This is a genomic window from Halobacillus rhizosphaerae (assembly GCF_046719735.1).
GTDB classification, from domain to species: domain Bacteria; phylum Bacillota; class Bacilli; order Bacillales; family Halobacillaceae; genus Halobacillus_B; species Halobacillus_B rhizosphaerae.
The window spans coordinates 55,760-255,263 of sequence record NZ_JAUTWQ010000010.1 but is presented as its reverse complement, the minus strand read 5'-3'; the positions used below and the strand labels follow the sequence as shown (position 1 = coordinate 255,263).

Below are 199,504 nucleotides of genomic sequence, written 5' to 3'. Positions count from 1 at the left end.
AGTCCTGTGCAATATCGTGAAAAACTTCAAGAAATAGCTTAATTACATAGTGTCCAAATATAAGGGGTCACTTCAAAAGCCTGAGGAAGCTCACCGTCCGCCCATGGAAAGTGCACAAATGCGGAATCGCCCTGGTAGACACGACACGCATAAGCAGAAACATCAAAAGGGATGCGCCCTATCATTCCGTTGATGTTTCTGCTTATGACGCGAGGGTCTGGGCGATGCAGCTGGCCGAGTTATTTCCCTGACCTCTAAGCGCTATTACCCGTAACGGAAATCTTCAATATGCCTAAAAACAGAGACTTCATAAAATAGGAGGTTTAGTGAAATATGGAACTCCCTCAACTTTTATAACTAACAGCTTTCACTCTCATCAAATCACCATCAGACGCGCATTTAAACCACAGTCGTTTTGTTGTCAGCACACTTCCCTTAATGTTATGATAAGGAGTGGATTATACTACTCAACCGAATTGGGAAACAATAGAGGAGCGGTTGCAATGCTTGGAACTTTAAAGAAAATTTTTGGCGATGGAAACACCCGCCAACTGAAACGTCTAGAGAAGATGGCAGAGAATATAGATGCCTTAGAAGCCGAATATGAGAAACTGTCCGATGATGGACTTCGCGAGAAAACAGAAGAATTTAAGAACCGCTATGCTAAAGGCGATTCATTAGAAGATTTACTAGTAGAAGCTTTTGCGGTAGTTCGCGAAGGCTCTAAACGTGTGCTTAAAATGCGTCCATTTAAAGTCCAGCTGCTGGGAGCCATTGCTCTGCATGAAGGGAACATTGCAGAGATGAAAACCGGGGAAGGGAAAACCCTTGCTTCTACCTTGCCAGCATACTTGAACGCACTTACAGGTAAAGGCGTACACATTATTACCGTCAACGATTACCTGGCGAGCCGTGATGCGAGAGAGATGGGCGAACTGTTTCAATTTTTGGGACTAACCGTTGGCTTGAATTTAAACGGGATGTCGAAGGAAGAAAAACGGGAAGCTTATGCGGCGGATATCACCTATGGTACGAATAACGAATTTGGTTTCGACTACCTTCGTGACAATATGGTGTTATACAAGGAACAGATGGTACAGCGTCCATTACACTTTGCGATTATTGATGAGGTAGACTCGATTTTAATTGATGAGGCCCGTACCCCGTTGATCATTTCGGGTACAGCATCGAAATCAGCGGACTTGTACCAAACGGCGAATTCTTTCGTCCGTCTGCTCGAACAAGATGAAGATTTCACCTATGATGTGAAAACGAAAAATGTCCTGCTGACCGAAGAAGGCATTAATAAAGCTGAGCGCTTTTTTAAGATTGAAAATTTATTTGATTTGGCCAATGTGACATTAATTCACCATATTAACCAGGCCCTTAAAGCTCATACGAGCATGTTAAAGGATACGGATTATGTAGTGGATGATGGAGAAGTAGTAATCGTTGACCAATTTACCGGCCGTTTAATGAAAGGGCGCCGTTATAGTGACGGTCTGCACCAGGCCATTGAAGCAAAAGAAGGTTTGCAAATTCAAAATGAAAGCATGACGCTTGCTTCCATTACCTTCCAGAACTTGTTCCGTATGTATGAAAAGCTTTCCGGTATGACCGGTACAGCGAAGACGGAGGAAGAAGAATTTCTGAACATTTATAATATGAGGGTTATTGTCATTCCTACGAACCGGGATATTGTACGTGATGATAAACCAGACCTTGTCTATAAAACGATGGATGGAAAGTTCAAAGCGGTCGTGCAAGACATTAAAGAGCGCCATGAAAATGGCCAGCCGGTACTGGTTGGTACCGTGGCAGTGGAAACTTCTGAAATCATTTCGAGGTATTTGGATAAAGCAGGCGTTCCCCATAATGTTTTGAACGCCAAAAACCACTTCCGCGAGGCGGAAATTATTGAAAATGCCGGACAAAAAGGGGCAGTAACGATTGCCACTAACATGGCCGGCCGTGGTACAGACATTAAGCTTGGCGAGGGAGTAACCGATGTCGGTGGTCTTGCCGTTATTGGTACGGAGCGTCACGAATCCCGCCGGATTGATAACCAGCTCCGTGGTCGTTCAGGACGTCAAGGGGATCCAGGTATGAGTCAATTTTATCTGGCGACTGATGATGAATTAATGCGCCGCTTTGCTTCTGATAATATGCGCAATATGATGGAGCGTCTCGGCATGGATGATTCGCAGCCAATCGAAAGTAAAATGATCTCAAGAGCCGTCGAATCTGCCCAAAAAAGGGTGGAAGGTAACAACTTTGACGCTCGTAAAACGATTCTTTCCTATGATGATGTTCTTCGTCAGCAGCGTGAAGTCATTTATAAACAGCGCTTTGATGTATTAACTTCCGATAATCTGCGTGAAATTATTGAGCAAATGATTGAACGAGCTGTTCAGCGTAGTGTCGAGGCCCATACTTCGGATGAAGAAGAGGAGAACTGGGAGCTTGATTCTATTGTGGATTATGTGAGAGCGAACCTGCTTTTTGAAGGCGACATTACAGTAAAAGACTTGCAAGGCAAAGATCCAGTCGAAATGCAGGAGGCCATCCTTGAAAAAGTGAAAATGCGCTACGACGAGAAGGAAGAAGAGCTTACCGAAGAACAAATGCGTGAGTTTGAAAAAGTTATCCTTCTTCGTACGGTCGATCAGAAATGGATGGATCACATTGACCAGATGGATCAGCTTCGTCAGGGAATTCACCTGCGTGCCTATGGACAAAACGATCCATTGCGCGAGTATCAGTTTGAAGGCTTCAGCATGTTCGAACAGATGGTATCGACCATTGATGAAGAAGTGGCACGCTATGTGATGAAAGCCCAGATCCGCAACAATTTGGAACGGGAAGAAGTTGCTCAAGGAGCAAAAGCCGTTTCTAACGACGGTGAAGAAAGCAAGGAAAGTAAGAAGCGAACTCCTTTTGTCAAAAAGGACACCGTCGGACGCAATGATCCTTGTCCTTGCGGCAGCGGTAAAAAATATAAAAATTGCCACGGGAAATGATTCAGTGGAGAAGACACTCTCTAGCCGGAGAGTGTCTTCCCTTGTTACGAAGGAATTATGAAAGAAGTAACTGACGCATATTCTTATAAAAAAGTCATCTGCGACTGGCCGACCAGTGATTATTCGGACCCAGTCTGCGGCGCATACTTTTCACTATGGCTATATAATAGAAAATTTTCTAGGAGTGATCGTTATGGATATGGCAGAAATCCGCCATGAACTCAACAATACAGCTAATCGTTTAGCGGACTTCAGGGGGTCTCTTTGACCTCGATCAAAAGAAAACCCGAATCGCTGAATTAGAAGAACAAATGACAGAGCCAGGGTTCTGGGAGGACCAAAACACTGCTCAAAAGGTAATTGATGAAGTGAACGGGCTTAAGTACCTCGTCCACACGCTTGAAGAGCATGAGGAAGACCATGAGAACTTAGAGGTATCCTATGAACTCGTCAAGGAAGAGTATGATGAAGAACTTCACCAGGATCTTGAGGAACAGGTCCAGAAGCTTCGCAAGGATTTGGATCAGTTTGAACTAACGCTGCTTCTCAGTGAGCCTTATGATAAGAACAATGCGATTCTGGAACTTCACCCTGGAGCTGGCGGTACGGAGTCTCAGGACTGGGCGAGTATGCTTCTGCGTATGTATACGCGCTGGGCAGAAAGCAGAGGCTTTTCCGTGGAGACAATGGACTATCTACCTGGAGAGGAAGCCGGCGTGAAGAGTGTGACCCTGCTGATTAAGGGGCACAATGCTTACGGTTATTTAAAAGCGGAGAAAGGCGTGCACCGTTTAGTGAGAATTTCTCCGTTTGATTCATCAGGCCGCCGTCATACGTCGTTTGTTTCGTGTGAAGTGATGCCTGAATTCAATGATGAAGTAGAAATTGATGTCCGGACCGAAGATTTGAAAATTGATACCTACCGCTCAAGCGGTGCCGGCGGTCAGCACGTCAACACGACCGATTCGGCAGTGAGGATTACTCACTTGCCTACGAACACGGTCGTCACCTGCCAGTCTGAACGTTCTCAGATAAAGAATAGGGATCAAGCGATGAAAATGCTGAAATCCAAGCTTTATCAGCTGGAAATTGAACGCCAGCAGCAGGAACTGGATGACATCCGCGGCGAACAGAAAGAGATCGGTTGGGGCAGTCAAATTCGTTCCTATGTTTTCCATCCCTATTCTATGGTGAAGGATCACCGCACGAATATGGAAGTGGGCAACACCCAGGGCGTCATGGATGGCGACCTTAACAAATTTATCGATGCTTACCTTCGTTCACAAATGGATGCATAAGGCAGCCAGGCTTTCACGGTTATACGTGGGAGCCTTTTCTATGCAGTTCGCCTGAGAATGAATCGCTTCCTTTCGTGGCAGGCTATTACTCAACAGCAGTGCTTTACTGCATTAACACGTCATTTCGCTCTCATTTACAGGCTTATCGCCTAGTGTTATACTCCTATCGGCTTATGTGAAACGTTAAACAGGAGGGAACTGCATCATGATGATGGCAAAAAAATACCGAAGAGAGCCGATGCCGCCAAAAATGCGAGAAGCAATCGATTTTGCACTCGTTATTGTCGGGTCTTTTTTTGTGGCACTTGCATTTAATATATTTTTACTACCGAACAATATTGCTTCCGGGGGAGTAGCCGGGATCAGTACGATTACCAAAGGAGTCTTCGGCTGGGAACCGGGAGTTGTTCAATGGATTTTAAACATTCCGTTATTTATTATTGGTGTCTCAATCTTGGGCAAGAATTTCGGCATTAAGTCCTTTGTAGGGACGCTCCTGCTGCCTGCCTTTGTTATTCTTACCAGCAGTCTGGAGCCGGCCACGCCAAATCCGCTTCTCGGTGCTATTTTTGGCGGTATGGGAGTTGGCTTAGGACTTGGAATCGTATTCCGAGGACGGGCTTCGACGGGTGGAATCGATCTCGCTGCCCAGGTGCTGCACAAATTCACCCACTTTCCGCTGGGCATTAGTGTGGCAATGCTGGATGGAATGATTGTGCTCACTTCGGCAATTGTATTTTCCGTAGAAGAAGGCTTATACGCTCTGATCGGATTATTTGCCACCAGCCGGACCATCGATTTTGTCCAGGTCGGTTTCAGCACTTCAAAAAATGTGATGATTATTACCGAGGATGTAGAAAAAGTAAGAAGCGCCATTTTGCATGAAATTGACCGTGGGGTAACCGTATTAAGCGGTGCCGGCGGCTATACCGAAAAAGAACGCCAGGTCATTATGTGTGTGGTGCAGCAGAATGAATTCATTAAATTGACACAAACTGTCAAAGTGATTGATCCTGGGGCATTTGTCGTGGCTATGAACGCTTCTGAGGTGCTTGGCGAGGGTTTCAAAACGTCTTGACTAGGTTATAATATCTCTGTGTTATCCGATAATTACAGAGCTAGGGGGAACACTATTGAAGAAACTATTATTTGCACTACTTCTTACCGTACTGTTAGTTCTTAGCGCCTGCAGCGGCGGAGGGGATGAGGGTGGATCTGGTTCCAATGATCAGTCTGACCAAACCTCTCAGGATGATTCTTCTCAAGGGAGTAAGGATAGCTCCGGAAACGGGGACCAAGCGAGTTCAGATGTGGATGCGAAGGCAGCTAAAGAAGCATTCGAACAAAACGGCTGCATTAGCTGCCACGGCAATGACCTGGGCGGCGGATACGGACCTTCGTTACAAAAAGTCGGCGCCAAGTATTCAGCTGATGACATCCAGAACATTATTAAAAACGGAAAAAATGGTATGCCGCCTCAATCTGTTGGAGACTCTGACCGCGAATTGATCGCCAGCTGGCTAGCCGCTAAGAAGTAACTTATACTTAGGAAAAGCCCGACTCTCGTGAGTTGGGTTTTTTTATATAGGAAAAAAGAAGGGGTTCTAAGAAATTTGACGAATCTTATCAATGTAAGTAACTTTATGAAACACAAATGTAATATTTTTATGTCTAAAAAAATAGAATTAAGATGTTATAATGGGTACGGACTTAAGACAGACACATGTATGCACAGCATCATGAACTAGATACAAAAGAGATAAAGGTGAGAGTAAAATGATAGATATGAAGGGTGTTTATAAGACGTACCCCAATGGAGTGACGGCTTTAAACGGGTTAGACGTACATATTGATCAAGGTGAATTTGTTTATGTAGTAGGACCGAGCGGGGCAGGCAAATCGACATTTGTCAGACTTATGTTTCGTGAGGAGAAAGCCAGCAAAGGAACCGTTATGATTAATGACCAGAATTTGACGACTATTAAAGAACGGCGTGTACCTAAGCTTCGGCGGCAGATTGGAGTCGTATATCAGGATTTCCGGCTCCTTCCAAGACTCACAGTTTATGAAAATGTTGCCTTTGCTTTAGAAGTAATTGAAGAAACTCCGGTAAATATCCGCCGCAGAGTAATGGATGTGCTCGACCAGGTTCGTTTGAAGAATAAAGCACGCTTTATTCCGGATGAGCTATCTGGAGGAGAGCAGCAAAGGGTTTCTATCGCACGAGCGATCGTCAATCACCCCAAGCTGCTCATAGCGGATGAGCCTACAGGGAACCTCGATCCCGATACTTCTTGGGAAATTATGCACATTTTAGAGGAAATCAACTCTGCCGGTACTACTGTATTAATGGCAACCCACAGTCAGGAAATTGTAAATACCATCCGTAAACGTGTCATTGCGATTGAAGACGGCATGATCGTGCGAGATGAAGCTCGAGGGGAGTATGGTTATGAAATTTAGAACTCTCGGACGTCATTTTCGTGAAGGTGGTAAAAGTGTTTGGAGAAATGGCTGGATGACCGTTTCTGCGATCGGTGCGGTGACTACTACTTTACTGCTCGTCGGTGTTTTTCTTGCCGTGATGTTGAATCTCAATGAAGTCGCGAACAAAGTGGAAAAAGATGTTGAAATTAAGGTGCTTGTCGACCGGACGGCTAGTGGTCAGGAGGCGGATGCCTTAAAAGATAAATTGAATAGTCTCCCTGATTTAGAAAGTATTAACTTCTCTCCAAAAGAAGAAGAGTTAAAAGAGCTGATTGATAGTTTAGGAGATCAGGGAAAGGCTTTCGAATTATTTAAACAAAGCAATCCACTGAATGATGCGTATGTGATCAAACCGAAGAATCCGACAGACGTTGTGCCCATTGCAAATAAAATTAAAGAATTTGACCACGTGTATAAGGTGGACTATGGCGAAGAAATTGTGCAGCGTTTGTTCCAGTTTAATAAATATGCTAGAAACATAGGATTAGCGCTGATTGTCGGTCTTGTTTTTACAGCGATTTTCCTCATCTCCAATACGATTAAGATTACGATTATAGCACGAGGCAAAGAGATCGGAATTATGAAGTTAGTAGGAGCCACCAATGGATTTATCCGCTGGCCGTTCTTTATCGAAGGACTGATGCTGGGGGTGCTTGGTTCGATTATCCCTATTGCAGGGGTCGCTTCCGGCTATTACTATCTTTACTATCATTTGCGTGACAAGATCAAATTTGACTTTGTCGAGTTACTTCCTTTCAATCCGTTTGTATGGGAGCTCGCAGGAATTATCTTAGCGATCGGTGCTTTTATCGGTGTATGGGGAAGCGTGATGAGTGTTAGGAAATTCCTGAAAGTATAAGTGGAAAAGGGGAGAACAGGTCTGATGAAAAAGTTCAATGTGACAGTATTATCTACACTACTCATAGCTGCCTCACTGCTTGCTTCTTCAGAGCATGTAGCGGCCGACTCTAAATTAGACGACGTAAGAGGCGAAATCAACGATCTCCAGGATAAACAAGGAGACGTTAAGGATAAGAAAAATGATGTTTCCAGCAAGAAAGAACAAACCGAAAAGAAAATTGCTGAAAACGAAAAAAAACAGTCGACTACAGAATCGAATATTACGAAGCTGGTAAATAAATTAGATGAAAATGAAAAAAAGCTTGAAGCAAAACAAGAAGAAATTAAGCAGACAGAAGCTGACATTAAGCAGCTGGAATCGGATATTGCTGAATTAAAGAAAAGGATCAAAAAACGGGAAGAATTGTTAACGAAACGTTTGCGTGCCCTTCAGCAAAATGGCGGGGACGTTAAGTACTTGGAAGTATTAATGGGCGCCCAGAGTTTTGGTGATTTTCTTGATCGTGCTTCAGCGGTAACCACGATTATGGATCAAGACAAAAACATTATGGACACTCATATGAAAGAAAAGAAGCTTTTGCAGGAGAAAAAGGTAAAAGTAGAAGAGAAGAAAAAGCAGCTCGTCCAGGCGAAAAAGGATCTAGAATCCATCAAAGCCCAGCTCGCTGATCAAAAAGCAAAAAAAGAACAAATGCTTGAGAAATTAAAAGAGCAGAATAGCGAACTTAGTCATCAAAAGATGCAGTTAAAAGAGCGTCAGGAATTGCTGGACAAGCAACAGGCATCCATTCAGGCAGCCATGGACGCAGCGAAGAAACACGAGTCCGAAATTCAAGCAGAAATAGAAAGAAAGAAGAAAGCGGAAGAAGCAGCACGTAAAAAAGCTGCAAGAGAAAAAGCGGCGAGAGAAAAAGCTCAAGCGGCTAAATCTACATCCTCCAGTTCTTCAGGCAGCTCGGAAAGCTCCAGCTCTAGCAGTTCCAGCGTATCTCATACTTCTGCTCCGCCAGCAGCAAGTGGAAACTTTGCCCGTCCGGCAACAGGAATTATTTCCTCTTACTTCGGCCCAAGGGACGGCGAGATGCACCCTGGTGTTGATATTGCGAACACGGAAGGTACACCTATTTACGCGTCCGCATCTGGACAGGTCTTCCGTTCCTATGATTCTGACACTTATGGGAAAGTGGTATTTATAACCCACTCTATTAATGGCCAGATCTATACTACAGTTTACGCTCATATGGAACAAAGGCTGGTTGGAGAAGGACAGTATGTTTCCCAAGGAACTCAGATTGGCTTAATGGGAAGCACCGGTGATTCAACCGGACCGCACGTGCACTTTGAATTGCACCGTGGAACTTGGAATTACGCGAAGTCGAATGCGATTAATCCAACTTCTATGATTAATTTTTAAAAGAAAAAAGTCACGAGAAAACCCGAACCAATCGTTACATTGGTTCGGGTTTTCTGCGTTGTACTGTTAATGTTGCTGCTTCGTTGGCTGGTAATCTTCGTGACTATTTAAGATCACTGGTGATCTGCTGAACGACTTGATCTTTCAACACTCCGCCTACGACTCTTAAGTGTTTCACTACACTTGAATGACCGTACTGGGTTAGAAACTGATCAGTTGCTGGATCGAGTTTATCATCGGTTAAGACAAGCGGTGCATTGTATTTATAAGCGAGAGAAGACGCAGATAAAGCATCAGGAAAGTTTTCTCCTGTAGCGGTTAGAACATAAGAGGAAGAGATATCCTCTCTAAAGTAATGTAATACTTTTTGCTGGGTTTCATAGCGTTGAGTTCCTGCCAGCCGGACTACTCGGTCTTTTCCGTTTTGTTTAATAAGATCTTTTTCCACTTGGTCAGAGACAACTCCTGGACCGCCGACTATGGCGATTTGTTTGAAGTTAACGAAGGCTTTGCTTTTGTTATCCATCTTCTCGTTAGTTAAGACGATGGCCCAATTTTTAATGGCCGCAATTGGGGCAGCTCCCAGAGCATCTGGAAAACTGTGACTGGAGGCAACGATTGCTCCTTGAACATTTTTAAGCTCAGCATTCACTTTTTGATTCGTTTCAATTCGGTTTTTACCCGCGATACGATCTACCGTGTATCCTTTGGAAGACAGCTGTTGTTTGATCTGCTCGCTGATAGCATTTGGTCCGCCTAAAATAATGACATTTTCCGTACCTAACCGTTTGAGTTCATTTACAACTTCGGGACGAATTTTATTGGGTCTGCTTAATAAAATGGGTGCATTTCCTTTTTGAGCAGCAAGAGGAGCAGCGGAAAGCGCATCCGCATATGCGGTTGATGTGGACAGAATGACCGTTTTATAAGCATGATCCTTTGGAAATCCGTTTGGATAAAGGGCCTTTGAAACTTCTACGGCCGTTGTTTCCCGGGCATGGGAAGAAATCTCAGTGGATTCAAATGGGTCGGAATTCCCTTTCTGAGGATTTTTCCACACTACCGAGTCATTCTCACTATTAACCACTTCCGTACCTGCCCAGTTTTTAGCGTATTCTACCGCCGGTTTTTGGTGGTAAAACTGCTTGAGCGTTCTTTTAGAAGGAGCGTTCACATGAAATTTCTTTGTTAAATAATTGGTCCAGTGAACTTGATCGGTTTTCGTATTGATGACCGCTGTATGCTTCCAATGCTTAGCATAATCGATGGCTGATTGGGCTTGATAGTTTTTCGAAAGAATCCCATTTTTCGGGTGTTCAACGATAAAATCCTTCAACAGATAGTTGGACCAGAGAATTTCTCCGGTATCATTATCAACGACCCGTGTATGTTTCCAGTGCTCCGCATAGGTAAGAGCATCCTCTTTGGTATTAAACCATTGATTAATGGAAGGGTTCGATACATGATACACGCCATATCGTTGAGAAATATTACTATAAATTCGTTTTTGATTCATTTTATCAAAGACGTACACATTTTCTCGTGATTTAGCGTAGTTAAGGGCATCTTCTTTATCCGCATAAATCTTCAGCCGGTTATTTTGATCATCATACACTTCAAAAACGCTAAAGAATTGATCGGTCGCTTTTCCAATCGCTTGAGCCACCTGATTTTGAAAACTGGATGTCTTAATAAGGGCTTCTTCCTGTGGATTGGACATGTAACCAAGCTCTACTAAGACGGCTGGCATCTGCGCATTTCTGGTGACAAATAAATCATTTCCTGTAATCCCCTCTGGCCCCTCGGAAATGGAAACATCCTTCAAGATCTCTTGATGCATAATGTGGGCGAGTCGTTTGCTCTCAGGTGAATACTTGATTTGCAGTTGGTCTGGGGGAAAATCCTCGTCAACTCCATTGTTAATATCATAATAATAGGTTTCATACCCTCGGACGTGTGGATCTACGGCATCCGAATTATGGTGCAGGGAAATGAAAATGGAATTATCATTATTTCCTTTTGCCCAATCATTTGCTATGTTGATCCGGTTTCTTAAATCGGTATGTACCGGGGAGCCGAAATCCTTATCCGTACTTCGAGTCATGTGTACGGTGTAGCCTTTTTTTTCTAATACACTTCTAACTTGATAAGCTTCATCGAGGTTAGCTTTCTTTTCTACATATCCTGTCTGATCACCGGAATAACCGACAGTTCCTTTGTACTCTCCTCCGTGGCCGGGGTCTAAAATGACGACTTTCCCACTTTCAGCTGCATGGACCGATGAATGAGGGATGGATAAAGCAAAAAGCACGAACAGGAATAAAGGTATACTTTTCTTCAAGGATCTTTTCCTCCTAATTTGAAAGATTTATTTAAGACGTCTGTTTCTATCGTATATCGTTCTGAAACAGTTTACAATTTAACAGTTTTGAAGAATGGGAGAACGGCCTTTGAGAATTTCGGACAAGACTGGAAGAAACTCTTAAAATTTAGCAATTCCAAAAATCCTCCAACATATAGTAAAATAGAAGAATAGAAACCAATTGGATAAATAGCCAGGGACACCTTATTAAACAACTTTGGAGGAGAGTTAGAATGAGAAGGAGTCTGGAATTTACCGACACGGAATTAGTAGTTAAGCTTGGATGGATCAGGTTACTAGCGTTAAAAAAAGATGTCACAATTCCTTATCATATGATTAAGAGTGCGACTGTTGATTATTTTAAACCGCCTGCCGGGACAGTAAGAGTGCCGGGCACCTCCTTTTCCCCGCTTAATATCTATGAAGGAACCTTTAAATATCAGGATTTTCTTTATTTTCTATCGTATGAACACCAGGTCCCTTTGTTAATCATAGAGCTGGTGGGGCATACGTATCGATTTGTTATTCTGGAAGTGAAAAATCCTGATGAGCTGGCTGGACAAATCAGAAGCTGCATCCGCTACACGTATCTTTAACTGATGAAGGTGAAGCAGCATTAAAAGACGACCGTCTGTTTAGAGAAGGTCGTCTTTTTGAATTATTTAAATGTACTCTTTAAAGCTGGTGAAAGAACGCCTTCACCGCCAAAAAAGACAAAGTTGTGAAGCTGTTTCGAGAAATTTGCAACATCACGGTTTACATGATCAGAGTCAGTAAGCAATATGGGCATATCGTGGGAATAGGCATATCTGCTGCCCGATAAAGCATCAGGAAATCTATGGCCATTGGAAATCCCAGCCTGGGTTGCACGGGGATAATACGTGGTGGCAATTTTTAAAGCGGTTAAGGATCGTTCTGTTCCGGCAATTCTTCTAATCTTAGGAATGCCTAACTGCTTTAACATCGTCTCTGCTTGAGGCGGCACAGCGTTTGGACCGCCGATAATCGTAGCCGAAGTGACAGATGGGTGTGTTTGTATATAGGAGATAATTTCTTGATTAAGACCTGCGTTAGCTGTATTAAGCAGGATTGGCGCCTGACTCTTTGTTGCGTAAGGGACGATACTGAGCGCATCTGCAAAGTTATTACCGTCAGCAATAAATAATTGAGCAGGTTTGTCCTTCACATGCTGGGCAATTTGAATGGCGGTTTCTACACGATTTGTTCCTGCGATCCTGATAACAGGGTAGCCAAGATCATGAAATTGCTGGGATACCGCCGAGGATACAGCTCCCGTTCCTCCGAGAACTGTAATGCGGCCATTGTCTTTTAGCAGTCTTTGAGCTTCTTTTAGTTTAGGCTGCAGAACGTTTTGGCGGTCATTTACGAGCATAATGACTCCGTTCAGAGATTTATTTAGCACCCCTCCTGCGAGTGCATCCGGGTAGTTGGTGCCGTCCGTAAGAATAACGGTATCGAGCGAATGGTCCGGGATTTTGTTCGTAAAGGCCTCCGAAGTTTCGTACCGGGTATGACCTGATATTCTGCTGAATGACTTTGGTTCCGAATTTTCGAATGGAAGGGCAGGTTTAGCCTTCCACTCCTCATAATCATGAATGGTGATTCCTTTAAACCCTTTAGATTTAAGCTGGGTATAATAATTCCGGACATGAGCTAGTTCCTTTTCCATATCCACAGTGCTGCGGTTATGGAAGCTTAAATAATCCACACTATTGGGCAGCAATTCCACCCCAATTTCTACTTTTGGAGAGGTCGCGTACTTCATCTCACCTGCAGTTAACTTAGTAATACTATTTGATCCGAGAGCCTTATTCCGATAGGCCATAAGTGTGACATAATCCTGACGATCAATCATTTCTTTATAAAAGTCAGGATAGTGAACTTCTACGGCACTTTGATCCGTCCAGAAAGGCAGGGAGCTCCCTACGATAAATCCTTTACTTTTGGCATAGGAAATATACTGCTTTGCTGAAGCTGACCACTCTTTTAATACCGTCGTGCGTTCATGATCCCATACGTCCATGACATAGGGTTCAATATCAAAGTGGATTCCTGCAAACTGTTCTCTTGGAGAGGCATTGTGGTTATACTTCGCGACAAGGTCAATTCGATGCAGGGCTTCTGAAGTGTAGGCTTTCAGTCCCCATTTGGGCTGTCCCATCAGGGCATGAACTGTGATTCCCTGATTGGATGCTTTTTGAATGAAAGAACGATAGACAGGGTCCGGAATTCTCGTGTCAAAATGGAGATAGATATTGGTAACCTGCTGATCAGTTAGAAATTGCATAGCTTCCTCAAGGTTCTTCGTAACTGACGGGCTGTCCCAAATCCAGACGTTCTTCTCGGTATGATATTCATTAAGAGCATCTTGAATGGCCTGGGTATATTGATTAAGTTTGTCAGTTCCATTCGAAGGGGCTGCTGAAGAAAGGTTACCTTCACCACCAGTTAAGAAAGCTTCTCCCTGGGCTTCTGTAAATATAAGAGAGACCTCTTTCTTATCCGTTGCTTGAGCTTGATAGTTTTCTTTAACGGTAAAGCCGTTTAGACGGAGGTGTTTTTTCATCAATTGTTTTAATTTCAGATTTCCGCCGCCGATAGACGTGACCGCTTCGGATCCTTCTTCGCCTTGAACGGTGATCAGTGATTCAGCTTCTACCAAAGGATCGATAGGAACCAACTGTGATTCCGTTGCATTAGACGCTGGTTTGCTCAACGAATAATAGTTGTAGATCGTTCCCCCTGCTTTTTGGGCAACTAGAGAAGTAATGGGAGCAAAGCGGCTGTTATTCTTTCCATTCACTAATGTAGTAGAATGGTTATTTACGTAATAAAATTGGCAGTCTGTCTGGCATACATCATGACTGCTATCAGCGGCGTCAGCTTCAGCTGCCACCGAATCAACCGTCTCTAACCCAATGAACAGCAGACAAATAAATAATAGAACAATAGATTTATAGAAAGACACTTCCTTGCAACTCCTTCTTTAGTCACCTTAAAAGTAAGATTCTTTAAAAGTATACAAAAAAAGCTGAGTAAAAAGAAAGAGATAAAAATGGAAAAGTACCTTAATATTCATAAAATAGTAAAAAATACCTGATCCATAAGAACTTGTGAACGTTTTAATAAACGAGAGGACAAACTAGAACACAAAGTACTTCTGCCCCAGGTAATTGGAGATCGTATAAATCCCTGCCCCGCAAAGAATAGTAAAGTCTCCTTGATAAGGCTCCATGAAGACAGGGAGAAAACTATACCCATATTGGATAATGGGAATACTCACCGAGTAGGAAAAGAAATAACAGATAAGAATAACGACTATGAATTTCCACGCACTTTTGTTAAATGAAGTAGTACTTTTAAATGTAAACGTACGGTTTAAAAGATAACTTATGATAGCACCCACGACGGTTCCCAACAGGGTTGAAATGTAGTAGGACACGCCTGAATGGAAGGAAAGAAAGGTCACGGACAAACCGAAAATCGTATTGACTATTCCCACAGCCAGAAACCGGAGGAAACTGTTTTGAAAGATCGTCGTTTTCATGGGGTGATCCTTTCGTTCCTATGATGATTCAGACCATTTCTAAGAGTATGCTCTGGGTCGAAAATGCGTGTGGGTAAAGTCATATATCTGAGACGCTCCTTCTTCGATTTGATACTAAGCTAAGTGCAGGATTTCTTTCTATCTTACTTTAGCTGTCCTATTCTACTCGCATGAAACAGAAAATAGTGTTCGATTGAAACGAAGTAAGATTAGAATCATCTTATCATGAATTTTACTAAGGAAGGGCAAATTCTGAGCCACGGTCTTGGTAAAGGAGATCGTTCCTTTAGTCGAAGGAAAATGAGTGTATTCGGCATCCGGATTTCATTCATTAAAAAAGCTCAATGGACAGGCACTGAGGCGACCATTGAGCTTTTTTCTTTATTACATCGCTTCTTTTATTCCGACTTTCACTAAGAACCAGTTTGCAGGATAGCTTGTAAGGAACCCGAGGATCATCGCAATCTGCATCATAAACCAGTATGTTGGTTCATGCGGTTTAGGCGGTTCGGTAAATAGTAAATAATGTACAATGGCCATCCAGCCGAACATGCCAATTTCAAAAGCAATCAGCGACAGCGAATCAGCTTTAATCGCTTCTTTAATCGCATTCATAGCTCCAGCTTCCTTGTTCATCGGGTAAATCGCATAAAATTGAAAAATGATTCCAAAAATATAAGCGAGAATAAACTCTACGGTATAGTGAGCAAATAATGTGGTACCAGCTATCATAAGACCAGTCAGCGCGACAATCGGCACCCCGACTGCATCGCCAAACGAGCAGCCTGCTGCACAGTGGCTGGTAGAAACAAAAACTTTTGCCGGCTGTCCGCGGTTATCATCTTTCTCTAGGTTCTGCGCTTTAATTCTTCCCCATTTAAAATAAGTCCACAAGGCAATCGGACCAAAGAACCAGCCGTTGATCGGCCAGACGACATTCATAACCTTCATCATTTGTGGATGTTTGATCACATCCATTAAAATGATAAGGGAAGATAATAGTCCAATAGCTAAAAAGATCCAGGATATAACACTTAACATGAACATCACCTCATCAATGTATTTAGTATTCACATACCCCGTATCAGTATTTTGTTAAACGTTTAAAGAAGAAAAAACTCATGTTTCAATTGGTTGATTTAAAATACCTTAAAGGGGTATATTATGAATAAGGGAAGGGAGCATCCACCATGTGCGATAATCATTTACCTGAAAATAGTGGTAAGAAACCCGTAACTCCAAGAACGGATGAAGAAAAAACAGCAGTCTTAAATCGTCTGAAACGAATAGAAGGTCAAGTAAGAGGGATTCAAAAAATGGTAGAAAACGATCGCTATTGTGTTGATGTGTTAGTACAAATTTCAGCGATTAATAATGCCATGAATAAAGTAGGCTATTCATTATTGGAACGGCACACCCACCATTGCGTGGCCGATGCTATTAAGCAAGGCGAAGGGGAAGAAGCCATTGATGAATTAATGAAGGTCATTCAGCAATTCTCCAAATAAGGAGGTAACATCTCATGAGTGAGGAAAAAAGTGTGAACGTCGGTATTACAGGAATGACTTGTGCCGCTTGCTCCACCCGGATTGAAAAATCACTCAATAAAATGGAGGGCGTAGAAGCTCAAGTAAACTTAGCGATGGAAAACGCTAAAATTCAATACAATCAAGATCAGGTGAATTCAGCGGATATCCAAGCAAGAATTTCAAAGCTAGGCTATGACGTGCTGAAAGAAACGATGGAGCTGGATATTTACGGTATGACCTGTGCAGCCTGCTCGACTAGAATAGAAAAAGTTCTCAATAAGATGGAGGGGGTACATCAAGCCTCTGTTAATCTCGCTAATGAAATCGCACATATAGAATATTATCCTGGTCTGACTGAAACGGAGGAACTCATTGCCCGAATCAAAAAACTAGGCTATGATGCCGAACCGAGGGCGGATCGGGAGGATAAGCAGTCCCATAAGGAAGAACAAATCAAACGGCAGCGAGTGAAGCTGATTGTTTCAGCTGTACTCTCTTTGCCGCTGCTGCTTATGATGGTTAACCATTTCATCGGTCTCCCCGTTCCCGAAATTTTAAATAATCCGTGGCTGCAGTTTGTCCTGGCCACTCCAGTTCAATTTATTATTGGCTGGCAGTTCTATGAAGGTGCTTATAAGAATCTGAAAAATGGTTCAGCAAATATGGATGTTCTCGTGGCGCTCGGGACCAGTGCCGCTTACTTTTATAGTCTGGCGGAACTCATCCGGTCTCTTTTCACCACCACAGAGGCACACCTTTATTTTGAAACGAGTGCAATTTTAATCACCTTAATTTTACTCGGCAAATATTTTGAAGTTATCGCAAAAGGAAGGACCACTCAAGCGATTTCCAGTTTATTAAATCTGCAGGCGAAAGAGGCAACTTTACTGGATAATGGGGTCCAGAAAAAAGTTCCCGTTGAACAAGTGAAGGCGGGGGACCTGCTGCTCGTCCGTCCCGGTGAAAAGTTCCCTGTGGATGGAATAATAGAGAGCGGACAGACCGCTGTGGATGAATCAATGATTACTGGAGAGTCTATCCCAGTGGAGAAGCAGGAGAGTTCTCCTGTAATTGGTTCTACGATAAACAAAAATGGCACGGTTCACATGAAAGCAACGAAGGTAGGCAAGGATACGGCGCTTTATCACATCATTCAAGTGGTAGAGGAAGCTCAAGGGTCTAAAGCGCCGATTCAGCGGTTAGCCGATGTGATCAGTGGTTACTTTGTCCCGATTGTAGTTGGCATAGCGCTGGTTATGTTTTTCGTGTGGATGTTTGCCATTCAGCCTGGCAATTTAGCTTCTGCGTTAGAAGCAGCAATAGCTGTGCTCGTTATTGCCTGCCCCTGTGCACTTGGTCTGGCCACTCCAACTTCAATTATGGTTGGGACAGGAAAAGGAGCTGAAATGGGGATTCTTTATAAAGGCGGGGAATACCTGGAAGCGGCTCATCGCTTAGATACGATCGTTTTTGATAAAACAGGAACCCTGACGAAAGGCGAACCGGAAGTGACGAATTTCACCGCAGAGGATGACGAAATAGTAAGTCTTGTGGTCAGTGCTGAATGGCAATCGGAACACCCGCTTGCAGGTGCTATAGTGCAATATGGAGAAGCGAATCAGGTGCCGACCGTTGAAGTTGATCAGTTTGAAGCTCAGCCCGGGTTTGGTGTGAAAGCCGTCATTCAGGGGCAGCAATTATTAATTGGTACAAAGAAATTACTGACTCAAGAAGAGGTAAACTTTGAATCCTATCAATCCTTAATGGAAGAATGGGAAGCTGATGGGAAAACGGTCATGCTGGCCGCTCTTAATGGCAAAGCGAGAGGACTGATTGCGGTTGCAGACCAAGTGAAGCCAACAGCCAAAACGGCGCTGTCCTCTCTAAAGGAAATGGGAATTCATTTAGTCATGCTGACAGGCGATAATCAAAGAACAGCGCAGGCCATCGCCAAACAAGTAGGAATTGATGAAGTCATAGCAGAAGTCGTTCCAGAACAAAAGGCCCACCATGTCGATCAGCTGAAACAACAAGGAAAACGAGTAGGGATGGTCGGAGATGGTATCAATGACGCACCTGCCTTAGCCACCGCAGATATCGGCATTGCTATCGGAACAGGCACGGATGTTGCGATTGAAGCGGCAGACTTAACGATTCTAGGCGGGGAATTAACTCTTATTCCTCAGGCGATCCTGCTCAGTAAGAAGACAATGAAAAATATTAAGCAGAATTTATTCTGGGCCTTATTCTATAACACCGCAGGGATACCGATAGCTGCTGCCGGACTGTTAGCTCCGTGGTTAGCAGGAGCAGCGATGGCGTTCAGCTCTGTTAGTGTTGTTAGTAATTCTCTTAGGCTGAAGCGGGTAAAAGTATAAGCAAGGAGGAAATCATAATGAATACGAAACAATTAGAAGTGCAAGGGATGACATGCGGGCACTGTGAAAGTGCTGTGAAAGGCGCCCTTCAGGAGTTAACTGGAGTAGAGAACGTAGACGTACATCTTGATTCAGGCAAGGTGGAAGTGACGTTTAAAGAAGGAACGGTTACTGAAGCTGACATGAAGGAAGCAATAGAAGAGCAAGGTTATGATGTAGTCACTTAATAATGGTGAGTCTCCCCCATACCCGAACAGGGTATGGGGGATTTTTTTTATAAAAGCATAATCTCGGTGAACTTTCTTAGTAGTACTGCCGTCTTTTCCTATTGAGTCCATCATAATTATAAAGAGAATCATAGGAAAGGTTGAGATCTATGAGGTTTTTAAAATACTTGAAAGCCTTGGTATTCTTTGGAGCTTGCTATATGGTTCTTCCTACTTTGATCATGAGAAGGTTTTCGATGAAGCGAATCCAGCAGCCGGAAGAGGGACCAGGAGTTTATTTAACGTTTGATGATGGCCCTGATCCACTTTATACACCTAAGCTTCTTGATCTATTAAACAAGTACCAGGTTCCCTGTGTATTTTTCGTAGTCGGTGAACGGGCACAGATGTATCCAGACTTGATCAGGAGAATGAATGCGGAAGGACATGCTCTCGGCATTCATCATTATCAACATAAGAGCAGCTGGTTTATAGGTCCATATTCCTTAAAGAAACAAATAGTGACCACAGGGAACATTTTGGAAGAGATTACCGGTTTGAAGCCGGTGTATTACCGCCCTCCGTGGGGGCATTTTAATCTCTTTTCGCCTGCTGCAGCGAGAAATTTTCAAGTGGTCATGTGGGATGTTATTGCGGGAGATTGGAAGGTAGGGCCCCGGGAGCAATTACTGACTCGTCTAATGAACAAAGTCAGAGACGGAAGCATTGTTGTTCTTCATGATTGCGGAGAGACACTGGGAGCTGACTCCAAAGCTCCTGCTGTTATGATAGAAGCTTTAGAAGCATTCATTTTAAAACTTAAGGACAGTTCCTTTCAATTTAAGAGATTAGAAGATCGCCGTAAATAGTATGGTTAAAGGGGGAAATAACCATGAATAAAATTCTATTCTTACCTTTGTTTCAGATGCCTTCCGGGCACCACCACGCCGCAGATGCAATTATTGACGGGTTGAAATCGCGCAGTGAGGAGATAGAGTGTAAAAAGATCGATTTCTTAAGTGATATCAGCCCTTTTCTTGAAAAAAGCGTTGCTTCCTTTTATTTAAAATGGATAAAAGCGTCTCCTAAAACGTACAACCTGGCTTATCAGCGATTTTCTTATACGAATGAACCTGATAAAAAGCCGTATCTTTGGTACGAGAGATTGTTTCTGAATAAAATGGAGCAATTAATTATTCGGGAAAAACCTACCTTAATTATTTGCACTCACGGTTTCCCTTCCTACTTTGTTAGTCGTTTAAAGATGAAGCATAAGATAAATATTCCTGTGATCAACATATACACAGATTTCTTTATTAACGATATTTGGGGAAAAGAAGGCATTGATTATCACGTCGTGCCCAATCTAAGGATAAAGAAGCAGCTCGAAAAGAATGATCGAGTGAGTCCAGAACGTATCATTTGTTCAGGGATTCCTGTGCACGAAGTATTTACCGAGAAGATAAAAATATCTCCTTTAGAAAACAAAGAAAATTATTCAATCTTAGTTGCCGGGGGGAGCAGCGGGCTTGGAAATATGTCGGAATTATTAGAGGAAGTCCGCTCCTCGAACGCTGACTTTAAAATTCTTTGCGGAAACAACGGTGAATTATATGAGCAGATTGTCAATCTTAACCATGAAAAAATCACTCCCGTCCCCTATCTTTCTTCTAAACAAGCGATGAACAAGCTGTATGAAGAGTGTGACGCCATCGTGACCAAGCCAGGGGGGATAACCATTAGTGAAGCTTTAAAAAAACATCTGCCCATATTTATTCATTCCAGCCTCCCTGGCCAAGAAAAAATCAACGAAGAATTTCTTGCTAAGGAAGGATTGGTTTTTCTACTGAATAAAGAAAATTCTTACATTGATCAGATGATGAATGTGCTGGAAGATCCAATATTACTTAGGGATTACTTGCGGAAAGTTGAAAACTATAACCAGCAGCTTGAGTCATCGATCCAAGTCGTGTACTCCATTGTTGAAAAGATCATCTTAGAGGGGCAAAGATCTTATGTGATCGCTCACTCTTTAAAGCAGCATCGCTTTCCATTTTTAAAAAGAATGACTTCAAAATATAACCACTAATAGAGAAGAGTCAAAAGGTCTTCAGGATAGGAGTAAGAATAAATGAATTCACTGTTTTTATTAATTAAGTATGCCTTCCTTGGTTTAGTCCAGGGCATTACGGAACCACTGCCTATTTCATCAAGCGGTCATCTGGTCATTATCGAACATTTGTTAGGTTTGCACATCGAAGGCTTAAGCTTTGAGGTGTTAATGAATTTCGCTTCGTTGTTAGCGATCCTTTATGCTTTTCGCGAAGACCTTTACCGAATGACTTTAAATGGATGGGATTATGTACGGCATCAAACACCTTCGTCTAAAGCTGATTTCTATTTAATCTTGTATGTTATTGCAGGGACTATACCGGTGGGCATCATTGGAGTATTATTTAAAGATCAGATCGAAAGCTTTTTCAAAGGGCTGACGGTGATTGGCTTTGCCTTAATTATTACTGGCGCTGCTCTCTGGATGATAAGAAATTTAAGAGGGTATAAAGCGGAGCAGCAGTTGACTTTTAAAGATTCTTTACTTGTCGGTCTCTCCCAGGCGGTTGCTTTAATTCCGGGCATCAGCCGGTCAGGAGCAACCATTGTTACTTCTCTTGCGATTGGGATGAACCGGGAAACAGCTTTCCGCTTCTCCTTTTTACTTTACCTTCCTGTTAGTTTAGGGGGAGTCATTATGTCATGGAGTGATTTATTTCATACTGCAAATGGCAGTCAGCTGGTAGTTCCGTATATTGTGTCCTTTATTTTGTCTATGCTGGCGACTTATTTTGCTTTACGCTGGTTTAAACAAATAGTATTGAATGGGAAGCTGGGCTATTTTACCCTTTATTGTTTATCCATGGGGATTCTAGTTATCCTGGCTGCTCAATTCTAACTAGATAGGAACGATCCTTCTATGAGTCTTGATTTTGTTACACAGCAAATACAAGTATTTGGCTACTGGATTATTATAATAGTGTTAATTTGTGGAATAATAGGAGTACCGGCACCAGAAGAAACGTTTATGGTCTTCCTTGGTATGCTGGCTGCTAAAGGTCATCTTAACTTTGGGTTATCCTTGCTAAGTGTGACTACAGGAGCTTTTATTGGTATGATGCTTGCCTATTTTATCGGAAGGAAAGCTGGGAAATCGTTTATAGAACGATACGGAAAATATGTAAAGTTAACAGAACAAAGATGGGAAAAAGCAGCCGGGGACTTTCGAGAGTCTGGGAAATGGCTTGTGTTTACCGCTTTTTTCTTCCCAGGTTTTAGACAACTCAGCCCTTATATAGCAGGAACCAGCGGCTTAAGTTTGCTTCCTTTTATCGTACTTAGTGCTGCTGGAAGTTTTACCTGGGGGCTCGTATTTACGGCGGGCGGGTATTTTCTAGGAGACCACCTTCCGCTTAGTTACTTGCCCTGGGCAGGTGGATTAGCCCTGCTAGCATTTATCCTAATCTCAATAAAGAAATACAAGTCGAACTAGATAAGCTATGCTCTATCTTTTTAGGAGCTGAGGAATGGTGAATGAAGAATTATATCGACTGATTCATGACGCTAAAAATGGAGATAAACACGCGTACAATGATCTTGTCGGCATGTATAATGCTAAAGTGTACCGCCATGCCTTTGCGATGACAAATGATCGGATGGAGGCAGAGGATATTGCCCAGGAAGCTTTTATAAAAGCTTTTTATTCTTTACATCGACTGGAGAATGAGTATGCATTTGTAAGCTGGATGACAAGAATTGTCCACAATCTTTGTATGGATCGGATAAAAAAGAAAAAGCGTGAAGGAAAAAAACATGAAAAAATGAAAGAAAATCTCACCTTTCAAGACCGTCAAAGCTATCAAGATCAGCACCTGAACACGAAACTGACGATTGAGGAGGCTATGCAGAGGTTAACGAAAGAACATCGAGCCGTCATCAGCTTGTGTGACATTCAAGGGTTTACTTATGAGGAAATGGCCACAATTTTAAAAGTTCCACTAGGGACCATTAAGTCCCGTATCTATTCAGCACGAAACCAATTGAAAAAACATTTGTTGAGGGGGGAAGATAATGAGTGAGCATGTTTCAAATTTACTGAGTGCTTATATTGACGAGGAAGTTACGAACAAAGAAGCAGAATTAGTGGAGAAACATTTAACTGACTGCTCTGCTTGTTATCAAGAGTACAAGGATTTGAAAAGGACGAAGCAGTTCATTGGGGAAACCTATGAAAACGTGTCCGTTCCCCTCTCGTTGGAAAATACTATTATCAATGAGCTGCAGGCAAGTGAAAAAGAGAACCGTTCAAAACGCATGAAAGTAGCTGTGGCAGCAGGGATGATCTTTATGGCGATGATCTTTACCATCCTGCATTTTATTCCAGGTGGACTGACTCTGGGTTCAAGCCTCTTAAGGTTCTCATTCACTTTACTGCACGCTTCTGCACTTAGTTTAAGCACTTTTCCATATTTATTTGGAGTTCTAGGGGTGATTAGTATCATTCTCATGGGAGTATTAGCAGTAGTTGTACAAAGATATTATTTAGTGGAAAAGTATTAGAAGGGACGTCTTTCAATGAGAAAAGTAATTATCATTCTTATGGGAGCTTTACTTTTATCCTTGTATGGGCTTCAAACTCATGTATCGGCGGCAAGTACGATTATCAGCCATAAAGCTACTGTCGTTCCTCAAAATAAAAAGGTGGATAACGTGATCGTGTATGGGAAGGATGTAAGGATTGATGGTCATGTTCAAACAGCCGTGATCGTTGTCGATGGCAGTCTGACAATTAAAGAACATGCAAAACTGGACGGCTATGTATTGGTGCTGGGGGGAAATATCTATCAGGAGCAGGGAGCCGATATACCGGATGAAATCTTTCACCTCAATTTCAACGATCGTTCACTAAACAGTCTGTTACTTGGCGGTCTTACTGTCGCAGGGATCTCTTTAGTTAAGCTTGTGTTTAGTTTATTTATTTTACTTGTTACTTTTTTAATTGCCTATTTAGGGGAACAGAAAGTTTTTGAAGTCTCTGAAACATTTAGAGAAAGATTTGGCAGGGTTTTCTTGACAGGTACCGTTGTAACTATTCTGCTTGCCTTTTTATTTGGATTATTGATCTTATCATTATTTGGAATTCCTATTGTACTACTCGTACTCATTCCTTGTCTTATCTTTTGGCTGATAACGATTTCAGCTTTCGGCCAAATGCTTGGTTTTCAAATATCAGCTACTGGGGGGAGTCCTGCTTGGTTTTTGCTCCTCTTTGGCTTATTCATCATTATGAGCGTATTGAATTTTCCTTTGCTTGGAATTATCCTCCTTTTAATAAGTGTATTTGTGTCCAATGGATATATGTTTGAGTGGATCATGAACCGGTTTACGAAAAAAAGTCAGAGCTGAATGGAGGTGGAGTCGTTTGCATATCCTGGAATGGGTCAATCAATATGGTTACATCGTTTTGTTTGCCTCGTTATTTCTTGAATTAATGGCATTGCCGATCCCGACAGAGTTATTAATGACTTATATAGGATTTCTAAGCTTTCAAGGAGAAATGAATCTCTATGCTGCCATATTGATTGCCTTTTTAGGGAGCAGTGCAGGTATGAGTCTGACCTACTGGATTGGACAGAAAGTAGGCATTACTTTTTTTGAGAAGTATGGCGCAAAGTTCCATTTTGGACCAGAGCGACTCCACAAAACATCACGGTGGTTCCAAAAGTACGGGCAGAAAACGATTATTTTTGCCTACTTTATACCTGGTCTTAGACATTTGACAGGCTATTTTTCCGGAATTACTAAAGTTTCGTTTAAAACGTATATGGTATTCGCTTATACAGGAGCCCTGATTTGGGTGGGAAGCTTCATTACGATCGGTCAAATTCTCGGACCGCAATGGGAAGAATATCAAGGGGATCTGAAGCTGTACTTGCTATTTATCGTACTTGGGGCTGCCGTTGTTCTATTCTTATATCAATTAATTAAGCAACAGGGGGACAAAATCCTTGTCTTTGGTATTGATTTATTCAAGCGGGTTCTCCCCTATCTGCCCACGGTTAATAGAATTCGAGTGGTGTTCGCTTTATTAGCTGCCTTATTTATTGGAAGCTTTGCTCTCATGATTGGGTTAATTCAAGATTACATGGGCAATGAATTTGGAAGGTTTAACCAAATTACTAAGATGATTATTGACTCCATTCTTACGGATGGGTTTATACCTCTATTACAATTCATTGAGGGGATGGCCGCACATCAATTTCTACTGATCATATTTGTGAGCGGTTTAGCCTTAATCTGGTTTAAGCATATGAAAGAAGAAAAGATGGATATTCTCTTTGGTATGATCATCATTTCAGGAGGTTTTCTGCTTGAGAAGGCTCTCCCTTTATTCTTTACTCTTATAAAGGAGTATGCTCACCTGGGCAGCGGCAGTACTTTTCCAAGCGAAGTGACCTTGATTTCTATTATTGTTTATGGCTGGTTTGCTTATGTCATTCTTGTAAGAATTCAGCATAAGTGGATAAAGACTTCGATAACCAGTCTGCTTGTATTATTACTCTTTTTAATAGGGATCGGTAGAGTTTACCTTCACATGCAATCACCTGGCAGCCTTGCTGCGGGATATGTGTTCGGCTTAGTGTGGCTGAGTCTTTGCATTGGTGCGAAAGAAATGCTTCATCTCCTGACCTATTTAAAAGTAGAGAGTTAATAATCACGAGATGATTTAATCACAAGGACCCAGCCCATCTTAAGAGGGCTGGGTCTTTGTGATTCTATTTTATTTGTAGGGGAAATAGTTAGTCCTTCTTATCATCGTGTCCCCAATGCTCATGGTCTGCATGATTCCCACGGGAATGGTTTTCCTGATCGTGTTTATCTCTCCCATCAAAATCACCCTCTTCGTGGCCATGGTAGTGATGGTCTTCAGAACCAATGCGGCCAAATGGAAGTCCAGAAATGTACCCCACACCGCCAGTTTCTTCAATGCCTAAGCTATTTTGGATTGCTTCTTTAAGTTCGCTTTTATCAACAGCTGTAATATTCTTTTCGCTAATGTCTGCACCAGGATGCTGATAATTGCTTAATAAGTAGCGGGAATTTCTTCCTGCCTTTGCAGCGTTAAGACCTGTAGCTTCTGCTCCTACTGGTACGGACAGGATTCGGGAAAGCTTCTTTGTTTCCACGTTATAAGACCAAACAAAGTTATTGGTATGCATATCGCTGTCTTCGCCGATGAATAACGTATTCATGTCATCGGAAAAAGTTAAATTATCAGGGTTAGCTACTTTGTCTGGATTTGCTGTATTCCCATAAGCATCCGGAGATTTCAAATCTTCTCCCAAGACTAGTCCGTGCATATCGGCTGCTACCAACTTACTGGATATGGAATGATGAAGGGAATCGTTTTGGTTGTTCTTTAAATCAATTTCGTACGTGACGCCTGACTCTTTCTTAGGAAGCTGGATATCGTCTTGTACGCTCCCTTGTTGTTTCTCCATGCTGCCTTCCTGATAGGAAATCGCTACATAAGCTTTATGTTCTTTTTCATTAACTGCAATTCCTTCCATTTTATTAAATTCGGAAGTGGCTCCAAGGATCGCTCCATAGCGGCGGGATTCAAGGAATGCAGCGGCTTTTTCCATACCGGGCTTCACTTTTAAATATTCCACTTCGCTGCTGGAATTAGTCTTGATGGCGGTATAGCCTTCTTTAGGCTGATCAGAAGCAGCGAAGATGTCACTGAACTGGACTCCGCTATTAATTATTTTTTCAATTTCCTGATCATTTGCATGGCCAAGTTTTATCCAATCTAAATCAGCAGACCCGCCATTTTGGGAACCTGTTTGATTAAATTTAGCGGCATACAGTGTGCCTTTAGAGAAGTCTTCCGCTTTATCAGCTACGTACATAAACATCATCGTGTTGCTGCCATCATCACCGAATAGCGCAGTCTTATGATCAGGAAGGACTTTCATAATTTCATGAGAGAAGCGGCCCGTGCTGTAATGCTTCACTACAGATGCACTGCCCTTGTGATTCACTGAAATCTCCGGGATCCATCCATAGTAATAAGGATTTGCTTTGGAAGCATCACCAAAGTAGAAATCAGCGAAGCTTCGCACATTTTTATAGGCACTGGAATCCTTGTTTTCAAAAGCTCGTGCATCTGGTTCATATTCTTCGGAACCTAAATGTGTGTCCCAGTCCGTGGTTGAGCCATTACAAGGATTCCAAAGTCCGTGGACAGAAGAGAAATCAATCTTATTGGCATCTTGGACTGTTAACTCACCCGTTTTTTTATCGCGGTTTAATTGAGTCAGAGTCATGGAAGCTGGAAGACCAGAGACGCTTTCTCCTGCATTATTTTTGGAATCATATTCATAGTGAGAAATCATGTACTCCTGATTTCCAATCGTAAGCAGGCTATTGGCATCTGGCGCATCAGAGATGTAATAAGAAGGCTCATCAGGTACGCTGTAGTCTATGATCGGATCTCCGTTAACATCAATCGGTGTACCCGCAGGGATTTTTTCACCTTTGTTCGAGACGACTTTGTCTTTAGATAGGAATAATTGATCGTAAGAAAGCGGGAGCTCTTCGGTGCTGCCATCTTTATATGTAACTTTTACTGTGGCTTTTGTGTACGTTTTAATCATTTGATCAATCGTAGTGGGGGCATCCATAGAATTAAATTCTACTTTTGCAATAGCTTGGTTCCCAGGATTGAAATAGTGTCTTTCCTTATGGTCATCATTTGAATGAGCTGAAACAGTAAATGAGCTGGAAGCGAGTAAAGCTAACGATAAACCAAGTGTCATTCTTTTTTTTATCATAAAATTCCTCCTCAAATTTTCTACACCTTTATTACATCACACGAGTATTAAGCAGCTATTAAAGATAGGCGGCTAATTAAAATTGAGAGTAAAAATTCAATAACAAAATAATGACAAAATAAGGGAGATATGACCTGAATCAAATAGCCCGATTAAGAGCAATTTTTGAAAGTTATCCTCATAGGATGCAGGTGAATAGGATCTATTGGCCGGGAGTTTTAGAGAATTCAATGGAAAAAATGAACAAAAAGTATTGATTATTCGACAATAGCCGCAGATAGGCAATAGAGGGATTTAGGATAATTTAACCGTTTTCATAGAATAGTAATATGTAATATTTACAATTTTCCAACAATTTTGTACAATTTTCTTTGGAGTTAGAAAAATATGGTTACATATAACTCCATATTCTTACATAGGAGGAATTGGATGAAAAAGAACAAGTCTATCAAGAAGAAGCAGATTGCTTCTACTGCTATGGCGTTAGTAATTGGTCTGAGTACTTGGGCCGGTGGAGCTTCTGCTGCGCAGCAATCGAATGCAGAGCAAGCATTGAAGGAAGTTTCACAATCAACCTATAACTCACCGGTCGATCTTGGGATTGCAAATGATGAGAAGTTAATCGAAATGCTGAAGAAAGAAGGTAAAATTAAGAAGAACGCAAGCCCAGAGCAAGCGAATAAAGTGTTGAAAAAATACTTAAAATCAAAGACTGTGAAACAAGCAAAAGAAGAAGATACCGGAGAATTGGTGAAGAAGCATGAAAAAGCCTTAAAGAAAAAAGCGCATGAAAAAGGTTTAAAACACGGGAGAGGAAATAAGCATGGCCATGGGAAGTGGAATAAAGTAGCTCCTGTGAAGGAGGAAGCCTATAACGGAGAGGTCAGAGAAGATAAAGTACTTGTGCTTAATATTGATTTCCCAGATTATGAAAAGAGCTCGATAACGAAAGATGAGACGGACATGTTTTACGAAGACTATACTCATGATCATTTTCAAAATATGATTTTTGGCGAAAATGGCTATAAAGGACCGAATGGTGAAAATTTAATTTCTATGAAGCAGTATTATGAAGCCCAATCCGGCGGCAGTTACACCGTTGATGGGGATGTAGCCGGGTGGTATACAGCGGATCATCCAGCCGCTTACTACGGAGGAAACTATCCAACTCCAGATGGCAGTGACCATCGTGCAAGAGAGCTTGTTCAGGAAGCCTTAGCGAAAGCTGCAAAAGATCCCAGTGTAAACCTTGCAGACTATGACCAGTGGGACCGCTATGACCTGGACGGGGATGGAAACTTAGCTGAGCCAGACGGAATCATTGACCACTTAATGGTCATTCACTCTGGAGTAGGAGAAGAAGCAGGCGGCGGTTCTCTTGGAGCAGATGCAATCTGGTCGCACCGCTGGAGTCTTGCATTTCAATCCGACGGCAGCCCATTCACTGTTCCCGGCTCAGAAGCAACTGTACCTTATTGGGGCGGCCAAATTGCTGCCATCGATTATACGATCGAACCAGAAGATGGCGCAGCGGGAGTCTTTTCTCATGAATTTGGTCATGATTTAGGCCTTCCTGATGAGTATGACACGCAATACTCTGGTTTAGGGGAGCCCATCTCTTACTGGTCGATCATGTCAAGCGGCAGCTGGGCCGGAGATGTGCCAGGAACCGAACCAAGCGGATTCAGTCCATACGCGAAAGAAATGCTGCAGAACTTGCATGGCGGTAATTGGCTGAGCGGCGACACTATTAACGCTGATGATGTTACAAGGAGAGGTAAAGAGATTCTTTTGGATGAAGCTTCTACCAAAGGAACGAATAATGACGCTGTACGTGTGGACTTACCTCAAAAGGAAAACATCGTGAATACACCAGCTAGTGGGGATTACGAGTACTTTAGCGGAAGCGGAGATAATTTAACGAATTCAATGACGACTTCAATCGATTTAACCAACGCTTCAGAAGCGGCCTTGAACTTTAAAACGTGGTATTCCATTGAAAAAGGGTATGATTACGCTTATGTTCAAGTATCTGAAAACGGACAGGATTGGACCAATATTGAAGGAAACATCACGAACAATGATGATCCAGCTGGAGCCGGCGCTAACTTAGGGAATGGCATTGATGGAACGTCAGATGGCTGGGTGGATGCAAGCTTCGACCTTTCCGATTTCACAGGGAAAAACATTCAGCTGCGATTCCGTTATGTGACCGATGGAGGATTAGCTCTTCCAGGATTGTATGTAGATGACATTCAAGTAACTGCTGATGGTGCAAACGTGCTTTCTGATGATGCGGAAGGTAATTCTGCATTTAACTTCGCTGGCTTTGCAAAAGATACAGGAAAATTCTTTTCTGATCAGTATTATCTATTAGAATGGAGATCTCATGACGGTGTTGATGAAGGATTGGACCATATACGGCGTGGGAATAGCCTCATGTCCTTCGATCCAGGTCTGGTGGTATGGTATGTGGACGATGCTTACAATAACAACTGGACTGGGATTCATCCGGGAGAAGGGTTCCTTGGAGTGGTAGATGCCGATCAGCATACGAACTACTGGAGCGATCACACTGTAGCAGAAACTCGCTACCAGGTTCACGATGCGGCGTTTAGTCTTGATAAAACCGAGAAGATGTTCTTAGATTACACGGATATTTTTGGATTGACTTTAAAAGATTACTTTACTAAACGTAATCCACTGTTTGACGACAGGAAAGATTATTCTAGTCCTCGTGTTGTAGATGCGGGAAGAGATATTCCGACTTATGGATTGAAATTCCGGGTCGTAGGAGAAGCTCATGACAAATCTGCAGCTAAAATTATGATTTACAAATAAATCTCGTAAATGAGGTTAGGAAAAAGTCTGTCAGCCATTATTAAACCCGAACGGTGAAGGGATGAACGCTCCCTCATCGCTCGGTTTTTTTTCTGCCAGCGTGATGTAGAATTTCTTGCCGTTTACAAAGGACGTATTATACATTACCCATTTATCTTAATCTGGCTCCCCTGATGAACAGGAGAAGGAAGTTTAAAAAAACTATTCCAGCTTAGGAAATACACGAAGACTTCTGCGGGAGGACCAGCAGCCCGCGAAAAGCGGAGTGTATTTCCGGAGCGGCTATTCAGAGTAAACCCCTGCCCTCCCCTAATTGTTCGTTTTCAAATGAAGGTCATTCCTTTATGTCCCAGCCTCTTGTTTTAGTCAGTTATTGATGAACGGAAACACTCGGATAAATGACCAGTTGAAATAGCAGGAAGAATATTTCCTTAAAGTGGAATAGATTGTAGAAAAAGAGTAAGATAGAAAAGGCGGGGAAAGGAAAATTTATTCTTTTTAATAAAAAGGACATGCTCTTCTAATCCAAGTCATAAATTAGATTAGTCGGCATCGCTCATTTACGGTGAGGTGCCTTTTTTGCTAGTATAGAACTATCGAGGAAATTTAATGCAGAAGGGTGAATGCGATGAATTTAAAGCCGCGTTTTGTTGCGTTGTTAGTAACAGTTGCGGTATTAGTAGGGGCTGCGGGTTCATATATAGGAATTCAATATTTTGGCAATGATCAGAATTCCGTATCTCAATCTAAGCAGATAGCTAACGCCGACCAGGACACAAAGAACTTTGGCAGTTTATCAGAGAAAGAACAAGAAGAATTTTTACAAAACATAGGAAATACAGATCTAAAGAAAGTCGAACAAGCTTATAGTGTGATCAAGGATAATTATGTGAAAGAGATTGATCAGAATAAATTAGTTGAAGGTGCGATTCAGGGCATGCTGGATACACTGGATGATCCTTATAGTGTGTATATGGATAAGGACACTATGAAACAGTTCAACCAGACTATAGAATCTTCGTTTGAAGGCATTGGCGCTGAAGTCAGCATGGTCGATGATAAAGTCACGATCGTAGCTCCAATTAAAGGCTCACCTGCAGAGAAAGCCGGGTTAAAACCTAATGATCAAATACTTAAGGTAGATGGTAAAAGTGTAGAGGGTATGGATCTGTATGATGCCGTGCTTAAAATCCGCGGTAAAAAAGGCAGTGAAGTTACTTTGGAGATTGATCGTCCGGGAACCGGAGATCCTCTAAATATTGATATTACCCGCGATGATATTCCGCTCGACACGGTTTACTCTGATACGAAGACCGTAGACGGTAAAAAAGTCGGCGTTATTGAAATTACCACGTTCTCAGAAAATACATCAGACGAATTTAAAAAGGCATTGACGAAACTTGAAAAAGATGGCATGGATGGGTTAGTGATTGATGTTCGTGGAAATCCTGGCGGGCTGCTGCAGGATGTTCAGGAAATTCTTAAACAATTTATTCCTAAGGATCAGCCGCTCGTTCAAGTGGAAGACCGTAACGGAGAAAAATCACCCTATTATTCTGATTTGAAAGAGAAGAAAGATTACCCCATTAACGTACTTATGGATGAAGGCAGCGCTTCTGCAGCAGAAATTCTAGCATCCGCGATGAATGAAGCAGGCGGTTATGATCTAGTAGGTACGAAGAGTTTCGGAAAAGGTACCGTCCAGCAAGCGATTCCAATGGGAGACGGAAGCACCATTAAACTGACTCTATTTAAATGGTTAACTCCTGATGGCAACTGGATTCATAAAAAAGGAATTCAGCCTACGGTAAAAGTCAAACAGCCGGATTATTTCTACACCAATCCTGTAGAGATTAAAGATACGCTTACGTATGATGAAACCGGTGATAAAGTTAAAAATCTGCAAAAAATGCTGAAGGGTCTCGGATACGACCCGGGTCGCACTGATGGCTACTTTAGTAAAGAAACGGTAGCCGCAGTAAAGGAATTTCAGCAAGATGAAGGCTTAAAAGCTACCGGGGACATAGATGAAAAAACCGGGGGCAAAATTGAAGAAAAAATCGTAACAGAAGTAAGAGACGATAAAAATGACCTTCAAATGAAAAAAGCCTTGGATGTCCTTTTTAAATAAGCAGGATTCATGAGTTGTATCTCGAACTATATCCGTAGTCTCTAGACTGCGGATTTTTTCGTGATAATTAGGAAAGGAGAATTGTCTTGCAGGTTTGGCTGTTAGAAATTTTACAAGGGGTGGGGCGAATATTTACCCAGCCGCTTTTTTACTATTCATTTATATTATTATTTATATTATCCAGGAAACGCGTGAAGAAAGAGAGAAAAGACTTTGGAACGCGAATCTTTAATCCATTTACCGAATGGAAAGGGACTTGGGGACTTGCTCTTACGGCAGGGGTGATAATTAGTGGCTTTACGATCATGGCAGGCCTGGAATTATCTTATCCTTTTTTTCTGCTTCTATTTGTTGTGACTCTGCTGCTAAGTTTGCCCCTTAGAGTTACTTATCTCTCTTCAGTTTATGTGATTGGAGTGGTTTATTTACTTCTCTTTTCCATATCCTATTTACCTGCGTCAGTAAAGACCAATGTTTGGGTCGCAGATTTATCGACTATTCAGCTGCCTGGATTAACGGTTCTTCTAGCGATCTTGCTATTGGTAGAGGCGATAGGTATGCTGAGGGTTTCCACCTATGAGACTTATCCTGAACGGAGGAAAGGGAGCAGAGGGAAATGGATCGGTCAGCATCGGGTAAGAAAGATGATGATCATTCCATTTTTCGCCTTAATTCCAGGAGGCATGATTGAACCATTTGCTCCTTGGTGGCCGCTGTTCTCGATCGGTGGAAGCAGCTTTGCCCTTGCTCTTATTCCATTCATTACAGGGTGGGAATGTTTAGCGAAAGGACAGGACCCAGTTAAAGCCTCTAAAGCACTTGGGAGAAGAATGTTGATCCTGGCCCTGCTTGTTCTGGCATGCTCCGTCGCCAGCCTTTCTATTCCACTTTTATCTTTATTGGCGATTGCTATAAGTATAATGGGGAGGGAACTTCTGTTCATACTTCATCGTCTTCAGGATGACCGTCATTCCTATTTCTCTGCTCACCAAGAAGGCCTCAAGGTGCTAGGTGTAATTCCAGGGACTCCCGCTCATAAGATGGGCATTAAACCCGGGGAGGTCGTGATACGAGTGAACGCGTTGCCAGTAAAGGACGAAACGGAATTTTACCAGGCTCTCCAGCACAATGGGGCTTTTAGCAGGCTTGAAGTGCTGGATTTGAATGGAGAAAACCGCTATGTGCAGCGCTCGATTTATGAAGGGGAACATTTTGAGCTGGGAATTTTATTTACTGGCGAATCGCCCAGAATTCGTGAAGGGTAAAAGAATAAATAGACTAAAGTAAATTCCTATTTGCTCCCTAGATGACCTGGAATTTAAGGGTTCGAATTCTTGCTTTGTTCCTTAATTTTAATGCCGATGAATTTCATTTCGGTCATGTCTTCTATGGCATATTTTACGCCTTCTCTACCTACTCCGCTTTGCTTCACACCTCCATACGGATGGTTATCCTGGCGGTATGTGGAGATATCGTTGATCCAGACGCCGCCCATTTCAAGTCTATCAGCAACGCGCAATGCCCTGTTGATATCATTAGTAAATACACCGGCTTGAAGTCCGTAGATGGAATCATTGGAATAGTTGACTACTTCTTCTTCCGTCTCAAACGGTATGATTGAAACAATCGGAGCAAATACTTCCTGAGCAATAATTTTCATGTTTTTATCCACATTGGTCATGATCGTAGGGGTTAGAACCGGGCCTATTCGTTTACCGCCGGTTTCAATAACTGCTCCTTTAGAAACGGCATCATCAATCCACTGTTTTGCCCGTTTTGCTTCTTCTTCATTAATCATGGGCCCGATATCAGTTTCGTCCTTACTTGGGTCGCCGATGGTGAGGGCTTGAGTCTTTTCAATATAAGAGTTGAGAAAGGGTTTATAGATATCTTTTTGCACGTAAATTCGCTGAGCCGATATGCAGACTTGTCCCGAGAAGGAAAATGCGCCTTTCACTAATTGAGTCGCAGCTTCTTCCAAGTCAGCATCTGCAAAGATAATATTGGGCGAATTTGAGCCGAGCTCTAAGGTAACTTTTTTAAATCCCGCTGTTTCCCTGATCTTTTTACCGACTGCAAGGCTGCCGGTAAAGCTGATTTTGTGGACGTTGTTATGCGTTACAAGCGGCGAACCTACCTCATCCCCGGTTCCAATCAGTAAGTTGATGATACCGTCAGGCAATCCGGCTTCCTGGAACAGCTTCACGAGCATATAGGCTGACACTGGAGTCTTTTCGGCTGGTTTAAACACAACAGTATTCCCTGCAGCAAGCGCTGGAGCAAGTTTATGCAGCGACAGGTTTAAAGGGAAATTAAACGGAGTGATCGCGCCGACAACTCCAAGCGGCTCGCGCTTGACTATACCAATACGGTGTTCCCCGCCGATCGCAGCGTCCATGGGCAGAGTTTCACCGTTAATATTTTTCGCTAATTCTGAAGCGAAACGCAGAACCTGGATCGACCGCTCTACTTCACTGTGGCAATACTTAATCGGCTTGCCTGCCTCCATACTGATGTTGATCGCAAAATCGTGGGCTTTTTCCACTAGTAAGTCTGCCGCTTTACGTAAAATGTCAGCACGTTCGTATGCAGGCATCCGCTTCATTACAGAATGAAACGTCTCATAGCTTGCAGCTACTGCATCGTCGAGATCCTTCTTGACTGCAAGTTTCAATTCCGCGACTTTTTCATTCGTATAAGGATTCGTTACGGCAAGCGTCTCCCGACTATCTTCATTTCGTTCCTGTCCGTTAATAATTGAACCAAGTTTCATCATGTCATGTCCTCCGTTCAGCAGATAATGTGTCCCAGTTTTTCGGTAAGCTTCATATTTTCCCTGTAATCAACTGGACAATCGATTAAGACAGGCTTATTCATTGCTAACGCCTTCTCTAATCCAGGCTTCAACTCTTCCGTTTTTTCAATTTTTATGGCTTCAAAGCCATAAGACCTTGCTAGTTGTCCAAAATCAGGATTATCAAATTTAATATGGGAGGAGCGGTTGAAGGCTTTCATCTGGTGCCATTCGATTAAACCATAGCCATCATCACGCCAAAGAAGAATGACAATTGGAAGGTTCAGGCGTTTTGCCGTCTCTAATTCAGCGCTCGTCATTTGAAACGAACCATCTCCGCATACCGCGACGACTTGACGCTTTGGAGCCGTCATTTTAGCAGCAATTGCACTTGGAACAGCGACACCCATGGAAGCTAAGCCGTTCGAAATTAAACACGTGTTCGGCTGATAACAATGGAACATCCGCGCCATCCACATTTTGTGAGCTCCGACGTCTGAAATCACAATCCCGTCCTCCGCCATCACCGACCTCAAATCAGAAATAATCTTCTGTGGTTTTACAGGAAATGAGTGATCATTTTTAAAAGATTCCAGTTCGGAAAGGGCCTGTTTACGGACATTCGCCACCCAGGCTAAATCCCGTTCTTTCGGAGCCAACGCATTTGTAAGATTCTTTACATTCTCCTTAATATTTCCGACCACATTCAACCGGACAGGATAACATGCATCAATTTCCGCTTCTTTTGTGTCCACATGCAGTATTGGCGTTTGACCTTCAGCGTTCCAGTTTTTCGGTGGGTACTCCGACATATCAAAGCCTATCGCAACGATTAAATCGGCCTGAGCAAATCCGCAGGTAATATAATCATTGCCTCCAATTCCCGCCGTTAACAAACTGTGTTCATCGGTCCAAGGAACAGCCCCTTTCCCCATAAAGGTATGAACAACAGGGAGATTTATTTTGCTCACTAGCGTCCTCAGTTCCTCTGCTGCATCTCCTCGCGTTACCCCATTTCCTGCTAAAATGATTGGGTGCTGTGCTTGTTCGATCAGCTTGACAGCGTCCTTTATTACTGGCTCATCTGCTTCGGAGAGCTTTTCTGGAACGATGCTGAGGGGAGCGGCTTCGACCTTTATTTTTGCAACGTCTTCCGGTAATTCAATATGAGCAGCACCGGTTTTTTCTTGTTTAGCTACTTTAAATGCTTTTCTCACAATTTCCGGAACGCTTGCCGCCGTTTTGATCTGAGTATTCCATTTCGTAACTCCGGCATAAACAGAGACGATGTCATAATATTGGTGAGATACCTTATGCTGGCGACCTAGTCCCGCTTGACCTGTAATGGCAACTAACGGGCAGAGGTCCATGTTTGCGGTAGCGACGCCGGTTAATAAGTTAGTAGCACCTGGTCCAAGTGTTGCCAGGCAAACGCCGGGCTTTCCTGTTAGTCTGCCGTATGCGCCCGCCATAAAGGCGGCACTCGTTTCATGACGCGTTAAAATAAATTGGATACTGGAGTCTAGGAGCGCATCCATGAAATCAATGTTCTCTTCACCGGGCACCCCGAAAATATACTCGACCCCTTCATTCTCCAAACACTTGATCAACAGTTCCGCTGCTTTCATATACTTAACCTTCTTTCCTTACTAGGAGATATCATTAATATTTTCAGGTTTATAGATCGATTGATAGATCTCGTCCAATGACCAAGTGCGTCCCTTTTCATCGCGGTATACAATATGATCGCGCGTGAATTTGGTTGGGGAATCTAAGCCAGATGCCGCAGCCAGACGGAAGAGCCCTTTGCGCATAGATATGAGATAGTTTGCCGTGCGCCATTTTTTCTCATCGACGACGAGTGCTTTTTGCAGTTCAGGATCTGTCGTTGCCACTCCGGCAGGGCAGGAGTTTGAATGGCATTGAAGAGCCTGAATGCAGCCAACGGTGATCATAAAAGCTCTTGCAATATTGACGAGGTCCGCTCCCATGGCTAGTGCAATAACAACACGATCAGGTGAAAACATTTTCCCAGAAGCAATAATTTTTAATCGGTCTCTGACACCGTATTGCCTTAGAGCTTGATCGACAAGTGGAAGTGCAGAACGTATTGGCAGACCGGCGCTATCAGCTAATTCCTGATAGGAGGCACCTGTTCCTCCTTCACCGCCATCGACTGTGATGAAGTCAGGACCCATCCCGGTTTCCTTTATTGCCTTCGCCAGTTCCTCTGCTTCCTGCTTGCTGCCAATAACAACCTTCATACCGATTGGCTTCCCCGTATGTTTACGAACCTTTTCAAAGAATTGAAACAAAGAAGGTAGATCGTCAAATTCATGGAAACGGTTCGGACTGTCAATCGACTTAAACGGCTCGACCATTCGTATACGAGCGATTTCTTCGGTCACCTTTTCACCGTCTATGTGTCCGCCGCGAGTTTTTGCCCCTTGAGCCAGTTTAATTTCAAATGCTTTTACCTCAGGGATTCTGCTCTTTTCCTCTAACGCTTCCCAACTAAAATTTCCTTCTTTATCTCTGACACCGAATAGTCCCGGTCCGATCTGCATGATAATATCTACGCCGCCCTTAAGGTGATAATCGGACAACCCTCCCTCTCCGGTGTTCATCCACGTTCCTTTCGCTATTCCTAATCCTTCCGACAATGCAGTAATCGCTCGATCCCCTAAGGAGCCGAAACTCATTGCGGACATCCCAATCTGACCTTTAACCCGAAACGGCTGGCTCGTGTGTTCGCCGATTACGATTGCATCTTCTTCCTCCAATAAATAAACAGGTGACTCTTCATCCTCAAGCTTCTCATCACGCTGGGCAAACAATGGCTCATTTAATAGAAGATAACGTTCCGTGGTCACCTTTAACTCCCGGTCCATCTTGAGTTCCTCCGTCAATTTAGGAAACAATGAATTTCGAATGTAAAAGCCAGGCTCCTCAAAATCACGCTGTGAACCAAAGCCAATGACGTCACGTTTGTATTTAGCCTTCTTAACAATATGCTGATACTCTACCCGTGAAAAGGGCTTGCCTTCCAAATCGTTATTAAACAAATACTGCCTTAGCTCAGGTCCGATACTCTCTAAGAAATATCGTGCTCTGCCGATCAACGGATAATTCCTGAGAATCGGATGCTGCTTCTGCTTTCGATCCATAACTAAAAGAAAGATTCCACCGATTAACACAATAAGAATGATCGCTGCAATTACTACAAAACCTATGATGATCAAGACATCAGCAATTTTCACCTGCGACGCTCCTCCACAATTTACTACACCTAGTTTAACCAGATAAGGCATGATTATGATGGTAAAGATGTTAACTAAGAGCTTTTTTTAGATTGTAACCATGTAAATACAAACGATTTAAAAGGAGGGGGCGTAAGAGCGTCCATTCTTGAAATGGATCTACGCAATTCATAACTGACAGACTTAACCTTGGTGAGTCGTTATGAACGGTAGTGGGATAGGGGGAGACAGGCTTGATACTTAAATGAATGACAATCATAACTGCCGGATTCACTAAAAATAATCACAGGAGTTGATAGGGCAGACATGGGTGTAAGTAATGAATACTTTGAGAAGAAGCTTTCTATTCTTTTGCAATAATATACTATAAGGCGGGGGCAAATAGCTGTAAGATTACATCAGAACGCTTGGAGAGGAGTTTATCTATGAATCTTACATCTTTTTTTATCTATTGTATTATGATCACTTTTACTCCCGGACCGACAAATATTGTAATCGTGTCTACCGCCCACCAATCAGGCACCAGAAAGGCGATGCAATTTACATGGGGAGCAACGATCGCTTTCGGCTTACTTCTAATAATTTCTACCGTATTGAATACTATAAAAAATCGGCAGAAATTACCGCATTGTCAGCAAGTATTCATGAATTTTCCTATAAAAAACATGCGCATGAAGAGTATGCCATTGGGGTGACCATTCGTGGTATACAACGTTATCACTTAGATGGCAATATACAATTGTCCTATCCGCAAGGTGTTATGCTGTTTAACCCTGAACAGGCCCATGACGGAATGGCTCATGATAAGACTGGGCTTGATTACGTGATGTTGTATATTAAGCCGAAATTGCTCCTAGACGCTCTTCAGATGAAGGAGATGGTGCGTTTTCCATCTCCAATTTTATATGATAAGAGACTTAAGCAAAGCATTATAAATCTTGCCCAGGCGATCTTAGTGGATAAAGATGAGGCATTTTGCAGTGAATTATTCTTATCTTTAGCTGATCGTCTTATTCGAACAGATCTTTCTACAGAATGGAAGAAAGATCATACCTTAATTAAGAAAGCCAAAGATATTCTTCATGCCCATTTAGATAGGGGTCTCAAACTGGATGAAATCTCTCAGGAACTGTGCTTGTCGAAATATCAGTTTATCAGATTTTTTAAGGCACATACCGGTATTTCTCCTTATCAATATTATCTTAACGCCAAAATAGAATATGCCAAGCAGAGGATAGAGAAAAGTGGAGATATTTACTCAGCAGTAGCGGAATGCGGATTTACAGATTTAACCCATTTAAATAAACACTTTAAAAACATCTATGGTACAACTGCGTTTGAATTTCATTCCAGTTTACATTAAGCGACTATGTATCTCGCTGGTGTAAAAGCCCTTTATGCCGCCAAATAGGCAGGGGAATTAGCACAAAGAAAGAACCACACCGGTCTCACTGGTGTGGTTCTTCTATGGTAATACTTATTGTTCATCATCTAAGAAATATTTTTCTAAATCATCTACCATACGGTTAGCGGCAATGTAACCGCCGGCTGTATTCCAAATCGCATCACTTACTTCATGAACATCTCCAGATTTCACTACATCGAGGTTTTGGAACAATGGATCGTTCAGCCAGTCCTTCTCCACTTTATTCGCTGCTCCATCACCAGTATCATAAGTGAAATAAAACATCACATCCCCATCCATAGCGGGAATTCTTTCTTTCGTCGCTTTTTCCATAAAGTCATCTTTATCTTGGGATTCTGGACGTTTGAAGCCAATTTGATCTAGTATGACTCCGGAGAAAGAATCTTTATGATAAATACGTACATGGTCAGGCATAAAACGGATAACGGATACTTTCTGGTTCAGTTTATCACCAGCCTCGTCAGCGAAGTCTTTCAAGCGTTGGTCATAATCGTCGATCAGTTTCTGTCCTTTATCTTCCATGTTTAAAGCTTTTGCATAAGTCATAAAGTTTGTTTGCCATTCTCCACGCAGCGTTTCGGAGAAAATGGTTGGTGCGATGGCACTTAACTTATCGTAAATATCTTCTTGGCGCATTTTGTTTCCTATAATGAGGTCAGGTTTTAAGGAAAGAATCTTTTCAATGTTAACGTTGGACTCATCTCCAACGACTTCTACTCCTTCCATTTGATCACTGATATGCTCATACCATGGATCTCCTGTCCAGGATTTAACGGCACCCACCGGTTTAATACCCATGGCAAGCAGTGCTTCTGTTCCTTCGTTAGTCAGGACAACTACACGTTTAGGTTCAGATTTAACAGTCGTTTCTCCCATGGCGTGTTTTATCGTGTAAGGTTCAAATTCATCGGTGCCTTCATTTCCACTACTTTGGTCTTCACTCGATGTATCTTTAGAATCTTCTCCACAAGCCGCTAGCAGAAATGAGAATAGCAGCAGCATCAGGAAAGGCAATAAGTATTTTTTTGTCATAAAAGCAACTCCCTAATTGATTATGATTATCATTTACAGTTAGTAGACTATAGAAAATCCGTAAAGAAGTCAACAGATTTTGCAAAGAAACTGTAATCAAATTGAAAATGATTCTCAAAATCATTGACACTAGAACGGGCTGCAAATAAACTATACTATAGAAGTAGTTTAAGAGTTACAGATTTGAGAGGATATAGTTTATGGTGTTAAAATCGGCAAAACAAAAGGGAATCGGGATTTTAGCAGGAATCTTGCTCCTCATTATTTTTACTTTAGCGAGTGTCGGATTAGGTTACACAGATGTGAACTTAGCCGATGTATATAGAGCTTTCATGCATTTTGATCAGTCTAACCAGCATATTATTATTCGAGAAGTAAGGCTGCCCCGGGCTATCCTGGCGGTATGTGTGGGTTCTTCTCTAGCTATCGCCGGTGTTCTTATGCAGGCTTTAACTAGGAACTCACTAGCTTCACCAGGGATTTTCGGGGTAAACGCTGGAGCTTCATTTTTTGTAGTTTTATCTATTTCCTATTTGCCTTCTCTCTCCCTGCAGGGGATGACGTGGATTTCCTTTGCCGGGGCTGCTTTTGCAGCGGTAGTGGTGTATGGAATAGGTGCTGCCGGCAGCCAGGGGCTGACGCCTGTCCGTCTTACTTTAGCCGGGGCAGCGATTGCGGCACTATTTTCTTCTTTCACCCAGGGAATGCTCGTTCTAAATGAGAAGGCACTTGATGAAGTGTTGTTTTGGCTGGCAGGTTCTGTGCAGGGAAGGGAGCTTAGTTACTTATATCCAGTACTTCCTTATCTCATCCTTGCATGGATCGGTTCGTTTTTTATCGGCCGGCATATTAACGTCTTGTTAATGGGAGAAGATGTGGCACAGGGACTTGGCCAGCGAACAGGCTGGATCAAAGCTTTCGCCGGTGTTTTAATCATCCTGTTAGCCGGAGGTGCCGTAGCCATTGCAGGACCAATAGGATTTGTCGGTATCGTGGTACCCCACTTTGCAAGAAGAATCGCAGGGCAGGATCATCGCTGGGTTATCCCATATGCTGCCTTGTTAGGGGCCATACTGCTGCTGGCTGCAGATATTAGTGCCAGGTATGTGATCATGCCTGAAGAGGTCCCTGTCGGGGTCATGACGGCGATAATCGGCACCCCGTTCTTTATCTTCATTGCGCGCAGGGGGGTGGCCGTGAAATGAAACGAGTACAAACACTGCGCACCAAGAAAGATCGCTTTTCGCTATTATTTGATCCTAAAGCCATCTTTATATTTGCAGGGCTGACCTTTGGTTTAATTATATTATTTATACTATCCTCTTCTTTAGGAGAATTGTTTGTTCATCCTATTGATGTGGTGAAAGTTATGTTTGGGCAGGGGGATCAATCGGACCGTTTAGTCGTTAATATGTTCCGTATGCCGCGAATTTTAACAGCTTTATTTGTAGGTGTAGGTTTAGCTGTAAGTGGAGCAATTTTACAAGGTATGATTAGAAATCCACTAGCTTCTCCTGATATCATTGGACTAACAGGAGGTGCAGGAGTCGGTGTCGTCTCTTTTCTTGCCCTCTTTAGTAATGACGATAATGCTCTGACCGTCAGCATCAGCTGGATGCCGCTTGCTTCCTTCTTAGGTGCTATACTAGTAGGAGTATTAGTGTATTTATTTGCTTATAAAAATGGGGTCTCACCAATGAGGCTCGTCTTAATTGGAATTGGGATATCTGCCCTAACTCAGGCGTTAATTACTATGCTTATGATTCTTGGTCCGATCTATAGAGCTTCTCAGGCAAATATTTGGCTGACAGGAAGCGTTTATGGTTCAAATTGGAACGAGGTAAAAATAATCATTCCTGTAGTTGTGCTCTTTGTTCTGTTATCGATGATTGTAGCGAGAAGAATTAATGCACAGGAACTTGGAGAAGAAACGGCTTCAGGGATTGGGGTTCACTTAGAAAGAGATCGTATATTGTTTTTAATTTTGTCTACCGGCTTAACTGGAATCTCAGTTGCTTTTGCCGGAGGAATAGGTTTTGTTGGATTAATGGCTCCTCATATAGCAAGAAGGCTGGTGGGTTCGTCCTATGGAGCTTTAATACCGGTTTCAGCTGTCATGGGTGCTATCCTGGTTATGGGAGCTGATCTTATCGGCCGTACTTTATTTTTACCAGTAGAGGTACCAGCAGGTGTGTTTACAGCCGCTATTGGAGCCCCTTATTTCATTTATTTACTTTATACAAGCAAGCGTTCATAAAAGGAGAGAGACAGATGGAAACGTTGACTGCGAAAGATTTGACCTTAGGCTATGGAGACTCGACCATCATCGATTCACTGGATGTTAAAATTCCTAAAGGGGAAGTGACCGTTCTGATCGGAGGAAATGGCTGCGGAAAGTCAACGCTCCTCCGTTCCTTGTCCAGATTACTGAAACCACAATCCGGTCATATTGTCCTTGATAATAAAGATATTGCCAAAATGCGGACGAAGGAAGTCGCTAAAAAGATGGCCATTCTGCCGCAATCTCCAGTTACTCCTGAAGGTCTGACAGTACTTCAGTTAGTAAAGCAAGGCCGCTACCCTTATCAAAGCTGGGCGAAACAATGGTCGAAAAAAGATGAAGAAGCGGTAAATGAAGCTTTGAAAGCAACGAATACAGAGGAATTGAGAGACCGGTCTGTTGATTCCTTATCAGGAGGACAGAGGCAGCGAGCTTGGATTGCCATGACGCTTGCGCAAGGAACCGATACCCTCCTGTTGGATGAACCGACGACTTATCTAGATATGGCTCATCAAATTGAAATTCTTGATCTATTATTTGAACTGAACCAAGAACAGGGACGGACCGTTGTGATGGTGCTGCACGATATTAATCTTGCCAGCCGGTACGCAGATCACATCATCGCTCTCAAAGATAAATCTGTATATGCGGAAGGAAAACCCGAAGACATCATTTCCTGTCAATTAGTGCAGGATGTTTTTGAAATGAACTGTGACGTCCGGGAAGACCCACTGTTTGGGACGCCTATGTGTATTCCTCACGGCAAAGGCCGCTGCATTATTAAGGAAGTCGTGCAACAGCAACAGCAGCGAACTTCCTGATCCTCGTTTAACAAAGGATAGGAGAGACTGTACCTGCAGGCTGCACAGTAAAATACAGTTTATCTTTTTCGAAATTTAGTAGAGGCAGTATAAACGTACCCCTTATCTGGATGAACAGATAAGGGGTACGTTTTATCGTTTAGGACTCTCCAATCAGAATAGTAGATGAGTTCTTTATAAAAGGAAAATTATTTTCATGTGGAAGTGAATTTCTTGAAAAAAATTACTTTTATCGATAGGATGAGTTCATTGACTAAATGGAAGAGGCGCGTTTACAAAAAGACGAACATAAAGCTGTTTGTCGTTGACTGATAGGGGAATCTTTGTGCGGAATTTTAAAATGGCTGATCATTTATACATCTTTTACTCGATCGTTTTTTTATTAAATGTTGTTCATATATTTTGGGCGGATTCTATGCTTTATTCCATTATTGGGATACTGGGCATCGTTATGGTGGTCATTAACTTTCCAGGAGCAGATCGGGTGTTCAAAATACTAGGCTTTATTTTGCTTGCTTTTGGCACTTTCTTCTTTCTTTCCAGTGACGTGAAAGTAACTGAGGTACCGGCATTTTTTTCCGGAAATGTGGGCTTGCTCTTTTTAATTTCCATGCTGCCGTGGATGAATAGTGTGGTCAAGGCAGGTAGATACAATAAGCTGCTGCAGGCCTTACTTGGAGGAAACGTAAAGGGGATGGGCTCGCTATATGTCCGCAGTGAAGTGACGATGGTTTCTCTTGCCGCGTTCTTAAATCTGTCCTCTGCGGCCATTTCTCAGGATTTACTAAGAAATCAATTAAAGGGTGTGAAATCGAAAGTAAGGAAAGGCTTCATCGCCATGTCAACTCTTCGCGGATATTCGCTGGCTTTGCTGTGGAGTCCTCTTGAAATCTTACTCGCCACTTCGATCTTTATTACCGGAGCAAATTATTTACAAGTATTACCTTGGATGCTGCTGGTGGCTCTTCTTGGATTTATATTCGATGCGGGGCTTGGCAAGATGATGTTTCGAAAACATCAAGTACCAGAGCAGACAGGTGCTGCTAAATCGCTTGGAGAAAACAAGAAGAGGTTATTAGAATTTATTGTGGCGCTAGTCCTATTTTTAATTGTGGTGGTCTTCTTGGCTAATGTGGTTCATTTCGCATTCTTATTTTCAGTAACGGTGGCGATCTTCCCGTTTGCATTCATCTGGTCCGTGCTCATGAAAAGGCGAAAAAGCTTCTTAAATATAGGCTTTCCAACTTGGAAGCAGCAGACGAACCATTTAAATAATTTTATAGTTCTCTTGTTGACCTTATCTTTTCTAACCGAAGCTTTAAATGCTTCACCGTATTTGCAATATTTGCAGGATCCGATTGTTGCTTTAAAAGGACATCCCTTATTGATCATGCTGTTTATTCAAGTGGCATTCCTCGGTATGACGGTCCTTGGTGTCCATCCCTTAGCTACGATGGGAATCTTTGGCGGAGTAAGCCAATTATTAATGGGCGCGCTGCCTTCTGTAACCCTGACAATTTTGTTAGCCAGCTGTGCGATTGCTACGGTTCCTTCTGCTCCGTATGGACTGATTGTAACCATTACTTCTGTGGGGTTAAGGATGAATCCGTATCAAATTGTCTTGAGAAACCTTCCTTACAGTATTATGTGCGGGCTGCTTGGCGTTGCCGTATCTTTATTAACACTCTATTTATATTAATTTCATATTTTCTATTCTAGATTTCCTTGAAAGAGGCTGCATGCCAACATGCAGCCTCTTTTTTTCGTTGCAGTCCACAGCAGTCTAGGCATTTCCCTGTCTAAAGAAAGAACACAAAATAAATATACGGAATTCCATAATGGAGCTACTTCAATAGTTCAACAAATCGAACAAATGGTTACTCAAACTGCCGGAGACTTTAGGCTTATTTTAAAAATATCTAAAATGAGTTTACTTTTACTCTTTAATCTATCAAAAGCTGATTATTCAAGGATCTTGGAAATTTTTAAAGATGACCCAAAGGAACTAAAATTTTTTTCATTATTGATAACTATTTTCAATTAGTATTGACATTGATAATCATTATCAATTACTATGACGTTGAAAGAAAAACTGTTAGTAAGGAGAGAGAAAATTGATCAATTCCATAAACCTGACAAATAGAGATTTACTAAAACAGCAAGAAAAAAGAGAATCAAATGCTCGATCCTATCCAAGGAGGATTCCATTAGCTATTAAGGAAGCGGAAGGCATGTACATCACAGATATGGACGGACGAAAATATTTAGACTGCCTGGCAGGTGCTGGCACACTGGCATTAGGTCATAATCATCCCGTTGTGGTTGAGGCAATGGAAAAAGTCATTAAAGACCGTTTACCGCTGCATACTTTGGATATCACCACACCAGTTAAGGAGAACTTTGTTGATGAACTGTTTGCGAGTTTACCAGAGGAACTTCATGACGATGCGAAAATCCAGTTTTGCGGTCCTACTGGAGGAGATGCTATAGAAGCTGCTTTAAAATTAGTTAAGACAGCGACAGGAAGACAAAGTATTCTCACCTTTCAAGGCGGGTATCATGGATCCACTCATGGCACGATGGCCATCAGCGGCAATTTAAGCCCTAAACAACATGTCCAGGGACTCATTCCGGATACGCATTTCTTACCGTATCCCTATACATATCGATGTCCTTTTGGCAGAAAGGGAGAGGATGGTCATCAGCTCAGCAGTGCGTATATTGAACAATTGCTTGATGATCCTGAGAGTGGAATCCTGCCACCTGCAGCTGTGATATGCGAGACCGTTCAAGGCGAAGGGGGTTCAATTCCTGCACCTATTGAATGGCTTCAAGAGATAAGGAGAATAACAAAAGAACGTGGAATTCCATTAATTATTGATGAAGTGCAAACCGGTATTGGCCGAACGGGTAGGATGTTCTCCTTTGAACATGCAGGAATTGTTCCGGACGTCTTTGTATTATCAAAGGCGATTGGAGGAAGTCTTCCCCTCTCTGTAGTCATCTATGATCAATCTATAGAAACCTGGGAGCCAGGAGCCCATATAGGAACATTCAGAGGAAACCAAATGGCGATGGCAGCAGGGGCAGCAACGCTTAAGTATGTGAAGGACAACAAGTTGGATAAGCACGCAGAAGCAATGGGTAATTATATGCTTGATTCCCTTAAGGATATTCAATCACATGTTCCTGAGCTTGGGGATGTGCGTGGAAGAGGGTTAATGATCGGCGTGGAAGTGGTGGACCCTGCCCAACCTCAATCATCAAACGGCAGCTATCCAGCTAACTCTGAATTGGCCAGTAATATTCAGCAGGAATGCTTTAAGCGCGGCTTAATTTTAGAAGTGGGAGGAAGGCATGGAGCGGTCGTTCGGTTCCTTCCCCCATTAATCATTACAGAAAACCAAGTGGATGAAGTGATTACTATATTTAGACAAGCGGTCCAAGCTTCTTTGAGGGGGTAAGCCATGGTAACTGACTATAAAAAGACGAATCCCAATCTTGAATCACCCATTTATCATCCTTTTTTTCTTCATCCAGGGCAGGAGGGAGTCCAGTCCTTTAGAGAGCATGTAAATATTGTTCGGGATAAACTGGAGCAAGTTTTCCTGCATGCTGACAGGCCATTCGCTGGGAAAACTCCTGAGGAAATTCAGAGGGAACTCCATTCAATTATGACTTTATCTAAAGAGACTGAAACGTTAGAACACACACTTGATGAACTATTCGACCCGGTATTATTGAATAGCCTTCACATTTCTCATGAAAAAAGTTTAGCCCATCTGCATTGTCCTCCGCTTATTTCAGGGGTGGTAACAGAATTGATGATCGGTGCTTTAAATCAATCCATGGATTCATGGGATCAAAGCCCCGCTGCCACTTATATGGAGCAGGCGCTTGTCCATCAGTTGGCCATGTTGATGAACTTGCCCCAATCCTCCGATGGCGTTTTTACAAGTGGCGGAACTCAGTCAAACTATATGGGAATGCTGCTGGCAAGAGATGACTACTGTCAATCACGCTGGCAGCACAATGTGCAAACAGACGGGCTTCCTAATCAGTGGAACCGTATGAGAATCCTTTGTTCTGAAGAAGCTCATTTCTCTGTGCAGAAATCGGCATCTCAATTGGGAATGGGCGAGAAATCTGTCGTCCCTATTCCTTGCGACAGTCATCATAGAATGAAGGAGTCAAAAGTGAAAGAAAAATTGAAGCAGCTTAAAGAAGAAAAGTTGATTCCTATTGCTATAGTAGCCACCTGTGGGACGACTGATTATGGAAGTATCGATCCAATTGAGGAATTAGCTGAAATTGCTCAGAAACATAACCTCTGGCTGCACGTGGATGCAGCCTATGGGGGTGGTCTGATATTCAGCCATTCCTATGTCCAGAAAGTTGCAGGTATTCACTTGGCCGACTCGATTACATTGGATTTTCATAAGTTATGTTACCAGCCGATCAGCTGTGGATTATTCCTTCTCAAAGAACGGGAACATTTTCGCTATCTTTCTCATCATGCGGATTATTTAAATCCAAAGGAGGATGACCAGGAGGGAATTGTTAACCTAGTCAATAAGTCGGTACAGACCACGAGAAGGTTTGATGCGTTAAAGGTATTTGTGACGATTAAAACGCTGGGAACAAACTTATTAGGAAGTATGATTGATCACACGATCGAGCTTACTCAATATACAGCGGAATATTTACGAAGAAAAGATAATTTTGTTGTTGAAAATGGTGATCCTGAACTGAGTACTGTTGTATTTCAATACCAGATCAATGATTCTATTAATCTGAACGAATTAAATCGGTCCATTCAGCAAACCTTGTTTCATCAGGGAGAAGCGGTTATCTCGAAAACTTCGGTAAGAGGGAAGGTCTATTTAAAATTCACCTTATTAAATCCCCGTACAACAAAGAAAGATATAAGGGAAGTAGTCAGCGAAATTGAAAGAACTGGAAATGAAATAGCGAATGGAGGGATGTTCGCGTGAGGAATACGAAACAAATAGCTGAAGAAGCAACCATTCAAAGCTTCATCAATTGTTATCTTCGCGAGACTGATAATTACATGGAAACCGAAAGACCATCTCATTTATTACAAATAGAAGCCCATGAAAAGACCATTTGTATTCCGCTGGAAAGGCAAGAGGTTAAGCTGCTGATTCCCGTTAAGTACTGGTCTTTAACTGGGCGTCATTTACTGGGATTTCCTCTCTATTACCAGTTGGCAGGGAAAGAAGACTGGCTATCTATCGATTACGTCACTCTTATTACACTGGTGATAAAGGAGTGGTTAATTGAACAGGGAAAGGATCTTGCAGAAGATGAACTTATACATAGAGTCATCCTCAGCTGTAAAAAGATCCATAAGTATGTGGAGCAGCGTATAAGTGACAGAAAGGAATTAACTGGAGAGGAATTCACCTTTATTGACGCGGAGCAATCTTTATTATTCGGACATTTGCTTCATCCCACACCTAAAAGTAAACAAGGGTTAACTGAACAAGAGGACATCCTTTATTCTCCTGAACATAAAGGTCGTTTTCAGCTCCATTATTTCAATGTAGATCCGTCATTAGTAGTCCAGGACTCTGCCCTTTCTCTATCTGCATCAGAGCTGATTTTAGATGAAATGAAAGAATCGGTGGACGCGGGATGGATTGAACAACTTAGAAAAGACCAGCGCATGCTCATTCCTGTTCATCCTTTGCAGGTGCCAATTTTACTGGAAAAACCGAGTGTTAAGAAACATTTAGGTACTGGAGCGATACAGGATGTGGGTCCCATGGGAGATTATTTTACTGCAACCTCTTCATTTAGGACTGTTTACAGTCCCGAGTCCAACTTCATGTACAAATTTTCTGTACCGATTAAAATTACCAATTCACTGCGGGTGAATCAACCGAAGGAACTTGCTAGAGGGGTAGAGGTTTCCAAGTTATTAAAAACAAATTTGGGAAGTGAATTAAAGCTTGCCTACCCACATTTTCATCTTATTCAAGATCCCGCTTATATGAATCTTCAAATGAAGGAAGAAATTTCAGGTTTTGAATTAGTCGTTCGAGAAAATCCTTTTTATGAAAACAGTGATCAAACCACGTTGATTGCTGCGCTAGTCCATGATTCAGCTTACGACAGTGATTCTAGAATTCATTCCATAATTAGCGGGATTGCTCATAGAGAAGAACGCTCATTGGAAGAAGTGAGTTTAGATTGGTTTAACAATTATCTAAATATTTCTCTGGAACCTATTCTATGGTTGTTTGATAACTATGGGATTGCTTTAGAAGCTCACCAGCAAAATTCAATCATTCAGTTGAAAGGTGGTTATCCAGAGAATTTTTATTACCGAGATAATCAAGGATATTACTTTTGTAAATCGAGATCAAAAAAATTGGAAGATTTACTGCCGGATTTAAATGAAGAAAGTGACACGATTTGTGACGATGAGGTAGCTGAAGAACGGCTCCGCTATTACTTTTTTTATAATCATTTGTTTGGGTTGATCAATGGATTTGGTGCCAGCAGGCTTATTGAAGAAGGCAAACTTCTGGATGTAGTAAAAGCAAAATTAAAATCACATTCCTCGTCCAGACTGCTCACCAGTCTACTTGAAGAGCCCGTGCTCCCATGCAAAGCGAATCTGCTGACCCGTATGTATGATATGGACGAGCTGACGGGCCCGATGGAATCGCAGTCTATCTACACAGAAGTAAATAATCCGTTGGTGACCAAGGAGAAGTGCAGCTATGAACTATGATTTTGAGTACTATGATAAACATCTTCAGCAAACGATTGCTTTTCGTAAAGTAAAGGATGAGGACCTTGAACTCATTCATAAATGGATGAATGAAGATTATGTTTCTCCCTTTTGGAATTTGAATCTACCAATAGATTCGTTTAAATCGCACTTAGAAAAGGCTTTGACTGATTCCCATCAGTCCCTGTATTTAGGAATGATAGATGGAAAAGTTATGAGCTATTGGGAATGTTACTGGGTCTATGGAGATGTGGTAGAGGGTACCTATTCCAACGCTGCTTATGATCAAGGTGTGCATTTATTAATAGGTGAAAAAGCGTTTCTTGGGAAGGGTTATTCCCTTTCTTTACTTCGCGCCATGGTACGCTTTCAATTTCAAGTCAGGCAAACAAAGAAAATCATCGCCGAACCTGACGTGCGCAATGAGAAGATGATCCATGTGTTTAAAAAGTGCGGGTTTAAGCCTGTAAAACAAATCGATTTGCCAGACAAACAGGGATTGCTCATGTTTTGTAACCGTCACGATTTTGAAGACAAGGAGGCTGCTTTATGAATCCTTCCATTTATCCATCAGGCGACGTTTTCGATGTCATTGGCATAGGGATTGGCCCCTTTAACTTAGGAATGGCAGCTTTATTAGAATCAGTACCGGAGATTCATTCCTTATTTTTGGAGAAGGAATCAGACTTTCAGTGGCATCCTAACATGATGATCGAGGGGACGACGCTGCAGGTTCCTTTTTTGGCGGATTTGGTAAGCATGGCAGATGTGAAGAACGAGTATAGTTTCCTGAATTATTTGCAGGAACATAACAGACTCTATCAATTTTACTTTTTAGAAAAATTTCATATCCCTAGAAAAGAATATAATCATTACTGTCAATGGGTGAGTGAGCGGCTGTCATCCTGCAGATTTGGCAGGGATGTTAGGGGGATTATTCCAATTGAAGTGGAAGGTCGAACCCTCTATCAAGTAACCGCTAAGAATGTCGAAACGGATGAGGTTGAACAGTATATAACGAAGCACGTTGTAATGGGAATAGGGACGGTGCCATTCGTTCCTGAACCGTTTCGAGAGTATTTGGGTTCAACGGTTTGTCATACTTCCGATTACCTGGGAAAAAAACAAGAGTGGGGCAGGGACCAATCTGTAGTGGTGATCGGGTCGGGTCAAAGCGCGGCAGAAGTATTCCTTGATGTAGCTAAAACACAAAAAGAAGGGAAGGGAAATTTACAGTGGTATACCCGTTCTAAGGGTTTCTTCCCAATGGAGTATTCGAAGCTTGGTCTTGAATATTTCTCACCAGATTATACGGATTTCTTCTATCCGTTGCCTCAATCCAAGAAGGATAAGTTAATCCAGGATCAAGACCTCCTTTATAAAGGGATCAGTGCAGAGACAATTGCTCAAATTTATGATCATTTATATGAGCAGTCGATTGGAAACGTATCCCCAAATATTCTGCTGCAGGCGATGACGGAAATGACCAGTATTTATAAAACGGATACAGGCTGGAGATTAGATGGTTTCCACCGTCTTAAAGAAGAGAAGGTCGCAGCAGATACGGATATCGTGGTTCTGGGGACGGGCTACCGGCCTGCCCTTCCCGATTTTCTCAGCAAACTAGAAGAGTGGATCCCTAAAGATGAACACAAGCGTTACTTTATTAAGAAAGATTACTCTTTAGAGAATCAAATTCATGCGGAAGGTAAAATCTTTGTACAAAATGGAGAGCTTCATACTCACGGAGTTGGAGCACCAGATTTGGGACTTGGAGCTTATAGAAATGCAGTGATCATTAATCAAATGGCAGGCAGAGAAGTGTATCCGGTTCATTCAAAGAATGTTTTTCAAACTTTTGGAGTAAATGACGCGGACAAACATTCTTACGTCACTTCTTAATCATAAACAGAAACATCCAATTCTTTTAGGAAAGTGGGGATATAATGTTATTCAAAAACGATGTTCAAGATACATTCAAACCATCATCGTGGAAAAAGGTCAATCAAAAATTACAAGCGAAAATGCTCTCAGAGTACATGTATGAAGATATGATCCATCCAAAAGTTGTCGACAACTGGGGAGGAGAATTAGTATATGAATTAACAGTCTCTCCTACGAAAAAATATCGCTTTCAAGCAGCTCGTCGTTTATTGGACAGCTATGATGTGAGATGGCGGACCATTCAAGTGATTAATGAGGCTGGCATTAGTGAGGCAGAGAGTGCGATTGAACTGTTAATTGATTTACAGGAATGGATCAACATGTCCTCTGAGACCACGGGCCACCTGATCAAGGAATTAAATGCGACTTTAATTGCAGACGCTCATCATCAGGAGAAGTCCGCCAAATCTTCTGATGAATTGATCCACCTGGATTACGCTGAATTAGAAGGGTTTATGAAAGGTCATCCTTGGATTACTTATAACAAAGGGAGAATTGGCTTTGGGTATGATGACTATCTAGCTTATGCTCCAGAGAAGCATGAAGAAATACGACTCTCCTGGGTGGCTGTCCAGCGTAGATCTGCTGAGTTTCGATCAGTTGCTGGGTTAAACTATACGGATTTAATAAATCAGGAATTGAGTCAGCAAGAACAGAAGCGTTTTGAAAATGAGGTTAGGGAAGCGGGCAATGATCCAGCAGAATATTACTTTTTACCGGTCCATGAGTGGCAGTGGAAAAATGTTTTGATTTTAAACTTCCCAGAAGAATTGGCGAAGAACATTCTTATACCACTTGGAAAAGGGGAGGATATCTACCTTCCGCAGCAATCCATTCGAACATTCTTGAATCGAAGCTCTCTTACCAAACACCATGTTAAACTGCCGATGAGCATATTAAATACTCTTGTCTACCGGGGTCTTCCGGCAGAACGGACCATAGCGGCACCTAGAGTTACGGAATTAATTAAAGGCATTTTTGACCAGGATTCCTTTCTAAAAGAGGAGTGCAGGGCTATTATGCCAGGTGAAAATGCAAGCATTAATGTAGACCAAAGACATTTCACCCAGGTGAAAAACGCTCCTTATCAATACCATGAAATGCTGGGTACCATCTGGAGGGAGAGTATCTATACGTATCTTGAAGAAGGTGAGCAAGCCATCACTCTAGCTGCCTTAATTCATGAAGATCATCAGGATAAACCTTACGTGACTAGTTTAATCGATTCATCAGGCTTAGACACGGAGGAATGGGTGAGTCAATTATTTGAAGTCGTGATGGATCCACTTCTTCATTATCTCTATCAATATGGGATCGTATTTTCACCGCATGGTCAAAATACGATTTTAGTCCTGAAAGATGGACGGCCGCACCGGCTCGCTATAAAGGATTTCGTAGATGATGTGAATATCACGGATCAAGCATTTCCCGAGCTAGGAGACCTGCCGGAGGATCTAAAAGACGTTTTAAGAAGTGAACCTCCTGAAGGCTTAACTCAATTTATTTTTACGGGCTTATTTGTATGTCATCTGCGTTATTTAAGCTATATCCTTATCAATCACCAATGCTTATCGGAAGAGAAATTCTGGAGTTTACTTGCTGAGTCCATCCAGAAGTATCAAAAACGATTTCCACATTTAAAAGAAAGGTTTGAGTTGTTTAACTTCTTTAAACCAGAAATGACTAAGCTGTGTTTGAATAGAAACCGAATGGTGGATTACGGTTATGAAGATGGTGATGACCGGCCGCATGCTTCCGAGTATGGAAAAGTGAAGAACCCTTTATCTTTATTCAAAGAAAAGGTCTAGGAATGAAGATCAAGTAGTTCTAAGGTTGGGGTTCAGCTTACAGTTTGATTTCAAAACCTTAGCGTATGTTACAAGTCGTCGAACTACCTGCCTGTTTCCTGTTAGAATCGCATATATACCTCCAAACGGGGAATATACTAATTGTAAGACAATTAAACCCTAGGAGGGGATTCCATGGTTTGGCTGTGGTTATTAATTCCAGCAGCAATCATTGCGGTTGCGATTTACTTTGAAAGAAGAGGAAAGCGTGAAGCCCAGGAATCAGAAATGACGATGAAAGATCACACTGTTTTAGAAGAAGATTATATTGAACATGGGGCAGGAAATGAATCTTCTAAGCCCGAAAATTTATAAATCATGATGCCAGAGGGGTTCTGTCCTTTCTGGCATTTTTTGTTGAGCGGGCAGTGGTAGTCCAATTCTTCAGCGGAGCAGTCAATCATGTAGCATGGTAAAATGTAGAATAGTTTTATAATGAGGAATGGGATGTCCACTTATTACCTTACCGGAAGTCCTTGAATTGTCTCGAAACTAAGTCTTTAATAATTGGGAGCTTTAGTGGAACAGTTCATCAATATTAATACATACACAAGGAGTTTTGACTGATGCTGCAATCCATCAATGTATACTTACAAAAATTCATGCCATTTATCACGCCTGTCAGCGTAGTACTTGGTGTCACTTTCTCAGGCTTGCTCCATACCTACATATATTTAGTGCCCTGGATCTTTGCCTTTATGACATTCTCAGGAAGTTTAAATTCCAACTTCACGGACTTAAGGAAAGTTCTCAAACATCCGCTGCCCCTTGTCGTATGTTTACTTGTTCTCCATGTTTTCATGCCTTTGCTTGCATTGGCAACGGGAAGCATACTGTTTCCAGGTGACTCATATACAGTGACAGGATTGATCTTATCCTTTCTTATTCCTACGGGGATTACTACTTTAATCTGGGTTTCGATTTATAAAGGGAATGTAGTTCTTACGCTTTCCATCATCCTTGTAGATACTTTACTTGCCCCTTTCGTTGTCCCCTTCGTACTTAGAATATTTGTCGGGACCGCAGTAGAAATGAGCGTTGCGGATATAATGTCTGGTTTGATTTGGATGATTGTAATCCCTTCTCTTCTTGGCATGGTTGTGAATCAATTTACTAAGAAGCAGACAAGTGTTAAGTTAAGTGCCGCCCTGTCCCCTTTCACTAAAATAGGAATTGGAATGGTAGTAGCGATTAACAGCTCAGGAGTTGCGCCTTTTCTTAAACAAATCAATGGGAAGCTGCTGGCAATAGGTGCGACGGTTCTGGCCTTAGCCATGCTTGCTTATGCTACAGGTTATGCTGCGGGAAAGTTATTTAAGCAGCAGCAGGATGTTATCGTCTCGTTAACCTATAATAGCGGGATGAGAAATATCAGCGGGGGAGCCGTTATCGCGATTACTTACTTTCCTGCGCCAGTAGCTGTACCTGTTATAGTGGGGATGCTGTTTCAGCAGATTCTTGCGTCTTTCACTGGATTTATCCTTTCGAGGAAGTCGGGTCAACCTAAGTCTTAGAGAAGAAGCTTACGTAGATGAGGGATTTCATTGGTGGCAGCTAGGTTGATGTTCCTTCGAACAGCACTTAAAAAAATAGCGTGCAGAGAAGTGATAGGCTTCGGTGCACGCTGAGCATCTTTGTATTCCATTTATAGGTTCAGGACAAACAGTTTATCTCTTGTCATAGATTCTATACTTCTTCGAACACCCTGAGATCCTAGCCCTGAACTTTTCGCCCCAATAAATGGGAAGTGATCGGGTCCGCGCTCCGTTTTAGCATTTAATTGAACAGAGCCGACTTCTAATTCTGCGCCGAGTTCGATCGCTTTTTGCACATCTTTTGTGAATATACTTGCTTGCAGACCATACTCAGACAGGTTGGCAAGTTTGATCATTTCTTTTTCCGTCTGCACTCGGATAATAGGAAGTACAGGTCCAAACGGCTCTTCCCAGGCCACTCGCATATCCTCGTTAACGAAATCAAGTAAGGTAGGATGGATGATATTCTCCTTACGTTTATTTCCTACGGCAACGCGTGCCCCTTTCTCTACAGCTTCTTGAATTAATTCTTCCACATAATCAGCTGCCTGCTCATTTATGAGCGGGGAAATATCTGCTTCCTCTTTGTAGCTGCCTACCGTAAGTTTTTCTATTTCTACTTTAAGTTTTTGAACTAAATCCTCTGCAATTTCATTTTGCACGAGTACTCGTTTGATGGCTGTACAGCGTTGACCGGAATAAGAGAAAGCGCCGCTGACAATTTGTTTAACAGCTAGATCAAGATCGGCATCTTTAAGCACTAGTGCGGGATCTTTCCCGCCTAATTCGAGGACAACAGGGATCATTCTTGTTTTCTCCGCAATTGCCTGACCTGTTTTCGTACTGCCGGTGAATGTAACCATATTTATTTTAGGATGAGTGACAAGAAAATCTCCAATTTCAGAGCCTTTTCCTGTAATGAATTGAATGACTTCTTTAGGAATATTGGTTTCTAATAAAGCTTCAATCATAAGTTTCCCGCTTAATGTCCCCTGAGAAGCCGGTTTGAAGACCACCGTATTGCCGGTGACTAAAGCTGGAGCAATTTTTGAAGCGGCTAAATTCACTGGATAATTAAAGGGGGAAATGGCTAGAACGACGCCTAAAGGTTCTTGTTCTACCATAGCAAGTTTTGAAGAGGAGCCGCCTTTAAAGGAGTCTCCTCTCATGATATCGCCTTGAGCTCGGACTCCTTCTTCGGCGGTGTAGCGAATTAAATCTGCTGTACGAACCACTTCTTTTCTAGCTGCGGCAATCCCTTTACCTACTTCGTGAGAGATCATGAAAGCAAGATCTTCCTGCTTCTCTACTAATCGGTCAGCCCAGTCATGCAAGATCTTCGCCCGGTCGTGAAGATTATAGTTTTTCCAATGTTTTTGAATAGAGTCAGCTTTTTGAATGGCTTGATTAACTTCATCTTGAGACATCAGGCTAACTTTTCCTAACTCTGTTTCTCCTGTTACAGAATAAATCGTTCTTTCATTTTTGACTACTAAATTTTTAATAGTATGTCACTCCTCATTTATATTTTTTAAATATTCTGATTGTTAATTATATAAAGAATTGGACTGATTTCTCAATGATGAAATTAGTCAAAACAAGTCCAATTAAGCGTTTACATTGGAATCATGCTCATTCTATATCGATTTAACGCGTTGTTTTGCTAAATTAAATTTCAAATATAGAATAATAGTGTAAATTTCCTTTTATTAGGATTTTTGATTTTTAATCTCAACAGGATAGTGTAGAATCATGAGTAACATGGTACGATAGAATTACAATGTAGATCTTTAGAACTAGAAAATAGGTGAGGAGATATATGGATGGGGCGTATGCAGGATTTAATTAAAGCGAATTTTGATAAGGATTCCGTTCAGCTTCCCTATGGAGAATTGGTTGACACGCTCATGAATGGAATATCAGACTTTTTATTTCTGATGGCAGTAGAAGAGGACCTTTCATTTACTTATGTTTATATCAACCGTTCAGCTGAGAAATATCATTTCCTTCCTAAGTCGAAATGGGAGGGGAAACGAATGGAAGATATTCTTGAGAAAGAGAAAGCAGAACATCTTGCGGAGGAATATCAGATCGTGGTAAATACGGGCAGACCTCATACATACGAAGACCAGATGATCGTGAATGGTTTTACCTTTAACGGTCATACTCTGCTCACACCCTTAAAGAATGAGGGTGATCAAGTCACTCACATCTTAGCCATTACTAGAGATATTACAGATTTAGTAGAAAAAGAAAAGCAGCTTAAACGGATAAATGCGGAATACCATTCTCTAATGAAACACACAGCTGATGCTATCCTCATTGTAGATATGGATGGAAAAGTGCAGGAAATTAACCCTGCTTTCCAAAAATTGTACGGATTTGAACGGTCAGATTTGCAAAAGACTCCATTTCCTTTTATTCCAGAAGAACTGCAGGACGAAGCGCTTGGACTGCTCAGTAAAGCAGCAGATGGAAACTATACTTCATCATTTGAAACCGTGCGCAGACGTAAGGATGGAACGAGAGTAGAGGTGGAAATTACCGTCTCTCCCATTCATGGGGAAGAGGACAAAGTGATCGCTGTAAGTTCGATTATCAGGGATATTTCTGAGCAAAAGCAGGCAGCCCGGAAATTGGAAGGCAGCCGGCATCGCTATCATTCTTTGTTTCAATACAATCCCTACCCTGTGTTAAGGCTTAGCAGCACCGGAGATATCTTAAAAGCAAACCCAGCTTCTCTTACGATGCTGAATATGAGCCAGGAGAGGCTGTGGCGGACTTCCATTCTGCAATGGATTCCGGAGGATAAGCTGGAGGAAGTAAGAAGGCATATTAATGGATTTCTAGAGGAACAGAATTCTTTTCAAACCTGTTTTAAAGTAGCTGGTGAAGAACGAATTGTGAACGTATTCCTTGTACCCATATTAGATCACCAGCAAAAAGTAGGAATGTATGCGGTGCTTGAAGATGTAACGGAGAAAAAATACGCGCTGGACAGACTGAAACAGAGCGAAGAAAAATTTCAGTTAATTGCTAATCACTCTCAGGATTTAATCACGGTATTTTCTCCCAAAGGAAACATTATGTATGCCTCCCCTTCTCATCAGCAGCTTATGGGGATAGATCCATTAAGTATGGATTTTGATAAAGTAGTGAAATTTCTTCATCCAGAAGATTTGCCGGAGGTCATTGGGGTGTTTAAGCAATTTAAGAATTCTACTCATTCCTTTACTATGAAAGTTCGCCTGCTAAATGACCAGGGTCAATGGATATGGCATGACTGCAGAGGGAATCCCGTTCTTTCTGAAGACGGGAAGGTTAGCCATATTGTATTAGTGGCCAGAGATATTACAAGACAAGTCAGCTATGAAAAACAGTTAAAGGAATTTGCCTATTATGATTATTTGACTGATCTGCCGAACCGGCGATTTTTTGAAGATCAAATGGAGAACCTGATTGAAAATTCTAAGCATAATCATACGATCATGGCGCTTCTGTATTTAGATGGGGACAGCTTTAAGCAAATTAATGATCAGTATGGGCATGACAAAGGCGATAAGTTTCTAAGAGCTGTGGGTGAGAGACTGAGCAAGTGGATACGAGAAGGGGATTTGGTGGCGAGAATCGGAGGCGATGAGTTTGCAGTTTTACTAAATAACTTATCGAGGAAAGAGCAGGCGGTTGATATTGCTCAGCGATTATTAGACCGACTGCGTATTCCTTACCAGGTAGACAACCTGTCCATTTTGTCCTCGTTCTCCATCGGTGTGTCCAGTTTTCCATCGGACAGCGAAACGATGGAAGGGTTATTCCGACTGGCGGATCAAGCCTTATATGCTGGGAAGAAAAAAGGAAAAGACCAAATTTATTTATATGAAGATTTAATGTAAATGGATGGCATGTGCCATCCATTTTTGATCAGTCTGGTAGTTCATTAAGGTTCTGAATAATATAATCCGGTTGAGAACCAAGCTCCGGCCATTTCATTTGACTTCGGTTTACCCAAGCTGTATGAAACCCGAATTGAGCAGCTCCGGCAATATCCCAGGGATTGCTTGAGAAAAATAGAATTTCATCTTTCTTTTCGCCGAGTTCATCTTGAGCATATTGATAAGCTTTAGGGTGGGGTTTGAATATTTGTTGATCATTTGCACTTAGTAACCCAAACATTTGAGTTAGCTGATTATATCTTAACAAGGGCTCCAGCATATCGCGAGTTCCATTAGAGAAGATGGTGAACTTTTTTTCAGCATGCTTTTTAGCTAGAGTGGAGACTTCCTTATAGGGAGTCAGTTTTTCGTATTGCTTCATCAGCGTTGTAACGGTTTCTTTTTCAGCCTCTTCGCCGCTATAAGCAAGCGCGTCCAACAGAGCCCACCGGGTGATTTTATCAAAGGGCTCGTACCCTTGAATTAATTGCCTCACGAGAAAATAATGAATTTGCCTGCTTCGCCATTCCTGACTAATGACTTCGCTTTTATCTGGGAATATCTCATGAATTTTGTCTTTTACGGAATGGACATCAAATAAAGTTCCATAAGCATCAAATACATAAGCTTTGTAGCTCATAAATCACCACTCTCCTTTCCAGTTGCGGGTTCCCCTTATCTTTCTTTTATAAACAAACGCCCTGGAAAGAAAGGGGACAAGAGTCTCTGGAGTCGACAAGATTCGACATGTTCACAAAAAGTTCATGGGGATGTTTTATCTTTTCCGTTCTCTATTGTTTAGTTTTCATGATATGATTTGGTATGGAGATGCTAAGATTAATCGTTATTTTAAATAGAGAAAGGGTAAGACCATGAAGAAATTTTCTATTTTGACAACCTTCGTTACGTTTCTGGCACTTATACTGGGGAATGTAGTGGTAGCTACTAATTCCGGTGATGCTTGTGGAACAACGTGGCCTGTCTGTAAAGGATCGGTTTTTCCGAACTTTACGAATTACCGTATGATTATTGAATATTCGCACCGTCTGATGGTGCCGCTTCTAGTTTTTCTAACCGTCATTAACGCTGCCGGTGCTCTTTACAAGTACCGCAAGCGGCGTTCGGTATTAATTCTTTCCGTATTGAGTTTAGTGCTTTTGGTTCTTCAATCACTGGTTGGTGGGTTTAATGTTTTGTTAGGCACTCCTCCGGGCTTTACGACTTTTGATGTTACGTTCAGCCAGGCACTGCTTCTTGATTTAGTATTGCTTACGTATAGTTTACATGAGCGGCAGACTAGCTTTTCTCAAATGGAAAGAGAAAAAGTTTCCATGAGCTACAAAGCATTTATGGTTGGCTATCTTCTTTATTTAGTCCAAATTATTCTAGGTGCCTTCTTTAAACACAGCCGCGCTAGTAATGTAATGATGGACATTCCTGCTGTAGAGTACTTGGTCACTAATGAAAATATGGCCAACATGATCTACTCTCTTCACTGGGTTGCAACCGTCGTGATTTTTGTTGCCGCGCTATGGTTTGTGATCTATGCGTCCAAATTTGGCTACCATGTAACTTTGGCATGGCTATACTTTATTAGTATTATACTGAACGCGGTGGTCGGCTTTGTGATAGTCATCACAGGTAACATCATTCTTGCTTCATCGATCCATATGATCATTTCTACGATTACGATGGTCATTGGTGGGTCTATTATGGGAAGCTACTGGTTTAAGCAGCAAAAAAACCCGCTGTGATATTGCAATAAAACAAAAAATGATATTCATAAGAACCCCCCAGCCATTAATAATAATGGCTGGGGGGTTCTTAGTGCGGTGATCCATAATGGCGCTTCGTCCACGGAATCCGCTTTCCGTGGGCACGTCATTTACCTTTATGCGATTTAATAAATCAATTCTTGAAGCTCTTCTTCTGTCAAGGAAGTCAGCATAGATTCACCCGGCTGAATAATTTGATTAACGAGATCTTTTTTCTTTTGCTGCAGCTGATAAATCCGCTCTTCAATGGTGCCCTCAGAAATCATCCGTATCACTTGGACGACTTTTTCCTGGCCAATTCTGTGAGCACGTCCTGCTGCTTGCTCTTCAATGGCTGGGTTCCACCATAAATCATAGAGAATGACAGTATCAGCCCCGGTAAGGTTGAGGCCGGTTCCACCTGCCTTTAATGAAATAAAGAAGGCTTCTTTTTCCCCTTGGTTAAATCGTTCAACCATATCCATTCTCTGATCTGATTTAGTCCTTCCGTCTAAATAGAAGCTGTCAAGTCCTTCCGCCGATAATTGTTCGTGCAGAATCTTCAGCATACTTGAAAATTGAGAGAAAATCAGCATGCGGTGACCGCCTTCTTTTAGTTCTTGACTAAGTTCTTTCAGCTGTTCAAGCTTTCCAGAATAGCCTTCATAATTTTCAAGGAAAAGCGAAGGGTGGCAGCATATTTGCCGCAGTCTAGTCAGGCCGGCTAAGATTTCCAGCTTGCCTCGCTGGATCCCTTTAACAGCGATGGTTTCCTGAATATCGTGTTGAATCTTCTCCAAATAAGCTAAATAGACTTCTTTCTGGGTACGCGTCAGCTCTGAATATTGAACCGTTTCAATTTTATCAGGCAGCTCTTTTAGCACTTCAGTCTTCATTCTTCTTAATATAAAAGGACGAGTCATTCGTGCTAATTTCTCAGGTTTTAATTGCAGAAACTTCTTTTTACTGCTGTAAAAGCCAGGCATAATTGTTCTGAATAAAGACCATAGCTCGTTTAGTGAGTTCTCAATCGGTGTGCCGCTTAATGCAAAACGATGCTTGGCTTTAATGTTTCTGGCTGCTGCAGCGGTCTTCGTTGTTTCATTTTTAATGGCTTGCGCTTCATCTAGAATTAAAGAATGGAATCTTTGGTCTTTATACAACGATTCATCCTGACGTAACAGCGGATAAGAAGTAATCCATAAATCGCTGTTTTTTGCTTCGTTTACCGCTTCCTCACGTGAGAACTTATCGCCGGTTATAACGGTGGCTGATAAATCCGGGGCAAACTTTTCTACTTCTTTTCGCCAATTATAAATAAGCGAGGAAGGGGCGACAATGAGGACTGGATTTTGTAATCCTCCATTCTCTTTCTCATACAATAAGAAACTGATGGTTTGAAGCGTTTTTCCAAGTCCCATGTCATCAGCAAGCACACCGCCTAACTGATAAGTGGCAAGTGTTTTCATCCATCGGAATCCCGTCAACTGATAGGGCCGAAGCTCCGCCATCAATCCTTCAGGCGGATCAATATTAAACGTCTGTGGAGACTGTAAATGGGTAACGAGCTCAGAGAATTTCTCATTACGCTCTTCTTTTCCTGGATTCAGCACATGATCCACTTGAAGACTGCGAGCTTGAGAGACTTTTACCGTTTCGTTATCAATATCTCCTGCCGTTAAATCAAGTTCTGATGCCAGCTGCTGGAATTTCTCAAATGAATCTGTAGTGAGGGACAATAACGTACCATCTGATAAGCGGTAATATCGTTTTCGTTCGATCGCTGCTTTCATGGCCTCGGTTACATCATTGGAACTAATCCCATCAATGCCGAAGCTGATATCCAGCCAGCTTCCGTCCTGTTCAATTTCAATCATTGGTTTTAAAGCGCGCTCCTGCTGATTCAGCATATTTCTCATGGAGGAGGATAAATAAACGTTGGCTAATTCCTGCAGCCGAGGGAGAAATTCGCTCATGAATTCGTCAAGGACCTCTTCATCCTCGATATAAACAATTTCTCCATCAAATCTAAATTCAGCATCCTCAATAATTTGAATGATGGCTTGCTCGATTTCTGTATCTCTTTTTATGATCAGCTGCTGCTGTTCCCTCTCCTTAAAAGGATTAATGAGGGAGTCCCCATATTTAAATTTCACCTCAATGGTAAGCGTCCAGCTGCTGTAATCCAAGTAGATTTCTGCTTGAAGATCTTCCTGGATAATCTTTTTCTGAGCGGCTTCATCCAGCTCGATGGTGGCGATGGTCTCTAACTCAGGAAGTACATGGGAGACAACGCCTTGCATGTCTTCGTGGCTCACCGTATGGTTTCCATTTGAATTATACGGTAACAGAGAGGTGAGCGTCCGAATAACCTCCTCTTTTTCACGGTCTACCGGATAGAAAGAGCCTTCTTTATATAACAGGTGATAAGGGCTTAGGTAATCAAAGCTCTTTAACTTATTCATGTGCATATGAAAGTGCCCCCGCTCTTCAGAAATGTAAAAAGCAAGTTCAGGAAAATCAGGATGAAGATTAACTTTTCCTTCATAACTGCCTCGATTCATTACACTGCACGACTGTTCCGCAAGCTTAGGCAGTAATTCCCGAGCGGACGCTGGAGGAATTGGCAATATCTTATGGTCGGATTGATTCCAGTGCCGATCATAGAATAGCTCCTGTTCATGTGCCTGATAGAGCAGCTGGAAGATTGCGCTATCTTCTGGGGACAGCTGATGCTCTGCCGGGTCATAGCTGAACTTTTTAGAAAAGCGGTATGGTTTCTGCTGCTGGACATGCTCCAGCAGTTCTCGAATGTTTTTAATGACATAGGAATAGTTTTCTCCAAGTTTCAGTTCCAGTCCAAGATTTTTGGAACCTAATAAGGTTTGAATATGGAGGATATATTCGATATTTAATGTTTTCTTCCCCTGTCCACTATAACGGTTTTCACGTTTTTGCCGGAAAGATTCATAAAGTCGGGAAGTAAATAAACGATCATGTGTAGTCATCACTCTAGACGTTGAAATGGATGGCTCACTAGAGGCAGGGGCTGCATCTTTAATCGCCCATTCTCGGATCGCAATAAGAACCGCCGCTACGTGTTTGCAGCTGTAATAGCTTTCATAAGCAGGACATTCACAGGTGGCTTCCAAATCATCATCTTCAAAAAAGAAAACGCGCACTTCATAATCGTGAGTGCCTGTCACTACAGCCCGCCAGGAACGAATGGCGCTGTTATGGGCGAGTCCATAGACTTTCCCTGATTCATAATACTGCTTGCCGCGCTGATAAAATGTAGGTCCTGTAATTTTCTTAATATCATTCGGTTGTAATAAATATGACTGCATAACTGGCATCCTTACTATCTTTTTTTTCATTATAACAGGTTAAGGGCTTGTTTATCTTCCTATAAAACGGACTAGTTTTAGAAAGTATTTTTTTATACCTGTTTATAGTATCCATTTCTTATGGTGTACTTATCCAATAAAAGGAGATGGAGACAGGGGAGGATTGATTTTCGCGGGTGGTTGTGCTACCTTTCAAGGTAGAAGTTTTTTATAAATCTGGCAGGCCGCTCTTAGAGTGAGCGGCTTTTTTATGGAGTGAATCGGCCAATGTGATACGTATATCCTGCCTGAATGACTTTACAGCCAACTGAATATAAGTACTGGAGGATATGGCGATGAATTATTTAGAAGAAATGAAAAAACGTCGAACCTTTGCAATTATTTCGCACCCGGATGCCGGGAAAACGACGATGACGGAAAAAATGTTGTTATTTGGGAACTTGATTCGTTCTGCTGGAACGGTTAAAGGGAAGAAATCTGGCAAGTTTGCGACTTCTGACTGGATGGAAATTGAGAAGCAGCGCGGAATTTCAGTAACGTCCAGTGTCATGAACTTTCCTTATAAAGATTACCAGGTCAATATCCTGGACACCCCAGGTCACGAAGATTTCAGTGAAGATACGTACCGCACGCTGACAGCTGTTGACAGCGTGGTCATGGTAATCGATGGAACAAAAGGAATAGAAGCCCAGACCATCAAATTATTTAAAGTGTGTAAAATGCGCGGTATTCCTATCTTCACATTTATTAATAAAATGGACCGTGAAGGAAGAGAGCCATTTGATTTAATGGAAGAAATTGAACAGACATTGGACATCGAAACTTTTCCTATGACGTGGCCCGCAGGAATGGGGAAAAGATTCCTCGGCGTGTTTGACCGAAATCAAGAACATTTTGTGCACTACACAGGAAACGAGAAGGAAGAGTATATTCCCTACAAAGATCTGGATCAAAGGCCTGAAATTAAAGAAAACGCCACCTTCCAAGAGGCAGAGGACGAAATGCTTTTACTAGATGAAGCGGGAGATACCTTTGATATGGATAAGGTGATGAAAGGCGATCAAACTCCCGTATTCTTCGGGAGTGCACTTGCTCCATTCGGTGTAGAAACCTTTTTTAATACGTTTATAGATATGGCCCCTCAGCCGGCACCGAGAAGGTCTACTGAAGGAATCGTTTCACCGGAGCACGAGGAATTTTCAGGGTTTATTTTTAAAATTCAAGCCAATATGAATCCCCAGCATAGAGACCGTATTGCCTTTGTCCGCATTTGTTCTGGTAAGTTTGAGCGCGGCATGAATGTAACTCTGTCCCGAACTGGAAAAACCTTTAAACTGGCCCAGTCTCAGCAGTTTGTAGCTTCCTCCAGAGGAACGGTAGAAGAAGGGTATGCGGGAGATATTATTGGGATTTACGATCCGAACGTATATCGAATCGGTGATACTATTGTCACTGGCAAGCAGAATTTTCAATATGACGAGCTTCCACAGTTCCCTCCAGAGCTGTTTAAAAAAGTTACAGCGAAAAATGTAATGAAATCTAAGCAGTTCAAAAAAGGACTGGAACAGCTTGTTCAAGAAGGTGCTATCCAGCTGTTTAAACGGTATCGTTTTGAAGATTACATTATTGGAGCTGTTGGTGAACTTCAATATGAAGTATTTGAATACCGCATGAAAAATGAATACAACGTGGAAATTGAATTAACACCAATGGGAGAGCGTATTCCCCGCTGGCTGAACCCTGACCAGGTGGATGAATCGTTATTTGACGAGAGGAATATGCTTGTTCAGGATCGTGAAGGACAGCCGCTCGTATTATTTAAAAATGATTTCTCTTTACGATGGTTTAAGGACAAAAATCCAGATATTGAAGTAACAGATCTTTTTGAAGTTAATCAATACGATCAAGCCTTTGAATAATTACTTTTTACCCGCTGCAGAGAGTTTGCAGCGGGTTTTTTACATGAATTCCACCAAAAAACACTCCAAAACGATTATAATGAACAGTAGAATAGGAAGTATGGGTATTAAAATAGGAGTGGAAATGTGGAAAAAAATGCAAAATATCAAAAGCTTTTTTTTGCGAACCTGTCAAAAAAGATACACGAATGGACGGCACGGAACCGGGTTCAAGAACAAGAGATCTATAAACTGTTACATTCCATCACAGGGACGGCAGCTTCGATTGGATTAGACAGGATGTCGGATGCGGCAAATCATTTAAGCAAACTAGTGCAGGAGAAGTCTTTAGTACTATGGAATCAGGAGGAATGGACGGAGTTCCTTCAATCCATTCTTTTATACATAGATTTAGATACTGATTGGCCAGTAAATAAAGAGTTAACTTCCAAAACCCTCGATCAACAGAGAGCGACGATATTGATACTAGAAAACGATTTAGGATTTTTACAGTTCCTAAGAGAAAATTTGGAAGAACTTGGATACAATGTATTGATGGCTACGACTCAAGATCGAGCATTGCAGCTGTTCTTTGATCAAAAGCCTGATTACTTGATCATCGATTATCACTTAAATGGTCTCACAGGCTTAGACGTTATGAAACATATCTCCTCGCACGCCACGAGTATATTAACTCCAATTATGATCATCAGCGGGGATTGTTCAGAGGCACTGGCCGAGAAAGTTTATCTAACTCATGCTCTTGACTTTGTGACAAAACCTATCAACTTTAAAGTGCTGCATGCCATGATTAGAAATCGACTATTTCACATTCAGACCTTAAAGAAGCAAATTACTACAGATCAATTAACCAACACGTTTAATCGGACTTATTTGTATGACTGGCTGAATCATAAAAAGAGAGAATTTTATCGTAGTAAAGAAAGTTTCTCTCTTGTCATGCTTGATTTAGATAATTTTAAGCATGTGAACGATACTTATGGACACCTGATTGGCGATCAGGTTTTGATTAAGCTTGCGCAGGAATTGAAACGAAATATAAGAGCGGAAGATTCTGTTGTAAGGTATGGAGGAGAAGAATTTATTGTGTTGATGCCAGGCATTAGTGGGCGTGACGCTGTGAAAAGAATGAACGAAGTGCTGCAGTCATTCAAGAATATCCAACATCATGCTAAAGGTGAACATTTCCGCATCAGCTTTACATGCGGAGTCACAGAGTTTAATGCAGAGGAAAAGGTTGAGGATTTAATACTACAGGCGGATTTGGCACTTTATAAAGGTAAAAGAGCAGGAAAAGGACAAGTGAATCAATATAACCCAGAGTTGGATTCCTATCTTGAAACAGGAACAGAAGATCAAGTCCACATCTCCATAGTAGATGATGATTCTATTATAAGAGAAATGCTCGCTGACCGCCTTGAAGAACTAACCTTTGCTGGAAAACCAGTGATTGTCAGCACCTATAAAACTGGTGAAATATTTCTTCAAGCGAACATTCCTTCAAATGGAAAACACGTCGTTCTTCTTGATGGGGTTATGCCAGGAATGGACGGCACGGAGGTCTTGAGAGATATTCGCTCGAGAGACCAGGACACCATTGTTGTAATGCTGACTGGAAGACAAAAGGATGCCGATATAATTAAAGCCTTAGAGATTGGCGCCGATGATTATATCACTAAACCATTTAGTTTAGATGAGCTTGTTGCTCGGTTAAAAAGAATCGTGAACAGGCACAAAGGAGGGGTCCGCCGATGAAGAAAATCTTAGTCGTTGACGATGAAGAGATTCTTCGAATGTTAATAACAGATACACTAGAGGAGGAAGGCTATTCCATTTCTGAAGCAGAAGATGGGGAGCAAGCGCTTTACTTAATAGAAAAGGACAAATTTGATTTGGTGATTCTAGATTTTATGATGCCGGGACTCACCGGAATTGAAGTCGCGGAACAAATTTGCGAAGAGAAGAAGCAGAAGACTCAGCTTCTCATGCTTACTGCTAAGACACAGACCAATGACATTGAAGAGTCAGAGCGCGCGGGTATCCAATATTTTATGGGCAAGCCCTTCAGCCCTGCTGAATTACTGATGCTTGTTAAGGAGATTCTTGAATGATCCAATACTTTAAATCCTCGATCAGAAGAAAGTTCTTTCTAGTCATGATGATTGTATTTCTTGTCATATTATCCGCCATCTCTTTATTAGTATATTTTCAGAATGCTAATCAAGCTCATCATGTCCAGGTAAGTGAACAATTGCAGAATAAACGCGACACTATTAATAGGATTAAGAAAGATTATAACCAGATGGTTTCTCGCGTGCGAGGCTATATTGCCTTTTCAAACGAAGAAGAGCTGGAGAAATCCCGTGCCTATTCCAAAGACTTATTGGATCATATGGAAGAGATTGAGAAGCGTGATTGGACAGATGAGGAATTATTGGAAATATCCAGCCTCAAATTATTTGTAAATCATTACTGGGAAGATTTGATACCTAAAGTTACCCAGCATGTAGAGTCGGGGAATTATGAAGCTATCAGGACAATTAGTCTTTCGGACACGACTGCCGAGATCAATCACTTAATCGCAGATTTAGATACTATCTCAGCTAAAACACAGCAAAGTTTAACTAATGAGAATGATAAATTCATTAAGCAGGTAGACTTGATGTCGTATGCATTAATTGGGTTTATCCTAATTGTTCTCCTTATATTATACTGGGTAACACGGAATTTGAGCCAAGGTATAGGACAGCCATTATCTGAATTGTCCGGTGCTTCTCAGGCGCTAGCAGCAGGAAATACATATCATTTACAAACGATTGACCGTAAAGATGAGATTGGCGTCTTACACCGTTCTTTTCAAGAAATGGCCACCCAGATCAATGAAAGAGAAGAAAGTTTATCCGCACAGAATGAAGAGCTGGTCGCCCAGCAGGAAACGCTCGAAGACTATTTAGCTGAGTTGAGAAATCTTAACTTAGCTTTAAATGAATCTTCGATTGTAGCTACTCTCAATAAAGAAGGTCATATACGTTCTGCGAATGAGAAGCTAAGCGAAATTACCGGCTTAACAGAAACCCAATTAGAAGGGAAATCTTTCTTAAGCTTGACTAAAAGCCTTTTGAATCTGCCTTTTCATGAAGCTTTCGAGGGGGTTGATCATGGTCATGTTTGGAAAGGAGAGCTTGCCTGTTCAAGAAAAGATAACACCCTTTTCTATGGGGAGACAACGGTTGTACCTTACGTTAATGATGAACAGGAAATCGAACAGTACATAATTATTCAGCAGGATATTACAAGTATAAAAGAAGCTGAACGACAGCTTAGAGATTCGTTAGCTGAAACAGAAGAAGCAAGAAGCACGGTGGAGAAATTAAATGCCATGAATCAGTCTTTATCTACGACGATGAGCAAGAAGCTTCTTCTAGAAAGAGTTCTGCAGCAGCTGGAAGAACTATACAGTTTTGATCATGGCATTTTCTTTTTAATAGAATCGGAACAATTTTCTTCGATAGGCATTGAAGCGGCAGTGTTCGAGGATGGGGTGACGGGGGCTTTTACTTATGTGATTGAGCGATTATCTCAACTTCAAGCTCCATTCGTCCGGCAGCGCATCACCAAGCCATCTGAAACGGGGTATTATCCACCTGCGGAGAGTTATGATTTGCATTTGCCTGTATTTGGGTCTACGGGGAAGCTGATCGCTGTTCTCGTAGCAACTCGGATCAGTGAAACTTACCAGGATTATGAGATGGAAGCGATGGCCTCTATATTAGACCGGGCGTCCTTGTCGATTGAGCGGCTGGATTCATTTGAAGTAACAGAAGTAAATCGGCAGCTGAATCAGGACATTATCGATAATGTTAATGAGGGAATCTTATTTGTAGATGAAGAAGGCAGTCTTGTTCAATACAATCAAAACTGGCTGAATTTTCTTGGTTTGCGTTTTCCTGAGCAGCATAATTGGCTGCGAAAGGAATTTGATGGTTGGCTGAGTCAAGTCTGCCGTCATATTGTCGACGACGGACGGTTTGCCGCATTTTGTAATGAAGTAATATTTACTCACCATCATCCGACGAGAAATCTGCAGATGGAAGTTCGAGCAGGGGAAGAAACCCGGATGATTAATGTTTACACCGAAACCATTTACAGAAAAGAGGAAAAAGTGGGGCTTCTGTTTGTATTTAGAGATATCACGATGGAGTTTGAAGTGAATCAAATGAAAACCAATCTTGTCGCTACAGTGAGTCATGAATTGCGGACGCCACTTGCTAGTGTGTTAGGTTACACTGAGCTTATGATTCAGCGGGATCTGACCCCTGAGCGTCAGGAAAGGTACTTGAAAACGATACACAGCGAGGCGAAACGGTTAACCAATTTAATCAATGATTTTCTGGACTTGCAACGAATGGAAGCCGGCAGAGAACCCTTCAAACAGGAAGTATTTGAATTAGATGAAGTAATGAAAGGACTGATGGAAGGTTTTGAAATTAGTCACCCTGGTCACGAATTAATCTACTCTAATGACTCCTTCACTTCCAGCGTGCATGCGGACCGTGAGAAAATGATTCAGTTGTTTACGAACTTGATCAGCAATGCCCTTAAGTTTTCTCCTGATGGGGGAGAAGTCGTTGTGGCTGTAAATAATGATAAAAAGAATGTGTATGTCTATATTTCGGACGAAGGCATAGGGATTCCAGAATCTGAAATTTCAAAGCTCTTCACGAAGTTTCACCGTATTGATAACTCTAGTCAGAGGAAAATCGGAGGAACTGGTTTAGGACTTGCAATCAGTAAAGAAATTGCAGAAGTCCACCACGGGAAAATTACCGTGTTGTCTGAGCAGGGCTCTGGAAGTGTGTTTACGGTCACCCTGCCTCTGCACGAAAACATTTCCAGCCAGCAGTGTGAGATTGAAAACGTACCGCATGTAGTATTAGTTGAAGATGATCTTAATCTTTCGCGGTTGTTGAAGGATGAGCTCAGGGATGCCGGGTTGAAAGTGTCTCATTATAACGAAGGAAGGTCTGTTCTTGATGCTCTTCCTACTCTTCATGCTGATGCCTTTATCATTGATCTTACCTTAGCGGACCACGTATCCGGATGGGAAGTTATAGCTGGAATTAAAACTTGCAGCCATTTGCAGCATCTGCCTATCTTTATATCAAGCGCATTGAACCAATCAAATACGGAAGAAGAACTTAAAGTAGAAGGCTACTTAGTTAAACCTTATCCACCTAGTAAACTGTCCACGGTCATATTACAAACGCTGCTTCATGACAAGAAAAAAGGACAGATCCTCATTGCTAATGGAGAAGAAATTCACCAGGAGTAACTCGCATCGAGAACAGGTGGATAGTGGAAGAAGAGGGTTAATTAGGCACATGGAAAACATCGCACGTCTAAGCAGGCGATACGACCTCAAATGTTGATTTGCGGCCTCTATTTATGAAGAATGCAGAAAACCTGAACCGTTGAAATGTCACGGTTCAGGTTTTCTTTTTTAATTGAAATTCATAAAGGTCATAAAGTTCTTCAAATCCTGAAACCGAATGTTTGTTCGTTTCATGTTAGAATGTTAAAATATTGTGGTAAACTAATGATGAATTAGTTAGGAACGGAGGGGTCGTCATGGAGAATCAATTTGAATTGGTATCCCAGTATTCGCCGCAGGGAGATCAGCCTAAAGCTATCAAAGAGCTTGTGGACGGCATCAATAAAGGTGAAAAGCATCAGACATTATTGGGTGCAACAGGTACAGGTAAAACGTTTACCATGTCTAATGTGATCCAGCAAGTGAACAAGCCAACTCTTATTATCGCCCATAACAAAACATTGGCAGGTCAATTATACAGTGAATTTAAAGAGTTCTTTCCTAATAATGCAGTCGAATATTTTGTAAGCTATTACGATTATTATCAACCGGAAGCTTACGTGCCATCATCGGATACGTTTATCGAAAAAGATGCGAGCATTAATGATGAAATAGATAAACTCCGCCACTCGGCAACGTCCTCATTATTTGAAAGAAACGATGTGATCATAGTAGCCAGTGTTTCCTGCATATATGGCCTGGGTTCTCCTGACGAATACCGCAGCCAGGTTCTCTCGATTCGGACCGGCATGGAGAAAGACCGCGATGAATTGCTGCGTAATCTGGTAGATATTCAGTACGCTAGAAATGATATCGACTTTCAGCGTGGTACCTTTAGAGTAAGAGGGGATTCTGTAGAGATTATCCCTGCTTCTAGAGAAGACCATGCGATGCGCGTTGAATTTTTCGGAGATGAAATTGATCGAATCAGAGAAGTAGATGTGCTTACAGGGGAAATCGTTGGTGACCGTGAACATGTTGCCATATTCCCTGCCTCTCACTTCGTAACGCGGGAAGCGAAATTGAAAAAAGCTATTAAAAATATAGAAGAAGAATTAAACGTCCGCGTCAAAGAATTGAAGGATGAAAATAAATTGCTGGAAGCTCAGCGGATCGAACAGCGGACCAACTATGATCTGGAAATGATGAATGAAATGGGTTTCTGTTCGGGTATTGAGAACTACTCACGTCATCTAACTTTCCGGGAAAAGGGGGCCACTCCTTATACCCTGCTTGACTATTTTCCAGATGATTTCTTGATTATGGCAGATGAATCTCACGTTACCCTTCCTCAGGTTCGAGGAATGTTTAACGGGGATAAAGCTCGTAAACAGGTGCTCGTCGACCACGGATTCCGCCTGCCGTCTGCTCTTGACAACCGGCCGCTCAGGTTTGAAGAATTTGAAGATCATATCAATCAAATTACGTATGTGTCCGCAACACCCGGTCCTTACGAGTTAGAACATACACCGCGAGTCACTGAACAAATTATCCGTCCAACTGGTTTATTGGATCCGGAAATAGATATCAGACCGATCCATGGTCAAATTGATGACTTAATCGGAGAGATTAATAAGCGCAGTGAACGTAATGAACGAGTGCTGGTCACTACCTTAACTAAGAAAATGTCAGAAGACTTAACGGATTACTTAAAGGAACTTGGTATTAAGGTCGCTTATTTACACTCAGAAATTAAAACACTGGAACGGATAGAAATTATCCGTGATTTAAGAAGAGGAAAATATGATGTTTTAATTGGAATTAACCTCTTAAGGGAAGGGTTGGATATTCCTGAAGTTTCGCTCGTGACGATTCTTGATGCGGATAAAGAAGGATTTCTGCGCTCTGACCGCTCGTTAATTCAGACGATCGGCCGGGCTGCACGTAACCAAAACGGCCAAGTGATTATGTATGCGGATAAAATCACGAAATCTATGCAGTTTGCTATTGATGAAACCTACCGGCGCCGTGAAAAGCAGATTGCCTATAATGAAGAGCATGGCATTACTCCGACAACGATTAATAAAGAGATTAGGGATGTCATTAAAGCTACTACTGCTGCTGAAGAAGAGGCGTCATATGAAACAGGGAAAAAACCTTCAGAGATGACTAAGAAAGAGCGTGGGGAACTAGTGGATAACCTCGAGACAGAGATGAAACAAGCTGCCAGGGATCTGGATTTCGAGAAGGCAGCCGAACTGAGAGATATAATTTTGGAACTAAAAGCGGAAGGATGAGCACTTTATGGCCAGCAAGCATATTAGCATTAAAGGAGCCAGAGCACATAACTTAAAAAATATCGATATTGATATTCCTAAGAATAAATTAGTCGTAATGACTGGGCTGTCCGGATCAGGGAAGTCTTCGCTTGCGTTTGACACCATCTACGCTGAAGGACAGAGACGGTATGTAGAATCTCTGAGTGCCTATGCCCGCCAGTTCCTGGGGCAAATGGACAAACCAGATGTAGATTCCATCGAAGGGTTATCCCCGGCGATCTCTATAGATCAGAAAACTACGAGCAGAAACCCCCGTTCTACAGTGGGTACAGTAACGGAAATTTATGATTATTTACGTCTGTTGTTTGCTCGAATCGGCAGACCAACATGTCCAAACCACGGAATTGAAATTAGTTCCCAAACCGTTCAGCAGATGGTCGACCGGATTCTTGAATATCCTGAACGAACGAAAATGCAAATCCTGGCGCCGGTTGTATCTGGACGCAAAGGAGAGCATGTGAAGGTTTTTGAACAGCTGCAAAAGGAAGGCTATATCAGGCTAAGAGTAGACGGGGAAATGCGTGAAATTTCCGAGGAAATAAACTTAGAGAAAAACAAGAAACACTCTATTGAAGTAGTCGTGGACCGAATTGTTGTGAAGGATGGCGTAGAAGGCCGCTTGTCAGACTCTTTAGAGACTTCTCTGAATCTAGGCGGAGGCCATACAGTTGTTGATGTAATCGGTGAAGAAGAACTCATGTTCAGTGAACATCATGCCTGTCCGATTTGTGGATTTTCTGTAAGTGAATTAGAACCGAGAATGTTTTCATTTAATAGTCCTTACGGAGCCTGCAACCGCTGTGATGGTTTGGGTACCCAGCTTGAGGTGGACATCGACCTTGTAATTCCTGATTGGTCCAAATCTTTAAATCAGCACGCCATCTCTGCCTGGGAGCCGACGAGTTCTCAGTACTATCCTCAACTGCTTAAAAGTGTGTGCAAGCATTATGGCATTGATATGGACCAGCCGATCAAAGATATTCCGAAGAAAGTGTTAGAACGGATTTTATATGGCAGCGGAGAAGAAAAAATTCATTTCCGGTATGAAAATGATTTCGGTAAAGTCCGGGAAAATGAAATCTTCTTTGAAGGAGTCATCCCCAATATTTCCCGTCGCTATAGAGAAACGGGATCAGACTTTATCCGTGAACAAATGGAAAAATATATGACCCAGAAGCCATGCCCGAAGTGTAAGGGAAATCGCTTGAATGAAGAAGCATTAGCTGTTCGGATTAACGGAAAACACATCGGTGTAACCACAGACTTCTCGGTTACGGAAGCTAAAGAGTTCTTTGAAGGAGTAGAACTGACGGAAAAAGAGAGAACCATTGCCCGCATGATTCTTAAAGAAATTTGCGAACGTCTGAGTTTCCTTGCGAACGTTGGTTTGGATTACTTGACTCTTTCGCGTTCGGCTGGAACTTTATCCGGCGGTGAAGCGCAGAGAATCAGGCTGGCTACGCAAATTGGCTCTGCTCTCACCGGCGTTCTCTATGTGCTGGATGAGCCTTCTATCGGACTTCACCAGAGGGATAACGACCGGCTGATTAATACGTTAAAAAGGATGCGTGATTTAGATAACACGCTGATCGTAGTCGAACACGATGAAGACACAATGCTTGCTGCTGACTATTTAATTGATATAGGACCTGGCGCCGGGGCTCATGGGGGAAATATTGTTACCCAGGGTACGCCTAAACAAGTTATGCGGAGTAAGAAGTCTTTAACTGGCCAGTATTTGTCTGGGGATAGGTTTATCCCGCTGCCCGCTAAACGAAGAAAGCCGGACGGCCGTTATCTCACCATTAAAAAAGCAGAAGAAAATAACTTGAAAAAAGTAAATGCTCGTATTCCTCTGGGCTTGTTTACAGCCGTAACCGGTGTATCCGGATCAGGCAAGAGTACTTTAATTAACGAAATATTATACAAGTCCTTATCCATGAAACTTCATAATGGTAAACAAAAGCCAGGAAAACATGAAACGATAGAGGGAATTGATCAGCTTGAAAAAGTGATTGATATTGACCAGTCACCAATTGGCCGGACGCCGCGTTCCAATCCTGCCACTTATACTGGTGTCTTCGATGATATTCGGGATGTGTTCGCCCAAACAAATGAAGCGAAAATTCGTGGTTATAAAAAAGGCAGATTCAGCTTTAATGTTAAAGGCGGACGCTGCGAAGCCTGCCGCGGTGATGGGATCATCAAGATTGAAATGCACTTCCTGCCTGATGTATATGTTCCCTGTGAAGTTTGTAATGGGAAACGCTATAACAGAGAGACATTAGAAGTTAAGTATAAAGGAAAAAGCATTTCCGATGTGCTGGGCATGACCATTGAAGAAGCTCTGGACTTTTTTGCTAATATTCCTAAGATTAAACGTAAGCTGCAAACAGTCGCAGACGTAGGTCTGGAATATATTAAGCTTGGCCAGCCGGCAACGACTTTATCCGGTGGGGAAGCGCAGCGAGTAAAACTTGCCAGTGAACTTCACCGGCGATCCAACGGTAAATCCTTTTACATTCTTGACGAGCCAACGACTGGCTTGCATGTTGATGATATTTCCCGTCTGCTGCAAGTGCTTCAGCGTCTCGTCGAAAATGGGGACAGTGTATTGATTATTGAACACAATCTTGATGTGATTAAAGAAGCGGATCACATTATTGATTTAGGTCCTGAAGGCGGAGAAAAAGGCGGAAAAATCATCGCCACAGGTACTCCTGAGAAAATTGGTGAAACGAAAGGATCTTACACCGGTAAGTATTTAAAGCCAGTTCTTGAGAGAGATCGAAAGCGTATGGATAACCAAGTGAAAGCAAAAGAAAAGATATCGAGCAAGTAGATGTTTTGACGGTAGGACTCGTTTTAAAGTATCGTTAAACGAGAGATGTTTAACGGGAGGTTTCTAGGATGAAGTTAATTGAACAGGAAAAAGTGCAAAATAAGATTAATGATTTAGCTAATAAACAAGTGTATGTACACCTTGAAACAACGAATGGAGCTTATGCCAGCCATTTTGATGAAGAAGCCTATAATGTAGGTGCATTCATAAGAAATGCTCAAGTAAGCTATCAACATGGTAAAATTGTCAGCACTGGCGGGTCCTTTCGCGTGGGGCTGAAGCTGGACTTAGGATGGGTATATGCAGAAGGTGTGACCGATTACGAAATTGATGATAAAGACCGGCTGCTTATGGCTGGTCATGACCGTGAAGGCCGCTTAATGGTAGCACTTGAGATAAGTGAAACCCCTTTTTCACATGAAGGCGATCAAAATGAGTAATCAGCACGTAGTTGTTATATTTCCGCATCCAGATGACGAATCTTTCGGGGCATCGGGGACTATTAGCAAATTCAGAGAAGAAGGTATCCCTGTCACTTATCTCTGCGGCACGTTAGGAGAGATGGGAAGAAATATGGGAAACCCCGTATTTGCTAATCGGGAAACGTTATCTTCCTTTCGAAAAGAGGAGCTCTCAGAAGCAGCAAAAAAATTGGACATTCAAGTGGAACTATTAGGGTACCGCGATAAAACCCTTGAATTTGAACCCATTGATCAGCTCGCCCGGCATTTACAGGAAAGGATCGAGGCTCTTGAACCTTCATTGATTATTACCCATTACCCTGGTTATGCGGTTCACCCGGATCACGATGCCTTAGGTGCTGGAGTTGTGAAAGCTATCGAACAAATGAATCCGGAGCAGCGCCCGGAAGTGTGGATGCATGCGATATCTAATCGGCACGAAGATGACTTAGGAGAGCCTGATATCATGAATGATATTGAACCCTACTGGGATAAAAAGCTTGCCGCCATTAAAGCTCATTTGTCTCAAGCAGATGGAGTGTTGAGTTTGATTGAGAACCATGATAAAAAATCCGAACAAGAAGCTCGGATGAAGAAAGAACGCTTCTACCGCTATTCTTTTGATTGATTTGCCCGGACACCTAGAAGGCTTTGCTTGTCTTCAGGTGTCCTTTTTTTGGGGTTTTTTATAGGAAAGTTAAGGGAAAGCTTAGGTTAGAGCAGAATAAAGGAGAGATAGCGATGTCAGAAGAACGTATGAGAATTTTAAAGATGATTGAAGAAGGAATAGTGTCGGCAGAAGAAGGGGCTAAACTTCTTAGTGCCATAGAGGAAGAAGGTCCAGCAGCTGATGCCAAAACCACTCGCAAATACGGTGTGAAAGAATTTATCGGGGAAGCCTATGAAAAAATTAAAAATGTTGATTTTGATCTTTCTTTTGGGGAAGCGTTTACGTTTGAGCATGTAAAAGAAATTCAAGCGGATGATTTTAATGATATCGATGTGTCGATCGTAAATGGCGCTTTAGATGTAGAAACATGGGACCAGGATTTTGCAAAAGCTGAATTTCGTGTGAAGGTTTATCAAGCTAAAGACGAAGAGGAAGCTCGTGAGCGCTTCTTTGCGGATAGCCAGTTTGACAGCAATCATAATGTTCTGCGACTTTCCAGCCCCTCTAAGAGAATGAAAACCATTGTCCGGCTTTTTGTCCCCAATCGTCGTTATGAATTTATTAAGTCAAAGCTTTCTAACGGTTCCATCCATGCCTATGGACTTGAGAGTGATCACTGGGAATCCAAGTCCTCTAATGGCTCTATCCGCCTGAATGATATGAGTGGAGAAACTTGTAAAATGGAAACCGTAAATGGTTCGATCCAAGTCGTAAACGGTTCCTATAATAAATGTGAAGCTGATACGGTGAACGGCTCGATTAAACTGGAGGGAGACTTTACGAAAAATCATGCCTCTGCAGTAACGGGCAGTGTGGTGGTAGAAAATAACGGCAGTCATACGGAGACCGGCTTTTTTAAAACTACCACAGGAAGCATTATTGTACATCTGCCTAAGGAACAGCGCATAGACGGGAATTTAAAAACGCGCTTTGGCAGTATTGACTGCCGACTTGAAAACTATAAAATTATCCAAAATAAAAAAGAAGTCATTAGTAAACAATTGGAATTCGAAGCACTTGAAGAATACCCTCATGCATATCATGTAGAAGCAGAGACAAAAACAGGGTCTGTAACCTTAATACCTGCTAAAGAAATATAGAAATACAACGAAGAACTCTCAGCTAGAAAGTTGGTGTTTATCTTATGAAAAGCTGGTTATTGCATATTATAGTAAACGCAGTAGCTATCATTGCAGTAAGTCAATTATTTGAAGGAATCACGTACGAGGGAATCGGCGGAGCTTTACTTGCAGGATTGATACTTTCTATCTTAAATGCCATTGTCCGTCCAATCTTGGTGGTCCTTACACTGCCCATTACCATTATTTCGCTGGGTCTGTTTTTATTCGTCATCAATGCGATTACTCTGTTATTAACGGACGCTTTGCTCGGCAGTACTTTCCAAATTGCCGGATTTGGCACAGCCATTTTAGCAGCGATTGTTATTTCGCTGATTAACCTGGTGTTAAATAGTTTAATCAAGGATATGAAGTAAGCCTTTAAGAAGCTCTGCTCTAAGCGGAGCTTCTTTTTTTGGGAATATAATTACCTCTTTAGATACAGAAGACCTGTTATAAATCAAGTCTTTAAGTATTGGGCAGGATTGTGGAAGACTCGATTTCGAGACTTTTATTGAGATTGTAGGGGCGGAGGGGAACGACTCGCTTTCCGCGGGCGCGCGATGAGCCTCCTCGAGCAAAGCTCTCCGGGGTCTCATCCTGCACTCTCTTCCCGCAGGAGTCTCCCTGTTCCCCTCCGCCCCTTGCTGTATTGTGGCTCTCGAAATCTGCTCCATATCCGCTTAAGTTAAAAGAGGAAGATGTAAAGAATTTATGGCTGCTAAAATTCCGATTTAATTGCGTGTAGAAAGGTAGAGCGACAAATTTCCTTCAGTTGAAAATATCCGTTCACTTTATACACAAAGGGGTTGGATGGGAAATAGCGAGACTCCCGCGGGAGAAGGAGCTAGGCGAGACCCCGCAAGGAGTGATAACGACTGAGGAGGCTTGCCAGTTCCCCCGCAGGAAAGCGAGTTATTTCCTATCCAACCCCACTCTTGTTATGGCAACGGACCTGAAGTATCTCGAAACTGAATCTTCAAGAATAGTGAGCTCTAGCGGAATAACGAACTTTCAAACAATGATTACATATAAAATCACTGAATAAGGAAAGTCATTAAAACAAACCGATACTTGAACACTTTATGAATTCTACCCAAGAAATATTAAAAAGTGCTACAATAGGTGACAGTGATTGATGGAATAAAGAGGAGGCATATCAGTAATGAGCAAGGTGAGAACAGAAGATCTAATCGATCGATTCAATCTTGATTTAGTCACTGGAGAAGACGGAGTCCATAGAGAAATACATACAAGCGATATTTCCAGGCCAGGGGTAGAGATGACTGGCTACTTTAAATTTTATCCTAAGGAGCGCCTGCAGCTGCTTGGAAAAACAGAACTTTCTTATTTTAATGAACTTAACGAAGACCAGAGGAGAGATCGTGCAGAAAAATTATGCACCGATATCACTCCTGGCATTGTAATCAGCAGGGGTATGGAAATTCCAGCTGAACTGATTACTGCTGCTAAAGAAGCTGGTGTTCCTTTAATGCGTTCGCCTTACAAAACGACAAGAGTCATTAGCCGGTTAACGAATTACCTTGAAACCAAGTTTGCTCCATTTACAGCGATTCATGGGGTGCTGGTTGATATATATGGTATTGGAGTATTGATAACCGGACAAAGCGGTGTAGGTAAAAGTGAAACTGCACTGGAACTTGTTAAACGGGGACATAGGCTAGTGGCCGATGACAGCGTGGAGATTAGACAAGAAGACTACGATACCCTCATCGGAAATAGTCCGCCCTTGATTGAGCACTTGCTTGAAATTCGTGGATTGGGCATTATTAATGTGATGACCTTGTTCGGAGCCGGTGCCGTTCGAAGCTATAAAAGAATTACACTGGTTATTAATCTTGAATTATGGGAGAAAAATAAACAATATGATCGTCTCGGCCTAGAAGAAGAAACGATGAGAATTATGGATGTAGAAATTCCAAAAGCTATTGTACCGGTAAGGCCGGGCCGTAACTTAGCCGTAATTATTGAAGTAGCAGCGATGAACTTCCGTTTGAAGAGAATGGGAGTAAATGCCGCTGAAGAATTTTCTGATCGCTTGACTAAAGTAATTGATCAGGAACAAACAAACGGGGAATAGAGGAGGTACATCATGACTTGTACACCAGATGCATTAGACCGCGTTTTTCTAAACTTAGGACCACTAAATATCTATTGGTATGGCGTCATTATCGCTACAGGAGCTTTTCTGGGATTGTTAATTGCCACAAGAGAAACGGAGCGTCTTGGATTAAATAAAGATTATTTTATTGACATTGTCGTTTATGGAATTCCAATATCCATTATCTGTGCGAGGGCTTATTATGTGTTATTTGAACTAGATCGGTATATAGGAGGACCATGGTGGGATGTATTTGCTATCTGGGAAGGTGGCATCGCCATTCACGGGGCCTTGATTGGGGCAACTCTTACTGCCGTCATTTATACGAGAGTAAAAAAGATTTCCTTTTGGCAAATTGTTGATATCGCTGCCCCTAGTATTCTCCTGGGTCAGGGGATTGGCAGATGGGGCAACTTCATGAACCAGGAAGCCCACGGGGGACCGGTGACGGAAGCTTTTTACAATAACTTCATGCAGTATTTACCTGATTTTATTACCCAGCAAATGTGTATTGGTGGAACGATGTATCATCCGACTTTCCTTTATGAATCGCTTTGGGACCTGCTGGGTGTAGTGTTGTTATTAATATTAAGGCACAAATTCAACCCGCGGCGCGGGGAAGTATTCCTGAGTTACGTGATCTATTATTCAGTGGGACGTTACTTTATTGAAGGCATGAGAACGGACAGCCTGTACCTTGTCGGCCATATCCGTATGGCGCAATTTATTTCTATCGTCCTAGTCATTGCATCCCTCGCCATCATCTTTTACCGAAGAAAAACGAATATGGCAGATAAATATTATAACGGAAAGAAAGTAAAATAAAGAATAGAACTGAGAAAACCTTTCTTATTGAAAAAGTAAGAGAGGTTTTCTTATCAATCAACCGATAACCGGAAGGAAAGGATTTAACCAATGACTATTCGCACGATACTGTTCGATTTAGATGGAACTTTAATAGACACCAATGAATTAATTATTGCTTCGTTCACCCATACTATTGAGCAATACGGCAACCGTCCATATTCGAGAGAGGAAATCCTGGATTTTATTGGTCCTCCTTTAAAAGATAGTATGGATAAAATTGATCCTGACCGAGCAGATGAGCTGATGCGTACCTACCGTAAGCATAATATTGAGAATCATGACGCCTATGTAAAAGCTTATGAAGGTGTAGTAGATACGATAAAGAACTTAAAAGAAGCAGGTTTCAAGCTGGGGATTGTAACGACAAAAATGCGGACCACGGTTACAATGGGTCTGGAATTAACCGGACTAGATGGTCTGTTTGATACGATTATTACGTTGGACGACGTAACCAATGCTAAGCCTCACCCTGAACCTATAGTCAAAGCATTGGAAGCGCTCGACTCTACCGCGAGTGAAGCACTCATGGTAGGAGATAATGTTCATGATATTGAAGGCGGAAAAAATGCGGGAACTAGAACGGCAGGAGTAGCGTGGACTGTGAAAGGGAGAGAAGTTCTTGATCAGCTGCATCCGGACTTTATGCTTGACCATATGAGCGATTTACTTAAGATTACAGGAGGTTAAGCTATGAGGAAGACAGAACGATACAAAGTTCAAGGAGCAAATTCACTTTGGCACATTTATAAAACTGTGCCTTTTTTCAAAGTAGTGAAAAACTTTGTCATCATTCAACTTGCTCGTTATACACCGCTGCTTGGCGTCAAAAACTGGCTGTATCGAACTTTTCTTAAAATGAAGATTGGGGAAGAAACTGCCTTCGCTCTAATGGTAATGGTCGATATTATGTTTCCGGAAAGAATAACGGTCGGCCGCAATAGTGTAATTGGCTATAATACCACGATTTTAGCTCATGAATATTTGATTAAAGAATACCGTTTAGGGGAAGTTCATATTGGTGATGAAGTAATGATCGGGGCCAATACCACGATATTGCCCGGGGTTTCGATCGGAAACGGGGCAATCGTTTCAGCTGGAACCCTTGTACATAAGGACGTGCCGGCAGGGGTATTTGCCGGTGGAAACCCCATGAAGATTATTTATACGAAAGAAGAAATGGAAATGCGCACAGAGAAAGGCATGCCATTTCAAGGAAATGAGGAAAGCCAATGAGTGTAAATCAGCAGGTTCTTCCAGCAGTTAAGAAAATTAAGGACTTTGAGAGTCTTCTTGAAAGCAATACGGAATATATCATTTTACTGGACAGCAGACTAGGGCTATTAAACAAACTAGTCAAGGTGGGGCATAAGGCAGGTAAAAAAATATTTGTCCATGTCGACCTTATCCAAGGATTAAAAGCGGATGACTATGGAATGGAGTTTCTCGGTCAGGAAGTGAAGCCGGATGGGATCATTTCCACAAGGTCCCAAGTGATTCTGCAGGCGAAAAAATATAATTTATGTACCGTTCAGCGTTTATTTTTAATAGACAGTCAGGCGATTAATCATCATATGAAACTGATTCACAAAACTCAGCCTGATTATGTAGAAGTTTTGCCAGGGATTATACCGGGAATGATAACAGAGATTAATGATCGTTTGGGTGTACCGGTCATTGCTGGCGGACTGATAAGAACAAATGAAGAAGTCAGCCAGGCGATTGATGCAGGTGCTGCCGCAGTGTCTACTTCACATTCGGACTTATGGCGATTTTAAATTGATACGCCAGAGTACATAGTAGCACGTGCGAAAGAGCCAATGATCCACACAAGGGTAATTATCCTTGTGTGTTTTTCATGAAACTAGCAGGCTGCGAAAGGGGAGAAGAAAAATTGACAGAGTTCATGGGTGAGCTTATTGGAACAATGATTCTTATCATTCTTGGCGGCGGAGTTATAGCCGGAGCAAACCTGAAGGCGACTAAGGCAGAAGGCAGTGGATGGGTACTCATTACGATTGCCTGGGGTCTGGCGGTGGCCATGGGCGTTTATGCGGTCGGCAATATTACGGGGGCTCATATTAATCCAGCCGTAACCTTGGGCTTGGCTGCTGTTGGGGATTTCCCATGGAGCAAAGTTCCTAAATACATTACCGCTCAAATGATTGGAGCATTCATAGGAGCAGCCATTGTTTTCTTTCATTACTTACCTCACTGGAAAGATACAGAGGACCAAATGGCAATTAAATCTGTTTTTTGTACGGACCCGGCGATTAGAAGCCCGATCTCTAATCTGGTCAGTGAAATTATTGGAACCTTTTTATTAGTCATGGGGATCCTGTTTATTGGAGCTAATGACTTTACTGAAGGTTTGAATCCTTTGATAGTCGGATTACTTATTGTTGCCATTGGCATGTCCCTCGGTGCCACCACAGGATATGCGATTAATCCAGCTCGGGATTTAGGACCGCGGATTGCCCATGCAGTTCTGCCAATTCCAGGTAAAGGGACCTCAGATTGGAGTTATGCGTGGGTACCCGTTGTAGGTCCTGCCCTTGGTGGAATTTATGGGGGACTGTTTTATCAGGCTATCTTTAAAACCGACGCGAACATTTGGTTTTGGATCACCACCGTTGTCATCCTCTTCATATTATTTGCCTCTATGCAGACAGAGTTAAAGAAAGTAAAACAAGCCTAGTTATTTAAGAATAGGAGGAGTTATTGTTATGGAAAAATTTATTTTATCACTCGACCAGGGAACCACCAGTTCAAGAGCCATTCTCTTTAATAAAGAAGGCAAAATCGTGGAAACGGCACAAAAGGAATTTGAACAATTCTTTCCTAAGCCTGGCTGGGTAGAGCATGATGCCAACGAAATATGGACATCTGTTCTCTCTTGTATCGCGAACGTTCTTACTAAAGCAGATATTGAACCCGACCAAATTGCTGGAATTGGAATTACGAACCAGCGAGAAACGACTGTGGTTTGGGACAAAAATACGGGCAAGCCTATTCATAAAGCAATTGTATGGCAATCCCGCCAAACACAGGAAATCTGTAATGAATTAAGAGAGCAAGGTTTGAATGATAAGTTCCGCGATAAGACCGGGTTACTACTTGATCCGTATTTTGCAGGGACAAAGGTCAAGTGGATCCTTGATCACGTAGAAGGAGCAAAAGAAAAAGCTGAAAATGGCGATTTGCTGTTTGGAACGATGGATACATGGCTAATTTACAAGCTTTCCGGCAAACAGGCACACGTTACAGATTATTCGAATGCTTCACGGACATTAATGTATAACATCTTTGATCTGAAATGGGATGATGAGCTGCTTGACATCCTTGAAGTACCTAAAAGCATGCTGCCAGAGGTGAAGCCTTCTTCAGAAGTTTATGCCCATACGGTTGACTATCATTTCTTTGGGAAAGAGATCCCCATCGCAGGAGTGGCAGGCGATCAGCAAGCAGCCTTGTTCGGCCAAGCCTGCTTCGAAAAAGGAATGGCGAAAAACACCTATGGCACCGGTGGTTTTATGCTGATGAATACAGGCGAAGAAGCTGTTAAATCGGACAATGGCTTGCTGACCACACTCGCGTGGGGGCTCGATGGCAAAGTAGAATATGCTCTTGAAGGCAGTATCTTCGTGTCTGGTTCTGCTATTCAATGGTTGAGAGATGGATTGAATATGATAGAATCCTCCCCTAAAAGTGAAGAAATTGCTGGTGAAGTTAATACAACCGACGGTGTTTATGTGGTACCTGCTTTCGTAGGGCTGGGAACTCCATACTGGGATAGTGAGGCTCGCGGAGCAGTGTTCGGCTTAACCAGAGGAACCACACGAGCTCATTTTGTCCGTGCGACACTTGAATCACTAGCTTACCAAACGAAAGATGTGGTAGATTCTATGGTGGAAGATTCCGGCATTGGCTTGAAAAAACTTCGTGTCGATGGCGGAGCAGTAAAGAATAACTTGCTGATGCAATTCCAAAGTGATCTCCTGGATGTCCCTGTAGAACGTCCTGAGATTAATGAAACTACAGCACTTGGAGCCGCTTATTTAGCAGGACTGGCAGTTGGTTTCTGGAAGGATCGTGAGGAAATCTCCAAGCAATGGAAAGTCGAAAGAAATTTTGATCCTCATATGGATGAAAGAAAGAGCCGGGATCTTTATAAAGGCTGGCAGAAGGCAGTAGAAGCAACGCGAGTATTTAAGCCTTAACGGGATGATTATCTTTTGACTTTGATTGTCTATTTGATATAATCAGTATATAAGTTAATGATTATGGGTCGGAGATACGGAGAGACCACGACGCTTTATAATGAAGAATTATAAAGAACGTTCGTGGTCTCTTTTTTTTGGAATGTTCAGGCGGAGCATTTGGCATATAATTCAACACATAATCATACCGGAATTAGGGAATAACCGTATCAGACGACTTATTTTTTTGATTAATAACTGAAGGAGAGATACTATGAAGCAATTTTCGAGCTACGAAAGAGAACAGCATTTTAATAAATTGGCCCAGGAGGAATGGGACCTACTAGTAGTGGGCGGAGGAATCACTGGTTCTGGCATTGCCCTGGACGCTTCAAGCAGAGGAATGAAGACAGCTGTTGTGGAAATGCAGGACTTTGCCGCAGGAACCTCAAGCCGTTCCACGAAGCTTGTGCATGGCGGTCTGCGTTACTTGAAACAATTTGAAGTGAAAATGGTAGCTGAAGTAGGGAAAGAACGGGCGATTGTTTATGAAAATGGACCGCACGTGACAACCCCTGAATGGATGATGCTTCCTTTCCACGAGGGAGGAAACTTTGGACCATTTTCTACAAACTTGGGTTTGCGAGTTTATGACTATCTGGCCGGTGTTAAGAAAGATGAACGAAGGACAATGCTCAGTCCTGAAGAAGCTTTGAAACGTGAACCGCTAGTGAAGAAAGATGGTCTTAAAGGTGCAGGATTTTATGTAGAATATAAAACCGACGATGCCCGTCTGACGCTGGAGGTTATGAAGAAAGCTGTCGAGCATGGAACTCTGGCAACCAATTATGCAAAAGTAGTAGACTTCATCTATAACGACCAAGGAACCATTCATGGCGCTAAAATTGAAGATACCGTTTCCGGCGAACAGTATCACGTGAAAGCCAAAAGAATTATCAATGCCGGTGGTCCATGGGTAGATGATCTTCGTGAAATTGACGGCTCTAAGAAAGGAAAAACCCTTCAATTAACTAAAGGGGTGCACCTGGTCTTTGATCAGTCAGACTTTCCATTGCAGCAAGCCGTTTATTTTGACACTCCGGACGGCCGGATGATCTTCGCTATTCCTCGGGATGGAAAAACCTATGTGGGTACGACAGATACCAAATTCACAGGTGAAATTTCTCATCCAACGATGACTACCGAGGATAGGAAATATATTCTTGCGGCCATTCATATGATGTTCCCTGAGGTAAGTGTCACTGCGGAAGACGTGGAATCCAGTTGGGCTGGTGTACGTCCGCTTATATATGAGGAAGGGAAAGATCCATCTGAAATTTCCAGGAAAGACGAGATTTTCGTTTCTGACTCAGGATTAATTTCTATGGCAGGTGGTAAATTAACCGGATATCGTAAAATGGCTCAGACAGCAGTAGATTTAGTCCGTGACCAGCTTATGGAAGAGTGCGGCATTCGATATTCCGATTCTGAAACTAAGCATATGCCTATATCCGGCGGTGAAGTAAACGGATCGAAAGGATTTGAGAAGTTCAAACAAGAACGTACTCAAATCGGTGAGTCGATCGGACTTACTGAAAGTCAGGCGGAAGAGCTTGTTCACTTGTATGGTTCTAATGTAGATACAGTATTTAAGATCTATAAAGAAGAGAAGCAGCAGGCAGAGCAATATAATATTGATCCAATTGTCTTTGCTCAGCTCGTGTACGCTTTGAAATATGAGCTCACTTATAAACCCGTCGATTTCTTTGTCCGCAGAACGGGTGCATTATTCTTTAACATCCAGTTTGTCAGAAAGTATAAAGACGGTGTGATCGCTTACATGGCCCAGGAATTGAAGTGGTCCGATGAGCAAAAGCAAGGATACACGGAAGAATTAAATCAGCTTCTTAAAGAAGCGGTAGAACCTATCGAATACGTCTAAACAAGGAAGTTTAGATAAGAACTTCATTCCATGAAAACCCCGAACCATTCCATTGGTCCGGGGTTTTTTCAATGGGAAGAAATGTACTCTTTTCTATATTTTTCTAATATGTGTGAAACCTTAGTGCTTAACTAATCGTATGATTTATTATGGGGGGTGATTTTAATGTCAAATGTTCAAAGCTTGCTTAAGCAGGATGCTCGACGGCAATTATTTTTTGGAATTATTCTTTCATCTACCGCTCTCTTTTTCATTATTGGGATATTTGCAGAATTAGGTACCTTCGTACAAGGAGTCATTTATGGGATAGCGCTAGGAGCTTCTGGGACAGCTTTATTACTTACATCCCGGAAGGATTTTATAAGAGCTAAGTCAGCAATCAGCGTCCTTCCCGGGGAGGAAGAACATAAAAAAATAGCAAAGCTTCCTCAGCAGATGTATTTAGGCGAGGAGTATCGCAATCTTGTACCAGAGCGACTCTATGGCTTGGATAAGCAGATTTACAGTGAATTAAAGGAAAAAGATTACTTTCTAAGAAGCTTTTTTCGAATGTTTACTGGGATCGTTGGCAGCGGTGTTCTCGTTCCAGCAGATTATAAGATGGTGGATGGTCAAGGCAGGTTGATTTACTCACTAGAGAAGAAAGGCGGCTTTAAATGGCGAGGTTACGTAAAAGACCAGAAGCAACAGTACATTGCCTATGCAGAACAATCGAAGAATAAAGCAACTGGCCAAAGAATTTATCAATATATAGAAGGACATCATCCGGTCTGGTCTGCTGAAGGGGATCCGTATCTCGCTCATTATGTAATTAAAGACGAAAAAGGGGTGGCGTGGGCTGTATTAAAGCAGGGAGCTACTTCTGTGGAGGCGGCTCAACAATTTGAAGGACTGCCAGGAAGTTTAATTGAATGGAAAGTAAACGAACAAGTTCCTTATTCTTTGATCGCGTTTATTTATTTAATTCAAACCCATCACTCATAAATTCCAGTTACATATCAACCCACACGCTGAAGCTTATTTGAACCTAATTGAGAATAGGCGGTAACAAAAATTTTATAGCTAATATTCAATCCGAATAATGATGAAATGTTTACGGCATATTTCGATCATTATTCGGATTTTTTGTGTTCAAGAGACATTCAAACGTTTCAGAGAACAAATACTTACTTTTTTTATGTTGTATTCCATAGATGAACAAAGATGGGGGGATTTCCTTATGTCCCAGCCACGAACTAGTGAATAAAATCATTTGTCTCTGCTAAAGAACCATTCATTGGTCGTTGTTTCTGCTATGATGAAAGAGGGAACGAATAATAAGTAGAAATCTAGCAATTGACGCTATTTCTTTATTTTGTTAGCATATTAGCAAGCTAAAGGATTTGTCGAAAGGAATGAATTTCATTGGGGAAAAGACTTATGTTTGAAAAACCATTAGGAATGCGCGATACGCTTCCTTTTTTTTATAACCAGAAGAAAAGAGCAAGACAGCAATTATCGGAGTCTATCTTATCGTATGGCTATTCATTTATGGATACCCCGCTGCTTGAGTACCATGAAACCATTGGGAAAGTAAGTGCTACGCTTGATCAGCAGCTATTCAAATTACTAGATCAGCAGGGGCATTCTCTAGTACTCCGTCCTGATATGACAGCTCCAATTGCGCGGGTGGCTGCCTCCCAATTAAAAAATGCAGAATTTCCTTTAAGACTGGCTTATGATGGCCCTGTTTTCCGTGCTCAGCAGACCGAAGGCGGTAAACCAGCCCAGTTTGAACAAGTAGGAACAGAATTAATTGGCGACCAGTCCTCCTATGCAGATGCTGAAGTGATCTCATTATTGGTGGAATCCCTAAAAGAAACTGGTTTAAAAGACTTTGTCATCACTGTAGGACATATAGGCTATGTGAAGAATTTCTTCTATGATGTTATGGGAGATGACGAACCAGCGATTGAATCGTTATTAAGTTATTTATATAGAAAAAATTATGTTGGTTATCGGGAAATGGTTAAATCCCTTCAGCTGCCGCACGAATCGAAGGAAGCATTGCTGAAATTACTTACGTTAAGGGGCGGGGAAGAGATCTTCGACCAAAGTAAATCTCTGGCAAGAAATCAGGCTTGTATTTCTGCGGTTAACGAACTGAAGCAGTTATATCGCTTATTAAAGCATTACGATGTGGAACAGTATATTCATTTTGATATGAATTTAATCAGCCATATGAATTATTACACCGGCATTTTGTTTGAAGGTTATGCTCCTAATCTTGGTGCCTTGCTGTGTAACGGAGGCCGCTATGACCAGTTGCTTCCGACCTTTGAATTGAATGCTTCTGCCACGGGTTTTGCGATTCGGGTGGAACGGCTTGTAGAAGCTTTGAATGAACAAGAAGAACAAGATGAGCGTGTAGCGGTCATTTTCGACGATGATACACATGCTCATGGCATTCAAAAAGCTAAGGAACTCCGTGAACTAGGCTATCAAGTACTGTTGCAGCATTTAGACCAAATTCCAAGCGTAGATGCTTTCAAACAGGACTTGGTTAAAACGATCAATTTAACGGAGGGAGACGATCAGGATGAATAAGCCTTTAACGATTGCCATGCCAAAAGGAAGGATCTATGAAGAAGCGGCAGCTTTAATGAAGCAGGCGGGCTATGATTTAGGAGCTGAATCAGAGAAATCAAGAAAACTGATTCTGGAGTTTCCCGAGCAAAACATTCAAATTATGATGGCTAAACCGATGGATGTGGTCACCTATGTAGAATATGGGGCAGCGGATATTGGTATTGCTGGTAAAGATGTGTTGCTTGAGCAAGATAGAGATGTTTATGAAGTTCTGGATTTGAAAATCAGTCCCTGCTATATTGCGGTTGCTGGGTTACCCAATCAGCCTCTTAGTCGAATCGCACCAAAAATTGCGACGAAGTACCCTAAAGTTGCGTCTGACTATTTTCGAGAAAAAGGGGCGCAGATTGAAATCATTCCTCTTAACGGTTCAATTGAATTGGCTCCACTAATCGGATTGGCAGACCGCATTGTGGATATTGTTTCCACAGGACGGACCCTTAAAGAAAATGGACTGATAGAGTATGAGAAAATTGCTGACATTACCTCCAGACTGATTGTTAACCCGGTCAGTTATCGGCTGAAAAGCTCTGAAATCGATGAAATGGTTCAGAATTTGAGTGACGTTATGGAGGTGAAGTCTTCATGAACATAATTGATAGAGAAGAACTCACTTCGATAAAACGTCGGGTTGATCAGGGGACAGAAGATCAGCGGAAGAGTGTAAAAGAGATTATTTCGGCAGTTAGAAATCAAGGCGATACGGCGTTATATCACTATACCGAAACATTTGATGGAGTGTCCTTACACTCCTTGAAGGTGCAGCCAGAAGAAATTGAAGCTGCCTATCAAGCATTAGATGGGGAATTTGTAGAGATTCTTCAAGAAGCTGCTGATAACATCCGTCAATTTCATGAGAAGCAAACTTCTACTTCTTGGTTTGATACCTCTACTGACGGTACGATTCTAGGGCAGAAAATCACTCCGATTGAATCTGCCGGGGTGTATGTTCCTGGAGGCACTGCGGCGTACCCTTCCTCTGTTTTCATGAATATTATTCCTGCCCAAGTTGCTGGAGTGACAAATATTTATATGGTCACACCTCCTGGTAAAGATGGCAAAGTCCCTGATGGTGTACTGTTGGCTGCTCATATTTTAGGAATTGATCATATTTATAAGGTGGGCGGAGCTCAGGCGATCGCAGCCCTTGCCTACGGAACGGAAACGATCCCGACCGTAGATAAAATTACCGGACCGGGGAACATATTTGTTGCTCTTGCAAAACGAGAAGTGTTTGGGGATGTTGATATAGATATGATTGCCGGTCCAAGCGAGATCGCTATTCTGGCAGACGAAACAGCAGTCGCGGGAGAAGTTGCGTCTGATTTGTTATCGCAGGCCGAGCACGATGCCCGTTCTTCCAGTTTGTTAATCACCACCTGCCGTTCATTGGCGGAAGAGGTGAAGCAAGAAATCGAAACTCAGCTCGCCAATTTGCCGCGCAAGGCGATTGCTAGAGCTAGTATAGAAAAGTTTGGCATGATCATCTTATGCCGTCATTTAGATGAAGCTTTGGAAACCGTTAATGAAATTGCTCCTGAACACTTAGAAGTAGTAACGAAGGATCCTTTTCAACAGCTAGGTAAAATCAAACACGCGGGTGCCATATTTTTAGGGCCATACAGCAGTGAGCCAGTCGGAGATTATTTTGCAGGACCGAACCATGTCCTCCCCACTAATGGCACCGCTAGATTCTCTAGCCCGTTGAACGTGGATGACTTTGTTAAAAAATCAAGTGTGATATCTTATAGTGAGGAAGCATTACAAAAGAATGCAGATAAAATTGCCCGCTTCGCACGATTAGAAGGTTTGGAAGCTCATGCCAGGGCAGTGGAAATGCGTAAGGAGCGATGGAAATGACGGAGGAACGAAGAGCGGTAATTGAACGGAAAACAAGAGAAACGGACGTCCATTTAGATTTCTCAATGGATGGAGGAGGCACCTCCGAGTTAGATGTTCAAGTTCCATTTCTTGCTCATATGCTGGAGTTATTTACAAAGCACGGTTTGTTTGATCTATCCGTAAAAGGTTATGGTGACGTAGAAGTCGATGACCATCATATCACCGAAGATATTGGCATATGTCTTGGACAGGCATTACGCCAGGCTATGGGCGATAAACATGGGATGAAGCGTTATGGTTCAATGACGCTTCCTATGGACGAGGCGCTGGTAACTGTAGCTGTGGATTTAAGTGATCGCCCACACTTTGAATGGAAAGCCGCACTTCCTGGTGCACGAGTAGGAACTTTTGACACAGAAAATGTTCATGAATTTTTTTGGAAATTAGCAATAGAAGCTAGAATGAATCTGCATATAGTGCTGCACCATGGTCATAATACGCATCATATTATCGAAGCGATGTTTAAGGCGTTCGGCCGGGCTCTTGATGAAGCTACTATGATAGATCCGAGAGTAAAAGGAGTTCCTAGCACGAAAGGGAGTTTATAAATGATTGGCGTTATTGATTACGGCATGGGAAATTTGTTTAGTGTTTCGAAAGCACTGGAACGTTTGAATGTCCCCTATAAGCTGGGAAACAGGCCATACTTAATCGAAGATTGTAATGGCTATATTCTCCCTGGCGTAGGAGCATTTCCAGATGCAATGAAAGCTTTAAAAGAGCATGGATTTATCGATTTTATTCAGCGTAAGGTGGAAGAAGAAGTGCCGCTTTATGGGATTTGTTTAGGTATGCAGCTGTTATTCGAGTCGAGTGAAGAAGGCGGACATACGAAGGGCCTCGGTTATTTCCCTGGAAATATTGTCAAATTTTCTGGTATCGATGCGGAAAAACGTCCGTACAAGGTGCCGCATATGGGCTGGAATCAATTACAGATTTATCAGCCCGGTCAATCTATTGTTACAAATGTGGGAGAAGATTATGTCTACTTTGTCCATTCGTATGTGGTGAAAACAGAGGATGATTCTATATTATACGCGGCGGCGGATTATCATCAGCAGGTACCAGCTGTGGTAGGAAAAGGCCAATTAGCAGCCAGCCAGTTCCACCCAGAGAAAAGTGGATCAGCGGGAATGAAACTGCTTGAAAATTTTTGTAAACGAATGGTTAAACAGTGAGGAGTAATTGTCATGAGTTTTACAATCTATCCAGCAATTGATATGCGTGACGGGAAATGTGTGCGGTTGGAACAGGGAGATTTTGATAAACAAACAATCTATGGAGAAAATCCGTATGAAATAGCTCAGGAATTTGCAGCGGCGGGAGCTTCCTGGATCCATATGGTAGATTTAGACGGTGCCAAGGAAGGATCGAGAAAAAACGCGGAACATGTAATAAGGGCAGCGAGGGAATTAGACTGCCACGTGCAAATTGGCGGAGGTATTCGTTCAGAGGCCGATGTGCGTTTTTACCTTGAGCAGGGAGTCGACCGGGTCATTATCGGTTCTTTAGCTGTTAGAAACCTAGAACTGACAAAAGAATTATTAAGCAAATTTGGAAGTCAAATCGTGATTGGTTTGGATGCCAGGGATGGATACGTGGCAACGGAAGGCTGGCTTGAACGATCGCAAATACAGGCAGTAGACTTAGGGCTTGAACTAGCAAATGCAGGAGCCCGAACGTTCATCTACACGGATATTGCGAAAGACGGTATGTTATCAGGTCCAAACGTCAAAGAAATTGTCAGACTGGGAAGAGTCACTGGGGTGAACGTAATAGCTTCAGGCGGAATTCAGGGGCTCGACGATTTGCAAGAATTAAAAAAATATCGTGAGGATCATGTGATTGGATCGATCGTAGGGAAGGCTCTCTACACCAAGCAATTCAGTCTGAAGCAGGCCCTCGAATCGGAGGTTGATTAACATGCTTTCAAAGCGTATTATTCCTTGTCTTGACGTGAAAGAAGGACGGGTCGTGAAAGGTATCCAGTTTGTCGATATCCGTGATGCAGGAGATCCAGTGGAATTAGCCAAAGTATATGACCAGCAAGGAGCAGATGAACTCGTGTTCTTAGATATTTCAGCAACTCATGAAGGCAGAAAAACGATGATTGATGTAGTTCGCTCTGTTGCCTCAGAACTTGCTATTCCCTTCACAGTCGGTGGAGGTATTCGTACTTTAGAGGACATTAAGGAAACCCTTAGAAATGGGGCGGATAAAGTTTCTTTAAATTCTGCCGCCGTTAATCGCCCTGAATTAATTCAAGAAGGCTCGGATTATTTTGGCAGCCAGTGCATTGTAGTCGCTATCGATGCTCGTTATGATGAAGAGTTAGGCACTTGGAGAGTCTATACCCACGGGGGCCGGACACCAACAGAATGGCTCATCACTGACTGGGCTAAGAAAGCAGTGGAACTGGGAGCAGGAGAACTATTGGTGACCTCGATGGATAAAGACGGAGAAAAATCTGGTTTTGATTTGCCTTTAATGCAAGCTGTTCAAGAAATAGTGAATGTACCCGTAATTGCTTCAGGAGGAGCGGGATCTGCAGAAGATTTTTATGAGGTCTTTACCAAAGCAGAGGCTGATGCTGCTTTAGCTGCCTCCATTTTTCATTATAAAGAAACCTCTGTAAGAAATGTAAAAGAATACTTAAAGGAAAAAGGAGTGCCTGTGCGATGAATATTGAGGAGATTAAGTTTGGTGAAGATGGACTCGTTCCCGCTATAGTTCAAGATGCTCGATCTAAAACAGTCCTGACACTAGCTTATATGAATAAAGAATCTCTTAAGCTTACGTTAGAAAAAGGGGAAACTGTTTTTTACAGCCGCTCTCGACAAGAATTGTGGCATAAAGGGCAAACCTCTGGAAACACACAAAAAGTGGCAAGCCTTCATTATGATTGTGATCAGGATGCCCTTCTTGTTCAGGTCATTCCAACTGGCCCGGCTTGTCACACTGGCAGCTACAGCTGTTTTTCCGATAGTTTGACGGAAACTTCTGTAAAAATAGAGTCACACCGTTATCAAATTCTGGATAAACTGCAAGAAGTGCTGGCCGAACGCAAAACGCTGTTACCAGAGGGTTCATATACGTCCCAGTTGTTTCAGGAAGGCGTTGACCGGATCGCTAAGAAAATTGGAGAAGAAGCGGGAGAGGTGATTATTGCAGCTAAGAATGATGATCCTCAGGAACTTTCAATGGAATCCGCTGATTTACTCTTCCATTTACTATTACTCCTCACAGATCGCGGCGTCACATTAGACCAAGTGTTTGAAGTTCTTGAAGAGCGTCACCAGTAATTTCGACAGGATTCTATGAAATTCCTCCTATTTCATTAGGCAATAGTATGTTATACTGCTTAATTAGTGAGATTTGAAACGGAAATAGGGGGGCCGTCATGACAATATCATCAAAGAGCACAGCAGTCCAAGAGAATACAAATGTGATTCCATTTCTGCCAACGGGAAATTTTTATTTCACGCATGGGATCCAGGCTTTTCAAAAGCGCCGGTTCACTGCTGCTGTAAAATGGCTTAAAAAAGCTATGGAAGCTGCTCCTGATGAACCGTTATACCAATGCCAGCTTTCGGTCGTTTATACGGAAGTTGGCTCTTATCATGCGGCAAATCAGTTGTTAACAGAGGTTCTGGCAAAGTTTGGCAAAGAGTACGTCGACTGCTACTATTTACTTGCTAATAACTATGCACACCTTGGATTATTAAATGATGCAAAGAAATATGTAGAGCTCTACATCGAGAAATCAGAGGATGGAGAGTTTGACGAAGCAGCAGAGCAGTTATTAGATATGCTGAATTCTCTTGACGACGAAGAAGAGGAAGATGAATGGGCATTCGATGACGAAGATGAGCTGCTTATTTATCAAGAAACGGCATTTTATCACTTAGAACAGGAAGAGTGGGAACAGGCGCTTGCTGTTTTGGAAGAAATGATGCAATTATTTCCTGACTTTTCATTAGCTCAGCATAAGTATGCCTATGCATTATTTAAAAATGGGAATGAAAAGAAAGCTCTCGATTTAGAAAAACAGTGGCTAGATAAAGATCATACAAATATCCACAGTCATGTAAACTTAGCAAAGTTTTTACTGCTTCAGGGAAATGATGACGAGGCGATGGTTCATGTAAATCGCTTAAGAAATGTATTTCCTATGCATGATCAGCAAAAACTAGCTGTAGCAGAAATCCTTACTCGCGCAGGTTATTATGAGGAAGCGATTGATCGGTTTCGCAAGCTTGGAAATAAACAAGTGGTCAAACGCCGTGTTTATTTTAAGTGGTACAGCATTGCTATATACCATACAGGAAATCCTTCAAAGGCGCTTCAGCTTTGGGAGAAAGGCTGTCAGAAGTTCCCTAAACTCAGTGAAGAAGGCGGACCTTGGATTGAAAGCTGAATGCACTCTCGTCTTCATAGATGGAAAGCAGAATAATGGACGCCTAAATTAAGATTTAATATGATAAGGTAGGAAAATAAATTGAGTCAATGGAATCACAAGGAGTTGATCATCGATGACGGAAGAACGCATATATGATGTGATTATCGCAGGGGCCGGACCCGCAGGCATGACAGCGGCGGTTTATACTTCCCGCGCCAACCTTGACACCTTGATGCTTGAGCGTGGAGTGCCAGGCGGTCAAATGGCAAACACGGAAGATGTAGAGAATTATCCAGGATATGAAAGTATTCTTGGTCCTGATCTTTCGAATAAAATGTTCGAGCATGCAAAGAAATTCGGAGCAGAATATGCTTACGGAGACATTAAAGAAGTAATTGATGGAAAAGAATATAAAACGATCATCGCAGGAAAAAAAGAGTATAAAGCTCGCACAATCATTATCACTACTGGAGCTCAGTATAAAGAGCTTGGAGTGCCTGGGGAAAGAGAACTAGGCGGCCGCGGAGTTTCTTACTGTGCAGTTTGTGATGGCGCCTTTTTCCGTAACAAAGAGCTGGTTGTGGTCGGCGGAGGTGACTCTGCGGTTGAAGAGGGTGTTTATTTAACACGATTTGCAAGTAAAGTGACGATTGTTCACCGCCGTGACGCTCTTCGTGCCCAGAAGATTCTGCAGGATCGTGCCTTTGATAACGATAAAATCGACTTTATCTGGGATACAGTCGTGACATCTATTAATGAAAAAGATGGAAAAGTGGGCAGTGTGACGTTGAGTAACCAGAGGACAAATCAAGAGTATGACTTTAAGACCGATGGAACGTTTATCTACATCGGAATGATTCCATTGAGTAAACCTTTTGAGAGTCTTGGAATTACTAATGAGCAAGGCTATATTGAAACAGACGAACGGATGGAAACAAAAGTGCCTGGGGTATTTGCGGCAGGAGATATTCGTGAGAAAGAATTGCGGCAGATTGTTACAGCAACAGGAGATGGAAGTATAGCTGCTCAGTCAGCTCAACATTATATTGAAAACCTTCTTGAAGAACTGAAGGTTGTAAAATAAAAAAGTAACTTCATTTTAACTATGCTGTAACACCTATGAAATATTTGTAGGGTACAATGTAAGTGATTAATTGACCCCCTTTTAATAGATAGATCTCTATTAGGCACAGGTGATTTCACCTGTGCATTTTTTTGTTCATTTTTTGAATAAGTAATCATAATATTGTAGGGATATGAATATTCATTGTATAATGGTTAAAGATGCCCTCTAGAGAGAAAATGAGGTGACGAACATGCAACGTGTATCCAATTGTATTTTACGAATAAATAATCATGTCTTAATGTTAAAAAAGCCAAGCCGTGGGTGGTATGTAGCCCCTGGCGGTAAAATGGAAGCTGGAGAGAATATTAAGGATTCTGCCGTTAGAGAGTTCAGAGAAGAAACGGGGCTGACCGTGGACAATCCTGAACTGCGAGGTTCTTTTACTTTTGTCATGCGTGATGAGCAGGTGACAAAGCAGGAATGGATGATGTTTACCTTCTATAGTACTGACTATACAGGAGATCTTCTAGAAGTGAGCGAAGAGGGCCAGCTGGAGTGGGTCCCTGTTGATGAAGTGCTGAACAAACCAATGGCAGAAGGAGACCGGTTTATTTTTAAGCACATCCTTGAAAGTGATGAACAAATATATGGAACCTTCGTCTATACCACTGATTTTAAACTGATTGATCAGGACTTAGATCCATCCCGACCTGAATAACAAGGAGCGATAGCCATGGCCAAACAATCGAAAAATACACAGCTTGTCATTATTACGGGTATGTCCGGAGCGGGTAAAACGGTGGCCGTGCAGAGCTTTGAAGATTTAGGCTTCTTCTGTGTGGATAATCTGCCGCCTGCTTTACTGCCGAAATTCCTTGAACTTATGAAGGATTCAACTAACAATATTCAAAATGTTGCCCTAGTTATGGATTTGCGCGGGCGTGAGTTCTTTGATTCTTTGTTTGATGCCCTGGACAGGCTCGGTCAGGAGGAATGGCTGCAAGAACACATTCTCTTTTTGGATGCAGATGATCAGACCCTTGTCTCCCGTTATAAAGAAACAAGACGGTCTCATCCTTTAGCTAAAGAAGGCTTGCCGCTTGAAGGAATTGGAAGAGAAAGAAATATGCTTGATGAATTAAAAGGACGCGCACAAACACTCATCAATACGACTAGTCTAAAACCAAAGGAACTTCGAGAAATGATTCTCGAGAAATACCGGGAGCAGGAACAGCAGGTATTTACAGTTCAAATGGTTTCCTTTGGTTTTAAGTATGGGGTTCCGATCGATGCGGACTTAATGTTTGATGTGCGATTCCTGCCTAACCCTCATTATATTGATCATATGAGGCCGATGACAGGGCTTAATGAAGAGGTCGCCTCTTACGTATTTAAATGGTCTGAAACTCAGAAATTCCTGGTGAAACTGAAAGATCTCCTGCAATTTATGCTTCCCCAGTATAAGCGGGAAGGCAAAAGCCAGCTCGTTGTAGCTATTGGCTGTACCGGCGGACAGCACCGCTCTGTTGCCATTGCGGAGTACTTAAGTGAATATTTCTCGAGTGATTTTTTAACGCATGTCACTCACCGAGATATTGAAAAAAGAAAGGGTTTATAATTCATGACCAATACAACCGAACCTCGTGTTGTCGTTATCGGGGGAGGAACGGGTATGCCCGTACTTCTCCGCGGTTTGAAATATTTTCCCATTCACTTGTCGGCGATCGTGACTGTTGCTGACGATGGAGGGAGCTCTGGTCGTTTACGTAAAGAAATGGAAATTCCGGCACCCGGAGACATTCGTAATGTGGTCGCTGCCTTATCAGAAGCAGAACCAATGCTCCTTGATTTGTTTCAGCACCGCTTTAAAAACGGCAACGGATTATCAGGTCATTCTATGGGGAATCTCTTGTTGGCAGCCATGGCTTCTATGACAGGAGATTTTTATCATGGAATTAAAGAAATCAGCCGGGTTTTAAACGTTAAGGGCAGTATTTATCCGATCGCTAATCATTCGATGAATCTTCATGCCGAAATGGACGACGGAACAGTGGTTACCGGAGAGTCGACCATTCCTCAGCAAAATAAAAGAATTAAGCGGGTTTATTTAAGTCCGCTTCCTGTTAAACCGCTGCCGGAAGCAATCGAAGCGATTAAAGCAGCAGATTTGATCGTGATTGCTCCAGGCAGTCTATATACAAGTATCCTTCCCAATATTATTATTCCAGAAATAGGGCAAGCTTTACGTGAAACGAAAGCCAAAGTAACATACGTTTGTAATGTTATGACTCAGGAAGGCGAAACATCCGGCTATACAGCTGCCGATCACGTGCAGGCCCTATTTGACCATATTGGAGAAGATTGTATCCATTCTATAATTGTCCATAACGTTCCCATAGCGAAACGTGTGAGAAAGGTTTATGCAGAGGAAAATGCAGAGCCGGTTGTCTACGATATTGACCGTATTAAAAATATGGGACTGAAGGTTGTAGAAGAAGATATTATTGACCAAAGTCAATCCATGTTACGGCATGATACGACGAAACTCGCCCAATTAATTTATTCGATGCTCTAGTCTGTCGTTTGTGTTTTAGAGGAGGTGTACTAGTATGTCTTTTGCTTCAGAAATAAAAAAAGAATTAACGAATGTTGAGGCAGATGAATGCTGTCTTGAATCGGAGCTTGCTGCTCTTGTTCGTATGAATGGTACATTTTCTATGTCTAATCGAGAGTATTTCTTAGATATTCAAACAGAAAATGCTGCCATAGCAAGGCGCATTTATATGCTGATTAAAAAGCTGTATCTGTATCCAGTGGAACTGCTGGTACGAAAAAAAATGCGGCTGAAGAAAAACAATGTGTATATAGTCCGTATGACGGAAAATGCGGACAAAGTATTGAAGGATTTAGAAATACTGATAGGTCCTTTATCGATAAACCCGCAGATTCCTGCTAAATACTTACAGGATACTTGCTGTAAACGAGCTTACTTGCGTGGAGCTTTCCTTGCAGGAGGCTCAGTCAATAATCCGGAAACATCTTCTTATCATTTGGAAATCTATTCTTCTGACCCAGAGCATAATCAGGCATTATGTGAGTTAATGAACAGCTTTGGACTGCATGCTCGCACACTTGAAAGAAAGAAAGGCTTCATTACTTATTTAAAAGAAGCGGATAAGATTACTGAGTTGATCAGTAACATTGGTGCTCATCAGGCTTTGTTTAAGTTTGAAGATGTGCGCATCGTACGCGATATGCGGAATTCAGTGAATCGCTTAGTAAATTGTGAAACAGCGAACTTAAATAAAACGATTGGCGCGGCATTTAGACAAGTGGAGAATATTAAATTTATTAAACGTACGGTTGGTTTGGAAGCACTTCCGGGTAAGCTGCAGGAAATTGCATCTCTTCGTCTCCAACACCAGGATGTTTCTTTGAAAGAATTAGGAGAATATGTTTCCGGAGGCACTATAAGTAAATCCGGGATTAACCACAGGCTCCGGAAGATTGATGAATTTGCAGACAAAGTCCGTAAAGGTGAAGTGACCGAAAACTCTCAAAATTAATGTATTCTTTTGAGATTCATGCTATAATGATGACAAATATAAAACGCTTTCAAAAATGAGGGCGTTTTTCCATATTTAACTAAGAGTACGTTATTGAAAGAGAGTATTTCAGTTGGAGAGAGGAGAATAATTAGTGATTGAACGATCGTTGGAAGTGGAGCTTGAAACAGGACTGCAAGCAAGACCAGCAGCTCAATTTGTTCAACAAGCAAATCGCTTTGTAGCAGATATCTTTATTGAGAAGGATAAGAAACGAATTAACGCTAAGAGTATTATGGGCTTAATGAGCCTGGCTGTGGGTCATGGCGAAGAGATAATGATCATTGCAGATGGGACCGATGAAGAAACCGCGATGGAAGAACTCACCGACTTTATTAAGGAAAAATAATTGATCTTTATGTGAAAAAATGAACATAAGAAATAAGAGAACGATACCATAGTTTCTCAATAAAAAAACGCTGCGATCAAATCGCAGCGTTTTTGTTACAGCTATTATTCTCCTGTTTTCTCCATAACCTTATCAATCAAGCCATACTCTACAGCATCGTGAGCAGACATGAAGTTATCGCGGTCTGTATCACGTTCAATAACCTCAATAGGCTGACCGGTACGCTCAGATAGAATCTGATTTAATTTCTCTCGCATTTTAATGATACGCTTTGCATGGATTTCAATATCAGATGCCTGACCTTGAGTTCCTCCAAGAGGCTGGTGGATCATGACTTCACTATTTGGAAGGGCATAACGTTTGCCTTTTTCACCGGCATTAAGCAGGAAAGCTCCCATTGAAGCAGCCATACCTGTGCAGATTGTAGAAACGTTAGGTTTAATAAACTGCATCGTGTCAAAAATAGCCATTCCGGCAGTGATAGATCCGCCCGGAGAGTTAATGTAAAGGGAGATGTCTTTGTCCGGATCATCCGCTGCAAGGAAAAGAAGCTGCGCCACAATGGAGTTCGAAACATTGTCATCGATCGCACTGCCAAGCATAATGATACGGTCTTTTAATAAGCGGGAATAAATGTCATAGGCACGTTCTCCGCGGTTTGTTTGTTCTATTACTGTAGGAACTAAATTCAATGTAATTTCCTCCTTTTCATCACTTAATTATGATGGAATATGTTTATCATACATTTAAGGTCAATAAAGGTCAAACAAAATGTCTGTCCTTTTTCTCACTTTACCTTATACCATCTTTCCCTAATAATTTTTGGATAAACATAGGAGGTTAAATTCATCATTTATTGAGGAAATACGACATTTTTTCTGGGATACTTTCTGTGAAATTGAAAGTGTGATAATTTTTTGTTGCTCTTCCCTATCGTCCAAAGACTTGGGATAAAATAAAAATATTAAACTTTCTTTCTCTAAGGGCTTGCGTAATTCCTTAGTTCTTCGTATAATAATTCTTGCATGTCATTTTGCGCCCGTAGCTCAGCTGGATAGAGCGGTAGATTCCGGTTCTACGTCAGTCGGAGGTTCGAATCCTCTCGGGCGCGCTAAGTAAGTGAACATCTTAATCAAAGCTCCTAAATGGTATATGAGATACCTTTTAGGAGTTTTTTTGTTTAATAAGATGTAAGGAATGCTCGAATTTAAATTTAGAGTATATTTGAATAACAATTTATAGAAGCAAGGAAGCGCAGTGCCCCTTTGGATTTGAATTAAGTTTATGACACAAAGACTACAAAACTATTACAAACAAATGTTTGGGAAAGTTATGTTAATGTAGTTTCTTAAAGGGCTGAATTGTGTTATGATAAGTAAACAGATTAGAGATGAAAGTATTGTTTCTGCTTTAGGATAAAGAAATGAGGTTATTATGACCAACATTATCCGCTATAAAATGTTGTCTACTGAAAGAGTTTCGGAAGATCGACGAATACATGTGTTTGATATGCAAGAACAGCAAAAGTTATCTTTTAACTACGAGCTATTACAGCGTGCCCCTGAGCAGTATGCGGGCGAAGAATTATCACTTTTCTTGGAAAAACGTAAATTAAAAATTGACCATGGTTTTTATGATAATAAAGGACACGCTTCCTGAGTGTGTCCTTCTTTTATTTTTGCTTAAGAAAGCGTTGTCACTCGTGGTATAATAGCTCAGGGAGGCGTGCCAATTGAAGCAGCAACTACACCAAGAGCAGTCGGTCCAGATGAAGTTGAGTAAGCAGCTGCAGCTGGGCGTCCATCTATTACAATTGCCTGGAATTGAGCTCCGTGAATATATTCAAAAAGAAGTATTAGACAATCCTTTATTAGAGCCTTTAGATTCTTCGCAAGACCTTCCTATGCAGTCTAATGGGTACGAACTAAGAGAGACGGCATACGCGGTGAATGGCCGAGAGAAGCTCAAACTTCAAATGAAAGAGCTTGGAGCTAGTGCAGAGCTGGAAGCTGCCGGCATCCACTTAATTGATTATATAAATGATGAAGGGTATCTTACTATTAGTGGTGAAGAATGGGACAAGCTTGGATATGGAAACAGGGAAGTTTTCGAATCTGCCTGCGGTCTTCTTCATCAACTGGAGCCAGTAGGTATAGGAGCAAGGGGAATTCAAGAGTGTTTTATTCTCCAATTGCAGAGGAAAAAGAATGCTCATCTAGCTGTTCAGATTGTTAAAGACTATTTTTTCGACTTGAAAAATATTGATTTTGACCGTATCCAGGCAAGCCTGGGCTGCACAATAGATGAGTTGTATGAAGCTCTGGATCAGATGAAAGACTGTTCCATACATCCTGGCAGGGGTTTGATCTCAGAAGGAAACCAGAAGATCGTTCCAGAAGCGTTTATCTATGTAGTACAAGGGAAAGTGGAGTTTTCCTTAAATTCCTGGTGTTTTCCGCAGGTCAGGGTGAATGCGGCAGCGTTTGATTCTGCTGATGAGGAAGCCGCTGTCTATATTGAACAAAAGCATAAAGAAGCGATTCAGCTGCAGAAGCTGGTTACCTACAGATCCTCTACATTTACAGATATCCTTAAATGGCTGCTGGATTATCAGGAGGCGTATTTTACAAATGGATTGTTTATGCTTAAACCGCTTCGCCAGCAAGATGTAGCAGATGAACTGAACGTTCATGTTTCTACCATCAGCAGAACGATTGCCAACAAATATATTCAAACGGAAAATGGCGTCCTATCCCTGGCGTTCCTATTTTCAAGCAGTGTTCCCATGAACAACGGTCAACACATTTCCTCTAGCGTAGTGAAGCATTTTATAAAGGAATGGGTAGGTAAAGAAGAGGCGGAGAAACCATATTCAGATGAGCAGATTTCTAAGGATTTGCAGAGCAATTACGGGGTTTTGTGTGCGCGAAGGACGATTTCTAAATATAGAGAAAGCATGGGGATTCCAGCTTCAAGGGTAAGGAAAAAGTTAAAAGGAGCGGGATTATGAATCACATTCAGCTGCTTATGAGGAAGGGCTGTCATTTGTGTGAAGAAATGAGGACGATAATCGAAATGGCAGCATGGGAAACAGAAATAGAGGTTACGGAGATCGATATTGAGAAGAATGAGGAGTTACTTCAGCGATATATGCTGGAGATTCCGGTGGTCATTATTAACGGGGAAGAACTGGATTACCGCTCGATCAATTTGTCTTCACTAAGAGAACGTTTACAATAATTTGCCGTCATCGTTTGACTTGCGCACCTTAATTCACACTGTTAATATTAATGGTGAAAAGGATATTTTTTTGCTCCGAGTGGGACATTATATGACTGACCGGGACATTATTTGCCCAGTATAAGGATTTCTTATAGAAGGAGCTTTTCCATGAGAGCTTTAATTGATCTACAAACAAAATTATTTCCTGAGGTGCTGGAAATTATGCAGCGAAGATATCAAATGCTGTACTATATTCAGCTCATGCAGCCTGTGGGACGCAGAACCCTGTCTGAAAATCTCGACTTGGCAGAGCGGACGGTCCGCAGTGAAGTGGACTTTCTTAGTAACCAAGGTGCTGTTGCTATTACTTCCAAAGGGATGCATTTAACTTATGAAGGACAAAGCATTCTGGAGCAGTTGGCGGAGTTTATTAAAGAGATAACAGGGATAAAGGTTTTAGAGCAGCAATTAAAGGATAAATTAAACCTAGACTACGTTATTGTAGTGCCCGGGGACAGTGATGAGCTGCATTGGGTTAAACAAGAAATGGGAAAAGCTTGCGTTCAATACTTAAAAAAGCAAATTGAACCGGGGCAGGCAGTAGCCATTACTGGTGGCAGCACGATGGCTGCGGTCGCTGAAATGATGCCCCCGCTGCAAGAAGCAGAAAATTGTCTTTTCGTCCCTGCACGAGGAGGGCTTGGTGAACGAGTAGAAAACCAGGCCAATACAATTTGTGCAGAGATGGCCAAAAAAGCAAGAGGAGATTACCGGCTTTTGTATGTTCCTGATCCTTTAAGTGAAGAATCCTATCAAACCATTATAGAAGAACCTGCGATTAGAGAAGTATTAGACATTATTAGAAATGCAGAGATTGTGATTCACGGCGTAGGGGATGCTATTACAATGGCAGAGCGAAGGAAAACTCCTGCTGATCAGCTGGCAAAGATAAAGGAAAGCAAAGCTGTAGGGGAAGCCTTTGGATATTATTTCAATATGGAAGGTGAAATCGTTCATAAGGTTCGAACGGTGGGTCTTCAACTGGAAGATTTAAAGTATACTCAGCAGGTAATTGCCGTAGCAGGTGGCCGCTCTAAAGCTCAAGCTATTGCATCTTATTTTCAGCCGGGACAAAGTAATGTCCTGATTACTGATGAAGGTGCTGCCAACGCGTTAATAAGGGGAATTTCCCTTTAATATAAAATTTTGTATTTAATCCAAGGAGGAATTTAGCATGACTGTAAGAATTGGTATTAACGGTTTTGGACGAATCGGACGTAATGTTTTCCGTGCCGCTCAAAAAAACGATGAGGTAGAAATAGTAGCAGTGAATGATTTAACTGATGCGAATATGCTTGCCCACTTACTTCAGTATGACACGGTTCATGGCCGTCTTGATCAAGAAGTAACGGTTAATGGTGAAAACCTGATTGTTGGTGGAAAAGAAATCAAAGTACTTTCCGAAAAAGATCCAGCTCAATTAGGCTGGGGCGATCTTGGAGTAGAAGTAGTTATTGAATCCACTGGTCGTTTCACACAGCGTGAAGATGCTAAGAAACACTTGGATGCAGGTGCTAAAAAAGTTATCATTTCTGCTCCAGCGAAGCAGGAAGACCTTACAGTAGTTATGGGTGTTAACGAAGATCAATACGACAAAGACAGCCACCATGTAATTTCTAACGCTTCATGTACAACAAACTGTCTTGCACCATACGCGAAAGTTCTTAACGATAAATTCGGACTTAAACGTGGAATGATGACTACGGTTCACTCTTACACAAACGACCAGCAAATCCTTGACCTGCCGCACAAAGACTACCGTCGTGCCCGTGCAGCAGCTCAGAACATCATCCCAACAACTACAGGTGCTGCTCAAGCAGTAGCGAAAGTTCTTCCTCAACTTGAAGGAAAACTTAGTGGTATGGCTATGCGTGTGCCAACAGCTAACGTTTCTATCGTTGACCTTGTAGCTGAACTAGATACAAATGTTACTGCTGAAGAAGTTAACGAAGCTCTTAAAGCTGAAGCTGAAGGAAACCTTAAAGGAATCCTTGGATACAGTGATGAGCCTCTAGTTTCCAGTGATTACAATGGTAATACAAACTCTTCTACCATCGATGCTCTATCTACTATTACTTTAGAAGACAACATGGTAAAAGTTGTTTCTTGGTATGACAATGAGTTTGGTTATTCCAGCCGTTGTGTAGACCTTGCTGTATTCCTTAAAGAAAAAGGCCTGTAAGCCGGCAAACGTACGTTAAATGAGTAGAACACTATAAGAAAGGAGGAGGTCTCAGGTCCTCCTCCTTTATCCATGTTTTCATGCTTCCTGCTCGTGGGCGTTTTCACAGGCTTGGTTTGTGGAAACGTACATAATGGGCAGGGTCAATCCTGACTACAAACCAAGGAGGTTGTCGAACTCATGAACAAGAAAACAATTCGTGACGTAGAAGTTGATGGCAAAACAGTATTTTGCCGTGTTGATTTCAACGTTCCTATGAGCGATGGAGAAGTGACCGATGATACAAGAATTAAAGCAGCCCTACCCACAATTAAGCACTTAACGGGAAATGGAGCGAAAGTTATTCTTGCAAGCCACTTAGGCCGTCCAAAAGGAGAAGTAGTGGAAGAACTTCGACTGGACCCTGTTGCTAAGCGTTTAAGCGACTTGCTTGGGCAGGAGATTACCAAAACGGATGAAGTCTATGGAGATGAAGTAAACAAAGCTCTTTCCGAAATGGGAAATGGCGATGTGCTTTTAATTGAAAATGTGCGGTTTAATGCAGGAGAAGAGAAAAATGACCCTGAATTAGCTCAAGCCTTTGCCGATATGGCAGACTTATATGTTAACGATGCTTTTGGAGCAGCACACCGCGCCCACGCCTCCACTGCAGGAGTAGCTGAACATCTTCCTGCTGTAGCTGGATTCCTTATGGAGAAAGAGATTAATGTCTTAGGACAAGCGCTTTCTGATCCGGAGCGTCCTTTTACAGCCATTATCGGAGGAGCGAAAGTTAAAGATAAAATAGGTGTAATTGACAATCTTATTGATAAAGTAGACCACTTGATTATTGGCGGTGGACTTGCTTATACCTTTGTAAAAGCCCAGGGCCACGAAGTTGGTAAATCTTTATTAGAAGAAGATAAGATTGACTTAGCTAAAGAATATATGCAGAAAGCTGAAGAAAAAGGTGTCGACTTCCTTATGCCGGAAGATGTAATTGTAGCAGATGACTTTTCAGATTCAGCCAATACAAAAGAAGTGGCTATTGACAGCATTCCTGCAGATTGGGAAGCGCTTGATATTGGTTCGAAAACAAGAGAAAAATATGCTAAAGTCATCCAAGATTCCAAGTTAGTGATTTGGAATGGACCTATGGGTGTATTTGAACTTGAAACCTTTGCAAATGGTACAAAAGCAGTAGCACAGGCATTAGCCGATACGAAAGGCTACACAGTGATAGGCGGGGGAGATTCCGCAGCTGCTGTAGAGAAATTCGGTTATGCGGACTCTATGGATCATGTATCAACAGGCGGTGGTGCTTCACTTGAATTTATGGAAGGTAAAGAACTTCCGGGTGTAGCACTGCTTAATGATAAATAATTAAGGAGAGGTGATGAATACATGCGTAAGCAAGTGATAGCAGGTAACTGGAAAATGAATAAAGTCCATACAGAAGCTGAGGACTTTATTCAAACATCTAAAAATGAAGTACCTTCTTCAGACCAAGTGGAATCGGTGATTTGTGCTCCATTTCCATTTCTGCAAAAGTTAGTGGAAGAAACAAAAGGAACACCGCTTGAAATCGGCGCACAAAACATGCATTTTGAAGAAAAAGGTGCTTTCACGGGTGAAGTAAGCCCCGTTATGCTTAAAGAACTTGGCGTAACGTATGTTGTTTTAGGCCACTCTGAGCGCCGTGAAATATTTAAAGAAACAGATGAAGAAGTAAACAAAAAAGTTCATGCGGCTTTTAATCACAACCTGACTCCCATTATTTGTGTTGGCGAAACGCTGGACCAGCGTGAAGCGGATCAAACGATGGATCATGTGGAAGGTCAAGTGAAGAAAGCGCTGGAAGGCCTGACCGATGAACAAGCTGCAAAAGTGATTATTGCCTATGAGCCGATTTGGGCGATTGGTACTGGCCGAACTGCTACTTCAGAACAGGCGAATGAAGTTTGTACTCACATTAGAAAAGTCGTTGCTGATTTTGTAAACAGTGATGCAGCAGAAGCTGTACGCATTCAGTATGGCGGCAGTGTGAAGCCAGCGAACGTAGACGAACTTCTATCTCAATCAGATATTGATGGTGCATTAGTAGGCGGAGCAAGTCTTGAAGCTGATTCATTCCTAAAATTAGTGGAGGCAGGTAAGCATGAGTAATCAAAACCTAGCCGCTCTTATTATTCTAGACGGCTTTGCTCTTCGTGATGAAGAAAAAGGCAATGCCGTTAAACATGCGAATACTCCTAATTTTGATCGTTATTGGAAGCAATTCCCGCATTCTCAGCTGCAGGCATGCGGTGAAGCGGTGGGGCTTCCAGAAGGTCAAATGGGAAATTCTGAAGTCGGCCATTTGAATATTGGAGCAGGACGCGTAGTATATCAAAGTCTCACTCGAATCAATCTTTCCATACGCGAAGGAGATTTCTTTGATAACGAGGTACTTCTAAATGCTGTACGCCATGCAAAAGAACAAAATAAAGCATTGCATATCTTTGGACTTCTTTCTGATGGCGGTATTCACAGTCATATAGAGCACATGTTTGCTACCTTGGAAATGGCGGCAAAAGAAGACCTTGAAAAAGTCTATGTCCACGGCTTTTTAGATGGCCGTGACGTTGGGCAGCAATCTGCCAAGACTTATATTAAGCAAGCACAGGACAAGATGGATGAATTAGGCGTTGGACAATTCGCAACTCTTTCCGGCCGTTACTATGCAATGGACCGTGATAATCGCTGGGAACGCGAGGAGAAAGCTTATAAAGCCATTGCTTATGGAGAAGGTCCAACCTTTAAGGATCCTATTGAGGCGGTTGACGCTTCTTATCAAGAAGAGGTTTATGATGAATTCGTAATACCCGTTGTTCTCACAGATGATTCAGGTAACCCGGTTGCAAAAATGGAGGATGAAGATTCCGTAATCTTCTTTAATTTCCGACCGGACCGTGCTATTCAAATATCACGGATGTTTGCGAATGATGATTTTGACGAAATGGATCGTGGAGAGAACGCTCCGAAGAATATTCATTTTGTGGGAATGACTCAGTATAGTGATTCGGTTAATAGTAAAGTTGCCTTCCCTCCGAATGACCTGAAGAATACGATTGGGGAAGTACTCGAATCCAACCAAATGAAACAATTACGTATTGCTGAAACAGAAAAGTATCCGCACGTAACGTTCTTCATGAGCGGCGGCCGCGAGGAAGAATTTAATGGGGAAGAGCGCATCCTTATTGATTCGCCCAAAGTAGCAACGTATGACTTGCAGCCGGAAATGAGTGCTTATGAAGTTACAGATGCTCTATTAAAAGAGTTAGATGCCGATAAGCACAATGCGATTATACTGAACTTTGCCAATCCTGATATGGTCGGTCACTCAGGTAAGCTTGAACCGACTGTAAAGGCGATTGAAGCGGTAGATGAGTGTTTAGGCAAGATCGTGGATAAAATCCAGGACAAAGGCGGACATGCGATTATTACAGCAGATCACGGAAACTCTGATGAGGTGACGACCCCTGAAGGTGATCCGATGACTGCTCATACAACGAATCCTGTTCCTGTCATTGTAACAAAAGATGGTGTTGAATTGCGTGAAGGCGGAATTCTTGGTGATTTATCACCAACATTGCTTGAATTACTAGATGTAACACAACCGGAAGAAATGACCGGAAAATCATTAATCAAAAAATAAGGGAGAGATTTAGAAATGCCATATATTACAGACGTTTATGCTCGTGAAGTCTTAGACTCTCGCGGTAACCCAACGATTGAAGTAGAAATTTATACAGAGTCCGGCGCATTCGGTACAGCTATGGTACCTAGTGGTGCTTCCACAGGTGAATACGAAGCCGTCGAACTTCGTGATGGAGACAAAGGCCGTTATCTTGGAAAAGGTGTTCAAAAAGCCGTAGAAAACGTAAACGAGGTCATTGCACCAAAACTTCTTGGAATGGATGCAACTCAGCAAGTGATTATCGACAAAATGATGATCGAGTTGGATGGTACAGAAAATAAAGGGAACTTAGGAGCCAATGCTATCCTAGGCGTATCTATGGCAGTCGCTCATGCAGCAGCTGAAGTGGTGGGTCTTCCTCTTTACAAATATCTAGGCGGGTTTACAGCAGCTACGCTTCCAACTCCAATGATGAACATTTTGAATGGCGGAGAGCATGCTGATAACAACGTAGATATCCAGGAATTCATGATCATGCCAATAGGAGCTCCAACATTTAAAGAAGCCCTTCGTATGGGAGCAGAAATTTTCCACTCCCTTAAGAAAGTTCTTCAATCCAAAGGCTACAATACTGGTGTAGGTGATGAAGGTGGATTTGCTCCAAGTCTTAAGTCTAATGAAGAAGCACTTTCGACTATTATTGAAGCGATTGAAGAAGCTGGCTATAAACCAGGTGAAGAAGTTAAACTTGCTATGGATGTTGCCGCTTCAGAGATTTACGAAGATGATAAGTACAACTTAAAAGGTGAGGGTGTCGTTCGTACATCTGAAGAGATGGTGGATTGGTACGAAGAGCTAGTTAATAAATATCCAATCATTTCTATTGAAGATGGTTTGGATGAAAACGACTGGAAAGGAACCAAACTTCTTACAGACCGTATTGGTGATAAAGTTCAGCTGGTTGGGGATGACTTATTCGTAACCAACACTAATATGCTTGGCCGTGCCATTGAAGAAGGCGTAGGCAATTCTATTCTAGTTAAAGTGAATCAAATTGGAACGCTGACTGAAACCTTTGAGGCTATCGAAATGGCTAAAAAAGCTGGCTATACGGCTGTTATTTCCCACCGCTCAGGTGAAACAGAGGATGCCACAATTGCTGATATTGCTGTAGCAGCAAATGCAGGGCAAATTAAGACAGGTGCACCTTCTCGTACGGACCGAGTTGCGAAGTATAATCAGCTTCTTCGAATTGAAGATCAGCTGCTTGACACAGCGACTTATGCAGGGAAGAAAGCCTTTTATAACTTGAATAAATAAAATTTGTTTATTGAGCCTCTCTGATGATTCAGAGAGGCTTTTTTCTATGATATGATAGAGAAAGACATCGAAGAGTAGGAGAGCATTCTATGAAGAAAATAATTGTACTAGGACTGGTTGCACTCATCATTTACGCAGGGTGGACGGGCTTTAGTATTTGGACATACGGGGATAACAAAAATCTTCCTGAAGCAGATGCGGCCATTGTTCTTGGGGCAGCTCAGTGGAATGGAAAGCCGAGTCCTGTATTTGAAGGCAGGTTGAAAGAAGCGATTGAATTATACGAAAAGAACAAAGTAGATTTCTTGATTTTCACAGGAGGAGCAAGTCAAAATGCTGCTTCCTCTGAAGCAGAAGTGGGAAAATCTTATGCTATGGAACATGGAGTTCCTGAAAAAGCGATTTTATTTGAGAATCAATCGTTTGTAACAGAGGATAATCTTATGAATGCTAAGAAGGTAGCGACGAATAAAGAAATTCATTCTTATTTGCTTGTCAGTGATCGCTATCATCTTAAGAGAGCGGTTGCTCTTGCAAAGGATGATGACATGAAGAATGTTAAGGGTGTACCTACAAAATATTCTGCCTATCAGACTCTTGAAACAAAGCTTCCCTTTTTTATGAAAGAGTGGGGATATTTTATGGTCTATCAACTGTCAAAGCCATTTCGTTAAATATAGGGGAATCAAGTAATGGAAATTAGAAAAGTTATCAGCAGCCGTAGATCGATTCATGATTTTAAAGCAGAGAATGTAGATGAGAGCAAGCTCATTGATATTTTCTTTGCTGCAGCATGGGCGCCTACTCATCGTATGAAAGAGCCTTGGAATGTGAAGTTATATCAAGATGAAGGAAGAAAGGATTATGCGGAGCTCGTCCTTGAAAGCTATGAACGCGCTGGTTTCTTCGCTTCTTATAACCAGGAAAAGAAGCAAAAAATGTGCGATGGTATTCGGGATTTTCTATTGAGTATTCCTCACCATGCGTTAATCTATCTAGAGCGAGATCAGGATAAACATAAGTTTGAGGAAGATTATGCAGCAGTGTGTGCATACATACAAAATGTGCAATTACTTGCCTGGGATGAGGGGATAGGAGTCCTATGGACGACTAGTCCTTATTTAAAGGATGAAAAATTTATCGCTCAAATTGGATTAGATCCTTCTTTGCATAAACCTGCAGCTGTGTTGCAAATGGGATATCCTAACCGAATCCCTTCACCAAAAGAGAGAACTTCTATGAAAAATAAGTTACAAATAATAAATGAGCCATTTATCCATAAAAAAAGCTGACACTCTATTCGTGAGTGTCAGCTTTTTTATCTTGTTTGTTATCTTCATCTTGGTTGTTAGTGGGCAAGGGATCTACAGTATGTTGATACTGATAGCCTTTAGAGACTGCAAATCCAAAAGCAGCAGCGATTGCTACTACAATCCCAATACAAATGATGATAAGAATCGGTAATGGCATACTCACACTTCTTTCTGTAAAGTGCTGAAAAAATAATAAGAACCATCCGCTTATCCTCAGGTTAGAAGACGTTTTACTGGGACTGAGTCTTTTCTTTAACGAATTCTACCACTTCTTCAGCGGTCCCCATAGATAAGAGCTGCTTCTTATAAGAAGCCATATCCTTCTTAGATAGAGTTCTAATTTGGGTTCTAGCTGGAAGGATAGAGGTAGCACTCATGCTGAATTCATCAAGTCCAAGACCTAATAAGATAGGAATCGCGATTTCATCTCCAGCCATCTCTCCGCACATACCTGCCCATTTTCCTTCTGCATGAGCAGCTTCTATGACATTATTAACTAAATTCAAAATCGCTGGATTGTAAGGCTGGTAGAGATAAGAGACTCTCTCGTTCATGCGGTCTGCAGCCATTGTATATTGAATTAAGTCATTTGTGCCGATACTGAAGAAATCAACTTCTTTAGCAAACTGGCGTGCGATGACTGCCGTGGCTGGTATTTCCACCATCATCCCCACTTCAAAGTCCCCGGCAATTTCATAGCCCTCACTAATTAATTTTTCCCGTTCTTCGTTAAGAATTGCTTTGGCTTGACGGAATTCTTCCAGCGTAGCAATCATAGGGAACATAATTTTCAAGTTTCCATGAATACTTGCTCTTAGTAAAGCACGCAGCTGAACACGGAAAATATCGTCACGCTCCAGGCATAGACGAATGGCACGGTAACCTAGAAAAGGATTCATCTCATCAGGAAGATCCAGGTAATCCAATTCTTTATCTCCGCCTATGTCTAACGTACGGACGACCACTGGTTTGTCTCCCATTTGCTTCAATACGGATGAGTAGGCATCATACTGTTCTTCTTCCGTAGGCAGCTGGTTCTTGCCCATATAAAGGAATTCAGTACGGTAAAGGCCGACACCTTCACCTCCGTTATTCAATACGCCTGCTACATCTTCTGGGGTACCAATGTTGGCTGCAAGCTCCACATGGTCTCCTTCAGAAGTTACAGTAGGCTCGTCTTTAAGCTTGGCCCACTCTTGTTTTTTCTCCTCAAAATCAGCTTGTTTTTGCTTATAGGAATCAATTTGGTCTTGAGAAGGTTCGACGATGACGTTTCCATCTATGCCGTCGACAATTATCATTACGTCTTTTCCAGCTTTGCTGGTTATTTCTTTCGTCCCAACTACTGCCGGAATTTCAAGAGAACGAGCCATAATTGCGGAATGAGAAGTACGGCCGCCTATGTCAGTCGTAAAGCCCTTGACGAACTGTTTATCTAATTGGGCGGTGTCAGAAGGAGTAAGGTCGTTTGCAACGATAACGACTTCCTCGTTAATAAGCGCTGGATCAGGGAAAGTTACGTTTAACAGATGCGACATTACACGCTTAGTTACATCCTGAATATCAGCGGCACGTTCTTTCATATACTCATTGTCCATATTTTTAAACATATCGATAAACATATTAGCGGTTTCATCTAAAGCGGCTTCAGCGTTTACATTTTCAGATTTAATCTTATCTTCAATTGGCTGAATCAACTCTGGATCGCTGAGGACAAGCAAGTGGGCAGAAAAAATTTCTGCATGTTCTTCACCCAGTGATTTCAGAGTATGTTCTTTAATTTTTTCCAGCTCAGACTTGGAAATTTCAAGAGCATCATGAAGCCGCTTGATTTCCTCTTCCGGCTGCTGGATTTCAGTCTTGCTGTAAGTAAGGTCTGGAGTTTCCAGACGGTAAACCTTTGCAATGGCAATACCGCTGGAAGCTGCAATCCCTTGAAGATGTGTCATATAATTACTCCCCCAGCCCTTCATTCTGCATTGTGCTGGCAAGGTGATCGATGGCTTCCTGTTCATCACTGCCTTCTGCAGAGATTTTTACATCGGCGCCAGCAGGAATACCGAGACTCATAATCCCCATAATGGATTTCAAGTTTACAGATTTCTCCTTGTAATGAAGATTAATGTCTGATGCGTATTTTCCTGCGTTTTGCACTAGTACGGTTGCAGGGCGGGCATGTACCCCGTCCGCTGAAGTGATTTTAAAGCTTTTTTCTACCATGATTTATTCCTCCTCTAAATAATTGCTTGTTTGTGGGTTACCCTAACTCTATTATTTTAAGCCTTTTCTACATCTTTTTTCAACAATCCAACAATAATTGCGCTGACAATTGTACCGATAATAATGGCGAGTAAGTAAAGTACGGCTTTCATAACCCCGCCTTCAATTAATGGAACGACAATCAAACCGCCGTGGGGAGCCCTCAAACCAATGTGAAACAGCATGGACAGCATACCAGCGAGTGCACTTCCAACAACCATGGAAGGAATCACACGGATCGGATCGGCGGCTGCAAATGGTATGGCGCCTTCTGTGATAAAGAATGCTCCTAATGGATAAGCGGCTTTACCCGTTTCGCGTTCTTGCTTCGTGAATTTCTTTTTAAATAATGTGGTAGCTAGCCCCATTGCAAGTGGTGGAACCATTCCGCCAGCCATCGCTGCAGCAATAAACGTGTAGTTTCCTGCGTCCAACGCGGCAATTCCGAAAGTGTAAGCCGCTTTATTTACAGGACCACCCATATCAACAGCCATCATACCTCCAACAATTATGCCTAGTAAGGCAAGGTTGGCACCGCTCATGCCATTTAGGAAATCGAAAAGACCAGTGTAAATACTTGTTAACCAAGGGTTGATGATGAGCATAATCATCCCAGTTGCGAATAAAGAAAGGACAGGGTAGAAGAGTACCGTTTTCAATCCGTCAAGAACAGCCGGTAATCCTTCTAACATTTTCTTAATACCAAGCGTAATATAACCAGCTAAGAAACCAGCAATTAAACCGCCGAGGAATCCTGATCCGTTTCCGGCGCCTTCAACGGTTTGCGTGATCGCAATCAAACCACCAACCATACCTGGTGCGAAACCAGGACGATCGGCAATACTAGACGCGATAAAACCGGCTAATACGGGAACGAGCAAGTAGAAGGCGTTATCGCCGCCAATGGTGCCCAGCATTTTTGCAAAGGCGTTATCTGAATTAATCCCGAAAAAGAAAGATATTGCAATGAGAATACCGCCGCCTACGACAAACGGAAGCATGTTGGAAACACCGTTCATCAAGTGTTTATAAAAACCAGAGCGCTGGCCATCGCTTGAATCGGAGGATTTCTTTCCGTCACCTTTATAGATCGGTGCATCTTTATTAATGGCTTTTGTAATTAATTCCTTCGGTTCGTGAATAGCTTTGGCAACAGGTACTTCGATAACTGGCTTGCCGTCAAATACATCCATTTCCACTTTTGTATCTGCAGCGACAATGATCGCATCGGCTTCACGAATTTCTTCTTCTGTTAACCGGTTTTTAACACCGCTTGATCCGTTGGTTTGTACTTTAATATTGACGCCCATTTCCTTCGCTGTAGCTTTCAATTTATCTGCTGCCATGTACGTGTGAGCAATTCCAGTTGGGCAGGCAGTAACTGCTAGGATTTTACTTTCAGAAGCATCGCCGGATTCTGCTTCTTCGTCATTTTCTTCTGCTTCTTTTGCATTAATAATTTCAATGACTTCTGCTTCCGTCTTGGCCGTTTCTAGTTTCTGACGGAAATTCTTATCCATTAAAAAGCCGGATAAGCTGGACAGTGTCTCCAAGTGAGTGTTGTTAGCACCCTCAGAAGCAGCGATCATAAAGAATAAATTCGTTGGCTGCCCGTCTAAGGACTCATAATCAAGTCCTTCTTGAGAACGTCCGAAAGCAATGGCAGGGTCTTTTACCGCAGAAGTCTTCGCATGTGGAATGGCAATCCCTTCACCAATACCCGTTGTGCTTTGACTTTCCCGCTCTTCAATGGATTGTTTGAATTGATCCCGGTCATTCAGTTTTCCTGCTTCATCCAATTTTCCGATAAGTTCATCAATCGCTTCTGGTTTTGAGGACGCCTTCATATTTAACAGGATCGTGTCTTTCGTTAAAAGATCTGTAATTTTCATAACATTAATTCCCTCCCTTAGTTAATAGGTGAAACCTTGATCTCATCCAAAAGTTCGTATACGTCTCTTTTTTCGCATAAATCGTCTTGAAAAGCTGTAGCACTTCCTGCTGCCACGCCGTATTTAAAGGCTTCCTCTTTAGTCATGCCTAATGCCAGTCCTCCAATAAATCCAGAAACCACAGAATCGCCTGCTCCTACTGAATTCTTAACCTTTCCTTTAGGCACATTTGCATACATCTTGCCATCGTGAGAAGCATAGACAGCTCCATCTCCGCCCATAGAAACGATGACTTGTTCAGCTCCCTTATCGACCAATTTCATTGCATACTCAGCGGCTTGTTCTTTTGTGTTAATCTCGGTTTGAAAGAGTTCGCCAAGTTCATGATGGTTGGGTTTCAGAAGTGCTACCTTATAGCCCATCAACTGTTCCAACGCCTTACCTGAAGTATCAGCAACCAATTTAGCACCAGTAGAATCACAAATATCAGCAATTCTTAAGTAAAAATCAGACGGCAGGGAAGAAGGAACACTTCCTGCAAGGATTAACAGATCTTCTCCTGTTAAAGAGCGAATCTGATCAAGCAGCTTTTCCTGTTGTTCTTCATTAAGTTCGGGCCCTGGCCCATTGATTTCTGATTCTTTATCCCCTTTTAGCTTCACGTTAATCCTCGTGTATTGACCGGTTTCAATGAAGCGATGATCAATGTTTTCCTCATTTAAGAAATCAGTAATAAATTTACCCGTAAACTCACCCACATAACCAAGAGCGGTTGTAGGGACACCTAGTCTGCTCATAACTCGGGATACGTTAATCCCTTTACCTCCAGGATAATAAAAAGTTTGTTTTGCCCGATTCAAACCTCCCGACTCGAAATGCTCGACGTTCATGATGTAATCAATGGAAGGATTGAGGGTGCAAGTGTAAATCATGTTCTCACAACCTTTATGCTAGTTTTTTCTTGATAATCCTTAAGTAGGGGGCCCTGGTAGTTTGTAATAACATCTGCATCCTCCAGACTGGCGATTTTACAAAACGCGACCTTTCCAAACTTTGAATGATCGGCCAGTACAAATTTTTCTTGAGACAGGGTAAGGGCCGTGGTCTTAATTGCAGCCTCCTCCGGATCGGGTGTTGTAAAGCCATCATCACCAGTGAGCCCATTGGTACCCATAAAACATTGGTCAAAACGATATTGATGAAGATTCTGTACGGCTGAAGCTCCAATGACCGCCCTCGTCCTATGTTTGACATAGCCGCCTAAAGCGTACGTCTTTATGCGATGCTCTGTGAGCAGATCTAGAAGATTGAGGCCATTGGTGACTACAATAATATCCTTATTAGATAAATGCGGAATCATTTCATAAGTAGTGGTCCCTGCATCGATAAAAATACAATCTCCATCACGTACCAAGGAAGCCGCATATTTAGCTATAAGCGTCTTTTCCTGATGGTACTGGGTAACTTTCTCTCCCACGCTTGGCTCTTCCATCGTACCTTGCCTTAATGAAGCTCCTCCATGGACTCTGCGAAGGTGACCTTCCTGTTCTAGCTGGTCCAAGTCCCGTCTTATGGTGGACTCGGATGATTGAGTGTGTTGTACTAATTCTTTCATTTTTACTGTGTGCCGTTCGTGAAGAAGGTTAATGATAAGCTGGTGACGTTCTGGAGTTAACACAGATCCTCCTCCCTTCGTGCTTCTATATTACTATCATAAAGTAAGCCCTTACATAAATCAACCAAAATCATTCAAAAACATTCATAAACTTTCATTTTTTGATCGAAAACCATCAGAATCACATGAGCAGGGGGGGAACGAATTCGCTCCAGGTTAGAAATAGAGCAGAACCTGCTCTATTCATTATGTCCTATCACGGAATTTTCTTGCTGTACCCTTGGTTTTATGCTACATTTAACAATAGTTATTTGTGCGGTTTAGGAGGTGGGGACCCATTATGGAAACAGTTGCAATTACGTTGCTTGTTATTGATACCATTACTTTGATTGTTCTTGTTCTGCTGCAATCAGGTAAAAGTGCTGGTCTTTCTGGAGCAATCTCCGGAGGGGCTGAACAGTTATTCGGTAAACAAAAAGCTCGGGGGATCGACGCGGTTTTGCATCGCACGACCGTAGTTACGGGTGTGTTGTTTTTCGTGCTGGCTTTTCTTGTAGCTTATGTACTTTAATAGATGTATATAAATGGAACATGGCCGTGCTGATTAAAGCGCGGCTTTTCTTGTTTCATGCACATCTTATGAGGAATAAATTGCAGTCTGATAAAATAGAAGCGTTGTGAGGAACGAATGAAATTATTAAATATGGAAATAGATGAAGTAAGGAGAGAACGAAATGAATATAAAACAGCCACAGCCGTTTACGTTTGAAGAAGGCGAGCGTGCGGTATTATTATTACATGGTTTCACCGGACATTCTGCTGATGTTCGCATGCTAGGACGTTTTTTACAAAAGCATGGCTATACCAGTCACGCTCCTATTTATCGAGGACACGGGAAAGAGCCGGAAGCGCTTATTGACGCTACTCCTGAAGATTGGTGGTCCGACGTTAGGGAAGGGTTAAATCATCTTCGGGAAAAAGGATATCAAAAGATTGCGGTTGCTGGATTATCCTTAGGAGGCGTATTAAGTCTTAAGCTTGGCTATTCTGAACCGTTAAAAGGTCTTGTAACGATGTGTTCTCCTATGTTTTTTGATAATGAACAGCAATTAACTCAGGGCTTTGAGTTCAAGGCACGTCAATTTAAACAGCTAGAAGGAAAAGATAAGGAAACGATCGACCAGGAAGTACAAGAATTACTCGATGAATCAAAAGATATGTTTCATCAGCTTGGCGAATTTATTAACGAAGTCCATGATGAAGTGGACCAAGTTTACACCCCAATCCTGGTCGTGCAAGCAGAACAAGATGAAATGATTAATACGGAAAGTGCCAACTATATTTATAACGAGGTTGAATCCGATCATAAAGACATAAAGTGGTACAAGAATTCCAGCCACGTCATTACCATGGATAAAGAGAAGGAACAGCTCCATGAGGACATTCTCACCTTCCTTGAATCCCTGGATTGGTCGTAAGCGCAGTTTCTTGTCTTTCACTTACAGGAGGTAAGATAGATGACAAATGAATTAGAACAACAAATTCTTCAGGTCTTCAAAGAAACGGCATCCAAGCCGCTATCCGTAGAAGAGCTGGAAGAATCCTTAAATCTAGAAGACAGCAGTGGGGAGTTTAAGAACCTTATTAAAGCTCTTAACTCCCTAGAAGAAGCAGGTGAATTAGTCCGTACACGAAAGAACCGGTTCGGCCTGCCTGAAAAAATGAATTTAATTAGAGGACGCATTCAGATGCATGCGAAGGGATTTGCATTCTTAATTCCCGATGATGAAGATAAAGATGATGTATATCTTCATCACTCCGATTTAAATTCTGCCATGAACAATGATAAAGTACTCGTTCGTATTGAAAAACGCGATGAATCGGGTCAGCGCCCTGAAGGAACCGTTATTCGAATATTAGAGAGAGCAACAACTCGAGTAGTGGGAACATATGAACAAAGTCGAAATTTCGGGTTTGTTATTGCTGATGACAAGCGAATCCCTAATGACATCTTCATTCCTAAAGGACAGACCAATGGAGCTGCCGATGGGCATAAGGTCATCGTTAACATTACGAAGTTTCCAGAAGAAAGAATGAGTGCGGAAGGCGAGATCGTGGAGATTCTTGGGCACAAAAACGATCCAGGTATAGATATTATTTCCATTATCTACAAACATGGAATTAAATTAGATTTTCCCGATGAAGTTCTTAAACAAGCAGCGGACACCCCTGATCAAATCAGTGAAGGAGAACTTAAAAACCGACGTGATTTGCGGGACGAAACCATAGTCACCATTGATGGCGCTGACGCCAAAGATTTGGATGACGCGGTGACTGTTAAGAAATTAGCCAACGGCAACTATAAGCTCGGTGTCCATATTGCTGATGTAACTTACTATGTGCAAGAGAATTCACCTATTGATAAGGAAGCTCGCGAACGGGCAACGAGTGTGTATTTAGTTGATCGGGTCATTCCGATGATCCCGCACCGTCTGTCTAATGGGATTTGTTCGTTAAATCCACAAGTAGATCGTCTGACGCTGTCCTGTGAAATGGAAATTGATCCAAGCGGTGAAGTTGTCGGTCATGAAATATTCCAAAGTGTCATTAAAACGAATGAACGAATGACCTATAAAGATGTAAATGAAATCCTTGAACATGATGATCCTGAACTTATTGAGAAATACAAAGATCTTGTGCCGATGTTTAGAGAAATGGCAGGTCTTGCGAAAACCCTGCGTCAAAAACGTATGGGAAGAGGCGCCATTGATTTTGATTTCAAAGAAGCAGGAGTCATTGTGGATGAAGAAGGAAAAGCCGTGGATGTTAAACTTCGTGAGCGTTCCGTAGCTGAGCGCTTAATTGAAGAATTCATGCTTGCTGCTAACGAAACGGTAGCTGAGCATTTTCATTGGATGGAAGTACCGTTCATTCATCGAATTCACGAAGATCCAGATCAGAGCAAACTGCAGCATTTCTTTGAGTTTGTGGCAAACCTCGGATTTTCGGTAAAAGGAACCGCTGATAAGGTTCACCCCCAAGCACTGCAGAAAGTGCTAGAGGAAGTGGAAGGTACCCAAGAAGATATGATTATCTCCAAACTCATGCTTCGCTCGATGCAGCAGGCTAAATATGACCCGCAAAGTCTTGGGCACTTTGGTCTGGCAACAGAGTTTTATACTCATTTCACTTCGCCGATCAGACGATATCCTGACTTAACCGTTCACCGGCTGATTCGCACCTATCTAGTGGAAGATAAGCTTGATTATCAAACTCGTAAGCACTGGAAAGATCAGATGCCTGAGATTGCCCGCCACTCTTCTGAAATGGAACGCGCTGCGGTCGATGCAGAACGAGAGACAGACGATCTGAAAAAAGCTGAATTTATGCAAGATAAAATAGGGGAAGAGTTTGAAGGCGTTATTAGTTCAGTTACCAGCTTTGGCATGTTTGTCGAACTGCCAAATACGGTAGAGGGACTCGTTCACGTCAGCACTCTCACTGATGATTACTATCATTTCCAGGAAAAACAATACGCCATGATAGGGGAGCGCACGGGGAATGTTTATCGTATTGGGGATGAAGTGACTATACGTGTGACGAATGTTAATTTAGATGAACGTGTCGTTGACTTTGAAATAGACGGTATGAAACCGCGCAAAGAGCGCCCTAAGCGTGATCTCCCTAAGCAGATTAATTCCAAAGGTCCTGAAGATCGTAAAAAAAATAAGAAAAAGAATAAACAAAAAGGCAATAAACCTTTCTACAGAAATAAAGGTGTTCCCAAAAAAGGACGCAAAAAGAAGAAGTAATCGCTAAACATTAGAAAAACGCGCTTCAGCTGGCGCGTTTTTCTATGGTTATTTCCACTTTTCATACAGCACCCAGGGTTCCTGGACCTCGTAAGGACTTAGATCGGGGATGTGGGAGAAACCTGTGGGGGAAAAATCAAGCCAGCAACCATAGTTATCCGGATGCTGCTTCCAATGATGACGGATCGTTTCAAAAAAGCCTGGTTGAGTATAATGATCATCCCAAAAGTACTTTACATGAGAATAGCGATATTTCTTTTGATCCGTTTTTATAATTACAAACCGTTTCCTATTAGTGGACGCATAGAAATAGGATTCGCTGAGCATCTTGTCCGTGAAAAGGGACTGATGGTAAGGAAGCGGATAATAGCATTCATATGGGAAAATGTCTGGTCTGCTTCTCTCCGTTTGGACAAGCAAATCTTTCTTCTCCTGTAGAGAGTGGATTTCCTTCCAAACCTCCCCATTTTTGTAACCCTTAAGTTGTCCAGGCTTGGTCAGCACCAGGGAATGGATCACAGGACCAGAAGCTAACCCTGCTTTTTCGAGTACTTTTCTTGCGGAGTTATTATGCACATGGGTATTGGCTCCTGCCCAGGATACCCTGCTATCCTCAGAAAGAAGCTGCACAAGCTTCTTAACTAATTGAGTGGAGAAACCTTGTCCTGCATACCGTCTGTCCGTACGCAGCCGTCCAATCATGGCGAATGTATCTTTGCCAAACAGACTGTATCCTCCAATGGAAAGTAACTGTTCTTTATGAAACAATCCCAACAGTGAATGGTTATCAGCTTTCACCAAGTCTGAATAAATCCGAATAATATAATCGTCCTCGATACCAGTATCCATCTGTAATAGGCTGGTCAGGTCTGACAAATCCAACGGTCTTATTTCTCCCAATTGAGGATCCATAGAATAACTCCTTTTCCGTATCTTTCAGAAATATAGTCTCACAACTAAGCTCGATCCGTCCATTGATCTCACTTGCATCTCAAAAAGCTCGGAATTGGAAACCACGGTTACATTTGGTACAATAATAGTCACGCAGCAGAGGAGGAAGCCGTTATGCCAAGAGGAAATGGAAAAGCCATTGTACAAAATAAAAAAGCAAGACACGACTATATTATTGAAGAAACCTTCGAAGCGGGAATTGTGCTGCAAGGGACAGAAATTAAATCCATTCGTAATGGCCGGGTAAACTTAAAAGATAGCTTTGCACGGATTAATAATGGAGAGGTCTTTCTGCATAACTTGCATATTTCGCAATATGAGCAAGGGAATATTTACAATCATGACCCTACCCGGATGCGCAAACTTCTCTTGCATCGAAAAGAAATCAATCAGCTCATCGGTCAGACCCAGCAAAAAGGTTACTCTCTCGTCCCTTTAAAAATGTATATTAAAAACGGGGTAGCGAAAGTTCTTATCGGACTTGGCAGAGGGAAGAAGAAGTATGATAAGCGGGAAGATTTAAAGCGCAAGCAGGTAAACAGGGAAATTGACCGAGCGATCAAAGACAGCTTAAAATAATAGCTTGGTTGAAAAAAATGATAGTTGTGTTATAATTAAACTTGTCGCTTAATTGCGGCATTGGAAACAGAGCTTGATTGTCTCTTCCTTTAATCCTAACGGGGACGTTACGGATTCGACGGGGATAGGTCGAGCTCGGGTTGCAAGTCGAGGCGACGGCTCGTAAAACGTCATTTGCCTAAATATAACTGGCGAATCTAACAATAACCTAGCTGTAGCTGCGTAAGTAGACTATAGCTGATCCTTCCTGGCATTGTCCGTGTGGCAGATGAAGGGTCTCAAACTAAAGCGGACTACGCGTTTTTCCACCGCCTGAGGAAAAACGAAGAGACTAATCAGGCTAGCTCCTCGGAAGCCTGTTGATAGGCTGAAGAGGAAGCGAATGATAATATATCAACTACGCTTGTAGAAGCCCGAGTGCCGATATCTCCGGACGTGGGTTCGACTCCCACCGTCTCCACCAATACATATATTGGTGGTTTTTTTATGGGGAAATACCTTAAGAAACCAGAATCGCTAAAGAACATACTCGATCTATAGAATGTGATTTTACATAAACACGGTATTTGTAATGAGGTTTTACCATGGAGTTGTTAAAATGTTTGACCCGCTCCATGTGAAAATTGCAGGGCTTTCTTATTACTGAAGATTTTTTATCTAGCTGTGGGGTACTTGTGATTTCTCATTCTATTATAGATATGAGAATATAGAAGCATAAGTAGCAGACCCTAAGTTCTAGTAAATAAAAAAACAAAGGAAGTGATCAATATGAAAGCTGTTCAAGTAACGGGTTATGGTGGTCTGGATCAACTGCAAGTAATGGAGAAAGAAATTCCTAAACCTAAGTCCAATGAAGTACTGGTTCAAGTTAAGGCATGTGCTATTAACAATACCGAGATTTGGATGAGAGAAGGAGCATATGGAACCGGGGAAGAGTCAGGATGGCGTCCTGAAGGAGTAAACTTCCCGCGAACTCCAGGATCGGATATTGCCGGAAAGGTCGTTGAAACTGGCAGTCATGTCACCGATTTGAATACTGGAGATGATGTTGTATTATTTCCGTTTACCTCTTCTGGAGAAGAAGGATATGAACATATCTCGGAGGATATGTCGTTTATTGGTTCTGAATACGACGGAGGTTATGCAGAATATGTGGTGTGGCCGGCGGAACTTTGCAATCCTATGCCGCTTCAGGACTATAAAGAAAGTGCTGTTTTTTCTGTGAGCGGTCTAACCGCCTGGCATATGGTGGAGCAAATTGCCCCTAAACCGGGGGAAACTGTAATGGTTACAGGGGCTAACGGTGGTGTTGGTTCTCTTAATGTCCAGATCGCTGCCAACGTTTTTGGAGCAGAAGTCATCGCTATTGTAGGCGACCTTTCACTGGCAGATAAAATGAAAGAACTTGGAGCCGCACACGTACTTTCCTACCGCTCTGACAAATTGGAAGAAGAGATCCTTGAAGCGGGAGGGGGTTCGATCGATGCTGTTTTAGACGTAGTAGGAGATGCTTTATTCCACACGTCTCTCCAAGTCCTTAAAAAAGGCGGGAAATTCTGTACGTCTGGTTCGGCAGGCGGTCAACAGACAGAGCTTGATTTTAGAACACTGTATTTGAAACATATTACGATGTTTGGATCTGTTTTAGGTACTAGAGCAGACTTTAATAAGTTGATGGATGCCATTGCAAACCACCAAGTAAAACCGGTGATTGATCGGACTTTCCCCCTTGAGGAAGCTAAAGATGCCCAGAAGTATTTCAAAGAATCAGGAAAACTAGGTAAAATTGTATTGATTCCATAGATCTAAAGAAAAATGTAATTCTTTTAGTCGAACGACCAACCACCCGGACCAGAGCGTTCGGGTTTTTTCTTTCATCTAATCGCTTGGCTCTTGATCCATTCAGTTCGAGTATTGTGTAATTTACTGATTTTTGAAATAATTGGTTGAGATGAACTTTCTTGGAAGAGGTGCATAAATGGCAATAGTCCTCAATAAAAAATTAGCCGTACAAATCGATAAGTCTGAAATAGAGTCTCTCATATCAAGGATTGATGCCCTTCAGCAAAAGAAAGGAAATCCAATGGAGGCTGCTAGGAAGGTGTTTGGAGAGTGCACGGCTTTTACGGTGAAGAATATTCCTGGTCCTGTTTGAATCGAGTAAAAGGAGAAAGCTGGATTAAAGCTTGCTTATACAAAGTCCGTCTTTGAGGAAATATAATTAGGATAGGTAAGTTGAGTCATAAAGCAGGATAAACTCAGGGAAAACAGGACGGAAAAAAACATTTTCTTGTGCTACTGTTCTTCTACTTTTGTTGTTAAGGCGGGATCGTATGAAAGTAAAAATTAAATGGACTTACAAATCTTTAAAGAGTACAGAAACCAACTTTTTATCAGATGAAATGCAGGCCGGTCAGGCGATTTTACTGGTTGAAGATATAGAAAGAACGGGACGGGCCAAACAATTAACATTTGTCGACAGTCAGGATCAACCGTGGACTTTGAAAGAATTAAAAGCTTATATGAAAGGGATTCAAACAGAGCCCCACAATATAAAGGTTTATTTTGATGGGGGATATGACGTAAAGACACGGAGTTCAGGTTTAGGCTGCGTCATTTACTATGATCAAAATGGTAAGTCTTTCAGATTAAGAAAGAATGCTTTAGTAAACGAGTTGAATTCAAATAATGAAGCTGAATATGCTGCTCTCCACTTGGCATTAAAAGAGTTAGAGCTGTTAGATGTCCATCATTTACCCGTTTCAATTATTGGTGATTCTCAAGTAGTTATTAATCAATTAACTGGAGAGTGGCCCTGTTTAGAGGAAGAATTATCAAGGTGGGCAGATCGTGTGGAGGATAAATTAAGCCAGGCAGGCATAAAGCCAGAATATAAAGTTATTTCGCGAAAAAATAACAAAGAAGCAGACAGATTAGCATCGCAGGCACTGAAGAATGTTGAGATTACAAGTTCCATGGAAATAAATTAAGCTTTTACTAAGAGATAAGGAGTAAGTAGTAGGCATTGCTGTCTCACTTAAGTCTGCTAGGCTTGATTGCTGATAGTTTTGGCTCTTCTTTTCTGAAAATGCCTGTATATGTGAAGATAATCGAAATTTCGTTTAGTAGAGAAAGTACATAGGCAGTCAGTAAGTTTAGGGCTCAAACTCGAGGGGGGGTGGCAGGATGAAAAGAGTTATTTTAATTCTTATGCTATTAATAGATTTAGTTTTTATATCAATGGTGTTAATCGGAGATCCGTTCCGCTATGATAACGGCTGGACCTTTACCTTAAGTGCATATTTTCTGCTAAGTATCCTGTTATCAGGTTTCTTCTTACGGAAAACGAAAAAGACACGAGAGATTTGGCCATATTTAACAGTAAGTGTACTAGCTTTGAGCCTCAGCAGTTTGGGCTGGATTGTATTCATGAAATATCTTTTTATTATTATCGGGTAAGTTGACTGCTGCTTACAGCTGAAAAAACCCCCAAGTCTTTTAGTAAGCACCAAGACTTGGGGGTTTTAGCAAAACGAATAACAAGTCAAAATCCGGGGTTATTTTTCTTGAATCCTTGCCATGCCTGCTTAGACCCTTCCTTTAGTTCATCCCGTGAAGCATGCAGCCTTTTAGTAGAATCTCCGTAAGCAATCTCGATCTTTCCTTCTTTCAATTCTTCAAATACGGTATCTGCAAAATCATCCAGGGGAGCTCCAAATGTATGCATTCCTACACCGCCAAGGTCGGTGTTAACAGCAGGAGGCAGCACTTCGATAACGGAGAGGTTCGTATTTTCCACCTGCAATCTTAAGGATTGTGTGAAGGAACTGAGAGCAGCTTTCGTAGCACTATACACGGGTACCCACGCTCCAGGTGACAGAGCGAGGCCGGAAGTAATATTGATAATCGAAGCATCCGGTTTGCTTTTCAAAAACGGTGTAAAGAGCATCGATAAGTGCAGAGGTCCATCAATATTAATAGTCAGCTCCTTTTTGGACTGTGCCCAGTCATGTTCTTCTTCTTTAAGATTTACTCGCTGCTGGATGCCTGCATTATTAACAAGCACATTTAGATTCGGAAAATGAGAGGTTACCCAAGTAAATAAATTTTCCCGCTCTTCCTGATCAGCAACATCACATTGTTTGATATGCAGTTCGGGATGCTTTTCTTGAGCTTCTAATAATTTCTTTTCTCTCCGCCCCACAATAATAACTTCATTATTCTCTCCTAAAAAGCGTTCAGCCAGGGCTAAACCAATCCCTGAACCTCCGCCAGTAATTAGAATAGTGTTTCCGTTTATGTTCATTTCGTTCATCCTTTCTATTCTCTACCAGTGAGTGTATATCCCCAAAAGTGTTTTCTGTACACTTTTTCCATGTAGAACTTTGTTCCCGGCATTGCGGTAAGGAAAACAATTTCCGTTCCAGCTCCTTCCTATAAACAGAATCATAAGCTTTCAGCTAATACTGATCATTTCCGCTTGAGGCATGACCGAAGTAGAGAAAAAAAACCAGCGTTCTCCGCATAGGGTAAATAAATTTCAGGAAGTTTTGGACAGTTTTTCAGCTGATTTTCATTTTGTCTTGATACCTTAGAGTTAAGAAACTTGTATGGAGGTAGAAATGATGAGAAAAAGAACGACTGTGAAATGGTTCTCAGGCATTGCCTCAGCTGTCATGGCTGCTTCTTTTATAGGATTTGTTCAAAATCACCAGGTAGAGGGAGTCAGTAATCAAGGAGCTGAACAGCAGCAACCCACTCACTCCGAAGATTCGATTTTCTCTAATCCGGATGACAGTAACGATACTCATGACTTTTTCGGAAACGATGATCGTTCTTTTGATGGCAGTGGGTTTGAAGACCCTCAAGGAATGGCCCCATCGGAGCGGAGGACCAGACATTCATGAATAATGGGATGAATTTTTCCGGAATGGGTACGGACATTTATTTGGAAGCAGACAATACAGAGGAATTATTGACTTGGTTTACTCATGTGGAAAGAAGATATTCAAGGTTCCTGAAGGATAGCGAATTATCGATATTAAATCAAAAGCCCGTTTCCGAAGACTGGATTTCTATTTCAGAGGAATTTTATCAAATATTACAAAAGTCAGAAGTATTCATGGCTCAAACAGATTCGCTGTTTAACCCGTATTTAGGCCAGCAAATGAGTTCGCTTGGCTATGATCGTTCTTTCGATCAAATGGAGGGGATAGCAAAGCAGACTGATCGGCAATTCTGTATGGACAAGGGGTTGTTACTTCATCACGATCAGCCCCTAGTCAAAAAAGTAAGAGATATTCATATTGATCTCGGTGGTTTTGTTAAAGGATGGAGTGCCGACCAGGCATTTCAAATGGCCCGAGGTGAAAATATTTTTATTGATGCTGGAGGAGATATGGGTTTTACGTTCGCTCACCCTGAGAACATTGGCGTTATGAATCCCTTTGACTCTACCACAGATATTGCTCAGTTTGTTATACAGCAAGGGGCTTTAGCGACTTCTAATGTTTTGCACCGCCGCTGGGAAACTCAGCACGGAGAGCATCATCATATATTGAACGGTCAAACCGGAGAAAACCCAGTGTCTGATGTTATTCAGGCGACTGTACTCGCTCCAACAGTAGCAGAAGCTGAAGTTTATGCGAAAGTCCTCTGTATGATTCATGCAGAGGATGCCGAAACTTGGATAAAGGAAAAAGAACTCCCCATCGCTGCCCTTATCGTCAATCAGAAAAAGCAAATATATAGGACGGAGCATTTATTTCAATTCTGTAAAGGAGTGAGGACGGCATGGTAATCACCACGTGGGAATGGGCAAGAGCATCAGGATTAACTTCATTTGGCTTACTATTTCTTTCAATCTTTGCTGGGTTTTTACATAGTTCTCCCAGCACTCCGAAATCGTGGAAAGGCTATTTATATCCTTTTCACCAAATTACTGGCTGGATAGGGTTCCTCGTCATTATCTTTCATGGTGTGATCCTGCTTTATGATCACTACGTGAATTATCACTGGTATGAAGTATTTGTTCCATTTATGTCCGATGAGCATCGCTTCTTGGCTGGTCTAGGCACGCTGTCGCTCTATGGAGTCTTTCTAATTTTGCTTTCATCGGATATGATGAAAAGAGTGAAACGGTCACTGTGGAAAAAAATTCACCTATTTTCACTGCCTGCTTACCTTCTGGCTTTAATTCATGGACTCTTCATGGGATCAGACCATGCCGATTCGATTCTTCTTCTATATGGAGGAACATCGGTAATGCTCATAGCCGCATTTCTTTGGAAAAGGCTGAGTTCAGCATTTCAGCAAAATGGTCGGCATGCAGCAAAGGAAGGATAAACGATTATGAATGTATTATTAGCAGAAGACGATCTTAAGCTGGGCCGTCTTCTTGTTCATATGTTAAAAAAAGAATTTCATCAAGTTGACTGGGTCACTGACGGGGAGTCCGCTTACGATTATTCAACGACGGGTTTATACGACGTCATTATTTTGGACTGGATGATGCCGGGGCGGAACGGGCAAGAGGTATGTGAAGCACTTCGCAAAGAGGAGTGTGCCTCATCGATATTAATGCTGACCGCACGGGATAGTGTGGATGATCGAGTGATGGGTCTCGATTCAGGCGCTGATGACTATGTAGTGAAACCATTTGAATTTGATGAGCTTTTTGCGAGGATCAGGGCATTAGCAAGACGCTCGAATAAACCTTTGCAAGAAGATACTATTGTGGTAGGATCTTTGGTTTTAAATCGAGGAGCTCACACTCTTCAAATTCATGACCTGCCGGTGCTACTGACACATAAAGAATATCAGCTGATAGAAACACTGATGTGCAATACGGGACGAGTACTGACAAGAGAACAGCTGATTTCTAAAATTTGGGGTGTAGATGCAGACGTTACGGACAACAATTTGGATGCACTGGTAAAGTTAACTAGGAAGAAGCTCAGAGAAGCGAAAGCAGAGCAGGAAATTAAAAGTGTGAGAAATGTAGGCTATCAAATAGTATGAATACTGTAGCCAAGAAAACGAAACAACGTCTAATGTGGCTATTTGCCATCCTTACGATGATCTTCCTGCTTCTATTTGTGGTAATTGCCTACGTGACGGTTTCCCGGTCCGTGTTAAGTGACCAAAAAGAAAAAGTCACAGAAATGATTTCAGATGAATCGATTGTCCATCTGCTGCATGAGTCGAATGAGTCCCGTGACAGGGAGATGAAAGTTAATTTATTTGCTGTGGTAGATTCAAATGGAAACGTCCTTAAAGAAGAGGGGGACCATATTGACCAGCTGATAGAGGGGTGGACTCCGGAATCCCAGGTAATCGTTGAAAAAGATGAAGCAGGCCGTGATTATTTAATGGCAGCAAAGCCCGTTGGGGACGGATACGTGTTCACTGGTTTGGATATTACTCAACAGAAAGAGGTCTTAAAGCGTCTTTTTGTAGTGCTGCTGTTATTAACAATTCTCTTTACGTTTGCAGCTATGATCTTATCTTTCTTTATGGCGGGCAGAGCTATTCTGCCAATTGTGAAATCAGCAGAACGCCAGCGAGAATTTGTGAATGATGCCTCTCATGAACTTCGAACTCCGCTTAGTATTTTATCCGCTGGATTTCAAGTCGTTGAAGAGGAGGATCATCTACTGTCTGACTTCTCAAAACAGACGATGCACGATATGTCCGGGGAAGTGAAGCGCATGACTGGTCTCGTAAATGATTTACTGCTGTTAGCTCGCTCCGACTCGGGAAAGCTGGTTCTTGAAAAGGAAGAATTTAATCTGACAGACCTTATTTCCAAGTCTGTCCGCTCCTTCTCTAAAGTTGCCGAAGAACATCATTTGTCTATAACAGGTGATTTGCAAGAAAACGTTAGATTTATCGGTGATAAGCAGCGGATTCAGCAGTTAATTTATCTATTCCTAGACAATGCAGTGAAGTATAACTGTGAGAAGGGGAGCATTGAAGTGAAGCTGTCTGAGGCGGAAAAGAAAGTACGGATGTCTTTCATTGACTCTGGAGTGGGAATTGCTGAGGAGCATAAGAGAAAGATATTTGATCGATTTTATCGAATTGATAAAGCACGGTCCAGAACAATGGGGAGTAATGGCATAGGGTTATCGATTGCTGACTATATCGTAAAAGCACATAAAGGGTATATTGAAGTTGACAGTACTTTGGGGAAAGGAACGCGCTTTACAGTCGTTCTTCCTATATAGACGAATAGACAGAGGAGCAGCGGTCTTAGAAGTGGACCGCTGCTTTCATTTTACTCTAGCGAAGGAGCCTGCAGGGCCGGTTCAGGAACATCAGGAATCTTCCCGTTGAAAGGGGAAAAGTGAATCTCATAGCTTATAGCAGCAGGGTAGGATTGCAGGACGTTAATGTCTTCCGGGCGTTTCGTCTTTAAATGGAAGACGATGGATGAAAGCTGGTCACCCTTTACGGTCATAACTAGTGTACTGTCTTTTTGATCCTCAAGCATAATCCCCCTGAAATCGAGCTTGTCAAAAGCATGGAAGACGGCTGTATAAACCGTTGTTCCTTGCTTTTTAATGTGCTTAATTTCGTCTGCTTCTTTTAAGACCGTCTTGCTCCAATCGAACATATCATCTAACGGAGAAAGCTCATTCAGTACCCGATGGGGGGCTTGGCCTTTATTCCAGTCGCCTCCGGATTGAACATAAAACTGATCATTATTAAAAAAAACTGTAAACGTAAAGGTGGATTCATCAGAAACAGGGGTGCTGACTTTATATTCAGACCGTTCTTTTGACCAGGACCCGGTACTTTGTGAAGCAAGTTTTCCATCCAGCTTGTAGACGGTGCTCACCTGGTAGCTTTCTTTGGAAAATTTGGTTAACTCCGATTGCCAGGTTTTAAAGTGATATTCTTGCTGGCTGGGAAAAAAAGCAAAACCTGCTGCCGTTCCTAGAAAAATAGCTGCCAGAGGAATCAGCCATTTTTTAATGGGTCTAAAGATAGCCATCTAAATCATACCCTCCGCTCTTCTGCCAATAGCCTCTTTCGCGTTCGTTCGTGAACTCGAGTCGATTCAGCCATTTTACAGATTTATATCCATACATATCCGGATGATACAACCGGCACGGGTACCCTTGAGCTTTTTTCAAAGGTTTTCCATCCATCTCAAAAATAAGCATTGCCCCTTCGTCCAACAGCTGTTTTACTGTGAAGGAATCATAATAGGTTTCATCTCCAGAATAGGCAGTAATGTAGGAAGCGTTGGTAGTAAGGTTCATTTCCTTAAATAAATCCTTTAATAATATCCCCTTTAATTCCACTCCATGAACACTCCATCCTGTTACACAATGAAAATCGTCTACTAGAGTAGTGGAGGTGAATCTCGGAACATCAGCTAGTTTTAAAGAAGCCGTCTGATTAACGGCTCCATCAATAGTTAAACTCCATTCTTGTTCTGTATAGCTGGGAGTATCATTGGTGACATTATAAATCCTGAAATAGCCTTTTCTCTTATTTTCATCCGTGGAGATTGACAGAGCAGGCATCAGCCACTTCACGTACCTTCCTATCATAATGAAAACTAGTCCAATAGCAAAAAATTTAATAAAATCTCTGCGCTCTAGCTGGTTTTCCTGAATGGCATCAGGAATCGGAGCCTTTCCTCTCCACCATTTCGGCCATGGAATTCTGATCTGGAAGAAATGACCCAGGCTATGGGTAAGAGCCCAGGGAATGAATAGAAAAGTACTCCAATCGTGCACAATAACGGCGTTATTCCGGACGATTACCGGCAGGGAACTTTGTACGTACATGGCTATCCCTGAAAGAATCCAAAGACCCGCAAAAATCAACAGCATGCCGCCGTTATACTTTTTAAGTAAGGGTCTGGGTTTCATATAATGAAGCAGTCTGCGTGAACCATAGAGGATCACGAGAAGATAAATGCATGCGCTTACATAATGGGGCGTGACTAATGGGAAATGAATTTCGTTAAACCATGTTCGAGTGGGTGTCACGTATAGAAATAAACCAGAACTAAGGAGAACTGTGAACGTAAGAGCGTGTATGAAATGGAGACGGACATTTTTCCTATTCATTGCTTGTCAGACCCCTTTCTATCTCCTATTGAAATCATTGTATCACAAAGGTTCTTTTAATAGATTGAACAGGCTTTCATTGGCGTTGGGGAGAATCAGCCAGGGTGTGAATTTTTTAAATTTAACAAGTATAATTATGGATATTAAATAAGTCTTTTTAATTAGGTCTAAAAGGTGGTAAACTTTTTTGGGAATTTTATCATGTTAAAGGATTTCGTATAGTAAAATGAAATTTGGGGTTAGTTAAAGTACAGATAAGAGGAGGATTTAAGGCATGACATTCACTTGAAATGCCGGAAGTCATATGCGGATTCATCTATTCTAAGTCCAGAGGCTTAGTAAAAGATTGGTCCAGGGTCCGCTGTTCATTTGTGGATAATCGAGTACCTTTAAAGAAGATGCTAAAGTCTTGGTCATCCCATTCTTTTAGTAATCAAACGATTCATTTAGGAGGGTAAACATGCAAACGTTAACCAATTGGGCTTTTCGTAACAAGGCGGCCATGGCTTTGTTTGTCATCATTACATTAATTATTGGAATGATCAGCTATTTCCGGCTGCCTATGGAGTTTCTTCCTGAAGCGGATAACCCGCAAGTGACCGTCGTGACCCTTGGGCAAGGTTATGATGCAGGTTCTATGGCTAAGAATATAACTGAACCAGTGGAACAAGCGGTTTCTTCAGTGAGTGGGAAAACATCTGTCCTTTCTACAACTGGTGCGGGTTATTCACAAGTCACGATTAATTTTGACTCCAAAACGGATATGAAGGAAGCAAAGAACCATGTTCAGGATTCGATCAGCGGTATCAATATGCCGGATGGAGTTGCCAAACCGCAAATTTCCCAATTGAATACTTCGATGATTCCAATTGGTCAAGTATCTTTAACTTTCGATGGAGGACTGACCAAAAGCAACGTAGAAAAAGTTAAGAATGAATTCATGCCTTTATTTGAGAACGAGAAAGGTATTTCGGAAGTCAGCTCCGCCGGAGAAAACAGTTCTCGAGTGGAGATTAAACTCGATCATGATCAACTGGAAAAGTTACATATTCCTGTGAATGCCGTGATGGGAGTTCTTCAAGGGCAGGATGTTTCAGCAACAGCAGGAAATGCAACGATCAATGGGCAGCAAAGTACGATTAATGTTACAGATAATCTCCGTTCATTAGAGGCATTGAAAGACCTTACTATTCCTATGCAGACTCCAGATGCCCCAGTCGTCCACATCAAAGACATAGCTTCCGTTGAAAAAGTAAAAACAGAAGATATGATTACAAGGATCAACGGTAAAGATGCTTTTGCCTTAACTTTATTTAAGGAAGATGATGCAAGCGCCGTTACTGCTGGAGAGCAAGTGAAAAACACAGTGAAAAAAATTAATAGTGATTTTAGTGGAGTTGAGGCAACAACATTATTTACCACAGGCGATATGGTGGAAAACTCCGTGAATAGTATGGTGCGTGAAGTAGCGCTAGGTGCTCTGTTTGCGACTATCGTCATTCTGCTGTTCTTAAGAAAGTTTAAACCAACTCTCATCACAGTTATCTCCATCCCATTATCTTTGTGCATAACACTTTTGTTATTATGGCTGTCAGGCGTTACGTTAAATATTCTTACCCTCGGCGGGGTAGCTGTTGCGGTCGGCCGACTCGTTGATGATAGTATCGTAGTGGTTGAGAATATTTTCCGGCGCAGTCAAAATCAGACCCTTTCCAAATCCAATGTGCTGCAGGCGACTAAAGAAGTATCGCGAGCGATAACTTCCTCCACGCTGATTACTGTCGCCGTATTTTTACCGATGGGGCTAGTGAATGGCTCGTTACGAGCATTTCTGCTTCCGTTTGGTTTAACGGTTACGTATTCTCTGCTTGCTTCTTTACTGGTTGCCTTAACGGTGGTACCGCTCCTAAGCAGAGGAATGCTTAAGAATACTACACTGCCAGCACACCATACACCAAAAAGGTATATCAGCGTGCTGAGATGGTCATTAAATCATAAATTTGTCCCGATTTTACTGGCCATTGTCGTGTTTGCAGGTTCAATTGCACTTTACACAATTCTTCCAAAGGCGGCAACAAGTGCGAATGATGCTTCCTTTGTATCGGTAAATATGACATTCCCAAGTGATACTCCGCAAAAGATGTTAAAGCAGCGTATGACTGACTTTGAAGATAAGCTCTCCGAATTCGGCGGCTACAAATTTATTATCACACAGTATGGATCTAATTCTGAAGCTGCCCAATACGGGGAAGTAAGTGATCCGGACACGGTTTCCTTCTCAGTGATTATGAAAGAAAATGCAGACGCTGACCAATTTATTGATAAAGTGAATAAAGCTAAGAAAGAGGAAAAGAACGTAACCATTACTGCTTCGCCAGCTTCTATGTTTGGAGGTTCCTCTAACTCAACAATTACTTATGATGTAGTTGGCAGCAACTCGGATGAACTATTATCAACGTCTCAAAATTTAATTAGCCAGATTAAACAAGTGGATGGAGTAAAGAAAGTAACTAGCAATCAGGAAAAGACGACTCCGGTTTATACTGTTAAGGTTAATACAGAGAAAGCTAACGCCAATCAAACGTCAATGGAAATCAGATCTCTGATTAATCCCCAGCCAATTGGAACGATTACTCTGGATAATGACTCCACCCCTGTTTATCTGAATGCGGGAGGGAACCCTGAAACACTCAGAGATTTAAAGGACTTAACACTTTCCACAAGTTCTGGACTCCTGCCGCTCTCTCAAGTTGCGGATATTACTATGGAAGATAAACCTAGTACGGTTCTTCATAAGGATGGAGATTTATATGTGCGAATTACTGCGGAAGTTAAGCCAGCACAGTTATCTGTCATCTCAAAAAACATTGATGAGAAAGTGAATAGTCTGGACTTGCCTAAGGGTGTATCCCTTGATAAAGGCGGGGCAGCGCAGCAGCAGTCCAGTGACTTTGCAGATTTAGGAATTACGATGCTTGCCTCCATCCTGATCGTTTACTTGATTATGGTGCTTACGTTTAAAACGCTGAAGGCGCCCCTTGCTATTCTAATGACACTGCCGCTTGCCTCCATTGGAGCAGTTCTTGGTCTCTTGATTTCCCGAGTTCCAGCAGATGCGACTGCCCTGATAGGAGCGTTAATGCTGATTGGAATTGTCATTACCAATGCCATTGTGCTGATTGATCGAGTGAAGCAAAATGAGCAAAATATGATCATTCGAGATGCCATTATTGAAGCTTGTGGAACCCGATTGCGTCCGGTAATCATGACAGCAATCGCTACCATTTGTGCTATGCTTCCACTTCTATTTGGTCATACAGAAGAAGGCAGTCTAGTTTCTAAATCCTTGGCAGTAGTAGTCATTGGCGGATTGACGGGTGCAACTGTACTTACTCTAGTGATTGTTCCCGTTTTCTATGAACTGCTGCATTTCAGGAAAGCGAAGAAACAGCGATTGGAAGAAAAAGATGAGGAGAAGATTGCTAATTAATTTTTTCAAGAGGCTGGGACATAAGGAAAGGCCCCCTATATAAAGACGAACAATTAGGGGAAGGGCAGAGGTTTACTCTGAATGGCTGCTCCGGAAATACACTCCGCTTTTCGCGGGCGGCTGGTGGGTCTCCTCGTGCTGCGCACTGTGGGGTCCCACCTATGCCTTCCTCCCGCAGAAGTCTCCGTGTATTTCCTGCGCTGGACTGGTTTCTATTTTCCCCTTCCTTCTTCCTGTTCATCGGGAAGCCCTATTAATAAAATGGGGAACGTAATAGCCGTCCTTTCTAAACGTCAAGAAATCCTCAATCAAACTGGCAGGAGAAAACCCGAACGATGAAGGAGCGTTAATTCCTTCACCGTTCGGGTTTAATAATGGTTGACAGACTTTTTTTATAACCTCCTCCTTTTATCTTTTATTTAATAGAGTATAGGTTAACTTCTTCGGTATGGAGGGTCATGAGCTAGTTCAAAGATCTTTCCAGTTGGAATGGATTTGTATCGCTGGGGATTCTAACTTGAAAATTTGAAAGGAATCTTAAGGCAAGGTATAGAAAAAGTAGAGTAAGGAGGTGCTGGATGTGGGTATGGTCATAGGGTTAGTCATACTATTTGTCGTCATCGGTATCGTAAGAATGTTACTTGGTATCCCTTCTCCTAGAAATAAATCGGACAAGTTTCATGATCGCGATTATTCATAAAGAGCGGGAGATATGTAATGATTCAGGCGTAGGCAAGCTGATTTAACAAGGGTGTAACCCAAACTGGGAAGTTTAGGTACACCCTTTCTATATTGGGAAATTCATTGAAACTGTAAAAGGAATAGTAAAGGGGACAGTCGGATGATCTATGAATTATTCAGCATTTATAAAGAAAAAATGTCATTTAATAATGTTTACCTGAGATACATGAAAAAATGGCACGTCATTCTCTTATTGTTAACGATTCTTGTCCTATTTGTTAGTTTAATTTATCTTTCCCTATGGAGCGGTAACGAGTGGCTGATGTTCTTTGTTCCGCTTCCTATTACTTTGTTCATCCCCTATTTAAATCATGAAATGGAAAGAATCTCAAAGGAGGTACATAACAGGGAAACCACTGGAAACGTGATTAAGAAAAGGAGAGAAGAATTCGCTCAGTGCTTAGAGGAGAAAGGAATTACTAAGCCGGAGCAGTTTGAATTTCTCATCGAATTAATTGATAAGAATGCGCAAGAAATGAAAACCCCTTTCTTTATCAACAGAGGGATTATTGCAGCCATCCTCGGTCCGATCTGGATCCAGTATCTTACTTTTGTATTTACCATGAGTACACATAGTTTAGAAGAAGCTACAGGTCTGCTAGTTTTGTTGGTGGTGTTAATAATGTTATTTCTTTGTTTTGTTTATATAAGCAGGTCGATTGTGGTCGATGATTTGATGAACGGTGAATATAACAAGATGAGGAAAATGGGGAATGTCGTGAGAGATATTTACTTGATGAAATTAAGCGGGCAATAAAAATACTGCCTCATAGGGATTTAAGGCCCGGTGTTGTACATTCAATACAAAAAGATCCGAACCTCTGGAAAATCAGGGTTCGAATCTTTTTGTATAAGATCACTTACTTAAAATACTTTAGTTGTCCAGTCTTCACAGTTCCAGATATCAGTGACTATGCCTTCGTAAAACTCGGGTTCGTGTGAGATGAGAAGCACACTTCCTTTGTATTCATGAAGGGCTCTTTTAAGTTCTGCCTTAGCATCCACATCTAAGTGGTTCGTTGGTTCATCAAGCACCAGAAGATTGGTTTCTTTATTCATTAATTTACACAATCTTACCTTAGCTTTTTCTCCACCGCTTAACACTTGAATTTTACTTTCCATATGTTTCTTTGTAAGTCCGCACCTAGCAAGGGAACCTCTTACTTCCTGCTGGGTCAAGTGACGAAATTCATCCCAGATCTCTTCAATACATGTGCGTTGACTAGTTTCCTTAAGCTCCTGCTCAAAATAGCCAATATGAAGATGATCGCCTAATTCAACCGAGCCGGATACTGGAGATATTTCCCCGAGAATACTTTTAAGCAAGGTCGTTTTTCCAATACCGTTCGCTCCAGATAAAGCAACTTTCTGTCCGCGCTCCATTTCTAAATCCAACGGGCGGGAGAGAGGTTCCTCATATCCAATAACAAGCTCTTCCGTTTCAAACAGGTATTTCCCTGGAGTCCGTGCTTGTTTGAATTGAAAAGAAGGCTTTGGTTTTTCAGAGTCCAGTTCCAACACGTCCATTTTATCCAGCTTCTTCTGTCTGGAGGTAGCCATCTTACTCGTAGCTGCATTTGCTTTATTTCGCGCTACAAAATCCTTTAAATTTGCGATTTCCTTCTGCTGTTTCTTATAGGCAGCTTCATGCTGCTGTTTCTGCATTTCATAAACCCGTAAGAATTCATTGTAATCTCCCGGATAACGGGTAAGCTGTTGGTTTTCCATATGGTAAATTAAGTTCACAACGCTATTTAGAAACGGAATATCGTGGGAAACGAGAATAAAGGCATGATCGTATTCCAGTAGATAGTTTTTCAGCCATTCAATATGCTCCACGTCTAAATAGTTCGTCGGCTCATCCAGCAGTAAGATGTCTGGTTTTTCTAAAAGTAATTTAGCGAGCAGTACTTTCGTACGCTGTCCGCCGCTTAGGTCAAACACGTCACGCTCTAATCCGAAGTCATTTAACCCAAGACCATTTGCTACTTCCTCAACTTTAGCATCGATCGTATAAAAGTCATTATTGGTTAAAGAGTCCTGAATGCGTCCAGTTTCCTCCAGCAGGTCTTCAAGTTCTTCGGGGTCAACTTCCCCCATTTTGGCAAAGAGATGATTCATTTCTGTTTCCAGATCAAATAAATATTGGAAGGCAGTCCTTAGAACATCTCGTATAGTCATCCCTTGTTTTAAATCCGCATGCTGATCTAAATAACCTACTCTGGTATGTTTCGACCAAGTCACTTTTCCAGCATCCGCTTCTAATTTACCTATAATAATATTCATAAACGTAGACTTACCTTCGCCGTTAGCTCCAATAAGTCCTATATGATCCCCTTGCAGTAACCGAAAAGAGACGTCGTCAAAGATAGCGCGATCTCCAAATCCGTGACTCAAGTTATTAACTGTTAATAAGCTCATGTTTAAAAACACCTTTTCCTTCAATAGTTCATCCTTATATATTATAAAGGTCATCTGAAAAAAGTGATAGGGGTATCTTCTAACAATTCTAAAGAATAGCGGTGTAGGAAATTGACATAGATTATAGAAGTAAAGTAGACTTTACAATAATCAGAGCTCAGGATGAAGGTGAGTGATTGAAGAATTTAATCAGAGATAAACGCATGGATTATAACATAACTCAGGAAGCCATGGCTGAGCAGCTTCATGTTTCAAGACAGACGATTATTTCTCTTGAAAAAGGCCGATACAATCCTTCTCTCTTGTTGGCTCATAAATTAGCGCAGCTTTTTCATTGTTCTATTGAAGAGTTATTTATATTTGAAGGGAAGGAGAATGTTGATCGTTTCTCAGACTAAAACCAGGAAATGAGTGATGAAAACTGACCACGTATCTGGCATTTCTTAGAGGGATTAATGTAGGCGGTAGAAATAAGATTAAAATGGCTGAACTAAGACATTCTTTAGAAGAGGCAGGCTTGCAGGAAGTTGTTACCTATATCCAGAGCGGGAACATCATTTTCCGTTCGGATGTAAACGAAGACAACCTTGTAAAGTTGATTGTAGCTAAACTGCAAACGGATTTTAACTTAGCTGTTCCAGTGGTGATAAGGACTGAAGAGGAAATAAAAGGAGTAAGAAAACGGTGTCCTTTTACGAATGAAGATATTACTCAAGCTCAGCTAACATCTGCTGGCGAAAGTCTTTACGTGGGGCTGTTGGGGGAAGAGCCTGCTCAAACAAAGACAGACTGGCTTCTATCTTATCAAACGGAGGATGATCGATGTTATATCGATGGAAGGAATGTGTATCTTCTCTTTAGTAAGAGCATTCGCAACTCAAAACTGGCGAATCATCTTCTTAAGATGAATGTGCCCGCTACAATTAGAAATTGGAAAACGATCAGTAAGCTTGCCCAAATGGCTGAAGAGCACTAGTCTTCTATAGAAATATTACGAACCCCGCAGCGGATATGGATCGCTGCGGGGTTCATTGTTTCCTGATTGAACATCAATTGCGTTTGTTCAATGGTTAAAAGTGGTATGGAATAAAGTCCCTAAAGCAGGGTGTCTAATTATTTATTCAAGAGGTGGAGCTATGAAAAATGTAACATCCGTATTTTGGTACGCCCTATCTATTTGCACAGCTGTAGTGATTTGGGGAGTGATCGGTCCAGATAATTTAGAAAAAGTTTCAAGCCAAATAACCGGCTTTATTTCCGAGAAATTTGGATGGTATTACTTATTAATTGTTATGCTTATGCTTACTTTCTGTATCTATCTGATTTTTTCACGGTTTGGAAAGATCAAGCTTGGAAAAGAAGAGGATACTCCTGATTTTAATTTACCTACCTGGTTTGCCATGTTATTCAGTGCTGGAATGGGGATGGGGATGGTCTTTTGGACTACAGCAGAGCCCATTTCTCATGCATTTAAAAGTAGTCCGGGTGCAGAGCTGGGTTCAGACGAAGCGATTAAAGAATCGCTGCAATACTCCTTCTTTCATTGGGGGATTCATGCCTGGTCCGTTTATGCGTTGGTTGCGCTGGTGCTCTCTTACTTTAAGTTCCATAAAGGATACCCCGGTTTGATTAGTTCAACCCTTGTTCCTTTATTTGGAGAAAGGAGTATGAATGGGATCGCTGGAAAGCTGGTAGATACATTAGCCGTGGTGGCAACCGTGGTTGGAGTAGCAGCTACCCTGGGGTTCGGATCAGCACAGATTAATGAAGGTCTTTCCTTCCTTTTTAACACCCCTAGTAACTACGCCTTTCAATTATTAATATTAGCTGTATCGACCGTTCTATTTATTATGTCTGCATGGTCTGGAATCAACAAAGGAATAAAGTACTTAAGCAACATTAATATGGGACTCGGCTTCCTGCTGCTTATTCTATTATTTATCGTTGGCCCGACATTATATATTTTAAATATGTTTACGAATACACTTGGAGGTTATATAACGAACTTCTTCCATATGAGTTTTCGTATGGCCCCTTTAAGTGAAGATCATCGAACCTGGATTAATAACTGGACGATCTTTTACTGGGCATGGTGGGTTTCTTGGTCTCCGTTCGTCGGCATCTTCATAGCGCGAATTTCCCGTGGACGTACGATTAAAGAATTTATGCTGGGAGTATTGCTTGTTCCTTCTCTTGTTTGTTTTATATTCTTCGCCGTATTTGGAGTTTCTGCCTTAAACCTTGAACAAAATGGGATAGCTGAAATTTCCCAATATGCTTTGGAAACAGCAACTTTCGGGGTGCTTCAATACTATCCATTAGGAACGCTTATGTCTTTCATTACTATTTTCGTTATTGCTATCTTCTTCATTACCTCAGCAGATTCCGCTACTTTTGTTCTTGGGATGCTTAGTACAAAAGGATCCTTAAACCCTTCTAGTATGGTGAAAATCATCTGGGGTTTGACTTTATCAGCAATGGCCGCGATTATCGTTTACTTCGGAGGTACTCAAGGTCTTCAGAATGTTCTTATCATAGCTGCCCTGCCATTTTCGATTGTTATTATTCTAATGGGGGTTTCCTTCTATCAGACAGCAAGGAAGGAGTTGGCAGCTAAGAAGAGAAGCGAGCGGAAATCTCAAAAGAAATCTTATACTATCAAAGGGTAAATAGAAAACCCAGGAATTGAAAAAATTCCTGGGTTTCTGTTTGAGTAACATATGTATTGGAAGGTTTCAATGAATGTAATAGTGATAGAAGACTTATAAAATTAGCGGTACACATTGGCATGATGAATGGAACTTGATTAGAATATAGAGAAACCTGGTTCAAATAGGAGTGACCCCATGACTAGAAAACAGAGAAAATTACCTTTGTATGTGCAAATAAAGAATAAAATGGTGACCAATGTTAGACAAGGCATTTGGAAACCGGGAAAACCTATTCCTTCGGAGAGTCAGTTGATGGAACTATTTAACGTTAGCCGGACGACAATTCGTCAGTCGATACGCGATCTTGTACAAAATGGAATTTTGGAGACACGTCGAGGTGCGCCAACAAAAGTTCGAGAAATCCCGCAGGAAAACATGAGTAATCCTGGAGTCTTCCATCATGAGACAGGAAGTGAAATGGCTGTAAAAGTTCTGCGAGCAGAAAGATTGAAGAAGAATGAATATGCTAGAAGTCAATTGAATCTGCAATCGGATCAGGATGTATTTTTCATGGAGAGGCTGAGGTTAGCTGATGGTCTCCCTATTGGGTACCAGCAGCTATATGTACCTCTGGAAATTAGCGACAAGATTAGTGAATTAGCTGGAGGGGCATTCGATATTTTTCCAAAGCTGGGGGAGCAGAATATTCATTATAAAAACATTAAAGAAAGTGTATCTGCTTCAAATGCTACCCAGTATGAAGCAGATTTGTTAGGGCTGGTTCCCGGGGAAGCACTTGTTGATATTCTTAGAACAACAATTGGAATGGAAGATCTGCCTATTGAGCATAGCCGTACTAAATACATTACCCGTTCCTTTCATTACCAGGTCGAAATCGGACGATAATCACTCAACGTGTTGTAACAAGTTATCACTTATTGTAATATCTAAGGTGGAGGACGTCTTTGCAATATTTATTTATATTCACCGAGGAGGAATACAATGAGCAAGTTAACAAGCATCCGGCATGATAAAACTCAAATTGATTTGGTTCGTATGCGTAAATATCGATTAGGAAGAGTGAGAGAACAGTTGAAATCCTTAGGTTACGGAGGAATTGTGATCTTTGATCCAGTAAACCTCAGGTATGCTACTGGCAGTAGAAACATGCAGGTATTTATGCTTCGAAATCCAGCTCGCTATGTTTTTATCCCAACAGAAGGACCCGTAACATTATTTGATTTTCCAAATTGTGAGCATCTTTCAGATGGAATAGAAACGATAGATGAAGTACGGCCGGCAACTACATTATCTTATGTGGCATCTGGTGAAAACCTTTATGACAATGCGAAAAAATGGGCGAAAGAAATTGCTGATTTATTTAATCAGCATGCGGGTGATAATAAGAAACTAGCCGTTGATTACATTCCGTCAGTTGGAGCAATTGAACTAGCTAAATTGGGAGTGGAAGTTGTTGATGGACAGGAACCTGTTGAGCATGCTAGAAGTATAAAAAGTCAGCAGGAAATTGAAGCTATGAAAATATCAGTCCGTACAGCTGAAGAAGGCATGATTCGTATGCAGCAAGCTCTAAAGCCAGGTATCACTGAAAATGAACTTTGGTCCCACCTTCATCAGACAAATATTGCACATGGAGGGGATTATGTGGAAACCAGACTACTGAGCTCTGGGTATCGGACCAATCCTTGGTACCAGGAGTGCAGTGATAAAGTGATTGATGAAGGAGAACTCGTCGCCTTTGATACGGATATGAACGGGCCATTTGGTTTTTTTACTGATATTAGCCGAACTTTTTACTGCGGAGACAGTGAACCTAGTGACGAACAAAAGCGTCTATACCAAACCGCTTATGAGCAAATTCAGCATAATATTAGTTTGCTTAAACCTGGAATGACCTTTAAAGAATACGCTGAGAAAAGCTGGAAAATCCCTGACGAGTTTTTTGCTAATCGTTACTTTACAGTGGCCCATGGGACCGGACTGAGCGGAGAATATCCGTACATTGTATTCCCGCAGGACTTTGAAGAAAAAGGATACAATGGAACGATCCAGGAAAATATGGTGCTCTCAGTTGAAAGCTATATTGGTGCTGAAGGGGGTAATGAAGGGGTAAAGCTTGAAGAACAGCTTCTAATTACAAAAGATGGCGTTGAAAATTTCTCGGATTATCCGTTCGAAGAAAAACTTTTAAAATAACAAAATACTTCCTTGAAAACTCAAGTTTCTATGAAGGAACTTGAGTTTTTTATAAAAAATAACAGTGCGCCCTTCCGGTATGGATAGACACACTGTAAGTCTGATATTATTTTACTTTCTTCCAGTAAGCAGATTCTTTGCTTGAACGTAGAGGCGGGAATGTGTCGCCGCTTTGCAGCTTAATTTGACTCTCATCATCTGTAGGATTACTGGTTTTGCGTCCATCTGTTAAACCATCGAATTCATACGTTCCGTTTTCAGGTGCTTTTTCTCCAGTTTTGTAACGATCTGCCATTGCTATCCGTCTCCTTTTTTTGGTTTTATTTACATTTATTATGTAACCGAGTTCTCAGAGGATTAAACATCTAAATCAAAATATTCTAAAAAAATTTGAACCTCTTTTTGTCCATCTTATTCTGACCAATAAATTGGCGCGAGCTGCTGGAAATCCTTCATAAATTGCTGAAAACTTCTGGAGTGGAAGGAGAATACATTTGTCAGGTAGAATGATAAATATTCACGGTTATGACCACAAGGTTTTAGGGCAAAAACCAGAAGGGTACGAAGTATGGACAGCCGTGAATGGTCTATGATATTAGCGGAAGGTGATAATTAAGTAAGAATGGAGGTTTTATTTTGGATGCTTTTATAAGAAGTGACCAATATAATTTTATTAAAGAAAAGACCAGCGATCTTCTTCACGCCCACTCTTCGGTAAATGATACAGGTGTCATGAATGCATTAAAATCAATGACCCAGGAAAAGTCAGTGGGATTGTTCAAGAATCTGGATCAGGTGCAAAGCGGATTGGTTAATCAAATTCAGCAAGTAGAGGATCAAGCGGATGCAGTCCTGTTTTTATCGCGTTTAAAACAATATGTCATTCCTTTTCCCGAACTAAGCGAAGATGAACTTAAACAATTATTTCCTAAGGTGAAGAAGCTGCACGTTCCTGACTTAAGTAAAGTGAATCACCTGGAATTATCTTATCTTGGATGGAATGATTTGAATTCTAATCGAAAGTATATAGTATTTCAAAAAGCAGGTAATATTGCGGGCCTTTCAGGGGCATTTACTCCATCCAGGCAGCCAGGTATTTGTTCGATCTGCAATGGACTTGAAAAGGTAGGAATGTTCACAGCTACCACACATCGTTCTTCGCAGGGTACTGTAAAAAGAGGGAACTATATTTGTAAGGATAGCTCCGTTTGTAACCAGAATTTAATTGAATTAGATTCTTTTGCTGCCTTTGTCAATAGGATGAAGGGATAGTAAATCTTGTGAGCAACAGGTTATTTTATCCAACTTCATAGAGTCTTATTTGAGTCCCACTCTGCGATCAAGTAAAATAATTGATAATGAATGCGGGAGGGAACTTTATGAAAAAGTATATAGTAGCAGGGGCCGGAATACTTGGGGCATCAACCGCTTACCATTTGGCAAAACAAGGGGCAGATGTGACGATTGTTGATCGCAACGACGCTGGTCAAGCTACAGAGGCAGCGGCAGGCATCGTTTGTCCCTGGCTAACTAAGCGAGTGAATTCTGCCTGGTATCATCTAGTTACAGAAGGGGCAAGATATTATCCGGCATTAATTCATGAATTGGAGGAAGAAGGGGAAACACAAACGGGGTATTCCAAAGTTGGGGCTATAAATATCTTTTCTAAAGAGTCGATGCTTAATGATAAATTAGCTCTAGCAAAAGATAGAAGAAAAACCGTTCCGGAAATGGGCGATATTTCGAAACTCTCTATTGAAGAGACGCAAGCCTTATTCCCACCGTTATCAGGTGAATATGCCGCTTTACATATTAGCGGAGGTGCCCGAGTCAATGGAGCAGCATTGCGGGATGCACTGCTGCGAGGCGCACAAAAAAACGGAGCAGAATTTATTCATAGTGATGCCGAGCTTTTAACGGAAAATGGTAGAGTTAAAGGGATGACATTAGGGGATCAATCTATCCATTATGCAGATCATGTGCTTGTCACCGGAGGGGTCTGGGCAAAGGAGTTATTTGCTTCTTTAGGAAGAACCGTTCAAATCACCTCACAAAAAGCTCAAATCGTTCATTTGCGGCTTCCAGATACAGATACTAGCCGCTGGCCGGTAGTTATGCCTCCTTATGGTCAATATTTTCTCGCTTTTGGGCAGGGGAAGATTGTCGTTGGCGCAACCCAGGAAAATGATAGGAAAGACACGCGGGTTACAATGGGCGGAGTCCACCAGGTGTTGGAGAAAGCGTTGAAAGTGGCCCCTGGTTTCGCAGAGTGTACATACGAAGAAACGAAGACAGGTTTCCGTCCCTTCACTCCAGGGTCATTACCTGTCATTGGAGAAGTGGCGGGGGTAAAAGGGCTGTATGCTGCCAATGGTCTTGGCGCATCGGGTTTAACTAGCGGTCCATTTTTAGGGAAGCAGCTAGCAAAGCTTGCCATGGGTGAGAAAACAGAGATTAACCTTGATCATTACCGAATTACGGAAGCCATTCAGTAAAAAAGCGTCATCCAAACAGTTCCAGTTCCATGTAACGTCAGCGGCAAATCCAGGTGCAGATAAATTCATTCTTTTTTGTTCATCCAAGGTGCCCTCATAATAAATTTGAAAACATACGTATACTTTCATTGTAACCAACTGGATCTCCCTGCTCAAGCAAGACAAAAAAACCGAACGATGATGGATTTATCATCGTTCGGATTTAATAATTGCGATACAGGAAGTGGCACTGCCTCCACCTTGCGGGTACTATTACGGCATAACCAGATGTGGTAGTGAAACAATCTGATATCTGTTGGCTTTTTCTATTCGAGATCTTCTCCAATAATTCTTACTTCTCTCTCCAGATCTACCCCGAATTTTTCCTTCACAGTTTTCTGAACGTGTTCAATCAGGGAAATGTAATCTGAGGTGCTGGCATTATCTTTATTGACAATAAATCCAGCATGTTTAGTAGAAACTTCTGCGCCACCAAAATTTGTCCCTTGTAAGTCACTATCCTGAATTAATTTACCGGCAAAATAGCCTGGCGGTCGTTTGAAAACACTCCCGCAAGAAGGAAACTCCAGCGGCTGTTTAGACTCTCGCTTATTTGTCAGATCATCCATCATAGATTTAATATCTTCGTATTCACCCGGTGATAAGTGGAAAGTAGCTTCAAGGACTATATCGCCACTGTCAGGAATATTACTTGTACGGTAATCTAGATTGAGTTCCGAAGCCAGCCTTTTCACGAGGTTTCCTTGTTTATCTACTACATATGCATAATCTAAAACATCTTTTATCTCTCCGCCGTAGGCTCCCGCATTCATGTAGAGAGCGCCGCCCACAGTACCTGGAATACCACAGGCAAATTCAAGACCCGATAACCTTTCCTTCAATGCATGACGGGAAGCATCGATAATTCTCGCCCCGCTCTGGGCCACTAGTGTGCCTCCGTCCACTGAGATGTCATTTAAATGTTTCAGGTTAATGACCATACCTCGGATTCCGCCGTCTTTAATAATTAAATTAGAACCATTTCCAAGAAGAGTAAAAGGGACGTTTGCTTCATTAGAGAATTTGACCACATTTTGAACTTCTTCAAAAGTTGTAGGTGTGATAAAGTAATCTGCCGTTCCACCAAGTTTTGTGTACAAGTGATCTTTAAGAAGTTCATCCATTTTTACGTTTTCAGGTTTTACTAATTTTAGCAATTCATCGTATATTTTTTGCTTTTTTTCCATTTACACCATTCCTATTTCTTTGTCGTGTTCATGAATGAAGTTTATAACAAATTGGCTTTGAATCAAAGTCTTTTTCTAAAATTGAAAGGATTCCCATTGCATTTATAATCCACTTACCAGTAATTTATGTTTAATGGAAAAGAACGTTTCAATCCTACACTGCCTAACATGGATGAAAAAAGACTTTAAAACTCTTTCAGATAACTCACTAGGAAAGAGAAATCACAGTCTACATTGATTTAATTTCCTCGTAAGGAAATGTTATCCTCGTTTTACAATACACCACCAACTTCTTCTTATTTTCTGAAGGTTTAAGAAACGAAAACAACGGGAAAAACACGGCTGTGTTTGTTTTCTACCGAATTTTCAGAAAGGATGACAATTTGATGACACATTTGAGAAAATACGCTAATCTTGTCAAAGAATCTGTTATTATAAGACTTGTACGAACCTATTAATCTAATGTTATCTAGATGAAATATCTGATATAGTGGGTGAGGATTCAGTTTAAAAGGAAGGTGACTTAATGTGAAATTACTTAAAACGTTCTTTATCACGAGTACGTTTCTGTTTTTTATGTCTGGCTGTAGTGCACTGCCCGTACTTAATCCAAAAGGGCCGGTAGCTGACGCACAAAAAGGACTAATCTATTGGTCTATTATTTTAATGCTTATTATTGTTGCTGCCGTTTTCGTACTTTTCACAGTGATTCTAGTGAAGTATCGTGAACGTCCTGGCATGGAAGACGGCGACCCAGAAGACATAGAAGGAAACAAATGGCTGGAACTGCTGTGGACGGCGATCCCGATTGTTATTGTTATCTTACTTGCTGTTCCAACCGTTACTACCATCTACAAATTGGAGAAAGCGCCTGTAAGCTCTAAGGACCAAGATCCTTTAGTGATTAGAGCTACATCCGCAGATTGGAAATGGTTCTTCTCTTATCCTGAACAAGGGATTGAAACGGTGAATTACCTTCATATTCCTGAAGATCGGGCAGTGAAATTTGAATTAACATCAGCTGACTCCATGGCGGCTCTTTGGATCCCGCAGTTAGGCGGACAAGAGTATAACATGGCAGGTATGATGAATGAACTGATTTTACAGGCAGATCATCCAGGCGTATACGATGGACGAAATGCAAACTTTACAGGTAAGGACTTTGCAAAAATGACATTTAAGGTGCACGCGGATACCCAGGAAGACTTTCAATCATGGGTGAAAGATAAACAGCAAAATGCGCCAAAACTTACGCAAGATAAGTATAATGAATTATTGCTGGAAGGCCTTGTGAAGAAATCCACTTATTCCTCTACTCATTTGCAATTTGTCGATCATGCGAAGCAGCCTGGGTATGCTGTGGAAGTTAGAAAGAAATTAAAAGCCAAAGACCCTCAGTTGGAAGAATCTCATTAAGAGTGGAGGCGAAACAACATGAAATTAGACGAATTTTTTGTCACCGGTGATCCATTAATTTTAGGTGCAGACGTATCGATCGTACTAACTATGGTCGGTATCGTGTTCGTACTAACATATTTTAAAAAGTGGAAATGGTTGTGGGACGAGTGGATTACGACTGTTGACCACAAAAAATTGGGAGTCATGTATATCTTAGCTGCTGTACTTATGTTATTCCGCGGCGGTGTGGATGCGTTGTTAATGCGCGCCCAATTAACTGTACCGGATTCTAAATTTTTAGATCCGACTCACTATAATGAAATATTTACGACCCATGGTACAATCATGATCCTGTTTATGGCGATGCCATTTTTAATTGGGTTATTTAACGTAGTAGTACCATTGCAAATAGGAGCTCGTGACGTAGCTTATCCCTATTTGAATGCAGTAAGTTTCTGGACCTTTTTTATGGGAGCGATGCTCTTTAATATCTCTTTCGTAATTGGGGGTTCACCGGACGCAGGCTGGACTGCTTATACGCCGCTTGCTGAAAATAACTTAAGCCCTGGACCAGGTCAGAACTTCTATCTATTAGGACTGCAGATCGCAGGTATTGGTACGTTGCTGACGGGAATCAATTTCCTTGTTACGATTCTTAAAGTGCGTGCTCCAGGTATGAAGATGATGAGACTGCCAATGTTCTCTTGGTCAGTTGCCATCACTTGTATTTTGATTATTTTTGCTTTCCCAGTATTAACTGTGGCCTTAGCTATGATGACCATTGACCGTATATTTGGAGCCCATTTCTTTACACTGGCTGCCGGCGGTATGCCAATGTTATGGGCGAACTTATTCTGGATATGGGGACACCCTGAGGTTTATATTGTAATCTTGCCTGCATTTGGAATTTTCTCAGAGATTATCAGTACATTCTCTCGTAAGAATTTGTTTGGGTATAAGGCGATGGTATATTCAATGATCATTATCGCTTTCTTAAGCTTTATCGTATGGGTTCACCACTTCTTTACAATGGGAAGCAGTGCAGCTGTTAACTCGTTCTTCTCCATCACAACCATGCTGATTGCCATACCCACGGGTGTTAAAATATTTAACTGGCTGTTTACCATGTATAAAGGAAAAATTAAAATTACCATGCCGATGCTTTGGTCACTGGCATTCATTCCAAACTTTGTTATCGGCGGTGTTACTGGAGTTATGCTTGCGATGGCAGCAGCGGACTATCAGTACCATAATACGTATTTCCTAGTATCTCACTTTCACTACGTATTGATTTCTGGTACCGTGTTCGGATGTTTTGCCGGCCTTTACTTCTGGTATCCAAAAGTATTTGGATACAAACTAAACGAGAAAATCGGCCGCTGGAGCTTCTGGCTCTTTGTAGTCGGCTTTAATGTTTGTTTCTTCCCTATGTACTTCTTAGGATTTGCAGGCATGCCGCGACGTATCAGCACGTACCCTTGGGATACCGGCTGGTTCCCATTAAATGCAGTAGCATCCTTTGGAGGCTTGCTGATGGGTGTCGGGTTCATCGTTCTGCTTTATAACATTTATTACAGTGTCCGCTACGAAAAGAATGTGGAGACTGGAGATCCGTGGAATGCACGTACACTAGACTGGTACACTGAAGCTCCCGTACCGTTCTATAACTTTGCTAAAATTCCTGAAGTCAAGCATCGTGATGAATTCTGGGAAATGAAAAAAGAAGGCAGAGGAAAATTTGATGTGGACAAAGAAGACATCGAAGAGATTCATATGCCAAGTAACTCCGGGGTACCTTTCATCATGTCCATTTTCTTCTTCATATCTGGCTTTGGTCTGGTATTTGAGTGGATCTGGATGGGAATTGCTGGTTTGATCGGTATTCTAATATGCATGATCATCCGTTCGTTCGATAAGAATGAAGGTTACCATGTGAGTGTTGAAAAAATTAAGGAAATTGAGCATAAGCTCAAAGGAAAGGAGGCGTAACGTATGTCAGGACATGCGACACCAATCGATCCAAATAAGCCACTGGAATACCAATCGGAAACCGGCAGGCTGAATATATTAGGGTTCTGGATATTCCTAGGAGCAGAAATCGCCCTGTTCGGTACGCTTTTCGCTGCCTATTTCGTTTTAGATGGACGGATAGGCGACGGGCCGCCTCCTGAAGAGCTCTTCGAACTTAAAGGAGTATTAATTGAGACCTTTCTTCTGCTTACGAGTAGTTTTACCTGTGGAATAGCTATCCATGAGATGAGACGCAGAAGTGTAAAAGGAATGATGATCTGGTTCATCTTTACTTTGCTTTTAGGTTACGGTTTCGTGTTTTTTGAAATTAAAGAGTTTATCACCTACGTTCACGAAGGCGCCTCGTTGCAAACGAGTGGATTTTGGTCAGGTTTCTTTACTTTACTAAGTACTCACGGTCTTCACGTAACAATGGGTACGTTTTGGATGATTTCAATTCTTATCCAAATTGCCGTAAGAGGATTAACTCCTGAAACTGCTAAAAAGGCATTTGTTGTATCCTTGTACTGGCACTTCTTGGACGTTGTTTGGATTTTCATCTTCACGACAGTTTATTTAATGGGGATGGTGATGTAAATGGCAGGAAATAAATACGATCATTTCCCTTGGAGTCACGTAGTCGGTTTTGCATTTTCGATTATTCTTACACTATTTGCTATATGGATTGCATTTTATACAGATCTATCTGTCAGTGCCATTGTGTGGAGCATTATTGGTCTTGCGATTGTGCAGGCAGGTATCCAGTTGTTTATGTTTATGCACGTTCGTGAAGGTGAAGGTCAGACGCAGGTCGCTACCATGTTTTACAGTGCCGGAGTCGGCGTAATCATTGTCATTGGTACAATTTGGGTTATTCGCTCAATCATGTCCATGCCAATGTAATGAAAAGAGTTAAGATAGGGATATCTAACCTCCCTGGCTTTAAATAGACAAGAAAAAGGCGTGAAATCAGTGTTTTACATTTGATTTCACGCCTTTTTTTGTGTTTTATAAGCGTTTCTAGTAATAAGAAAGCTGCCTCTTTATTACTAATGAAGAAACATAAGTAAAGCTGCCAAGATTAACTTGGCAGCTTTATACTTCTTTTAACGAGATTCTTTATTAGCTTTTGCCTTTTGAGTATCCATTTCTAATACTCTTGAAAGCATATTAGGTGCTTGACTGATACGTTTCCGAATTCTTACATCTTTATATAAGACGAGGTACATGGCGTAGTGGGCTAAAAGAATGTTTGCTGAGAAGATGATCAGCAATGCCCAGTACCCAAAAGCACCTAATTGTAATTGTCCAAATTCAACCACGAAATAAGCCCACATGCCCACAATCAAAGGCAGTTGAATGAGTGCTAATTTTCGGTGATCCATCCATAAGAACAGAGGCGTCATACTTGCTAAGAAAACATATACCAAAATTACATCCATTATCCTTCACTCCTTACCATAGTGTATGTTAACGCTTACAACACCATGTACGTATTGTGACTATTTTGTGAACGTTTATTAAACTTATTATAACAATTAACAGAAAATTTAAAAAGTCCTTTCTGCCTATTTTTCCATATTTTTTTATTTCACGTGAATATTTCATCTATAGAATCCAGCAATTAACAAAGATATTACTTATTTTTCCACTTCCAGCGATATATAAACATTCGTTTGTTTTAGATAGAAGGAATGTTAAGGCCGGGAATGGATAAGAAGTAGCATGATCAATGCTGTATGGAAATATATAGAAGTTATTAGATCATGTTAAAGGTAAATAGCAGAAGAAAGCGCTTTATTTAAAAGAAAGTTTCCTATTTTCTGAATACTTATTGCGAAGCTCCTCACAAATTAGTATTATCATTGTAAGCCGATCTAATATTCGTTAAATTTCGACTAATATATGTTTTATGGAAACTTGCAGAAAGGATGGAAATAATGGATAACAAAAAAGATCTTAGAATTCGCAGTAAGGTAATCAGTGAAGGAGTTAATCGGGTTCCTAACCGTTCGATGCTGAGAGCCGTTGGTTTTGAAGATGAAGATTTTAAGAAACCGATGATTGGAGTAGCCAGTACATGGAGTGAAGTTACTCCTTGTAATGTACATATTGACCAATTAGCGAGGGAAGCCAAACAAGGAGCAGCTGAGAATGGCGGTGCTCCGATGATTTTCAATACGATCACAGTGTCTGACGGGATTGCTATGGGGCATGAGGGAATGTATTATTCACTTCCAAGCAGGGAGATTATTGCTGACTCCATAGAGACCGTAACAAATGCAGAACGACTGGATGGTGTAGTAGCTATTGGCGGATGTGATAAAACCACGCCAGGTTGCATGATGGCCATCGGAAGAATGAATATTCCTGCCGTATATGTCTACGGTGGAACCATTCAGCCGGGAAAATTAAATGGTAAAGATATTGATATTGTTTCTTCCTTTGAAGCCGTCGGACAGTATCAAGCAGGGAAAATTAAGGATGAAGAGCTTCACCAAGTTGAATGTCATGCATGTCCAGGTGCAGGAGCATGCGGAGGAATGTACACAGCTAACACAATGGCATCAGCTGTTGAAGCCCTTGGAATGAGTATCCCTGGGTCCTCTTCTACACCTGCAGTGAATGATTATAAAGAAACTGAATGTCGTCAGGCGGGGGAAATGGTTGTAAACTTATTAGAAAAGGATATTTACCCACGTGACATTATGACGAAAAAAGCTTTTGAAAATGCAATTACAGTTGTGATGGCTCTCGGGGGATCTACGAATGCATTTTTACACCTGACAGCAATGGCTCATTCGGCAGGAGTAGATTTGACGCTTGATGATTTTGAGAGAATTCGGCAAAACGTACCTTACCTTGCAGATATGAAACCGAGCGGAAAATATGTTATGCAGGATTTATATGAAGTCGGCGGGGTACCAGCTGTAATGAAGCTGCTTCATGAACACGGGCTTCTTCATGGTGACTGCCTGACTGTAACGGGCAAGACTGTAGCAGAGAATCTGGAAGAAGCTCCTCCTCTTAAAGAAGGACAGAAAGTTATTCTTCCATTCGACGAACCTATCAAGCCGAATGGACCGTTAGTTTTGCTTAAAGGAAACTTAGCTCCTGAGGGTGCCGTTGCCAAAATGTCGGGTCAGAAAATAAGTCGTTTTGAAGGTCCGGCTAAAGTTTACGATAGTGAAGCTGAAGCAACGAAGGCAATTGAGGAGAACTACATTAAAGAAGGAGACGTTCTCGTCATTAGAAATGTTGGACCTAAAGGCGGACCAGGAATGCCGGAAATGCTATCAATTACCGCAATGATCGTCGGAAAAGGACTTGGCGGTAAAGTAGCACTTTTAACTGATGGACGCTTCTCAGGTGGTTCACATGGTTTTGTTATCGGACACGTAGCACCGGAAGCCTTTGTTGGGGGTCCCATTGGATTATTAGAAGAAGGAGATACCATTACAATAGACAGTGATAAGCAGCAGATTAACTTTGATGTAACCGATAAGGAAATCGAACGCCGTAAACAAAAGTGGGTGCAGCCGGAACTTAAGTTTAGAACGGGCATTCTTGCTAAATACGCTCGATTGGTTTCTTCCTCTGCTAAAGGGGCCGTAACCGATTTAGAATTAGATTAATCATGAATTTTTTAAAATGCGCGTGTAGTAGTATATAGGTGGTTCATCAGAAAACCTGAACTTTTGAGTTCGGGTTTTCTGTGTTTTTATGAAGCTAACTGTTCCTTATTCTGCTTCATTCTACAAAGACACAACATATAGCGGCTTGGATAAAACAAACTGCAGACCTGGCTGTGTTTCCCTCAGCATATTATTGACAAGTAGGTGGTACAGCCTCTAGTGATCTCTGTATTATTTCCATTGGGTAGTGTAATGGATTGCTATTTGTATTACTATTGAACAAGAAAGAGGTGGATATAAATGACTGTATTAGGGTTTATAAGACATGGCAGTACATCATGGAATAAAGAAGGAAGGGCTCAGGGATCCTCAGATATCCCTTTAGATGAAGAAGGAAGAAAGGAAGCTTTACTGTTAGCTGATCGTTTAAGTAACGAAAGCTGGGACTATCTAATTTCGAGTGATTTAGTTAGAGCCAGAGAAACTGCAGAAATCATTGCCTCCCAATCTAAGGGAATGGAGGTGCAAATAGATCCACGATTGCGGGAAGTCAGCGGGGGTAAAATTGAAGGAACAACTGAAAAAGAGAGGATCTCCCAATGGGGAAAAGATTGGCGAAAGATAGATGTGGGGATCGAGCGGCAGGCTGCAGTTGTTCTAAGAGGGATGGAAAGTGTTCATGATTGGATGAACAAGTATGAAAATAAAAAAGTTCTTTTTGTCACACATGGCGGTTTTATCAAAATTATATTAAATGAAATGGGACTATTGCTTAATGCCGATGAACATATAGGAAATACTTCATTAAGCTGCTTGCGCTGCTTAGGTGGAGAATATATAGCTGAAACCCTAAATTGTACAAATCATTTAAATGAAGGGATAAAAGCGAACCGCTGAACTGGTTCGCTTTATCCTTTAAGGACCATTGTTGTATGATTTCCACTTTGAACATTCCATTTCCTAAAAAAGAAGTAATGATTAATCTTCTTTTGTATAATTCAAATCCCAGATTACCCCATAAGGATCTTTTACTTTAGCATAGATTGCTCCCCAGAAAGTATCTTGCAGTTCCATTAGGGGTGTACTGCGCTCTGTAAATCGGTCATATAAGGAACGAATTTCTTCTTCACTTTCCAATTCAAGAGCAAGGGAGATGTGATTTCCTATCGTGATGGAAGGTTCTGAAAAAGAGTCAGACACCATAAAGAACAAGGCACCACTTTGAAATTGAGCATGCATGATCCAATCATCCATCTCTTTGGGAGTATCGAAATCAGCCTCTCCAAATGTTTGAATACCTGATACTTCCCCATTAAAAATTACTTTGTAATAACCTAGAGCTTCTTTAGCTTTGCCACTGAATATCAAGTAGGGTGTCGCTTGATGATTCATATTAACCACTCCATTCTATAATCCTGTCTATTATATCTTAAATGAAATGGTGATGGATAACAAGAACGTTTGTTCGACATTTATATAAATATAACTACTTGGCTTGAAGCTGAGCAAATTTACGGTTCCAGACCTTTGCTTTAGTCAAAGAGGGGCCATCCAGCTCAATTTCCCCTGGTTTAACAGCGTTCCCGATAATATAATCTTCAAAATTCATGTGAACGAATTCAAAAATATAGTTAAATTGCTGAACCAAAGGAAGAGCAGTAATTTTAGGATTTGTCCCGCCTGCAGCCACGACATATGCCGTTTTTTTGCTTAATTCTTCTTTCATATTATACCTTGAATCCCGCAAGTATTGGGACCAGCGATCGATAAACACCTTCATCTGACCCGACATTCCAAACCAATAGATGGGGGTAGCAAAGATGATAATATCGTGAGAAAGAAACTGCTTAAGGAGTTCCTCGTAATCATCCTCAATATGTGAAAAACCTTGCTCTGTATGCCGCATATCAACAATGGGTTTAATATGATGGTCTTCTAAATGAATGGTAGAAGATTTCAACCCTGCTGTAATTTCCTTAACTAATTGTTCTGTATTGCCTGCTTTTCTTGAGCTTCCAAGTAAAGTTAGAATTTTCATCTAATAAAACCCCTTAGTATCATTTACAGGATAGTATATCATTGTCATGGGTATTGGAGTTATTTATAATTATTAATAGTAACTATGAATTATTTTGATGGAGGAATGAGATGGATCTTTCTTACCTTTACACATTCAAAGAGGTTGTGAAATCCGGGAGCTATACTAAGACAGGAGAGCAACTGGGTTATGCTCAGTCAAGTGTAACCACTCAGATAAAAAAATTGGAAGAATATTATCAGGTTAAATTATTTGAAAGGGCAGGGCAGAAGATGAGGATGACTCATGCTGGAGAACAGCTTTATGAGTATGTGAAGCAGGTTACCCAGTTGATGGATGAAGCTGAGGAGAGAATCAGCCAAGGAGTGAATGCCGGGGGAATATTGCGTTTGGGGACGGTGGAATCTCTTGCCGCTTATTTCATTACCCCCTACATTAAACAATTAAAATTCAAGCATCCGAAATTAAAGATTCAACTGGAATCCGGTCTCTGCCCTAATCTGAAACAAGGCGTGCTGGAGAGGAGTTTCGATTTGGCAATCATGCTGGATCATCAAATTGATCACCCTGACCTTGCTTCAATACCGATTCGAATAGAGAAAATGATCTTAGCCGTCCCTCCTTCACATAAATTAACGGAGGAGCCAGTGATAAGTGTTTCACAGTTAAGTGAAGAAACACTCATTTTGACTGAAGAAGGCTGTGCTTATCGTGTTCTTTTAGAAAATCTGCTGAGAGATAACAGTATTCAGCCGAACTCCATTATTTCTTTCACCAGTCTTGAAGCTATTAAACAATGTGTGATCGACGGCCTTGGTGTCGCAGTTCTCCCAGAATTAACGGTGAGCAAAGAAATTAACGACGGTACGCTTTCGGCTTTATCTTTTGATACTGAAGAAATGAATTTATTAATTCAAATAATTTTTTTGAAAAAGAAATGGCTTTCCCCCGTTATCAAACAATTTATGGGCATGTTTGCTCAATTAGAATAGAGATATGTATAGGAAGGTTTTCTGAATCTCTAGAGGTGGTATAGCCATATGTGAACTTTTGTAGAGAGGGATGAAATGATGGAAAAACGTACTAATCTCGGTAAATCAGATATAGTGGTCAATCCAATTGGTCTAGGCACAAATGCTGTAGGGGGGCATAATATTTATCCAAACTTGGATGAAGATGCAGGTAAGAATGTAGTGAGGACCGCTTTAGAAAACGGAATGAACTTTCTAGACACGGCTTATATATATGGGCCTGAGCGCTCAGAAGAATTAGTAGGACAAGTGATGAAAGAATACGGGAGCAGAGATGAGATTGTGCTTGCAACCAAAGGGGCTCACGAATTCCGCGGAGAAGAAGTAGTTTTTAACAACCATCCTTCTTTCTTAAGAGATTCTGTAGATAAGAGCTTAAAAAGGCTGCAAACGGATTATATTGATTTATTTTATATTCACTTTCCGGATGAAGATACTCCTAAAGATTAAGCCGTAGGGGCACTTAAAGAATTGAAAGATCAAGGAAAGATCCGTTCGATAGGTGTATCTAACTTCTCTATCGATCAACTTAAAGAAGCCAATAAAGATGGATATGTTGATGTGCTTCAGTCTGAATATAATTTGTTTAAGCGCGATGCAGAAAAAGATCTGCTTCCTTACACTTCCGAAAATCACATAACTTTTGTTCCTTATTTTCCGTTAGCATCAGGATTATTAGCAGGTAAATATGACAAGAATTCTACGTTTGATGATTTCCGCTCTAAAAACCCTCTATTCCAAGGAGAAGAATTCAAACGTAATTTAGAAAAAGTCGATCAAATTAGAGATATTGCAAATTCTCAGGGAGTGGACGTGGCCCATGTAGTGCTCGCCTGGTATCTAAATCAGGATTCCGTAGATGCCGTCATTCCCGGAGCAAAACGCCGGGAACAAGTGGTGGATAATTTAAAAACCTTAGATGTGGAATTATCTCAGGAAGAAGTACAAAAAATTTCTCAAGTATTTTCTTAAATCAAAAAAATAATTAAACTGCATTCTATGGAATGAATAGTGTGCAGACAAATTATATGGCCCGGGCGAATGTGTAAAACATTAGTCCGGGTTTTCCTATGACTAATAACCGTATTCAAATTCAATGGTAGCAGCATGAGCCCATTTATCTTTCACACTTTCGAGGAGTATTAATAATGTATGATATCAACAAAAATTGCGGCATCCACAATGGGGAGTGATATCATGCCAGCCATTACTGGTGATATTTATAGAAGGCGACTGGATTCCCTTCAATCAGAAGTTTGGATTGATGGAGATCAAATGAAAGGGAACATTTCTGAGCATCCAGCTTTCCGAGGAGTAATAAAAAGCCAATCCGAACTATACGATCTTCAACACTCTTCAGGCTCTCACATGACTTTTACCTCTGAACACACAGGTAGTGAAATAGGGACGTCTTTTTTGATTCCAACGTCCAAAGAAGATTTAAGGAAAAGAAGGAAAATGATTCAGCAATGGGCCGGCCACACTGGCGGGTTAATGGGACGCAGTCCTGATTATATGAATACGGTGTTAGCAGCATTTGCAGCTTCAACAGACATACTTACCGGTCAACCCAATTGTTTCCCAGAGAATCTTTTAAAGTTTTATGACTTTGCAAGTGAGAATGATTTATCCTTCACCCATACTTTTATAAATCCACAGACGAACCGATCAAAGCTTGCTTTCTTAGAAGAAGATGTAACAAATGCTAAAATCGTAGGACGAGATGAGAAAGGATTAATCATTAAAGGAGCAAAACTCCTTGCTACTCAGGGAGGGATCACTGATGAAATCATTGTCTTTTCAGCTCCGGGAGTCCAGGATAATTCATGTGCTTATGCTTTTTCTATTCCAAGCAATACACCGGGTTTGAAGTTTATTTGCCGAGAAGCCTTTTCTAGCAGTGATTCCAAATTTAATTCTCCCCTTGCATCGAGATTTGAAGAACTTGATACTATTGTTATATTTGACGACGTGTGTGTGCCATGGGACCGAGTGTTTTTTCACGATAACATACGAGTTGCGAATGACTTTTATATCAAAGGTAAATTCATTCCTTTCACGCTGCACCAAATTGTCTCTAGACAGGCTGTTAAGACCGAACTTGTAATGGGTGTCGCTCAAATGGTAGTTGACACGATCAATATAAGTGAGTATCAGCATGTGCAGGGAAAAGTCACAGAAATTATTAAGGGGCTCGAAATGATCAAGGCCCTGCTATTAAGTTCAGAAGAGCAGGCAGTTTTTGATAAAGCAGGGGTGTGTATCCCTAAAAGAGAACCGCTATATGTAGCGGTTAATACCTTCCAGGAAGTGTATCCGCGATTTATAGAGATCATCCAGTTGCTTTCAGCGAGTGGGATAGTTACGATTCCAACAGAAAAAGATTTTCAATCACCCATAGGGAAAGATCTTGTTCACTATTTACAGGCGTTTGAAGTGGATGGAAAAGAAAGAGTGAAGTTATTTAGATTGGCGTGGGATTTATGTTTAAGTTCCTTTGGTGGAAGACAGACGCTCTATGAACGTTTCTTCTTTGGAGATCCGATTAGACTTTCTCAAACCATCTATCAAATTTACGATAAAACCGATTGTTTAAGCCTGGCAGAAAATATGCTAAAAAGCTGACTCAAAGGAGTCAGCTTTTTATTTATTGGTACTCTTTTTTGCTGCTTGCTCTAGCTGTGATTTTGGCTGCTGATCTTGAATATCTTCGCTCAAACCCTGAGGATTAACTGTCTTCGGGGTCTTCTTTTTATCTGCATTACTCTTATGACTCATATTCAGCACCTCCCCTATAAATAGTGTGCCAATCATCAGGTGAATTATCCACGATATCTATGGAAATACAGTGGGAAAACTGTCATCTTTGCCTGGATTAATCTAAGCTAATTTGCAAAAGATAATAAAGAAAATAGAGGAGGAAAAAATAAATGAAAAACAATGATCGCAGAAGTCATACAGCAGATGCTAAACAAGGATTAGAAATTACGAAAGAACAAGTTTCAGACACTCTCACTGAAGGGACATATGATGCTGAAATTGATTCTCTAAACGAAAACGGTGCTCTTCTCTCTCATAGCGGTAAAGCTATTTCTGAAAATGGGAGCGGTCCAACCGCTAGGAAGGACGGAGGTGGCCACAGTGAGCAGAAGAAATAAAATTCTTGTGCCTGAAGCGAGACAAGGTCTAGATGAATTAAAGGCACAATTGACTAATCAACAAAGACCTGAAGAAGCAAAGTATGAAATCGCTAAAGAAAAAGGCATCCCTCTCAATAGAGGCTACAACGGGCAGCTGACATCAAAGGAAGCGGGAGAAATTGGCGGAAACATTGGCGGTAGTATGGTTCGTGAATTAATCAAAAGAGCAGAACAACAATTGAAGGACCAGCAGTAACAAAAGACATACTTCCGTGTTCTACAATAAATGGAAGTCGATCAGTTTATGGCTCTCCTCTTCTTTAACTTGCTTGAACTTTACGTTTGAAATTCTATTTTAATTTCAGCCCTATAGGGGGTCGGATTTCTGTAGAAGGAAGTTTGATTCCATTTTGATGCGGGAACTGCCGTTAAAAAGGGAAAGGTGGTTAGATAGAATGAATACAAAACGATTAAGCGAAGTAGAAGTAGGGCGAAATTACACCGCAAAAGAATTAGATAGTTTCGTTTCAACAACAGATGTGGTTCTTATTTCAAATAATGAATCACAGCTATTTTCAGAACCGGAACGAGAATATAAAGTGACCCAGTCCTTTAATGGTTTCTTTGAACATTCTTCAGAAGATGGAGAAAAATACTTCCGAGAGAAGAAAACTGTGGTAGTAGAAAAAGTATAACTTATTCATATCCCCCCAGTTGCTATCAGTTTAGATGGACCTGGGGGGGTTATTTATGGAAATAATAGCTGGAATAGGATAAACCAAGATAAATGGGATGAGCATAACCACATTTCATCATATAAAGGAAGGAATTCAAGTTTATGTTTAAAAAACTAGCATCAGATGCATTAGGTCTTAGTGAAGTGGGCAGTGTCGTCTCTGCTGAAGACTACGACAAAGTAGATGCGGATGATTATGTTATGCATGAAGACGGGGAAAAGATTTACTTCCTTATTAAATCAAAGGCAGATGAATACTGCTTTACGAACCAATCCCTAATTCACGTAGACGGTGATAGTGCAGCGAGTAAGAAAAGAACGCTTAGAAGATATCCATATCACACCCATCATTTCTCTGGTGTTGAGCTTGAAACTGCTGGCACAATTGACTTGGATATCGAAATCAAATTCCATCTCGGTGGCGTACAGTTTGACATTGATGTTCATAAAAAATACCTCGAGGATCTAAAACATCTTTATAAAAGCTTGTTAAAAATATCTGAAATCACTTTAGAAAATGAAACATTCACGAGCTATGCTCAACAAAGTATGCAATACGCATCTGATACTTTATTACACAGCCGCAGCCAGGAAAGAAATCTTGCTAGTGAATTCAAACAAATCAATGAAACAGCATTTGATTGGCTGGTCCATACAAAAGAAGAATTTCAAATCAAGGATTTTGGATATATTTTTGAGCAATTTATTAAAGAATAAAGTCTATAAGTAATAAAAGAGGCTCTTTACGCCCGCGATAGCTATCTAATGTAATTAAACAACCCGAACCGAAATAAATTCTTGGTTCGGGTTGTTTAATGGTCTGCTTGTTTTGTTATTTTAGTAAAGCATTATAAAATATTGTAATTTATGGGTGGAATATTTCCTTTGCTACTACAGACACTAATCTTGTCTAATTACAAAGGAGGGACTTCCAATGGGAAGAGATGAACATCGTCATTCAAAAGGTAAAAAGAAATATAAATTACCCCAAACTCCTAAGGATCAGAAGCATCCTGGAATAGATGTAGAGTTTTCTTCACAGCTTGCAGACGAAGAGGATTGGAAAGCAATCGAGAGAGCACAAGCTGCCGACCTTCGTGCGCATAGTAAGAATACTAATCGAAACAGATAACCTCCCATAGACGTCCATCCCAGATCAGTAACTGACTGGGATGGATTATAATTAAAATGTGCAGAATGATTTTTTTGTACAGTTTAAATTGTTTGAACTTGAATTTATTTATGCTATAATACTGAAATGTGACTAGGTCGAAAGTTTAATACTTAATAAAATTCTTTAAGGAGGACATCACATGAAAAACTTAAGAAAATGGATTCCTGCTGTGTTTTTAGGAGCACTGCTAGTGTTGGCTGCCTGTGGTAATTCCGATTCAGGCGATTCAGAAAGCAGCGGTGACAGTGGAAGTTCAGACAATGGTGGAGATAAAGGTACTGTAAGTATTGGTATGAATAACTGGGCGGAAAACGTAGCCGTATCAAACATGTGGAAATTAGTGCTTGAAGATAAAGGCTACGATGTTGAATTGAAAAAAGTGGAGAAGGGCTTTTTATACGAAGCGTTATCCTCTGGAGATCTTGACATAGGAATGGAAATTTGGCTGCCAAACACAGACAAATCATTCTATGAGAAATACAAAGATGATATTGACTGGCGTGAGGACTGGTATGAAGGCACTACACTAGGACTAGTAGTACCTACTTACATGAAAGATATTAATTCAATTGAAGATCTAAAAACAACTGACAAGTTTAAAGACAAGAAAATCATCGGTATTGATGCAGGTTCAAGTATCATGGCACTTACTGAGAAAGCTGTTAAAAAGTATGATCTGGATTATGAACTAGCAGCCTCATCTGGTCCAACAATGACTGCTGAACTGCAGAATTCTATTGAAGATAAGAAACCAGTACTTGTAACCCTTTGGAAGCCGCACTGGGCATTTGCTGATATGGACCTTAAATTCTTAGACGACCCTAAGAACGTTTATGGCGATAATGAAAATATTTCTTATGCAGCGCGTAAAGGTTTAAAAGATGATAATCCTCAAGTTGTTAAATGGTTTGATACATTTAAGATGAATGATGATCAATTAGGAAGTCTAATGGGAGATGTTAACAAAGCTGATTCAGCTAAAGAAGGCGCCCAAAAATGGATTGATGAACACCAAGATCTAATCGACGAATGGACGAAAGAATAGTTATCCATTTGCTAAAAACCCGAACCAGTATTTTTTTGCTGGTTCGGGTTTTTTTGTTTAACTAGAGCTCCGTTATCCTCTGCTTGATCATATAGTTTCTTAACAAGATGTTTTTGTGGAATTTTAATTTTGAAGTTTAACGATTATAAATTCCGGAAACATATTATGTAGAAATAATTTTAGAGTAGAAAAAGGAGTCGATGTTCGATTATGGATATGAATAAAGAAATCAAAAAACTAGAACAAATTCACTTAGAAAAACCACAGCGTGTGTTCACCATGTATTTAAACACCGACCCTTCTGACCCTGACCAGCAAGGCGGAGAATGGAAAATACATTTAAAAAATGGTTTAAATAATTTTGAAACTTATTTACAAGAAGAAGGAGACTCAGATGAAAAGAGAAACTTCTGGTCGGTAAAAGAAAAAGTTCAAAATTTTGTAGAAGAAAATGAGCAGCATTTCGCGAAAAGTGTGGTCTTATTTGCTACGGCAGATGAAACCGTGTGGTTTGCCGAGCGTTTCCAGATGCCTGTAAGAAGCGAATTTTATTGGGAAGAGAGTCCTGTTCTTGATCAATTAAAAGACATGCATCAGTCTTTCCCTAAAACGGGCATTATCTTGACCCAGAAAAACCAAATTAAGCTTATTGATGCAGAACTTGGCTCATTGAATGATACTCAAGTGTTAGAATTGGATCTGGACACTGAGGATTGGAGACAGCATCAAGGACCTCACAGTGCCGACGCTTCCATGGGTTCAGGCGGAGCAAAAAGTTCCAAGCAGGATAAATTCAAGGAGCGTTTTGAGGCAAATCGATATCGCTGGTATAAAAGTATAGCTCCAAAAATTGATAAATTGGCTAAAGAATATGGCTGGGAGCGCTTTTATTTAGTAGGTGATAAAGAGGAGCTTAAAGACTTGCAAGAAAACATGAATAAACAAGCGGACGAATTTATTAATAAGAATCTTCTTGATCATGAAGAAATGCATGTGATTGAAGAAGTCGTACCATCTTAAAGAATAATGATTGAACTAAAGTGGTGCAGAGAGTAGTCTCTGTACCATTTTTTTATTTAGAGAAACAAGGTTGAATTGAGCGGACTTTTTAAACATCAGACAATAGTATGATAATATAATATTTAGTAAAAATAATTCGTATAGGAGCAATTTTATATGTATGTCGTAGACTCTGCCGTAGTGGTTCCAGAACATAAAGCGGGAGATTTAGTAGCTATCTACAAGAAGCGTTCGAAGTTGGTGGACCGTGCTCCAGGCTTTCGTTCGTTTCAGCTTCTCCAAAATGAACGAAAGCCCGGAGAATTGACAGTCCATTTAGAATGGGAATCCAAGAGTGACTATCTAAATTGGGCACGCAGCGAAGAATTTAAAAAAATTCATGAGTTGGAAAAGAAATACCCAGATAAAGAACTTCAAGGGATTGTTCCTAAAGTAACGAAATATGAGGTTGTAGCCTTATGAAGACGGAAGAGAAGGAGCTTATCGTTCACCAAGTGGTAAGAGAAATTTATGATGCTTACCCTGATTTACTGGATAAGTTTGGAGAGAATGGTCGATTGCGTACAGAAGAAGATAATTATCATCATTTAAATCATCTGGTCTCCGCATATGAGATGAGAAATATAGACTTTTTTATCGATTATACTTTATGGTTAAATACTCTACTGACTTCAAGAGGGGTCGGCACGCCAATTATTATTGATAATTTTGAACGTTTAGTTCGCTTGCTCAAACAAAATTCTTTGGAAAATGAAGAGGAATGCAGTATGTGTATTGATTATTTGAAGGAATCACTTCAAAAGCTGCGTACTCTTTAGCTGAAAGAGGTGAAATCAATTGGATCAACATGTAAAAACGTTAGCTCACTTGTTTTTAGATGGAGAAGAAGATAAGGCACTTCATTTTACGGAAGAGTTATTAAACGAGTATTCCTTAATGTCGTTTTATGAAGCTATTATCACTCCTGCTATGTATTACATTGGGGAGCTTTGGGAAACCAATCAGATATCTGTTGCAGATGAACACTTGGCAACTGCCATTTGTGATTTTGTTATTTCCCAAATAAAGGGTAAGGAAACCGTGCGTTCCGGGAATGATCAGTCAAGTGGACGAGCATTATTTTTCGGTATGGAGGAAGAACAGCATTACATTGGGTTGAAAATGGTGTCAGAGAGTTTTAAAGCTCATGGCTATCAAGTGCGTTATTTAGGTCCGAATTTGTCACTTGAGCATTCCCTCATACAAATAAACAAGTTTAAGCCGGAAGTTATAGGTTTATCAGCTGCTCTATCTTATCGGCTGCCAGGATTAAAGGAAATCATCAAACGATTCAGCGAGTTAGAATGGAAACCTCTGATTATGATTGGAGGAAGAATGGCAAGGAAATTTGCATTGGAAGAACTGGAGGCAGATCAAGTCATGATCGTTAAGGACTTGCACCACTTAAGTAAGTGGTTTGAAGAAGGAAGGGAAGGTTTGATTAATGAAACAAGTTGATTATCCTTTTCCTTTACCCTACTATACAGTAAATCGTAATTTTACGATTCAAACTTATTCCAAGGAAGCGTTCGAATTAGCGGGAGTTCAACAAAATCTGTTGGATATTATCGACCCGGAAAGTCATAATAAACTGCGGGATTGGGTTTCCGCAGATGGACATCTAGCAAGGTCGCCGCTGGAGATTAATTTAGTGCCGCTTAAGGATTCTGAGCAGCTTCAAACAGCCGATGTGTATTTAGGATGGGACAATGATTTATATGCTCAGGTGATGATTCTTGTAAAAGATAAGAAATTAGCTAAAGTTACTCACTCCCTGCAGCAATTAAGGACACGTTTAGAGGATACGAATTTTGAATTAATGGAGAAAAAAGAGGAGTTAGAAAAGGTCATCGAGCAAAATAATCACCTTTCTGCTCCGTTTATTAAATTAACGAACCGACGTGCATTGGTGCCCCTGTTTGGAAATTTAACACAAGAAAAAATGAATGCTGTCTCCAATCATTTGCTTTCAACGGCCCAGAAGGAAAGCGCTGAGGTCATATTATTTGATTTTACTGCAGTAGGGGAAGTGAACAAGGAAAGTATTGAAATTCTCATTCGTTTAATGACCTCGCTTTTTTACATGGGAGGAAGAATTGTGGCGTTAGGTGTGAAGCCAGAACATGCTAAATTGCTGCACCGTGAGGATTTTCCTGCTCGTCTCCAATTTATGAATTCTGTTGAACAAGCCCTGATAAAAGATTTCGATTGAACTACGAATCCCCTTCTAAACTTATGAAGGAGGATTTTTTATTTTCAAGAAAGATCAACCAGGTTAACTTGAAAGATAGGTAAGGAAGTTTTTTTAAAAAGCTTCTACAGAAATTTTTTATAATGATTGCGTTAAGAATGTTATGTTCGCTAATAATTGTGGAATAAACCTTATAGAACTTGAAACAGACTGATAAGTTACTATTAGTCTAAAGAAGGTTATCTTATCAAATATTCGCAAATTAACCAGAAAGGATGAAACAATATGCAATTAACACTTGAAGTCAATGGTATGACATGTGAACACTGTGAAAAAGCAGTAAAAGGGGCTCTTGAGGAACTAGAAGGCGTTCACGGTGTGGACGTTGACGTAAGCAGCGGAAAAGTGGACGTAACTTATGATGAATCCTATGTATCCAAGTCTCTAATGAAAGAAGCCATTGAAGCTCAAGGGTATGAGCCAGTAGGGTGAAAAGATTAGAACACCATCAAAAAAAGGGAAGAAGTTGTGGGTCTTCCCTATATCCTTTTATATAGAAAACCCGAACCAGTGCTATTGGTTCGGGTTTTCTGCTGTGATCAAAATTTTTGACCGAGTCGATTAATTATTGGACAGAATAAGGGAGTTGGGACTTGTAGCCTGTAAACTGCTGATAGGTTTGCTGCACCTTGGTTTGTTCAGCTTGCTCCACTGCGTACCAGCCATTTTTAAACATTAAGTTATACAGGTTTCTCTGACAGTCCTGGGTTTCTTTAAAGATTGTTGCTAAATCCTGGTAAAGAGCCTGGTTGCTTGCTTCATTAAGCGCAATGTTATAGGAATTGGTCATGTATTTTTCTGTTGTTAATTGATCATTAATAAAATCACGTTCGTTCATTTGAGGTGTTTTAGGTACGGTTGTTTCAGGATTTTGAATTTTACTTGCTGATGGATTCATCAATGGGCCTCCTCAGTTGGTTTGCTGATTTTGCGAGTTTAAGTGCATAAGAATCTTATCGTAATGACGTTGGTGCATTTGTCCTGCTTCTTCTAAAGCGGACTGGATCTCAGGTGACTGACAATTCTGGGCAAAGAAGTGAGCTTTTTTACAAGCGTTCAAGTTCCAGGACAGCATATCAGAAATATAAAGCTGATCTTTCGTGCTGACTATGTTTGGTACTTGAGACATAGCTTGTGCCTCCTGCATGTGATTTTGATTTGGTGACATGTTTCATCCTCCTTTGTAAATTCTCGAATAGTATGCCCGCTGAGGCATTAAATATGAGAAATATGTGACCTTAATATGGAAATATATATAAAATTATGTCGAAATATTTAAGTAGATGGATACCCAATTTTTATAAAAAGTGATAAAATATAAAATGTGATCGGTTACAAGATTTAATTTTCATAATTTTCACTTGGGATGGTTTAAATAGAATGATATCTTTTATTTGACCTTGGCATCAGGAGGGTTTTTTAGTATGGAAAAAGTACTTCGCAACTTCTTTTTATTTCTTTCTAAAAATCGGTTTTTTACTAAAATAGCAAAAAGATACGGACTGCGTTTTGGAGCCGGCCGCTTTGTTGCCGGAGAGACAGTTCCTAATGCAGTAGAAACCATAAAGATTTTGAATAGAAAAGGGATGGCCGTTACAATCGATCATTTGGGGGAATTTATAGATAGTGAGCAGGAAGCCCGTCATGCGGCAGATGAATGCATTGAAGCTATTAACGCCATCGCTCAACACAATCTTGATTCTCAATTGTCTCTTAAATTGACGTCTATGGGACTGGATATTTCAGAAGAGTTAGTGCTTGAGAATATGCGCAAAATTCTTGAAGCAGCACAGAAGCATGATGTGTTCGTAACAATTGACATGGAGGATCAGGCTCGCTGTGGCAAAACGCTGGAGCTGTTTAAAGAACTGAAAAAAGATTATGATCATATCGGCACGGTCCTACAAGCTTATTTGTACCGTACTGCAGAAGATGTTGCCTTATTAAATGAATATCATCCTAATCTGAGATTAGTGAAAGGGGCATATAAGGAATCGCCTAAAGTTGCCTTTCCTGAAAAATCGGACGTGGATGAGAATTATAAAAAAATAATTAAGCTTCATCTTGAAAATGGAAATTATACAGCAATTGCTACCCATGATGATGCCATCATTGAATATACCAAACAGCTTGTTGAGGAAAAGAATATTCCACGCGGGCAGTTTGAATTTCAGATGCTATATGGAATTCGTGTAGAACGACAGGAAGAGCTGGTAAAGGAAGGCTACAAAATGCGTGTATACGTGCCCTATGGAAACGACTGGTACGGTTACTTTATGCGCCGTTTAGCTGAAAGGCCGGCCAATGTTGCTTTTGTACTTAAAGGAGTTATTGGTAAATGATAAGGGATTAGAGCTTCTCCAATTGGAAGCTCTGGTCCAAAAGGAAAAAAATTACTGATAACAGATCAAAAAGGATTGCGAAATGTCTGAAAATATTTTATAGTTAGATTAGAGATTGAAATTTGTAGAAATATATTTTTTTAACCATAAAATGAATGAGTATTCATTCAAAATTGACAGGGGGAAATCACATGACTCGAAAAATAAAACGTGCGGCAGTCCTTGGTTCAGGGGTAATGGGAGCAGGAATTGCGGCTCATTTAGCAAATGTGGGGATTCCTACACTAATGCTGGACATAGTCCCTCGTGAACTTACGGAGGGTGAAAAACAAAAGGGGTTAACTTTAGAGGATGCAGCTGTAAGGAACAGAATTGCTGCTGCAAATAAGGAAGCACTGAAGAAACAGAAGCCTTCCCCGCTGACGAGTCAATCCAGCTTACAACTTATTGAGGTTGGGAACATGAGTGATCATATGACCAAACTTGCAGAAGCCGATTGGATCATTGAAGTGGTAGTCGAAAACCTAGAGGTAAAAAAGAAAGTTCATGCTCAAATAGAACAGTATCGAAAACCTGGATCTGTAGTCAGTTCAAACACGTCTGGAATCTCCATTAATGCAATGGCGGAGGATTGCAGTGATGAATATCGCAGCCATTTCCTTGGAACGCACTTCTTTAATCCTCCTCGATACTTAAAGTTATTAGAAATTATTCCTGCCAAAGAAACAGATCCAGAAGTTCTTCAATTTATGAAAGTTTTTAGTGAAGACGTACTTGGTAAAGGAGTAGTGGAAGCGAAAGATACACCAAATTTTATAGCCAATCGCATTGGTACTTACGGTTTACTGATCACGGTTCAAAAAATGCTAGAAGAAGGGTACAGTGTCGGGGAAGTTGATTCAGTGACTGGACCCCTGATAGGAAGACCTAAGAGTGCTACTTTTAGAACTCTGGATGTAGTTGGTTTAGACACGTTTATCCATGTAGCCAAGAATGTCCATGATCAGGTAGAGGGGAAAGAACAGCAAGCATTTAAAGTTCCGGAATTCATGAATACAATGCTTCAAAACAAATGGCTCGGCGCGAAAAGCGGTCAAGGGTTCTTCTTAAAGAAGAAGGGAGATAAAGGGAGTGAAATTCTTCAGCTGAATCCCGAAACTTTAGAATATGAACCGCGAGAAAAACTGAAGACGAAAGCTACAGAATTAGCTAAACAGGAGAAAGGTCCGAGGAAAAAATTGAAAGCTCTTGTTGCTGCTCAAGGAGATCGGGCCGGAGATTTAATTTGGTCTATAGTCAAACCTGTACTGCTGTATTCCGCGAACCTATATGGAGAAATCGCCGACGATATTCCTTCCATTGACCGGGCAATGAGGTGGGGATTTGGCTGGGAATTAGGTCCATTCGAAATGTGGGACGCTATCGGTGCGGATTCATCGATAGAAAGAATGAAGGAAGAAGGAGATGTTATCCCGGAATGGATAGAGCAATTCATGTCTCAAGGAAATTCCTCCTTTTATAAAGAAGAAAATGGAACCGTTTCCTTTTATCATCACGGAAACTACAAGTCCTTATCGTTTAATAAGAAAAATATAAATCTGCGACGCCTTAAAGAAACGAATGAAGTCATTAAGAAAAATTCTGGTGCAAGTTTGATAGATCTTGGAGATGGAGTAGCTGGTCTGGAGTTCCATTCCAGAAGTAACGCAATCGGGATGGATATTATCCAAATGGTCAACTTTGCAATTGAACATGTTGACCAGAATTTTGAGGGGCTGGTGATTGGGAACCAGGCGAAGAATTTCTGCGTAGGGGCTAATCTCGGTATGATCCTGATGGAAGCTCAAGATTTTAACTTCTTTGAAATAGAGATGGTCGTTAAACAGTTTCAGGATGCAATGATGCGAGTCAAATATTCTGATAAGCCCGTTGTAGCAGCTCCATTTGCCATGACTCTAGGCGGGGGTGCCGAAGTTTGTCTGCCTAGTGCGGCAATACAGGCTTCTCAGGAAACTTATATGGGGCTTGTAGAAGCAGGTGTTGGTCTGATTCCAGGCGGTGGAGGAAATAAAGAACTGTATTTGAAGCACTTACGAAACGTTCCTCAGGGGGTTGATTTTGACCTGCAGAAGATCACGAATACCGTTTTTGAGAAAATAGCCTTGGCTAAAGTATCAACATCAGCCGAAGAAGCGAAAGAAAATGGTTTCTTAGACCACAAAGATGCTATTAGTGTAAATGGAGATCATTTACTGCATGATGCAAAACAAAAAGTACTTGGTCTGGCTCGTTCGGGTTACCAGGCACCTAAACGGACACGCGTCCCTGTAACGGGGGAGCAAGGCTATGCAACGATGCTTTTAGGGGCAAAATCACTAGCGCTCAGCGGGTATGCAAGTGAGCATGATTTGAAAATTGCGGAGAAACTAGCCTTCGTCTTAGCGGGAGGACGCATTCAAGAAGGAAGTTTAGTAGATGAACAGTATTTATTAGATTTAGAGAGAGAAGCCTTTTTAAGTCTCGTTGGGGAAGCTAAAACCCAGGCACGTATGCAGCATATGCTGTTAAAAGGAAAGCCATTACGTAATTAAAAGCAGAGGGGGAAATGCCGTGAAGGAAGCAGTTATTGTAGCAGGAGCAAGAACTCCGGTCGGCAGGGCAAAAAAAGGATCATTGGCACACTCACGACCTGATGATCTTGCGGCCATAACCATAAAAGAAACTTTACGAAGAGCGAGTAATTATGACGGGGCAATTGATGATGTCATTATCGGGTGTGCTATGCCCGAAGCGGAGCAAGGGATGAATATGGCGCGGAATATAACAGGTTTAGCGGGATTAGATTACCAAGTACCGGCGATCACGATTAACCGATACTGTTCCTCTGGACTTCAAAGTATCGCCTATGCTTGTGAAAAAATCATGCTTGGCCACAGTGATACCGCGATTGCTGGAGGAGCTGAGTCGATGAGTCTCATTCCCATGGGCGGGCACGTCATAAAACCAAACATAACCTTAGTAGAAAATGCCCCTGAATATTATATGTCTATGGGGCATACAGCTGAGGAAGTAGCTACTCGGTTTAACATATCCCGCGAGGATCAGGATGCATTTGCTGCCCAAAGCCATAAACGGGCTGCTGCAGCTATTAAAGAAGGTAAATTCAAGGATGAAATCGTCCCGGTGGAAGTCGTTAATCGGGAAGTAGGAAGCGATCATAAAGTAAAAGAAAGCAAAACAGTCTTTTCTATGGATGAGGGGGTACGTCCAGGTACAACCACAGAGATTCTTGGCAAGTTAAAGCCGGCCTTTACTGTAAGAGGTTCCGTAACAGCTGGTAATGCCTCCCAAATGAGTGATGGAGCAGCTTCCGTTTTAGTGATGGATAAAGAGAAAGCTGAATCAGAAGGATTAAAACCGCTAGTGAAATTTCGCTCCTTTGCAGTGGCAGGGGTGCAGCCGGAAATTATGGGAGTAGGTCCGATTGAAGCGGTTCCTAAAGCCTTAAAGATGGCTGGTTTGAGCCTTTCCGATATTGGTTTATTTGAATTAAACGAAGCGTTTGCCTCTCAATCCTTACGGGTCATTCGAACATTAGAACTAGATCCTGCAAAGGTGAATGTGAATGGCGGAGCGATAGCCCTTGGGCACCCGTTAGGATGTACAGGAACAAAGCTGACTTTAAGTCTGATCCATGAAATGAAACGAAGAAATGAACAGTTTGGTGTAGTTACAATGTGTATTGGCGGCGGCATGGGAGCTGCTGGTGTATTTGAATTAATTTAATGAGGAGGAAATAAAATGAGTGACATTAAACAAATGATTAAAGGCGGCGGCTTCATTGTTGAGGATTTAACCGCGAATGACATTGTTACACCTGAAGACTTCACAGACGAACATTTAATGATTGCCAAAACAGCTGAAGATTTCGTATTAGGAGAAGTGGTTCCGAAAATCGATAACCTGGAAAACCATGAATTTGAGCACTCCGTAGCGTTACTGAAGCAAGCGGGCGAGTTAGGGCTGTTAGGTGCGGATGTACCGGAAGAATATGGCGGACTTCAACTGGATAAAATCAGTTCCTCCTTAATTACAGAGAAGTTCTCAAGAGCCGGGGGTTTTTCGGTTACTCATGGAGCTCATGTTGGGATCGGTTCTCTACCTATTGTTTTCTTTGGAAATGAAGACCAGAAAAATAAGTATCTCCCTGCACTCGCCACCGGGGAAAAACTTGCGGCGTACGCGTTGACAGAACCAGGTTCAGGTTCTGACGCACTTGGGGCAAAGACAACAGCGAAATTAAATGAAGAAGGTACGCATTATTTACTGAATGGTGAGAAACAATGGATTACCAACTCTGCTTTTGCTGATGTGTTTGTCGTGTATGCGAAGGTTGATGGAGAGAAGTTCACGGCATTTATAGTCGAGCGGGAATTCCCTGGAGTTTCTACTGGCCCGGAAGAAAAGAAAATGGGGATCAAGAGTTCCTCAACAAGAACTCTTGTTTTAGAGGATGCCAAAGTGCCCGTAGAAAATGTGCTGGGAGAAATCGGCAGAGGACATGTGATTGCTTTCAACATTTTGAATGTAGGACGCTATAAACTGGCCATTGGAGGAGTAGGCGGTGCAAAGCGTGCAATAGAATTATCTGTTAAATATGCGAAAGAAAGAAAACAATTTAAAACTCCTATTGCAAGTTTTCCATTAATACAAGAAAAAATTGCATCTGTCGCAAGTAACACTTATGCAAACGAAAGTGCAGTTTACAGGACAGTAGGATTGTTCGAACAGAGTATGGGGAAATTAACCGACGAGGAATTAAAGGATGGGAAGGCTGTAGCAAAAGTAATTGCTGAGTACGCCATCGAGTGTTCCTTGAATAAGGTTTTTGGTACCGAACTCCTGGATTTTGCTGTGGATGAAGCGGTTCAAATTCACGGTGGCTATGGATTCATGCAGGAATATGAAGTCGAGCGTATGTATCGGGATTCTAGAATTAACCGTATTTTTGAAGGAACAAATGAAATTAATCGGATGATCGTACCCGGTAACTTGCTTAAAAAAGCGATGAAAGGTGAGTTGCCATTACTGCAGAAAGCTCAGGCTCTTCAAGAGGAAATTATGACAATGATGCCTGAGGAACCAGGAGATGCAACGCTGGAACAAGAAAAATATTTGCTGAAAAATGCCAAGAAAATCGGCCTATTAGCTGCCGGATTAGCTGCTCAGAAATATGGGGAAAAACTCGAGAACGAACAAGAGCTGCTTGTGAATATTGCTGATATTACTGGTGAAATTTACAATATGGAGTCAGCGATCTTGAGGACGGATAAAGCCATTCAGAAATCTGGTGAAGAGAAAAATAAGCAAAAGCTGCTCTATACAAAAGTATATGTGCAGGAAGCTTTTAATAGGATTGAGGCTCATGCAAAAGAAACTCTTATTGCAGCTGAAACTGGTGACTCACTGAGGATGATGCTGGGAGCGCTCAGAAAATTAACCCGTCATACACCAACGAATGTAATAGCGCTAAAACGCCAGATCGCTGCGAATCTAATTCAATCCGAGAAGTATATCGTCTAATCAGGGGGATAAACCTCTCGTTATGATCATTCATAACGGGAGGTTTTTTAGTTCATACTAGAAAACTAATGAAGAAAACTTTTATATAATCCAAATTCTTCTGTGAAATTACTCCAATCAGTATGGTAAAATATTAGACAAGACTCGGTAAGGAGAGTAGTTATATGTCATTGGATTTCTATTGGTATCCTAATTGCGGTACTTGTAAGAAAGCGAAGAAGTGGCTGGATGACAATAGCATTGCTTATAACGCGATACATATTGTTGACCACCCCCCGACTGCTGAGAAACTGAAATCGTTCGTAGAGAAGAGTAATCTATCTGTTAAAAAATTTTTCAATACGAGTGGAAAAAAGTACAGAGAATTAAACATGAAAGAAAAACTCCCTGAAGCTTCCGAGGAAGAAATGTTAGAATGGTTATCCTCCGATGGAATGCTGATTAAACGTCCTATTTTAACTGACGGGAAAAAGGTCACGGTAGGTTTTAAGCAGGATCAGTTCGAAAACATGTGGGGATGAGCAGAACATTGGAAATAAAAGCGATTAGCTTTTATGTTAATATTTGTTGTTTATAACTTAAATGTGGAGGGATTTTAATGAGTTTACCAAAAGATCTGCGTTATTCTGAAGAACATGAGTGGGTTAAAGAAGAAGGAGAAAAAGTACGGATTGGAATTACTGATTTTGCTCAATCGGAGCTTGGTGATATCGTATTCGTAGAGCTTCCGGAAATTGGTGATGAACTGGAAGCTGATGAACCTTTCGGCAGTGTGGAATCTGTAAAAACTGTATCAGAATTATATGCTCCTATAAGCGGTAAAGTAGTAGAAATTAATGAAGAACTGGAAGACAGCCCGGAATTCGTTAATGAATCCCCGTATGAAAAAGCCTGGATGGTTATTATTGAGCCAACTCAATCTTCAGAAATGGATCAATTAATGTCCCCTGAACAGTATGAAGAAATGATTAACGAAGATTAATTCTAAGGCGATGGCATTCTTTTAGAAGAATTTGTACAGGCAGGGCAACATCAGCTTCCTTGACTGACATGATCGTAAATACTTAATTAATCATGATCAGACCATGCCCTTATTTGGCATGGTCTGTTTCTATATAGTGGGTGAGAGTAATGAAAGAAGATCGCATAGTCATCGTTGAAGGAATTACCGATAAAAAGAAAATAAAAAAAATTCTCGATGAAGAGGTAGAAATTATTTGTACACACGGGACACTTGGCGTAGAGCGGATGGAGGAGCTTATTTTAGACTATAACTTGGACCACCGAATAGTATTTATTCTGGTGGATGAAGATGATTCTGGCAATAAATTAAGGAAAATGCTTACGCAGGAACTTCCACATGCGGATCATATTTATATTGATAAAGCGTTTAGGGAGGTAGCTGCCACCCCAGAGCCTGAACTTGCCCGGGCTTTATTAAGCAGACACTTTATCGTTAAGCCGATTTACTTGATTTAGGAGGAAGAGAATGCAGCAACTGGACAACAAAGAAGTGAACAGCCAATTAGCCAAAGAACCGATTGCCCTTACATTTATTCACAGTCCATTCTGTGGAACCTGTCATCTGGCAAGAAAAATGCTGACTACTATTGAGTTATCATATAATAAAGAGGTGTTTTATGAATTAAATGCTTCTTTACATCCTGCGCTCATGCAGGATTACCAAGTAGAAAGTGTTCCCTGCCTTCTTGTTACACAGCATGGGAAGCTTAAAGAGAAAGTATATGCTTTTCACTCTGTTCCTTTTATGTACGAGAAAACTGCTGATTTTGTAACTATTTAATTGAATTTCCCGGGAAATGACGAGCGAATTTCTTTAGTGGTTAAAGGAAAAACCCCTCCTGATAACGAAACCTTTTTACAAGGATTAAAGGAGGAGTTTTTTTATGGTTGAAATGATCGAGTCTTGGATGGAACGTGTCAATCAGAGGAAGGACTTACTGCCTAGCTGGAGAGAAAGGGAAGTGACCCTCGAGGTCAACGCCCCGCCTGTGCATAATATCAGCTTGATTATTGACCAAAACGGTGTCAAATTAGGTGGTAAGCAAGATCAACACGGTAAAATCCATTTAACCTCCACTCCCGAAATCGTTCAGGAGATCCTTCAGGGAAATCATAAATTAACGGCGCTTTCAAAGGATACCATTGATATTTCGGGGAGTTATCGGAATGTATTATTTTTAGAATCCTTATTTTTATTATCCAAGTAACTTTCCTATCGCTTCTACAATATCGAAAAAGGAAGCCTGATCTCCAAATTGGGCAGAGATTTGACCTTGCTGATCAATAATTACAGTTGTAGGAACTCCGTTGCACTGGTATAAATCGTAAACTTCTCTACTGTTGTCTTTTACTGTGGGCTGAGTGATAAATTTATCAGCAAATGCCAGTCCTTCTTGGGTATCTCGTTCTCTCCCTGTGACATTGATCGTTAACATTTTCACTTTCTCATTATCCATGGATTGGTACAACTGTTCTTTCTTAGGCATGTCTTTTCCACAGTCAGGACACCAGGAGACCCAGAAGGTAAGAACGATTACTTTTCCTAAATCGGTTTCTAATTGGTACATTTGATTAGAGTCTATATAAGGTAATTGAAAGAGCGGTGCATGAGTCAATGTGAATTCTCCTTTTCATTAATGTTGACGCCTTTATTCTCCCATGCTAACATATGAAATAATTTAATAGCGACATCTTAACTTATCCAGAGAGGTGGAGGGACTGGCCCTTTGAAGCCCAGCAACCGGTTGAATAATACGGTGCTAATTCCAGCAAAGCTTTATGCTTTGAGAGATGAGAAGAGAACAAGAGAAGTCTCTTCTTTTTAAGGAGGGATTTTTTTAGTGTCTGGAAACCTCATACTAAATCAATAAAGTAAAAGGAACGGACTAACCTTTTAGTTGACAGATAATTAAAAATGATGCTAGAATCCTTTTTGTGCTTCTTAAACGAGTTAAAGTGATAATAAGTTAATAAATTAAAATCTCTTATCAAGAGTGGTGGAGGGACGGGCCCGTTGATACCCGGCAACCGTTGAGTATGAACACTCAAAAAGGTGCCAATTCCTGCAGAGCATGTATAGCTCTGGCGGATAAGAGAACAGACAAATCTGAAGATAAACTTCGCCTTTCTGTTCTCAAGCAGAAAGGCTTTTTTATTGGGGAGGAAAACTATGATTTCAATTAAGGAATTGTCTAAAGTTTTTCATACGAAAGACCAGGACGTCCAAGCAGTAGATCAGTTAAACCTTGAGATTGATAAGGGAGAAATTTACGGAGTGATCGGCTATAGCGGAGCGGGCAAAAGTACGTTTATCCGCCTGCTTAACAGGCTGGAAGATCCAACGGCCGGGAGTATTAGAATAGACAACCAGGATATAACTTCTTTGAACAAAGGCAAGCTTCGGCTGGCACGTCAGGAAATTGGAATGATCTTTCAGCATTTTAATCTGCTTTGGTCAAGAACGGTTCATGATAATATTGCTTTTCCTTTGGAAATTGCTGGTATGACTAAAGCTAAGAGAGATAAACGGGTGGAAGAATTGATTGACTTAGTCGGTTTGAAAGGCAGAGGGCAGTCCTATCCCTCCCAATTGAGCGGCGGCCAAAAGCAAAGAGTGGGAATAGCGAGAGCTCTTGCTAATAACCCTAAAGTTCTTCTTTGTGATGAAGCAACTTCTGCCCTTGACCCTGAAACCACCGACTCGATACTGGATTTATTAGTGGATATCAATGAAAAGTTAGGGCTTACGATTGTTCTTATTACCCACGAGATGCATGTAATTCGCAAAATTTGTCACCAAGTGGCCGTTATGGAAAGTGGGCGTATTGTTGAACAGGGAGATGTTCTCGATGTATTTCTTTATCCAAAAGAAAAAGTTACTAAGCGTTTCGTCGATCAGGTAATGGGAGATCCGGAACGGGAGCATTCATTAAATCTTATTAATGACACTTATAAAACCGGAGAAATTCTCCAACTGCACTTCATAGGAGAAAATACTAACCAAGCGTTGATTAGTGAAATATCCAGGTCGTTTAAAGTGGACGTTAATATTCTGCACGGAAAAATCACTCAAACTCAAAAAGGGGCATATGGAACTTTATTCGTTCAATTTGCTGGGGAAGAGCAGGAAATAAAACGAGCGATAGAATATTGTCGTTCAACTTCTGTGGAAGTAGAGGTGAGTCCGCATGTTTAGTCAATTGTTCCCTAATGTAAATTTAGAAGATATGATTACAGCCACCAATGAAACTATTTATATGACAGTGATTTCAGTGGCAGGAACATTTATTCTGGGATTGCTGTTAGGTTTATTACTTTACTTATCCGGTCCCGGAGGTTTATGGCAGAATAAAACATTAAATTGGATTACAGCTGCAATTGTCAATGTTTTTCGTGCTATTCCCTTCATTATATTGATCCTTCTGCTATTCCCGTTTACTGATTTCTTAGTGGGTACTATTCGAGGGCCAAATGCTGCCCTGCCAGCACTGATCATAGGAGGTGCCCCATTCTATGCTCGTCTCGTTGAAATTGCATTAAAAGAAGTGGATAAAGGTGTAGTGGAGGCGGCTAAATCAATGGGGGCTAAATATTCCAGCATCGTGTTTAAGGTACTGCTTCCTGAATCGATGCCAGCACTCATTTCTGGAATAACGGTTACTGCTATTGCATTGGTTGGATATACAGCCGTGGCAGGAGTTATTGGTGCAGGCGGTTTGGGAGACTTCGGATACTACTATGGTTTCCAGCGCAGTGACTTTGATGTTGTTTTATTTTGCACCATTTTAATCGTTTTAATTGTATTTGTATTTCAATTTGTTGGAGATTTCATCTCCCGCAAATTAGATAAAAGATAAATATTTCAAGGAAGAGGAGAGATTACTAATGAAGAAATTATTGACGGGTGTTATGGCTGCTATGTTCATTTTTGTTTTAGCAGCGTGTGGTTCATCAGATGAAGAAGATTCTGCCAGCGACGGCAGTGGAGACGATAATAAAGTCATAACAGTAGGAGCTACAAGTGTTCCGCATGCCGAAGTACTTGAAAAAGCTAAACCATTGTTAAAAGAAAAAGGAATTACCTTGAAGATTGAAGAATATCAAGATTATATTCTTCCTAATAAAGATCTGGCAGAAGGCCGAATTGATGCAAATTACTTCCAGCATATTCCGTATTTGAAAGCGCAAGAAAAAGAAAATGGTTATGATTTTGTAAACCTTGGCGGAATTCACATTGAGCCTATGGGGATCTACTCTAAAAATATAGATTCCAAAGATGATATTAAAGATGGAACGACTGTAATTATGAGTCGTTCGGTCGCCGATCACGGTCGGATTCTTTCCTTATTAGAAAGGGAAGGGTTAATTAAACTGGATGAAGACGTCGATAAGGTAGATGCAACCGTAGATGACATAGTTAAAAATCCAAAAAACTTAAAGTTCGATGATGGTGTAGAAGCTGCCTTTCTTCCAGAAACGTATAAGCGCGAAGAAGATGCTTTAGTGGCAATCAACACAAACTACGCTATTGAAGCTGATCTTAATCCGAGTGAAGATGCGCTTATCCTTGAAGGGGCAGATTCTCCTTACGTAAATGTGATTGCCGCTCAAAGTAAGGATAAAGACTCTAAAGCTCTGCAAACTTTGGTCGACGTGCTTCACTCTGATGATATCCAAAACTTCATTAAAGAGAAGTATGATGGAGCAGTCGTGCCTGTAGATGGCAGTGAATCCGAATAAGGCATAAAAAGCGTAACTGCGGTTTATACTAACCGCAGTTACGCTATTTTTATTCCAGGAGGTTTTATCTATGCAGGAACAGGAAGTCAATTGGACAAAGATGTACTTACAGGAATATAAAGAAGGAATTGGCCATTTCTCTGAAGTCATGCCAGATGTTGCTCATCAATTCAGCCAGTTTTCTGAAGCTTGTTTTAAAGATGGAGAGCTTTCAAAAAAAGAAAAACAGCTGATGGCTTTAGGGATTAGTATTGTGGCACAGGACGAGTATTGCATGGTTTACCATACAAAAGGATGTGTAGATCAAGGGGCAACGGAAAAAGAAATTCTGGAAGCGTGTGGAGTTGCTGCTGCCTTCGGCGGTGGCGCAGCGCTGAGCCAGGCAGTAACACTAGTACAGGATGCTTTCCAAGATTTAAAAGATTCTGTACATTAGCAATTATCAGTAAATAAAAGGATTAATGATCAAAATGACTGAATTATCATGTACAGCCGTCTTTTTTACAATAAGACACACCAAATTAGTTTATTCAGAGATTGGTGAGGGTAAAGTTCTGTGATAAGCTAAATATTGTAAAAAATCTGAAAGGATTGATTTATTATCAGTGACTTGCTGAATTTGAATTATACTGCTGAGATGGAAAAGGCAATGCATCAAGCCCATAACATGAGTTTCGCTGAATACAGCAGAAAGTTGGATACCCGCTTAAAAGTTGAACAAAAGCGCCAACATGAATTCGAAAAGAGTCAAAAGATGATTGCGCAAGTCGATCGACAGCTCCATAGATAAATGTTTATTAAACAGGTGGCATCGGCCGCCTGTTTTTTTCTTGGAAGAACTGAGAAAAACCTGATATCATAAGACTTTAGATGTCAATTTGTAAGGGTGTCGGCAGATGTCGAAACAAAGGAAAAAAGTTGATATCAGTTTCGAAATGATATAAGATTGTAATGAGAATAAATTGAGAATGGTTTTTGTTTCCTATTAACCAAACATTCAATAATAACAAATAGATACTGGAGGTATTATTTATGGCAGGATCAACTCTAGAAATCAAAGATCTTCATGTTGAAATTGAAGGTCAGGAAATCCTTAAAGGTGTAAATCTTACAATTAACGGCGGTGAATTTCACGCAGTTATGGGACCAAACGGAACAGGTAAATCTACCCTAGCTTCCGCGATTATGGGCCACCCTAAATATGAAGTAACTCAAGGGGAAGTCTTGCTGGATGGCGAGAATGTCCTTGAAATGGAAGTAGATGAGCGTGCACAGGCCGGCCTATTCCTGGCTATGCAGTATCCAAGTGAAATCAGCGGTGTTACTAACTCCGATTTCCTTCGTTCTTCCATTAATGCTCATCGTGAAGAAGGCGATGAAATCTCACTAATGAAATTTATTAAAGATATGGACTCGAAAATGGACACACTTGAAATGGATAAAAATATGGCACAGCGTTACTTAAACGAAGGGTTTTCCGGCGGTGAGAAGAAACGTAATGAAATCCTTCAGCTTATGATGATTCAGCCGGCAATTGCAATTTTGGATGAAATTGATTCTGGTCTAGATATTGATGCACTTAAAGTCGTTTCTAAAGGCATTAACGAAATGCGCAACAATGAATTTGGCTGCCTGATTATCACACACTATCAACGCCTCCTAAATTACATCACACCAGATAAAGTACACGTTATGATGCAGGGCCGTGTTGTGAAATCCGGAGGTCCTGAACTTTCTCAGCGATTAGAGGAAGAAGGATATGACTGGATCAAGCAAGAGCTTGGCATCGAAGACGAAACTATTGGTCAACAAGCGTAATAACGATAGGAGGGATAACATGACTGTAGAAGTCTCACTACCATACGACAAAGATTATGTGACACAATTCTCTCAAGGTTTAAATGAGCCGGAATGGATGAAGAACCTTCGTCTTAGCGCCTTAGAGAAATCGGAGGCACTTCCTTTACCTAAGCCTGATAAAACGAATATCAGCAAATGGAACTTCACGGAATTTAAGCATGAAGTTAAAGGGGAAAAAATTGAATCTTTAAACCAATTGCCTAACGATATTCAAGACTTTTTAGATAAAGAAAAAGAACAGCAGAATCTTGTTATTCAGCGTAATCACACAGTTGCCTATGCGGCTATGGATGAGAAGCTAAAAGAGCAGGGAGTAATTTTTACCGATATCGGCACGGCTATCCAAGAACACAGTGATTTAGTTGAGAAATATTATATGAGTGATGCTGTTCATATTGATGAACATCGTCTGACTGCATTGCATGCTGCTTTAATGAATGGCGGAATTTTCTTATACGTGCCTAAAAACGTAGAAATCCAAGATCCATTGCAGGCCATTTTCTGGCAGGAAGATCCAGAGGCTTCCCTTATTAATCATGTGTTAGTTGTCGCTGAAGAAAATAGTTCTGTAACTTATGTAGAAAACTATATTTCTCAAAATAAAGAAGCCAAAACTTCTGCAAATATTATTACTGAAGTTATTGCTAAAGCTGGAGCAAGCGTGTCCTTCGGAGCAGTAGATAACTTTGAAGCCGGCACAACGGTTTACACAAACCGCCGAGGTGTGGCTGATCGTGATGCTACGATCGAATGGGCGCTTGGACAAATGAACGAAGGGGACACAGTATCTGAAAATATTACCCACTTAGTTGGAGATAATTCTCATTCCAATGCTAAAACAGTAGCTATTGGCCGTGGAACTCAGAAACAGAACTTCACTGCCAACATTACTCACTTTGGCAAAGGGTCTGAAGGCTATATTCTTCAACACGGTGTAATGAAAGATAAGTCCTCTGCTATTTTCAACGGGATCGGAAAAATTGAGCATGGAGCAACGAAATCCAATGCCGAGCAAGAATCTCGTGTATTAATGCTTAGTAAGGATGCTCGTGGTGATGCCAATCCAATTCTTCTTATTGATGAAGATGATGTAACGGCGGGTCACGCAGCTTCCGTAGGACGAGTGGACCCTGTACAGCTCTATTATCTAATGAGCCGTGGGATCTCTAAATTCGAAGCAGAACGATTAATTATCCATGGTTTCCTAGCTCCCGTGGTTAATCAGCTTCCTGTCGAAGCGGTGAAACGTCAGTTGACACAAGTCATTGAAAGGAAAGTTTATTAATGGATGTAAAAGCGGTTCGTGATGCATTTCCGATCCTGCATCAGGAAGTAAACGGTCACCCGCTCGTCTATTTAGACTCTTCTGCTACTTCTCAAAAGCCTATTTCAGTCATTGATAAGATGAGTGAGTATTATAAGGGCTACAATTCTAATGTTCACCGTGGTGTACACACCCTGGGCACCAGAGCCACCGATGAGTATGAAGGCGCACGGGAAAAGGTAAGGCGTTTTATTAACGCTTCCAGTCTTCAAGAAGTTATTTTCACTCGTGGCACTACAACAGCCATTAATACAGTGGCTTCCAGCTACGGTCGTGCGAATGTAAGAGAAGGCGATGAAATTGTTATCTCTCCAATGGAACACCATAGTAACCTGATACCTTGGCAGCAGCTAGCTAAGCAAACAGGCGCAGAACTAAAGTACATGCCTTTACAATCTGATGGAACAATAAACCTTGAGGATGTTAAGGAAACAATCACAGATCGAACCAAGATTGTCGCTATTATGCACGTTTCTAATGTGCTGGGTACCATAAATCCAGTAAAAGAAATTGCAGAAATCGCCCATCAGCATGAAGCTGTCATGTTAGTGGATGGCGCTCAGGCGGCACCTCACATGAAGGTGGATGTGCAGGATCTTGACTGTGATTTCTATGCTTTCTCTGCTCATAAAATGTGTGGGCCAACTGGAATTGGGGTACTTTATGGAAAGAGGGCTCTTTTAAAAGCAATGGAGCCTGTAGAGTTTGGCGGCGAAATGATTGATTTCGTAAACCTTTACGACTCTACTTGGAAAGAACTTCCTTGGAAATTCGAAGGCGGAACTCCTATAATTGCAGGAGCTATCGGACTCGGTGCTGCGATCGATTTTCTTAATGATATTGGTCTGGATGAAATTGCTGCCCATGAACACAAACTAACGGCATATGCTCAGCAGCAATTAAAAACTGTCGATGGATTAACTATTTATGGCCCCGAAGAGCGGGCAGGGTTAATTACATTTAATCTGGATGATGTTCACCCTCATGACACAGCAACCGTTCTTGATGCTGAAGGCATTGCCGTTAGAGCAGGACACCATTGTGCTCAGCCATTGATGAAATGGCTGGACGTGTCTGCAACGGCAAGAGCGAGTTTCTATTTATATAATACTGAAGAAGATATTGATCGATTAGTTGAAGGATTAAAAAGAACAAAGGAGTATTTTGGTGATGTCTTTTAATAATTTAGATACTCTCTACCGTCAAGTTATTATGGATCACTACAAGAACCCTAGAAATAAGGGTTCTGTTGAAGGAGATCACATGACTGTAGACATGAATAATCCGACTTGCGGAGATCGAATTCAGCTGCAGCTTCAAGTGAAAGATGGTATGGTGGAAGATGCTAAGTTTGATGGAGAAGGTTGTTCCATCAGTATGTCCTCTGCTTCAATGATGACCCAGGCAATTAAAGGTAAATCAGTAGAAGAAGCTATGAAGATGTCTGAAATTTTCTCTGAAATGATGCTCGGAAATGAAGTAGAGACAGAGGATATCGACCTGGGAGATATGGAAGCTCTGCAAGGAGTATCCAAATTCCCTGCCCGGATTAAATGCGCTACATTGGCTTGGAAAGCCATGGAAAAAGGCGTAGATGAGGAAGAGCAGGCTTAAGTGCTTGTTATACCAAAAGGAGGTATTTAATCATGGCTAAAAAAGCGCCAGAAGTTGGGGAATACGAATACGGTTTTCATGAGAAAGACGTTTCTATTTTTCGTACTCAAAAAGGTTTGACTAAAGAAGTAGTTGAACAAATTTCTAATTATAAAGAAGAGCCAAAGTGGATGCTTGATTTCCGTTTGAAATCCTTGGAACAGTTTTATAAAATGCCTATGCCTCAATGGGGCGGGGATTTATCTGAACTGAATTTTGACGATATCACGTACTATGTTAAGCCATCTGAACGTTCTGAACGGTCTTGGGATGAAGTTCCGGAAGAGATTAAAAATACCTTTGATCGTTTAGGAATTCCAGAAGCTGAACAGAAATATCTAGCTGGGGTTTCTGCTCAGTATGAATCTGAAGTTGTTTATCACAACATGCAGGAAGATCTCGAGAATTTAGGTGTTATATTTAAGGATACAGACTCTGCACTTAAAGAAAATGAAGATCTATTTAAGGAGTATTTTGGTAAAGTAATCCCTCCTTCTGATAATAAATTTTCTGCATTAAATTCAGCTGTATGGTCTGGCGGATCCTTCATTTATGTGCCTAAGGGAACTAAAGTCGAAACTCCGCTGCAAGCCTACTTCCGTATTAACTCTGAAAATATGGGGCAGTTCGAGCGTACGTTGATTATTGTGGATGAGGGTGCTTCTGTACATTATGTAGAAGGCTGTACAGCCCCAACCTATTCTTCAAGCTCACTGCACAGTGCAGTAGTAGAGATCTTTATTAAAGATAATGCTTATTGCCGTTATACGACCATCCAGAACTGGGCAAACAATGTGTATAACCTGGTTACCAAACGTGCTGTAGCTGATAAAAATGCTACAATGGAATGGGTAGATGGCAACCTTGGTTCTAAGTTAACGATGAAGTACCCTGCTGTAATCCTAAAAGGTGAAGGGGCTCGTGGAATGACGTTATCTATTGCCATGGCAGGTAAAGGCCAGCACCAGGATGCAGGAGCTAAGATGCACCACTTGGCGCCGAATACTTCTTCCACCATTGTTTCCAAATCAATCTCCAAGCACGGTGGTAAAGTAACGTATCGAGGTATTGTACAATTCGGTCGTAATGCAGAAGGAGCTCGCTCTAATGTTGAATGCGATACGTTGATTATGGATAATGCTTCAACTTCCGACACAATCCCATACAACGAAATCATGAACGAAAACATTTCTCTTGAGCACGAAGCAAAAGTTTCGAAGGTTTCTGAAGAACAGCTGTTCTATTTGATGAGCCGCGGAATTTCTGAAGAAGAAGCAACAGAAATGATCGTCATGGGCTTCATTGAGCCATTTACGAAAGAACTGCCAATGGAATACGCAGTAGAAATGAACCGTCTGATTAAATTCGAGATGGAAGGTTCTATTGGTTAAGATTTTGAATCTTAAATATGAGACTGCACAGATGTCTATGATCTGTGCAGTTTCTTTATGTAAAGATTTAGTAACAGGATCCCGCACACGATGTTTTCGTCATATAAATCGTGGTACTATAATATTATCTTATCAAGAGCAAAGGAATGCTTCATATGATGGTCACCCTATTGTTTGTCATTGGATTTGTAACAGCACTTATTGGAAGCGTCGCCGGATTAGGTGGAGGCGTTATTTTAGTACCATCGCTTCTATTTCTTGGCGACCACTTTGATTCATTTAACTGGGTTACCCCGCAGTCAACTGTTGGAATTTCTTTAGTTGTAATGATTTTTACAGGCATGGCGGCGGCGATTTCGTACATTCGACACAAAAGAGTCGATAAAAAAATAGGTTTTTTGCTGCTTGCAGGAAGTGTACCCGGGGGTATATTAGGTGCGTGGCTGAACCAGTTTTTAAACTCTAACTTATTTTCCCTCGTGTTTGGTGCGATCATGATCCTTGTTTCTTTACTATTTTTTCTGCCGAGAAGTAAGGATAAAACGTCAGAAGCGAATAAACGAGGAATAAAGCGGGAAAAAGAATTGGATGGGGAAACGTTTATTTATACAATGCCGATTGGACGTGGTTTAGTTCTGGCATTTATTGTAGGCCTATTATCAGGGTTATTAGGCATAGGCGGCGGATCACTAATGGTTCCTGCTATGATTTTACTCTTTGCTTTTCCAGCCCATATTGCGACAGCAACTTCGATGTTTATGATTTTCTTTGCTAGTATTTCAAGTTCTGCTACACACGTCATTCTTGGTCATGTAGAATGGGGACACACATTATCCTTTATTCCAGGAGCTTATTTAGGTGGGAGTGCAGGTGCGTGGCTGAATCGAAAATTAAATGGACAGGCAGTAGAATGGTTATTAAGGATCTTACTTATTCTTATTGGTATTAGGCTTATTTGGCAAGGGATTGGATAGGAGACTGATGGATCATGAAAGAAAAAATATATTTATATTATACAAGTGATTTACATAGTCATTTTGAAAATTGGCCGCAAATCATTGGGTATTTTAATAAACAGAAAAAAAAGCATTTAAGAAACAATGAAACATTCTGGCTTTTGGACAATGGAGACCATGTGGACCGTTTCCATCCGATAGCAGAAGGACTGATGGGAAAAGGAAATGTGACTTTGTTGAATGAAGCAGGGTACGATTTTGCGAATTTAGGAAACAATGAGGGCATTACTTTATCCCATGAAGATTTATTTACCTTATATGATGAGGCATCGTTTAGTGTAGTTTGTGCAAATTTGTATTCAAAAGAAGGTCCACAGCCTGAATGGCTCAAGCCCTATAAAGTGATGGAAACCAACCAGGAAGTAAAAGTTGGGGTGATCGGTCTGACTGCTCCCTTTGTGACCTTTTACCAAATGCTTGGGTGGGAAGTCGAACCCCCTTTCGAAGCGTTAGACAGAATTATTGAAGAGGTCAAAAGCCAAAGTGATATTGTTGTACTTCTTTCTCATTTAGGGGTCAACGATGATGAAGAAATTGCCAGAAAGTACAAAGGGATTGACGTTATCGTCGGAGGCCACACGCATCACATTTTTCAAAACGGCGAATATAATAACACCTCTTTATTGACGGCTGCTGGCAAGCACGGTACTCACCTTGGAGAAGTGATCTTAGAATGGGATTTTGAGCAAAAGTCATTAACAAAGAAAGAGGCTTATGCCGTCCCGACAGAAAATTTGCGGAAAGATGTAGAAGTAACAAAGCGAGTACAAACTATGCGTGAATTTGCTTTATCTCATTTACAAGAACCTGTCGTCCTCTTAAAAGAACCGCTAAATATTGCGTGGTTTCAGGAAACGCCATTAATGAAACAGTTGACGATAGAAATGCAAAAATGGACGGGAGCAGACCTGGCCATGCTCAATGCTGGAGTTCTTCTTGATCACTTGAACAGCGGGGAAATTACCTATCAGGATGTTCATCGGATCTGTCCGCACCCCATGAATCCTTGCAAAGTGGAATTAAAAGGGGACGAAATCCTTGAAGTTATTCGCGTAGCTCATACGAAAAAGTTAACGGAGATAAGATTGAAGGGGCTTGGATTTCGTGGAGAAGTCATAGGAAAAATGATTTTTTCGGGGGTCGATATTAAAACGGTGGAAGATGCTGAAGGAGAATTGCACGTTATCAAAGTCCTTATGAATGGAGTTCCTATTAAAAGAGAACAAACCTACACTTTAGCAACAGCTGACACTTTTACTTTTGGCCGTCTGTTTCCTGAGATTGCGTATTCTGCGAAGAAGCAGTATTATATGCCTGAACTATTAAGAGATGTGTTAACTGAAGCTCTGAAGTCTATGAACGATGATAATTAAAGAAAGTGAAGATTCTTTTCTGAAAGCTGTCTGCTTTGAGTTGATCTTTGCCTGTCAGGAAATCTTTCTGCAGGAAAGACGCAGTTCAAACCAGGCAGCTTTTTTATGTCTAGTATGGTGAAGAGGGAAAGAGATAGATGATTCTTAAAGATAAAAGACCAGCGGTAGGTGTATGGAAAGATCCTATAGATTGCAGATGTGTTTGATGCAGGAACGATCGATCGATCTATAGACCCGCTATGCTGCCCCATAAAGGTCTAGATGTGCTTTATGCGGGTGTCTACAACGTTTTTTCGGTCAAGGTAGGGTTAAAGTATTCAGAAGGTGTAATGTAGTTCATCCTAACGGGCTTAGTGTTAAATTAAGTGACAAGAGGACTGGAGTGGTATCCCGGCAGAATCTTGACCTTTGTGATCGGCCAGTGGTAAGAATATTTGAAGATAAGGGCCGATTGGTCAATGGCAAATATGAAGTAGACTTGTCTTTACATTAAATATTATGATTGCAGATTGTGATATAACTTAGCTATGTTCATGCTTAAACCTCTCCTTCTAGACATATAGATAGTTCAGGAGGGGTTGTTATATGAAAAGAAATAAGAACGTTACCCGCCCAGCCTCACTTGGGAAGAAAATTGTGCTGACCTTTTTATTTTTCATAGTTTTTACTGCTTTAAGCTTATGGTTTATTAACAGAGGGATTACTCCTGCACTAATAGGAATTGCTGAAACGAAGACCCAGCAATTAGCAAGGGATGCCATAAATGAAGCTGTAAATAAGCAGATTTCAGAGGACTTGCAATTTAACGATTTAGTTAAAATGGAGAAAGATGATAATGGGAATATTGTATACATGGGCTGGAATTCTGTAGTTGTAAACCGTGTACTTCGCAATACAACTTATCGGGTTCAGAACTTTTTGAAGAGGATGGAATTAAATGAATTACCGATGGAAGACACGAGTTTAGAACCAGAGATCGATCCGGATCAAACTCAGGATGACTTAGGAAAGCAGCCGGCAACTTTAATAGAAATTCCGATTGGCCAAGCTTCCCATAATTCTCTGCTGGCCAACCTTGGTCCTAAAGTTCCTGTCCAGCTTCGCGTTATTGGTGACGTTCAATCTAATTTCCAGAGTAAACTTACGGAGTACGGAATCAACGCTGCGTTTTTTGAACTTGCTATTCATATTGAGGTAAATGTACGAATCGTTATTCCGTTTTCTTCTGAAACCACCACTGTAGTTACAGATATTCCAATAGATACGAGTACAATTCTGGGGAAAGTGCCGAATTTTTATAATGGCATGGGCAAAAATGGGGAATCTACACCTTTTTCTTACCCAATGGATCCCTTGCAATAAACACTTTTCCTTGATAAAATGGCAAAGAATTTAATATGCGTGACCTTATCAAATCGATGAGGTAGAGGTGCGGGTTTCATAAGTAGGCAATGGGAGTGTGACGACGAATACCATTGAGGAAAGGGAGGCTTGCCGAAGTATTGGTTTGTTTGTCAGACAAATGATACTGGTGTATATCTGAATAAGAAATACACTGTCATGCATGCTTCACGATGCATGGAGAGCTACAGATCGAAATGGAGGATAATCCAAATTGCTTCTAGGCAATGATAGGTTATTTTCTATCATTGTCTTTTTTATTCCCTCATTTTATCCGCAGTAGCCTTCCAGGTCATCACATCATTGATATGACGGAGGAGAACCAATTATGGAAGGAACTATTTATTCACTTATTCCCGCAATTTTAATGCTGGTTCTTGTGGTTGTAACCAGGAAAGTTATTCTATCCCTCGGGGTTGGGATACTAGTAGGAGCTTTTATGCTCACAACCTTTAACATTTGGAAAGGGATCGAGCTGATTTGGTCTAAATTTGCTGCGATCTTTGTTAGTGATGGGGCTCTAAACACCGGGAACGTCTATTTACTGTCCTTTCTGCTTTTACTAGGGATTACTACTGCTTTCATGACAGCTTCAGGAGGCAGTCAGGCGTTTGGAAAGTGGGCGGTAAGCCATATTAAGACTCGCAGGGGAGCTAAACTGATCCCTGTGGTGCTTGGTATAATCATTTTTATTGATGATTATTTTAATGCCTTGGCAGTAGGACAAGTTGCCAGACCTGTGACAGATCGATATAAAGTTTCGCGGGCTAAGCTCGCCTATTATATTGATTCTACTTCTGCACCTGTTACGGTAATTTCTCCGATTTCCAGCTGGGGTGCGTATATTATTGGAACAATCGGAAGCATATTAGCTGCAAATGAAATTACAGAATATCATGCTTTAGAAGCGTTTGTACGAATGATTCCGGCAAATTTATATGTTTTTGCAGCACTCTTACTTGTCTTTTTAACCGTCTACATGAAATTGGATTTTGGTCCGATGAAAGAACATGAAGACCGCGCTAAGAAAACAGGGAAGCTAATTAACCCTGCGAAAGGTGATGTTCCAGGGGATTTGAATGATGAATTTAAAGAGCATGAGAACGGGAAAATGATTTACCTCGTGCTACCTATTGTTATTCTCGTCTTGGGAACTATAGGGTCCATGTTGGTTACTGGCATAAAGAGCTCCCCTGAGGAGGTAAGTCTTCTCTCTATTTTTGCTAATACCAATGTAAATATCTCGTTATTCATAGGTGGAATCCTTGCTGTTGCTGCAGCCGCTATACTTTATACCATCCAGGCAGAGCCCAAGTCTTCGATCGGCCATGTCACCTGGCAAGGAATAAAGGCGATGCTTCCGGCAATCTATATTTTAGTTTTTGCTTGGATGATTGGAGATATTATCAGCCAGCTAGGTACCGGAGAGTACTTGGCAGGTAAATTTAGTGAAGAATCGATTAACCCTGCTTTTCTGCCATTTTTAATATTTATTATTTCAGGATTTATGGCACTCGCAACTGGTACTTCTTGGGGAACATTTGGGATCATGCTTCCAATTGCGGGAGAGATAGCCGCGGTTACAGATGTAACATTAGTATTACCAGCATTGTCTGCTGTTCTGGCTGGTTCGGTATTTGGAGACCACTGCTCTCCAATTTCGGACACCACCATCCTTTCTTCCACGGGGGCAGGAGCAAATCATATCGACCATGTTATGACTCAATTGCCCTATGCAGGCCTAGCGGCAGGTGCTGCTGCCATTGGGTATCTAGTGTTAGGGTTTACTGGTCAAATCTGGCTGCCTTTAGGTATTACATTGTTATTAGTTCTAGGTGTGGGTATTATGATTCATGCTTTTAATACTGGTAAAAAAACAACTTCTCCTTCCTAGGAAATAGTTAAAGATAGACGTTAATCACGCGTCTATCTTTTTTTTGTTATTTTTTCTCAATTCTAATATTTTAAATATTATTTTGACAAGCTTATAAGGGATGGTTATAATTTAAGCATAAATAATCAGAAAATAAATAAATATTTGAATCATTCTTCTGCTAAGCTGGTTTGATAGTAATTTGGCAGAAGAGTTCAATAATAAAGGGAGGTCTTTCACATGGAACAACGTGCACAATGGGGGTCGCGAGTCGGTTTTTTGCTGGCTGCAATGGGGTCAGCAATAGGGCTAGGAAACATATGGCGCTTTCCGGCTACAGCCTATGAAAGCGGCGGAGGAGCATTTATTATACCTTATTTATTTGCGCTGCTTACAGCGGGAATTCCCATTCTAGTTTTAGAGTACACTGTAGGACATAAGTTTAGAGGTTCTGCACCGAAGTCATTTGGCAGATTAAGAAAGGGATTTGAATGGATGGGATGGTGGCAGGTTGCCATTGCATTTGTTATTTCCACTTATTATTCGGTCATTATTGCCTGGGCAATCATGTATTCTTTTTATTCGCTCAATCTGAGTTGGGGCGATGATCCCACAAACTTTTTTGTTGGAGATTTCTTGAATTTAGTAGATCCAGGACAATTCGGTGGATTAGTACCAAAGGTTCTTCTGCCATTGCTTGCCGTCTGGGTCATTACATTAGGATTTCTTGGACGAGGTATTAAAAAAGGTGTCGAGGCAGCTAACAAAATTTTCATTCCTGCTTTGTTAGTCTTGTTTCTGATTATTGTTATTCGCGCTGTGACACTGGACGGTGCTGGAGATGGTCTTTCCGCTTTCTTTACGCCTCAATGGAGCAAAATTGCTGATCCGCAAGTCTGGGTAGCAGCTTATGGACAAATTTTCTTTAGTTTATCGATTGCATTTGCGATTATGATTACGTATTCTTCTTATTTACCTAAAAAGTCTGATATTACAAATAATGCTTTTATTACCGGTTTTGCCAACTCCTCTTTTGAAATTTTGGCTGGTATTGGAGTGTTCGCTGCTATTGGCTTTATGGCTCATTCATATGGGATGAGTGTTAGCGAACTGGCAACTGAGAAAGGTGTCGGAGGCATTGGGCTTGCCTTTATGGTGTTCCCGGAAATTATTAGTCAAATACCTGGGATCCCAGGACTGTTCGGAGTTTTATTCTTCGTATCCCTTGTCCTTGCAGGTCTGTCTTCTCTGATCTCTATTACAGAGACTTATGTGGCCGCTGTTTCCGAAAAATTCAATATTTCCAGAATAAAATCCGTAATCTTTGGCGGCGGACTATCAGCAATTATTTCTCTTGCTTACGCTACAAAAGGCGGACTTAGCCTGTTAGATACTGTAGACCACTTCATCAATAATTACGGAATTGCACTTTCCGGATTATTTGAAGTTGTAGCACTCGCCTGGTTTGCACGCGGACTTAAAGGATTTCAAGCGCATGCAAACGAAGTGTCTGACATTCACTTAGGTGGATGGTGGCGCCTGTGTTTAGGAGTCATTACGCCAATCGTTTTAGGTTATATGATGGTGCAGAATTTACGGGGAGAAGTTAAATCTGCTTATGCAGACTATCCCGTCGACTTCTTATTTAATTTTGGCTGGATTGTGGCAATCGGAGCTATATTCGTCGGAGCGCTTCTTTCTATTAAAAAATGGCCGCATGATGAACTTGAATATCAAAGAAAAGCTGAGGAAGAGAATAAGGAGGTTGCTCGCTAATGGCTGTTGTTATGTTTATCATTACAGTTGTAATTATTTGGGGTGGCCTGGCAGCAAGCATTATTCATGCTGTTCGCAAGGCAAAAGCTAGTTAATTTAAAGAAATTTAATGGTTAAGGAACGATAAAGAAAAACGGGAAGGCATTTTAACTGCCTTCCCGCTTTTTAATTTTTGGCCATGCGCTCCCATTTTCGTAAATAAGGATAAGGGTCAAATGACCATTCGTTCTTTCCGTTATCTTGATACATTCCATAATGAAGGTGTGGTGGGAACTTTCCAGAGGTACCGGGAGGACCATATCCAGAAGCCCCTACGGACCCGATCACATCACCAGGCTGTACGACATCACCAATTTTCATTCCTTCTTTAAAGCCATTAAGGTGAGCATAATAATGGTAAATATTATAAATATCACGAATGCCAATTCTCCATCCGCCAAATTTATTCCAGCCCTTCATCTCGATGACACCATACGTAGTTGATTTTACAGGTACTCCATAATTAGCGAAAATATCTGTCCCTTCGTGAATTCGTCTCCCTCCAAACCCACGGGCGTCACCCCATGTATTTTTATAACTGTAATTAGTTTGAGTAGGCACAGGAAAATCACGTTTTGTTAAGGAAACAGTTTGAAATTTCTTGAACACTTCCGCTGTGTTTACAATGGTTTGCACAGTGAGGTCACGTTTATAATAATTCCACAAAGCAATTTTAATATCATCCGGGGTTGTACCAAACGATTTAATATAGGATGCCATCGACCAAAGTACATCTTCATCATTATTGATTTGCACTTTTTGATCACCATTTCCATCAGCGCCCCATCCTTCTGGGAAGATAGCTGCTGGCATTTCTCCTGCACTGCCGGTCCAGAACATAGGATCAGGTTCAATTGCTGTCACGCGTCCTTCTTTACGGTTTGTGTGAATCTGCCGCTCGTATTGATCAACTGCCGCGATATATTCCCACGGAATGTCAGTTAAA

General features: G+C 41.4%; 182 protein-coding genes, 1 tRNA gene, 1 other RNA gene, 2 pseudogenes and 3 riboswitches (1 of these 189 only partly in view). Of the genes and pseudogenes, 152 read left to right on the top strand and 34 right to left on the bottom strand.

All coding sequences use genetic code 11. The annotated features are described in order from the left end of the window. Positions 1–503 precede the first annotated feature (503 nt). From secA to Q7A53_RS12715, 7 genes are all read left to right on the top strand, one after another. Complete coding sequence (secA, locus tag Q7A53_RS12745) at positions 504–3,020, top strand: preprotein translocase subunit SecA (RefSeq protein WP_411789553.1); 2,517 nt, start codon at positions 504–506, stop codon at positions 3,018–3,020. 193 nt (positions 3,021–3,213) lie between these two features. Next, positions 3,214–4,318 (top strand): peptide chain release factor 2 gene (gene prfB, locus Q7A53_RS12740; RefSeq protein ID WP_411789552.1). Its coding sequence is split into 2 segments (ribosomal slippage): positions 3,214–3,285 and positions 3,287–4,318, totalling 1,104 coding nucleotides; the frame shifts between segments, so codons are not numbered across the junction. A 211-nt stretch (positions 4,319–4,529) separates the two neighbouring features. Then, positions 4,530–5,396, top strand: coding sequence for a YitT family protein (locus Q7A53_RS12735; protein WP_411789561.1), 867 nt, complete (start codon positions 4,530–4,532; stop codon positions 5,394–5,396). A 55-nt stretch (positions 5,397–5,451) separates the two neighbouring features. Continuing rightward, positions 5,452–5,856, top strand: coding sequence for a c-type cytochrome (locus Q7A53_RS12730; RefSeq protein ID WP_411789551.1), 405 nt, complete (start codon positions 5,452–5,454; stop codon positions 5,854–5,856). Between the two features lie 238 nt (positions 5,857–6,094). Beyond that, on the top strand, positions 6,095–6,781 hold the full coding sequence (ftsE, locus tag Q7A53_RS12725; protein WP_411789550.1) for a cell division ATP-binding protein FtsE: 687 nt from the start codon (positions 6,095–6,097) through the stop codon (positions 6,779–6,781). Then, entirely contained in the window at positions 6,771–7,664 is an 894-nt protein-coding gene (gene ftsX, locus Q7A53_RS12720; protein WP_411789549.1) for a permease-like cell division protein FtsX, read from the top strand. The genes ftsE and ftsX overlap by 11 nt, the downstream gene beginning before the upstream one ends. A 24-nt stretch (positions 7,665–7,688) precedes the next feature. Continuing rightward, positions 7,689–9,080: a murein hydrolase activator EnvC family protein gene (locus Q7A53_RS12715; RefSeq protein WP_411789548.1), complete on the top strand. Its 1,392-nt coding sequence runs from the start codon at positions 7,689–7,691 to the stop codon at positions 9,078–9,080. 103 nt (positions 9,081–9,183) lie between these two features. Here the strand turns inward: Q7A53_RS12715 and Q7A53_RS12710 are convergent, their stop codons facing one another. Beyond that, complete coding sequence (locus Q7A53_RS12710; RefSeq protein WP_411789547.1) at positions 9,184–11,421, bottom strand: cell wall-binding repeat-containing protein; 2,238 nt, start codon at positions 11,419–11,421, stop codon at positions 9,184–9,186. A gap of 254 nt (positions 11,422–11,675) precedes the next feature. Here Q7A53_RS12710 and Q7A53_RS12705 point away from each other — a divergent pair, with 254 nt between their 5' ends. Then, positions 11,676–12,038 (top strand): hypothetical protein, encoded by a 363-nt coding sequence (locus Q7A53_RS12705; RefSeq protein WP_411789546.1) that lies wholly within the window; start codon positions 11,676–11,678, stop codon positions 12,036–12,038. Positions 12,039–12,100: 62 nt separating this feature from the next. Here Q7A53_RS12705 and Q7A53_RS12700 read toward each other — a convergent pair whose 3' ends face one another. The 3 genes from Q7A53_RS12700 to Q7A53_RS12690 form a co-directional block, all read right to left on the bottom strand. Continuing rightward, positions 12,101–14,431 carry a cell wall-binding repeat-containing protein gene (locus Q7A53_RS12700; RefSeq protein WP_411789545.1) on the bottom strand — a complete coding sequence of 777 codons (2,331 nt, stop codon included), beginning with the start codon at positions 14,429–14,431 and terminating at the stop codon, positions 12,101–12,103. Positions 14,432–14,605: 174 nt separating this feature from the next. Continuing rightward, on the bottom strand, positions 14,606–15,010 hold the full coding sequence (locus Q7A53_RS12695; protein ID WP_411789544.1) for a GtrA family protein: 405 nt from the start codon (positions 15,008–15,010) through the stop codon (positions 14,606–14,608). A 384-nt stretch (positions 15,011–15,394) separates the two neighbouring features. Continuing rightward, entirely contained in the window at positions 15,395–16,051 is a 657-nt protein-coding gene (locus Q7A53_RS12690) for a DUF4396 domain-containing protein (RefSeq protein ID WP_411789543.1), read from the bottom strand. Between the two features lie 149 nt (positions 16,052–16,200). Between Q7A53_RS12690 and Q7A53_RS12685 the strand changes: the two genes are divergently transcribed. The 11 genes from Q7A53_RS12685 to Q7A53_RS12635 all read left to right on the top strand — a co-directional run bounded on the left by Q7A53_RS12685 (position 16,201) and on the right by Q7A53_RS12635 (position 25,886). Next, a complete protein-coding gene (locus Q7A53_RS12685) occupies positions 16,201–16,518 on the top strand; it encodes a metal-sensing transcriptional repressor (RefSeq protein ID WP_411789542.1) in 318 nt (105 codons plus the stop codon). Between the two features lie 14 nt (positions 16,519–16,532). Next, a complete protein-coding gene (locus tag Q7A53_RS12680; RefSeq protein ID WP_411789541.1) occupies positions 16,533–18,917 on the top strand; it encodes a heavy metal translocating P-type ATPase in 2,385 nt (794 codons plus the stop codon). Positions 18,918–18,934: 17 nt separating this feature from the next. Further along, the gene (copZ, locus tag Q7A53_RS12675; protein ID WP_411789540.1) at positions 18,935–19,144 is read left to right on the top strand and encodes a copper chaperone CopZ; all 210 of its coding nucleotides are present in this window, start codon (positions 18,935–18,937) and stop codon (positions 19,142–19,144) included. A gap of 236 nt (positions 19,145–19,380) precedes the next feature. Beyond that, entirely contained in the window at positions 19,381–19,992 is a 612-nt protein-coding gene (locus tag Q7A53_RS12670; RefSeq protein ID WP_411789539.1) for a polysaccharide deacetylase family protein, read from the top strand. A 23-nt stretch (positions 19,993–20,015) separates the two neighbouring features. After that, positions 20,016–21,212, top strand: a complete 1,197-nt coding sequence (locus tag Q7A53_RS12665) for an MGDG synthase family glycosyltransferase (RefSeq protein ID WP_411789538.1) — start codon at positions 20,016–20,018, stop codon at positions 21,210–21,212. Positions 21,213–21,254: 42 nt separating this feature from the next. Beyond that, positions 21,255–22,073 carry an undecaprenyl-diphosphate phosphatase gene (locus tag Q7A53_RS12660; RefSeq protein ID WP_411789537.1) on the top strand — a complete coding sequence of 273 codons (819 nt, stop codon included), beginning with the start codon at positions 21,255–21,257 and terminating at the stop codon, positions 22,071–22,073. Positions 22,074–22,094: 21 nt separating this feature from the next. Further along, positions 22,095–22,667 carry a DedA family protein gene (locus Q7A53_RS12655; protein ID WP_411789536.1) on the top strand — a complete coding sequence of 191 codons (573 nt, stop codon included), beginning with the start codon at positions 22,095–22,097 and terminating at the stop codon, positions 22,665–22,667. 34 nt (positions 22,668–22,701) lie between these two features. Further along, on the top strand, positions 22,702–23,253 hold the full coding sequence (locus Q7A53_RS12650) for an RNA polymerase sigma factor (protein WP_411789535.1): 552 nt from the start codon (positions 22,702–22,704) through the stop codon (positions 23,251–23,253). Next, entirely contained in the window at positions 23,246–23,734 is a 489-nt protein-coding gene (locus Q7A53_RS12645; RefSeq protein ID WP_411789534.1) for an anti-sigma factor family protein, read from the top strand. Before Q7A53_RS12650 ends, Q7A53_RS12645 begins: the two co-directional genes overlap by 8 nt. Before the next feature lie 15 nt (positions 23,735–23,749). Beyond that, positions 23,750–24,580 carry a hypothetical protein gene (locus tag Q7A53_RS12640; RefSeq protein WP_411789533.1) on the top strand — a complete coding sequence of 277 codons (831 nt, stop codon included), beginning with the start codon at positions 23,750–23,752 and terminating at the stop codon, positions 24,578–24,580. A 16-nt stretch (positions 24,581–24,596) separates the two neighbouring features. Then, positions 24,597–25,886 (top strand): VTT domain-containing protein, encoded by a 1,290-nt coding sequence (locus tag Q7A53_RS12635; RefSeq protein WP_411789532.1) that lies wholly within the window; start codon positions 24,597–24,599, stop codon positions 25,884–25,886. 88 nt (positions 25,887–25,974) lie between these two features. Here the strand turns inward: Q7A53_RS12635 and Q7A53_RS12630 are convergent, their stop codons facing one another. After that, entirely contained in the window at positions 25,975–28,011 is a 2,037-nt protein-coding gene (locus tag Q7A53_RS12630; protein WP_411789531.1) for a PhoX family protein, read from the bottom strand. Between the two features lie 447 nt (positions 28,012–28,458). On the opposite strand from Q7A53_RS12630, the gene Q7A53_RS12625 reads away from it, so the two are divergent. The 3 genes from Q7A53_RS12625 to Q7A53_RS12615 all read left to right on the top strand — a co-directional run bounded on the left by Q7A53_RS12625 (position 28,459) and on the right by Q7A53_RS12615 (position 34,248). Continuing rightward, positions 28,459–30,852 (top strand): immune inhibitor A domain-containing protein, encoded by a 2,394-nt coding sequence (locus Q7A53_RS12625; RefSeq protein ID WP_411789560.1) that lies wholly within the window; start codon positions 28,459–28,461, stop codon positions 30,850–30,852. A 628-nt stretch (positions 30,853–31,480) separates the two neighbouring features. After that, positions 31,481–32,983 (top strand): S41 family peptidase, encoded by a 1,503-nt coding sequence (locus Q7A53_RS12620; protein ID WP_411789530.1) that lies wholly within the window; start codon positions 31,481–31,483, stop codon positions 32,981–32,983. A gap of 86 nt (positions 32,984–33,069) precedes the next feature. Then, positions 33,070–34,248 (top strand): PDZ domain-containing protein, encoded by a 1,179-nt coding sequence (locus tag Q7A53_RS12615; RefSeq protein WP_411789529.1) that lies wholly within the window; start codon positions 33,070–33,072, stop codon positions 34,246–34,248. A gap of 53 nt (positions 34,249–34,301) precedes the next feature. Here Q7A53_RS12615 and Q7A53_RS12610 read toward each other — a convergent pair whose 3' ends face one another. From Q7A53_RS12610 to Q7A53_RS12600, 3 genes are read right to left on the bottom strand one after another with little or no spacing between them, the layout of a single operon-like run. After that, positions 34,302–35,759 carry an aldehyde dehydrogenase family protein gene (locus tag Q7A53_RS12610; RefSeq protein WP_411789528.1) on the bottom strand — a complete coding sequence of 486 codons (1,458 nt, stop codon included), beginning with the start codon at positions 35,757–35,759 and terminating at the stop codon, positions 34,302–34,304. A 14-nt stretch (positions 35,760–35,773) separates the two neighbouring features. Next, positions 35,774–37,405 carry an acetolactate synthase large subunit gene (locus Q7A53_RS12605; protein WP_411789527.1) on the bottom strand — a complete coding sequence of 544 codons (1,632 nt, stop codon included), beginning with the start codon at positions 37,403–37,405 and terminating at the stop codon, positions 35,774–35,776. 21 nt (positions 37,406–37,426) lie between these two features. Further along, on the bottom strand, positions 37,427–39,037 hold the full coding sequence (locus tag Q7A53_RS12600) for an FMN-binding glutamate synthase family protein (RefSeq protein ID WP_411789526.1): 1,611 nt from the start codon (positions 39,035–39,037) through the stop codon (positions 37,427–37,429). Positions 39,038–39,462: 425 nt separating this feature from the next. On the opposite strand from Q7A53_RS12600, the pseudogene Q7A53_RS12595 reads away from it, so the two are divergent. Then, a pseudogene (locus tag Q7A53_RS12595) lies at positions 39,463–39,642 on the top strand (LysE family translocator); the annotation flags it as partial. Further along, positions 39,582–40,400, top strand: coding sequence for an AraC family transcriptional regulator (locus Q7A53_RS12590; RefSeq protein WP_411789525.1), 819 nt, complete (start codon positions 39,582–39,584; stop codon positions 40,398–40,400). The pseudogene Q7A53_RS12595 and the gene Q7A53_RS12590, both read left to right, overlap by 61 nt. A gap of 114 nt (positions 40,401–40,514) precedes the next feature. Here Q7A53_RS12590 and Q7A53_RS12585 read toward each other — a convergent pair whose 3' ends face one another. After that, positions 40,515–41,495: an ABC transporter substrate-binding protein gene (locus Q7A53_RS12585; protein ID WP_411789524.1), complete on the bottom strand. Its 981-nt coding sequence runs from the start codon at positions 41,493–41,495 to the stop codon at positions 40,515–40,517. A 200-nt stretch (positions 41,496–41,695) separates the two neighbouring features. Here Q7A53_RS12585 and Q7A53_RS12580 point away from each other — a divergent pair, with 200 nt between their 5' ends. The 12 genes from Q7A53_RS12580 to Q7A53_RS12525 all read left to right on the top strand — a co-directional run bounded on the left by Q7A53_RS12580 (position 41,696) and on the right by Q7A53_RS12525 (position 56,665). After that, complete coding sequence (locus Q7A53_RS12580; RefSeq protein ID WP_411789523.1) at positions 41,696–42,700, top strand: FecCD family ABC transporter permease; 1,005 nt, start codon at positions 41,696–41,698, stop codon at positions 42,698–42,700. Next, a complete protein-coding gene (locus tag Q7A53_RS12575) occupies positions 42,697–43,752 on the top strand; it encodes a FecCD family ABC transporter permease (protein ID WP_411789522.1) in 1,056 nt (351 codons plus the stop codon). The genes Q7A53_RS12580 and Q7A53_RS12575 overlap by 4 nt, the downstream gene beginning before the upstream one ends. 14 nt (positions 43,753–43,766) lie before the next feature. Beyond that, the gene (locus Q7A53_RS12570; RefSeq protein ID WP_411789521.1) at positions 43,767–44,597 is read left to right on the top strand and encodes an ABC transporter ATP-binding protein; all 831 of its coding nucleotides are present in this window, start codon (positions 43,767–43,769) and stop codon (positions 44,595–44,597) included. A 325-nt stretch (positions 44,598–44,922) separates the two neighbouring features. Beyond that, a complete protein-coding gene (locus tag Q7A53_RS12565; RefSeq protein WP_411789520.1) occupies positions 44,923–46,296 on the top strand; it encodes a hypothetical protein in 1,374 nt (457 codons plus the stop codon). Positions 46,297–46,711: 415 nt separating this feature from the next. Next, a complete protein-coding gene (locus tag Q7A53_RS12560; protein WP_411789519.1) occupies positions 46,712–48,061 on the top strand; it encodes an aspartate aminotransferase family protein in 1,350 nt (449 codons plus the stop codon). Positions 48,062–48,064: 3 nt separating this feature from the next. After that, a complete protein-coding gene (locus Q7A53_RS12555; RefSeq protein ID WP_411789518.1) occupies positions 48,065–49,591 on the top strand; it encodes a pyridoxal phosphate-dependent decarboxylase family protein in 1,527 nt (508 codons plus the stop codon). After that, complete coding sequence (locus tag Q7A53_RS12550; protein WP_411789517.1) at positions 49,588–51,360, top strand: IucA/IucC family protein; 1,773 nt, start codon at positions 49,588–49,590, stop codon at positions 51,358–51,360. The genes Q7A53_RS12555 and Q7A53_RS12550 overlap by 4 nt, the downstream gene beginning before the upstream one ends. Then, complete coding sequence (locus tag Q7A53_RS12545; protein WP_411789516.1) at positions 51,350–51,913, top strand: GNAT family N-acetyltransferase; 564 nt, start codon at positions 51,350–51,352, stop codon at positions 51,911–51,913. The genes Q7A53_RS12550 and Q7A53_RS12545 overlap by 11 nt, the downstream gene beginning before the upstream one ends. Beyond that, positions 51,910–53,262, top strand: a complete 1,353-nt coding sequence (locus Q7A53_RS12540) for a lysine N(6)-hydroxylase/L-ornithine N(5)-oxygenase family protein (protein WP_411789515.1) — start codon at positions 51,910–51,912, stop codon at positions 53,260–53,262. Before Q7A53_RS12545 ends, Q7A53_RS12540 begins: the two co-directional genes overlap by 4 nt. A 44-nt stretch (positions 53,263–53,306) precedes the next feature. Further along, the gene (locus tag Q7A53_RS12535) at positions 53,307–55,112 is read left to right on the top strand and encodes an IucA/IucC family protein (protein ID WP_411789514.1); all 1,806 of its coding nucleotides are present in this window, start codon (positions 53,307–53,309) and stop codon (positions 55,110–55,112) included. Positions 55,113–55,286: 174 nt separating this feature from the next. Then, complete coding sequence (locus Q7A53_RS12530) at positions 55,287–55,466, top strand: hypothetical protein (protein ID WP_411789513.1); 180 nt, start codon at positions 55,287–55,289, stop codon at positions 55,464–55,466. 251 nt (positions 55,467–55,717) lie between these two features. Next, positions 55,718–56,665, top strand: coding sequence for a bile acid:sodium symporter family protein (locus tag Q7A53_RS12525; RefSeq protein ID WP_411789512.1), 948 nt, complete (start codon positions 55,718–55,720; stop codon positions 56,663–56,665). Between the two features lie 131 nt (positions 56,666–56,796). Here Q7A53_RS12525 and Q7A53_RS12520 read toward each other — a convergent pair whose 3' ends face one another. Beyond that, positions 56,797–58,158 carry an NADP-dependent glyceraldehyde-3-phosphate dehydrogenase gene (locus Q7A53_RS12520; protein ID WP_411789559.1) on the bottom strand — a complete coding sequence of 454 codons (1,362 nt, stop codon included), beginning with the start codon at positions 58,156–58,158 and terminating at the stop codon, positions 56,797–56,799. Positions 58,159–58,509: 351 nt separating this feature from the next. Here Q7A53_RS12520 and Q7A53_RS12515 point away from each other — a divergent pair, with 351 nt between their 5' ends. Next, complete coding sequence (locus Q7A53_RS12515; RefSeq protein WP_411789511.1) at positions 58,510–60,579, top strand: PAS domain S-box protein; 2,070 nt, start codon at positions 58,510–58,512, stop codon at positions 60,577–60,579. A 28-nt stretch (positions 60,580–60,607) separates the two neighbouring features. Here the strand turns inward: Q7A53_RS12515 and Q7A53_RS12510 are convergent, their stop codons facing one another. Beyond that, on the bottom strand, positions 60,608–61,258 hold the full coding sequence (locus Q7A53_RS12510; protein ID WP_411789510.1) for a haloacid dehalogenase type II: 651 nt from the start codon (positions 61,256–61,258) through the stop codon (positions 60,608–60,610). Positions 61,259–61,490: 232 nt separating this feature from the next. Here Q7A53_RS12510 and Q7A53_RS12505 point away from each other — a divergent pair, with 232 nt between their 5' ends. Beyond that, positions 61,491–62,372 (top strand): COX15/CtaA family protein, encoded by an 882-nt coding sequence (locus Q7A53_RS12505; protein ID WP_411789509.1) that lies wholly within the window; start codon positions 61,491–61,493, stop codon positions 62,370–62,372. Positions 62,373–62,518: 146 nt separating this feature from the next. Here the strand turns inward: Q7A53_RS12505 and Q7A53_RS12500 are convergent, their stop codons facing one another. After that, entirely contained in the window at positions 62,519–65,719 is a 3,201-nt protein-coding gene (locus tag Q7A53_RS12500) for an SNF2 helicase associated domain-containing protein (protein WP_411789508.1), read from the bottom strand. Between the two features lie 335 nt (positions 65,720–66,054). Here Q7A53_RS12500 and Q7A53_RS12495 point away from each other — a divergent pair, with 335 nt between their 5' ends. From Q7A53_RS12495 to Q7A53_RS12330, 34 genes are all read left to right on the top strand, one after another. Further along, positions 66,055–67,638, top strand: a complete 1,584-nt coding sequence (locus Q7A53_RS12495) for a peptide chain release factor 3 (protein WP_411789507.1) — start codon at positions 66,055–66,057, stop codon at positions 67,636–67,638. 126 nt (positions 67,639–67,764) lie between these two features. Beyond that, on the top strand, positions 67,765–69,393 hold the full coding sequence (locus tag Q7A53_RS12490) for a GGDEF domain-containing response regulator (RefSeq protein ID WP_411789506.1): 1,629 nt from the start codon (positions 67,765–67,767) through the stop codon (positions 69,391–69,393). After that, a complete protein-coding gene (locus tag Q7A53_RS12485) occupies positions 69,390–69,749 on the top strand; it encodes a response regulator transcription factor (protein ID WP_411789505.1) in 360 nt (119 codons plus the stop codon). Before Q7A53_RS12490 ends, Q7A53_RS12485 begins: the two co-directional genes overlap by 4 nt. Beyond that, entirely contained in the window at positions 69,746–72,970 is a 3,225-nt protein-coding gene (locus Q7A53_RS12480; protein ID WP_411789504.1) for an ATP-binding protein, read from the top strand. The genes Q7A53_RS12485 and Q7A53_RS12480 overlap by 4 nt, the downstream gene beginning before the upstream one ends. A gap of 296 nt (positions 72,971–73,266) precedes the next feature. Continuing rightward, positions 73,267–75,246: an excinuclease ABC subunit UvrB gene (gene uvrB, locus Q7A53_RS12475; RefSeq protein WP_411789503.1), complete on the top strand. Its 1,980-nt coding sequence runs from the start codon at positions 73,267–73,269 to the stop codon at positions 75,244–75,246. A gap of 7 nt (positions 75,247–75,253) precedes the next feature. Next, the gene (uvrA, locus tag Q7A53_RS12470) at positions 75,254–78,130 is read left to right on the top strand and encodes an excinuclease ABC subunit UvrA (RefSeq protein WP_411789502.1); all 2,877 of its coding nucleotides are present in this window, start codon (positions 75,254–75,256) and stop codon (positions 78,128–78,130) included. Between the two features lie 68 nt (positions 78,131–78,198). Further along, on the top strand, positions 78,199–78,570 hold the full coding sequence (locus tag Q7A53_RS12465; protein WP_411789501.1) for a YojF family protein: 372 nt from the start codon (positions 78,199–78,201) through the stop codon (positions 78,568–78,570). Continuing rightward, complete coding sequence (gene bshB2 / locus Q7A53_RS12460) at positions 78,563–79,219, top strand: bacillithiol biosynthesis deacetylase BshB2 (protein ID WP_411789500.1); 657 nt, start codon at positions 78,563–78,565, stop codon at positions 79,217–79,219. The genes Q7A53_RS12465 and bshB2 overlap by 8 nt, the downstream gene beginning before the upstream one ends. A gap of 113 nt (positions 79,220–79,332) precedes the next feature. Then, positions 79,333–80,361: a DUF4097 family beta strand repeat-containing protein gene (locus tag Q7A53_RS12455; protein ID WP_411789499.1), complete on the top strand. Its 1,029-nt coding sequence runs from the start codon at positions 79,333–79,335 to the stop codon at positions 80,359–80,361. A gap of 44 nt (positions 80,362–80,405) precedes the next feature. Beyond that, complete coding sequence (locus tag Q7A53_RS12450) at positions 80,406–80,756, top strand: phage holin family protein (RefSeq protein WP_411789498.1); 351 nt, start codon at positions 80,406–80,408, stop codon at positions 80,754–80,756. A 788-nt stretch (positions 80,757–81,544) separates the two neighbouring features. Then, a complete protein-coding gene (hprK, locus tag Q7A53_RS12445; RefSeq protein ID WP_411789497.1) occupies positions 81,545–82,480 on the top strand; it encodes an HPr(Ser) kinase/phosphatase in 936 nt (311 codons plus the stop codon). Between the two features lie 12 nt (positions 82,481–82,492). Then, positions 82,493–83,326, top strand: coding sequence for a prolipoprotein diacylglyceryl transferase (gene lgt / locus Q7A53_RS12440; protein ID WP_411789496.1), 834 nt, complete (start codon positions 82,493–82,495; stop codon positions 83,324–83,326). Positions 83,327–83,416: 90 nt separating this feature from the next. Beyond that, positions 83,417–84,055, top strand: coding sequence for a pyrophosphatase PpaX (ppaX, locus tag Q7A53_RS12435; RefSeq protein ID WP_411789495.1), 639 nt, complete (start codon positions 83,417–83,419; stop codon positions 84,053–84,055). Between the two features lie 3 nt (positions 84,056–84,058). Beyond that, positions 84,059–84,601, top strand: coding sequence for an acyltransferase (locus Q7A53_RS12430; RefSeq protein ID WP_411789494.1), 543 nt, complete (start codon positions 84,059–84,061; stop codon positions 84,599–84,601). After that, the gene (locus tag Q7A53_RS12425; protein ID WP_411789493.1) at positions 84,598–85,143 is read left to right on the top strand and encodes a glycerol-3-phosphate responsive antiterminator; all 546 of its coding nucleotides are present in this window, start codon (positions 84,598–84,600) and stop codon (positions 85,141–85,143) included. Before Q7A53_RS12430 ends, Q7A53_RS12425 begins: the two co-directional genes overlap by 4 nt. 116 nt (positions 85,144–85,259) lie before the next feature. Continuing rightward, positions 85,260–86,063, top strand: coding sequence for an MIP/aquaporin family protein (locus Q7A53_RS12420; RefSeq protein WP_411789492.1), 804 nt, complete (start codon positions 85,260–85,262; stop codon positions 86,061–86,063). A 28-nt stretch (positions 86,064–86,091) separates the two neighbouring features. Next, positions 86,092–87,585 (top strand): glycerol kinase GlpK, encoded by a 1,494-nt coding sequence (gene glpK / locus Q7A53_RS12415; protein WP_411789491.1) that lies wholly within the window; start codon positions 86,092–86,094, stop codon positions 87,583–87,585. Between the two features lie 253 nt (positions 87,586–87,838). Further along, positions 87,839–89,506: a glycerol-3-phosphate dehydrogenase/oxidase gene (locus Q7A53_RS12410; protein WP_411789490.1), complete on the top strand. Its 1,668-nt coding sequence runs from the start codon at positions 87,839–87,841 to the stop codon at positions 89,504–89,506. Between the two features lie 165 nt (positions 89,507–89,671). Beyond that, positions 89,672–90,490 carry a hypothetical protein gene (locus Q7A53_RS12405; RefSeq protein WP_411789489.1) on the top strand — a complete coding sequence of 273 codons (819 nt, stop codon included), beginning with the start codon at positions 89,672–89,674 and terminating at the stop codon, positions 90,488–90,490. Positions 90,491–90,925: 435 nt separating this feature from the next. Next, positions 90,926–92,092: an ATP phosphoribosyltransferase regulatory subunit gene (locus tag Q7A53_RS12400; protein ID WP_411789488.1), complete on the top strand. Its 1,167-nt coding sequence runs from the start codon at positions 90,926–90,928 to the stop codon at positions 92,090–92,092. Then, positions 92,085–92,723, top strand: a complete 639-nt coding sequence (gene hisG / locus Q7A53_RS12395; RefSeq protein ID WP_411789487.1) for an ATP phosphoribosyltransferase — start codon at positions 92,085–92,087, stop codon at positions 92,721–92,723. The genes Q7A53_RS12400 and hisG overlap by 8 nt, the downstream gene beginning before the upstream one ends. Then, positions 92,720–93,994: a histidinol dehydrogenase gene (gene hisD / locus Q7A53_RS12390; RefSeq protein WP_411789486.1), complete on the top strand. Its 1,275-nt coding sequence runs from the start codon at positions 92,720–92,722 to the stop codon at positions 93,992–93,994. The genes hisG and hisD overlap by 4 nt, the downstream gene beginning before the upstream one ends. After that, the gene (hisB, locus tag Q7A53_RS12385) at positions 93,991–94,584 is read left to right on the top strand and encodes an imidazoleglycerol-phosphate dehydratase HisB (RefSeq protein WP_411789485.1); all 594 of its coding nucleotides are present in this window, start codon (positions 93,991–93,993) and stop codon (positions 94,582–94,584) included. The genes hisD and hisB overlap by 4 nt, the downstream gene beginning before the upstream one ends. Continuing rightward, a complete protein-coding gene (hisH, locus tag Q7A53_RS12380; protein WP_411789484.1) occupies positions 94,585–95,214 on the top strand; it encodes an imidazole glycerol phosphate synthase subunit HisH in 630 nt (209 codons plus the stop codon). 12 nt (positions 95,215–95,226) lie between these two features. After that, positions 95,227–95,958 carry a 1-(5-phosphoribosyl)-5-[(5-phosphoribosylamino)methylideneamino]imidazole-4-carboxamide isomerase gene (gene hisA, locus Q7A53_RS12375; protein WP_411789483.1) on the top strand — a complete coding sequence of 244 codons (732 nt, stop codon included), beginning with the start codon at positions 95,227–95,229 and terminating at the stop codon, positions 95,956–95,958. Between the two features lies 1 nt (position 95,959). Further along, a complete protein-coding gene (hisF, locus tag Q7A53_RS12370) occupies positions 95,960–96,718 on the top strand; it encodes an imidazole glycerol phosphate synthase subunit HisF (protein ID WP_411789482.1) in 759 nt (252 codons plus the stop codon). After that, positions 96,715–97,338: a bifunctional phosphoribosyl-AMP cyclohydrolase/phosphoribosyl-ATP diphosphatase HisIE gene (hisIE, locus tag Q7A53_RS12365; RefSeq protein ID WP_411789481.1), complete on the top strand. Its 624-nt coding sequence runs from the start codon at positions 96,715–96,717 to the stop codon at positions 97,336–97,338. The genes hisF and hisIE overlap by 4 nt, the downstream gene beginning before the upstream one ends. Before the next feature lie 98 nt (positions 97,339–97,436). Then, positions 97,437–98,453 (top strand): tetratricopeptide repeat protein, encoded by a 1,017-nt coding sequence (locus tag Q7A53_RS12360; RefSeq protein WP_411789480.1) that lies wholly within the window; start codon positions 97,437–97,439, stop codon positions 98,451–98,453. Positions 98,454–98,568: 115 nt separating this feature from the next. Beyond that, on the top strand, positions 98,569–99,519 hold the full coding sequence (gene trxB, locus Q7A53_RS12355; RefSeq protein WP_411789479.1) for a thioredoxin-disulfide reductase: 951 nt from the start codon (positions 98,569–98,571) through the stop codon (positions 99,517–99,519). Positions 99,520–99,751: 232 nt separating this feature from the next. Next, positions 99,752–100,219: an 8-oxo-dGTP diphosphatase gene (locus tag Q7A53_RS12350; RefSeq protein WP_411789478.1), complete on the top strand. Its 468-nt coding sequence runs from the start codon at positions 99,752–99,754 to the stop codon at positions 100,217–100,219. Positions 100,220–100,234: 15 nt separating this feature from the next. Then, positions 100,235–101,119, top strand: a complete 885-nt coding sequence (gene rapZ, locus Q7A53_RS12345) for an RNase adapter RapZ (RefSeq protein ID WP_411789477.1) — start codon at positions 100,235–100,237, stop codon at positions 101,117–101,119. A gap of 3 nt (positions 101,120–101,122) precedes the next feature. Beyond that, positions 101,123–102,076 carry a gluconeogenesis factor YvcK family protein gene (locus Q7A53_RS12340; RefSeq protein WP_411789476.1) on the top strand — a complete coding sequence of 318 codons (954 nt, stop codon included), beginning with the start codon at positions 101,123–101,125 and terminating at the stop codon, positions 102,074–102,076. 34 nt (positions 102,077–102,110) lie between these two features. Continuing rightward, the gene (gene whiA, locus Q7A53_RS12335) at positions 102,111–103,067 is read left to right on the top strand and encodes a DNA-binding protein WhiA (RefSeq protein ID WP_411789475.1); all 957 of its coding nucleotides are present in this window, start codon (positions 102,111–102,113) and stop codon (positions 103,065–103,067) included. A gap of 133 nt (positions 103,068–103,200) precedes the next feature. Next, positions 103,201–103,455, top strand: a complete 255-nt coding sequence (locus Q7A53_RS12330) for an HPr family phosphocarrier protein (RefSeq protein WP_411789474.1) — start codon at positions 103,201–103,203, stop codon at positions 103,453–103,455. Between the two features lie 104 nt (positions 103,456–103,559). Here Q7A53_RS12330 and clpP read toward each other — a convergent pair whose 3' ends face one another. Then, the gene (clpP, locus tag Q7A53_RS12325; RefSeq protein WP_411789473.1) at positions 103,560–104,147 is read right to left on the bottom strand and encodes an ATP-dependent Clp endopeptidase proteolytic subunit ClpP; all 588 of its coding nucleotides are present in this window, start codon (positions 104,145–104,147) and stop codon (positions 103,560–103,562) included. Between the two features lie 343 nt (positions 104,148–104,490). Between clpP and Q7A53_RS12320 the strand changes: the two genes are divergently transcribed. The 12 genes from Q7A53_RS12320 (at position 104,491) to Q7A53_RS12265 (ending at position 115,189) form a co-directional block, all read left to right on the top strand. Further along, a tRNA-Arg gene (locus tag Q7A53_RS12320) sits at positions 104,491–104,566 on the top strand. A 323-nt stretch (positions 104,567–104,889) separates the two neighbouring features. Then, the gene (locus Q7A53_RS12315) at positions 104,890–105,114 is read left to right on the top strand and encodes a hypothetical protein (protein WP_411789472.1); all 225 of its coding nucleotides are present in this window, start codon (positions 104,890–104,892) and stop codon (positions 105,112–105,114) included. 73 nt (positions 105,115–105,187) lie between these two features. Continuing rightward, complete coding sequence (gene rpoN, locus Q7A53_RS12310) at positions 105,188–106,465, top strand: RNA polymerase factor sigma-54 (RefSeq protein WP_411789471.1); 1,278 nt, start codon at positions 105,188–105,190, stop codon at positions 106,463–106,465. Further along, complete coding sequence (locus Q7A53_RS12305; protein ID WP_411789470.1) at positions 106,462–106,695, top strand: glutaredoxin family protein; 234 nt, start codon at positions 106,462–106,464, stop codon at positions 106,693–106,695. The genes rpoN and Q7A53_RS12305 overlap by 4 nt, the downstream gene beginning before the upstream one ends. A gap of 150 nt (positions 106,696–106,845) precedes the next feature. Next, the gene (locus tag Q7A53_RS12300; RefSeq protein WP_411789469.1) at positions 106,846–107,874 is read left to right on the top strand and encodes a sugar-binding transcriptional regulator; all 1,029 of its coding nucleotides are present in this window, start codon (positions 106,846–106,848) and stop codon (positions 107,872–107,874) included. 37 nt (positions 107,875–107,911) lie between these two features. Then, complete coding sequence (gene gap, locus Q7A53_RS12295; protein ID WP_411789468.1) at positions 107,912–108,919, top strand: type I glyceraldehyde-3-phosphate dehydrogenase; 1,008 nt, start codon at positions 107,912–107,914, stop codon at positions 108,917–108,919. A gap of 180 nt (positions 108,920–109,099) precedes the next feature. After that, entirely contained in the window at positions 109,100–110,281 is a 1,182-nt protein-coding gene (locus Q7A53_RS12290) for a phosphoglycerate kinase (RefSeq protein ID WP_411789467.1), read from the top strand. 21 nt (positions 110,282–110,302) lie between these two features. Then, positions 110,303–111,064 carry a triose-phosphate isomerase gene (gene tpiA / locus Q7A53_RS12285; RefSeq protein WP_411789466.1) on the top strand — a complete coding sequence of 254 codons (762 nt, stop codon included), beginning with the start codon at positions 110,303–110,305 and terminating at the stop codon, positions 111,062–111,064. Continuing rightward, the gene (gpmI, locus tag Q7A53_RS12280) at positions 111,057–112,595 is read left to right on the top strand and encodes a 2,3-bisphosphoglycerate-independent phosphoglycerate mutase (RefSeq protein WP_411789465.1); all 1,539 of its coding nucleotides are present in this window, start codon (positions 111,057–111,059) and stop codon (positions 112,593–112,595) included. Before tpiA ends, gpmI begins: the two co-directional genes overlap by 8 nt. Before the next feature lie 15 nt (positions 112,596–112,610). Beyond that, positions 112,611–113,897, top strand: coding sequence for a phosphopyruvate hydratase (eno, locus tag Q7A53_RS12275; protein ID WP_411789464.1), 1,287 nt, complete (start codon positions 112,611–112,613; stop codon positions 113,895–113,897). Positions 113,898–113,986: 89 nt separating this feature from the next. Then, the gene (locus tag Q7A53_RS12270; RefSeq protein ID WP_411789463.1) at positions 113,987–114,571 is read left to right on the top strand and encodes a YdcF family protein; all 585 of its coding nucleotides are present in this window, start codon (positions 113,987–113,989) and stop codon (positions 114,569–114,571) included. Positions 114,572–114,589: 18 nt separating this feature from the next. Continuing rightward, positions 114,590–115,189: a nitroreductase family protein gene (locus Q7A53_RS12265; RefSeq protein ID WP_411789462.1), complete on the top strand. Its 600-nt coding sequence runs from the start codon at positions 114,590–114,592 to the stop codon at positions 115,187–115,189. 4 nt (positions 115,190–115,193) lie between these two features. On the opposite strand, the gene ytzI is transcribed toward Q7A53_RS12265, so the two are convergent. The 6 genes from ytzI to Q7A53_RS12235 form a co-directional block, all read right to left on the bottom strand. Further along, positions 115,194–115,367 (bottom strand): YtzI protein, encoded by a 174-nt coding sequence (gene ytzI, locus Q7A53_RS12260; protein ID WP_411789461.1) that lies wholly within the window; start codon positions 115,365–115,367, stop codon positions 115,194–115,196. A gap of 73 nt (positions 115,368–115,440) precedes the next feature. Beyond that, positions 115,441–117,159 carry a phosphoenolpyruvate--protein phosphotransferase gene (gene ptsP / locus Q7A53_RS12255; protein ID WP_411789460.1) on the bottom strand — a complete coding sequence of 573 codons (1,719 nt, stop codon included), beginning with the start codon at positions 117,157–117,159 and terminating at the stop codon, positions 115,441–115,443. Between the two features lie 4 nt (positions 117,160–117,163). Continuing rightward, positions 117,164–117,430, bottom strand: a complete 267-nt coding sequence (locus tag Q7A53_RS12250) for a phosphocarrier protein HPr (protein WP_411789459.1) — start codon at positions 117,428–117,430, stop codon at positions 117,164–117,166. A 56-nt stretch (positions 117,431–117,486) separates the two neighbouring features. Continuing rightward, positions 117,487–119,361, bottom strand: coding sequence for a PTS fructose transporter subunit IIABC (locus tag Q7A53_RS12245; protein ID WP_411789458.1), 1,875 nt, complete (start codon positions 119,359–119,361; stop codon positions 117,487–117,489). 17 nt (positions 119,362–119,378) lie between these two features. Beyond that, positions 119,379–120,293 (bottom strand): 1-phosphofructokinase, encoded by a 915-nt coding sequence (gene pfkB / locus Q7A53_RS12240; protein WP_411789457.1) that lies wholly within the window; start codon positions 120,291–120,293, stop codon positions 119,379–119,381. Further along, positions 120,290–121,039, bottom strand: coding sequence for a DeoR/GlpR family DNA-binding transcription regulator (locus tag Q7A53_RS12235; RefSeq protein ID WP_411789456.1), 750 nt, complete (start codon positions 121,037–121,039; stop codon positions 120,290–120,292). Before Q7A53_RS12235 ends, pfkB begins: the two co-directional genes overlap by 4 nt. 277 nt (positions 121,040–121,316) lie before the next feature. On the opposite strand from Q7A53_RS12235, the gene secG reads away from it, so the two are divergent. The 3 genes from secG (at position 121,317) to rnr (ending at position 124,788) form a co-directional block, all read left to right on the top strand. Then, a complete protein-coding gene (gene secG, locus Q7A53_RS12230; RefSeq protein ID WP_411789455.1) occupies positions 121,317–121,547 on the top strand; it encodes a preprotein translocase subunit SecG in 231 nt (76 codons plus the stop codon). Positions 121,548–121,710: 163 nt separating this feature from the next. Beyond that, complete coding sequence (locus Q7A53_RS12225) at positions 121,711–122,454, top strand: alpha/beta hydrolase (protein ID WP_411789454.1); 744 nt, start codon at positions 121,711–121,713, stop codon at positions 122,452–122,454. Between the two features lie 39 nt (positions 122,455–122,493). After that, complete coding sequence (gene rnr / locus Q7A53_RS12220; RefSeq protein WP_411789453.1) at positions 122,494–124,788, top strand: ribonuclease R; 2,295 nt, start codon at positions 122,494–122,496, stop codon at positions 124,786–124,788. A 48-nt stretch (positions 124,789–124,836) separates the two neighbouring features. Here the strand turns inward: rnr and Q7A53_RS12215 are convergent, their stop codons facing one another. Next, positions 124,837–125,700 carry a GNAT family N-acetyltransferase gene (locus tag Q7A53_RS12215; protein ID WP_411789452.1) on the bottom strand — a complete coding sequence of 288 codons (864 nt, stop codon included), beginning with the start codon at positions 125,698–125,700 and terminating at the stop codon, positions 124,837–124,839. Between the two features lie 153 nt (positions 125,701–125,853). Here Q7A53_RS12215 and smpB point away from each other — a divergent pair, with 153 nt between their 5' ends. The 6 genes from smpB to Q7A53_RS12185 all read left to right on the top strand — a co-directional run bounded on the left by smpB (position 125,854) and on the right by Q7A53_RS12185 (position 129,777). Beyond that, the gene (gene smpB, locus Q7A53_RS12210) at positions 125,854–126,318 is read left to right on the top strand and encodes an SsrA-binding protein SmpB (protein ID WP_411789451.1); all 465 of its coding nucleotides are present in this window, start codon (positions 125,854–125,856) and stop codon (positions 126,316–126,318) included. Between the two features lie 100 nt (positions 126,319–126,418). Beyond that, positions 126,419–126,781: a transfer-messenger RNA gene (gene ssrA, locus Q7A53_RS12205) on the top strand. Positions 126,782–127,086: 305 nt separating this feature from the next. Further along, positions 127,087–128,121 (top strand): zinc-binding dehydrogenase, encoded by a 1,035-nt coding sequence (locus tag Q7A53_RS12200; protein WP_411789450.1) that lies wholly within the window; start codon positions 127,087–127,089, stop codon positions 128,119–128,121. Between the two features lie 175 nt (positions 128,122–128,296). Continuing rightward, positions 128,297–128,473, top strand: a complete 177-nt coding sequence (locus tag Q7A53_RS12195) for a hypothetical protein (protein WP_411789449.1) — start codon at positions 128,297–128,299, stop codon at positions 128,471–128,473. Between the two features lie 178 nt (positions 128,474–128,651). After that, on the top strand, positions 128,652–129,308 hold the full coding sequence (locus Q7A53_RS12190; protein WP_411789448.1) for a reverse transcriptase-like protein: 657 nt from the start codon (positions 128,652–128,654) through the stop codon (positions 129,306–129,308). A 196-nt stretch (positions 129,309–129,504) separates the two neighbouring features. Next, positions 129,505–129,777 carry a hypothetical protein gene (locus tag Q7A53_RS12185; RefSeq protein ID WP_411789447.1) on the top strand — a complete coding sequence of 91 codons (273 nt, stop codon included), beginning with the start codon at positions 129,505–129,507 and terminating at the stop codon, positions 129,775–129,777. An 85-nt stretch (positions 129,778–129,862) separates the two neighbouring features. Here Q7A53_RS12185 and Q7A53_RS12180 read toward each other — a convergent pair whose 3' ends face one another. Next, on the bottom strand, positions 129,863–130,624 hold the full coding sequence (locus Q7A53_RS12180) for an SDR family oxidoreductase (RefSeq protein ID WP_411789446.1): 762 nt from the start codon (positions 130,622–130,624) through the stop codon (positions 129,863–129,865). Between the two features lie 316 nt (positions 130,625–130,940). Between Q7A53_RS12180 and Q7A53_RS12175 the strand changes: the two genes are divergently transcribed. Genes Q7A53_RS12175 through Q7A53_RS12155 form a run of 5 tightly spaced genes read left to right on the top strand, consistent with a single transcriptional unit; the run spans position 130,941 to position 134,546 of the window. Beyond that, the gene (locus Q7A53_RS12175; RefSeq protein WP_411789445.1) at positions 130,941–131,225 is read left to right on the top strand and encodes a hypothetical protein; all 285 of its coding nucleotides are present in this window, start codon (positions 130,941–130,943) and stop codon (positions 131,223–131,225) included. Then, positions 131,222–132,118 (top strand): FAD:protein FMN transferase, encoded by an 897-nt coding sequence (locus Q7A53_RS12170; protein WP_411789444.1) that lies wholly within the window; start codon positions 131,222–131,224, stop codon positions 132,116–132,118. Before Q7A53_RS12175 ends, Q7A53_RS12170 begins: the two co-directional genes overlap by 4 nt. Next, positions 132,112–132,663 carry a ferric reductase-like transmembrane domain-containing protein gene (locus Q7A53_RS12165; RefSeq protein WP_411789443.1) on the top strand — a complete coding sequence of 184 codons (552 nt, stop codon included), beginning with the start codon at positions 132,112–132,114 and terminating at the stop codon, positions 132,661–132,663. The genes Q7A53_RS12170 and Q7A53_RS12165 overlap by 7 nt, the downstream gene beginning before the upstream one ends. A 6-nt stretch (positions 132,664–132,669) precedes the next feature. Then, on the top strand, positions 132,670–133,338 hold the full coding sequence (locus Q7A53_RS12160) for a response regulator transcription factor (protein WP_411789442.1): 669 nt from the start codon (positions 132,670–132,672) through the stop codon (positions 133,336–133,338). Then, a complete protein-coding gene (locus Q7A53_RS12155) occupies positions 133,335–134,546 on the top strand; it encodes a sensor histidine kinase (protein ID WP_411789441.1) in 1,212 nt (403 codons plus the stop codon). Before Q7A53_RS12160 ends, Q7A53_RS12155 begins: the two co-directional genes overlap by 4 nt. Before the next feature lie 50 nt (positions 134,547–134,596). Here the strand turns inward: Q7A53_RS12155 and Q7A53_RS12150 are convergent, their stop codons facing one another. Further along, positions 134,597–135,316: a hypothetical protein gene (locus tag Q7A53_RS12150; protein ID WP_411789440.1), complete on the bottom strand. Its 720-nt coding sequence runs from the start codon at positions 135,314–135,316 to the stop codon at positions 134,597–134,599. Further along, on the bottom strand, positions 135,303–136,406 hold the full coding sequence (locus Q7A53_RS12145) for a molybdopterin-dependent oxidoreductase (protein WP_411789439.1): 1,104 nt from the start codon (positions 136,404–136,406) through the stop codon (positions 135,303–135,305). The genes Q7A53_RS12150 and Q7A53_RS12145 overlap by 14 nt, the downstream gene beginning before the upstream one ends. A 460-nt stretch (positions 136,407–136,866) precedes the next feature. On the opposite strand from Q7A53_RS12145, the gene Q7A53_RS12140 reads away from it, so the two are divergent. Continuing rightward, positions 136,867–139,896: an efflux RND transporter permease subunit gene (locus tag Q7A53_RS12140; RefSeq protein WP_411789438.1), complete on the top strand. Its 3,030-nt coding sequence runs from the start codon at positions 136,867–136,869 to the stop codon at positions 139,894–139,896. Between the two features lie 841 nt (positions 139,897–140,737). Beyond that, positions 140,738–141,394, top strand: a complete 657-nt coding sequence (locus Q7A53_RS12135; RefSeq protein WP_411789437.1) for a hypothetical protein — start codon at positions 140,738–140,740, stop codon at positions 141,392–141,394. Between the two features lie 107 nt (positions 141,395–141,501). Here Q7A53_RS12135 and Q7A53_RS12130 read toward each other — a convergent pair whose 3' ends face one another. Beyond that, on the bottom strand, positions 141,502–143,058 hold the full coding sequence (locus Q7A53_RS12130; RefSeq protein ID WP_411789436.1) for an ABC-F family ATP-binding cassette domain-containing protein: 1,557 nt from the start codon (positions 143,056–143,058) through the stop codon (positions 141,502–141,504). A 176-nt stretch (positions 143,059–143,234) separates the two neighbouring features. On the opposite strand from Q7A53_RS12130, the gene Q7A53_RS12125 reads away from it, so the two are divergent. The 5 genes from Q7A53_RS12125 (at position 143,235) to Q7A53_RS12105 (ending at position 147,926) form a co-directional block, all read left to right on the top strand. Further along, a complete protein-coding gene (locus Q7A53_RS12125) occupies positions 143,235–143,456 on the top strand; it encodes a helix-turn-helix transcriptional regulator (protein ID WP_411789435.1) in 222 nt (73 codons plus the stop codon). 23 nt (positions 143,457–143,479) lie between these two features. Further along, a complete protein-coding gene (locus Q7A53_RS12120; protein WP_411789558.1) occupies positions 143,480–144,034 on the top strand; it encodes a DUF1697 domain-containing protein in 555 nt (184 codons plus the stop codon). A 160-nt stretch (positions 144,035–144,194) separates the two neighbouring features. Then, complete coding sequence (locus Q7A53_RS12115) at positions 144,195–145,727, top strand: BCCT family transporter (protein WP_411789434.1); 1,533 nt, start codon at positions 144,195–144,197, stop codon at positions 145,725–145,727. A gap of 177 nt (positions 145,728–145,904) precedes the next feature. Beyond that, the gene (locus Q7A53_RS12110; protein ID WP_411789433.1) at positions 145,905–146,615 is read left to right on the top strand and encodes a GntR family transcriptional regulator; all 711 of its coding nucleotides are present in this window, start codon (positions 145,905–145,907) and stop codon (positions 146,613–146,615) included. A 96-nt stretch (positions 146,616–146,711) separates the two neighbouring features. Further along, positions 146,712–147,926, top strand: coding sequence for a M24 family metallopeptidase (locus Q7A53_RS12105; RefSeq protein ID WP_411789432.1), 1,215 nt, complete (start codon positions 146,712–146,714; stop codon positions 147,924–147,926). 106 nt (positions 147,927–148,032) lie between these two features. Here the strand turns inward: Q7A53_RS12105 and Q7A53_RS12100 are convergent, their stop codons facing one another. Then, positions 148,033–148,221 carry a YjzC family protein gene (locus Q7A53_RS12100; protein WP_411789431.1) on the bottom strand — a complete coding sequence of 63 codons (189 nt, stop codon included), beginning with the start codon at positions 148,219–148,221 and terminating at the stop codon, positions 148,033–148,035. 341 nt (positions 148,222–148,562) lie between these two features. On the opposite strand from Q7A53_RS12100, the gene Q7A53_RS12095 reads away from it, so the two are divergent. Together Q7A53_RS12095 and Q7A53_RS12090 are read left to right on the top strand one after the other, a co-directional pair. Then, positions 148,563–149,198 carry a FusB/FusC family EF-G-binding protein gene (locus Q7A53_RS12095; RefSeq protein WP_411789430.1) on the top strand — a complete coding sequence of 212 codons (636 nt, stop codon included), beginning with the start codon at positions 148,563–148,565 and terminating at the stop codon, positions 149,196–149,198. Between the two features lie 107 nt (positions 149,199–149,305). Continuing rightward, complete coding sequence (locus Q7A53_RS12090) at positions 149,306–150,421, top strand: NAD(P)/FAD-dependent oxidoreductase (protein WP_411789429.1); 1,116 nt, start codon at positions 149,306–149,308, stop codon at positions 150,419–150,421. 305 nt (positions 150,422–150,726) lie between these two features. Here the strand turns inward: Q7A53_RS12090 and murB are convergent, their stop codons facing one another. Beyond that, complete coding sequence (gene murB / locus Q7A53_RS12085; RefSeq protein WP_411789428.1) at positions 150,727–151,647, bottom strand: UDP-N-acetylmuramate dehydrogenase; 921 nt, start codon at positions 151,645–151,647, stop codon at positions 150,727–150,729. Between the two features lie 528 nt (positions 151,648–152,175). Between murB and qoxA the strand changes: the two genes are divergently transcribed. The 4 genes from qoxA to qoxD are packed head-to-tail and all read left to right on the top strand — an operon-like array spanning position 152,176 to position 155,958. Continuing rightward, positions 152,176–153,063: a cytochrome aa3 quinol oxidase subunit II gene (gene qoxA, locus Q7A53_RS12080; protein ID WP_411789427.1), complete on the top strand. Its 888-nt coding sequence runs from the start codon at positions 152,176–152,178 to the stop codon at positions 153,061–153,063. 18 nt (positions 153,064–153,081) lie between these two features. Beyond that, on the top strand, positions 153,082–155,034 hold the full coding sequence (gene qoxB / locus Q7A53_RS12075; RefSeq protein WP_411789426.1) for a cytochrome aa3 quinol oxidase subunit I: 1,953 nt from the start codon (positions 153,082–153,084) through the stop codon (positions 155,032–155,034). Positions 155,035–155,037: 3 nt separating this feature from the next. Then, a complete protein-coding gene (qoxC, locus tag Q7A53_RS12070) occupies positions 155,038–155,652 on the top strand; it encodes a cytochrome aa3 quinol oxidase subunit III (protein WP_411789425.1) in 615 nt (204 codons plus the stop codon). Beyond that, complete coding sequence (gene qoxD, locus Q7A53_RS12065) at positions 155,653–155,958, top strand: cytochrome aa3 quinol oxidase subunit IV (RefSeq protein WP_411789424.1); 306 nt, start codon at positions 155,653–155,655, stop codon at positions 155,956–155,958. Positions 155,959–156,161: 203 nt separating this feature from the next. Here qoxD and Q7A53_RS12060 read toward each other — a convergent pair whose 3' ends face one another. Next, positions 156,162–156,497, bottom strand: coding sequence for a spore morphogenesis/germination protein YwcE (locus Q7A53_RS12060; protein WP_411789423.1), 336 nt, complete (start codon positions 156,495–156,497; stop codon positions 156,162–156,164). A 498-nt stretch (positions 156,498–156,995) separates the two neighbouring features. Between Q7A53_RS12060 and ilvD the strand changes: the two genes are divergently transcribed. Next, positions 156,996–158,690: a dihydroxy-acid dehydratase gene (ilvD, locus tag Q7A53_RS12055; protein ID WP_411789422.1), complete on the top strand. Its 1,695-nt coding sequence runs from the start codon at positions 156,996–156,998 to the stop codon at positions 158,688–158,690. Positions 158,691–158,990: 300 nt separating this feature from the next. Next, positions 158,991–159,587: a histidine phosphatase family protein gene (locus Q7A53_RS12050; RefSeq protein ID WP_411789421.1), complete on the top strand. Its 597-nt coding sequence runs from the start codon at positions 158,991–158,993 to the stop codon at positions 159,585–159,587. Between the two features lie 81 nt (positions 159,588–159,668). On the opposite strand, the gene Q7A53_RS12045 is transcribed toward Q7A53_RS12050, so the two are convergent. Further along, positions 159,669–160,082 (bottom strand): VOC family protein, encoded by a 414-nt coding sequence (locus Q7A53_RS12045; RefSeq protein ID WP_411789420.1) that lies wholly within the window; start codon positions 160,080–160,082, stop codon positions 159,669–159,671. A 94-nt stretch (positions 160,083–160,176) separates the two neighbouring features. Then, positions 160,177–160,728 (bottom strand): flavodoxin family protein, encoded by a 552-nt coding sequence (locus Q7A53_RS12040; protein ID WP_411789419.1) that lies wholly within the window; start codon positions 160,726–160,728, stop codon positions 160,177–160,179. 110 nt (positions 160,729–160,838) lie between these two features. Between Q7A53_RS12040 and Q7A53_RS12035 the strand changes: the two genes are divergently transcribed. From Q7A53_RS12035 to hpaB, 3 genes and pseudogenes are all read left to right on the top strand, one after another. Further along, on the top strand, positions 160,839–161,720 hold the full coding sequence (locus Q7A53_RS12035) for a LysR family transcriptional regulator (RefSeq protein ID WP_411789418.1): 882 nt from the start codon (positions 160,839–160,841) through the stop codon (positions 161,718–161,720). 78 nt (positions 161,721–161,798) lie between these two features. Continuing rightward, a pseudogene (locus Q7A53_RS12030) lies at positions 161,799–162,731 on the top strand (aldo/keto reductase). A 225-nt stretch (positions 162,732–162,956) separates the two neighbouring features. Next, positions 162,957–164,384: a 4-hydroxyphenylacetate 3-monooxygenase, oxygenase component gene (gene hpaB, locus Q7A53_RS12025; protein ID WP_411789557.1), complete on the top strand. Its 1,428-nt coding sequence runs from the start codon at positions 162,957–162,959 to the stop codon at positions 164,382–164,384. An 18-nt stretch (positions 164,385–164,402) separates the two neighbouring features. On the opposite strand, the gene Q7A53_RS12020 is transcribed toward hpaB, so the two are convergent. Then, positions 164,403–164,537, bottom strand: a complete 135-nt coding sequence (locus Q7A53_RS12020; protein WP_411789417.1) for a hypothetical protein — start codon at positions 164,535–164,537, stop codon at positions 164,403–164,405. Between the two features lie 152 nt (positions 164,538–164,689). On the opposite strand from Q7A53_RS12020, the gene Q7A53_RS12015 reads away from it, so the two are divergent. The 12 genes from Q7A53_RS12015 to copZ (Q7A53_RS11960) all read left to right on the top strand — a co-directional run bounded on the left by Q7A53_RS12015 (position 164,690) and on the right by copZ (Q7A53_RS11960) (position 171,596). After that, positions 164,690–164,917: a DUF4025 domain-containing protein gene (locus Q7A53_RS12015; protein ID WP_411789416.1), complete on the top strand. Its 228-nt coding sequence runs from the start codon at positions 164,690–164,692 to the stop codon at positions 164,915–164,917. Next, positions 164,901–165,155, top strand: a complete 255-nt coding sequence (locus tag Q7A53_RS12010; RefSeq protein ID WP_411789415.1) for a small, acid-soluble spore protein, alpha/beta type — start codon at positions 164,901–164,903, stop codon at positions 165,153–165,155. Before Q7A53_RS12015 ends, Q7A53_RS12010 begins: the two co-directional genes overlap by 17 nt. 199 nt (positions 165,156–165,354) lie before the next feature. After that, the gene (locus tag Q7A53_RS12005; protein WP_411789414.1) at positions 165,355–165,594 is read left to right on the top strand and encodes a hypothetical protein; all 240 of its coding nucleotides are present in this window, start codon (positions 165,355–165,357) and stop codon (positions 165,592–165,594) included. 143 nt (positions 165,595–165,737) lie between these two features. Then, positions 165,738–166,352: a PH domain-containing protein gene (locus Q7A53_RS12000; RefSeq protein WP_411789413.1), complete on the top strand. Its 615-nt coding sequence runs from the start codon at positions 165,738–165,740 to the stop codon at positions 166,350–166,352. Positions 166,353–166,569: 217 nt separating this feature from the next. Then, positions 166,570–166,767 carry a YfhD family protein gene (locus Q7A53_RS11995; protein ID WP_411789412.1) on the top strand — a complete coding sequence of 66 codons (198 nt, stop codon included), beginning with the start codon at positions 166,570–166,572 and terminating at the stop codon, positions 166,765–166,767. Between the two features lie 181 nt (positions 166,768–166,948). Beyond that, a complete protein-coding gene (locus tag Q7A53_RS11990; protein WP_411789411.1) occupies positions 166,949–167,854 on the top strand; it encodes a glycine betaine ABC transporter substrate-binding protein in 906 nt (301 codons plus the stop codon). A gap of 210 nt (positions 167,855–168,064) precedes the next feature. Next, positions 168,065–168,874, top strand: a complete 810-nt coding sequence (locus Q7A53_RS11985; RefSeq protein ID WP_411789410.1) for a VLRF1 family aeRF1-type release factor — start codon at positions 168,065–168,067, stop codon at positions 168,872–168,874. Between the two features lie 156 nt (positions 168,875–169,030). Beyond that, entirely contained in the window at positions 169,031–169,336 is a 306-nt protein-coding gene (locus tag Q7A53_RS11980) for an antibiotic biosynthesis monooxygenase family protein (protein ID WP_411789409.1), read from the top strand. Next, on the top strand, positions 169,333–169,692 hold the full coding sequence (locus Q7A53_RS11975) for a hypothetical protein (RefSeq protein WP_411789408.1): 360 nt from the start codon (positions 169,333–169,335) through the stop codon (positions 169,690–169,692). Before Q7A53_RS11980 ends, Q7A53_RS11975 begins: the two co-directional genes overlap by 4 nt. A gap of 19 nt (positions 169,693–169,711) precedes the next feature. Beyond that, positions 169,712–170,371 carry a cobalamin B12-binding domain-containing protein gene (locus tag Q7A53_RS11970; RefSeq protein ID WP_411789407.1) on the top strand — a complete coding sequence of 220 codons (660 nt, stop codon included), beginning with the start codon at positions 169,712–169,714 and terminating at the stop codon, positions 170,369–170,371. Then, entirely contained in the window at positions 170,358–171,125 is a 768-nt protein-coding gene (locus Q7A53_RS11965) for an STAS domain-containing protein (protein ID WP_411789406.1), read from the top strand. Before Q7A53_RS11970 ends, Q7A53_RS11965 begins: the two co-directional genes overlap by 14 nt. 264 nt (positions 171,126–171,389) lie before the next feature. Continuing rightward, the gene (gene copZ, locus Q7A53_RS11960) at positions 171,390–171,596 is read left to right on the top strand and encodes a copper chaperone CopZ (protein WP_411789405.1); all 207 of its coding nucleotides are present in this window, start codon (positions 171,390–171,392) and stop codon (positions 171,594–171,596) included. A gap of 133 nt (positions 171,597–171,729) precedes the next feature. On the opposite strand, the gene Q7A53_RS11955 is transcribed toward copZ (Q7A53_RS11960), so the two are convergent. Together Q7A53_RS11955 and Q7A53_RS11950 are read right to left on the bottom strand one after the other, a co-directional pair. Next, a complete protein-coding gene (locus tag Q7A53_RS11955; RefSeq protein ID WP_411789404.1) occupies positions 171,730–172,062 on the bottom strand; it encodes a spore coat protein in 333 nt (110 codons plus the stop codon). A 12-nt stretch (positions 172,063–172,074) separates the two neighbouring features. Then, on the bottom strand, positions 172,075–172,332 hold the full coding sequence (locus Q7A53_RS11950) for a hypothetical protein (protein ID WP_411789403.1): 258 nt from the start codon (positions 172,330–172,332) through the stop codon (positions 172,075–172,077). A gap of 256 nt (positions 172,333–172,588) precedes the next feature. Between Q7A53_RS11950 and Q7A53_RS11945 the strand changes: the two genes are divergently transcribed. From Q7A53_RS11945 to Q7A53_RS11905, 9 genes are all read left to right on the top strand, one after another. After that, the gene (locus Q7A53_RS11945) at positions 172,589–173,506 is read left to right on the top strand and encodes a proline dehydrogenase family protein (RefSeq protein WP_411789402.1); all 918 of its coding nucleotides are present in this window, start codon (positions 172,589–172,591) and stop codon (positions 173,504–173,506) included. A 191-nt stretch (positions 173,507–173,697) separates the two neighbouring features. After that, the gene (locus Q7A53_RS11940; RefSeq protein WP_411789401.1) at positions 173,698–176,097 is read left to right on the top strand and encodes a 3-hydroxyacyl-CoA dehydrogenase/enoyl-CoA hydratase family protein; all 2,400 of its coding nucleotides are present in this window, start codon (positions 173,698–173,700) and stop codon (positions 176,095–176,097) included. 19 nt (positions 176,098–176,116) lie between these two features. Beyond that, positions 176,117–177,292, top strand: coding sequence for an acetyl-CoA C-acetyltransferase (locus Q7A53_RS11935; RefSeq protein WP_411789400.1), 1,176 nt, complete (start codon positions 176,117–176,119; stop codon positions 177,290–177,292). Positions 177,293–177,307: 15 nt separating this feature from the next. Then, positions 177,308–179,089 (top strand): acyl-CoA dehydrogenase family protein, encoded by a 1,782-nt coding sequence (locus Q7A53_RS11930; RefSeq protein ID WP_411789399.1) that lies wholly within the window; start codon positions 177,308–177,310, stop codon positions 179,087–179,089. Between the two features lie 164 nt (positions 179,090–179,253). Further along, positions 179,254–179,610: an arsenate reductase family protein gene (locus Q7A53_RS11925; RefSeq protein WP_411789398.1), complete on the top strand. Its 357-nt coding sequence runs from the start codon at positions 179,254–179,256 to the stop codon at positions 179,608–179,610. A 77-nt stretch (positions 179,611–179,687) separates the two neighbouring features. Further along, positions 179,688–180,071 carry a glycine cleavage system protein GcvH gene (gcvH, locus tag Q7A53_RS11920; RefSeq protein WP_411789397.1) on the top strand — a complete coding sequence of 128 codons (384 nt, stop codon included), beginning with the start codon at positions 179,688–179,690 and terminating at the stop codon, positions 180,069–180,071. 149 nt (positions 180,072–180,220) lie between these two features. Next, positions 180,221–180,568 carry a toprim domain-containing protein gene (locus tag Q7A53_RS11915; protein ID WP_411789396.1) on the top strand — a complete coding sequence of 116 codons (348 nt, stop codon included), beginning with the start codon at positions 180,221–180,223 and terminating at the stop codon, positions 180,566–180,568. A 10-nt stretch (positions 180,569–180,578) separates the two neighbouring features. Beyond that, positions 180,579–180,893, top strand: a complete 315-nt coding sequence (locus tag Q7A53_RS11910) for a thioredoxin family protein (RefSeq protein WP_411789395.1) — start codon at positions 180,579–180,581, stop codon at positions 180,891–180,893. Positions 180,894–180,996: 103 nt separating this feature from the next. Then, complete coding sequence (locus Q7A53_RS11905) at positions 180,997–181,320, top strand: hypothetical protein (protein WP_411789394.1); 324 nt, start codon at positions 180,997–180,999, stop codon at positions 181,318–181,320. Here Q7A53_RS11905 and Q7A53_RS11900 read toward each other — a convergent pair. Then, on the bottom strand, positions 181,309–181,728 hold the full coding sequence (locus Q7A53_RS11900) for a TlpA family protein disulfide reductase (protein ID WP_411789393.1): 420 nt from the start codon (positions 181,726–181,728) through the stop codon (positions 181,309–181,311). The genes Q7A53_RS11905 and Q7A53_RS11900 overlap by 12 nt on opposite strands. A 79-nt stretch (positions 181,729–181,807) precedes the next feature. Then, positions 181,808–181,910, top strand: a riboswitch (SAM riboswitch). A gap of 184 nt (positions 181,911–182,094) precedes the next feature. Continuing rightward, positions 182,095–182,208, top strand: a riboswitch (SAM riboswitch). Positions 182,209–182,282: 74 nt separating this feature from the next. Between Q7A53_RS11900 and Q7A53_RS11895 the strand changes: the two genes are divergently transcribed. The 15 genes from Q7A53_RS11895 to Q7A53_RS11825 all read left to right on the top strand — a co-directional run bounded on the left by Q7A53_RS11895 (position 182,283) and on the right by Q7A53_RS11825 (position 198,614). After that, on the top strand, positions 182,283–183,308 hold the full coding sequence (locus Q7A53_RS11895; protein WP_411789392.1) for a methionine ABC transporter ATP-binding protein: 1,026 nt from the start codon (positions 182,283–182,285) through the stop codon (positions 183,306–183,308). After that, the gene (locus tag Q7A53_RS11890; protein ID WP_411789391.1) at positions 183,301–183,969 is read left to right on the top strand and encodes a methionine ABC transporter permease; all 669 of its coding nucleotides are present in this window, start codon (positions 183,301–183,303) and stop codon (positions 183,967–183,969) included. Before Q7A53_RS11895 ends, Q7A53_RS11890 begins: the two co-directional genes overlap by 8 nt. 28 nt (positions 183,970–183,997) lie before the next feature. Next, positions 183,998–184,852, top strand: coding sequence for a MetQ/NlpA family ABC transporter substrate-binding protein (locus tag Q7A53_RS11885; protein WP_411789390.1), 855 nt, complete (start codon positions 183,998–184,000; stop codon positions 184,850–184,852). Between the two features lie 70 nt (positions 184,853–184,922). Further along, the gene (locus Q7A53_RS11880; RefSeq protein WP_411789389.1) at positions 184,923–185,288 is read left to right on the top strand and encodes a carboxymuconolactone decarboxylase family protein; all 366 of its coding nucleotides are present in this window, start codon (positions 184,923–184,925) and stop codon (positions 185,286–185,288) included. 596 nt (positions 185,289–185,884) lie between these two features. After that, positions 185,885–186,670 carry a Fe-S cluster assembly ATPase SufC gene (gene sufC, locus Q7A53_RS11875; protein ID WP_411789388.1) on the top strand — a complete coding sequence of 262 codons (786 nt, stop codon included), beginning with the start codon at positions 185,885–185,887 and terminating at the stop codon, positions 186,668–186,670. Between the two features lie 19 nt (positions 186,671–186,689). Continuing rightward, entirely contained in the window at positions 186,690–187,997 is a 1,308-nt protein-coding gene (gene sufD / locus Q7A53_RS11870; RefSeq protein WP_411789387.1) for a Fe-S cluster assembly protein SufD, read from the top strand. After that, on the top strand, positions 187,997–189,217 hold the full coding sequence (locus tag Q7A53_RS11865) for a cysteine desulfurase (protein ID WP_411789386.1): 1,221 nt from the start codon (positions 187,997–187,999) through the stop codon (positions 189,215–189,217). The genes sufD and Q7A53_RS11865 overlap by 1 nt, the downstream gene beginning before the upstream one ends. Then, positions 189,207–189,650: a Fe-S cluster assembly sulfur transfer protein SufU gene (gene sufU, locus Q7A53_RS11860; RefSeq protein WP_411789385.1), complete on the top strand. Its 444-nt coding sequence runs from the start codon at positions 189,207–189,209 to the stop codon at positions 189,648–189,650. The genes Q7A53_RS11865 and sufU overlap by 11 nt, the downstream gene beginning before the upstream one ends. A 32-nt stretch (positions 189,651–189,682) precedes the next feature. After that, positions 189,683–191,080 (top strand): Fe-S cluster assembly protein SufB, encoded by a 1,398-nt coding sequence (gene sufB, locus Q7A53_RS11855; protein ID WP_411789384.1) that lies wholly within the window; start codon positions 189,683–189,685, stop codon positions 191,078–191,080. Between the two features lie 146 nt (positions 191,081–191,226). Then, complete coding sequence (locus tag Q7A53_RS11850) at positions 191,227–192,054, top strand: sulfite exporter TauE/SafE family protein (protein WP_411789383.1); 828 nt, start codon at positions 191,227–191,229, stop codon at positions 192,052–192,054. A 14-nt stretch (positions 192,055–192,068) separates the two neighbouring features. Next, positions 192,069–193,469, top strand: coding sequence for a bifunctional metallophosphatase/5'-nucleotidase (locus Q7A53_RS11845; protein WP_411789382.1), 1,401 nt, complete (start codon positions 192,069–192,071; stop codon positions 193,467–193,469). Between the two features lie 585 nt (positions 193,470–194,054). Continuing rightward, on the top strand, positions 194,055–194,831 hold the full coding sequence (yunB, locus tag Q7A53_RS11840) for a sporulation protein YunB (RefSeq protein WP_411789381.1): 777 nt from the start codon (positions 194,055–194,057) through the stop codon (positions 194,829–194,831). A gap of 54 nt (positions 194,832–194,885) precedes the next feature. Then, a riboswitch (Lysine riboswitch) is annotated at positions 194,886–195,066 on the top strand. Between the two features lie 132 nt (positions 195,067–195,198). Further along, complete coding sequence (locus tag Q7A53_RS11835; protein WP_411789380.1) at positions 195,199–196,764, top strand: Na+/H+ antiporter NhaC family protein; 1,566 nt, start codon at positions 195,199–195,201, stop codon at positions 196,762–196,764. A gap of 219 nt (positions 196,765–196,983) precedes the next feature. Next, positions 196,984–198,519, top strand: a complete 1,536-nt coding sequence (locus tag Q7A53_RS11830) for a sodium-dependent transporter (RefSeq protein WP_411789379.1) — start codon at positions 196,984–196,986, stop codon at positions 198,517–198,519. Beyond that, positions 198,519–198,614, top strand: a complete 96-nt coding sequence (locus tag Q7A53_RS11825) for a MetS family NSS transporter small subunit (protein ID WP_411789378.1) — start codon at positions 198,519–198,521, stop codon at positions 198,612–198,614. Before Q7A53_RS11830 ends, Q7A53_RS11825 begins: the two co-directional genes overlap by 1 nt. 70 nt (positions 198,615–198,684) lie before the next feature. Here Q7A53_RS11825 and Q7A53_RS11820 read toward each other — a convergent pair whose 3' ends face one another. Beyond that, positions 198,685–199,504, bottom strand: the 3' portion of a protein-coding gene (locus tag Q7A53_RS11820) for a M23 family metallopeptidase (RefSeq protein WP_411789377.1). Its footprint extends 119 nt past the window's final position; only the last 820 of its 939 coding nucleotides appear in the window; its start codon lies off the right edge, out of view — the gene reads right to left on this strand; its stop codon occupies positions 198,685–198,687.

Excerpts from the sequence above, each read along its gene's own strand:
- secA (WP_411789553.1), top strand. The coding sequence starts at position 504 with ATGCTTGGAACTTTAAAGAAAATTTTTGGCGATGGAAACACCCGCCAA.
- Q7A53_RS12735 (WP_411789561.1), top strand. The coding sequence starts at position 4,530 with ATGGCAAAAAAATACCGAAGAGAGCCGATGCCGCCAAAAATGCGAGAA.
- ftsE (WP_411789550.1), top strand. The coding sequence starts at position 6,095 with ATGATAGATATGAAGGGTGTTTATAAGACGTACCCCAATGGAGTGACG.
- ftsX (WP_411789549.1), top strand. The coding sequence starts at position 6,771 with ATGAAATTTAGAACTCTCGGACGTCATTTTCGTGAAGGTGGTAAAAGT.
- Q7A53_RS12715 (WP_411789548.1), top strand. The coding sequence starts at position 7,689 with ATGAAAAAGTTCAATGTGACAGTATTATCTACACTACTCATAGCTGCC.
- Q7A53_RS12705 (WP_411789546.1), top strand. The coding sequence starts at position 11,676 with ATGAGAAGGAGTCTGGAATTTACCGACACGGAATTAGTAGTTAAGCTT.
- Q7A53_RS12695 (WP_411789544.1), bottom strand. The coding sequence starts at position 15,010 with ATGAAAACGACGATCTTTCAAAACAGTTTCCTCCGGTTTCTGGCTGTG.
- Q7A53_RS12690 (WP_411789543.1), bottom strand. The coding sequence starts at position 16,051 with ATGTTAAGTGTTATATCCTGGATCTTTTTAGCTATTGGACTATTATCT.
- Q7A53_RS12685 (WP_411789542.1), top strand. The coding sequence starts at position 16,201 with ATGTGCGATAATCATTTACCTGAAAATAGTGGTAAGAAACCCGTAACT.
- Q7A53_RS12680 (WP_411789541.1), top strand. The coding sequence starts at position 16,533 with ATGAGTGAGGAAAAAAGTGTGAACGTCGGTATTACAGGAATGACTTGT.
- copZ (WP_411789540.1), top strand. The coding sequence starts at position 18,935 with ATGAATACGAAACAATTAGAAGTGCAAGGGATGACATGCGGGCACTGT.
- Q7A53_RS12670 (WP_411789539.1), top strand. The coding sequence starts at position 19,381 with ATGAAGCGAATCCAGCAGCCGGAAGAGGGACCAGGAGTTTATTTAACG.
- Q7A53_RS12665 (WP_411789538.1), top strand. The coding sequence starts at position 20,016 with ATGAATAAAATTCTATTCTTACCTTTGTTTCAGATGCCTTCCGGGCAC.
- Q7A53_RS12660 (WP_411789537.1), top strand. The coding sequence starts at position 21,255 with ATGAATTCACTGTTTTTATTAATTAAGTATGCCTTCCTTGGTTTAGTC.
- Q7A53_RS12655 (WP_411789536.1), top strand. The coding sequence starts at position 22,095 with ATGAGTCTTGATTTTGTTACACAGCAAATACAAGTATTTGGCTACTGG.
- Q7A53_RS12650 (WP_411789535.1), top strand. The coding sequence starts at position 22,702 with ATGGTGAATGAAGAATTATATCGACTGATTCATGACGCTAAAAATGGA.
- Q7A53_RS12645 (WP_411789534.1), top strand. The coding sequence starts at position 23,246 with ATGAGTGAGCATGTTTCAAATTTACTGAGTGCTTATATTGACGAGGAA.
- Q7A53_RS12640 (WP_411789533.1), top strand. The coding sequence starts at position 23,750 with ATGAGAAAAGTAATTATCATTCTTATGGGAGCTTTACTTTTATCCTTG.
- Q7A53_RS12630 (WP_411789531.1), bottom strand. The coding sequence starts at position 28,011 with ATGATAAAAAAAAGAATGACACTTGGTTTATCGTTAGCTTTACTCGCT.
- Q7A53_RS12620 (WP_411789530.1), top strand. The coding sequence starts at position 31,481 with ATGAATTTAAAGCCGCGTTTTGTTGCGTTGTTAGTAACAGTTGCGGTA.
- Q7A53_RS12610 (WP_411789528.1), bottom strand. The coding sequence starts at position 35,759 with ATGATGAAACTTGGTTCAATTATTAACGGACAGGAACGAAATGAAGAT.
- Q7A53_RS12605 (WP_411789527.1), bottom strand. The coding sequence starts at position 37,405 with ATGAAAGCAGCGGAACTGTTGATCAAGTGTTTGGAGAATGAAGGGGTC.
- Q7A53_RS12590 (WP_411789525.1), top strand. The coding sequence starts at position 39,582 with ATGGGGAGCAACGATCGCTTTCGGCTTACTTCTAATAATTTCTACCGT.
- Q7A53_RS12585 (WP_411789524.1), bottom strand. The coding sequence starts at position 41,495 with ATGACAAAAAAATACTTATTGCCTTTCCTGATGCTGCTGCTATTCTCA.
- Q7A53_RS12580 (WP_411789523.1), top strand. The coding sequence starts at position 41,696 with ATGGTGTTAAAATCGGCAAAACAAAAGGGAATCGGGATTTTAGCAGGA.
- Q7A53_RS12575 (WP_411789522.1), top strand. The coding sequence starts at position 42,697 with ATGAAACGAGTACAAACACTGCGCACCAAGAAAGATCGCTTTTCGCTA.
- Q7A53_RS12570 (WP_411789521.1), top strand. The coding sequence starts at position 43,767 with ATGGAAACGTTGACTGCGAAAGATTTGACCTTAGGCTATGGAGACTCG.
- Q7A53_RS12555 (WP_411789518.1), top strand. The coding sequence starts at position 48,065 with ATGGTAACTGACTATAAAAAGACGAATCCCAATCTTGAATCACCCATT.
- Q7A53_RS12545 (WP_411789516.1), top strand. The coding sequence starts at position 51,350 with ATGAACTATGATTTTGAGTACTATGATAAACATCTTCAGCAAACGATT.
- Q7A53_RS12540 (WP_411789515.1), top strand. The coding sequence starts at position 51,910 with ATGAATCCTTCCATTTATCCATCAGGCGACGTTTTCGATGTCATTGGC.
- Q7A53_RS12535 (WP_411789514.1), top strand. The coding sequence starts at position 53,307 with ATGTTATTCAAAAACGATGTTCAAGATACATTCAAACCATCATCGTGG.
- Q7A53_RS12530 (WP_411789513.1), top strand. The coding sequence starts at position 55,287 with ATGGTTTGGCTGTGGTTATTAATTCCAGCAGCAATCATTGCGGTTGCG.
- Q7A53_RS12525 (WP_411789512.1), top strand. The coding sequence starts at position 55,718 with ATGCTGCAATCCATCAATGTATACTTACAAAAATTCATGCCATTTATC.
- Q7A53_RS12515 (WP_411789511.1), top strand. The coding sequence starts at position 58,510 with ATGGGGCGTATGCAGGATTTAATTAAAGCGAATTTTGATAAGGATTCC.
- Q7A53_RS12510 (WP_411789510.1), bottom strand. The coding sequence starts at position 61,258 with ATGAGCTACAAAGCTTATGTATTTGATGCTTATGGAACTTTATTTGAT.
- Q7A53_RS12505 (WP_411789509.1), top strand. The coding sequence starts at position 61,491 with ATGAAGAAATTTTCTATTTTGACAACCTTCGTTACGTTTCTGGCACTT.
- Q7A53_RS12500 (WP_411789508.1), bottom strand. The coding sequence starts at position 65,719 with ATGCAGTCATATTTATTACAACCGAATGATATTAAGAAAATTACAGGA.
- Q7A53_RS12495 (WP_411789507.1), top strand. The coding sequence starts at position 66,055 with ATGAATTATTTAGAAGAAATGAAAAAACGTCGAACCTTTGCAATTATT.
- Q7A53_RS12485 (WP_411789505.1), top strand. The coding sequence starts at position 69,390 with ATGAAGAAAATCTTAGTCGTTGACGATGAAGAGATTCTTCGAATGTTA.
- Q7A53_RS12480 (WP_411789504.1), top strand. The coding sequence starts at position 69,746 with ATGATCCAATACTTTAAATCCTCGATCAGAAGAAAGTTCTTTCTAGTC.
- uvrB (WP_411789503.1), top strand. The coding sequence starts at position 73,267 with ATGGAGAATCAATTTGAATTGGTATCCCAGTATTCGCCGCAGGGAGAT.
- uvrA (WP_411789502.1), top strand. The coding sequence starts at position 75,254 with ATGGCCAGCAAGCATATTAGCATTAAAGGAGCCAGAGCACATAACTTA.
- Q7A53_RS12465 (WP_411789501.1), top strand. The coding sequence starts at position 78,199 with ATGAAGTTAATTGAACAGGAAAAAGTGCAAAATAAGATTAATGATTTA.
- bshB2 (WP_411789500.1), top strand. The coding sequence starts at position 78,563 with ATGAGTAATCAGCACGTAGTTGTTATATTTCCGCATCCAGATGACGAA.
- Q7A53_RS12455 (WP_411789499.1), top strand. The coding sequence starts at position 79,333 with ATGTCAGAAGAACGTATGAGAATTTTAAAGATGATTGAAGAAGGAATA.
- Q7A53_RS12450 (WP_411789498.1), top strand. The coding sequence starts at position 80,406 with ATGAAAAGCTGGTTATTGCATATTATAGTAAACGCAGTAGCTATCATT.
- hprK (WP_411789497.1), top strand. The coding sequence starts at position 81,545 with ATGAGCAAGGTGAGAACAGAAGATCTAATCGATCGATTCAATCTTGAT.
- lgt (WP_411789496.1), top strand. The coding sequence starts at position 82,493 with ATGACTTGTACACCAGATGCATTAGACCGCGTTTTTCTAAACTTAGGA.
- ppaX (WP_411789495.1), top strand. The coding sequence starts at position 83,417 with ATGACTATTCGCACGATACTGTTCGATTTAGATGGAACTTTAATAGAC.
- Q7A53_RS12430 (WP_411789494.1), top strand. The coding sequence starts at position 84,059 with ATGAGGAAGACAGAACGATACAAAGTTCAAGGAGCAAATTCACTTTGG.
- Q7A53_RS12425 (WP_411789493.1), top strand. The coding sequence starts at position 84,598 with ATGAGTGTAAATCAGCAGGTTCTTCCAGCAGTTAAGAAAATTAAGGAC.
- glpK (WP_411789491.1), top strand. The coding sequence starts at position 86,092 with ATGGAAAAATTTATTTTATCACTCGACCAGGGAACCACCAGTTCAAGA.
- Q7A53_RS12410 (WP_411789490.1), top strand. The coding sequence starts at position 87,839 with ATGAAGCAATTTTCGAGCTACGAAAGAGAACAGCATTTTAATAAATTG.
- Q7A53_RS12405 (WP_411789489.1), top strand. The coding sequence starts at position 89,672 with ATGTCAAATGTTCAAAGCTTGCTTAAGCAGGATGCTCGACGGCAATTA.
- Q7A53_RS12400 (WP_411789488.1), top strand. The coding sequence starts at position 90,926 with ATGTTTGAAAAACCATTAGGAATGCGCGATACGCTTCCTTTTTTTTAT.
- hisG (WP_411789487.1), top strand. The coding sequence starts at position 92,085 with ATGAATAAGCCTTTAACGATTGCCATGCCAAAAGGAAGGATCTATGAA.
- hisD (WP_411789486.1), top strand. The coding sequence starts at position 92,720 with ATGAACATAATTGATAGAGAAGAACTCACTTCGATAAAACGTCGGGTT.
- hisB (WP_411789485.1), top strand. The coding sequence starts at position 93,991 with ATGACGGAGGAACGAAGAGCGGTAATTGAACGGAAAACAAGAGAAACG.
- hisH (WP_411789484.1), top strand. The coding sequence starts at position 94,585 with ATGATTGGCGTTATTGATTACGGCATGGGAAATTTGTTTAGTGTTTCG.
- hisA (WP_411789483.1), top strand. The coding sequence starts at position 95,227 with ATGAGTTTTACAATCTATCCAGCAATTGATATGCGTGACGGGAAATGT.
- hisF (WP_411789482.1), top strand. The coding sequence starts at position 95,960 with ATGCTTTCAAAGCGTATTATTCCTTGTCTTGACGTGAAAGAAGGACGG.
- hisIE (WP_411789481.1), top strand. The coding sequence starts at position 96,715 with ATGAATATTGAGGAGATTAAGTTTGGTGAAGATGGACTCGTTCCCGCT.
- Q7A53_RS12360 (WP_411789480.1), top strand. The coding sequence starts at position 97,437 with ATGACAATATCATCAAAGAGCACAGCAGTCCAAGAGAATACAAATGTG.
- trxB (WP_411789479.1), top strand. The coding sequence starts at position 98,569 with ATGACGGAAGAACGCATATATGATGTGATTATCGCAGGGGCCGGACCC.
- Q7A53_RS12350 (WP_411789478.1), top strand. The coding sequence starts at position 99,752 with ATGCAACGTGTATCCAATTGTATTTTACGAATAAATAATCATGTCTTA.
- rapZ (WP_411789477.1), top strand. The coding sequence starts at position 100,235 with ATGGCCAAACAATCGAAAAATACACAGCTTGTCATTATTACGGGTATG.
- Q7A53_RS12340 (WP_411789476.1), top strand. The coding sequence starts at position 101,123 with ATGACCAATACAACCGAACCTCGTGTTGTCGTTATCGGGGGAGGAACG.
- whiA (WP_411789475.1), top strand. The coding sequence starts at position 102,111 with ATGTCTTTTGCTTCAGAAATAAAAAAAGAATTAACGAATGTTGAGGCA.
- Q7A53_RS12315 (WP_411789472.1), top strand. The coding sequence starts at position 104,890 with ATGACCAACATTATCCGCTATAAAATGTTGTCTACTGAAAGAGTTTCG.
- Q7A53_RS12305 (WP_411789470.1), top strand. The coding sequence starts at position 106,462 with ATGAATCACATTCAGCTGCTTATGAGGAAGGGCTGTCATTTGTGTGAA.
- Q7A53_RS12300 (WP_411789469.1), top strand. The coding sequence starts at position 106,846 with ATGAGAGCTTTAATTGATCTACAAACAAAATTATTTCCTGAGGTGCTG.
- gap (WP_411789468.1), top strand. The coding sequence starts at position 107,912 with ATGACTGTAAGAATTGGTATTAACGGTTTTGGACGAATCGGACGTAAT.
- Q7A53_RS12290 (WP_411789467.1), top strand. The coding sequence starts at position 109,100 with ATGAACAAGAAAACAATTCGTGACGTAGAAGTTGATGGCAAAACAGTA.
- tpiA (WP_411789466.1), top strand. The coding sequence starts at position 110,303 with ATGCGTAAGCAAGTGATAGCAGGTAACTGGAAAATGAATAAAGTCCAT.
- gpmI (WP_411789465.1), top strand. The coding sequence starts at position 111,057 with ATGAGTAATCAAAACCTAGCCGCTCTTATTATTCTAGACGGCTTTGCT.
- eno (WP_411789464.1), top strand. The coding sequence starts at position 112,611 with ATGCCATATATTACAGACGTTTATGCTCGTGAAGTCTTAGACTCTCGC.
- Q7A53_RS12270 (WP_411789463.1), top strand. The coding sequence starts at position 113,987 with ATGAAGAAAATAATTGTACTAGGACTGGTTGCACTCATCATTTACGCA.
- Q7A53_RS12265 (WP_411789462.1), top strand. The coding sequence starts at position 114,590 with ATGGAAATTAGAAAAGTTATCAGCAGCCGTAGATCGATTCATGATTTT.
- ytzI (WP_411789461.1), bottom strand. The coding sequence starts at position 115,367 with ATGCCATTACCGATTCTTATCATCATTTGTATTGGGATTGTAGTAGCA.
- ptsP (WP_411789460.1), bottom strand. The coding sequence starts at position 117,159 with ATGACACATCTTCAAGGGATTGCAGCTTCCAGCGGTATTGCCATTGCA.
- Q7A53_RS12250 (WP_411789459.1), bottom strand. The coding sequence starts at position 117,430 with ATGGTAGAAAAAAGCTTTAAAATCACTTCAGCGGACGGGGTACATGCC.
- Q7A53_RS12245 (WP_411789458.1), bottom strand. The coding sequence starts at position 119,361 with ATGAAAATTACAGATCTTTTAACGAAAGACACGATCCTGTTAAATATG.
- pfkB (WP_411789457.1), bottom strand. The coding sequence starts at position 120,293 with ATGATTTACACTTGCACCCTCAATCCTTCCATTGATTACATCATGAAC.
- secG (WP_411789455.1), top strand. The coding sequence starts at position 121,317 with ATGGAAACAGTTGCAATTACGTTGCTTGTTATTGATACCATTACTTTG.
- Q7A53_RS12225 (WP_411789454.1), top strand. The coding sequence starts at position 121,711 with ATGAATATAAAACAGCCACAGCCGTTTACGTTTGAAGAAGGCGAGCGT.
- rnr (WP_411789453.1), top strand. The coding sequence starts at position 122,494 with ATGACAAATGAATTAGAACAACAAATTCTTCAGGTCTTCAAAGAAACG.
- Q7A53_RS12215 (WP_411789452.1), bottom strand. The coding sequence starts at position 125,700 with ATGGATCCTCAATTGGGAGAAATAAGACCGTTGGATTTGTCAGACCTG.
- smpB (WP_411789451.1), top strand. The coding sequence starts at position 125,854 with ATGCCAAGAGGAAATGGAAAAGCCATTGTACAAAATAAAAAAGCAAGA.
- Q7A53_RS12200 (WP_411789450.1), top strand. The coding sequence starts at position 127,087 with ATGAAAGCTGTTCAAGTAACGGGTTATGGTGGTCTGGATCAACTGCAA.
- Q7A53_RS12195 (WP_411789449.1), top strand. The coding sequence starts at position 128,297 with ATGGCAATAGTCCTCAATAAAAAATTAGCCGTACAAATCGATAAGTCT.
- Q7A53_RS12190 (WP_411789448.1), top strand. The coding sequence starts at position 128,652 with ATGAAAGTAAAAATTAAATGGACTTACAAATCTTTAAAGAGTACAGAA.
- Q7A53_RS12185 (WP_411789447.1), top strand. The coding sequence starts at position 129,505 with ATGAAAAGAGTTATTTTAATTCTTATGCTATTAATAGATTTAGTTTTT.
- Q7A53_RS12180 (WP_411789446.1), bottom strand. The coding sequence starts at position 130,624 with ATGAACATAAACGGAAACACTATTCTAATTACTGGCGGAGGTTCAGGG.
- Q7A53_RS12175 (WP_411789445.1), top strand. The coding sequence starts at position 130,941 with ATGATGAGAAAAAGAACGACTGTGAAATGGTTCTCAGGCATTGCCTCA.
- Q7A53_RS12170 (WP_411789444.1), top strand. The coding sequence starts at position 131,222 with ATGAATAATGGGATGAATTTTTCCGGAATGGGTACGGACATTTATTTG.
- Q7A53_RS12165 (WP_411789443.1), top strand. The coding sequence starts at position 132,112 with ATGGTAATCACCACGTGGGAATGGGCAAGAGCATCAGGATTAACTTCA.
- Q7A53_RS12160 (WP_411789442.1), top strand. The coding sequence starts at position 132,670 with ATGAATGTATTATTAGCAGAAGACGATCTTAAGCTGGGCCGTCTTCTT.
- Q7A53_RS12155 (WP_411789441.1), top strand. The coding sequence starts at position 133,335 with ATGAATACTGTAGCCAAGAAAACGAAACAACGTCTAATGTGGCTATTT.
- Q7A53_RS12150 (WP_411789440.1), bottom strand. The coding sequence starts at position 135,316 with ATGGCTATCTTTAGACCCATTAAAAAATGGCTGATTCCTCTGGCAGCT.
- Q7A53_RS12145 (WP_411789439.1), bottom strand. The coding sequence starts at position 136,406 with ATGAATAGGAAAAATGTCCGTCTCCATTTCATACACGCTCTTACGTTC.
- Q7A53_RS12140 (WP_411789438.1), top strand. The coding sequence starts at position 136,867 with ATGCAAACGTTAACCAATTGGGCTTTTCGTAACAAGGCGGCCATGGCT.
- Q7A53_RS12135 (WP_411789437.1), top strand. The coding sequence starts at position 140,738 with ATGATCTATGAATTATTCAGCATTTATAAAGAAAAAATGTCATTTAAT.
- Q7A53_RS12130 (WP_411789436.1), bottom strand. The coding sequence starts at position 143,058 with ATGAGCTTATTAACAGTTAATAACTTGAGTCACGGATTTGGAGATCGC.
- Q7A53_RS12115 (WP_411789434.1), top strand. The coding sequence starts at position 144,195 with ATGAAAAATGTAACATCCGTATTTTGGTACGCCCTATCTATTTGCACA.
- Q7A53_RS12110 (WP_411789433.1), top strand. The coding sequence starts at position 145,905 with ATGACTAGAAAACAGAGAAAATTACCTTTGTATGTGCAAATAAAGAAT.
- Q7A53_RS12105 (WP_411789432.1), top strand. The coding sequence starts at position 146,712 with ATGAGCAAGTTAACAAGCATCCGGCATGATAAAACTCAAATTGATTTG.
- Q7A53_RS12100 (WP_411789431.1), bottom strand. The coding sequence starts at position 148,221 with ATGGCAGATCGTTACAAAACTGGAGAAAAAGCACCTGAAAACGGAACG.
- Q7A53_RS12090 (WP_411789429.1), top strand. The coding sequence starts at position 149,306 with ATGAAAAAGTATATAGTAGCAGGGGCCGGAATACTTGGGGCATCAACC.
- murB (WP_411789428.1), bottom strand. The coding sequence starts at position 151,647 with ATGGAAAAAAAGCAAAAAATATACGATGAATTGCTAAAATTAGTAAAA.
- qoxB (WP_411789426.1), top strand. The coding sequence starts at position 153,082 with ATGAAATTAGACGAATTTTTTGTCACCGGTGATCCATTAATTTTAGGT.
- qoxC (WP_411789425.1), top strand. The coding sequence starts at position 155,038 with ATGTCAGGACATGCGACACCAATCGATCCAAATAAGCCACTGGAATAC.
- qoxD (WP_411789424.1), top strand. The coding sequence starts at position 155,653 with ATGGCAGGAAATAAATACGATCATTTCCCTTGGAGTCACGTAGTCGGT.
- Q7A53_RS12060 (WP_411789423.1), bottom strand. The coding sequence starts at position 156,497 with ATGGATGTAATTTTGGTATATGTTTTCTTAGCAAGTATGACGCCTCTG.
- ilvD (WP_411789422.1), top strand. The coding sequence starts at position 156,996 with ATGGATAACAAAAAAGATCTTAGAATTCGCAGTAAGGTAATCAGTGAA.
- Q7A53_RS12050 (WP_411789421.1), top strand. The coding sequence starts at position 158,991 with ATGACTGTATTAGGGTTTATAAGACATGGCAGTACATCATGGAATAAA.
- Q7A53_RS12045 (WP_411789420.1), bottom strand. The coding sequence starts at position 160,082 with ATGAATCATCAAGCGACACCCTACTTGATATTCAGTGGCAAAGCTAAA.
- Q7A53_RS12040 (WP_411789419.1), bottom strand. The coding sequence starts at position 160,728 with ATGAAAATTCTAACTTTACTTGGAAGCTCAAGAAAAGCAGGCAATACA.
- Q7A53_RS12035 (WP_411789418.1), top strand. The coding sequence starts at position 160,839 with ATGGATCTTTCTTACCTTTACACATTCAAAGAGGTTGTGAAATCCGGG.
- hpaB (WP_411789557.1), top strand. The coding sequence starts at position 162,957 with ATGCCAGCCATTACTGGTGATATTTATAGAAGGCGACTGGATTCCCTT.
- Q7A53_RS12020 (WP_411789417.1), bottom strand. The coding sequence starts at position 164,537 with ATGAGTCATAAGAGTAATGCAGATAAAAAGAAGACCCCGAAGACAGTT.
- Q7A53_RS12015 (WP_411789416.1), top strand. The coding sequence starts at position 164,690 with ATGAAAAACAATGATCGCAGAAGTCATACAGCAGATGCTAAACAAGGA.
- Q7A53_RS12005 (WP_411789414.1), top strand. The coding sequence starts at position 165,355 with ATGAATACAAAACGATTAAGCGAAGTAGAAGTAGGGCGAAATTACACC.
- Q7A53_RS12000 (WP_411789413.1), top strand. The coding sequence starts at position 165,738 with ATGTTTAAAAAACTAGCATCAGATGCATTAGGTCTTAGTGAAGTGGGC.
- Q7A53_RS11995 (WP_411789412.1), top strand. The coding sequence starts at position 166,570 with ATGGGAAGAGATGAACATCGTCATTCAAAAGGTAAAAAGAAATATAAA.
- Q7A53_RS11990 (WP_411789411.1), top strand. The coding sequence starts at position 166,949 with ATGAAAAACTTAAGAAAATGGATTCCTGCTGTGTTTTTAGGAGCACTG.
- Q7A53_RS11985 (WP_411789410.1), top strand. The coding sequence starts at position 168,065 with ATGGATATGAATAAAGAAATCAAAAAACTAGAACAAATTCACTTAGAA.
- Q7A53_RS11980 (WP_411789409.1), top strand. The coding sequence starts at position 169,031 with ATGTATGTCGTAGACTCTGCCGTAGTGGTTCCAGAACATAAAGCGGGA.
- Q7A53_RS11975 (WP_411789408.1), top strand. The coding sequence starts at position 169,333 with ATGAAGACGGAAGAGAAGGAGCTTATCGTTCACCAAGTGGTAAGAGAA.
- Q7A53_RS11965 (WP_411789406.1), top strand. The coding sequence starts at position 170,358 with ATGAAACAAGTTGATTATCCTTTTCCTTTACCCTACTATACAGTAAAT.
- copZ (WP_411789405.1), top strand. The coding sequence starts at position 171,390 with ATGCAATTAACACTTGAAGTCAATGGTATGACATGTGAACACTGTGAA.
- Q7A53_RS11955 (WP_411789404.1), bottom strand. The coding sequence starts at position 172,062 with ATGAATCCATCAGCAAGTAAAATTCAAAATCCTGAAACAACCGTACCT.
- Q7A53_RS11950 (WP_411789403.1), bottom strand. The coding sequence starts at position 172,332 with ATGTCACCAAATCAAAATCACATGCAGGAGGCACAAGCTATGTCTCAA.
- Q7A53_RS11945 (WP_411789402.1), top strand. The coding sequence starts at position 172,589 with ATGGAAAAAGTACTTCGCAACTTCTTTTTATTTCTTTCTAAAAATCGG.
- Q7A53_RS11940 (WP_411789401.1), top strand. The coding sequence starts at position 173,698 with ATGACTCGAAAAATAAAACGTGCGGCAGTCCTTGGTTCAGGGGTAATG.
- Q7A53_RS11930 (WP_411789399.1), top strand. The coding sequence starts at position 177,308 with ATGAGTGACATTAAACAAATGATTAAAGGCGGCGGCTTCATTGTTGAG.
- Q7A53_RS11925 (WP_411789398.1), top strand. The coding sequence starts at position 179,254 with ATGTCATTGGATTTCTATTGGTATCCTAATTGCGGTACTTGTAAGAAA.
- gcvH (WP_411789397.1), top strand. The coding sequence starts at position 179,688 with ATGAGTTTACCAAAAGATCTGCGTTATTCTGAAGAACATGAGTGGGTT.
- Q7A53_RS11915 (WP_411789396.1), top strand. The coding sequence starts at position 180,221 with ATGAAAGAAGATCGCATAGTCATCGTTGAAGGAATTACCGATAAAAAG.
- Q7A53_RS11910 (WP_411789395.1), top strand. The coding sequence starts at position 180,579 with ATGCAGCAACTGGACAACAAAGAAGTGAACAGCCAATTAGCCAAAGAA.
- Q7A53_RS11905 (WP_411789394.1), top strand. The coding sequence starts at position 180,997 with ATGGTTGAAATGATCGAGTCTTGGATGGAACGTGTCAATCAGAGGAAG.
- Q7A53_RS11895 (WP_411789392.1), top strand. The coding sequence starts at position 182,283 with ATGATTTCAATTAAGGAATTGTCTAAAGTTTTTCATACGAAAGACCAG.
- Q7A53_RS11890 (WP_411789391.1), top strand. The coding sequence starts at position 183,301 with ATGTTTAGTCAATTGTTCCCTAATGTAAATTTAGAAGATATGATTACA.
- Q7A53_RS11885 (WP_411789390.1), top strand. The coding sequence starts at position 183,998 with ATGAAGAAATTATTGACGGGTGTTATGGCTGCTATGTTCATTTTTGTT.
- Q7A53_RS11880 (WP_411789389.1), top strand. The coding sequence starts at position 184,923 with ATGCAGGAACAGGAAGTCAATTGGACAAAGATGTACTTACAGGAATAT.
- sufC (WP_411789388.1), top strand. The coding sequence starts at position 185,885 with ATGGCAGGATCAACTCTAGAAATCAAAGATCTTCATGTTGAAATTGAA.
- sufD (WP_411789387.1), top strand. The coding sequence starts at position 186,690 with ATGACTGTAGAAGTCTCACTACCATACGACAAAGATTATGTGACACAA.
- Q7A53_RS11865 (WP_411789386.1), top strand. The coding sequence starts at position 187,997 with ATGGATGTAAAAGCGGTTCGTGATGCATTTCCGATCCTGCATCAGGAA.
- sufU (WP_411789385.1), top strand. The coding sequence starts at position 189,207 with ATGTCTTTTAATAATTTAGATACTCTCTACCGTCAAGTTATTATGGAT.
- sufB (WP_411789384.1), top strand. The coding sequence starts at position 189,683 with ATGGCTAAAAAAGCGCCAGAAGTTGGGGAATACGAATACGGTTTTCAT.
- Q7A53_RS11850 (WP_411789383.1), top strand. The coding sequence starts at position 191,227 with ATGCTTCATATGATGGTCACCCTATTGTTTGTCATTGGATTTGTAACA.
- Q7A53_RS11845 (WP_411789382.1), top strand. The coding sequence starts at position 192,069 with ATGAAAGAAAAAATATATTTATATTATACAAGTGATTTACATAGTCAT.
- yunB (WP_411789381.1), top strand. The coding sequence starts at position 194,055 with ATGAAAAGAAATAAGAACGTTACCCGCCCAGCCTCACTTGGGAAGAAA.
- Q7A53_RS11835 (WP_411789380.1), top strand. The coding sequence starts at position 195,199 with ATGGAAGGAACTATTTATTCACTTATTCCCGCAATTTTAATGCTGGTT.
- Q7A53_RS11830 (WP_411789379.1), top strand. The coding sequence starts at position 196,984 with ATGGAACAACGTGCACAATGGGGGTCGCGAGTCGGTTTTTTGCTGGCT.
- Q7A53_RS11825 (WP_411789378.1), top strand. The coding sequence starts at position 198,519 with ATGGCTGTTGTTATGTTTATCATTACAGTTGTAATTATTTGGGGTGGC.